194 protein-coding genes, 2 tRNA genes and 7 pseudogenes (2 of these 203 only partly in view) are annotated in these 228,708 nt (G+C 66.7%); 84 read left to right on the top strand and 119 right to left on the bottom strand.

The features are described from left to right. From AC3A84_RS10145 to drmC, 9 genes are all read left to right on the top strand, one after another. Positions 1-504, top strand: partial view of a DNA cytosine methyltransferase gene (locus AC3A84_RS10145; RefSeq protein WP_487969520.1) — the final stretch only. 546 nt of this gene lie to the left of the window's left edge; the window shows 504 of its 1,050 coding nt (coding positions 547-1,050); its start codon lies beyond the left edge, outside the window; the stop codon is at positions 502-504. Positions 505-569: 65 nt separating this feature from the next. Further along, positions 570-3,701: a DISARM system SNF2-like helicase DrmD gene (gene drmD / locus AC3A84_RS10150; RefSeq protein WP_487969521.1), complete on the top strand. Its 3,132-nt coding sequence runs from the start codon at positions 570-572 to the stop codon at positions 3,699-3,701. After that, the gene (locus AC3A84_RS10155; RefSeq protein ID WP_487969522.1) at positions 3,698-4,336 is read left to right on the top strand and encodes a restriction endonuclease; all 639 of its coding nucleotides are present in this window, start codon (positions 3,698-3,700) and stop codon (positions 4,334-4,336) included. The genes drmD and AC3A84_RS10155 overlap by 4 nt, the downstream gene beginning before the upstream one ends. Further along, positions 4,330-8,625 carry an Eco57I restriction-modification methylase domain-containing protein gene (locus tag AC3A84_RS10160; RefSeq protein WP_487969523.1) on the top strand — a complete coding sequence of 1,432 codons (4,296 nt, stop codon included), beginning with the start codon at positions 4,330-4,332 and terminating at the stop codon, positions 8,623-8,625. Before AC3A84_RS10155 ends, AC3A84_RS10160 begins: the two co-directional genes overlap by 7 nt. Before the next feature lie 76 nt (positions 8,626-8,701). Beyond that, entirely contained in the window at positions 8,702-10,117 is a 1,416-nt protein-coding gene (locus tag AC3A84_RS10165; RefSeq protein WP_487969524.1) for an ATP-binding protein, read from the top strand. 3 nt (positions 10,118-10,120) lie between these two features. Beyond that, complete coding sequence (locus AC3A84_RS10170; protein WP_487969525.1) at positions 10,121-11,116, top strand: O-methyltransferase; 996 nt, start codon at positions 10,121-10,123, stop codon at positions 11,114-11,116. 24 nt (positions 11,117-11,140) lie between these two features. After that, on the top strand, positions 11,141-15,109 hold the full coding sequence (gene drmA / locus AC3A84_RS10175) for a DISARM system helicase DrmA (RefSeq protein ID WP_487969700.1): 3,969 nt from the start codon (positions 11,141-11,143) through the stop codon (positions 15,107-15,109). A gap of 2 nt (positions 15,110-15,111) precedes the next feature. Further along, entirely contained in the window at positions 15,112-16,968 is a 1,857-nt protein-coding gene (gene drmB, locus AC3A84_RS10180) for a DrmB family protein (protein ID WP_487969526.1), read from the top strand. A gap of 1 nt (position 16,969) precedes the next feature. Next, positions 16,970-17,731: a DISARM system phospholipase D-like protein DrmC gene (drmC, locus tag AC3A84_RS10185; RefSeq protein ID WP_487969527.1), complete on the top strand. Its 762-nt coding sequence runs from the start codon at positions 16,970-16,972 to the stop codon at positions 17,729-17,731. A gap of 370 nt (positions 17,732-18,101) precedes the next feature. Here drmC and AC3A84_RS10190 read toward each other — a convergent pair whose 3' ends face one another. Further along, positions 18,102-18,860 (bottom strand): helix-turn-helix domain-containing protein, encoded by a 759-nt coding sequence (locus AC3A84_RS10190; RefSeq protein ID WP_487969528.1) that lies wholly within the window; start codon positions 18,858-18,860, stop codon positions 18,102-18,104. A gap of 146 nt (positions 18,861-19,006) precedes the next feature. On the opposite strand from AC3A84_RS10190, the gene AC3A84_RS10195 reads away from it, so the two are divergent. The 4 genes from AC3A84_RS10195 to AC3A84_RS10210 all read left to right on the top strand — a co-directional run bounded on the left by AC3A84_RS10195 (position 19,007) and on the right by AC3A84_RS10210 (position 23,485). Beyond that, a complete protein-coding gene (locus tag AC3A84_RS10195) occupies positions 19,007-20,563 on the top strand; it encodes an AAA family ATPase (protein WP_487969529.1) in 1,557 nt (518 codons plus the stop codon). 304 nt (positions 20,564-20,867) lie between these two features. After that, entirely contained in the window at positions 20,868-21,035 is a 168-nt protein-coding gene (locus AC3A84_RS10200; protein WP_284465235.1) for a hypothetical protein, read from the top strand. Between the two features lie 48 nt (positions 21,036-21,083). Beyond that, positions 21,084-21,284, top strand: coding sequence for a hypothetical protein (locus tag AC3A84_RS10205; protein WP_284465236.1), 201 nt, complete (start codon positions 21,084-21,086; stop codon positions 21,282-21,284). Between the two features lie 2 nt (positions 21,285-21,286). Beyond that, positions 21,287-23,485, top strand: a complete 2,199-nt coding sequence (locus tag AC3A84_RS10210; protein WP_487969530.1) for an ankyrin repeat domain-containing protein — start codon at positions 21,287-21,289, stop codon at positions 23,483-23,485. 102 nt (positions 23,486-23,587) lie between these two features. Here AC3A84_RS10210 and AC3A84_RS10215 read toward each other — a convergent pair whose 3' ends face one another. Beyond that, positions 23,588-23,866: a hypothetical protein gene (locus tag AC3A84_RS10215; RefSeq protein ID WP_034399611.1), complete on the bottom strand. Its 279-nt coding sequence runs from the start codon at positions 23,864-23,866 to the stop codon at positions 23,588-23,590. A 197-nt stretch (positions 23,867-24,063) separates the two neighbouring features. Then, entirely contained in the window at positions 24,064-25,164 is a 1,101-nt protein-coding gene (locus AC3A84_RS10220) for a hypothetical protein (RefSeq protein ID WP_487969531.1), read from the bottom strand. Between the two features lie 152 nt (positions 25,165-25,316). On the opposite strand from AC3A84_RS10220, the gene AC3A84_RS10225 reads away from it, so the two are divergent. The 4 genes and pseudogenes from AC3A84_RS10225 (at position 25,317) to tnpC (AC3A84_RS10240) (ending at position 28,106) form a co-directional block, all read left to right on the top strand. Continuing rightward, a complete protein-coding gene (locus AC3A84_RS10225; protein ID WP_088388367.1) occupies positions 25,317-25,565 on the top strand; it encodes a helix-turn-helix domain-containing protein in 249 nt (82 codons plus the stop codon). A 159-nt stretch (positions 25,566-25,724) separates the two neighbouring features. Further along, positions 25,725-26,138 carry an IS66-like element accessory protein TnpA gene (tnpA, locus tag AC3A84_RS10230; RefSeq protein ID WP_487969532.1) on the top strand — a complete coding sequence of 138 codons (414 nt, stop codon included), beginning with the start codon at positions 25,725-25,727 and terminating at the stop codon, positions 26,136-26,138. Further along, entirely contained in the window at positions 26,135-26,467 is a 333-nt protein-coding gene (gene tnpB, locus AC3A84_RS10235; protein WP_141101002.1) for an IS66 family insertion sequence element accessory protein TnpB, read from the top strand. The genes tnpA and tnpB overlap by 4 nt, the downstream gene beginning before the upstream one ends. 63 nt (positions 26,468-26,530) lie before the next feature. Then, positions 26,531-28,106, top strand: a pseudogene (tnpC, locus tag AC3A84_RS10240) (IS66 family transposase). 194 nt (positions 28,107-28,300) lie between these two features. On the opposite strand, the gene AC3A84_RS10245 reads toward tnpC (AC3A84_RS10240), so the two are convergent. Next, positions 28,301-28,669: a glyoxalase superfamily protein gene (locus AC3A84_RS10245; protein WP_088388392.1), complete on the bottom strand. Its 369-nt coding sequence runs from the start codon at positions 28,667-28,669 to the stop codon at positions 28,301-28,303. Positions 28,670-29,053: 384 nt separating this feature from the next. On the opposite strand from AC3A84_RS10245, the pseudogene AC3A84_RS10250 reads away from it, so the two are divergent. Beyond that, positions 29,054-29,618 (top strand): annotated as a pseudogene (locus AC3A84_RS10250) (MFS transporter); the annotation flags it as partial. Here AC3A84_RS10250 and AC3A84_RS10255 read toward each other — a convergent pair. The 4 genes from AC3A84_RS10255 to AC3A84_RS10270 are packed head-to-tail and all read right to left on the bottom strand — an operon-like array spanning position 29,554 to position 34,387. Next, positions 29,554-30,690: an ABC transporter permease gene (locus AC3A84_RS10255; RefSeq protein ID WP_375134483.1), complete on the bottom strand. Its 1,137-nt coding sequence runs from the start codon at positions 30,688-30,690 to the stop codon at positions 29,554-29,556. The pseudogene AC3A84_RS10250 and the gene AC3A84_RS10255 sit on opposite strands and share 65 nt — an antisense overlap. A 54-nt stretch (positions 30,691-30,744) precedes the next feature. Then, entirely contained in the window at positions 30,745-31,929 is a 1,185-nt protein-coding gene (locus tag AC3A84_RS10260; protein ID WP_487969533.1) for an ABC transporter permease, read from the bottom strand. Then, a complete protein-coding gene (locus AC3A84_RS10265; protein WP_016445622.1) occupies positions 31,926-32,960 on the bottom strand; it encodes an HlyD family secretion protein in 1,035 nt (344 codons plus the stop codon). Before AC3A84_RS10265 ends, AC3A84_RS10260 begins: the two co-directional genes overlap by 4 nt. After that, a complete protein-coding gene (locus tag AC3A84_RS10270) occupies positions 32,957-34,387 on the bottom strand; it encodes a TolC family protein (RefSeq protein WP_016445621.1) in 1,431 nt (476 codons plus the stop codon). The genes AC3A84_RS10265 and AC3A84_RS10270 overlap by 4 nt, the downstream gene beginning before the upstream one ends. A gap of 353 nt (positions 34,388-34,740) precedes the next feature. Here AC3A84_RS10270 and tnpC (AC3A84_RS10275) point away from each other — a divergent pair. Continuing rightward, positions 34,741-35,736: pseudogene (tnpC, locus tag AC3A84_RS10275) on the top strand (IS66 family transposase); the annotation flags it as partial. 245 nt (positions 35,737-35,981) lie between these two features. Here tnpC (AC3A84_RS10275) and AC3A84_RS10280 read toward each other — a convergent pair. The 3 genes from AC3A84_RS10280 to AC3A84_RS10290 all read right to left on the bottom strand — a co-directional run bounded on the left by AC3A84_RS10280 (position 35,982) and on the right by AC3A84_RS10290 (position 41,849). Further along, positions 35,982-37,094 carry a site-specific integrase gene (locus AC3A84_RS10280; RefSeq protein WP_088388360.1) on the bottom strand — a complete coding sequence of 371 codons (1,113 nt, stop codon included), beginning with the start codon at positions 37,092-37,094 and terminating at the stop codon, positions 35,982-35,984. A gap of 603 nt (positions 37,095-37,697) precedes the next feature. Beyond that, positions 37,698-40,253 carry a YbcC family protein gene (locus AC3A84_RS10285; RefSeq protein ID WP_487969534.1) on the bottom strand — a complete coding sequence of 852 codons (2,556 nt, stop codon included), beginning with the start codon at positions 40,251-40,253 and terminating at the stop codon, positions 37,698-37,700. 30 nt (positions 40,254-40,283) lie between these two features. Next, the gene (locus AC3A84_RS10290; protein ID WP_487969535.1) at positions 40,284-41,849 is read right to left on the bottom strand and encodes an NADH-quinone oxidoreductase subunit L; all 1,566 of its coding nucleotides are present in this window, start codon (positions 41,847-41,849) and stop codon (positions 40,284-40,286) included. A 97-nt stretch (positions 41,850-41,946) separates the two neighbouring features. On the opposite strand from AC3A84_RS10290, the gene AC3A84_RS10295 reads away from it, so the two are divergent. From AC3A84_RS10295 to AC3A84_RS10335, 9 genes and pseudogenes are all read left to right on the top strand, one after another. Further along, a complete protein-coding gene (locus AC3A84_RS10295; protein WP_487969536.1) occupies positions 41,947-42,840 on the top strand; it encodes a LysR family transcriptional regulator in 894 nt (297 codons plus the stop codon). Positions 42,841-43,408: 568 nt separating this feature from the next. Then, positions 43,409-43,852: pseudogene (locus tag AC3A84_RS10300) on the top strand (cache domain-containing protein); the annotation flags it as partial. Between the two features lie 654 nt (positions 43,853-44,506). Continuing rightward, positions 44,507-45,247, top strand: a pseudogene (locus AC3A84_RS10305) (methyl-accepting chemotaxis protein); the annotation flags it as partial. Positions 45,248-45,324: 77 nt separating this feature from the next. Then, entirely contained in the window at positions 45,325-47,061 is a 1,737-nt protein-coding gene (gene pilB, locus AC3A84_RS10310; RefSeq protein WP_487969537.1) for a type IV-A pilus assembly ATPase PilB, read from the top strand. 20 nt (positions 47,062-47,081) lie between these two features. Further along, positions 47,082-48,299: a type II secretion system F family protein gene (locus tag AC3A84_RS10315; protein ID WP_487969538.1), complete on the top strand. Its 1,218-nt coding sequence runs from the start codon at positions 47,082-47,084 to the stop codon at positions 48,297-48,299. Then, a complete protein-coding gene (locus AC3A84_RS10320) occupies positions 48,299-49,210 on the top strand; it encodes a prepilin peptidase (protein ID WP_487969539.1) in 912 nt (303 codons plus the stop codon). The genes AC3A84_RS10315 and AC3A84_RS10320 overlap by 1 nt, the downstream gene beginning before the upstream one ends. Further along, entirely contained in the window at positions 49,195-49,836 is a 642-nt protein-coding gene (coaE, locus tag AC3A84_RS10325) for a dephospho-CoA kinase (RefSeq protein WP_487969540.1), read from the top strand. The genes AC3A84_RS10320 and coaE overlap by 16 nt, the downstream gene beginning before the upstream one ends. 82 nt (positions 49,837-49,918) lie before the next feature. Further along, positions 49,919-50,674, top strand: a complete 756-nt coding sequence (zapD, locus tag AC3A84_RS10330; RefSeq protein ID WP_092942345.1) for a cell division protein ZapD — start codon at positions 49,919-49,921, stop codon at positions 50,672-50,674. A gap of 92 nt (positions 50,675-50,766) precedes the next feature. After that, a pseudogene (locus tag AC3A84_RS10335) lies at positions 50,767-50,961 on the top strand (DNA gyrase inhibitor YacG); the annotation flags it as partial. A 52-nt stretch (positions 50,962-51,013) separates the two neighbouring features. Here the strand turns inward: AC3A84_RS10335 and AC3A84_RS10340 are convergent. From AC3A84_RS10340 to AC3A84_RS10360, 5 genes are all read right to left on the bottom strand, one after another. Further along, entirely contained in the window at positions 51,014-51,478 is a 465-nt protein-coding gene (locus tag AC3A84_RS10340; protein WP_487969541.1) for an NUDIX domain-containing protein, read from the bottom strand. Then, positions 51,471-52,349, bottom strand: a complete 879-nt coding sequence (locus tag AC3A84_RS10345) for an ATP-binding protein (protein WP_487969542.1) — start codon at positions 52,347-52,349, stop codon at positions 51,471-51,473. Before AC3A84_RS10345 ends, AC3A84_RS10340 begins: the two co-directional genes overlap by 8 nt. Positions 52,350-52,404: 55 nt before the next feature. Then, positions 52,405-53,634, bottom strand: a complete 1,230-nt coding sequence (argJ, locus tag AC3A84_RS10350; protein WP_487969543.1) for a bifunctional glutamate N-acetyltransferase/amino-acid acetyltransferase ArgJ — start codon at positions 53,632-53,634, stop codon at positions 52,405-52,407. 152 nt (positions 53,635-53,786) lie between these two features. After that, positions 53,787-56,549 carry a preprotein translocase subunit SecA gene (secA, locus tag AC3A84_RS10355; protein ID WP_487969544.1) on the bottom strand — a complete coding sequence of 921 codons (2,763 nt, stop codon included), beginning with the start codon at positions 56,547-56,549 and terminating at the stop codon, positions 53,787-53,789. 136 nt (positions 56,550-56,685) lie between these two features. Then, positions 56,686-57,666 (bottom strand): M23 family metallopeptidase, encoded by a 981-nt coding sequence (locus AC3A84_RS10360; protein ID WP_487969545.1) that lies wholly within the window; start codon positions 57,664-57,666, stop codon positions 56,686-56,688. Between the two features lie 32 nt (positions 57,667-57,698). Here AC3A84_RS10360 and AC3A84_RS10365 point away from each other — a divergent pair, with 32 nt between their 5' ends. Further along, entirely contained in the window at positions 57,699-57,998 is a 300-nt protein-coding gene (locus tag AC3A84_RS10365) for a hypothetical protein (RefSeq protein WP_487969546.1), read from the top strand. A gap of 57 nt (positions 57,999-58,055) precedes the next feature. Here AC3A84_RS10365 and AC3A84_RS10370 read toward each other — a convergent pair. The 6 genes from AC3A84_RS10370 to petA all read right to left on the bottom strand — a co-directional run bounded on the left by AC3A84_RS10370 (position 58,056) and on the right by petA (position 62,311). Beyond that, positions 58,056-58,131, bottom strand: a tRNA-Thr gene (locus AC3A84_RS10370). 86 nt (positions 58,132-58,217) lie between these two features. Continuing rightward, a complete protein-coding gene (locus AC3A84_RS10375; protein WP_487969701.1) occupies positions 58,218-58,748 on the bottom strand; it encodes a ClpXP protease specificity-enhancing factor in 531 nt (176 codons plus the stop codon). Between the two features lie 40 nt (positions 58,749-58,788). Then, complete coding sequence (locus tag AC3A84_RS10380) at positions 58,789-59,400, bottom strand: glutathione S-transferase N-terminal domain-containing protein (RefSeq protein WP_092942319.1); 612 nt, start codon at positions 59,398-59,400, stop codon at positions 58,789-58,791. Positions 59,401-59,495: 95 nt separating this feature from the next. Beyond that, a complete protein-coding gene (locus AC3A84_RS10385; RefSeq protein ID WP_487969547.1) occupies positions 59,496-60,251 on the bottom strand; it encodes a cytochrome c1 in 756 nt (251 codons plus the stop codon). Positions 60,252-60,282: 31 nt separating this feature from the next. Next, positions 60,283-61,701, bottom strand: a complete 1,419-nt coding sequence (locus AC3A84_RS10390; RefSeq protein ID WP_487969548.1) for a cytochrome b — start codon at positions 61,699-61,701, stop codon at positions 60,283-60,285. 10 nt (positions 61,702-61,711) lie between these two features. Continuing rightward, on the bottom strand, positions 61,712-62,311 hold the full coding sequence (gene petA, locus AC3A84_RS10395; protein ID WP_487969549.1) for a ubiquinol-cytochrome c reductase iron-sulfur subunit: 600 nt from the start codon (positions 62,309-62,311) through the stop codon (positions 61,712-61,714). Positions 62,312-62,447: 136 nt separating this feature from the next. On the opposite strand from petA, the gene mscL reads away from it, so the two are divergent. After that, positions 62,448-62,885 (top strand): large conductance mechanosensitive channel protein MscL, encoded by a 438-nt coding sequence (gene mscL, locus AC3A84_RS10400; protein WP_288509674.1) that lies wholly within the window; start codon positions 62,448-62,450, stop codon positions 62,883-62,885. 75 nt (positions 62,886-62,960) lie between these two features. On the opposite strand, the gene pdxA is transcribed toward mscL, so the two are convergent. The 3 genes from pdxA to AC3A84_RS10415 all read right to left on the bottom strand — a co-directional run bounded on the left by pdxA (position 62,961) and on the right by AC3A84_RS10415 (position 66,274). Continuing rightward, positions 62,961-64,025 carry a 4-hydroxythreonine-4-phosphate dehydrogenase PdxA gene (gene pdxA, locus AC3A84_RS10405; protein ID WP_487969550.1) on the bottom strand — a complete coding sequence of 355 codons (1,065 nt, stop codon included), beginning with the start codon at positions 64,023-64,025 and terminating at the stop codon, positions 62,961-62,963. Between the two features lie 86 nt (positions 64,026-64,111). Further along, on the bottom strand, positions 64,112-64,903 hold the full coding sequence (locus AC3A84_RS10410; RefSeq protein ID WP_487969551.1) for a Nif3-like dinuclear metal center hexameric protein: 792 nt from the start codon (positions 64,901-64,903) through the stop codon (positions 64,112-64,114). A gap of 51 nt (positions 64,904-64,954) precedes the next feature. Next, the gene (locus tag AC3A84_RS10415) at positions 64,955-66,274 is read right to left on the bottom strand and encodes an MFS transporter (RefSeq protein WP_487969552.1); all 1,320 of its coding nucleotides are present in this window, start codon (positions 66,272-66,274) and stop codon (positions 64,955-64,957) included. Between the two features lie 380 nt (positions 66,275-66,654). Between AC3A84_RS10415 and AC3A84_RS10420 the strand changes: the two genes are divergently transcribed. Continuing rightward, the gene (locus tag AC3A84_RS10420; protein ID WP_343590625.1) at positions 66,655-67,803 is read left to right on the top strand and encodes a S1C family serine protease; all 1,149 of its coding nucleotides are present in this window, start codon (positions 66,655-66,657) and stop codon (positions 67,801-67,803) included. A gap of 166 nt (positions 67,804-67,969) precedes the next feature. Here the strand turns inward: AC3A84_RS10420 and tatC are convergent, their stop codons facing one another. The 10 genes from tatC to AC3A84_RS10470 form a co-directional block, all read right to left on the bottom strand. Beyond that, the gene (gene tatC / locus AC3A84_RS10425) at positions 67,970-68,755 is read right to left on the bottom strand and encodes a twin-arginine translocase subunit TatC (RefSeq protein ID WP_487969553.1); all 786 of its coding nucleotides are present in this window, start codon (positions 68,753-68,755) and stop codon (positions 67,970-67,972) included. Positions 68,756-68,824: 69 nt separating this feature from the next. Further along, complete coding sequence (gene tatB / locus AC3A84_RS10430) at positions 68,825-69,301, bottom strand: Sec-independent protein translocase protein TatB (protein ID WP_487969554.1); 477 nt, start codon at positions 69,299-69,301, stop codon at positions 68,825-68,827. Between the two features lie 48 nt (positions 69,302-69,349). Beyond that, a complete protein-coding gene (tatA, locus tag AC3A84_RS10435) occupies positions 69,350-69,601 on the bottom strand; it encodes a Sec-independent protein translocase subunit TatA (RefSeq protein WP_343590628.1) in 252 nt (83 codons plus the stop codon). A 124-nt stretch (positions 69,602-69,725) separates the two neighbouring features. Beyond that, positions 69,726-70,082, bottom strand: coding sequence for a histidine triad nucleotide-binding protein (locus AC3A84_RS10440; protein WP_487969555.1), 357 nt, complete (start codon positions 70,080-70,082; stop codon positions 69,726-69,728). A 56-nt stretch (positions 70,083-70,138) separates the two neighbouring features. Continuing rightward, positions 70,139-71,170: a patatin-like phospholipase family protein gene (locus AC3A84_RS10445; RefSeq protein WP_487969556.1), complete on the bottom strand. Its 1,032-nt coding sequence runs from the start codon at positions 71,168-71,170 to the stop codon at positions 70,139-70,141. After that, positions 71,163-71,552 (bottom strand): DUF4870 family protein, encoded by a 390-nt coding sequence (locus AC3A84_RS10450; RefSeq protein WP_487969557.1) that lies wholly within the window; start codon positions 71,550-71,552, stop codon positions 71,163-71,165. Before AC3A84_RS10450 ends, AC3A84_RS10445 begins: the two co-directional genes overlap by 8 nt. A gap of 28 nt (positions 71,553-71,580) precedes the next feature. Further along, positions 71,581-71,985, bottom strand: a complete 405-nt coding sequence (locus AC3A84_RS10455) for a phosphoribosyl-ATP diphosphatase (protein ID WP_487969558.1) — start codon at positions 71,983-71,985, stop codon at positions 71,581-71,583. A gap of 5 nt (positions 71,986-71,990) precedes the next feature. Further along, positions 71,991-72,416 (bottom strand): phosphoribosyl-AMP cyclohydrolase, encoded by a 426-nt coding sequence (gene hisI / locus AC3A84_RS10460; protein WP_487969559.1) that lies wholly within the window; start codon positions 72,414-72,416, stop codon positions 71,991-71,993. 89 nt (positions 72,417-72,505) lie between these two features. After that, entirely contained in the window at positions 72,506-73,285 is a 780-nt protein-coding gene (gene hisF / locus AC3A84_RS10465) for an imidazole glycerol phosphate synthase subunit HisF (protein WP_487969560.1), read from the bottom strand. 37 nt (positions 73,286-73,322) lie between these two features. Next, positions 73,323-74,201: a D-hexose-6-phosphate mutarotase gene (locus AC3A84_RS10470; protein ID WP_487969561.1), complete on the bottom strand. Its 879-nt coding sequence runs from the start codon at positions 74,199-74,201 to the stop codon at positions 73,323-73,325. 139 nt (positions 74,202-74,340) lie between these two features. Between AC3A84_RS10470 and AC3A84_RS10475 the strand changes: the two genes are divergently transcribed. Further along, positions 74,341-75,657: a dicarboxylate/amino acid:cation symporter gene (locus AC3A84_RS10475; protein WP_487969562.1), complete on the top strand. Its 1,317-nt coding sequence runs from the start codon at positions 74,341-74,343 to the stop codon at positions 75,655-75,657. Positions 75,658-75,729: 72 nt separating this feature from the next. Here the strand turns inward: AC3A84_RS10475 and galE are convergent, their stop codons facing one another. After that, on the bottom strand, positions 75,730-76,740 hold the full coding sequence (gene galE / locus AC3A84_RS10480; protein ID WP_487969563.1) for a UDP-glucose 4-epimerase GalE: 1,011 nt from the start codon (positions 76,738-76,740) through the stop codon (positions 75,730-75,732). Positions 76,741-76,862: 122 nt separating this feature from the next. On the opposite strand from galE, the gene AC3A84_RS10485 reads away from it, so the two are divergent. The 4 genes from AC3A84_RS10485 to AC3A84_RS10500 all read left to right on the top strand — a co-directional run bounded on the left by AC3A84_RS10485 (position 76,863) and on the right by AC3A84_RS10500 (position 80,956). After that, the gene (locus tag AC3A84_RS10485) at positions 76,863-77,846 is read left to right on the top strand and encodes a DUF4434 domain-containing protein (protein WP_487969564.1); all 984 of its coding nucleotides are present in this window, start codon (positions 76,863-76,865) and stop codon (positions 77,844-77,846) included. A 113-nt stretch (positions 77,847-77,959) separates the two neighbouring features. After that, positions 77,960-79,108: an acyl-CoA dehydrogenase family protein gene (locus AC3A84_RS10490; protein WP_487969565.1), complete on the top strand. Its 1,149-nt coding sequence runs from the start codon at positions 77,960-77,962 to the stop codon at positions 79,106-79,108. A gap of 79 nt (positions 79,109-79,187) precedes the next feature. Further along, the gene (locus AC3A84_RS10495) at positions 79,188-79,421 is read left to right on the top strand and encodes an acyl carrier protein (protein ID WP_092940545.1); all 234 of its coding nucleotides are present in this window, start codon (positions 79,188-79,190) and stop codon (positions 79,419-79,421) included. Positions 79,422-79,516: 95 nt separating this feature from the next. Then, the gene (locus AC3A84_RS10500; RefSeq protein ID WP_487969566.1) at positions 79,517-80,956 is read left to right on the top strand and encodes an AMP-binding protein; all 1,440 of its coding nucleotides are present in this window, start codon (positions 79,517-79,519) and stop codon (positions 80,954-80,956) included. 3 nt (positions 80,957-80,959) lie between these two features. On the opposite strand, the gene AC3A84_RS10505 is transcribed toward AC3A84_RS10500, so the two are convergent. The 30 genes from AC3A84_RS10505 to AC3A84_RS10650 form a co-directional block, all read right to left on the bottom strand. Then, on the bottom strand, positions 80,960-81,652 hold the full coding sequence (locus AC3A84_RS10505; protein ID WP_487969567.1) for an alginate O-acetyltransferase AlgF: 693 nt from the start codon (positions 81,650-81,652) through the stop codon (positions 80,960-80,962). Positions 81,653-81,665: 13 nt separating this feature from the next. After that, entirely contained in the window at positions 81,666-83,243 is a 1,578-nt protein-coding gene (locus AC3A84_RS10510; RefSeq protein ID WP_487969568.1) for an MBOAT family O-acyltransferase, read from the bottom strand. A 6-nt stretch (positions 83,244-83,249) separates the two neighbouring features. Continuing rightward, positions 83,250-84,365, bottom strand: coding sequence for an alginate O-acetyltransferase AlgX-related protein (locus tag AC3A84_RS10515; protein WP_487969569.1), 1,116 nt, complete (start codon positions 84,363-84,365; stop codon positions 83,250-83,252). A 3-nt stretch (positions 84,366-84,368) separates the two neighbouring features. Continuing rightward, complete coding sequence (locus tag AC3A84_RS10520) at positions 84,369-85,379, bottom strand: alginate O-acetyltransferase AlgX-related protein (protein ID WP_487969570.1); 1,011 nt, start codon at positions 85,377-85,379, stop codon at positions 84,369-84,371. A 70-nt stretch (positions 85,380-85,449) separates the two neighbouring features. Then, positions 85,450-88,794 carry an NfrA family protein gene (locus tag AC3A84_RS10525; protein WP_487969571.1) on the bottom strand — a complete coding sequence of 1,115 codons (3,345 nt, stop codon included), beginning with the start codon at positions 88,792-88,794 and terminating at the stop codon, positions 85,450-85,452. Continuing rightward, positions 88,791-90,500 carry a glycosyl transferase family protein gene (locus AC3A84_RS10530; protein WP_487969572.1) on the bottom strand — a complete coding sequence of 570 codons (1,710 nt, stop codon included), beginning with the start codon at positions 90,498-90,500 and terminating at the stop codon, positions 88,791-88,793. Before AC3A84_RS10530 ends, AC3A84_RS10525 begins: the two co-directional genes overlap by 4 nt. Before the next feature lie 41 nt (positions 90,501-90,541). Next, positions 90,542-92,692 (bottom strand): hypothetical protein, encoded by a 2,151-nt coding sequence (locus AC3A84_RS10535; RefSeq protein ID WP_487969702.1) that lies wholly within the window; start codon positions 92,690-92,692, stop codon positions 90,542-90,544. A 111-nt stretch (positions 92,693-92,803) separates the two neighbouring features. Beyond that, the gene (gene wecB / locus AC3A84_RS10540) at positions 92,804-93,937 is read right to left on the bottom strand and encodes a non-hydrolyzing UDP-N-acetylglucosamine 2-epimerase (protein WP_487969573.1); all 1,134 of its coding nucleotides are present in this window, start codon (positions 93,935-93,937) and stop codon (positions 92,804-92,806) included. A 606-nt stretch (positions 93,938-94,543) separates the two neighbouring features. Next, a complete protein-coding gene (gene hisA / locus AC3A84_RS10545) occupies positions 94,544-95,281 on the bottom strand; it encodes a 1-(5-phosphoribosyl)-5-[(5-phosphoribosylamino)methylideneamino]imidazole-4-carboxamide isomerase (protein ID WP_487969574.1) in 738 nt (245 codons plus the stop codon). Positions 95,282-95,347: 66 nt separating this feature from the next. Then, positions 95,348-96,004, bottom strand: coding sequence for an imidazole glycerol phosphate synthase subunit HisH (gene hisH / locus AC3A84_RS10550; protein ID WP_487969575.1), 657 nt, complete (start codon positions 96,002-96,004; stop codon positions 95,348-95,350). A gap of 52 nt (positions 96,005-96,056) precedes the next feature. Beyond that, positions 96,057-96,695 carry an imidazoleglycerol-phosphate dehydratase HisB gene (gene hisB / locus AC3A84_RS10555; protein WP_092940534.1) on the bottom strand — a complete coding sequence of 213 codons (639 nt, stop codon included), beginning with the start codon at positions 96,693-96,695 and terminating at the stop codon, positions 96,057-96,059. After that, the gene (gene hisC, locus AC3A84_RS10560) at positions 96,692-97,819 is read right to left on the bottom strand and encodes a histidinol-phosphate transaminase (RefSeq protein ID WP_487969576.1); all 1,128 of its coding nucleotides are present in this window, start codon (positions 97,817-97,819) and stop codon (positions 96,692-96,694) included. Before hisC ends, hisB begins: the two co-directional genes overlap by 4 nt. Then, positions 97,816-99,183 carry a histidinol dehydrogenase gene (gene hisD / locus AC3A84_RS10565; protein ID WP_487969577.1) on the bottom strand — a complete coding sequence of 456 codons (1,368 nt, stop codon included), beginning with the start codon at positions 99,181-99,183 and terminating at the stop codon, positions 97,816-97,818. Before hisD ends, hisC begins: the two co-directional genes overlap by 4 nt. Positions 99,184-99,190: 7 nt before the next feature. Then, positions 99,191-99,844, bottom strand: coding sequence for an ATP phosphoribosyltransferase (gene hisG / locus AC3A84_RS10570; protein ID WP_487969578.1), 654 nt, complete (start codon positions 99,842-99,844; stop codon positions 99,191-99,193). Between the two features lie 2 nt (positions 99,845-99,846). Continuing rightward, positions 99,847-101,154 carry a UDP-N-acetylglucosamine 1-carboxyvinyltransferase gene (gene murA, locus AC3A84_RS10575; RefSeq protein ID WP_487969579.1) on the bottom strand — a complete coding sequence of 436 codons (1,308 nt, stop codon included), beginning with the start codon at positions 101,152-101,154 and terminating at the stop codon, positions 99,847-99,849. Between the two features lie 108 nt (positions 101,155-101,262). Next, a complete protein-coding gene (locus AC3A84_RS10580; protein WP_487969580.1) occupies positions 101,263-101,511 on the bottom strand; it encodes a BolA family protein in 249 nt (82 codons plus the stop codon). Positions 101,512-101,516: 5 nt separating this feature from the next. Further along, positions 101,517-102,272, bottom strand: a complete 756-nt coding sequence (locus tag AC3A84_RS10585; RefSeq protein ID WP_487969581.1) for an ABC transporter permease — start codon at positions 102,270-102,272, stop codon at positions 101,517-101,519. Next, positions 102,269-103,258: an ABC transporter ATP-binding protein gene (locus AC3A84_RS10590; protein ID WP_487969582.1), complete on the bottom strand. Its 990-nt coding sequence runs from the start codon at positions 103,256-103,258 to the stop codon at positions 102,269-102,271. Before AC3A84_RS10590 ends, AC3A84_RS10585 begins: the two co-directional genes overlap by 4 nt. Positions 103,259-103,346: 88 nt before the next feature. Next, positions 103,347-103,616, bottom strand: coding sequence for an STAS domain-containing protein (locus AC3A84_RS10595; protein WP_487969583.1), 270 nt, complete (start codon positions 103,614-103,616; stop codon positions 103,347-103,349). Between the two features lie 20 nt (positions 103,617-103,636). Then, positions 103,637-104,281, bottom strand: coding sequence for an MlaC/ttg2D family ABC transporter substrate-binding protein (locus AC3A84_RS10600; protein WP_487969584.1), 645 nt, complete (start codon positions 104,279-104,281; stop codon positions 103,637-103,639). 178 nt (positions 104,282-104,459) lie between these two features. Next, positions 104,460-105,275, bottom strand: coding sequence for an MlaA family lipoprotein (locus AC3A84_RS10605; protein WP_487969585.1), 816 nt, complete (start codon positions 105,273-105,275; stop codon positions 104,460-104,462). Further along, positions 105,272-105,754 (bottom strand): outer membrane lipid asymmetry maintenance protein MlaD, encoded by a 483-nt coding sequence (mlaD, locus tag AC3A84_RS10610; protein WP_487969703.1) that lies wholly within the window; start codon positions 105,752-105,754, stop codon positions 105,272-105,274. The genes AC3A84_RS10605 and mlaD overlap by 4 nt, the downstream gene beginning before the upstream one ends. Positions 105,755-105,804: 50 nt before the next feature. Then, positions 105,805-106,587, bottom strand: coding sequence for a lipid asymmetry maintenance ABC transporter permease subunit MlaE (gene mlaE, locus AC3A84_RS10615; RefSeq protein WP_487969586.1), 783 nt, complete (start codon positions 106,585-106,587; stop codon positions 105,805-105,807). Beyond that, on the bottom strand, positions 106,584-107,414 hold the full coding sequence (locus tag AC3A84_RS10620) for an ABC transporter ATP-binding protein (RefSeq protein ID WP_487969587.1): 831 nt from the start codon (positions 107,412-107,414) through the stop codon (positions 106,584-106,586). Before AC3A84_RS10620 ends, mlaE begins: the two co-directional genes overlap by 4 nt. A gap of 205 nt (positions 107,415-107,619) precedes the next feature. Further along, a complete protein-coding gene (locus tag AC3A84_RS10625; protein ID WP_487969588.1) occupies positions 107,620-108,414 on the bottom strand; it encodes an amino acid ABC transporter ATP-binding protein in 795 nt (264 codons plus the stop codon). Then, positions 108,395-109,048, bottom strand: a complete 654-nt coding sequence (locus AC3A84_RS10630; RefSeq protein ID WP_487969589.1) for an amino acid ABC transporter permease — start codon at positions 109,046-109,048, stop codon at positions 108,395-108,397. The genes AC3A84_RS10625 and AC3A84_RS10630 overlap by 20 nt, the downstream gene beginning before the upstream one ends. A 191-nt stretch (positions 109,049-109,239) precedes the next feature. Continuing rightward, the gene (locus AC3A84_RS10635) at positions 109,240-110,040 is read right to left on the bottom strand and encodes an amino acid ABC transporter substrate-binding protein (RefSeq protein ID WP_487969590.1); all 801 of its coding nucleotides are present in this window, start codon (positions 110,038-110,040) and stop codon (positions 109,240-109,242) included. A 326-nt stretch (positions 110,041-110,366) separates the two neighbouring features. After that, entirely contained in the window at positions 110,367-111,845 is a 1,479-nt protein-coding gene (locus tag AC3A84_RS10640; RefSeq protein ID WP_487969591.1) for a glutamate synthase subunit beta, read from the bottom strand. A gap of 103 nt (positions 111,846-111,948) precedes the next feature. Beyond that, the gene (locus AC3A84_RS10645; protein WP_487969592.1) at positions 111,949-116,685 is read right to left on the bottom strand and encodes a glutamate synthase-related protein; all 4,737 of its coding nucleotides are present in this window, start codon (positions 116,683-116,685) and stop codon (positions 111,949-111,951) included. 176 nt (positions 116,686-116,861) lie between these two features. Beyond that, positions 116,862-117,566: a transposase gene (locus tag AC3A84_RS10650; RefSeq protein WP_487969593.1), complete on the bottom strand. Its 705-nt coding sequence runs from the start codon at positions 117,564-117,566 to the stop codon at positions 116,862-116,864. 123 nt (positions 117,567-117,689) lie between these two features. On the opposite strand from AC3A84_RS10650, the gene AC3A84_RS10655 reads away from it, so the two are divergent. Further along, positions 117,690-117,866: a hypothetical protein gene (locus AC3A84_RS10655; RefSeq protein WP_487969594.1), complete on the top strand. Its 177-nt coding sequence runs from the start codon at positions 117,690-117,692 to the stop codon at positions 117,864-117,866. Positions 117,867-117,922: 56 nt separating this feature from the next. On the opposite strand, the gene AC3A84_RS10660 is transcribed toward AC3A84_RS10655, so the two are convergent. The 10 genes from AC3A84_RS10660 to AC3A84_RS10705 all read right to left on the bottom strand — a co-directional run bounded on the left by AC3A84_RS10660 (position 117,923) and on the right by AC3A84_RS10705 (position 129,413). Further along, entirely contained in the window at positions 117,923-118,840 is a 918-nt protein-coding gene (locus AC3A84_RS10660) for a class I SAM-dependent methyltransferase (RefSeq protein WP_487969595.1), read from the bottom strand. Next, positions 118,837-119,481: a DUF1415 domain-containing protein gene (locus AC3A84_RS10665; RefSeq protein WP_487969596.1), complete on the bottom strand. Its 645-nt coding sequence runs from the start codon at positions 119,479-119,481 to the stop codon at positions 118,837-118,839. Before AC3A84_RS10665 ends, AC3A84_RS10660 begins: the two co-directional genes overlap by 4 nt. Positions 119,482-119,669: 188 nt before the next feature. Then, a complete protein-coding gene (locus AC3A84_RS10670) occupies positions 119,670-120,854 on the bottom strand; it encodes a deoxyguanosinetriphosphate triphosphohydrolase (protein WP_487969597.1) in 1,185 nt (394 codons plus the stop codon). A gap of 113 nt (positions 120,855-120,967) precedes the next feature. Then, positions 120,968-122,176, bottom strand: a complete 1,209-nt coding sequence (gene aroB / locus AC3A84_RS10675) for a 3-dehydroquinate synthase (RefSeq protein ID WP_487969598.1) — start codon at positions 122,174-122,176, stop codon at positions 120,968-120,970. 138 nt (positions 122,177-122,314) lie between these two features. Further along, a complete protein-coding gene (locus AC3A84_RS10680; protein ID WP_487969599.1) occupies positions 122,315-124,330 on the bottom strand; it encodes an Ig-like domain-containing protein in 2,016 nt (671 codons plus the stop codon). A 17-nt stretch (positions 124,331-124,347) separates the two neighbouring features. Next, on the bottom strand, positions 124,348-126,495 hold the full coding sequence (locus AC3A84_RS10685) for a type IV pilus secretin PilQ (protein WP_487969600.1): 2,148 nt from the start codon (positions 126,493-126,495) through the stop codon (positions 124,348-124,350). Between the two features lie 3 nt (positions 126,496-126,498). Then, on the bottom strand, positions 126,499-127,044 hold the full coding sequence (locus AC3A84_RS10690) for a pilus assembly protein PilP (RefSeq protein ID WP_487969601.1): 546 nt from the start codon (positions 127,042-127,044) through the stop codon (positions 126,499-126,501). Next, positions 127,041-127,715 (bottom strand): type IV pilus inner membrane component PilO, encoded by a 675-nt coding sequence (locus AC3A84_RS10695; protein ID WP_487969602.1) that lies wholly within the window; start codon positions 127,713-127,715, stop codon positions 127,041-127,043. Before AC3A84_RS10695 ends, AC3A84_RS10690 begins: the two co-directional genes overlap by 4 nt. A 4-nt stretch (positions 127,716-127,719) precedes the next feature. Continuing rightward, on the bottom strand, positions 127,720-128,337 hold the full coding sequence (locus AC3A84_RS10700) for a PilN domain-containing protein (protein WP_487969603.1): 618 nt from the start codon (positions 128,335-128,337) through the stop codon (positions 127,720-127,722). Beyond that, the gene (locus tag AC3A84_RS10705; protein WP_487969604.1) at positions 128,334-129,413 is read right to left on the bottom strand and encodes a pilus assembly protein PilM; all 1,080 of its coding nucleotides are present in this window, start codon (positions 129,411-129,413) and stop codon (positions 128,334-128,336) included. The genes AC3A84_RS10700 and AC3A84_RS10705 overlap by 4 nt, the downstream gene beginning before the upstream one ends. A 362-nt stretch (positions 129,414-129,775) precedes the next feature. Between AC3A84_RS10705 and AC3A84_RS10710 the strand changes: the two genes are divergently transcribed. After that, positions 129,776-132,166 (top strand): penicillin-binding protein 1A, encoded by a 2,391-nt coding sequence (locus tag AC3A84_RS10710; RefSeq protein ID WP_487969605.1) that lies wholly within the window; start codon positions 129,776-129,778, stop codon positions 132,164-132,166. Between the two features lie 95 nt (positions 132,167-132,261). Here the strand turns inward: AC3A84_RS10710 and cyaY are convergent, their stop codons facing one another. Next, a complete protein-coding gene (cyaY, locus tag AC3A84_RS10715) occupies positions 132,262-132,594 on the bottom strand; it encodes an iron donor protein CyaY (RefSeq protein ID WP_487969606.1) in 333 nt (110 codons plus the stop codon). Positions 132,595-132,603: 9 nt separating this feature from the next. Between cyaY and lptM the strand changes: the two genes are divergently transcribed. The 3 genes from lptM (at position 132,604) to AC3A84_RS10730 (ending at position 135,045) form a co-directional block, all read left to right on the top strand. Next, a complete protein-coding gene (lptM, locus tag AC3A84_RS10720; protein WP_487969607.1) occupies positions 132,604-132,861 on the top strand; it encodes an LPS translocon maturation chaperone LptM in 258 nt (85 codons plus the stop codon). Then, entirely contained in the window at positions 132,858-134,150 is a 1,293-nt protein-coding gene (lysA, locus tag AC3A84_RS10725; protein ID WP_487969608.1) for a diaminopimelate decarboxylase, read from the top strand. The genes lptM and lysA overlap by 4 nt, the downstream gene beginning before the upstream one ends. 97 nt (positions 134,151-134,247) lie before the next feature. Further along, on the top strand, positions 134,248-135,045 hold the full coding sequence (locus AC3A84_RS10730) for an oxygen-binding di-iron domain-containing protein (RefSeq protein ID WP_487969609.1): 798 nt from the start codon (positions 134,248-134,250) through the stop codon (positions 135,043-135,045). Positions 135,046-135,144: 99 nt separating this feature from the next. Here the strand turns inward: AC3A84_RS10730 and AC3A84_RS10735 are convergent, their stop codons facing one another. The 5 genes from AC3A84_RS10735 to AC3A84_RS10755 form a co-directional block, all read right to left on the bottom strand. Continuing rightward, entirely contained in the window at positions 135,145-135,780 is a 636-nt protein-coding gene (locus tag AC3A84_RS10735) for a protein-methionine-sulfoxide reductase heme-binding subunit MsrQ (protein ID WP_487969610.1), read from the bottom strand. Positions 135,781-135,905: 125 nt separating this feature from the next. Beyond that, positions 135,906-136,904 carry a protein-methionine-sulfoxide reductase catalytic subunit MsrP gene (gene msrP, locus AC3A84_RS10740; protein WP_487969611.1) on the bottom strand — a complete coding sequence of 333 codons (999 nt, stop codon included), beginning with the start codon at positions 136,902-136,904 and terminating at the stop codon, positions 135,906-135,908. A 187-nt stretch (positions 136,905-137,091) separates the two neighbouring features. Continuing rightward, positions 137,092-138,456 carry a c-type cytochrome biogenesis protein CcsB gene (ccsB, locus tag AC3A84_RS10745; RefSeq protein WP_487969612.1) on the bottom strand — a complete coding sequence of 455 codons (1,365 nt, stop codon included), beginning with the start codon at positions 138,454-138,456 and terminating at the stop codon, positions 137,092-137,094. Continuing rightward, positions 138,453-140,603, bottom strand: coding sequence for a cytochrome c biogenesis protein ResB (locus AC3A84_RS10750; protein ID WP_487969613.1), 2,151 nt, complete (start codon positions 140,601-140,603; stop codon positions 138,453-138,455). The genes ccsB and AC3A84_RS10750 overlap by 4 nt, the downstream gene beginning before the upstream one ends. A 157-nt stretch (positions 140,604-140,760) precedes the next feature. After that, positions 140,761-141,393 carry a c-type cytochrome gene (locus AC3A84_RS10755; RefSeq protein ID WP_487969614.1) on the bottom strand — a complete coding sequence of 211 codons (633 nt, stop codon included), beginning with the start codon at positions 141,391-141,393 and terminating at the stop codon, positions 140,761-140,763. Between the two features lie 92 nt (positions 141,394-141,485). Between AC3A84_RS10755 and yihA the strand changes: the two genes are divergently transcribed. Next, the gene (gene yihA / locus AC3A84_RS10760) at positions 141,486-142,241 is read left to right on the top strand and encodes a ribosome biogenesis GTP-binding protein YihA/YsxC (protein WP_487969615.1); all 756 of its coding nucleotides are present in this window, start codon (positions 141,486-141,488) and stop codon (positions 142,239-142,241) included. Positions 142,242-142,293: 52 nt separating this feature from the next. After that, entirely contained in the window at positions 142,294-143,226 is a 933-nt protein-coding gene (locus AC3A84_RS10765) for an alpha/beta fold hydrolase (RefSeq protein ID WP_487969616.1), read from the top strand. A 47-nt stretch (positions 143,227-143,273) separates the two neighbouring features. Here AC3A84_RS10765 and AC3A84_RS10770 read toward each other — a convergent pair whose 3' ends face one another. Together AC3A84_RS10770 and AC3A84_RS10775 are read right to left on the bottom strand one after the other, a co-directional pair. Then, positions 143,274-144,143, bottom strand: coding sequence for a lysophospholipid acyltransferase family protein (locus tag AC3A84_RS10770; protein WP_487969617.1), 870 nt, complete (start codon positions 144,141-144,143; stop codon positions 143,274-143,276). Next, positions 144,140-145,030: a lysophospholipid acyltransferase family protein gene (locus AC3A84_RS10775; RefSeq protein WP_487969618.1), complete on the bottom strand. Its 891-nt coding sequence runs from the start codon at positions 145,028-145,030 to the stop codon at positions 144,140-144,142. The genes AC3A84_RS10770 and AC3A84_RS10775 overlap by 4 nt, the downstream gene beginning before the upstream one ends. A gap of 133 nt (positions 145,031-145,163) precedes the next feature. Here AC3A84_RS10775 and metK point away from each other — a divergent pair, with 133 nt between their 5' ends. From metK to AC3A84_RS10800, 5 genes are all read left to right on the top strand, one after another. Then, positions 145,164-146,345, top strand: a complete 1,182-nt coding sequence (metK, locus tag AC3A84_RS10780) for a methionine adenosyltransferase (protein WP_487969619.1) — start codon at positions 145,164-145,166, stop codon at positions 146,343-146,345. 275 nt (positions 146,346-146,620) lie between these two features. Then, on the top strand, positions 146,621-146,806 hold the full coding sequence (locus AC3A84_RS10785) for a DUF1328 domain-containing protein (protein ID WP_487969620.1): 186 nt from the start codon (positions 146,621-146,623) through the stop codon (positions 146,804-146,806). Between the two features lie 101 nt (positions 146,807-146,907). Continuing rightward, a complete protein-coding gene (locus AC3A84_RS10790; protein ID WP_487969621.1) occupies positions 146,908-147,771 on the top strand; it encodes a cysteine hydrolase family protein in 864 nt (287 codons plus the stop codon). Positions 147,772-148,006: 235 nt separating this feature from the next. Further along, positions 148,007-149,050, top strand: a complete 1,044-nt coding sequence (locus AC3A84_RS10795) for a bifunctional nicotinamide-nucleotide adenylyltransferase/Nudix hydroxylase (RefSeq protein ID WP_487969622.1) — start codon at positions 148,007-148,009, stop codon at positions 149,048-149,050. Positions 149,051-149,207: 157 nt separating this feature from the next. Beyond that, positions 149,208-150,224, top strand: coding sequence for a Bug family tripartite tricarboxylate transporter substrate binding protein (locus tag AC3A84_RS10800; protein ID WP_487969623.1), 1,017 nt, complete (start codon positions 149,208-149,210; stop codon positions 150,222-150,224). 128 nt (positions 150,225-150,352) lie between these two features. Here AC3A84_RS10800 and AC3A84_RS10805 read toward each other — a convergent pair whose 3' ends face one another. Further along, positions 150,353-150,763, bottom strand: a complete 411-nt coding sequence (locus tag AC3A84_RS10805; RefSeq protein ID WP_487969624.1) for a hypothetical protein — start codon at positions 150,761-150,763, stop codon at positions 150,353-150,355. 161 nt (positions 150,764-150,924) lie between these two features. On the opposite strand from AC3A84_RS10805, the gene AC3A84_RS10810 reads away from it, so the two are divergent. Beyond that, entirely contained in the window at positions 150,925-151,215 is a 291-nt protein-coding gene (locus AC3A84_RS10810) for a co-chaperone GroES (protein ID WP_056660833.1), read from the top strand. A 99-nt stretch (positions 151,216-151,314) separates the two neighbouring features. Beyond that, positions 151,315-152,964 carry a chaperonin GroEL gene (gene groL, locus AC3A84_RS10815; RefSeq protein ID WP_092940477.1) on the top strand — a complete coding sequence of 550 codons (1,650 nt, stop codon included), beginning with the start codon at positions 151,315-151,317 and terminating at the stop codon, positions 152,962-152,964. 18 nt (positions 152,965-152,982) lie between these two features. Here the strand turns inward: groL and AC3A84_RS10820 are convergent, their stop codons facing one another. The 3 genes from AC3A84_RS10820 to tal are packed head-to-tail and all read right to left on the bottom strand — an operon-like array spanning position 152,983 to position 155,811. After that, the gene (locus AC3A84_RS10820) at positions 152,983-153,192 is read right to left on the bottom strand and encodes a hypothetical protein (RefSeq protein ID WP_487969625.1); all 210 of its coding nucleotides are present in this window, start codon (positions 153,190-153,192) and stop codon (positions 152,983-152,985) included. A 43-nt stretch (positions 153,193-153,235) separates the two neighbouring features. After that, positions 153,236-154,864, bottom strand: coding sequence for a glucose-6-phosphate isomerase (gene pgi, locus AC3A84_RS10825; RefSeq protein WP_487969626.1), 1,629 nt, complete (start codon positions 154,862-154,864; stop codon positions 153,236-153,238). Next, positions 154,861-155,811, bottom strand: coding sequence for a transaldolase (tal, locus tag AC3A84_RS10830; RefSeq protein WP_487969627.1), 951 nt, complete (start codon positions 155,809-155,811; stop codon positions 154,861-154,863). The genes pgi and tal overlap by 4 nt, the downstream gene beginning before the upstream one ends. 228 nt (positions 155,812-156,039) lie before the next feature. On the opposite strand from tal, the gene zwf reads away from it, so the two are divergent. Together zwf and AC3A84_RS10840 are read left to right on the top strand one after the other, a co-directional pair. After that, positions 156,040-157,506 (top strand): glucose-6-phosphate dehydrogenase, encoded by a 1,467-nt coding sequence (gene zwf, locus AC3A84_RS10835; protein ID WP_487969628.1) that lies wholly within the window; start codon positions 156,040-156,042, stop codon positions 157,504-157,506. 75 nt (positions 157,507-157,581) lie between these two features. Then, positions 157,582-158,427 carry a MurR/RpiR family transcriptional regulator gene (locus tag AC3A84_RS10840; RefSeq protein WP_487969629.1) on the top strand — a complete coding sequence of 282 codons (846 nt, stop codon included), beginning with the start codon at positions 157,582-157,584 and terminating at the stop codon, positions 158,425-158,427. Between the two features lie 152 nt (positions 158,428-158,579). On the opposite strand, the gene AC3A84_RS10845 is transcribed toward AC3A84_RS10840, so the two are convergent. Next, positions 158,580-160,538 (bottom strand): bifunctional metallophosphatase/5'-nucleotidase, encoded by a 1,959-nt coding sequence (locus AC3A84_RS10845; RefSeq protein WP_487969704.1) that lies wholly within the window; start codon positions 160,536-160,538, stop codon positions 158,580-158,582. A 332-nt stretch (positions 160,539-160,870) separates the two neighbouring features. Between AC3A84_RS10845 and AC3A84_RS10850 the strand changes: the two are divergent. Further along, positions 160,871-161,317: pseudogene (locus AC3A84_RS10850) on the top strand (DoxX family protein). 106 nt (positions 161,318-161,423) lie between these two features. Here the strand turns inward: AC3A84_RS10850 and AC3A84_RS10855 are convergent. From AC3A84_RS10855 to AC3A84_RS10890, 8 genes are all read right to left on the bottom strand, one after another. Next, positions 161,424-162,476, bottom strand: coding sequence for an ABC transporter ATP-binding protein (locus AC3A84_RS10855; protein ID WP_487969705.1), 1,053 nt, complete (start codon positions 162,474-162,476; stop codon positions 161,424-161,426). Positions 162,477-162,490: 14 nt separating this feature from the next. After that, the gene (locus AC3A84_RS10860) at positions 162,491-163,501 is read right to left on the bottom strand and encodes an ABC transporter ATP-binding protein (RefSeq protein WP_092940462.1); all 1,011 of its coding nucleotides are present in this window, start codon (positions 163,499-163,501) and stop codon (positions 162,491-162,493) included. A 108-nt stretch (positions 163,502-163,609) separates the two neighbouring features. Then, a complete protein-coding gene (locus AC3A84_RS10865; protein WP_487969630.1) occupies positions 163,610-164,527 on the bottom strand; it encodes an ABC transporter permease in 918 nt (305 codons plus the stop codon). 158 nt (positions 164,528-164,685) lie between these two features. Continuing rightward, the gene (locus AC3A84_RS10870) at positions 164,686-166,260 is read right to left on the bottom strand and encodes an ABC transporter substrate-binding protein (protein WP_487969706.1); all 1,575 of its coding nucleotides are present in this window, start codon (positions 166,258-166,260) and stop codon (positions 164,686-164,688) included. A gap of 56 nt (positions 166,261-166,316) precedes the next feature. Beyond that, positions 166,317-167,564 carry a M20 aminoacylase family protein gene (locus tag AC3A84_RS10875; protein WP_487969631.1) on the bottom strand — a complete coding sequence of 416 codons (1,248 nt, stop codon included), beginning with the start codon at positions 167,562-167,564 and terminating at the stop codon, positions 166,317-166,319. Position 167,565: 1 nt separating this feature from the next. Next, the gene (locus tag AC3A84_RS10880; protein ID WP_487969632.1) at positions 167,566-168,546 is read right to left on the bottom strand and encodes an ABC transporter permease; all 981 of its coding nucleotides are present in this window, start codon (positions 168,544-168,546) and stop codon (positions 167,566-167,568) included. 438 nt (positions 168,547-168,984) lie between these two features. After that, positions 168,985-170,184, bottom strand: a complete 1,200-nt coding sequence (locus AC3A84_RS10885; protein WP_487969633.1) for a porin — start codon at positions 170,182-170,184, stop codon at positions 168,985-168,987. A 193-nt stretch (positions 170,185-170,377) separates the two neighbouring features. Beyond that, positions 170,378-171,448 carry a porin gene (locus AC3A84_RS10890; protein ID WP_487969634.1) on the bottom strand — a complete coding sequence of 357 codons (1,071 nt, stop codon included), beginning with the start codon at positions 171,446-171,448 and terminating at the stop codon, positions 170,378-170,380. Positions 171,449-171,504: 56 nt separating this feature from the next. Here AC3A84_RS10890 and AC3A84_RS10895 point away from each other — a divergent pair, with 56 nt between their 5' ends. Both AC3A84_RS10895 and coq7 read left to right on the top strand, forming a co-directional pair. Beyond that, the gene (locus AC3A84_RS10895) at positions 171,505-171,699 is read left to right on the top strand and encodes a hypothetical protein (RefSeq protein WP_487969635.1); all 195 of its coding nucleotides are present in this window, start codon (positions 171,505-171,507) and stop codon (positions 171,697-171,699) included. Between the two features lie 49 nt (positions 171,700-171,748). After that, positions 171,749-172,366: a 2-polyprenyl-3-methyl-6-methoxy-1,4-benzoquinone monooxygenase gene (gene coq7, locus AC3A84_RS10900; protein ID WP_487969636.1), complete on the top strand. Its 618-nt coding sequence runs from the start codon at positions 171,749-171,751 to the stop codon at positions 172,364-172,366. A 26-nt stretch (positions 172,367-172,392) separates the two neighbouring features. Here coq7 and AC3A84_RS10905 read toward each other — a convergent pair whose 3' ends face one another. Further along, positions 172,393-172,842, bottom strand: a complete 450-nt coding sequence (locus AC3A84_RS10905) for an OsmC family protein (RefSeq protein ID WP_092940454.1) — start codon at positions 172,840-172,842, stop codon at positions 172,393-172,395. Between the two features lie 294 nt (positions 172,843-173,136). Here AC3A84_RS10905 and ilvA point away from each other — a divergent pair, with 294 nt between their 5' ends. From ilvA to AC3A84_RS10920, 3 genes are all read left to right on the top strand, one after another. Further along, the gene (gene ilvA / locus AC3A84_RS10910) at positions 173,137-174,696 is read left to right on the top strand and encodes a threonine ammonia-lyase, biosynthetic (RefSeq protein ID WP_487969637.1); all 1,560 of its coding nucleotides are present in this window, start codon (positions 173,137-173,139) and stop codon (positions 174,694-174,696) included. A 68-nt stretch (positions 174,697-174,764) separates the two neighbouring features. Continuing rightward, positions 174,765-175,589, top strand: a complete 825-nt coding sequence (locus AC3A84_RS10915; protein ID WP_487969638.1) for an adenosylcobinamide-GDP ribazoletransferase — start codon at positions 174,765-174,767, stop codon at positions 175,587-175,589. Beyond that, positions 175,589-176,200 carry a histidine phosphatase family protein gene (locus AC3A84_RS10920; protein ID WP_487969639.1) on the top strand — a complete coding sequence of 204 codons (612 nt, stop codon included), beginning with the start codon at positions 175,589-175,591 and terminating at the stop codon, positions 176,198-176,200. The genes AC3A84_RS10915 and AC3A84_RS10920 overlap by 1 nt, the downstream gene beginning before the upstream one ends. On the opposite strand, the gene AC3A84_RS10925 is transcribed toward AC3A84_RS10920, so the two are convergent. Beyond that, a complete protein-coding gene (locus AC3A84_RS10925) occupies positions 176,190-176,630 on the bottom strand; it encodes a type II secretion system protein N (protein ID WP_487969640.1) in 441 nt (146 codons plus the stop codon). The genes AC3A84_RS10920 and AC3A84_RS10925 overlap by 11 nt on opposite strands. 62 nt (positions 176,631-176,692) lie before the next feature. On the opposite strand from AC3A84_RS10925, the gene gspG reads away from it, so the two are divergent. The 12 genes from gspG to AC3A84_RS10985 all read left to right on the top strand — a co-directional run bounded on the left by gspG (position 176,693) and on the right by AC3A84_RS10985 (position 189,884). Continuing rightward, positions 176,693-177,181, top strand: coding sequence for a type II secretion system major pseudopilin GspG (gene gspG, locus AC3A84_RS10930; RefSeq protein WP_487969641.1), 489 nt, complete (start codon positions 176,693-176,695; stop codon positions 177,179-177,181). A 149-nt stretch (positions 177,182-177,330) separates the two neighbouring features. Further along, positions 177,331-177,765, top strand: coding sequence for a pilus assembly FimT family protein (locus AC3A84_RS10935; RefSeq protein ID WP_487969642.1), 435 nt, complete (start codon positions 177,331-177,333; stop codon positions 177,763-177,765). Between the two features lie 2 nt (positions 177,766-177,767). Further along, positions 177,768-178,154, top strand: coding sequence for a type II secretion system minor pseudopilin GspI (gspI, locus tag AC3A84_RS10940; protein ID WP_487969643.1), 387 nt, complete (start codon positions 177,768-177,770; stop codon positions 178,152-178,154). Further along, the gene (locus AC3A84_RS10945) at positions 178,154-178,861 is read left to right on the top strand and encodes a PulJ/GspJ family protein (protein ID WP_487969644.1); all 708 of its coding nucleotides are present in this window, start codon (positions 178,154-178,156) and stop codon (positions 178,859-178,861) included. Before gspI ends, AC3A84_RS10945 begins: the two co-directional genes overlap by 1 nt. A gap of 44 nt (positions 178,862-178,905) precedes the next feature. Continuing rightward, a complete protein-coding gene (gene gspK, locus AC3A84_RS10950; protein ID WP_487969707.1) occupies positions 178,906-179,988 on the top strand; it encodes a type II secretion system minor pseudopilin GspK in 1,083 nt (360 codons plus the stop codon). 66 nt (positions 179,989-180,054) lie between these two features. Further along, positions 180,055-181,320: a type II secretion system protein GspL gene (gene gspL / locus AC3A84_RS10955; protein WP_487969645.1), complete on the top strand. Its 1,266-nt coding sequence runs from the start codon at positions 180,055-180,057 to the stop codon at positions 181,318-181,320. After that, positions 181,317-181,973 (top strand): type II secretion system protein M, encoded by a 657-nt coding sequence (locus AC3A84_RS10960; RefSeq protein WP_487969646.1) that lies wholly within the window; start codon positions 181,317-181,319, stop codon positions 181,971-181,973. The genes gspL and AC3A84_RS10960 overlap by 4 nt, the downstream gene beginning before the upstream one ends. Before the next feature lie 116 nt (positions 181,974-182,089). After that, on the top strand, positions 182,090-182,866 hold the full coding sequence (locus tag AC3A84_RS10965; RefSeq protein WP_487969708.1) for a type II secretion system protein N: 777 nt from the start codon (positions 182,090-182,092) through the stop codon (positions 182,864-182,866). A gap of 4 nt (positions 182,867-182,870) precedes the next feature. Continuing rightward, positions 182,871-185,273 (top strand): type II secretion system secretin GspD, encoded by a 2,403-nt coding sequence (gene gspD, locus AC3A84_RS10970; RefSeq protein ID WP_487969647.1) that lies wholly within the window; start codon positions 182,871-182,873, stop codon positions 185,271-185,273. 31 nt (positions 185,274-185,304) lie between these two features. Further along, a complete protein-coding gene (locus AC3A84_RS10975; protein ID WP_487969648.1) occupies positions 185,305-186,669 on the top strand; it encodes a GspE/PulE family protein in 1,365 nt (454 codons plus the stop codon). 422 nt (positions 186,670-187,091) lie between these two features. Next, positions 187,092-188,729: a hypothetical protein gene (locus AC3A84_RS10980; protein ID WP_487969649.1), complete on the top strand. Its 1,638-nt coding sequence runs from the start codon at positions 187,092-187,094 to the stop codon at positions 188,727-188,729. A 108-nt stretch (positions 188,730-188,837) separates the two neighbouring features. Continuing rightward, positions 188,838-189,884: an LLM class flavin-dependent oxidoreductase gene (locus AC3A84_RS10985; RefSeq protein ID WP_487969650.1), complete on the top strand. Its 1,047-nt coding sequence runs from the start codon at positions 188,838-188,840 to the stop codon at positions 189,882-189,884. A 34-nt stretch (positions 189,885-189,918) separates the two neighbouring features. Here AC3A84_RS10985 and AC3A84_RS10990 read toward each other — a convergent pair whose 3' ends face one another. Further along, positions 189,919-191,550, bottom strand: a complete 1,632-nt coding sequence (locus AC3A84_RS10990; protein WP_487969651.1) for an ABC transporter permease — start codon at positions 191,548-191,550, stop codon at positions 189,919-189,921. 147 nt (positions 191,551-191,697) lie between these two features. Here AC3A84_RS10990 and AC3A84_RS10995 point away from each other — a divergent pair, with 147 nt between their 5' ends. After that, positions 191,698-192,765, top strand: a complete 1,068-nt coding sequence (locus tag AC3A84_RS10995) for an ABC transporter ATP-binding protein (RefSeq protein WP_487969652.1) — start codon at positions 191,698-191,700, stop codon at positions 192,763-192,765. A 123-nt stretch (positions 192,766-192,888) separates the two neighbouring features. On the opposite strand, the gene AC3A84_RS11000 is transcribed toward AC3A84_RS10995, so the two are convergent. The 6 genes from AC3A84_RS11000 to AC3A84_RS11025 form a co-directional block, all read right to left on the bottom strand. Continuing rightward, the gene (locus tag AC3A84_RS11000) at positions 192,889-193,629 is read right to left on the bottom strand and encodes a lysophospholipid acyltransferase family protein (RefSeq protein WP_487969653.1); all 741 of its coding nucleotides are present in this window, start codon (positions 193,627-193,629) and stop codon (positions 192,889-192,891) included. Between the two features lie 113 nt (positions 193,630-193,742). Continuing rightward, the gene (locus AC3A84_RS11005) at positions 193,743-195,044 is read right to left on the bottom strand and encodes a dihydroorotase (RefSeq protein ID WP_487969654.1); all 1,302 of its coding nucleotides are present in this window, start codon (positions 195,042-195,044) and stop codon (positions 193,743-193,745) included. Positions 195,045-195,111: 67 nt separating this feature from the next. After that, positions 195,112-196,074: an aspartate carbamoyltransferase catalytic subunit gene (locus AC3A84_RS11010; RefSeq protein ID WP_487969655.1), complete on the bottom strand. Its 963-nt coding sequence runs from the start codon at positions 196,072-196,074 to the stop codon at positions 195,112-195,114. 2 nt (positions 196,075-196,076) lie between these two features. After that, positions 196,077-196,628 (bottom strand): bifunctional pyr operon transcriptional regulator/uracil phosphoribosyltransferase PyrR, encoded by a 552-nt coding sequence (pyrR, locus tag AC3A84_RS11015; RefSeq protein WP_487969656.1) that lies wholly within the window; start codon positions 196,626-196,628, stop codon positions 196,077-196,079. Further along, positions 196,625-197,065: a Holliday junction resolvase RuvX gene (ruvX, locus tag AC3A84_RS11020; RefSeq protein ID WP_487969657.1), complete on the bottom strand. Its 441-nt coding sequence runs from the start codon at positions 197,063-197,065 to the stop codon at positions 196,625-196,627. Before ruvX ends, pyrR begins: the two co-directional genes overlap by 4 nt. Next, the gene (locus AC3A84_RS11025) at positions 197,062-197,679 is read right to left on the bottom strand and encodes a YqgE/AlgH family protein (protein WP_487969658.1); all 618 of its coding nucleotides are present in this window, start codon (positions 197,677-197,679) and stop codon (positions 197,062-197,064) included. The genes ruvX and AC3A84_RS11025 overlap by 4 nt, the downstream gene beginning before the upstream one ends. Positions 197,680-197,701: 22 nt before the next feature. Between AC3A84_RS11025 and AC3A84_RS11030 the strand changes: the two genes are divergently transcribed. Then, a complete protein-coding gene (locus tag AC3A84_RS11030; protein ID WP_487969659.1) occupies positions 197,702-199,171 on the top strand; it encodes a cryptochrome/photolyase family protein in 1,470 nt (489 codons plus the stop codon). Positions 199,172-199,195: 24 nt separating this feature from the next. Here AC3A84_RS11030 and AC3A84_RS11035 read toward each other — a convergent pair whose 3' ends face one another. The 6 genes from AC3A84_RS11035 to AC3A84_RS11060 form a co-directional block, all read right to left on the bottom strand. After that, positions 199,196-205,276 carry a hybrid sensor histidine kinase/response regulator gene (locus AC3A84_RS11035; protein ID WP_487969660.1) on the bottom strand — a complete coding sequence of 2,027 codons (6,081 nt, stop codon included), beginning with the start codon at positions 205,274-205,276 and terminating at the stop codon, positions 199,196-199,198. 59 nt (positions 205,277-205,335) lie between these two features. Beyond that, a complete protein-coding gene (locus AC3A84_RS11040; protein WP_487969661.1) occupies positions 205,336-207,603 on the bottom strand; it encodes a methyl-accepting chemotaxis protein in 2,268 nt (755 codons plus the stop codon). Between the two features lie 40 nt (positions 207,604-207,643). Further along, on the bottom strand, positions 207,644-208,171 hold the full coding sequence (locus AC3A84_RS11045; RefSeq protein ID WP_487969662.1) for a chemotaxis protein CheW: 528 nt from the start codon (positions 208,169-208,171) through the stop codon (positions 207,644-207,646). Positions 208,172-208,223: 52 nt separating this feature from the next. Then, on the bottom strand, positions 208,224-208,589 hold the full coding sequence (locus tag AC3A84_RS11050; RefSeq protein ID WP_343592546.1) for a response regulator: 366 nt from the start codon (positions 208,587-208,589) through the stop codon (positions 208,224-208,226). Further along, on the bottom strand, positions 208,589-208,996 hold the full coding sequence (locus AC3A84_RS11055; protein WP_487969663.1) for a response regulator: 408 nt from the start codon (positions 208,994-208,996) through the stop codon (positions 208,589-208,591). The genes AC3A84_RS11050 and AC3A84_RS11055 overlap by 1 nt, the downstream gene beginning before the upstream one ends. 69 nt (positions 208,997-209,065) lie before the next feature. Then, on the bottom strand, positions 209,066-209,239 hold the full coding sequence (locus tag AC3A84_RS11060) for a rubredoxin (protein WP_288510186.1): 174 nt from the start codon (positions 209,237-209,239) through the stop codon (positions 209,066-209,068). Positions 209,240-209,338: 99 nt separating this feature from the next. On the opposite strand from AC3A84_RS11060, the gene thiD reads away from it, so the two are divergent. Genes thiD through yihG form a run of 3 tightly spaced genes read left to right on the top strand, consistent with a single transcriptional unit; the run spans position 209,339 to position 212,493 of the window. Beyond that, positions 209,339-210,301, top strand: a complete 963-nt coding sequence (gene thiD / locus AC3A84_RS11065) for a bifunctional hydroxymethylpyrimidine kinase/phosphomethylpyrimidine kinase (RefSeq protein ID WP_487969664.1) — start codon at positions 209,339-209,341, stop codon at positions 210,299-210,301. After that, positions 210,285-211,598 (top strand): glutamate-1-semialdehyde 2,1-aminomutase, encoded by a 1,314-nt coding sequence (gene hemL, locus AC3A84_RS11070; protein WP_487969665.1) that lies wholly within the window; start codon positions 210,285-210,287, stop codon positions 211,596-211,598. The genes thiD and hemL overlap by 17 nt, the downstream gene beginning before the upstream one ends. Before the next feature lies 1 nt (position 211,599). Further along, the gene (yihG, locus tag AC3A84_RS11075) at positions 211,600-212,493 is read left to right on the top strand and encodes a 1-acylglycerol-3-phosphate O-acyltransferase, YihG family (RefSeq protein ID WP_487969666.1); all 894 of its coding nucleotides are present in this window, start codon (positions 211,600-211,602) and stop codon (positions 212,491-212,493) included. Between the two features lie 176 nt (positions 212,494-212,669). Here the strand turns inward: yihG and purH are convergent, their stop codons facing one another. From purH to dusB, 3 genes are all read right to left on the bottom strand, one after another. Next, positions 212,670-214,271, bottom strand: coding sequence for a bifunctional phosphoribosylaminoimidazolecarboxamide formyltransferase/IMP cyclohydrolase (gene purH, locus AC3A84_RS11080; RefSeq protein ID WP_487969667.1), 1,602 nt, complete (start codon positions 214,269-214,271; stop codon positions 212,670-212,672). Between the two features lie 103 nt (positions 214,272-214,374). Continuing rightward, positions 214,375-214,608 carry a Fis family transcriptional regulator gene (locus AC3A84_RS11085; protein ID WP_092940572.1) on the bottom strand — a complete coding sequence of 78 codons (234 nt, stop codon included), beginning with the start codon at positions 214,606-214,608 and terminating at the stop codon, positions 214,375-214,377. Next, positions 214,589-215,650, bottom strand: a complete 1,062-nt coding sequence (gene dusB, locus AC3A84_RS11090) for a tRNA dihydrouridine synthase DusB (protein ID WP_487969668.1) — start codon at positions 215,648-215,650, stop codon at positions 214,589-214,591. Before dusB ends, AC3A84_RS11085 begins: the two co-directional genes overlap by 20 nt. A 177-nt stretch (positions 215,651-215,827) precedes the next feature. Here dusB and AC3A84_RS11095 point away from each other — a divergent pair, with 177 nt between their 5' ends. Next, on the top strand, positions 215,828-216,310 hold the full coding sequence (locus AC3A84_RS11095; RefSeq protein ID WP_487969669.1) for a YqaA family protein: 483 nt from the start codon (positions 215,828-215,830) through the stop codon (positions 216,308-216,310). Between the two features lie 143 nt (positions 216,311-216,453). On the opposite strand, the gene AC3A84_RS11100 is transcribed toward AC3A84_RS11095, so the two are convergent. Continuing rightward, positions 216,454-217,809, bottom strand: a complete 1,356-nt coding sequence (locus AC3A84_RS11100) for a carbohydrate porin (protein ID WP_487969670.1) — start codon at positions 217,807-217,809, stop codon at positions 216,454-216,456. Between the two features lie 200 nt (positions 217,810-218,009). On the opposite strand from AC3A84_RS11100, the gene AC3A84_RS11105 reads away from it, so the two are divergent. After that, the gene (locus AC3A84_RS11105; protein WP_487969671.1) at positions 218,010-218,282 is read left to right on the top strand and encodes a metal-sensing transcriptional repressor; all 273 of its coding nucleotides are present in this window, start codon (positions 218,010-218,012) and stop codon (positions 218,280-218,282) included. Between the two features lie 114 nt (positions 218,283-218,396). On the opposite strand, the gene AC3A84_RS11110 is transcribed toward AC3A84_RS11105, so the two are convergent. The 3 genes from AC3A84_RS11110 to AC3A84_RS11120 form a co-directional block, all read right to left on the bottom strand. After that, complete coding sequence (locus AC3A84_RS11110; protein ID WP_487969672.1) at positions 218,397-220,871, bottom strand: membrane-bound PQQ-dependent dehydrogenase, glucose/quinate/shikimate family; 2,475 nt, start codon at positions 220,869-220,871, stop codon at positions 218,397-218,399. 172 nt (positions 220,872-221,043) lie between these two features. Next, positions 221,044-222,138, bottom strand: coding sequence for a redox-regulated ATPase YchF (gene ychF / locus AC3A84_RS11115; RefSeq protein ID WP_487969673.1), 1,095 nt, complete (start codon positions 222,136-222,138; stop codon positions 221,044-221,046). A gap of 100 nt (positions 222,139-222,238) precedes the next feature. Further along, the gene (locus AC3A84_RS11120; RefSeq protein WP_487969674.1) at positions 222,239-223,114 is read right to left on the bottom strand and encodes an MOSC domain-containing protein; all 876 of its coding nucleotides are present in this window, start codon (positions 223,112-223,114) and stop codon (positions 222,239-222,241) included. 128 nt (positions 223,115-223,242) lie between these two features. On the opposite strand from AC3A84_RS11120, the gene AC3A84_RS11125 reads away from it, so the two are divergent. The 7 genes from AC3A84_RS11125 to miaB form a co-directional block, all read left to right on the top strand. After that, positions 223,243-224,385 carry an FAD-dependent monooxygenase gene (locus AC3A84_RS11125; protein ID WP_487969675.1) on the top strand — a complete coding sequence of 381 codons (1,143 nt, stop codon included), beginning with the start codon at positions 223,243-223,245 and terminating at the stop codon, positions 224,383-224,385. A 66-nt stretch (positions 224,386-224,451) separates the two neighbouring features. Next, positions 224,452-225,180, top strand: a complete 729-nt coding sequence (locus tag AC3A84_RS11130) for a DsbC family protein (RefSeq protein WP_487969676.1) — start codon at positions 224,452-224,454, stop codon at positions 225,178-225,180. Positions 225,181-225,279: 99 nt separating this feature from the next. Further along, the gene (locus tag AC3A84_RS11135; RefSeq protein WP_487969677.1) at positions 225,280-227,064 is read left to right on the top strand and encodes a M61 family metallopeptidase; all 1,785 of its coding nucleotides are present in this window, start codon (positions 225,280-225,282) and stop codon (positions 227,062-227,064) included. Positions 227,065-227,128: 64 nt separating this feature from the next. Beyond that, entirely contained in the window at positions 227,129-227,908 is a 780-nt protein-coding gene (locus AC3A84_RS11140) for an enoyl-CoA hydratase (RefSeq protein ID WP_487969678.1), read from the top strand. 24 nt (positions 227,909-227,932) lie between these two features. After that, positions 227,933-228,009: transfer RNA gene (locus AC3A84_RS11145), tRNA-Met, on the top strand. 120 nt (positions 228,010-228,129) lie between these two features. Then, a complete protein-coding gene (locus AC3A84_RS11150) occupies positions 228,130-228,594 on the top strand; it encodes a hypothetical protein (RefSeq protein WP_487969679.1) in 465 nt (154 codons plus the stop codon). A gap of 103 nt (positions 228,595-228,697) precedes the next feature. Next, on the top strand, positions 228,698-228,708 hold the start of the coding sequence (miaB, locus tag AC3A84_RS11155) for a tRNA (N6-isopentenyl adenosine(37)-C2)-methylthiotransferase MiaB (RefSeq protein WP_487969680.1). 1,333 nt of this gene lie beyond the right edge of the window; only the first 11 of its 1,344 coding nucleotides appear in the window; its start codon is at positions 228,698-228,700; its stop codon lies off the right edge, out of view.

Here is a 228,708-nt window from a genome sequence, read left to right on the forward strand (position 1 = left end):
CACAAGAAGCCGAAAACCGTGAAGCAGGCCATCGGCCATTTGCGGCCTCTCAGCGCGGGGGAGTCTGCTCCACGAGACAAATTGCACGTCACATCGACCCTGTCTGAGAAAAACCTCAAACGCATCAAAGTCTCCAAACCCGGCGGCACTTGGCGTGACTGGCCCAAGGACTTGATTGCCGAGTGCCACCGCGCCGAAAGCGGACGCACCTATCCGGGCGTTTACGGACGCATGGAATGGGACAAACCTGCCCCGACGATGACGACCCAGTGCTACGGGTTCGGCAACGGTCGTTTCGGCCATCCCGAGCAGGATCGAGCCATCTCCCTGCGGGAAGCGGCGATCTTGCAGAGCTTTCCGCGCGACTACGCGTTCATCCCGCAGGACGGTGAGGTGAGTTTCAAGGTGCTCGGGCGGTTGATCGGCAATGCTGTCCCCGTCGATCTCGGCCGCGCCATCGCCCGCAGCATCAATCAACACCTCGCGTCGGTAGGTGCTCAGTGACGGCGACCTGACGCCAGTTCGAGCAACAGCCAAATCGAATAAAACAACTCACAGGGATGAAAAAAATGGGAGCGCAAGAAACTCTACGACCTCATTCGTACCGCGCTCACCCAGAGCCAGGACAGCTCGTCGAAGTGCGTCGCCGTCAGTGGGTGGTTGCCGACGTAGATGCAGCCGGACTCGATACCGGTACACCTCAACACTGCCTGACGTTGTCGTCGATCGACGAGGACGGCCTCGGCGAAGAACTGCAAGTCGTCTGGGAGATCGAGCCGGGCGCGCAGGTCATCGAGCGGGCTGGCCTACCTTCGGTCACGGGGCAGGACGACTCAGACACGCTCGACGCGTTCCTTGATGCCGTGCGATGGGGTGCCGCCACCAATGCCGATCGTGGATTTCTCCAAGCCCCGTTCCGTAGCGGCGTGAGCATTGAGGACTTCCAGCTCGACCCGCTGGTGCGCGCCATCGACATGGCTCGCGTCAATCTGCTCATCGCCGACGATGTCGGCCTCGGCAAGACCATCGAAGCCGGTCTGGTCATTCAGGAATTGCTGCTGCGGCATCGCGCACGCACCGTTTTGATCGTCTGCCCCGCGTCGCTTCAGGAGAAGTGGCGCGTCGAGATGCTGGAGAAGTTCGGCCTCGACTTCCGCGTGGTCGACACCGACTACATCAAGCAGTTGCGGCGCGAGCGCGGCATTCACGCCAACCCGTGGACGTCGCATCCGCGCCTCATCACGTCGATGGACTGGGCCAAGGGCGGCGAAGGCCTGCGCGCGATGCGCGACGTCATTCCACCGCACGTCGGCCACCCCCGCAAGTTCGACCTGCTGGTCGTGGATGAGGCGCACAACGTCGCGCCCGCCGCAGGCGCTCACTACGCGCTGGAGAGCCAGCGCACCCGCTTCGTCCGCGCCATCGGCCCTCACTTCCAGCACCGGCTGTTCCTGACTGCGACGCCGCACAACGGCTACACCGAGTCGTTCACCTCGCTGCTGGAATTGCTCGACGACCAACGCTTCGCTCGCAACATCCTCCCCGACGAGAAGCGCCTGAGTCAGGTGATGATCCGTCGCCTGAAGAGCGATCTGGTCGATGCGCAGGGCAACCCTTTGTATGCCCGCCGTACCTTGCAGGCGCTCGAAGTCCCGTACACGGCGGAAGAGCGCGAGATTCATCGCAAGCTGGACGACTACTGTGCCAGCCGCGAGAAGGACGCGGGGAAAGCTGGCAACGGTTTCGGTACCGCCTTCGTGAACCGCCTCCTCAAGAAGCGCCTACTCTCGTCGCCAGCGGCATTCGCTTCCACGATCGAGAAGCACGTCGCGTCGCTGTCCGAAGCCCGGCCCGCGAAGCCGGACACGATGGCCGAGCGCATTCTGTATAAGGCCATTCTGAAAGCCGACGAGGACTACGCCGACGATCGGGAGGTCGAGAACGCCCAAGCCGAAGCCGTCGAGGAAGCGACACGCAGTGCCTCGCCACTAACGGCGGAGCAGCGTGGGATGTTGGACGACCTGAGGGCATGGGCGCAACGCGCCCGGAATCAGGCCGACTCGAAGGCCAAGGCCATCCTCGACTGGCTCACGACCAACCTCAAGCCGGACGGTCAGTGGAACGACCGCCGGGTGATCCTGTTCACCGAGTACCGCACCACGCACCAGTGGATACATCAAATCCTCGCCAGTCACGGTTTCGGCGGTGAACGCCTCGCCCAGCTCCATGGGGGACTCTCGCAAGAAGAGCGGGAGCCGATCAAGGCGGCGTTCCAAGCCTCGCCGCAAGATTCTCCCGTTCGCATCCTGCTCGCCACCGACGCAGCGTCGGAAGGCATCGACCTGCAGAACCACTGCAATCGGCTCATCCACCTGGAGATTCCCTACAACCCCAACGTGATGGAGCAGCGCAACGGGCGTATCGACCGCCACGGTCAGCGCGAAAAGGAAGTGCTGATCTGGCACCCGGTCGATGGCGGCGACGCGGGTCGTGCGTCGGTCGGCGGCCATGGCGAGGACATCCTGCGCGCCTTGCGAAAGCTGGATTCGATGCGTGCCGACATGGGCAGCGTCAATCCGGTCATCGCGCCGCAGATGTCCGGCCTCATCGAAGGCTCGCTAAAAGACTTGGATACCCGCCTCGCCGAAGCGCGGATCGCCCGAGCCAAGAACTTCGTTCGCGCCGAACGCGAGTTGAAAGAGCGCGTCGCCAAGCTGCACGAGCGTTTGCTCACCACCCAGCAGGACTTCCACCTCACGCCCGACCACGTCTCAATGGCCGTGACGACCGGCCTCGCGCTGGCGGGTTGCCCGCCGCTGGAACCCGCCGAACTTGATGGCGCACCATCGGGCAGCGTCTTTCGGATGCCCGCGCTGTCCGGCTCCTGGTCTCGATGCCTGGAGGGGCTGCGCCACCCGCACACCCAACGGATACGGCCCATCACATTCGACCACGCCGTCGCCAGTGGTCGTGACGACGTCGTGCTCGTCCATTTGAACCATCGCCTGGTGCAGATGTGCCTGCGCCTGCTGCGTGCGGAGATATGGGCGCAGGACGACGTAAAGAAGTTGCATCGTGTCACCGTCCGCACGGTGCCTGACGCGCAGATCGACGGCCCTGCCGTGGTCGTCGTATCGCGGCTGGTCGTCACCGGCGGCAACCACCATCGGCTGCACGAAGAGCTGACGGTGTCCGGCGGCTACCTGCGAGACCAAGCTTTCCGGCGCGAAGAAGGCGTCACCCGTGTCCAGCAATGGCTTGATGAGGCCAAGCCCATCACGGCAGCACCGTCCTTGTTCGATGTACTTCGCACCCGCTTCGACCGCCAGCAGGAAGCCATCCTGAAAGCGGTCGATGCCCGTTCGAAGGAACGCCTTCGATTCCTGACCAACACGCTCCAGGCCCGTAAGCAGCAGGACATCGACGACATCGGTACCGTACTGGACGAACTGGAGAAGGCCATCCAGTCCGAATTGAAGAAGGAGCAGCAGCCTGAACAGCTCTCGCTCTTCACCGAGGACGAGCGCACACAGCTCCGGCGCGACATCGCGGCACTGGAAGCGCGCCTCGCCCGCATTCCCGATGAGCGCCAGATGGAGATACAGGCCATCGAAGCCCGCTACGCCAAGCTCGACGACCGCACCTTCCCGGTTGCGGTGATCTTTGTCGTGCCTGAATTCGCGACAGGGGGCGCGAAATGATGTCGTGGCAGGAATATCAAGAGGCCGTCGCTTTGTTCTATGAGCAAGTCGACGGCTTTGGTGACGTCAAAAGAAACGTCATGGTTCCGGACAAGATCACTGGCCAACCACGCCAAATCGACCTACTCATTGAGATTGAGGCGAAGGGCCATCCACTAAAAATGGTCGTCGATGCCAAGTTCCATTCCGCTCCCGTGAATGTGCGAGAGGTCGAGTCGATCATCGCGCTTGCTGATGCAGTTGGCGCAAACAAAGCGATTCTCGTCGTGGCAAACGGATGGACTGAGCCCGCCAAGAAGAAGGCAGACCATGCTGGATGCGGCCTCGAACTGTTGTCGCTGGAAGAGGCTCTTGATTTGATCGTTCCTGACAAGTGGAAGATGTGCCCGTCCTGCAATGCAGACTGCATTGTTCTTGATCAAGAAGGCGCGGTCACTTTCAACGACGGTGGATGGTTCTGGTGGTTAGCCGGTCAATGTCGAGGATGCATGTGCGCGCGCATCCACTGCCAAGACTGTGGGACGAAAGCCTACGTCGAACGTCTTGACTCTGTCATTTGTGGTTGTGGACATCGCTGGTCGAACACGGATGGCGGCGTGACCATATCGTTTTTCGAGGAAGAGCCTGAATGGTGACACCGACCCAACACCACGAATGGCTCTCGCTGATCGAGATTTCCGGCCCGTTCCTCGCCGTTCCCGTCCTGAAGGAGGTCTTCCCGCAGGGGTTGGAAGAACTTGATGCAGCCAAGCGCAAGCGACTGCGCCAAGCCTACGACGAATGGCACGAAGCTCAGGAGACGGACGATCCGCGCTTTGCCGATCTGCATACGGCATGGATCGAAGAAGTCCTGTCGCGCGGACTGGAGCTCGACGAGGACGGTCGTGGCGATGTGCTGAAGGGTAAGGACTGGTGCGCCACCCATTCGAACGTCAGCTTGCCCGAGCATGGAGTCAGCCTGTCGCCTGATTTCGCAGTCGTTGGCACCGATGACAAGCTGCTGATGCTCGTCCACGCCCACGGGCCGGACGTCGACCTCGATGCCACCTCGAAGCTGGACGGCTGGGCCAGCACACCGGCGGAACGCATGGTGACGCTCTGCCGTGCCATGGGCTGCCGTCTCGGTCTCGTCACCAACGGCGAACGCTGGATGCTGGTCGATTCCCCGGTGGGGGCGGTCACCACCTTTGCCAGCTGGTATGCACGCATCTGGGGCCAGGAACCCGTCACCCTCCAAGCCTTCGTCCACCTCTTGAGCATCCGGCGTTTCTTCGTGGACGAGTCTGAACGTCTGCCCGCGCTGTTCGATCGCTCGCTGAAGTTCCAGGACGAAGTGACCGACGCCTTGGGCGAGCAGGTACGGCGTGCCGTCGAAGTGTTGATCCAGGCGCTCGACAAGGCCGACCAAGACCGCAGCCGCGAGTTACTCCGCGGCGTGAAGGAAGCCGAACTCTACGAGGCCGCGCTGACGGTGATGATGCGGCTGGTCTTCCTGCTTTCCGCCGAGGAACGTGGCCTGCTGCTCTTGGGCGACGAACGCTACGAAGCCAACTACGCGATCTCGACCTTGCGGATGCAATTGCGCGCCGAATCGGACGAGATTCTGGAGCGCCGTTTGGACGCATGGTCGCGCCTGCTGGCCGTGTTCCGTGCCGTGTATGGCGGCATTGAGCACGAAAACCTGCGTCTGCCCGCGCTGGGTGGCTCGCTGTTCGATCCGGATCGTTTCCCCTTCCTTGAAGGTCGGCCCAAAGGTTCCGCCTGGCGCACAGACGTCGCCAAGCCGCTGCCCATCGACAACCGCACCGTCTTGCTACTGCTCGAAGCCATCCAGCAATTTCAGGGGCGCACGCTGTCATATCGGGCGCTGGACGTGGAGCAGATCGGCTACGTCTATGAGGGCCTGCTGGAACGCACCGTCAAGCGCACCGCCGAGGTCACTCTGGAACTCGACGCCACCAAGAGCGCCCAGTCGCCTTGGGTCACGCTGGCCGAACTCGAATCGGCGCGGCTGGACGGTGCAGAGCGACTCGCCGAACTGCTTCAGGAGCGTTCCGGCAGTTCCGCCAGTCGGGTGCGCAACGACCTGAACCGTGCCGTGGACGATGCGCTCGCCGATCGCGTACTGACGGCCTGCCACGGCAACACGGCGCTGCGCGACCGCATCAAACCCTTCGGCCATCTGGTACGCACCGACCCTTGGGGCTATCCGCTGGTCTATCCGGCCGGTGCCTTCATCGTCACCACCGGCTCCGATCGGCGTGAGACCGGCACCCACTACACGCCGAAGTCGCTTACCGAGGCCATCGTCTCCGAGACGCTCACGCCCATCGTCTACGTCGGCCCTGCACAGGGCACGCCGCGCGCCGACTGGGTGCTGAAATCGCCCGCTGAATTGCTCGACCTGAAGATCTGCGACCCGGCCATGGGGTCGGGCGCATTCCTCGTGCAAGCTTGCCGCTGGTTGGCCGACCGGCTGGTGGAGGCATGGGTGCAGGCCGAGGCACAGGGCCACACGGTTGGCGTCGATGGGCGGGTAATGGATGCCGACGCCAGCATTGAGGCGCTGCCGCGCGAGACCGAGGCGCGCACCATCATCGCCCGTCGCCTCATTGCCGAACGCTGCCTCTATGGCGTCGACTTGAACCCACTGGCAGTCGAACTGGCCAAGCTCTCCATCTGGCTGGTGACGCTGGCCAAGGGTCGCCCCTTCGGCTTCCTCGACCACAGTTTGCGCTGCGGCGACAGTTTGTTGGGAATCCATCGGCTGGATCAACTCACCCAGCTCTCGATGAATCCCCGGGGCCAAGGCCAACTGCGATTATTCGGCCAGAACATCGAACGAGCCGTGCTTGAGGCCATGGAACTGCGGCAACGATTGCGCGAGATGCCCATCCGGGACATCCGCGACGTGGAAGCAATGGGGTATTTAGACGCCGACGCGCGCCGTAGGCTCGAAGTGCCGGAATGCATTGCCGATGCGTTCATCGGGGAGGTGTTCGCAGCGGGCGGCAGTGGCTCGGGGCTTGAGAACACCCTGGCGTCGCTGACCGTCCAAGCCGGACAGGCCATCGACGGCGACCGCGACGTGCTCGCCTTGATGCGGCGGAGGTCGGTCGTTGCGCTCTCGACCGATCTGCCCGCCGACAAGCCAGCGCGACGACCTTTCCATTGGCCATTGGAATTTCCAGAGGTGTTCCGCGCACACGGTGGCGGTTTTGATGCTGTAGTAGGAAACCCCCCATTTCTTGGTGGTCGCAGAATAACCTATCGACATTCCAAATCATTGCTCGCTTATTTGAAGTCATGGCTCTATGGAGCTGCGGGAACGACCGATCTGTGCGTGTACTTCTTGCTGCGCGCGTCAATGGTGTCAGACCATCGCGGTTTCATTGGACTTGTCTTGAGTGACATAGTTTCCCAAGGCGAATCCAGGATTAATGGTTTGGAGCGTCTGCTATCGGACGGGGTGGCTATTTACAGATGCGTTGCTTCCATGAACTGGCCTGGGCAGGCTGGCGTGAAGATTGCCCTTGTCCACATATCGAAGGGAGCATGGGATGCTCCCGTCATAATTGGGGCAACAACATTTGATGGAGCAGTGAATTCATACCTGCAACTTTCCGATGGCGGCACAGAGTCATCGCCGCTTCAATTGGCGAGTAATGAGGGCATCTGCTTTTCTGGTCACTACCTGATGGGTCAGGGATTCGTGCTGGACGCCGTCGAGCGAAATAGGCTATTGCATGAAAACAAAAACAATGAAGAAGTGATATTCCCGTATATCCGAGGCGACGACATCAATAATGAGCCGAGTCAGTCGTCCGGGTGCTACGCAATTAACTTCTCAATGCGCGAACTCTCAGAGTGCGAGAGCAGTTATCCTGAATGCATGCGCTTGGTCCGAGAACTTGTGAAACCAGAACGGGATATCGTCAAAAGGAAGGCCAATCGAGAGCGATGGTGGAGATACGCGGAAGCACGACCTGGACTTGAAGAGAGATTGTCAAATCTCGATAGTGTGATAGTTCAGCCTTTTACGGCAAAGTACATATTCCCGACATTTGTTCCATCAAGAAGTGTTTTTGCTCACCCCTTAGTCGTAATCGTCAGGCCATCCTTTGGCGTCTATGGATGCCTCCAATCATCCATTCACGAAAAATGGGTTTGGCAAAATTGTTCAACAAGCTTGGAATTGCTTCGATATACGGCGAGCACTGTACTGTCTACTTTTCCATTCCCGAGCCAGCTGGAGGCGGTCAGCAAAATTGGTGAAGAGTATTACCTACATAGGCAGTCTTTGATTGCAGGGTACCAGATCGGATTGACGAAAATCTACAACCGATTCCACGACGCTACCGATAAGTCCTCCGATATAAATAGGCTGCGGGACTTGCACCGTCAACTCGATATTGCGGTGGCAACTGCCTATGGATGGAACGACACTGTACTTGACCATGCTTTTCATGAGACGAAGCAAGGATTACGATTCACTGTCAGTGAATCTGCACGAATAGAGGTGTTGCGACGGCTGTCGGAACTGAACCGTCAGCGTTACGAAGACGAAGTCGCCCAAGGGCTGCACGGCACCGCCACGCCACGCGCTTCGCCCCATGCTCAGCGTGATAGTCGCGGAACCGCTGCCGCTCCGGCTCAGTCATCACTCGACTTCGAGATGAGGGATGCGGTCACTACCGAGGATGCAACGCCAAGAACGGCGATCCTCGGCTTTCTGAGCGGACACAACGGCTGGCACGCCAAGGCTGATGTCCTTGCCGTCACCGGCATCACGGACGGCCAGTGGAACGCTGCGATCGCTGACCTGATCTCGGGCGGCAGAGTCGAACGCCAAGGAGAGAAGCGCGGCGCACGCTATCGAATCCAGCCTGGCCACCAGGACGACCATCACGAGGGGATGTCATGACTCGAACCCAAGTCACGCCGACGTTCGAGTTGACCGCCGCTGCAAATAGATCACATCGCATACGGAGAACCCGTCTATGACGAAACCAAGCACTGACACAGCTCAGGCCAGCCCGACGAAGCAGTTCTTCGTGTCGATGCTCACGCGCGACATCAGTCTCGCCGATGCAATTCTCGACCTGCTCGACAACTGCCTTGATGGCGCTATGCGGCTGGCCAACGGAAATAGCGTCGATTACGCCAAGCATTTCGTGAACATCGAAATCGCCGAAGACCACTTCTCTATCGCCGACAACTGTGGCGGCATCCCGCGCGATGTCGCCAAGAACTACGCGTTCAAGATGGGACGAGAACCCGATGACGACCGCGATTCGGATGCCGAAACCATCGGCATGTACGGCGTCGGCATGAAGCGTGCGATCTTCAAGATGGGGCGCAACGCGTTGGTGCGGACTCGGCATGGCGAGGACACGTTCGAGGTGCCGATCACATCGGAATGGCTGGATGCCAAGAACTGGGAACCGCTTCCCATTAATGAGCCGACCGAAGCAAAGGAGCGGCTCGACGAGCCCGGCACCACGATTTACGTCACCGACCTGTACGAAGGCGTCTCGCGGCACTTCGCCAATGGAGCCTTCGAGAACGAGGTGCGCACCGCGATAGCGGAGCACTTCACCATGTTCATCCAATGGGGCTTAAGGGTCAAACTCAACGGAACACCCGTGGAGTCCGTCCGTGTCGAGGTGCTCGTTTCGACAGACGAGAAGAGTCCTGCCCCTTACATCTACCAGAAGACGATAGACGGCGTGCTCGTCTCGATCACCGTCGGCCTCAATACGGGGAAGAGCCTTGGAGATGATGATGAGGATGACGCGGGATTTGAACGTGACCGTTCGTCTGCCACTGCGGGCTGGACGGTGCTCTGCAACGACCGTGCGGTCATCGTTGGAGACAAAGGCCGTCTGACGGGCTGGGGCGACGGCATTCCGCTGTACCATCCGCAGTTCGCCATCATCACCGGCATCATCGAGTTCCGTTCCAAACACGCCGACAAACTGCCGGTCACGACGACGAAGCGCGCACTCGATACCTCGTCGAACGTTTGGCTGGAATCCCTCGTCAAGATGAAAGAGGGTATGCGCATCTGGATTTCGTACACGAACCAGTGGAAGAACCATCCGCGCGCCGATCAGTCGAGTCATTGGGAATCCGCCAGGCCAATGCCGTTGAGCCGGGCCATCGAGGTCGTTGCCACTCGCAGCGCCACGAGAAAGATTGCTGATGCGATCGAATTCAACCCACAGAAAGCAAAGGTCTTGCCGGAGCCAGAGGACAAGAAGCCCTCCTCCCGGAAGATCGTCTTCTCGCGCCCTGCCGAGGAAGTGCGACTCGTCTCGAAGCTGCTGTTCGATGACCCGGATGAAAAGCCCGGCATCGTCGGCGACAAGTGCTTCGAGATGCAGCTCACGAAGGCCAAGAAGCAGGGGAACTGAACGATGAGTGCTGGTTCGTCGCTGCCGTACCGGTTACGGCCCAACAAAGCAGTGGATCGGGAGCTGTTCTTGTCGCTGTTGATGCGATTGGCTCCCAAATTCGCGCTCGAAAAATATCACTACGTCGGTCTTGGTGGCCCCTTTCTCGAAGACTTCCGGATGATCCACGGTCGGCTCGGCATCGCAAAGATGACCTGCATCGAGACGGAAGAACAGGTGCACAAGCGCCAGCTCTTCAATCGCCCTGTCGCGTCCATCGATTGCGTCCACAAAAGCCTTGAGGACTACCTCGACGAAACCGATTTCGATGATCCCGCCATCATCTGGTTCGACTACACGGAGCCAAAGGGCATCACGACGCAAATCGAACGATTCGCGCGCACCATTGGTGTAGTGCCGATCGGCAGTGTGTTGCGCGTCACTCTTAATGCCAACCCCGCATCGCTGGGAAAGCCGGAGCCCAAGGACATCTCCGTCGAGGCTGATGGCGAAGCCTCCGCAGATCGAGATAAGAAGCCGACGATCCAAGAATGGCGACTCGCGCGCTTTAAGGAGCGCCTCGGATCGCTCTTCCCGAGCGGTTTGACTGCCGACGGAATGAACTTCAAGACCTTTGGCACGAGCCTGCTTCGCGCACTCAAGCTGGCGGTCGAAAAGGAGGTGCTCAGTTTTCGGGATCGCCGGATCGTCTGGGCGCTCGCCACGCACTACGCCGATGGCCAGGCGATGGTGACCGCCGCGCTCGTCATCTGCAAGAACGACGACAAGACCGTGGAGGAGTTGGTGAGGGGTTGGGAGTTCTACGCGACGGCTGATGCCCCGCATCGCCTCGATCTGCCCGCACTTTCGACTCTAGAGCGGCTGACGATGGAGTCGAACGTCGATGCCAAGACCAAGATGGGTTTCGAGTTGCCAAAGTCGGACATGGGCGAGAACCCGTTCGAGGTATTCAAGAAGTTCTACCGCATCTATCCGCATTTCTCGCGGGTCGAACTTTAATCCGTGGATTCGAGCTTCAAGAACATGACGACAATCCCAACCGCATGGGTCGCCATCGACCACGATCTCGGCACCGATCCCAGGCTCGCGCCCTACACGCTGGTCTTGAAGGGTGATCGCTCCCTGTATCAGGGCATCGCCGAGGACGATTGGGTTCTTGTGCTAAACCCCGCCGGGGATATCGTCCGTGCCGGGCGCACCCTGCGGGTCCGCTCCCATCTCGAAAACACCACGCTGTACTTCGACCGGCTTTCCGTCACCGACGATCAGGTGCCGGCCGCCAGCGTCTCGCTGGCCCCACCGTCGTCGGGAAGCGTCGGTCGCCTCCGGTGGGAAGAATTTGTCTTGGCACTGACCAAGGCGCTGCACCAGACCATCGACGGCGTGTCGGTGGTCGAGGATCGGGCCTACATCCGCGAGCTGCTTCAACTGGCCGTAGTGGACGATCTGCTCGGCCCGGCGGGCGGCCCCCACGAGCGCATCGTGGATATGGGTGTGCGCGATCGTTATCTGGTCGGCAAGCTGGCACCGCGTGAGGATGCCCAGTGCGGCATCGAAGGGCTGGAAGGCCCGCTGGCCGAGGACGAGGTCGAGGAACCCACCGATCCCATCGTGCCCGGCCAGCACGAACCCGGTGCCGAGTTTGGGACGGCGACCGGGCGGGTGGAGCCTGAGTCCGACTCCGCCGACGAGATCGATGCCGCTAGCAATCAGTCCCTGGTGCCGAGTAGCTTCGGCATGACCTTCTGCGTCGATGGCGACGTCGAGCGCATCGAGATAGAGGCGCGCTGGGGCAGCTACGAGCGAGTTCCAAACGATGAGCACGAGCTGACGCGCCCCAACGGACAGAAGGCCAAGGTCTGGCAACGCATCCCCTGTGGCGGGAAGCTGGTGCTGCCGCTCACCGAAGGCGTGATCCCTCATCAGGCACCGGACGCGAATCGTCCGGCGGTGCGGATACAGGGGGCAATCCGTGCCAAGAACGCCAACGGGGACCGTTTGGTGACGCTGTTCCTGATCAACGCTCAGGAGGAGCCTGACACCAACCGCGATACCGCGTGGCTGTTCCAGCCAGAACTGAGCGTGCGCGCGGAGGCGGAGGCTTCAACTCGCGCCATCTTCCGCCGCCGCCCCGTGTTTGATGCCGACGGCATGGATGCCGAGCGCGAATCGCTGGAAATGATCTACCGCAACCGCGTGGAGTTCGCGGTCGGACATGGCGTAGCCGTTCATGCCGAGACGGCGGACGACGTGACCCTGGCCACCGAAGTGCGCACCACCGTGCTGCCGCAGTACGAAGTGCAGGTCACGGAGACGCCGGGACTCGATGCCGCAGACCGCCCGGCGATGAAGGAGATGGTGGCGAGCGGTCTGCTCGACATGCAGCGCCTCGCCACATTGGGCGTCGATGAGTTGGTCGCCGCCCTGAACGTACTGACGAACGACTACACCGCGTGGATCACCGAGCAGCGCGTCCGCATCGGCGAGGACGTGGTCGGGTATGACACTTCGGCTGCACAGGCGCTGGATCGATGTCGGGAGATCCAGAAGCGTCTACAGCAGGGCATCGACACGCTGAAGAACGACGGAAAGGCACTGGCGGCTTTCCGCTTCGCCAACAAGGCGATGGCGATCCAGCGTGTGCGCAGCCAGTACGCACTCGAAGTACGGCGAGGCCGGGACGTCTTCGTAGATCAGTTCGACCTGCCGAAGAACCGCAGCTGGCGTCCTTTCCAGTTGGCGTTCCTGCTGCTGTCGATTCCGTCGCTGGCCGATCCCACACATGCGGATCGCGTGCAGCCGATGGAATCCCATGCCGATCTGCTGTGGTTCCCCACCGGCGGTGGAAAGACAGAAGCCTATTTGGGCGTGGCGGCGTTCACGATGGCGATCCGGCGCTTGCAAGGCAAGCTCGGCGGCTACGATGCCTCACGCGGTCTGGCCGTGATCATGCGCTACACCCTGCGTCTGCTGACCCTGCAGCAGTTCCAGCGTGCCACTGCGCTTATCTGCGCGATGGAGGTATTGCGGCGTGAGGCGTTGGCTGGTGGCGATTCGTCATTGGGCCACGAACCCTTCACCATCGGCCTCTGGGTCGGCAACAAGGTGACGCCGGGCACGACCGAGGACAGCCATCGCGCCATCGAGGACATCCGCAATCCCGGCAGGAACCACGCCGGGGCAACATCTCCCGCGCAACTGACCAGTTGTCCGTGGTGCGGCTCCGACATCGCACCGGGACGCGAAGTGGATGTGGACAAGGAGCGAGGGCGCACCCTGGTCTACTGCGGCGACAAGAAGGGCCGCTGCGAGTTCTCTCGAGGCAAATCGGGCAAGCTGTCGCATCCTGGTATCCCGGTGCTGACGGTGGACGAAGAGATCTACCACCGCCCGCCGACGATGATGATCGCCACCGTGGACAAGTTCGCCATGATGGCGTGGCGCGGTCAGGTGCGCACGCTGTTCGGTCGGGTGAACCAGGAATGCGAGCGTCACGGCTTGCTCTGGCCCGGCTGCGAATGCAATACCGGGCACCGGGCGACCAAGGGTCTACCTGCTGCTGCAGTGAAACCCGTCAACCCCATTCGACCGCCCGACCTGATCATCCAAGACGAGTTCCACCTCATCAGCGGGCCGCTGGGCACGATGGTCGGTTTGTACGAATCCGCCGTCGATGAACTGTGCGGGTGGACGCTCGATGGAAAGACGGTCAAACCGAAGATCGTCGCGTCCACGGCGACGGTGCGCAAGGCCAAGGAACAGGTGAACAACGTGTTCATGCGGCGCGTGTCGGTGTTCCCACCGCATGGCTTGGACGTGGAGGACAACTACTTCTCGGTGCAGCGTCCGATCGAAGAGCGACCCGGACGGCGCTATCTGGGCGTGTGTTCTCCGGGCAGTTCGCGGCCTGCGATGCTGATCCGCGTCTATACCGCCTTTCTCACCGCAGCCCAAGCCCTGTTCGACCGCTTCGGTGAGCCTGCCGATCCGTACATGACGGCGGTCGGCTATTTCAATTCACTGCGTGAATTGGGCGGGATGCGGCGCTTGGCAGAGGATGACGTGCAGACGCGTTCCTACCGTGTTCAGATGAGCATGGTCGAACGGCCCGCGCTCGCCCAGCGCAGCGTCAACAACATCCGCGAGCTGACCTCTCGCGTCTCCAGTCAGGACATCCCGAAGTACCTCGACGATCTGGAGGTCAAGTTCAAGGCTACGTTCGACGCGTCCACCGGGAAGTACGTGACGAAATGGAACGAGGGCGACACCCGCGCGATCGACGTGGTGCTGGCGACCAACATGCTGTCGGTTGGCGTGGACGTGAACCGACTGGGCCTGATGGCGGTGAACGGCCAGCCCAAGGGCACGGCGGAGTACATCCAGGCCACCAGCCGGGTGGGCCGTTCTTTCCCGGGCTTGGTCTGCACCGTGCTCACATGGGCGCGTCCGCGCGACCTCTCGCACTACGAGACCTTCGAGCACTACCACGCGACCTTCTACAAGCATGTGGAAGCGCAGTCGGTGACGCCGTTCTCGCCGCGCGCAATGGATCGCGGCTTGACCGGCGCACTCCTCTCATTGATGCGGCTGGAGAACGACGCCTTCAGCCCGAACGTGGGCGCGGGCGAGTTGGACAAATCCGACAAGCCCGAGATCACCGAAGCCATCGACGTGCTGGTGAGGCGGGCTTGGAACGTCAGCGAGACGACCACCATCAAGAGTCTGGCCGAGCGCGAACTGAAAGAGCGCGCGGACGAATGGGCGAAGGAAGTGAGCGTCCCCGGTCGCACGCTGGCCTATGAAAAGCGAGGGGCGCAGGCAGCGACGATGGTCGGCCTAGTCAAGTCGCCGGGCATCCATGCATGGGACAACTGGACGGTTCCGATGTCGATGCGCGAGGTGGAGCCGGGCGTGCGCCTGATCATGAACACGGGGCACATTTCGGACGACCACGGGTGGAAGCCGCGTCCGGTGCCGAAGGACGAGGACTGACCATGACCACCAATAAAACACCCGTCGGGGAAGTCCGCCCCAGCCAACTACTCTGGACATACGGGCCGGGCGCGCTGATCGACCTGCCGAGCCTCTCGGTGGTGACACTGGGCATCGACCAGTGGGAGAAAGATCGCTGCCAGCCCATCGGCGAGCCACGTCTACTCGCAGCCGTCCGCAAGGTTCTCGGGTCGCAGGTGGAGAACCTGCGTGTACCGCCGTTCCAGAAGAGCGAACTCGTCGATCCGTGGTCGGCGGAGGCGAACATTGGTGTTCCAGTCCGCCCGTTTCCGCGCTGGATGCGCTGCGTGAAGTGCGGTCTGCTGTCGCCTTTCGACGCGGGGCTGTTCGAGATCAAGGAAAACCGCTTCCGTCCGGAACGAACCCGGTTCGTCCACAAGGGATGCCGTGGCTCCAAGGGCGACCAGCCTGCGAAGGACGCCGATGCCGTTCCGGCGCGTTTCCTCTTGGCTTGTCGCGACGGCCACCTTGACGATTTCCCTTGGCATTACTTCGTCCACGGTGGCAACAGTTCGTGCAAGGGAACGCTGCGCTTCTTCGAGAGCGGGGCTTCGTTGCAGACCGAGAACCTGTGGGTGAAGTGTGATGCCTGCGGCGCATCGCGCAGCATGGCACACGCCTTCGGCAAGGCCGGAAAGGAAAACCTGCCGAGTTGCCGAGGCCGACATCCCCACCTCGATCATTTCGACGAAGAGTGCGACGAGGAAGCCCGGGCAGTCCTGCTGGGTTCGACGAACAGTTGGTTCCCGATCACCCTGTCGGCGCTCGCCATCCCGCAGGCCAAAGACCCGCTCGGCCAACTGATTCAGGATGGATGGGAGTTCTTCGACGATCTGGATTCGGAAGCCGCCGTCGCGGTGACGGTGAAGACCTTGAAGAAGACCGGGGCCTTGCCGGGTATCGACAAGTACCCGGCATCGGACGTCTGGGCGGCCATCGAAGCCCATCGCAACGGCGGCGGTCAGGACACCGTTGGTGAAGCCGACATCAAGGGGCCGGAGTGGGAGGTGCTGACGGCGGCCAATCCGCCTGCCGACTACCCGCACTTCATGAGCAAGAAGGTGGCCACGCCGCCCGGCTTCGAGAATCGAATCGGCAGAGTGCTGCTGTTGGAAAGGCTGCGCGAGGTCAACGCCTTGTTGGGCTTCACTCGCGTGGAAGCGCCCGAGCAATCGAGCGCCCCCAACGAGCGACCACAGATGGCAGGTCTTGCGCGCCGCAAGCCGGATTGGGTTCCCGCGAATCAGGTTCACGGCGAAGGAATTTTCATCCAATTCGACGAACAGGCGCTGAAAACGTGGGAGGCGCAAGGCGGCGTCAAGCGCGTAGACGGAATGCTCGAAGGCGGTCATCGTGGATGGCGAAATTCGCGCCACCTCGACCCGAACGAGGGCTACCCCGGCATCCGGTACGCCATGCTCCACACGCTCTCGCACCTGCTCATCCGCGAGCTGGCGCTGGAATGCGGCTACAACGCAGCGAGCATCCGCGAACGAATCTACGCCGACGTGTCGAGCACGAGTCCCCAAGCGGGCATCCTTATCTACACGGCGGCCGCCGACTCCGATGGGACGCTGGGCGGTCTCGTCGATCTCGGCAAGCCGGAAAACCTCGGGCGACTGCTCCGGCAGGCGTTGAACCGATCGAAGATCTGCTCGTCCGATCCGCTCTGCTCCGAGCACGATCCGGCGAAAGACCGTTCGCTCCATGCGGCGGCCTGCCATGCGTGTAGCCTAGTCGCCGAGACCTCCTGCGAACGCGGCAATCGTTACCTCGACAGGTCATTGCTGGTGCAGACCCTCGACCGAGGGGATGCCGCCTTCTTCGCAGGCCTGTGACATGGAAAGACTGCTGGAAGCTGTCACAGCCGTGGTCTGTCTCGTTTCGCCCGAGAAGGTTCGAGCGCTAGCGGGTCGGATTCGGAAAGCCGAGGACGTGAAGACGAACGTCGCCCTGTCGGATGTCGTTGGCACGGCCACAGCCGGAGCCGTCGTCGAACGGCTCGTCGATGCGTGGCGGGCCACGTCGGTCGGTTCCGACGAGTTGGCATCGATGCTGCTCGCTGCAGGCCATGCCTTCGAGAACGTATCGAAGCACCAGTCCACGGAACTCGTGTGGACGGGGCCGACGACGCCCTTCGTCTCCGCCCGTAGAACGGAACAGGCGCTATTGCAAGTCATCGGCGCGGCCAAGAAAAACCTGTTCGTCACCTGCTTCGTGGCCTACGACGTCTCGACCATCGTGAAGGCGTTGAACGATGCCAGCGCACGCGGTGTGAGCATCTCCATGCTGCTCGAATCGTCGCAGGATCATGGAGGCAGCATCTCGTTCGACGTGATCGGCAAGATGCGGACGCTGGTTCCCTCGACGAAGCTCTACGCTTGGCGCGAGCGATCGGCCCCGTTCGCAGACGGGCGGGTTCACGCCAAGGTCGCGGTCGCCGACGACGACTTGTGTTTCATCACCAGCGCCAATCTGACCGGCTACGCGATGGAACAGAACATGGAAGCCGGGGTGCTCCTCTGGGGCGGGCAAATCCCGAGGCTGTTGCACGATCATTTGCAGGCACTGATCGACACGAAGACTGTCTCGCTTGCGTGACAAGTGCGGTTTCAATAAGTTGGTCGAACTTGCTTCTCCCTGTATGTTCGACCAAGTGTTGACACAATGTCCAGCGTAGTGCCAACACATTGCGTACGCATTGCTCGGCTGACTGTTCGCACAGAGCTAGCACAGTGCCCCCACCTGTTTCACACATAGTAGGCACCTAGCTTCGCGCAAGCTTGGCGCCGTCTGTCACACATTCATGCTGGACGCACGGTCGAAACAGGTTGTCCCCACCGCGTTCGGCACATTCTTTGAGCTAGCTTCTTTAAGCTCAAAGAATGTGGCCGCTGAGTACCAAGCCGACAGGTTTGGTGGGAAGCGGCAGATGGGGACAGACCGCCAGCTGCTGCGTCCACGACAACTCCTAGGCTGAACCCTCGTTGCGGCCAGGTGCCGCGTTGGCTCCGCCGAGCACCAGCAGGTCGATCTTGAAAGCCAGCATTGCGGGACTGATCCCAGCCCGCATGGCCTTGCGCAACGTGGCCTCCAAGATACGCCAGCCCAGCGAATCCCCTTCGGTGAGCGAAAAACCTTGCCCAGGGGGTGCCCCCAAGTGCTGCATGAACCCATGCGCCAGCTCTCCGCATGAGATCTCCTGCCCTCCTTGCTCGGAAAGGCTCAAGAGCGCGGAAGCCACCTCTCTCGGGTCTTGGGTCGGAATCCCTTCCAGCGCCACAGGCAGAGCGATCATGCGGTCAGGCCTGACCATCGCGGCCAAATCGTCCTGCGCAGTCGGCCCCGGCGTGAGAGACAGCCGAACCCATGCCTCGCCCCACTGCAGAAATCTTGTATGGGACATGCCCGGATGCTCATCGAGAAACAAGCATCGGGGCGCCACTGGTTCCTGAAGCAGGTTGAAAACGCTGCGCAGGTGCGCACAGTCACCTTGGTCGCTCCAGGTGTGAACCATGTCTGACCGAAGCTGCCCACCTTGGACACCCAGGTGGTAAAGCAACGCCGTCACGCGCGTCGCAGAGATGACCTGCGGTTTACCTTTCAGCCAAGCAGACAGGTTGGCCGCGCGGATGCCGGTGGCGTCGAACACTGCAGCCAGCGTGAGGCCTCGCAGACGCAAGAGCGCACCGGCCAGTATGGGGAGTTGCTCGCTGCTCAAGGCAGACATGTCGGCCTCCAAAAGAATCACAGTAAATCACTATAACCAAGAGCAACGCGGCACGCGAACACTGGATCATCGCGCCTTGTATTGTTATAGTAATTTATAGTTAATGAAAGGAGGCCACCATGACTCGTCCTAACAGCCGTCGCCCCATGAGCCGCGCCGCCTACCAAGCGAGCCTGGCGGTCTTGAAAGCCGAGCACCCTTGGCTGGCCAAGCAGGTGGTGGAGCCCGCCCCTGGCCACTTGGCGGTGCTGGCCCATTTCGTGGGCCAATGTGAGCTGCTGATGAAGCCGGCCGACTACCGCCACGTTCCGCTCTTTTGCGCCACCAACCAGCGCGACAAGCTCAGCTTGCGGGTGGAGCTGGTGGGCGCCAGCATCAACAGAGACAGGGCTTTGTTGGATCTGATCGAGGCCGCCCGATATGCAGCCCAGCAACATTGCCCGGTTTGCTCGGCGCCGGTGATTGGCGGCGATGCGAACGCAGGCCAGGGCGTGCGCTGCAAGCAGCACGAGGCCACCATCGGGCTCTTCGCCGAAGACCTCAAGCGTAATCACAAACTGGCGTTAGCTGCAGGACTGCTGCCGGCCGCCACCAAGACAGAGAAGTCGGTGCGCGGCGAGCCGCTCGATCCGTCCATCGACGAAGCCGTGCACGCGCTGGCGCAGTCGTTGCCCGACATGAAGCCACCGGCAGCGGCGCCGGATCAGCCCGTCCCGCAGGCAGCACCTCGGGCAACACCCCAAATCGCGTTCATGGACGCCGCAGGCCTACGCAGCTTTGTCGAGCGCCACCGGGCCAAGCCAGACGAGAAGGCCAAGCGGGCCCAGTACATCGCCGAGCGCATCCGGGCCGCTGGCCACGAACGGCGCAAGCTGGGTGAGCTGCCCGATGACTGGACAGAGCTGATCGAAGACTTCCAGCGTGACTTCCCCAACTTCGCTGAGTTGGCCGAGGTACTGCACGACCACTTCGCCCTGCATGCGATGGGCGATGGCCGTGTGGCATGGTCGCCTATCCTGCTAGTCGGCCCTGCCGGGATTGGCAAGACAGAGGCCGCCCGCTGGCTGGCTGCGCGGCTGAGCCTTCCCTTCCGTGTAATCGACATGGCCAGCACCCAGTCCAGCTCGCCGCTGGCCGGGTCGGAATCGTTCTGGTCGAACTCGGAGCCTGGCGTGGTGTTTGAGCTGTTGGCCTACCAGCCGCTGGCCAATCCGGTGATCGTGCTGGACGAGCTCGACAAGACCGACCAGCAACGTCAGTACGACCCGCTGGCGGCGCTCTACACCCTGCTGGAACCTCGCAGCGCGCGCGACTTCATCGACCTCTCGATCCGCGATTTCGCCATCAATGCCAGCCACGTGAACTGGATCGCCACAGCCAACAGCATCGAAAGCATCCCGGCGCCGCTGCTGTCGCGCATGACGGTGCTTCAGGTGCAGGCCCCAAATGCAGAACAGGTGGCTCACATCGCACAACAAATGTACGGTCGCATGCGGGCAGAAAGCCCCTGGGGATCGGTCTTTGCGCCGAAGCTGGATGAACAGGTGGTGGAGGAGCTGAAGCGCCTGCCGCCGAGAAGCTTGGGGTTGGCACTGAAGCGTGCCCTGGGGCGGGCAGCACGGCAAGAGCGAGATCACATTCGGGTGTGCGACCTGCCGGACCTGTCTGCCGCAACTCGCAAACCGATGGGGTTCACGGCATGAGACCGCTCCAAGGCGCACGCACCGTACGGGTGTAAGCGTTTCAGCGCACCCGCCCTGTGTGGCCAACAACGCTGGCAGGCAGTGTGCCGGTTGAGCATGGGCGCAACTCAGAGCGCTGCATACGAGTGGCGCTGATGGCGCGGCGCAGCCCATCCTTCAAGGAGTGGGCGGATCGGGACGCAGCCGCCGCAAGAAGACCAAAACAGAAAATTTCTTCAGCGGTCGCGCGGGATACCAACTGCCGCAAGAAATCTAACCTTTCGACTGTTGCCGATGTGCGCAACGTCACCATTGAAAGGTTTCCATGTCCAAGTCCTCTGCCAAGTCCACCCCGATGACCAGCCAGGCAGCCGCTCGCATCCAATCCTCCACCGCAAAGGCCAACGGCGGACAAGTGCCAGCTGGTAGCTTCGCTGCGCGGGCACAGAGCGCCGCTGCCACGAATCAAAGCGGCGCCAAGGGCTCGAAGTAACCGGAGCTGAGCCTGGCGCCAGCGATGGCGCCAGGCCTGAAGTTGAACATGAGATACAGCAATGACAAGACGGTCTCCGCCCTGGTGCGGACACTGGTCCGCTCAGGTTGGCAGTACGTGAACGGCAAAACACATGGCAAGCTAGTCGCGCCGAATGGCCGCAGGCTTGCGGTGCCGGGAACTCCGAGCGACTGGCGGGCCAACCTGAATTTCCGCAGGGACATTCGCCGCATCGCCGCGATCAAGTGACCATGACAAGACAACAACCCCCGTACCCCAGATTCGGCGAATGCATCTCGGCCTTGGCCGGAGCAATTGACGCCAACAAGACCGGCAGCGACGTTGGACGCTTGGCCCGAGAGGGCGATTTCGACTGGGAGCGACTGGATACGGTCATCGCCGAACTACTCGTTGACAGCATTGCAACAGTCGTCGGAGAGCCAACCCGCCAAATCTTTGAGCGCTGGGTTGCCGCCGTTCGGTCTGCCTACACGACGCTTGTTCTGGACGTGTCACTGGATGCCCTGGGACGCAACGATGTCCTTCCAGTATTGGTCGAGCACTTCTTTGCTCCGTCCGGCGGACAACTGCTGCGGCAAATCAGCGCCGACATCCCGGGCCCTGATTTGCAGCTCTTGCTCGCGGACAACCTGCAACCACTGCAGGTGACGCTCGAATGGCTGGACAGCGCCGTCGGAGGCCCCGTAGAGAAACTGCTGTATCCAGGAAGCACTGGATCGGCTCGGGTCGAGCAGGAAAAGGTCCGAAAGTGGCGTACCGGCACCGACATTCCATCAGCGCAAAGCATCAAGCTGTTCCACCAAAGGTTGATCGAATGCTGGAAGCCGATCCCTGCCTGCCCTGTTTGGCTGATGATTGCTTCTGCCCTGTCGAGGCTAGAAAAGCAATCGGCGGCACCGCTGCGATCGTTGTTGCACCTTTACGTACAAGGGACCACTCCGCCCAGGAGGCCCATAGAGAAGCAGCTATCCGAGTTGGTCGTCCGCGCCGGACACGCATGGCCCGAACTCGCTGAGCCTGGCCGACAGCTTTGGCACGACCTCCGCCGCACGTCGGCAAAGCAGCCCGGCGATCAAGAGCGCACATGGCAGCAAATCGAAGCACTGGAGCGGCTGGCCACAACCAGCGACCCAGAGGGACGCACCGCGTATCACTACAGCTGGATGAAAGGCCGCTGGCATGTGCTGTCCGGGCAGTATCAGGAAGCGCTTCCGCACTACAAGAAAGCGTTCGAACAGGCGTGCTACCGAGCAGGGCACCAAGTCAAGGACATCATTTCCGAAGCGTCATGCCTGTCGGCCTTTCTACCGAAGGAACGGGTGTTCCTGAAGCAGCTCAAGCACGTGGGCATCACACTCGGGCTGTACCGCAAGCCTGAAGCCGGATCGGTTCTCGAAGATTGGGAACTTGATCAGCTCGCACTGCAGATACCACTCGAATTTCCAGCATGCGGACGATTCGCGGAGTGCCAGCAAGATCTCGCAGATGAGCCCATTCAAGGATGGCTCTTCATCGACCGAGACGCTATTGCCAAATTGAAACCCGACCTCAAGACACCGAGCCGCGTACGGGCCGTGCATTCTGCAGATGGGCAGGTTCGCCGCTGGCCACAGTTACGCCTGTTTGCTTCGTTTGGGCTTGTTGAGCAAGTCAAAGCTCTGCTCGACGCGGGCGCCTCTGTAGACGAACTGGACAGCTCCAATGCATCCGCACTGCTCTGTGCACTTCAGCACGCAGAACAGACCGGGAAGCGCGAGGTCCTGGACCTGCTTTTGGAAAGGCCCCATCAACGCTCCACGATCAATGCGGTTACCCGGCGAAAGCAACTAACGCCATTGATGTGCGCAATCGATCTGGGGCTGGCGGATGTCGTCAAGACCCTGATCATGCAAGGTGCAGATGTTGAGCAGCGCGCGTTGACCGACAGCCAATCACCGCTGTACTACCTGGTGAGTCGGTTGTCTGGCAAGGTGAACCCAACGCGGATGCTGGTCACCTTGACTGCGCGAATGATGCAGGAGCCAGACTTGGTGCTTCAGGACACGTTACGCCGATTCGGTGTTGGAGTCGCGGGCGCCTTCGGTTCGAGCACAGCCGCGCTGCGCTCGCATCAAGAACTGGCAGTTGCTGTGGCCAAGGCGCTGGTTGACCAGCACGTGTCAAGGCAATCCGTTCCCAAGTTGATGCGAATCGCAGCAACGCTCCTGGAAGCAGGAGCCAACCCGAACGCATCTCACAAATATCCGGTTCCTGGCCGAACGCCGCTGATGCTGGCGGCCGAACACGACTTGACCGAGCTGTTTGATTTAATGATCCAACGGGGTGGTGAGCCACTCAGGCCAGATGCACATGGGCAAGACAGTTGGCTGATCGCGCGAGCCTTTCAGTCGAGGAGGGTGCTGAACTACCTGAGCCGAAATCCCTGCTGACGGCAGGCCCTTCGCACTTGCACCTGTTGGCTCGGGACTGTGAGCGTCGGCTCATCAGGCGATTACGGTAATTACGATAGTTACCGTAATCGGTTGCTGCCGTCATCCCCGCTGGTGAGCCTGCCCACACGTATGGCAGAACCACGTGCGCTGCCACTGGCGCTTCGCCGCGCTGTAAGCCTTAGCCTGGGCATGCCAGCCCTTCATCAGCAGCCAGCCCAGCGCGATGACTCCAATCCCGACTGCCGCTTGCTTCCAGTTGTAGATGAGCAGCGCCAAGAAGGACATGCCGACCCGGCAACCCCGCTCGAAAAGGTCGCACACCGTAGCAGCGTGATAGACCGTCGCTCCACCCAGCCCAAACGCAATGATGAACGGCATCGGTGACGGGGGTGCAGGCGGGGCGCAATGCTGAGCCAACACCGTGGACTGCGAGCCCTGGCTGCTGCCTTGAACGAACTGCCCATCTGAAGTGACTGCCGTGTGCGTTGCGTGGAACTGTTGCGTGCCGCCTGCATGCACGACAGCCATCGGCTGAGTGTGCGTGCTGCCGCAGCTCGGGCATTGCATCGCCATGGTCAGCCCTCCGAGCCTTCGGTATTGACTGTGCAGGTCAGCGTGGCTTCGCCGCCCTCCATGCCCGCCGACAGCATGCCGACCTTGGTCAAACGGCCATAGGTCTTGCCGTCCTTGCCCAGCTTCAACGAGCCTGATTTCGCAAGCTGCTGGACCGTAAGGCCGGGCAAGTAGCTGCGGTAGGTTTGCTCACCCCCGTCACGTGACACTGCTACCTTGCGGACGCTGACCCCATAGACCTTGACGGGCTCGGTGAGCGTGACCGGCGTGACGCCTTGATCGGAATTCCATCCCGACTGCTTGAGCAGCGACTCAGCCAGTTCAAATCGTGGACCGATGGCCGTGCAGCTCAGCGCCTGTTCGAGCTGCGCCTTGGTCTTGGCGTCCACGGGCTGCGACGCTCCGTTGCTGGAGGCAGGCCGCACGGTTGGCTTGATGACCGCGTTGGCGTCATACCCTACCAACCAGAGATTGGTCGGTGCGCCCGGCTGCCAGCCGGTGTCTAGCACCAGTTGCTGGACAAACCCCTGAAAAGCGAGCTGCTGCCGCTCGCTGATCGGCTGCCGGTCGGGGATGGCCAGCATGGGCGGCTTGGGGCCAACGGTGCGGACATTGCCGCTGTGCTCGACAGCCATCTGCTGCATGAAGAGGTGCAAATTGGCGGCGTTGTTGACCGCGTACCCCACCGACTGCCCCCAGCACACAGAGAAGGCGGGCACCGCTTCGGACTTGGTCTTGCTCCACCAGATGGTGGCCGTACCGATCCAGCAGTCGTTGCGAGACCAGTCCGTGACCGTGACAGCCACGCGTGGGAAGTAGGTCTTGGACGTTCCGTCGTAGGGATGCTTCGCGAAGACACCCGCCAGCTTTGTCTCCGAGACGCGCGGTGCAGCAGGAGCGCTCGAAGGGATATCACTCTGCCTCCCTGCACCGGAAGTCGGTGCAGGAGCCCGTGCGGCGTCAGCGGCTGGGGCGGCCTCAGGAGTGCTGGCCGATGCCCTGGCTGCGTTCCTGGGCTGCAGGCCGAGCTTGTCGCGCAACGACACCGACACGCGAGTACTGCCATCCGGCTGTTCCGTCGTAGTGCAGCCGGCCAAGATCATGGCGGCGAAGAATAGGCAAATAGCGATCCTCATTCATCTTCTCCCATAGGCTACTTTCATCTGCCCATTAACGACTTAACGTCACTTATGGTTGACATTAAGTCTCTCATAGCTTGTAGCCTGTGCGGGCGTGAGTGGTCACGCTTGGCTGCATGACGAAGAACAAGGAAAAGCAGTCAGCTCGAATGGTTTTTGCGGCCAACCTGCGCCTGGCCCGCCGTCTGCGCGACGTTTCTCAGGAAGCCCTGGCACTTGATGCAGGGCTGTCACGGACGTACGTCAGCGAGGTAGAGCGCGGAGAGCGAAACGTGTCCATCGACAACATGGGGCTGCTGGCTGACGCCCTGCAGATCCCGCTCAAAGACCTTGTCGATCCGGAGCGATTCAAGGTCTTGGACTAAGGGTTGAGTCGCCGATTGCTCTGTGGTGGGATGGACCAAGTCCGCCACGACCGGTTTTCCACAGATTCGCGCAGCCCAACTGTAAGCGTCCGCCGAACTCATCTTGAAGTCGGCGAACAGGCCTAGGATGCTCGTGTCCACTAACGCATTGGTGGACACGTGCACACTATCCAAGACCAGCCTTCGGAGGGTTCTCCCCGACGTCGGCGATTCCACAGCGACGAGTTCAAGGCGGTTGCGGTGGCCGCGGCGGCGCAGCCCGGCGTGTCGCTGGCCGCAGTGGCCATGGCACACGGCATCAACGCGAACCTACTTCGACGCTGGGTGCGCGACGCCGAAGCGATAAGGGATCCAGCGTTGGACCGGCACTCCAAGGCCTTGCCGGCGGCCTCCACCGGTGCATCAGGCCCGGATTTCCTGCCGGTGCAGTTGCCGCCACTCTCCGCGGCCCCGCCTCAACCCCTCAGCGACATCCGTCTCGAGGTCCGCCGGGGCACCACCATAGTGGTCGTCACTTGGCCCGGCGGTCTTGCCGCCGAGTGTGGAAGCTGGCTGCGCGAGCTCTTGCGGTGATCCGCGTCGACGCCGTTTGGATGGCAGTCGAGCCGCTGGACATGCGTGCCGGGACCGAGGCCGCGCTCGGGCGCGTGGTGAAGGTCTTTGGCGAGGCGCGCCCCCACCACGCCTACCTGTTCGCCAACCGCCGGGCAAACCGGATGAAGGTGCTGGTGCATGACGGCATCGGAGTGTGGCTCGCTGCCCGGCGCCTCAACAGTGGAAGGTTCGTCTGGCCGAGGGACGGGGCCGGCAAGCTGACCCTCACGCGTGAGCAGTTCGACATGTTGGTGCTTGGTCTGCCGTGGCAGCGCATCGGCGAGGCCGCGATCATCACGGTGTTGTAGAGCAGATCAATTGCGGCATACGCCGATGGCGCACGGCCTCCGCCCTCGGCACGATCACAACTCGTGATCGCCGACGAGCAACTCGATACCCTCGATCCCGAGCAACTGCGCCAGGCACTGCGCGCAGCACGGGCGGAGATGGCGCTCAAGGACCAGCTGCTCGCCAAGCGAGAGCACGAGGTTGCGTTCAAGCAGGCCGTCATCGACAAGCTCACGCACGAGAACGCAGTGCTCAAGCGACTGAAGTTCGCCGCCAAGAGCGAGGCCTACACCGCTGAGCAGAAGAGCCTGCTCGAAGAGACGCTGGACATGGACTTGGCGGCCGTGGCCGCCGAGATCGACGCGCTGCAGCCGTTGAGCCAGCAGGCTGAAGACAAGAAGCGTCCCAAGCGCCAGCCACTGCCGGCGAATCTGCCGCGGCGCGAAATTCGCCATGAGCCCGAGGACACTACGTGCGGCTGCGGAGCGCCGATGAAGAGCATTGGCGAGGACGTCGCGGAGAAGCTCGACTACCAGCCGGGCGTATTCACCGTCGAGCGGCATGTTCGCGGCAAGTGGGTCTGCGCCTGCTGTGAGAAGTTGGTGCAGGCGCCGGTGGCGCCGCACGTCATCGACAAGGGCATTCCCACCGCCGGGCTGCTGGCCCAGGTGCTTGTAGCGAAGTTCCTGGACCATCTTCCTCTCTACAGGCAAGAGTTCATCTTCCAGCGCGCGGGGATGGCGATTGTGCGCTCCACCCTGGCGCAGTGGGTCGGCGAATGTGGAGTCCAACTGCAGCCGTTGGTCGACGCCCTGTCGGCAGAGCTGCTGCGTCACCCCGTGCTGCACGCCGACGAGACGCCGGTGGCGATGCTCAAGCCAGGAAACAAGAAGACCCACAAGGCCTACATCTGGACGTACTGCACGACCCGCTACAACCCAACGAAGGCGGTGGTGTTCAACTTTGCCGAAACGCGCAGCGGCGAGAACGTGCGCGAGTTCCTCGGTCTGCAGAGCCACACGCCCTGGAAGGGAAAGCTCGTCACCGACGGCTTCAGCGGCTACAAGGCGAGCTTCGATCTCGGGGTAACCGAGGTCGGATGCGCAGCGCACGCTCGGCGCAAGTTCCACGAACTGTGGGCGAATCACGGCAGCCAAGTCGGCGAGCGCGCGTTGAAAATCTTCCAGCTACTGTTCAAGATTGAAGAAGAGATCGCCGCGCTCACGCCTGAGGAGCGACGACGAATCCGACAGCGCAAGTCACGACGCGTGGCGCGACTCCTTCACCGCTGGCTGCTCGCCCAGAGGCAACAGATCCCGAACGGATCGGCCACGGCCAAAGCGATCGACTACACCGCTCAAGCGGTGGGAGGCCCTGACGCGTTACCTCGAGGACGGCGCCCTGCCGATCTCAAACAACTGGGTCGAGAACCAGATCCGCCCGATCGCCTTGGGAAGGTCGAACTGGCTGTTCGCGGGAAGCCTGCGAGCAGGCAAGCGAGCGGCTGCCATCATGAGCCTGGTGCACTCGGCGCGCATCAACGGGCACGATCCCTTCGCGTATCTGAAGGACATCCTCGAGCGGCTGCCGACGCATCCAGCCAGCCAAATCGACGAGCTGCTTCCTCACCGTTGGAATCCGCCGGCAGCCGCGCTCTAATCCGCCTCGCCGTCGTTAGGACGGGTTCACCGGACGGTTCCCGACGATCTCTTGCCGCATCGCTGGAAACGAGCCGCTTGAGTAGCACTACAGCGCCTCGGAACCGCACCGGCGCACAGGACACGGGCCACTCTCGCAGCAGTGCAACCGCCGCTTCAGGCTAGAAGCGGCCATAGGCGGCCGCGGCTTCTGCATCAGGTGCTGACAGCGTCGGTGAACGTCAGACGGTTGCCGAACGGGTCCTTCACGGTGACGTCCTTGGAACCCCAGGGCGTCTCCTCCAACTCGGGACGGGCATTGCCGTAGCGCCGTCCGGCCAGTTCCATATGGAGCGCTTCAATATCGCTTGTCTCGATACGCATCGCGGCGCCAGGACAGGCGTCGCCGTGGTGCTCGGAGAGATGAAGCACGCAGGCATCACGGGAAACCTGGAGATAGAGCGGAAGTCCCGGTTCAAAGCGGTGCTCCCAGTCGACTTGGAAGCCAAGGAACTGCACGTAGAACTCCCGCGCCTTGTCTTCGTCGAAGATGCGCAGGATCGGGGTGGTCGAAGAGAGTCTCATGAGCGCAAGCATCACGTAGATTGCGCTCGCCGACAATCGGGCAAGGGAGGGGGTCAAATCCCGCTCCCGCTGCCCAGCAGCTGTTCGAGTTGTCAAGGTGGGTTCGCAGGACGCTTACCACCTTCTGGCGGATTCTGCCAGTGCTGCACTGCGACGACTGAATGCCTTTCCAAGTCCAGCTCACAGATGAGCCAGGAGCCCTCTCGCATGCTTATTCGCTCGAACCCGGCAGCATGCCTAGTCAGGACCAACGATTGGCCATCCTCAGCGCGAAGCTTGGCGAGGCGTGAGAAGGGGTGCGCTTCGACGATGAGGGCGCGAACCGCTGCAGCCATGCTTGCTCCCGCCACAAGGATGCGCGTACAGCGCCGACAGTGCATCCGGAAGGTAGTGATCTGGGACGCGCGATGCCCTGCCGGCCACGCCGTTTGCGGGCAGCTTCTACAGCCAGGCGGCGCTAGCCCTGCTGGGCCTGCCCTTGCTCATGGGGCTGCGTCTGCCACCTCCGCAGGCCAAGAGCGCTGTGGCTGCGATGCCCGCCCGCTGGCAGAAATCGCGCGCTCACCCCCAGTTCATCGTGGTCTGCGCGGCCGGCATGGTCAGCTATGGGCTGATGGCTTTCTGATGACGGCCGCCCCCATGGCGATGGTGGGATGCGGCCACAGCGTGGGCGAGGCGGCCATGGGCATACAGTGGCATGTGCTGGCCATGTTTGTGCCCAGTTTCTTCACGGGCAAGCTGATTGCACGTTTTTGGCAAGCGCCCCATCGCGGCTCTGGGCATGCTGATGATTGCCACGGCCAGCATGCTTGCCTTGCTGGGTCTGGAGCTGTTTCACTTTCTGGGGCTCGCTGATTTGCTGGGCGTGGGCTGGAACTTCGGCTTTATCGGCGCCACGGCCTTGCTGACCGAGTGCTTCCGCCCCGCCGAGCGGGCCAAGGTGCAGGCTGCGGCTGCGCTCCCAGCCAGAGCACGGCCGCCCAGGTCAACAGAGCCATGGTGGCCAGCCAGGACAGTTGCGACAGGCCAGCTTGCAAAGGCGCACCCAGCTGATTGAAGCGCAGCGAGGCCTCTATGCCCGCCGTACTGGGCGACAGCCAGCGCAGCCACTGCAGCGGCTCGGGCAAGGCCTCGACGGGCCAGGTGAAGCCTCCCAGAAACGCCAGTGGAATCGAGGAAAACAGCACCACTTGCAGGGCCCGCTCGCGATCGGCCAGCCACCAGCCCAGCAGGCAGGCGCAGCCCACGACGGCCGGCACAAAGCAGGCCAGCAGCGCCAGCGCGCCCCAGGGGTTGCCGCCGTGCGGAAAGTCCTGCCAGATGAAGATCCAGCCGAAATAGAACAGCCCGGCCAGCCAGCCCGGTACGCACAGTGCCAAAAGCCGCGCCAGCCATTGGCGCGAGCCAACGCGGTCGGCACCTTGCTCGCGCCAGGTACCGACCAGCAGCGCGCTGCCCATCAGCAGCGTCTGCTGCAGGATGAGCACGGACACGGCCGCCACCACGAAGCTGCCATAGCCTTCGGTGGGGTTGAACAGGGCCACGGCCTGGGCGTTCACGGGCGAGCGGCTCACGGCCGCCTGCGGTGCGCTCTGCCCACCGGCCTGCAGACGCTTGATCTCCACGCCGGCCGAGACGGTGCCGAAAGCCTCGGCAAAACCGTATTGCACCTGCTTGCTGACCAAGGGATAGGCGCCATTGGCGTAGACCGGAATCACCACATTCGCGCGGCGCAGCACATCGCGCTTGAGATCGCGCGGCAGCAGCGCATAGCCCATGACCTCGCCGCGCAGCACGGCCGCGCGCGCTTCGCCTTCATCGGCCGTGACCAGCTGCGGATGGATGCGCGGGCTGGCCTGGGCAAAGCGCAACATCTGCCGGGCCAGGCCCGAGTTGTCCTGCACGACCACGGCCACGGGCACGCGCTGCACCACTTCGGAACTGTAGAACCAGGGGTAGAAAAAGCCGTAGAGCACGGGCGCCCCCAGCAGCAGCAGGACCGCACCCTTGTCGCGCAGCATCGCAACCAGGCTGTCCAGCCACAGGCGCAGAAAACCGGTTTGGGCGTCCATGGCTCAGCGCCCTCCCCATTTGTCGGGCCGCCTCAGGCCGCGCAGCAGGCCGGCCGAGGCCAACGCCAGCAGTACCAGCGCCGCCAGCAGCAGTCCGCAGACCACGGGCAGGGTCTGGGCCACGGGCGCGCCCATCTGCCACTGCTCCATCTGCAGCCGCGCGTAATGCGTATACGGCATGGCCAGGGCCCAGCCGCGCGCGCTGCCCGTCATGGCCAGCAGCGGAAAGCCCACGCCGCTGAATGCGAAGGCCGGGGCCGACAGCAGGCCCGTGCCCGATAGCGCCGTGCGCAGCGAAAGCGTGACGCCCGCCAGCGCGGCCCCCGCCGCCAGGCTCAGCACCACCAGGGCCGCCAGCCCCACGCCAATCCATGCCATGCTGCCGGCCACGCTCCAGCCACGCAGTTGCGCCAAAAACAGCAAAGCCGCCATGCCGCTGCCCCAGAGCAGCACGGCCGGCAGCAGCAGCTTGCCCAACAGGGCCGCCGCCACTCTGGCCAGACTCGCGGACTGTCCATCCGGGCTCAGCCACTCACCCAAGGTGTGCTCGCGCAGCTCGCGGCCCACGGACCAGGCACCGGCCGTCATGGCCAGGATATGGATCAGCGCGGGCACCAGCGTGGCGGCCAGGAACTGCTCGTAATTGGTGGAGACATTGAACAGCGCCACCAGCTGGGTCTTGATGGGCTCCATTTGCACGCGCAGCGCCTGGTGGGGCGAGCCGCGCTTGGCCGCAGCCTGCATTTCAACACCGGCCGACAGCGTGCCCACCACCTGGCGCACATCGCGCTGCAGCAGGCTCGATGCGGTGGCCAGTTGTGCGTTGTGCAGCAGCGTGATGGCGCCGCCCGCACCATGCTTCACGTCACGCGCCAGGTCTGGCGGAATATGCACCACGCCATAGACGTCCATGCGCTGCAGCGCATCGGCGGCCTCGCCACGGTTGAGCACGATCTGGCGCACTTCCAGCCCCGGTGTGGCTGCCAGCATGCGCACCAGCTGGCGAGACAGCGAGGAAGGATCTTCGTTCCAGACGGCGATAGGCAGCCGGTAAGGCTGGCCGGCCGAAAAAATCCAGCACATCAGGCCCAGGGCCAGCATGGGCAGCCAGCTGACCATGGCCCAGTCCCAGGGGCTGGCCCGCAGCCGCCCCCATTCGCGGCGCAGGCTGGCGGCAAAGGGACTCACGCACCACCCTCGACAATGACGCTCATGCCGGGGCGCACGCCCTCGATAGGCTTGGCTGGCCGCGCCCGCACTTCGAAGGTACGCGCATCGAAGCCCTGGCTGCCGCGCGTGGTGCGCCAGGTGGCGAAGTCGGGCAGCACGCCGAGGAAGTACACCTCGAACTCGGCCTCACGGTTGTCCAGCGCCGGCAGCCGGCCCGTGAAGCGGCTCTTCATCGCAAAGCGCTGCAGCTGGTCCTCGCGCACATTGAGCACCACCCATTGGTCGTTCAGGTCCACCACGGTGACCACCGAAACGCCCTGGGGCGACAGTTCACCCTGCTTGGCCAGCACATTCGCCACCTCGCCACCCACGGGGCTGCGCAGCTGGGTCTCGGCTTCGGCGGCCTTGACCTCGGCCACCACGCCATCGACCTGGCGCACCTGGGCGGCAGCGGCGGTCCTGTCCTCCGCGCGCGCACCGCTGGCCGCCATGTCGTACTGTGCCTTGGCAGCCCGGGCCTGGGCATCCGAGGCGCGCCAGTTGGTCTGGGCCTCGTCGCGCTTCTGGGCCGAAACCAGCCCTTGATTAAACAGGCTTTGCACGCGGTCGTACGAGGTCCTGGCCAGCTCGGCCGCTGCCTGGGCGCGCTGCCAGCTCAGGCCGGCCATCTGCACCTCCTCGGGCCGGGCACCGTTGCTGGCCTTGGCGGCCACGGCCTGGGCCGCATCCCGGGCCGCCTGGGCCTGGGCCAGCTTGGCCTGCACCTCGGGACTGTCCATTTCCACCAGCAGGTCGCCGGGCTGGATGATCTGACCCTCGCTCACATACACCTTGGAGATGCGGGCCGTGACCTTGGGCGCGATATCGGCCTCACGCGCCTCCATCTGGCCCTGGAAATACGGGGCCGCAGGCTGGGCAGCGCGCCAGAAGCCCCAGATGATGAAGATCAGCACGGCGGCCATGGCGATCAGCGCGGCCACAGGCAGGCGCCTGGCCTGCTTCGGCACTTCAGGGCTGGAGGGTGACGGGGTCGGTACGGGTGTATTCATGGAGCGTCTGCTTTGATCTGGATATCGGCACGGGCCATGTAGCGGGTGAAGTCGTCGGTCTGTCCCGTGCTTTCAAGCAAGGCGGCCAGGGCCTGCACATACTGGTTGGCGGCGGCGGCGCGTTCGGTCTGCACCTTGGCCAGGTTGAGCTGGGCGTCGATCAGCTCCAGCGCCGTGCTGGTGCCCTCCTTGAGGCCGGCCGCGCGCAAGCGCAGCAGCTCGCGCGCCAGATCCTCCTGGGCCTGGCCGGACAGATACTGGGTGCGCGACTGCTCCACGGCCAGCCAGTTCTTCTCGACCAGCAGCGCGATGTCGGAGCGCACCTGAGCGTCGGTGAGTTCGGCCTGCTCCACCTTGCGCTGGCCGGCGGCCGAGAGCTTGTCGCGGTCAATGCTGTCCCACAGCGTCCAGCGCACGGCCACGCCGGCCACCCAGTTGGGCTTGCCCGAGGTATTGACTTCACGCATGCCGAAGGCCAGCACCTGCGGCTTGCGCAGCGCTTCGCTGGCATCGTGCAGCGACTCGGCCTGGCGGCGCTTGGCCGCCACCTTGCTCAGGCCCGGGTGGTGGCTCTGAGCCGCGTCCAGAAACTGCTGCAGCGGCGGCAAGGCCTCGCTGCTGACGAACAAGGGGGAGCTGGGGCGCACACCGCCCACCCCACTTGCTACGTGCACGGTACGCAGCAAGGCGCTGCGTGCCAGGCGCGCATCGTCGTCGGCCTTGCGCGCCTGCTGCTGGGCATCGGCCAGGGCCGCGCTGGCCTGCAGCCGCTCGACCTGGGCGATCACGCCGGCCTTGAGCATGCGCTGGGCCGCGTCGTCGTGGGCGCGCACGCCCTCCAGCGCGCGGCGGCGCAGGGCCGCGGCGCGCTCGGCCAGCTGGGCCGTGAAGTAGCGCTGCACCAGCAAGGTGTTGAGCTGGTCGGCGCTGGTGGCGGCATCGGCCAGCGCTTCATCGGTCATGGCGTCAAGTTCGCCGCGCACCGCATCGCCCAGACCGCCCATGTAGATGGGCCACACGGCCGAGAGGCTGGCCGAGGCCACATTGCTCTTGCGCTGCAGGTCGTAATTGGCCGGCAGGCTGGGCAACTGCCCCACGGCGCCGCCCAGCTGCGGCGGCAGGTGCGAGATGCCATTGCCCAGGGCGCGGCGCGCCGGGTCGGGGTCCAGGTCGACATTGGCCGAATAGCGGTAGCCCATGCCGGTGATGGCCACCGACGGGCCGCCCAGCCCCTGCATGCCCTCGCGGCGCAGGCGGGCGCTGTCCACGGCCTTGGCCGAGGCCGCCAGTTGATCCGAACGCTCCAGAAACGCCGCCCTGGCCTGCTCAAAACTCATGGCCTGAGCTGCGGCAGTCGTCTGCGCCCGAATCGGCAACGCCGCTGCCAGCAGCAGGCACAGGGTCACGGGATAGCAGCTGAACTTCATGAATGGCTCCAGGCTCTCTTGAATAGTGTAGAGAGAAAACAACAGGATGTCCTGCCTCTTCAGCTGGAAATCTCTCGGCAAGAGATCGATTTTCTCAGCGTCGGCCGGCCGCTACACGAGACAAATCATTACCGGTGGGCATGTGCGAGCGCAAGCCTACTGAGACAGCTCTTTTATAGCACCTAGACTGCGCCAGCGGCTCGTCGCCGGTTGCGGTTGCGCTGCCCCCAGGATCAGCAACGCGACGGTTCAGAGTCCGTGGGTTGAATCGTAATGGGTTCGATTGGTTGCGCAGTGGCGCCAGCTCGCTGGCGCCACTGCGCGGCGAACACCGCCGGCGGCAGGTACCCCAAGGTACTGTGAGGCCGGTGCTGGTGGCCAAGTACGCCGATCACCTGCCGCTGTACCGCCAGGAAGGAATCTTTGCTCGCGCCGGCCTTGCAATCCCGCGCTCGACCCTGGCGCAGTGGGTGGGCGCCTGCGGCGTGCAGCTGCAGCCGCTGGTTGACGCCATGAAGGCCGAGCTGCTCACGCAGCCCGTGCTGCATGCCGACGAAACGCCGGTGGCCATGCTCGATCCCGGCGCGGGCAAGACGCACCGGGCTTACCTGTGGACTTACTGCAGCACCGGCCTGCAGGCGGACAGGTTGGTGGTGTTCGACTTCGCCGAAAGCCGCGCCGGCCGGCACCCGGCCGAGTTCCTCGGGCACCCCGGTGAGGGCGCTTGGCGCGGCACGCTCGTGTGCGACGATTACTCGGGCTACAAAGCCTTGTTCGCCAGCGGCGTGACCGAGGCGGGCTGCCTGGCGCACGCGCGGCGCAAGTTCCATGAGCTCTGGGCCAATCACAAGAGCCCGGTGGGCGAGCAGGCATTGGCGCTGTTCGGCAAGCTCTACGACGTTGAGCGAGAGATCGCACACCATGACCCCGAAGAGCGCTGGCGAGTTCGGCAGGAAAAGGCCAAGCCAATTGCCGACGCGTTGCACATGTGGCTAACAGGCCAGCGACAGAAGGTGCCACCAGGATCCGCCACAGCCAAGGCGATCGATTACAGCCTGGGTCGATGGACCGCGCTGGTGCGCTACCTCGATGACGCACGCCTGCCCGCGGACAACAACTGGGTGGAGAACCAGATCCGTCCAATTGCGATCGGAAGATCCAATTGGCTGTTCGCGGGGAGCCTGCGTGCGGGCAAGCGCGCCGCGGCCGTCATGAGCCTGCTCCACTCGGCCAAGCTGAATGGCCACGACCCCTACGCCTACCTGCGCAACGTGCTGGACCGCCTGCCTACGCAACCGGCCAGCAGGATCGCCGAGCTGCTGCCGCACCGCTGGTCACCCAGCGCTTGACTTGCCATGAGACTGGCGATGCGGCAGTCAAGATGACTTCACCGCGCGCTTACGCCCAACTACCAGTAAAAGTATCTGAAGAGCTATCAGAACCCCTATCTGTATAGAACATAGAACAGGGGCGATCTATCGACCCTGACTGGGGCGATTTATCGAGGAACCGGCGTTACAGCAGGGGCGATCTATCGAGCGTTGCCGGGGCGATCTAACGTGGACAACCTTTGCTGTCCACGAGCTTGTCCACATCAGCCGAGCTTCTTGGCGAGATCCTCGGCCCTGGGGTGGTAGTACCGCTTGAGCATGCGCAGGTCTCGGTGGCCAGTCATCGCCGAGAGCTCCAGGACGTTCGTGAGCTTCTCAGCCAGCCGTGACGCAGCCTCGTGCCGCGTGTCATGAAAGTGAACATCCTCGAGGAACCCCGGGATGGGCCGGCGCTTGGCCTGCTTGCAGTCAGCACGGTACTGCTCTTGAGCACGCTCAATGGCCCGCGCAAAACCCTTTCTCAGTGCCAACGCCGTTGTCGGGAAGACGGCCCCTGTGCGCTGAACCTCTGCCTCTCCCTCAACATCCTCGTCGGCTTCTGGTGTTGGCAGCGCCTTGAGGATGGCCACAGCCCGTGTAGACAGGGGCACCGTTCGCGAGTCGCCGTTTTTGGTGTCGGGCAAGTGAGCGGTCTGGCGCTCCAGGTCCACATTTTCCCAAGTCAGCGAAAGCAACTCCCCCCTCCGCATGGCCGTTTCAATGGCGAGCTTCACAAGAGGCAACAGCCACGGGTTGCGAGCTCCTTTGCTGAACGTTCCATCGACGAGGCGCTCCCCACCAGTCAGCGCAGCCAGCAGGTAGGACTCTTCCTCAGACGAAAAGCGGCGATCCCGCGCGCGCGCTTTTTCGGGACGCTTGATGGACCGGATCGGGTTTTCGACGTGGATGTCCCACTCACGCCGAGCATGGTTGAATACGGTCGAGAGCACGTCGATTTCGCGGTTGACGGTCCCCCCGGTCACCTCCTTGAGTCGGCGGTCTCGCCATTTGGCGACCTCCGCGCTTGTGACGGCAGTCATCTTCAGGCCGACCAGCGCTTGGTCGCGCAGGAGCACATCGATCTTTACGGACTCGATGGCCGCCGACTTTTTAGAGGGGGTGACCTCGCGTCGATAGCGCTGAAGGACTGCGGCAAGCGTGGTTTTGTCTGCTTCCCGCCTGTCAATGAAGCCTGTGGTCTCCTGTTCGCTCTCGACCATGCGAACCCACTTCTCCGCGTCCTCCCGGTAGGTGAAGGTGCGCGACTGCTCCGGGAAGCCCTTGCGCCTGACCTTGGCCCGCCACTGGTACTCCCCGCGCTTTGTGATCTGCCCCATACGTCTCCCTGATGGCCCAATGGCCCAAGAATGGCCCAAATAATCAGGAAGCACCTTAAACCACCAGTAAAAACGGCACAAGGGCTATGCGTTCGGGACGTAGAGGCCGGAGGTTCGAATCCTCTCACCCCGACCAGACAAAACACGAAAGAGCCCAAGTGAACCAAGCACTTGGGCTCTTTTGCTTTGACTCGTCATGAATGCCGATACTGAGTCAATGGCGCCGCTTGAGGTTCGGTCTCAAAACCGAAGTGCGCCGTGCCGCCCTTCAGCATTGTTCTACGCGCATCCAATCGAGGTAACGCACAACCAAATAGAGCCGCGGGTGCCTGCCACACGCGATCCCGGCCATGGCACCCGCCGTCCCTGCGCACGAGTGGCGCACCCGGCCGTGAATGCCAGTGTCTTCGGTCACCCCGCAGGCTCTCTTTGGGTGCATGCGCCCAGCAGGTGCCCTTGCGTGGCGTCTTCTCGCTGGCTTCTCGCTCAATGCATGCCGGGTGCTCAGCGCTCGCCGGGCCAGGCCGGTGCGGTGCGGTGCGCTCCAGGAGTCGCTGTCATGAACCCCAAAGAGGATGCGACTGCTGAAGCCAGCAGCCGGCTTCAAGCGACCCACTCCACCAGCGCCCAGCCCGCTTCACCGTACTGCTGAAAGCCGGCCCCCTCAAAGCGCCACAGATGAAGCCAGCCGTTGTCCAGCAACTGCCGGACGACTTCATGCCTGCCGATCACGGCGTCGATGGCAGACTGCGGCGCATCGATGACCACGGTCAGCCGCAGGGGCTCGTGCATCCAGCGCTGGCCGTCATGCACTGACTGCCGCGACAGGCCAATTCGCAGGTCGCCGCCATTGCCCTCGAACACGCCCAGCGTGCCGCCCACGACGTTGTGCAGCAGCTTGTTGCCACTACCCAGTCGCTGCGGATCGCAGGTGGATGCGTGGTATTGCCAGTTGATCCAGTGCGTGACCAGCATGGGCGCGGTCATGAGCGTTTCCAGGAGGCTGCCGTCAGGGTCTTGGCCGGCGTCGTAGTCATGGAGGAAGCTGCGCCCGCCCAGCGACACGCCCTGGCTGCGCGACCGCGGCGCGATGACAAAGGCCGCGTTGTCCGCCAGCCCCCATTCGGGCCGCGTCTGCGCGCCGTCATTGGCGCGGCGGCGCAGTTGCGCCAGCAACGCAGTGTCAGGAGCGTCCCGATCCAGTTGCAAGCGGGGCGCGCGCTCGCGGCGCACCTGGTCGCCAGCCTCGCTCAAAACGGGCTGCAGACGCTCCCAGCGTTCGCGCGCTGGGGCCGGAAGCAGGTCCAGGTCGAAGCCTTCGATTTCATCGGTGGTGGTGTTGTGCAGCGCTGCCGCGAACACCGTGGATTGAGGGACGTGCAGCCCTTGCGCCTGCAGGCCCTGGCGCACTGCCGGGTCGTTGAGCAGGAGCGCCAGGCTGCGCGCATTGACTTCGCCGGTCTGGCCACAGCAGGCGCCGCAATCCAGCGCCGCCGCATGGGCGTTGTTGGCCGACTGGCTGCCGTGGCCGACGAGCAGCACCAGGGGCGCCATATACCGATCCAGGCCCATGGCATGCAGCAGCCGCGCAGCCAGCGCCACCTTGGAGCCCAAGTCCATGCCCATCAGCTGCGGACGACAGACCGGGCGGTAGCGGGCCGGCACGCCCTGCAGGTCGTCCCGCTCGCGCTCGCGCCCGCGGGGCAGCAGCCATTGCCCGAGCTTGCCCAGGTAACCCACGCCAGCCGCCTCGACGAAGGAGAAAGCGGCCCCCGGCCAGTGGCTGGCCGCCTGCCATTGATCAGCCAGGGCCAGGCGCGACTGGCGCGCACGGCCGGCATTCCGCTGCCGCACCGCGTCGCCGGCCTGCTGCGCCGGATCGGCGCTGACGATGCAGTCGCTCACCTGCATGGCAGGCGCCAGCAAGCCGGGCAACTGAGGACGGCGTAGATGGGTGGCCAGAGGCGTATAGGCGACGGGCAGGCCAAAGAAGCCCGCGACCCCGAGGGTCTGGATGCCACCAGGCCAGGCCGCTTCCAGCGCTCGCCGCAAGGGTTCGCTGCGCACGTCGATGCAGAACGCTGCCTGGACTTCGATCTGCGCAGACGCGCCGCCATCGTGCGGTAGGACAGGCCGGCCCAGCTGCTGCGCCAGCTCTCGCTGATACCCGATCTCCAGCGCTAGCTGCCACGCCTCGTCGACTAGCATGTCCCTCTCGGCCTCCTGCAGGACGAGGGGCGCCTGATTCCAAGCCTGCTGCAGCGCACCGAATGCCTCGCGAGCCGCCTCGTCCTCCTTGCATTCAAGCAGCACTACGCCCCAGGCCAGGCGAATGGCCAGAAGCTCGCGCAGATGGGCATCCTGACCACCGGACAGCCTGGCCTGCCAACCCAGGTACGCGCACCACGAGGCCCAGCCGTTAATGCTCAGCAGCACGGACTCCAGGTAGTCAGCCCACACCGCCGGGGGCAGACCCAGCCGGGCGATCACCCAGCGCTCGGCATCCTGCGCGGAGGCAGGCAAGGCACTCACGGCTCGGCCGAGCTGCGGCAAGCCCATCAACAGGCCGATGCCGTGGTCGTGCTGCAAGGTGTCGCGCCAGAAGGCATACAGCCCCTGCCTGCGTTCGGGCTGCCAGCTCGCCTGGTGTTCGTCAAAGTAGGCCGCGCAAGTCTGGCTGACCTGGTGCGTGACCGCCTGCCGCCAGGAGAGCTTCGCCCGGCGATCCGCATCACTGTCCAGCACGTCGATCAGCAAGGGCAGCTGCACCGGACGCAGCCCGGACTCCAACGCCTGCTGGCACCGCTCGGGCACGAGACCCGCCGCCTGCGCTGCGGGCAATTGCCGCAGCGCCAGGGCCAGGTCGGCTGCGCCGATGCGGCCTTCGCGCCAGGCCTGCAGTTGCCGGTCGCGCGGCGGGAAGACCTGGATTCCACCCAGCACGGCCATGCGGGCAGCCACCCGGCGCACTGGCATGCCGATGCGCGACCAATGTGGATTGACGGCAATGGCACGGTCCAGCGGCCAGGCAGGGGCGATCGCAAGGCAGGCCTGACTGCAGGCTTGCTCGATCCGGGCATGTAGCGCCTCACGGGCGCTGCTTTCAGCCGATGCGCTGACAGCCGCGGGTAGGTGGTCGATCGTCGAAAGGTCCGTCATGGGATGCACTCCATCATCTTGTGATTGCGGTCAGCGGGCGGCGCGGCGACCGCCGCGGCGCCAGGGCAAGGCGATGGCTGGCGAGCGCGCCAGCACCCAATGCGCAGGCCACAGGCGCAGCGCCAGGCGCGTGTAGGCCTCGTCCAGATAGAAGCCGGCATAGCTCCAGCGCCGCCAGCGCGCCAGCCACTGCGGCCGCTTCTGCAGCAGGACCTGGCAGAGATACAGGCAGGCCATGCCGGCCAGGGCCACCACGCCTAAGCGGGAGTCCGGGGCGTCGTGCAGGCCCAGGGGCAGCAGATGAGCGGCCATGGCCGCCAGAGTCAGGCCCACGGCAGCCAGCAGGCCGAACAGCCATTGCCCGCCGCGCGTAGGGCCGCCCGCATGGGCGGCCGGCAGCCACAGCAGGGGAGCCCATGCCAGGCCGAGCAAGGCGCTCCACCACCAGGGCCAAGCCGCCCCTCCTGCCAGCGCGACCAGGGAGCACACGACCGAAGTCGTCAGCACGGGTGCCAACACGACGCTGACGGCGCCCGGCACCGTAGCCTGGTGCAAGTCATGAAGGCGGGTCTGGCGCACCACGGAGGACGCCGACAGGAACGCATGCGCCTTGTAAAGCGAATGGCCGATCAGATGCAGCGCCGCCAGGCTGTAGAGCCCCAGGGCGCATTCCAGCAGCATGAAACCCATCTGCGCCACGGTAGACCAAGCCAGCCGCACCTTGATGCTGATGCGCGTGAGCATGACCATGCCCGCCAGCACCGCGGTGCCCAGCCCCAGCGCCATCAGCAGCAGCCGCGCGGCACCGGCCTGCTCCAGCAGCGGTGCGAAGCGGATCAGCACGAAGCCCCCCAGATTGACCACACCCGCATGGAGCAGCGCGGACACGGGCGTGGGCGCCTCCATCACCTGGATCAGCCAGCCATGCACCGGCAGCAAAGCCGTGCGCAGCGTGACGGCGACGACCAGCAAAAGCGCACTGGCCCACAGCGGCATGGACAGGCCGTGCTGCGCCAGGTGCGCCCAAAGGGCCGACAGCGACCCGCTGCCCACCGCCCACCAAGCCAACCCTGCGGCACTCAGCAGCAGCAGGTCGGCGAGCCGGTCGGCGATGCGCTTCTTGTGCGCCGCCAGCAGGGCGAAGGGACGATCCGGATAGAAGCAGAGCAACCGCTCCAGCGCCATGCCCACGGCCGCCCAGGCCGCGATGAGCAGCAGCCAGTGATCAGCGAGCAGCAGCAGATGGACACTCGCCAGCACCGTGGCGAGTGCGCGCAGGTAGCGCTGCTGGTTCGCCTCACCTTCCAGGTACCGGGCGGAAAACGCTGCGATGACCAGGCCGAGCAGTTGCACCAGTACGGCCAGCACCAGCGCCAGCGGGGCGGCCCTCACCAGAATGCCAACCGCCGGCATGCCCACCGCCCCCAAGGCCAGCGACAGCACCGCAGCAGCCAGCGCGCCGCACGACACCCCATGGAACACCTGCCACAGCCTTTGCATGGAGCAACAGTCCAGCCGCGTGAGCCCTGCCATCGCAGCCATCAGACCTGCCGGCGACAGTGCCACGACTAGGCACCCCACCTCAATCATCGTCATTTTGCAAACCTCTCAAATGCATGGTGGCGATGATGCGTTGCGGTCTTTGTTCTGTAAATTACATTGATTGGAATAAATCAATACACAAAACAGAACAATGCAACTGAACCAGCTCAACTTTCATCACCTCTTCTATTTCTGGCGAGTGGCCAAGCTGGGCCATCTGACGCGGGCAGCAGAGGAGTTGCACACCTCCCAGTCGGCGGTATCCGCCCAAATCCGGCAGTTGGAAGAACGGCTGGGCGAAAGCCTCTTTGCCCGAGAGGGCCGCCGACTCCTATTGACGGACACCGGCCAGCTGGTGCTGGCGTATGCAGACAACATCTTCGGCCTGGGACAGGAAATGCTGGGGCGTCTTCAGGGCCGCTCGGCGGGTGTCACACGGCTGCGCGTAGGCAGTGTGGCCACGATGTCGCGCAACTACCAGGAAAACTGGATCCGACCAGCCCTGGCTGACCCCGCGCTGGTGCTGACGCTGGAGTCCGGCCTGCTGGAAGGCCTGCTGGCCCGCTTGGTGCAGCACCAGCTAGACGTGGTGCTGGCCAATGAGACTGTCCCGGCGGACCCGGATCGGCCGCTGCACTGCCGCTTCCTGGGAAGCCAGTCGATTTCGCTGGTCGGCCCTGCCAGCCAGTGGGCATCCCGGAGCCTGCGCATTCCGGAAGATCTGGACGGAGCCGACATCGTACTGCCCGGCCCGCGCCATGCGCTGCGCGCCCAGTTCGACGCCCTCTGCGCCACGGCTGGCGTGGCCCCGCGGCTACGCGCTGAAGTGGACGACATGGCGATGCTGCGTTTGATCGCACGCGACAGCGGGTGGCTGACCGTGCTGCCTGAAGTGGTGGTGCAGGACGAACTCCAGTCCGGTCTGCTGGTCGTGGTTGGCCATTCGACCGCGCTGCAGGAACGCTTCTATGCCATCACAACGCCGCATCGGCATCGCATCGACATGCTCGAAGCACTGCTGGCGCGCGCGCCGACCGAGCAATAGGCACCCACGGGGCCTCCGGCGCTCGCCTTGGTGCAGCCATTTCAGTCATCGCCCCTGTGCCCTTTGCATTCGCAGGGCCGCCAGCGGATTCAGCCGCAATAGCCAACACGGCGCAGATAAAGCCCTGCCCCGCGTCGGCAACGGGTGCTTGTCCGGCCTACTTTTTGCATCAATACGTAACAATACAAACAATTGTGTCGTCAGCACCTTCCCATGAGCAGGCCCGCTATTTGCAAGGATGGCAACCGACGTGGCCCCATCGGGGACCAGAGAAGGTGCTGGCACGTGCATATAGGCGCAGCCAAGGTTCTGTGGACGATGGCTATCCGCCCAAGCAGGCTTTCGGAATCATTTTTAGGAGAACCCGCCCGTGATGAATTTCAACCACTGGACGCTGCGCACCCGGCTGCTGCTGCTGATCGTGTTGATCGTGCTGGTGGGCCTGACCGCCACCATCGGGATACTGGTGTCCCAGTCCGCGAAGGCGCTGAGCAGTCAAAGCACGCACTATGCCGAGGCCGCGGCGCGATTCCACGCAGCCCAGGCCCAGCGGGTGCTGGACGAAGCGATGACCGTCGCGAAAACCGTCGCCGCCGCCCTGCAGGAACTGAAGCAGCAGGGCCGCGCGGATCGCGCTGAAGCGAACGCCTTGCTCAAGGGCGTGCTGCAGGCCCATCCGTCCATCGTGGGCGTCTCCACCGGCTGGGAGCCCAACGCCTTCGACAACCGGGATGCCGAATATGTCGACAAGCCCGGCCATGACGCTACCGGGCGCTTCGTGACCTACTGGCAACAAAGCTCCGGCAAGCCCGAAATGGAGGTATTGACCGATTACGACAAGCCCGGCCCGGGCGATTACTACCTCCTCCCCAAGCAAAGCGGCAAGGAAGTGGTGATCGACCCTTATGAATATGAAGTGGGCGGCAAGAAAATACTCATGGCCACCATGTCTGCACCGATCTTCTTTGAGAACCGGTTCGTCGGAATGGCCAGTGTGGATATTGCGCTGGGCACGCTGCAGAACATGGTGAGCGCGGTCCACGTGCTGGAAGTGGGGACCGCCACGCTGACGTCCAACACGGGGATCATCGTGGGCGATGCTGACCAAGCCCTTGTCGGCAAGAAGCGCGCTGACGACGATAGCTGGCAAGCCACCGTCCAGACCATGCGAGACGGCCAGCTGCGCACCCGCGAACACGTCAACGCCCGGCTGGGCGGCGTGCTGGAGGTGCTGGTGCCGATCCAGATCGGCAACACCACCACCCCGTGGGTGTTCTCGGCCGAAGTGCCCCTTTCCTACGTCATGGCGCCGGTGCGCCGCCAGGTCATGACCGCCCTGGCGCTGGGGTTGGTCAGCATCGTGCTGGTCTCGGCCGTGCTGCTGGTCGCGCTCAACCGCATGGTGCTCAAGCCCTTGGGCGGCGAGCCCGAAGAAGCCGCCGCCATGCTCACCCGCGTAGCCGGTGGCGACCTGACCGGGCGCATCCAGGTGCGGCCCGGCGACGAAGCCAGCCTGATGGCGCGGCTGGCGCACATGCAGACCAGCCTGGTGCGCATGGTCCAGCAGGTGCGCAGCGGAGCGCACGGGGTGGCCACCGCCAGCGCGGAGATTGCCCAGGGCAACAACGACCTGTCCGCACGCACCGAAACCCAGGCCTCGTCGCTGCAGGAAACCGCCGCCTCCTCCGAAACCCTGGGCGAAAGCGCACAGCGCAACAACGAAACTGCGGTGGAAGCCAGCCGGGTGGCGCAGGAGGCCTCGCGCGTGGCCGGCGAAGGCGGTACCGCCATGGGGCGCGTAGTGCAGACCATGCGCGAGATCCAGGACAGCTCGCGCCAGATCAGCGACATCATCGGAGTGATCGACGGCATCGCGTTCCAGACCAACATCCTGGCGCTCAATGCTGCGGTAGAAGCGGCCCGTGCGGGCGAGCAGGGCCGAGGCTTCGCGGTGGTGGCGGGCGAAGTGCGCTCTCTGGCGCAGCGATCGGCGGAAGCGGCCAAGGAGATCAAGGGCCTGATCGGCCGCAGCGTGGACCGAGTCGATGCCGGCACGGCGCTGGTGGACGAGGCGGGCGACACGATGGCGCAGGTCGTGGGCGCGATCCAGCGGGTGGCTGCGCTGGTGCAAACCATCAGCGAGGCGAGCCTGGAGCAGACCACGGGTGTGTCGGAGGTGGGCGCGGCGTTGACTGCCATGGACACGACCACCCAGCAGAACGCGGCGCTGGTCGAGGAGATGGCGGCCGCGGCCAGCAGCCTGCAGCGCCAAGCAGAGGAACTGGTGAGCACCATGCGGATGTTCCAGTTGCAGAACGATCTCGCCGACCAACCGCCCGGCGCCCTGACACAGGCGAATACGGGCTCCATGCGGGCTCTGGGCAACACTGCTGGACAGCGCCACTGAGCCAGAAGCGCAGGAAAGGCCATCGTATTGCAGTGATACGATGGTTTACTTTCCACCCATAAGACTCTACTGGTTACATGGCTGACGCCGATTCCGCCCTCCAGGGAAACTCCAGCATCGCGTTGCCCGGCCTGGGGCGGGCACTCATTTCGGCGGGCCAGCTCAGCCAGAAGGCGGCTGAGGACATCTACCGCAAGTCCCAATCCAGCCGCACCAGCTTCATCGCGGAGTTGACGGGCTCAGGCTCGGTTTCGCCGCTGGATCTGGCCCACACCGTGTCGGCAGTGTTCGGCGCCCCTCTGCTCGACATCGACGCGATTGATCCGGCACGCCTTCCCCGCGACCTACTCGACGCCAAGATCTGCCAGGCCTACCGCGTCATCGTCCTGAGCAAGCGCAACAACCGGCTCATCGTTGCGACCGCGGACCCCACAGACCAGGAAGCGGCAGAAAAAATCAAGTTCACCACCCAGATGGGTGTGGATTGGATCATTGCCGAATACGACAAGCTGGTCCGGCTGATCGATGCGACCACCAAGTCCACCGCCGAGGCGATGGAAAGCATGGTGAGCGGGACGGATTTTGAATTTGACGACCTGTCTGTTCCTGAAAGCCCTGAACCCCAAGACACCGGCGTCAACGAGGTCGAAGACGCGCCCATCGTCAAGTTCCTGCACAAGATGCTGCTGGACGCATTCAACATGCGTGCGTCCGACCTGCATTTCGAGCCCTACGAGCACCATTACCGCGTGCGCTTTCGCATCGACGGCGAGCTGCGCGAGATCGCCTCCCCGCCGATCGCCATCAAGGACAAGCTGGCTTCGCGCATCAAGGTCATCTCTCGGCTGGACATTTCGGAAAAGCGCGTGCCCCAAGACGGGCGCATGAAGCTCAAGGTCGGCCCCGACCGGGTGATCGACTTCCGGGTGAGCACGCTGCCCACGCTGTTCGGCGAGAAGATCGTGATCCGTATCCTCGACCCCAGCAGCGCCAAACTGGGCATCGATGCGCTGGGGTACGAGCCGGAGGAAAAGGCCCGGCTGCTGCATGCCATCGGCCGCCCCTACGGCATGATCCTGGTCACCGGCCCCACCGGCTCGGGCAAGACCGTGTCGCTCTACACCTGCCTGAACCTGCTGAACAAGCCGGGCGTGAACATCGCCACGGCCGAAGACCCGTCGGAAATCAACCTGCCGGGCGTCAACCAGGTCAACGTGAACGAGAAGGCCGGGCTGACCTTCGCCACGGCGCTCAAATCGTTCCTGCGCCAGGATCCGGACATCATCATGGTGGGCGAAATCCGCGACCTCGAAACCGCCGACATCGCCATCAAGGCCGCACAGACGGGCCACCTGGTGCTGTCCACCCTGCACACCAACGATGCCCCCACCACGCTGACGCGCATGCGCAACATGGGCATCGCGCCGTTCAACATCGCCAGCAGCGTGATCCTCATCACGGCGCAACGTCTGGCGCGCCGCCTGTGCCCGCAATGCAAGGCGCCGGCCGACATCCCTCACCAGGCGCTGCTCGACGCAGGCTACACCGAGGAAGAGATTGACGGCACTTGGGTCACGTACAAGCCGGTGGGCTGCTCCGCCTGCAACAACGGCTACAAGGGCCGCCTCGGCATTTACCAGGTGATGCCCGTCTCGGAAGAGATCCAGCGCATCATCCTGCGCGACGGCAGCGCGCTGGAGATCGCCGAGCAGGCGCGGCGCGAAGGTGTGCGATCGCTGCGCACGTCGGGCCTGTACAAGGCGCGCATCGGATTGACCTCACTTGAGGAAGTCCTGGCCGTGACCAACGAATAACCCACAGGGGAGCGCACAACATGGCGACCGGGACATCGAGGGAGATCAAGGACTTCGTCTACGAGTGGGAAGGCAAGGACCGCAGCGGCAAGGTGGTGCGCGGCGAAGTCCGGGCGGTCGGAGAGAACCAGGTGCAAGCCACGCTGCGCCGCCAGGGCGTGCTGCCTACCAAGATCAAGAAGCGCCGGACCCGGTCCGGTAAAAAGATCAAGCCCAAGGACATCGCACTCTTCACGCGGCAGATGGCGACCATGATGAAGGCTGGCGTGCCGCTGCTGCAGTCCTTCGACATCGTGGGCCGCGGCAACACCAACCCGAGCGTCGGCAAACTGCTCAACGACATCCGCAGCGACGTCGAGACCGGCACCTCGCTGAACATGGCATTCCGCAAGCATCCCATGTATTTCGACAGCCTCTACTGCAACCTGGTGGAAGCAGGCGAGGCCGCCGGCATTCTGGAAGCGCTGCTGGACCGGCTCGCGCTCTATATGGAAAAGACTGAGGCGATCAAGTCCAAGATCCGCTCCGCACTGATGTATCCCATCTCGGTGATCATCGTCGCCTTCGTGGTGGTGACCATCATCATGATCTTCGTGATCCCGGCCTTCAAGGAAGTGTTCACGTCGTTCGGCGCCGACCTGCCCGCTCCCACGCTGCTGGTGATGGGCATCAGCGAGATCTTCGTGCAGTACTGGTGGCTGATCTTCGGTGTGATCGGCGGCGGCTTCTATTTCTTCATGCAGGCTTGGCGCCGCAACGAGAAGATGCAGAAGGTGATGGACCGCCTGCTCCTGCGGCTGCCGATCTTTGGCGTGCTGATCGACAAGTCCTGCGTCGCACGATGGACCCGCACCCTGTCCACCATGTTCGCGGCCGGCGTGCCGCTGGTGGAGGCGCTCGACTCCGTGGGTGGCGCCTCGGGCAATTCGGTCTATGCGGACGCCACTGACAAGATCCAGCAGGAAGTCTCCACCGGCACCAGCCTGACCGCTGCCATGACCAATACCAACGTGTTCCCTTCGATGGTGCTGCAGATGTGCGCCATCGGCGAGGAATCGGGCTCCATCGACCACATGCTGGGCAAGGCCGCCGACTTCTACGAAGCCGAGGTCGATGAGATGGTCGCCGGCCTCTCCAGCTTGATGGAACCCATCATCATCGTTTTCCTGGGCACCCTCATCGGCGGTATCGTCGTGTCGATGTACCTGCCCATCTTCAAGCTGGGTCAGGTGGTCTGATGTACGAGAGCGTCGTCGTCACGGCCGCGCTGGCGGGCGTGGTGGGCCTGATGGTGGGCAGCTTCCTCAACGTGGTGATCCACCGGCTGCCGCAGATGATGGAGCGGCAATGGGCCGCAGAGCACGCGCAGTACGCGCTGGACACCGCAGCCGCGACGGCCGCCGGCGATTCAGCGCAGCGCGGCGCGCAGGAGGCACATGCAGCGCCCGGCGAGCCCCCCTTCAACCTCGTCACGCCGCGCTCCCGCTGCCCGTCGTGCGGCCATGCCGTGCGCTGGTACGAGAACATTCCCGTGCTCAGCTACCTGTTCCTCAAGGGTCGCTGCTCGGCATGCGGCACCGGCATCGGGGTGCGCTATCCGCTGGTCGAACTGCTGACGGGCGTGCTCTTCGCCTTTTGCGGCTACCGTTGGGGCTTCACCGCAACGGCAGCGCTCTGGTGCGGCTTCTCTGCCGCCCTGGTCGCTCTGGCCTTCATCGACTGGGATACCACCCTGCTGCCCGACGGCATCACCCTGCCCCTGCTCTGGGCCGGACTCCTGGCCTCGGCGCTGGGCTGGATCTCAGTGCCACTGCCCTCGGCGGTTTGGGGTGCGGCCTGCGGCTATCTCTCGCTCTGGTCGGTGTACTGGGCCTTCAAGCTGGCCACGGGCAAGGAAGGCATGGGCTTCGGCGACTTCAAACTCTTCGCGGCCCTGGGCGCCTGGTTCGGCTGGGAGGCGCTGGTGCCGATGATCCTCGTGGCCTCCGTCATCGGGGCGCTGGTGGGCATCGGCATGAAGCTGGCCAGCAGCCTGCGCGAAGGCCTTTACGTTCCCTTCGGCCCGTTCCTGGCCGGTGCCGGCCTCACCGCCATGCTCGTCGGGCCGGCCAGGCTGATGCAGACCATCCTGCAGTGGCTGGGCCTGTGACGGGCGCCGGTGCTGTGCGCACTCCGCTGCAGGTCGGGCTCACCGGCGGCATCGGCAGCGGCAAGAGCACCCTGGGCGGCATGCTGCGCGACTGCGCCGCCGCACTGGTCGATGCCGATGCCTGCGCACGCGCCGTGACGGCGACCGGGGGCGCCGCCATCCCCGCCATCCGGGCAGCTTTCGGCGACGATTTCATCGATGCGCAGGGTGCGCTGGACCGCTCGCGCATGCGCGAATGCGTCTTCGCCGATGCGGGTGCCAAGCTGCGGCTCGAAGGCATCGTCCATCCGCTGGTCACCGACGCCATCGCCCAGGCCACGCGGAATGCGGCGGCCGAAGGCTATCGGCTGATCGTGCTCGACATTCCGCTGCTGGTGGAGTCGCGCGCCCGCTGGACGCGCCTGCTGGATGCCGTGATCGTGGTGGACTGCACGCCGGCCACGCAGATCGCGCGGGTGCAGGCCCGCAGCGGGCTGGCTGCCGAGGCGGTGCAGGCCATCATCGCCGCGCAGGCAACACGCGCCGAAAGATGCGCAGCTGCCGACATCGTCGTCTTCAACGAGGGCATCTCCCTGTTAGAACTGCATACAACCGCGCGGCGAATCGCTGCACGCTTCGGGCTATGATGCACCGGGCCGCACCTGTACCTGACTTTGGCTTCAGGCCTCAGCGCCCGCCCCTTCCCGAGCGCCCCAGGAACCCAGCAGCGTGATCCTTTACGAATATCCTTTCAACGAACGCCTGAGAACCTATCTGCGGCTCGAGCAGCTGTTCCGCCGCCTGGGCGAGCTGATTCCGCGAGCCCATCCGCTCGATCACCACTACGCGCTGGTGACCATCTTCGAGATCATGGACGTCGCTGCCCGCGCCGATCTCAAGTCCGACGTGCTCAAGGACCTCGAAAGGAACAAGCAGCAGCTCGACAGCTACCGCGGCAATCCCTCGATTTCCCAGGACGTGCTCGACGGCGTCATCGGCCAGATCGACCACTGTTTCGCCGCGCTGAACGCGCAGCACGGCAAGGCCGGCCACGCGCTTTCCGAGAACGACTGGCTGATGAGCATCCGCAGCCGCGTCGGCATTCCGGGCGGCACCTGCGGCTTCGACCTGCCGGCCTACTACGCCTGGCAGCACCATGCGCCGGAGCAGCGCCAGCAGGATCTGGAAGGCTGGACCTCGCACCTGGCGCCGCTGGCCGAATCCGTCTTCGTGCTGCTCAAGATGCTGCGCGATTCGGGCATGCCGCAGAGGGTGGCGGCCGACCACGGACAGTTCCAGCAGACCCTGCCGCAGGGGCGCACCTTCCAGCTGCTGCGGCTGCGCATCGACCCCGACCTGGGGCTCATCCCGGAGATCAGCGGCAACCGGCTGATCGTCTCCGTGCGCCTGATGCGCCCGGACGCCACCGGCAAGCTGCAGTCCTGCACCGACGACGCCGCGTTCGAACTCACGCTCTGCGCCTGAAGACAGCGCGTGCGCCGCGCTTCCGAGACAATACGCCCATGGCCCGACAACATCCCACGCCTGCGCAGCAGTAGGCTTCCGCTACCGCAAACCCGGCCGCCCGCTGGGTCACCTGCCCCCAGTGCGGCGGGCGCAGCCTCTACGGCAGCGCCAACCGCTTTCGCCCCTTCTGCGGCGAGCGCTGCAAGCAGATCGACCTGGGCGCCTGGGCCAGCGAAGAATTCCGCATGCCCACCGAAGCGCCGCCGGACGACGCGGCCTTCGGCGATCCACGCTTGATACCGTGATACGGCGGGGCCAATTGGCCTCCAGCGCAGGCGGATCAAGTGCCTTTCGCTATCATTTTTGATAACTCAGCGAGGCCGGATCGAAGGTCACGCCACGCTCTTCGGCCAGCCATGCGAGCACCGGAATCGCACCCGGCAACACCGGCGACACGGTGAGCGGCCAGTGTTGCCAGGCCATGGTCTGGCCTTCGCGCATCTCGAAGTCCCCCATCCATTCCCGCACCTTGCACCAGTGCAGCCGCACCAGCGCGTGCGGATAGTCGTGCTCGGTCACCTTCCAGACGTCGGCGCTGCCAATGGTCACGCCCAACTCCTCGATGAGTTCGCGGCGCAGCGCCTCTTCCACCGTCTCGCCAGCCTCGATCTTGCCGCCCGGGAACTCCCAGTAGCCGTCGTAGGGCTTGCCGGCGGGCCGGGTGGAGAGCAGCAGGGCGCCGTCGGCGCGGATCAGGATGCCCACGGCCACCTCGGTGTGCTTGCGCACGGGTTGCGTACCAGAGGTCTGCGCTTCAGGCATCGGCCAGCCTCCCGGCGAAGTCGCGTGCGAACTGGTAGGCCACGCGCCCACTGCGCGAACCGCGCTCCAGCGCCCACACCAGGGCCTCGGGCCGGGCCCGTTCGATATCGGTCGTCGCCACGCCCAGCGAGCCTAGCCACTGCGCCACGATGGCCAGGTATTCCTGCTGGCTGAACGGGTAGAAGCTGACCCAGAGCCCGAAACGCTCGGACAGCGAAATCTTCTCTTCCACCGCCTCGCCCGGATGCACCTCGCCGTCTTCGGTGTGGGTGTAGCCGAGGTTCTCCTTCATGTATTCGGGCAACAGGTGGCGACGGTTGCTGGTCGCGTAGATCAGCACGTTGGGTGTAGCGGCAGCGATGGTGCCGTCCAGGATGGACTTGAGCGCCTTGTAGCCGGCCTCACCCTCGTCGAAGCTCAGGTCGTCGCAATAGACGATGAACTTCTCTGGGCGACCCGAAACCACCTCGACGATGTCGGGCAGGTCGGTCAGGTCCGCCTTGTCCACCTCGATCAGGCGCAGGCCCTCGGGCGCATAGGTGTTCAGGCAGGCCTTGATGAGCGAGGACTTGCCCGTGCCGCGCGCACCGGTCAGCAGCACGTTGTTGGCCGGCTTGCCGTCCACGAACTGCTGGGTGTTGCGCTGGATCTTCTCTTTCTGCGCGTCGATTTCCTTCAGGTCGTCCAGTTGCAGGCCGGCGACATGGCGAACCGGCTCCAGCACGCCGTGGCCGCTGCTGCGCTTGCGGTAGCGCCAGGCGATGGTGCCCGGCGTCCACTCGGGCGCCGACAGCGGCTGTGGCAGCACCGCCTCGATGCGGGTGATCAGCTGCTCGGCACGTAGCAGCAGGTGTGCGAATGCTTCGTTCATGGAGTCCTTGGATGTGCAGGGGCCCGGCAACAGCGCTGCCTGCCCCTGCCCCGCTTCACGAGCGGTAGTCGGCGTTGATGGTGACGTAGTCGTGGCTCAGGTCGCAGGTCCACACGGTATCGGCGGCGTCGCCGCGGCCCAGCACCACGCGCACCGTGATCTCGCTTTGCTTCATCACGCGCTGGCCGTCTTCCTCGCGGTAGTCGGGGTTGCGGCCGCCCTGCACGGCCACGTGGACGTCGTCCAGGAAGAGATCGATGCCGGTCTGATCGAGGTCGTCGATGCCGGCATAGCCGACAGCCGCCAGGATGCGCCCCAGGTTCGGGTCGCTGGCAAAGAAAGCCGTCTTGACCAGGGGCGAATGGGCGATGGCATAGGCCACCTTGCGACATTCATCGCCATTGCGGCCGCCTTCGACGCGCACGGTGATGAACTTGGTCGCACCCTCGCCATCGCGCACGATGGCCTGGGCCAGCTGCTGCGCCACGGCCAGCAGGGCCTGCTTCAGGGCCGCGCCGTCGGCGCTATCCAGCGACGTCACAGGCGCATTGCCGGCCTTGTGCGTGGCCACGAGCATGAAGGAATCGTTGGTGGAGGTGTCGCCGTCGATGGTCACGCGGTTGAACGACTGGTCGGCCAGCTCGCGCACCAGCGGCTGCACCAATTCCGGCGCGATGGCCGCGTCGGTGGCCAGAAAGCCCAGCATGGTCGCCATGTTCGGGCGGATCATGCCGGCCCCCTTGGAGATGCCGGTGATGGTCACCGTCCGGCCGCCCAGCTGCAGCTGGCGGCTGAAGGCCTTGGGCAGCGTGTCGGTGGTCATGATGCCTTCGGCGGCGCGGCCCCAGTGGGCGGGCTGCGCATCGGCCAGGGCAGCGGGCAGCGCTGCGGCAATGCGCTCGGTCGGCAGCGGCTCCATGATGACGCCGGTGGAGAACGGCAGGATCTGCTCGGGCGAGAAGCCCAGCTGGCCGGCCAGCGCCGCGCAGGTGGAACGCGCGCGCTGCAGGCCGTCGGCGCCGGTGCCGGCATTGGCATTGCCGGTGTTGATGACCATGGCGCGGATCGCCTGGCTGCCCTGCAGATGCTCGCGGCAGACCTGCACGGGCGCGGCGCAGAAGCGGTTCTGCGTGAACACGCCGGCCACCGTGGCGCCTTCGTCCAGCAGGAAGACGGTCAGGTCCTTGCGGTGGGCCTTGCGCACGCCAGCTTCGGCAACGCCGATGCGCACGCCGGCGACGGGGTGCAGTTCAGAAGCCACGGGGGCGGAGAGATTCACGGGCATGGGAGGGGTTTCCTTGGCGAAGAAGCCGTCGATTATCAGAAAAATGAATGTCCGGAAACGACAACACGGGCCGTGGCCCGTGTCGTGTCTTGCGTCAATCGTTCAACACTGCCTTCCGATGACGCACCGGGGGCGAGGCCTCGGCTGCCAGCTCAGGCCAGCTTGCCATGGCATTGCTTGTACTTCTTGCCGCTGCCGCAGGGGCAGGGGTCGTTGCGGCCCACGCGCACGCCGCCCGCCTGGACATCGTCGTCCGGCCGCACGGTGTGCTCGTCCACCACGGTCTCGACTTCGCCGGTCTCAGTGGGGGCGGTGTAGGTCACGTTGGCGATGTTCTCGCCGCGGCTTTCCAGCGCTTCGGCCGCTTCGTCGAGCTGGGCGCTGGTCTGCACCTGCACCGTCATCAACACCTTGGTCACTTCGTTCTTGACCTGATCGATGAGCTGCCGGAAGAGTTCGAACGCCTCGCGCTTGTATTCCTGCTTGGGCTGCTTCTGCGCATAGCCGCGCAGGTGGATGCCCTGGCGCAGGTAGTCCAGCGCGCTCAGATGATCACGCCAGTTGGTGTCGAAGCTCTGCAAAAGCACCATGCGCTCGAACTGCGTGAAGTTGGCTTCGCCCACCACGGCGAGCTTGGCAGCGAAGGACTCGCGTGCAGCGCCCAGCACCTTTTCGAGGATCTCGTCGTCGGTGATGGCTTCAGCGCCCTCCACTTCCTGCTGCAGGGGCAGCGAGAGCTGCCAGTCATCGTTCAGCACCCGCTCGAGCGTCGGCAGGTCCCACTGCTCTTCCACCGACTCGGCCGGTACGTACTGCCGCACCAGGTCGGTCAGGCAGTCGTCGCGCATGGCCTCGATCAGGCCGGAGAGTTCCGCTGCATCCAGGATCTCGTTGCGCTGCTGGTAGATCACCTTGCGCTGATCGTTCGAAACATCGTCGTATTCCAGCAGCTGCTTGCGGATGTCGAAGTTGCGCGCTTCCACCTTGCGCTGCGCTGACTCGATGCTGCGCGTGACGATGCCGGCCTCGATGGCTTCGCCGTCGGGCATCTTCAGGCGGTCCATGATGGACTTGACCCGGTCGCCCGCGAAGATCCGCATCAGCGCATCGTCCAGGCTCAGGTAGAAACGGGACGAGCCCGGATCGCCTTGGCGGCCCGAACGGCCCCGCAGCTGGTTGTCGATACGGCGCGACTCATGGCGCTCGGTGGCGATAATGCGCAGGCCGCCCAGCTCGCGCACCTTCTCGTGGTCAAGCTTCCACTGCTCGCGCAGCTCGGCCACGCGGGCCTGCTTGGTGGCATCGTCCAGCGACTCGTCCTGCTCGATGGCAGCCAGGTCCTTTTCGATGTTGCCGCCCAGCACGATGTCGGTGCCGCGCCCCGCCATGTTGGTGGCGATGGTGATCATGCCGGCGCGGCCGGCCTGGGCCACGATGTCGGCCTCGCGGGCGTGCTGCTTGGCGTTCAGCACCTGGTGCGGCAGGCCTTCCTTGTTGAGCAGCTGGTCGATGATCTCGGAGTTCTCGATCGAGGTAGTGCCCACCAGCACGGGCTGGCCGCGCTCGTGGCATTCGCGGATGTCCTTGATGGCCGCTTCGTACTTCTCTCGGGTGGTCTTGTAGACGCGGTCGAGCTGGTCGTCACGCTTGCTCGGGCGGTTGGGCGGGATCACCACGGTTTCCAGGCCATAGATTTCCTGGAATTCGTAGGCCTCGGTGTCGGCCGTGCCCGTCATGCCCGCCAGCTTGCCGTAGAGACGGAAATAGTTTTGGAAGGTGATCGAGGCCAGCGTCTGGTTCTCGGCCTGGATCTCCACTTTTTCCTTGGCCTCCACGGCCTGGTGCAAGCCTTCGCTCCAGCGGCGGCCGGCCATGAGGCGGCCGGTGAACTCGTCCACGATGACGATCTCGCCGTTCTGCACGACGTAATGCTGGTCGCGGTGGTAGAGGTGGTTGGCCCGCAGCGCCGCATACAGGTGGTGCATCAGCGAGATGTTGGCCGGGTCGTAGAGCGACGCACCTTCGGCGATGAGGCCGCGGCTGGCCAGCAGGCGCTCGGCGGTTTCATGGCCCTGCTCGGTCAGGAAGACCTGGCGGCTCTTCTCGTCGATGGTGAAGTCGCCGGGCTTGGTGACGCCTTCGCCCGTGCGCGGATCGGCTTCGCCTTCCTGACGCACCAGCGCCGGCACCACGTCGTTCATCGCCAGGTACATCGGCGTGTGGTCTTCGGCCTGGCCACTGATGATGAGCGGGGTGCGGGCCTCGTCGATCAGGATGGAATCCACCTCGTCGACGATGGCGAAATTGAGCACCTTCTGCACACGGTCCTTGGCCTCGTAGACCATGTTGTCGCGCAGGTAATCGAAGCCGTATTCGTTGTTCGTGCCGTAAGTGATGTCAGCCGCGTAGGCCGCCTGCTTTTCCTCGCGCGGCATGTTCGGCAGGTTGATGCCCACCGTGAGGCCGAGGAAATTGTAGAGACGGCCCATCCATTGCGCGTCGCGGTTGGCGAGGTAGTCGTTCACCGTGACCACATGCACGCCCTTGCCCGAGAGGGCGTTCAGGTACACGGGCAGGGTGGCGGTCAGCGTTTTGCCTTCGCCGGTGCGCATTTCAGCGATCTTGCCAAAGTGCAGTGCCATGCCGCCCAGCATCTGGACGTCGAAATGGCGCATCTTCATGATGCGCTTGGAGCCCTCACGAACGACGGCGAAAGCCTCGGGCAGCAGGTCGTCGAGCGACTCGCCACGGGCGGCGCGCTCCTTGAATTCCTGCGTCTTCGCGCGCAGTGCATCGTCACTCAGCTTCTCGTACTCCGGCTCCATCGCATTGATGCGCGCGACCGTCTTGCGATATTGCTTGAGCAGCCGGTCGTTGCGGCTGCCGAATAATTTGGTGAGGAAGTTGGTGGCCATGCGAACAGGACCGCACTGCGCGCCGGGTTGGCGGCAGGGCGACCAGAATCCCTAAGAAGAAGTGAGTTCAGGTGAAGGCGCCGCCGAGGTTTGCAAGTACTTTCGCAACCGGGCGGCAGACATCCGGAGACCGATTTTACCTGCCAGGCGCAGGCCGGGCGCCCGGGCCGGCGCCAAGCTGCGCCGCAGCGACCGCCGTGCCCGCGCCAGGGCCGCCGGCAACGAGGAATTTCTGTGGATCCTGCGGCACGCCCTGCACCAGCACCTCAAAGTGCAGATGGGGGCCCGTCGAACGGCCACTGGTGCCCACACTGGCGATCTTCTGGCCCCGCTTGACCAGGTCACCCCGCTTCACCCACACCCTGGACGCATGGGCGTAGCGAGTGAGCAGCTGGTTGCCGTGGTCGATCTCGATCATGTTGCCGTAAGCCGGGTGGTATTCCTGCGTGACCACCACGCCGCCGGCGGCTGCCAGAATCGAGGTCCCGGTATCGGCAGGGAAATCGAGCCCCGTGTGCAGGGCGGATTGGCCGGTCAGCGGGTCGATGCGCCAGCCGAAAGGCGAGCCGGCCGGCCGGTCGGGCACCGGGGCCTGCGTGGGAATCATGCGTTTGAGCACCTGCTGCTCAAAGAGGCGCGACTCGACGACGGTCATGAGATCGACGCGCTGGTCCGTGAGCTTCGCCAGGTCGTCCAGCGTCTTTTGCAGCTCCATCATGCTCAGCGGACGGCCCGACACCAGGGCACCGCCCTGTCCTGCCGGCTTGGCAGTGCTCACCGGCGGCATGCCGGCCAGCCCCATCACGCGATCGCCCAGCGATTCCAGCTGCATGACACGCGCCTGCATCTCGCCCACTTTGCGAGCCATGGCGTCAAGATTGGCACGCATGAAGCGCTCCTGACCCATCGAGTCACCGCCAATGCCAACCTGCTGAGCCTGCGGGCCGCCGCCCGGCCAGGCCTCGCGCGCGCCGCGCACAAAGATCCAGTGGTACATCGCCGCAGCCAGGACCATCAGGATGAAAGCCGCAAGCAGCGCCGCCATGACCAGTTGCAGACCGGAGAGATGTATCGCGCGGCTGCGGGCCAGCCGGGCGTCCGTAATAATCACATGCACTCAGTAGCCTCCGCGCCTGCCGGCGCCATGCCATGTCCCGTCGTCACCACGCCATCACGCTGCAACAGGCCACTCAGGATTCACCCACGCTGGCAGCGCTGACGTCGCTCACACGGGACTCCAGCGCCAGGCTGCGGGCGATTGAAAAACTGATTCCACCGGGACTTCGACCCCACCTGCAGGCCGGCCCTATCGATGGGACGTCCTGGTGCCTGCTGGTTCGCGGCAATGCCGCGGCGGCGAAGGTGCGGCAATTGCTGCCGGCATTCGAGGCGCACCTGCGCACCAAGGGGTGGGAGGTTAACGCCATCCGCCTCAAAATTCAAACCTGAGCTCAGCAAGGTTCAGGTGCTTCGCGCCAAGGCGAACGGGGCGGAGACACAGGAAATTGGTGCCGATTGTCGGGATCGAACTGACGACCTACCGCTTACAAGGCGGTTGCTCTACCAACTGAGCTAAATCGGCGAAGGCTGCATTCTAGCCGCGCAAAAGATGCAGTCCGAAGAAGGGAAATGAAGGAGCAGCGGGCAAGCGAACGCCCCGCCCTCGCATCACTTGACGCGCTTGAGCGCCGGGCGCGATCCGCCGCCTGCGGGTGGCCGGGGAGGCTCGGCGCCTCCATGATCACCCTCGACGGCGGATTCGGGCGTCACGAGCTGAACCACCCGGTCCCCGGAGGGCTCGGCGGCATCAGTCGGTGAAGGCGATTCCGACGCGTTGGACAGTGCGGCAGCAGCAGATGGCCCATCCACCAAAGCATCGACCGGCGGCGGGAATGCCATGCCCTGCCCGTTCTCACGGGCATAGATGGCGATCACGCGCCCCACCGGCACCATGATGTCGCGGGGCTTGCCACCAAAGCGCGCCTTGAACTCGATGAAGTCGTTGCCGAGCTGCAGCGCGCTGGTGGCGTCGTAGCTGATGTTCAGCACGATCTCGCCATCCTTCACGTATTCGCGCGGCACCTGGACGGAGTCGTCCACGCGCACGGCGACATAGGGCGTAAAGCCATGGTCGGTACACCACTCATAGAGCGCCCGGATCAGGTACGGGCGCGTGGAAGTGGAGTCCTGGGCATTCATCATGTCTGCGAGATACGGGAAAAGTGGCTGGAGGCGCGAATTACTTGCGCATGACCTTTTCGGAGGGCGTGAGCGCTTCGATGTAGGCCGGACGCGAGAAGATGCGCTCGGCGTACTTCAGCAGCGGTGCCGCGTTCTTGGACAGGTCGATGCCGTAGTAGTCCAGGCGCCAGAGCAGAGGCGCGATGGCCACGTCCAGCATGGAGAAGTTCTCGCCCAGCATGTATTTGTTCTTCAGGAACACGGGCGCCAGTTGCGTCAGACGGTCGCGAATGTGGGCGCGGGCCTTTTCCAGCGCCTTCTCGTTACCCTTGGTGGCACGGGATTCGAGGCTGTTGACGTGAACGAAGAGTTCCTTTTCGAAGTTGAGCAGGAACAGGCGCACGCGGGCACGGTCCACCGGGTCGCCAGGCATCAGCTGGGGATGGGGGAAGCGCTCGTCGATGTACTCGTTGATGATGTTCGACTCGTACAGGATGAGATCGCGCTCGACCAGGATGGGCACCTGGCCGTAGGGGTTCATCACGCTGATGTCTTCGGGCTTGTTGTACAGGTCCACATCGCGGATTTCGAAGTCCATGCCCTTTTCGAACAGGACGAAACGGCAGCGATGGGAGAAGGGGCAGGTCGTACCCGAATAAAGCACCATCATGGTGAGAAGCTCCTAAAAATCAAAAGAGTGGGCGCTCTCGCGCCCACTCTGTAAAAGCGTGGCCGCGCCCTAAAGCGCGGCAAAGAGTCTAGCGGTTACTTGACGTCTTTCCAGAAGGCCGCATTGAGCCTCCAGGCGATGACCGTGAAAACACCCAGGAATATCAGAACCCAGACGCCCACGCGAACCCGCGTATTTTGCGCCGGCTCCCCCATCCACTGCAGATAGTTGACGAGATCACCCACGGCTTGGTCGTACTGCAGGGGCGACATGGTACCAGCCGTGATCTGCTCCCATCCTTTGAAGACCTGGATCGGGTGGCCGTGGCTTTGCTGTTCTTCGAAAATCGGGCGGCGATCGCCCTGCAATTGCCACAGCACATGGGGCATGCCCACGCTCGGGAACGCCAGATTGTTCCAGCCGGTCGCCTTGGTGTCGTCGCGGTAGAAAGTGCGCAGGAAGGTGTAGAGATAGTCCGCACCCGTGCCGCCGTGGCCAGCGCGCGAACGAGCAATCACGGTCAGATCGGGCGGGTTGCCGCCGAACCACTCCTTGGCCTGGCGCGGATCAATCGCGGACTTCATGGTCTCGCCCACCTTGTCGGTGGTGAACAGCAGGTTGTCCTTGATCTGCTGCTCGGTCAGGCCGATGTCCTGCAGGCGGTTGTAGCGCATGGAAGCTGCGGAATGGCAGTTCAGGCAGTAGTTGACGAACAGCTTCGCACCGTTTTGCAGCGATGCGGTGTCGTTGGTGCGGTTGGGCGCTTTGTCCCAGGCGATACCGCCTTCGGCCGCCTGCGCGCCCGTGAGCAGACCCAGTGCGGCGATCAGCGTGAGGATGATTTTTTTCATGGGGATGTTTCTTCGAGCAGGCTGCACACGCTCAATGCGGGGTGAAGGTCACCCGGTCAGGCACCGGCTTGGGCGTGCCCAGACGGCTCCACCACGGCATGAGAAGGAAGAAGCCGAAGTAGAACAGGGTTCCGACCTGAGACACGCGCTCGCCGATCGGCGAGGGCGGCTGCACACCCAGATAGGCCAGCACCACGAAGTTGACCACGAACACGGCATAGAGATACTTGTGCCAGTCCGGCCGGTAGCGGATGGACTTCACCGGGCTCATGTCCAGCCAGGGGAGGAAGAACAGGATGATCACGGCCCCACCCATCACCACCACGCCCCAGAACTTGGCGTCAATGGACAGCATGAGCGCCACCGCCACAGCCGCCACCAGCACCAGCGCGCCCTTGACGAAGCCGGCCAGCCGGCCACGGAGCACCGCCAGCCCCACGGCCAGCACCACGCAGGCGATGAGCGCATACATCATCTCGCTGGTGATGGCGCGCAGCATCGAATAGAACGGCGTGAAGTACCAGACCGGCGCGATGTGGGCCGGCGTCTTCAGCGGGTCGGCAGGAATGAAATTGTTGTATTCGAGGAAATAGCCACCGAACTCGGGCGCGAAGAAGATCACGGCCGAGAAGATGAACAGGAACACGCACACGCCGAAGATGTCGTGCACCGTGTAGTACGGATGGAAGGGGATGCCGTCCAGCGGGTGGCCATGCTCGTCCTTGGGGGCGCCGGGGCCCTTGATCTCGACGCCGTCGGGGTTGTTGGAGCCCACATCGTGCAGCGCCAGCAGGTGGGCCACCACCAGACCCAGCAGCACCAGCGGCACGGCGATCACGTGGAAGCTGAAGAAGCGGTTGAGCGTGGCGTCGCCCACCACATAGTCGCCACGGATCAGCAATGCGAGGTCGGGACCTACGAAGGGGATGGCGGCGAACAGGTTGACGATCACCTGCGCGCCCCAGTACGACATCTGCCCCCAGGGCAGCAGGTAGCCCATGAAGGCCTCGGCCATCAAGCACAGGAAGATGGCGCAACCAAAGATCCAGACCAGCTCGCGCGGCTTGCGGTAGGAACCGTAGAGCAAGCCGCGGAACATGTGCAGATAAACCACCACGAAGAACGCGGAAGCGCCTGTGGAATGCATGTAGCGGATCAACCAGCCCCAGGGCACGTCGCGCATGATGTACTCGACGGACTCGAACGCCTTGCTGGCGTCGGGCTTGTAGTGCATCACCAGGAAGATGCCGGTGACGATCTGGATCACCAACACCAGCAGGGCCAGCGAGCCGAAGATGTACCAGAAGTTGAAATTCTTCGGAGCGTAATACTCCGACATGTGCATCCGGTAGGCGTCAAAGGCCGTGGGGAAGCGGTTCTCGAGCCAGTTGACCGCCTTGGCGCCCGTGGAGGCGTTGGGCGAGATGTCTTTGAATTCGCGGTAAGCCATGGGTTGTTCCTCAGGCCTTCTTGTCTTCACCGATCAGGAGCTTGGTCTCCGACAGGTACATGTGGGGAGGAACCTCCAGGTTGTCGGGGGCCGGCTTGTTCTTGAAAACGCGGCCGGCCATGTCGAACGTGGAACCATGACAGGGGCAGAGGAAGCCGCCCTTCCAGTCGTCCGGCAGCGACGGCTGCGCCCCGGGTGTGAACTTGTCGGAGGGCGAGCAGCCCAGATGCGAGCAGATACCCACAGCGACCAACACCTCGGGTTTGATCGAACGGGCCTCGTTGCGCGCGTAGGGCGGCGTGAGCTCTGCCGGCTTGCGCTCGGACTTCGGGTCGGCGAGCTGTGGATCGAGCGAGGGCAGCGCAGCCAGCTGCTCTGGCGTGCGGCGCACGATCCAGACCGGCTTGCCGCGCCATTCCACGGTGATCTTCTCGCCGGGCTTCAATCCCGAGATATCCACCTCGACAGGGGCCCCTGCGGCCTTGGCTCGCTCCGAAGGCTGGAAGGTGCTCACGAACGGTACGGCTGTCGCCACGCCGCCCACCGCACCAGCGCAGCCGGACGCGATCAACCACGTCCGCTTGCTGGAGTCGATTGGAGTTTCACTCATGGGGTCCTCGATATACTTCGCCATTGGGGCTAACCTCGAAAATTCTAGCGGAGCGAATATGGTGATTCCATTGGGGGACACCCCGTTAGGGCAGCCGATACTTCAGTGTTTTCATCTATATCAAAGGAGTGGAGAAATGGGCATCGCACAAGAGTTCAAAGAGTTCGCCGTCAAAGGCAATGTGATAGACCTTGCCGTCGGCGTCATCATCGGCGGTGCATTCGGCAAGATCGTGGACTCGGTCGTGAGCGACCTGATCATGCCGGTGGTGGGGTTGGTATTTGGCCGGCTCGATTTTTCCAATCTATTCCTCGTGCTCGGCGCCGTTCCGCCCGGAACGGCCAATACGCTGGACGCGCTGAAAAAAGCGGGCGTTCCCGTGCTGGCCTACGGCAATTTCATTACGGTGGCTGTGAACTTCCTGATCCTGGCGTTCATCATTTTCATGATGGTCAAGCAGATCAACCGCCTCAAGCGCCAGGCCCCCGCGCCCGCACCGGCTGCGCCTGCCGCACCGCCTGAAGACATCGTGCTGCTGCGCGAAATCCGCGACAGCCTGAACCGGCCGCGCTAAGCACCAAGCGCACCTGCCAAGAAGACGGCCCGCTCGATGCGGGCCGTTTTTTTTTGGGGGGGGTGGCCCCACCCCTCAATCCGGCAGCGAAGACAGCTGCCGCGCCATGCGAACCGCCTCGATCAGGCTGGACGCATCGGCCACTCCCTGCCCCGCGATGTCGAAGGCCGTGCCGTGGTCCGGGCTGGTGCGCACCAGCGGCAGGCCGAGCGTCACGTTCACGCCCTTATCCACGCCCAGATACTTGACCGGGATCAGCCCCTGATCGTGGTACATGGCCAGCACTACGTCGAACTCCCCCTGGCGCTGTGGCGTGGTGCGCGCGCGCATGAAGACCGTGTCGGGCGCGAAGGGGCCGCGCGCATCAATGCCTTCAGCCAGCGCGGCGCGAATCGCCGGGGCGATGGTTTCGATCTCCTCGCGCCCGAAGAGCCCCCCCTCGCCCGCATGCGGATTGAGCCCCGCCACGCCGATGCGCGGCGCCCGGCCCAGGCTGCGCGAGAGAGCGGCGTGGGTGATGCGCAGCGCGGCCAGCACATTGCCCTGCGTGACGGCGGACAGCGCGTCGCGCAGCGACACGTGGATGCTGACGAGCACGGTGCGCAACTCGTCGCTGGCCAGCATCATGCGCACCGGCATCTCGGCCAGCGGCACACCGGCATGCCGCGCCGCCTCGGCCTGCAGCAGTTCGGTATGGCCGGGAAAGGCGATGCCGGCGGCGGAGAGCGCCTCCTTGTGCAGCGGCGCCGTGACCACGGCCGCCACCTCTTCCCGCAACGCGGCACGCGCCGCCCAGACCACGCAGTCGGCCGCGGCCTGCCCGGCTGCGGCGCTGATCCGGCCGAAGGCGGGCGGCTCCGTCGGCAGGCCCGGCAGCTGCAGCACCGGCACGCAGCGCGGCGGCACGGCGAGCGCATGCCCGGCCGCGGCGATGGCGGCGACGGGCAGCGCAGCATCGCCTGCGCGCTGGATACAGCCGCCGGCTCGCCGCTGCACAGCGACGTCCCCCACCACGAAACAGCCACGCAGCGCGTCGGGCGCATCGCGGAAGGCCCGGGCGATGATTTCGGGGCCGATGCCCGCGGCATCGCCCTGGGTGATGGCGATGGGCTGCAGGGCGGCTGGGGGTCGGGAAATCATGCGGGCCTCGGAAAGGAAGACGTCAAAACAGCTCTCAGCGCTTATTTGATCGGGGCATCAAGCTATCATTTAAATAGCAAAAACGCTTAGGCCGGGTTGTCGATATCGATGAACACATGCTCCAGCGAGAACTGCTCCGCCACCCGCGCTGCCACGGCCGGCGCGCCGTAGCGCTCGGTGGCATGGTGGCCGGCCGCGAGGAAGGCCACGCCCGTTTCGCGCGCGATGTGGGCCTGGGGTTCGGAAATCTCGCCGGTGATGAAAGCGTCAGCCCCCGTGGCGATGGCCGCCTCGAAATAGCTCTGCGCCCCGCCGGTGCACCAGGCCACCCGCGTGATCGGGCGCGGCTCGGCCTGCACCAGCGTCACCGGGCGGCCCAGCGCGGCCTCCACGTGGCGTGCCAGGGCTTGCGCGTCTGCGAAGCGAGCGGTGCCGGCCAGGCCCAGCTCCTGCTCGCCGAACCGGACATCCGACGAGAGGCCCAGCACGCGCCCGAGCTGCGTGTTATTGCCCAGCTCGGCATGGGCATCGAGCGGCAGGTGGTAGGCGAAGAGATTGATGTCGTGGGCCAGCAGGCGCTGCAGGCGCTGCTTCATCCAGCCGGTGACTCGGCCGTCCTGCCCACGCCAGAAGAGGCCGTGATGGACGAAGATGGCGTCAGCCCGCTGCTCGATGGCGGCGTCGATCAGTGCCAGGCTGGCCGTCACGCCGCTCACCAGGCGCTTGATCTGGGCCCGGCCCTCGACCTGCAGGCCGTTGGGGCCGTAGTCCTTGAAGCGCTCGGGCTGCAGCAGTGCGTCGAAGGCACGCTGCAGGTCCTGCCGGGCGACCCCCGGGTGAGGGCCGGTCGGCGAAGGGGAAAAGGCAGACTGGGTCATGGCCAGAATTGTGGCAGGCCCAGGCACCTTCTCAGGCGTTAGCGCCCGGGCTCAGGCCTTCGCAGGCTGCCAGCCGCGCGAGGCGAGCGGCACGAAGCCCAGCACGAAGCCCAGCACGCCCATGGCCGCCACGTAGTGGGCGTTGGCCAGCGCGTCGTGCTGCTGCCAGAGCGTGATCAGGATGGGCGTGATGCCGCCGAACACGGCATAGGCCATGTTGTAGGAGAAGGACAGGCCGGTGAAGCGCACCTCCGGCGGGAAGGCGCGCACGCCCACGATGGGCAGCAGCGAGATGGAGCCGACGAAGAAGCCGATCAGGCCGTAGTTGAAGACCAGCGACGCAGGCGTGCCCGGCAGCTGGGTGTAGAACCAGTAGCTGCTCAGCGCCAGGCCGCCCCAGCCCAGCAGCATGACCGGACGCGTGCCGAAGCGGTCTGTGGCCCAGCCGACGATGACGCAGCCGATGGTGAGCGTGAGCGTGGCGACGGCGTTGGCTTCCAGTGCCAGCGTGGCCGGTATCTGGAACACCTTCTGCAGGTAGGTGGGAGTGATCAGCACGACGACCACCACCGCAGTGGACAGCACCCAGGTCATCAGCGCCACCAGCACCATGGCGCCCTTGTGCTCGCGCAGCACGGTCTTGACGGGCAGCTCGCGCGCCACTGCACGGCGCGCGGCCAGTTCCTGGAACACGGGCGTTTCGTGCAGGAAGCGGCGCAGGTATACCGACACCAGGCCGAACACGCCGCCCAGGATGAACGGAATGCGCCAGGCGAATTCGCGCACCTCGGCCGGCGCATAGCTGCGGTTGATGGCGATCGCGACCAGCGAGCCCAGCAGGATGCCGCCCGTGATGCCGGCCGTGAGCGTGCCCACGCCCAGGCCGTAGCGGTTCTTGGGCACGTGCTCGGCCACGAACACCCAGGCGCCGGGCATTTCGCCGCCGATGGCAGCGCCCTGCAGCACGCGCATGGCCAGCAGCAGCAGCGGAGCCGCCACGCCGATGCTGGCGTAGGTGGGCAGCAGGCCGATGACCAGCGTGGGCACGGCCATCAGGAAGATGGACAGCGTGAACATGCGCTTGCGCCCCAGCTTGTCGCCGAAGTGCGCGATCACGATGCCGCCCAGCGGGCGCGCCAGGTAGCCCGCTGCAAAGATGCCGAAGGTCTGCAGCTGGCGCAGCCAGTCGGGCATGTCGGCGGGGAAGAACAGCCCGCTCAGCACCGCGGCGAAGAAGACGTAGATGACGAAGTCGTAGAACTCCAGCGTGCCGCCCAGGGCGGACAGGCCCAGGGTCTGGTAGTCCTTGCGGGTGAGCTGGCGGGCAGGAGCGGCATCCGCCAGGGACGGCGCCGGGGATTGAGAGGTCATGGACAAAACGTTCCTAAAAGCAGGCAGCCAGGGCTGCCAAAAACCAAGGGCGGCGCCAGCCACGCGCCATGGGATGGGGCGCGTGGCCGTCGTTCGGCAGGCTTTCCGGATGGGGGATGCTTGGCAGGCGCGCTCCGGGCGGATGACCGGGAGGCAAAAGGCGAACGAAAATGCAGGAGCCGTTACAGTGGGCAACATTCTAGAGGTTTACCCTTGGCACCCTTGTGTCGGTAAGTCGCAGGCCCTGCCTGTGCCTGGACGTGACCAGCGACGGAGGCGGCGCAGCGACAATGACGGCAGCGTGCGCCACTGCCCGGCCAGCGCCCTGCCCTCCCCATCCATTCACGCCGAGTTGCCCTCGCCGTTTTTTCTGCTCCAACATGAAGCGTATCTGGCTGCTGTTTTCCCAGACCGTGACGGTTCTCGTCGCGGCCTATTTCGTCGTCTCCACCCTGCAGCCCGGCTGGGTCCGCAGCGGCGCTACGCGCAGCAGTGCGGGCGTCTCGCTGGTGGAAGCGCCGGCAGCGCCAGAGGCGCCGGCGGCAGCGGGCGGCAGCTTCCGCGCCGCAGCGCGCAAGGCCGCGCCGGCGGTGGTGAGCATCAACACCAGCAAGGCCGTGCGCACGCCGCGCAGCAACGACCCGTGGTTCCAGTTCTTCTTCGGCGACCAGGGCGCGCAACAGGCCCAGACGGGCCTGGGCAGCGGCGTCATCATCAGCACCGACGGCTACATCCTGACCAACAACCATGTGGTCGAAGGCGCCGACGAGATCGAGGTGACGCTGACCGACAACCGCCGCGCCCGCGCCCGCGTGATCGGCACCGACCCGGACACCGATCTGGCCGTGCTGAAGATCGACCTGGACAAGCTGCCGATCATCGTGCTGGGCCAATCCGACCAGCTGGCCGTGGGCGACCAAGTACTGGCCATCGGCAATCCCTTCGGCGTGGGCCAAACGGTGACCAGCGGCATCGTGTCGGCCCTGGGCCGCAGCCAGCTGGGCATCAACATCTTCGAGAACTTCATCCAGACCGACGCGGCCATCAATCCAGGCAACTCGGGCGGTGCGCTGGTGGACGTGAACGGCAACCTGATGGGCATCAACACGGCGATTTATTCGCGCTCGGGCGGCAGCATGGGTATTGGCTTCGCCATCCCCGTTTCCACCGCCAAGATGGTGCTTGACGGCATCGTCAAGGACGGCCAGGTCACACGGGGCTGGATCGGCGTGGAGCCCAACGAGCTTTCCCCCGAACTCGCCGCCACCTTCGGCGTGAAGGCCACCGAGGGCGTCATCATCACCGGCGTGCTGCAGGGCGCCCCCGCAGCGCAGGCCGGCGTGCGTCCCGGCGACGTGATCGTGGAAGTGGACGGCAAGCCCACCCAGACCGTCTCGGCACTGCTGACCACCGTGGCCGCCCTGCGCCCCGGCACGGCGGCGCCCTTCGTGCTGCAGCGCGGCGATACGCGGCTGGAGATTCAGGTCGTGCCCGGCACCCGCCCGCGGCCGCAGCAGCGGCAACGCTGACGCCAGGCACCGGACCGGGCGCCGCTGCGGCACCCGCCGCCCCGCCGGCCCTGACCTGCCTGACCGTACCGCGCGGGCGCTATCAAAAAAATAGCCCCCAGCCCTTGCAGAACAAGGGCTGGGGGCTATTTTCGTTGAGGCACCTGCTACCAGCAGCCACCGAGGTTCAGGTCGTTTCCTGCGCGTCTTCCGGTGCGGCGGTGTGGCGGATGAAGATCTGCGCCGCCCAGATGCCCAGCTCGTACAACAGGCACATCGGCACGGCCAGCGACAGCTGCGAGACCACGTCGGGCGGCGTGACCACGGCCGCGACGATGAAGGCCAGCACGATGAAGTAGCCGCGGAAACCCTTGAGCTTTTCCACAGTCACGAAACCCATGCGCGCCAGCAGCACCACCACGATCGGCACCTCGAACGCCAGCCCGAAAGCCAGGAACATGGTGATGACGAAGCTCAGGTAGGCCTCGATGTCAGGCGCGGCGGTGATGCTCTTGGGCGCGAAGCTCTGGATGAAGCTGAACACCTGGCCGAACACGAAGAAGTAGCAGAACGCCACGCCGATGAAAAACAGCACCGTGCTGGAGATGACCAGCGGCAGCACCAGCTTCTTCTCGTGCGAATAAAGACCCGGCGCCACAAAGGCCCAGACCTGCCAGAGCACGAAGGGCAGCGCCAGCATGAAAGCCGCCATGAGCAGAATCTTCAGCGGCACCATGAAAGGCGAGATCACCGAGGTGGCGATCAGCGTGGCGCCGGCAGGCAGGTGCGCCACCAGGGGCGCGGCCAGCAGGTCGTAGAGCGGGCCCGGGCCTGGGTAGAAGAACAGCCCGGCCGCCATGACGCCGACGGCGATCAGCGCCTTGACGAGGCGGTCGCGCAGCTCCATGAGATGCTGCACGAACGGCTGCTCGGTGCCCGCGAGCTCGTCTTCTTTATTGGGAATATCGGACATGGTGGGGAAGGTTGCGGACTGGCTGCGTGCCCGCAGGGCAGGCCCGGACGGGCAACTGCACAGCGGCCGTCAATGGAATTTCTGCGGCCGGAAACGCGCCACGCGCGCTGCGCCCGACTGGGCCTTGGTTCGCACGCCGGCGCGTGCCTTGTACCACTGGGGCGTGGCACCGCGCTTGAGGCGCCAGTTCTTTCCGGGGTTCTTGTAGGCCGGCACCACGGGTGCGGCATCGAACCCGACGGCGGACGAAGAAGAATCGCCCGCGCCATGGATGGAGGACTCCCAGTCTTTCTGGAAGTCGCTCGCCTGGGTCTGCACCGATTGATGGACGTCGCGAGCAGCGCTCTCGACCGTGTCCTTCATCTTGCGCAGCTCGTCCAGCTCCATCGAGCGGTTGACCTCAGCCTTCACGTCGGAGACATAACGCTGCGCCTTGCCCAGCAACGTGCCCACGGTGCGCGCCACGCGGGGCAGCTTTTCGGGGCCGATGACGATGAGCGCGACGGCGCCGATCAGCGCCATTTTGGAGAGACCGATGTCAATCATGGAAGCGTTGGGAGGATGAAGCGCTGAGCCACTGCGGGCGGGCCGTCATCAGCTCTTTTGCTTGGCTTCGACGTCGATCGTGGTCTTGTCGGCCGCCGTGTGCGTGCCGACCTGGGTGGGCGGCGTGGCGGTGCTGGCGGCGGGAGGCGGCGCATCGGAAGCACCGTCCTTCATGCCGTCCTTGAAGCCCTTGACGGCGCCCCCGAGGTCGGAGCCCATGTTCTTGAGCTTCTTGGTGCCAAACACCATCACCACGATGAGCAGCACGATGAGCCAGTGCCAGATGGAAAACGAACCCATGGAAATCTCCTGATGAATTGCGGCCCATTTTAGACGGGGGACATGTCAGGCCGGCGATACCCCTTGCAGCCTGCTGGCTGCGTGCCGTGCGGTCAGTGAAACTGGCTGCGCAGCATGAATACGGTCACCCTTTGAGCCACGGGCGCGGACCGCCCATGACGTGGATGTGCAGGTGATGGATCTCCTGGCCACCTTCGTCGCCGGTATTCACCACGATGCGAAAGCCGCCTTGCGGATACGGGTTGCAACCCTGTTCCAGCGCCAGCCGTGGCGCCAGCGCCATCATGCGGCCCAGCACGCCGGCATGCGCGTCGGTCACCCCGGCCATGGAATGGACATGGGCCTTGGGCACCATGAGGAAATGCACCGGGGCCCAGGGATTGATGTCGTGGAAGGCGTAGATCTCGTCGTCCTCGTACACCTTGCGGGACGGGATCTGGCCGGCAATGATCTTGCAGAAAAGGCAGTCGGGGTCGTGCATGGAGGAAGGGAAGGAAATCGGTGCGTAAAGGCGGGCAAGGGGCAACGCGCCATCCGTCAGGCATTGTCCGCGATGTTGACAGTGGGGCGCACGCCGATGTCGGCGCCATGCGCGTGGAGCCAGCGCTGGCCCTCTTGGCGGCCGAGGGCGAACAGCTCGCGGATGAACGACAGGTCCGCCCGCGACTTGCTGGACGCGCCGAAGCCGGCCAGCAGCGCTCCGCCATCGATGCGGTGCATGCGCACGCTGCGGTAGCGGCGCTCGTCGAGCTTGCCTTCGGCCAGCAGGCGGCGCACGAACTCGATAGCGCGCATCTCGGACAACAGGCTGGCGTTGAAGGTGACCTCGTTCATGCGTTCCATGATCTCGGAGGCGTTGTCGGGTACGGTCGGGTGTTCGATGGGGTTGATCTGCACCAGCAGCACGTCGGCGCATTCGGTCTTGTAGATCAACGGATGCAGCGCCGGGTTCCCGGAAAAACCGCCATCCCAGTAGTGCTCGCCGTCGATCTCCACCGCCTTGAACAGCAGCGGCAGACAGGCCGAGGCCATCACCGCGTCGGCGCTCAGACGCTTGCCCGAGAAGATCTCGCCCCGGCCCGTGCGCACGTTGGTGGCGCACACGAAGACCTTGGGCGAAGGGGCGGTGCTGAGCACGTCGAAATCCACTTCGCGCTCAAGCAGCCGGCGCAGCGGGTTGATGCCCAGGGGGTTGGTCTGGTAGGGCGAGAGCCACTGCGTGAACATGCCCACAAGGGCATTGTTACCCGCCAGCGGAACACCCAGCATCATGCTGCCCAGCGTGCCCACGCCCTCCCACAGCCGGCCCAGCGTGGCGCGGGCCATGTCGCAGCCGATCTGATGCACCTCGCGCGGGTCGGCGCCTGCGTGCTGGTGCGCCGCCTGGGCGAAGCCATGGGCGAGCGCGACGGCGTTCATGGCGCCAGCGCTGGTACCGCTCAGGCCTTCAATGGCGAAGCGGCCGTCTTCGAGCAGCGCGTCCAGCACGCCCCAGGTGAGCGCGCCATGGGAGCCGCCGCCCTGCAGCGCAAGGTTGAGCCGCTGCGGCTGAAAGGTGGCGTCAGGCATCGACGGCCCGGTTTTCGCTCATGGCCAGCATGCCGCGCACGATGCGGTAGAGGAACCACACCGAGATCGCGGCCCAGGCGATCCAACCCGGAAGGATGAACAGCAGCCACAGCGGGAAGGTGAGGATGTAGAGCACGCCCGCCCAGAGCACGCTGCGGATGCGCCAGGAGAAATGGCTGGCCTGCCAGGTGCCTTCCGCGTCGCCGCGCTTGACCAGGTCGATCACCAGCGCGATCAGCAGCAGCGCGATGCTGGGCTGCGCACTGGGCAGCACCGCGGCCACGGCCACGAGCAGGTGCAGCACGTAGCTGACCCAGCCGATGGTCTTCAGCGATTCGGCGCGCCCGTTGGGCGTCACGTCGATGATGTCGTTGTCGCTCATGCTGCGGCTCCTCCTTCAAGGGTGGTTATCAGGTGCTCTCTCGGATGGCGCGGTGCTCGGCCTTGCGCAGCGCCTTTTCCTCGATGCCGCTGGTGCCCTCGCGGCGCTCGAGTTCGGCCACCACGTCGGCGGGCGTGAACCCGTAGTGCGCCAGCGCCACCATGGTGTGGAACCAGAGGTCGGCCACCTCATAGACGATCTTGCCGGCATCGCCGCCATGGTCGGCGTCCTTGGCGGCCATGACGACCTCGGTCGCCTCTTCGCCGATCTTCTTGAGGAAGGCATCCGGGCCCTTGTGCAGGAGGCGCGCGACGTAGCTCTTGTCGGGCTCGCCGCCGTGGGCCGGCTTGCGGCTTTCGATGACGGCAGCCAGGCGGGCGAGCGCGTCGTGCGAGGCCGGGGATGCGGGGGATGCAGATTCGTGGGCGGCCATGTCGGTCACTTGTAGATGGATTCGGGGTCTTTCAAGACCGGATCGACGGCGGTCCAGGCGCCGTCCTTGAGCACGCTGAAGAAGCAGCTGTGCCGGCCCGTGTGGCAGGCGATGCCGGGCTCGTGGCCCAGCTGCGTCACCTTGAGCAGCACCACGTCGTTATCGCAATCCAGGCGGATCTCGTGGACGGTCTGCACGTGGCCGGACTCTTCGCCCTTGAACCACAGCCGCTGGCGCGAGCGGCTGAAATACACGGCGCGGCCCAGCTCCGCCGTGCGCTGCAGCGCCTCGCGGTTCATCCACGCGAACATCAGCACGTCGCCGGTGGCGGACTCCTGCGCGATCACGGGCACCAGGCCCTGCGCATCCCACTTCACTTCATCTAGCCAGTTCATGGTGTCATTGTCTCTTGAATTGCTGCACTGCAGCATTTTTCATTTGCTACTTAAAAGATAGCATCTCGTGTAGATGAAATAACGGCTGGAAGCCTTTTTCATAGTCACATCAAGCGCTACGGGCATTACAGCCGTACCGGAATGCCGCGCTCGGCCATGCGCTCCTTGGCCTGGCCCACGGTGTATTCGCCGTAGTGGAAGATGCTGGCAGCCAGCACGGCATCGGCGCCGCCCTGCTGCACGCCGTCGGCCAGATGGTCCAGATTGCCCACACCGCCCGAGGCGATCACCGGCACGCCGACTGCGTCGCTCACGGCCCGGGTGAGCTGCAGGTCGAAGCCCGACTTGGTGCCGTCGCGGTCCATGCTGGTCAGCAGGATCTCGCCGGCGCCGCGCCGCGCCATCTCGGCGGCCCACTGCACGGCGTCCAGGCCGGTGTTCTTGCGGCCGCCATGGCTATAGACGTCCCAGCCCTCGCCGCGAGCGGCCAGGTCGTCGCCCTGGCGCCGCTTGGCGTCGATGGCCACGACGATGCACTGTGCGCCGTACTTGTCCGATGCGGCGTTGATCACGTCGGGGTTGGCGAGCGCTGCGGAATTGAAGCTGGTCTTGTCGGCCCCGGCGTTGAGCAGGCGCCGCACGTCTTCGACGGTGCGTACGCCGCCGCCCACCGTGAGCGGGATGAAGACCTGGCTGGCCACGGCCTCGATGATGGGCAGGATCAGATCGCGCCCGTCGCTGGTGGCCGTGATGTCGAGGAAGGTGAGCTCGTCGGCGCCCTGCGCGTTGTAGCGGGCGGCGATCTCCACCGGGTCGCCCGCATCGCGCAGTTCGAGGAAGTTGACGCCCTTGACCACGCGGCCTCCGGTGACGTCGAGGCAGGGAATGATGCGTTTGGCCAGCATGGAGGCTCCAGGAGGGAAAGGAAAGGAAAAGCGGAAATCAGAGGACCTGCAGCTGCTGCCAGCCAGACCAGCGGGCGCCGGGCGCCATGGCCACGGGCCGGTCGATGCAGGCGGCCTCCACGCACAGCATGTGGCGATAACCGTCGGCAGGCATGTCCGCCAGCGCAGCGCAGCGGGGGGCGCCGGGGTTCCAGACCACGGTGTTGCCCCACTCCGCGCCCTGCGCGATGGACAGCCGGCCGCCTGCGGCCGGCTGGACCTGCAGGGGAGCGGGCGCGGCGGCGAAGACGCTGTCGTATTCGCCCTCGAAGCTGACGGGGCCCTGCTGGACGCCGTGCGTGTCGGCCACGGCATCCCAGCACGCGCAGCCGTCCAGGCCTTCGAGCCGGACCGTCGCGATGTCGTCCACCCGCAGGTAGGTGTGCAGAGCAGCGGTGAAGTCCCATGCCGTGGTGCCGGGGTTGTGTGCCGACAACTCCACCCGCAGTGCGCCGGGGCGCAGCGTGACGGCCAGTTCCGCGGCGAAGGCCTGGTCAGGCCACCAGCGGCGCGTGACCTCGCTGTCCGCCAAAGACAGGCGCAGGAACCGGCCCTGCCCGTCCGCCGCCTCTCCGCAGCCTGACAGCTGCCACGGCAGGTTGCGTGCGAAGCCGTGCTTGGGTAGCGGCCCGCGCTGGTTGAACTGGGGAAAGCACACCGGCACGCCGCCGCGGATGGCGGTGTGCCCGTCGAAGACGCTGCGTGGGCTGAGGAAGAGGCGTTCGGTGCCGTCCGCCGTAGTCCAGGACAGCACCTGGGCGCCCTGCGCGGCCACCACCACCCGGTCTCCGCCAGGCAGGGCCATCTGCCATGCCGGCTGGCCGTGGAAAAGGAAGGAAGATGCCACGGGCGGCGCTGCATTCAGGGGGGCGGACATGGGTTGATTGTAAAAGCCCGTCACCATGCCGATGGCGGGCTGGCGGGGCGCGGCGCCGTCTTGCTGGACAATCGCCCCTTTTTTCCATTCCGGCAGGACGTCCCGCACCGAGGGCCGCCCGGCCCGCAGACCGCCTTCTATGTCGCTTCGCAAAAAAAAGCTGCCGCCCACGGCCGGCATCCTGGTCGCCATGATGCTGGGCATCGTGATAGGCCATTTCATCCACGCCAACGTCCTGGAACCCCAGCAGGCCACGCGCATCGCGGGCTACATCTCGATCGCCACGGACGTGTTCCTGCGGCTCATCAAGATGCTGATCGCGCCGCTGGTGTTCTCCACGCTGGTGGTGGGCATCGCCCACATGGGGGACGCCGCCTCGGTGGGCCGGGTGTTCCTCAAGGCCATGGGCTGGTTCCTGACCGCCTCGCTGATTTCGCTGCTGCTGGGCCTGGTGCTGGCCAACGTGCTGCAGCCCGGCGCCAGCCTGAACCTGCCGCTGCCGGACGCCGGCCAGTCCGCCCAGCTGGCGACAGCGAAGTTCACCTTCAAGGACTTCGTGAACCATCTGGTGCCACGCTCGTTCGTGGAAGCCATGGCCAACAACGAGATCCTGCAGATCGTGGTGTTCTCGATGTTCTTCGGCATCGCGCTGGCGGCCCTGGGCGAAAAAGGCCAGACGCTGGTGCGCGGCATCGAGGAGCTGGCCCACGTCATGCTCAAGATCACGGGCTACGTGATGAAGTTCGCCCCGGTGGCGGTGCTGGCGGCCATGGCGGCCACGGTGGCCGTGAATGGGCTGGGCATCCTGCTGAAGTTCGCCGTCTTCATGGGCGAGTTCTACCTGGCGCTGTTCCTGCTGTGGGGCGTGCTGATCCTGGCGGGCTTCCTGGCGCTGCGCGGGCGGGTCTTCAAGCTGCTGCGCGAGATCAAGGAGGCGTTCCTGCTGTCCTTCGCCACCGCGAGTTCCGAGGCCGCCTACCCCAAGCTGCTCGATGCGCTCGACCGTTTCGGCGTCAAGCGCCGCATCTCCAGCTTCGTGATGCCCATGGGCTACTCGTTCAACCTGGACGGCTCGATGATCTACTGCACGTTCGCCACGCTATTCATCGCGCAGGCCTACGGCATCCACCTGCCGCTGGAGACCCAGGTCACCATGCTGCTGATCCTGATGCTCACCTCCAAGGGCATGGCCGGCGTGCCGCGCGCCTCGCTGGTGGTGATCGCCGCCACGCTGAACCACTTCGACATCCCCGAGGCCGGCCTGCTGCTGATCCTGGGCGTGGACACCTTCCTTGACATGGGCCGCTCGGCCACCAATGCGGTGGGCAACTCCATCGCCGCAGCCGTGGTTGCCAAGTGGGAGGACGCGCTGCTGTCCGAGGAGGACGCCGAAGTGCGCGCCGCCACGCTGGACACGCAGCCCGATCCCCCGCGCGCCCACGCCCACGGGGCCTGAGCGCGCAGGCAGCTGCACGCCGCACGGCGGTGGGCGGACCGGCGCCGCCCGCCCCGCCCCGCCCCGCCCCGCTCAGCCCAGCGTGCGGGCCGTGCCGTCCTGCCAGCGCCAGGCGTCCTCGCACATGCGGTCGATGCCGTGGCGGGCACGCCAGCCCAGCAGCGATTCGGCCATCGCAGGATCGGCCCAGCACTGGGCCACATCGCCGGGCCGGCGGTCCACGATGCGGTAAGGCACGGGCCGGCCGCTGGCCTTCTCGAAGCTGGCCACCATCTCCAGCACCGACACCGGCTTGCCGGTGCCCAGGTTCACCGTCAGCAGGCCGGGGTTCTGGCGCAAATAGTTCAGCGCTGCCACATGGCCGTCGGCCAGGTCGCAGACGTGGATGTAGTCGCGCACGCCCGTGCCGTCCGGCGTGGGGTAGTCGTTGCCATAGACGCTGAGCGCCGGCCGGATGCCGGCCGCCACCTGGGTGACGTAGGGCATGAGGTTGTTGGGCACGTCGCTGGGGTCTTCGCCGATCAGGCCGCTCTCATGCGCGCCCACCGGGTTGAAGTAGCGCAGCCGGGCGATGCGCCACTGGCCGGGCTCGGCCTTGTCCACGTCGGCCAGCACCTGCTCCATCATCAGCTTGGTCCAGCCGTAGGGGTTGGTGGCGGTGAGCGGGAAATCCTCGCGGATCGGCACCGTGGCGGGCTCGCCATAGACCGTGGCTGACGACGAGAACACCAGCGTGCGGACCTGGGCGGCCTGCATCACGCGCAGCAGCGCGACGGTGCCCGCCACGTTGTTGTCGTAGTAGCGGAGCGGCTCGCGCACCGACTCGCCCACGGCCTTGAGCGCGGCGAAGTGGACCACCGCATCGACCTTGTACTCGCGGATCACGCGCTCAACCAGCGCCTCATCGCGCACGTCGCCCTCCACCCAGAGGGGCGCACGGCCCGTGATGCGCTCGATGCGATCCAGCACCGAGCGGCGGCTGTTGGAGAAGTTATCCAGAATGACGAAAGGCATCTGCGCGGCGGCCAGCGCGACGCAGGTATGTGAACCGATGAAGCCGGCTCCGCCGGTGACGAGAATCAATCGACGCTCCTTGAAGCTGTGGAATGCCGCTGGGCGGCACGCGCCGCCATCATGGCAGCCGCTTAAATGTATATGCTGCACGCGAACGCATTCCTGCACTCCCGCCCCAGGTGCCCTCCGCCATGCCGAACTCGCCCGCCCCCTCCTCGCCCCCCCACGCAGGCCTGAGCCGGCGCACCTGGCTGTGCCTGGCCGCCACGGCACTCGCCGCGGGCTGCACCGCACAGACCAGCCGCTTCCAGGGCACCTTCATCCAGCCCTGGAAGAGCTTTGAATCGCTGTCGCTGGACGAGTGGCGCCAGCGCCTGCGCACCACGCGGGCGCTGGGCTGCGATGAAATCGTGCTGCAGTGGAGTGCAACGGAAGGCGGCACCTACCCCTGGACACTGCCCGAAAGCCTGATCGCCCTGATCTTCGACGAGGCTGCGCGCGAGGGCATGTCGATCCGCATGGGCCTGCCCTACGACGAGCGCTGGTGGACCGTGCTGTCGTCCACCGAACCGCAGGTACTCAAGGACTTCTTCGCCAACACCCAGAAGCGCTGCCTGGACTATGCGAAGACCGCGCCCTGGAGCCGCCGGCCCAGCTTTCGCGGCTGGTACCTGCCCTACGAGCTGGACCAGTACAACTGGGCGACGCCCGAGCGGCGCGCGCTGCTGGTGGCCTGGCTGCAGGCCATCGCCACAGGGACCAGCCAGCCCCAGCCGCTGGCCGTATCCACCTTCTACAGCCAGCTGCAGACCTCGGGCAAGCTGACCACGCTCTGGTCCGACATCCTCGACAAGGTCATGCTGCGCCCGATGCTGCAGGACGGCGTGGGCGTGGCCGGCATGGGCAACTACGCCGGCCTGGAGCCGCTGCGCGCCCTGCTACGCCAGCGCAAGGTGCCATTCGATCTCATCGTCGAGCTGTTCGAGCAGTTGCCCGCTCTGGAAGGCACAGGAGGCGCCTTCCGTGCCCGTGCCGCGACGGCCGAGCGCGTCCGGGCGCAACTCGCGGTAGCACGCAACTACGGAGCCGAGCGCGTCATCGCCTTTGCCATCGATCCCTGGATGCTGGGTGACACGCCGGAAGCGCGCCAGCTGCTGCAGGATTGGCAGAAGTAGCAAGGGTTCCGCCCAGCATGCCCAGTTAGACGAGGCCTAGCTTGTGAAATACAAAAGAACTATCGAGAATGCAAGGCCACGCAACTAACAACTATATGCACCCATCTGAGTCGTTGAGCGCACCCGTCGCAGACCAAGAGCTGAACCAGGTTTTCGCGATTGCTGCACAGCATGCGGACGCTGTCGACCGCGAAGGCCGTATCCCCACCGAAGCGCTGCAGGCGCTGCGCGAAAGGAAATTGCTGGGCTTGCTGGTGCCCCACCGCTTCGGCGGCCCCGAGCTCCCCCTGCGTGCCGTCGCCAACCTGTGCCGCCGGCTCTCCGAGTCCTGCGCCTCGACCGGCCTGATCTTCGCCATGCACCACTCGCAGGCCGCGGTGGCGATCCGCCAGACAGGCGAGAGCGCCTGGCACCATGCCCTGATGGAAGACATGGTGCGCAAGCAGCATCTGGTCGCATCGGCCACCACCGAAGGCGGCGTCGGCGGCTCGATCCGCACCAGCTCCTGCTTTCTCGACCGGCGCCCTGACGGGCTGCACCTGAACAAGAGCGGGACCGTCATCTCCTATTCCACCGCGGCCGACGTTTTCCTCGTCTCCGCGCGCCGCGCGGAAGACGCTGCGGCTTCCGACCAGCAACTGGCGTCCGTGATGCGTGGCCAGCTCACGCTCACCCCCCGTAGCCGCTGGAACCCCATCGGCATGCGCGGCGCCTGTACCGACCGGTTCGACCTGGCAGCGCACTGCAGCACCGAGCAGATCTTCGAGGGCACCTTCGCCAAGGCCATGTCCGAGGCCATGCTGCCGACATCGCACATCCTGCTCGGGTCCGTGTGGCTGGGCGTTGCCGTGTCGGCGCTGTCGCGGGCGCGGGGCTTCCTGCGCATGCGCAACCGCAAGGGCATACCGCTCAACCCCATCGCCAACCTGCGGCTGGCCGAAGGCGAGGCTCTGGTGCAGCAGATGCGCGGCATGCTCGCCGCCAACGTGGCGCTGTACGAAGACGGTGTGAGCCAGGCCTCCGGCCTGGATCGCATGGTGAGCTACAACGCGCTCAAGGTCGGCGCGTCGGAGCTCGTCGTGCGCATCACCGACATCGCGCTGCGCATCTGCGGCATCCAGGGCTACATGGAAGAAGGCGAGTTCTATCTGAGCCGCCACATCCGCGATGCCCATTCCGCCGCGGTGATGGTCAACGACGACCGCATACTCGGCAACATGTCGTCCGTGGTGCTCGGCGCACCGCTCGAACGCGACATCTGACAATCTGGCGGACCTCCGCGCTGCCTGTCCGCGGGCAGCACAAGTCCACTTTCCCCATCGACACTCACTCCTCATCGCCATGACGCAATCCGAAGTCGAAGCCCAACTGGCCGACATGATCCAGGCCGCCATCTTCAAGAAGGTCGAACCCGACACCCTGCTGCTCGAATCCGGCCTGCTCGACTCTGTCGCGGCCGTCGATCTGATGCTGGCCATCGAGGCCCGCTTCGGCTGCACCGTGCCCATCACCGAGGTCGAGGAACACCTGCACTCGCTGCGCACGCTGTCCACCTACGTCGCAGCGCACAGCTGAGCCCGGCCTGGCCGAGGCGTTTGCTCCGCCGGCCCCGGCCGGCCTTCACCCCCTCTTTCCTGCGCGATGCCTGCCAAGGCGCGAAAGGAGCACCCATGCATTTCGACTTCGACACCGGCGAGTTCCGGGATCTGTCCACCCGCCCCGATGCGCTGGCCGTGATCGCCCACGACCGCAGCCTCAGCTGGCAGGCGCTGCGGGCTGAGGCCCAGGCCTGGTGCGACGAAGCCCGCGCGCTGGGCCTTGAGGCCGACGCCCCCATCGTGATCCGCGGCCACAAGGAAGCGGCCTTCATGGTGGCGCTCACCGGCGCCCTGATGCTGCGCGCGCCCTTCGTGCCGGTCGATGCGGTCTATCCGCAGGACCGGCTGCAGAGCATCATCGACACGCTGAACGCCCACCTGATGTACGACGCGGCGGCTGCCCGCTTCCAGGTGCTGCGCGATGGGCCCGCCCCCACGCTGGCCGAAAGCGGGCTCGGCTACATCATGTTCACCTCGGGCACGACCGGCAAACCCAAGGGCGTGCAGATCGGCCGCGAGGGCGTACAGGGCCTGATCGACTGGATGCGACTCGATTTCGACCTGGGCGAGGTGCCGGTCTTCCTGAACCACACGGTGTTCAGCTTCGACGTGTCGCTCTACGACGTGTTCGGCGCGCTCACGACCGGCGGCACCATCATGATGCTGGACCGCGACTCGGGCGCCTCGGTGCTGAAGGTGGCCGAGCTGATCGCGCAGCACAAAGTCACCACCTGGGTCTCGACGCCTTCCTTCGCGCAGCAGCAGCTGCTGAACCCCGGCTTCTCCGGTGCCGCCCTGCCCTCGCTGCGCACCTTCCTCTTCTGCGGCGAGCCGCTGCCCGTGCCGCTGGCACGCCAGCTGCGCAAGCGCTTTCCCGGCGTGCCCATCCTCAACACCTACGGCCCCACGGAAGCCACCGTCGCCACCACGCTGCTGAAGGTGGACGATGCCCTGCTGGCCACCGATGCCGTGATGCCCATCGGCTACGCCAAGCGCGACGCGCAGGTGTATTGCGACGAGGGCGAACTCTGCATCGTCGGCACGCACGTGATGCGCGGCTATATCAACCGCCCTGATCTGAACGCCACCCGCATGTTCGTGAAGGACGGCCTGCGGGGCTTCCGCACGGGCGATCTGGGCATCGAGGGCGAAGGCGGCCTGCTCTTCTGCCAGGGCCGGATCGACGACCAGATCAAGCTCAACGGCTACCGGCTCGAACTGCTGGAAGTGGACGCCGCCCTGGCCACGCTGCCCGGCGCGCGCGCCGGAGCGGCCGTCGCACTGCGGCGGGCCAACGGCTCGGTGGCGCGCCTGGTCGCCTTCGTGGAAACGGGTGAAGGCAACGAGAGCCTGCCCGAAGAGCTGGCCGACTGGAAGAACCTGCTCGCCGCCCGTCTGCCCCACTACATGCTGCCGACCGAGCTGCTGGCCTGCCCGCGCATGCCGGTGTCGGTCAACTACAAGATCGACCGCGCCAAGCTGGCCGAGCGATACCTGGCACTCAACGCCTAGCGCTTAGCGCTTGACCGGGTCGGTGCGGCTGGGCTGCATCACCAGCACAGGCTTGCCGGTCGGGCCGACCAGGAAAAGGCTCAGGTAATCACCCGGCTGCAGGGCCGGCAGCGCCTGGGCGGCGGTGGCGGCTTCACCGCACTGGCCGCTCAGGCTGGCCTTGACCGGATTGACCGATCGAGCCGCGGATGCACTGGCCGGCACATCACGGAAGACCGGTGTACCTGTGGGGGCGAGCGCCAGTTGCGCCTTGGCGCAGCCCTCTGCCAGGTTGTAGAAGCGCAGCTCGGCCTTGAGCGCATCGGGCGTTTCCGCCGTGTCATCGATCGGCGTGAAGGCGAACCGGTCGCCCTCGCGGCGCAGCACCAGGGTGCTGAAGGTGTTGGGCTTCACTTCCAGCGACGCGGCCGGCTTGCCATTCACCTGCACGCTGAAGCGGCGACCACCGGCCACGATGGCGTAGCTCGTGGCGGGCAAATCGCCCCCGACGCGCTGCACCGGCCCTTCGGCCACGCGTACCTGGAGCCGGGCCGGGGAAGGGTTGACCACACGCACGAACGATGAGCCGGCCGGCGGGCGGGCGGCGTAGAGCTGCGACAGTGCGCCCTCTTCGGCCGAGGCCGCACCCGCCGCGGCGCCGAGCGCCAGGGAGAGCATCAGGCCGCGCAGGGAAAAACGGATGGGAAAGCAATGCATCTGCGGACTCGCGTCAGAACTGGAAATAAAGGAAGCGGGTTTCCCGGTGCAGGTTGACCAGGCACAGGAACAGCACCACCAGGGTGGCGGCCAACCAGGCACCATTGGGCCGCCAGCGCAGCCAGGCCGGCGTGGCCTCCTGCGGCTTGGCGAGGGCCGGCGACCAGTGGCCCAGGATCTGATGCGAATTAGGTGCCAGCCACACGATGGACATCAGCAGGACCAGATAGACGGCCTGCAGGTTCCGTCCGAGCCAAAGGCTCGGCGGCGCATCGCCGGCGATCAGGCCGGCCCAGGAGGCGCGGATGTCCTCCATGCCGTTCGCACCCGCCATGGCTTTCAGAAGGCCCACCGCCTGCGTCACGTCCAAGGCGCGGAAGAAGGCGTGCGCCACCATCACCGCCACGAAGGTCAGCAGCACGCAGAAGCTGCGCCACAGCCAGCGGCTCCAGGCCTGCTTGGGGGCGATGCGCGGGCCCACGACGATGCGCCACGCATGGTTGATGCAGAGATAGCTGCCGTGCAGCAGCCCGTAGATGAAGAACTGCCAGCCCGCGCCATGCCAGATACCCGCCAGCCCCATGGTGTAGAGCGTAGGCAAGGCGATCATGACCGTGAAGCCGCCCGGAGAGCGACTGCCCACGGAGCCCACTGGCAGGCCGCGCCGGCTGCGCCAGCGCGAGAGGCGCATGGCCATGGGGTAGTAGAGGTAGGCCGTGAGGTAGCGCGTCAGCGTCATGTGCCAGCGCGCCCAGTATTCGATGATGCACGGCGCCTTGAAGGGCGAATTGAAGTTCAGCGGAAAACGGATGCCGAACATCTTCGAGAGGCCCAAAGCCATGTCCGAATAGCCCGAGAAGTCGAAATACAGCTGCATGGCATAGGCCAGGCTGGTGCCCCAGGCGCCCCAGAACCCCAGGTGCGAAGGGTCGGCGAAGCCCGCATCGGCATACGGGGCGATGGTGTCGGCAAACAGCACCTTCTTGGCCAGGCCGATCACGAACAGGGTGCCGCCGATGGACAGGTTCTCGGCCTTGAAGCGGTAGTTCTGCGGGTCCGCGAACTGCGGCATCATTTCCTTGTGGTGCAGCACCGGCCCCGCGATCAGGTGCGGAAAGAAGGTGACGAACAAGGTGTGGTTGAGCAGGCTGGGCGACTTGACCATGCCCGCCTTGCAGTCGAGCAGGTACCCGATCTGCGTGAAGGTGAAGAACGAGATGCCGAGCGGCAGCAGGATGTCGTCCACGCGGGTGGCGGTCCAACCCCAATGGTGCAGCTCGCCCACCAGCGCCGCGAAATACTTGTAATAGAAGAGCAGCACGAGGTTGCAGGCGATGCCCAGGGCCACCACCCACCACTGCCGCCGTGCCTGGCCGGCGCTGTGCACGATCAGCAGGCTGACACCGTAGTTGAAGGCGATAGACGCGGCCAGCAACACCACGAACCGCGGATTCCACCAGCCGTAGAAGACGAACGACACGACGCACAGCCAGAGCGCTGCCCAGCGCAGCCGCACGGCACCCAGGGCGTAATAGCCGCCCAGCGCGATCGGCAGGAAGAGGAACAGGAACAGATAGGAATTGAACAGCATGCCGTGTCAGCGCAGCTCGGCCAGCGCTTTGCGTTCCGCCGCGCTCAGGGGCAGCGAGAGCGAGAGTTCGGAAAATTGCCACACCACCACCTTGAGGCTGGCGGGCCACTGGTCTTGCCGGCCCAGCGCGGCCAGCATGGCTCCTGCGAAGAAACCGCCGTCCTGGCTCTGGTTCCACACCTCGCGCCCCAGGGCACGGCCCAGCCGCCCGGCGAATTCGCTGCGCAGGCCGTTGGAGTCGCCCAGCAGCAGCACTTCGGCGGCCGGCCCTTCGTCGAGCAGGCCACCGGACTGCACCGGCCGGAGCTGCTCGGGCACGAAACTCTCGAGCGGCGGGCGCCAGCCTTCGGGGGCCTTTTCCAGGCCCGCGAGCACGATGAGATCGCCCATGCGGGGCTCGGGCGCGTTGCCGCGCACGTCGTCGAAGGCCTGCGCGCCCTTGCCGCCCAGCCCCGGCAGCGCGGACTGCGCCACCTGGCCGGCCGCCGCCTCGGCGCCTGCGGGCGCCATGTGGACGTCGGTGCGGTAATAGGCCTGCGGCAGCGCGGCGAGCGTGGGGCGCAGATCGATATGGGCCACGCCCTGCTCGGCCAGCGCCTGCTGGAACGCATCCATCCTGGCGCGCATGGGCTGCGACACGCGCAGGCCGCACAGCTGCGCGGCCTCGATGCGCGACTTGTCAGGCACCACGGCCACCACGGTGCGGATGCCGGCCTGGGCGAGCCGCTCCGTCCAGGCGCGCATGAGCTTCAGGCGCTCGTCGAAGGCGCCTTCGTTGCCGGGTTGCGGGCGCAGCCCGTCGCGGTAGAAAAGCCAGCCCGGGCAGCCTTCGGCGACCTGCGGCCCCAGGTCGCCCAGCAGCCGGTAGCGCAGCGCGGCGCTCCAGAGATCGATCTCGCCCTGCCCCGGCAGCACGCCGAGGGCCTTGTTGAGCTGGTTGCCGGCATGGCCGTCCACCCAGGTCGAGGGCTGGAAGTCCGCCGCGTCGAACTGCAGACGGGTCAGGCGGAAAACGCCCCACGCGCAGCCGACGACCAGCACGAGGCCGATCACCCAGGCGATCAGTCGGTGGCCGGCCAGGGATGCGTCACATGAAGAGGGGGAAGGCGAAGGCGGCGCCATCGCTCAGGACGCCAGCGCGGCCTTGAGCCTGCGGCTCCAGTCCGCGTCGCTGATCACCGAAGCCGCGTCCCAGAGGCCGCGCGCATCGGGGCCCAGGTGGAAGTTGGGCTCGAACAGCTGCCAGACCAGCACCTGGGGCGGCTGCTTGCGGTACGCATCCGACTCCAGGTATTCGAGCAGAATCGACCAGAAGCCCACGTCGCCCGGCTTCCAGTTGACCGACACGCGCCGGTCGAGCAGGTTGGAGAGCTTCTGCGGGAAGCCGAAATACGGCTGCACCATGCTGTTGCCCGTGACATGCACCGGGGCCTGCACCTCGGCCAGCAGGCTGTCGGCCTCCACGGCGCGACGCACCGAAAAGATCTCGCGCCCCACCGACTTGCGCTGCTCCGGCGACAGGAAACGGTCCGCCAGATCCCCGAAGCGCCGCTCGTTGGACATCGAGCCCAGGGCGAGGCCGGTGCCGGGAGCCCCGGCCAGCTGGGGCACCAGGGAGCGGATCAGATCGGCCGTCGCCTGCGCGGTGGCATCGGCAGCGGGCTGGGTCCAGTGCTGGTCGGTGCGGTAATAGACGGGCTGGCCGCTGCGCACCAGGCCGCGCAGGATGCCGTCGTCATCGAAGGTGGGAACGTCCGCGGCACGCATCTTCTCGAGGATGCGCGCATAGCGCGTGCGCATCTCGGGCGAGAGGCTCATGCCGTCGGGCAGCTTGTCTTCGTAGAGCGCCATCTTGTCTGGCAGAACGGGCACCACCAGCGCAATGCCCTTGGCCGCAAGCAGTTTGCGCACCTCGGCCACACGGGCGACCGTGGCATCGATGCCGGCCCAGTCCGGCACGGCAGCATTGCCCCAGCCGGCAAACAGGTAGCCATCCTTGCCGATCACGGCCAGCGTGCCCACCTGGGGCTGCTGGGCGAGCGTGGGCAACGCGAACCCGCAGGCCAGGCCCAAAGACCAGGTCAGCACGGAACGGCGACTGAATGCGTGGGAGGAATCGGCAGGCTGGTTCATCATGGCAACGAAGGGAAGAATTTGCAGAAGCAGGGGCCGCGCCGGTCTCCGGCACCGGCCCATCCGCCACGGGTCAGTAAGAGTAAGACAGGTTCATGAACACGCCTTTGGAACGGCTGGCATCGCCTCCGCCCAGATTGGCGCGGTACTGCACGCTCAGGTCCACATGCGAGCGCTGGGCGTTGTAGCGGTCCCCGGCCAGCCAGTAGCGGAAGTTCACGCCAGGCCCACCGCCCAGCGACCACGACCGCCCGTTGTCAGCCAGATCGAATGAGCCGTTGCCCGCCAAGGGAACGCCCGACGCGCGGTTGCGGGTGGAATACCAGTCGGCACCGACGGAGACGTGCGGGAAGATGACCAGCCGGTCGCTGTACGAGGAGAGGAAGCTGCGGCCCACGCGCACTTCGCCCGCGGCAAAGCCCTGGCCACGCTTGAGGCGGCCCCGGTCGCTCGCCAACACCTCGCCTGTGGCGCTGCGCACGGTGTAGCGCACGGGGGTGTCGAGCATCGTGTAGCCGGCCTGGAGGTAGCCCTCCATGGTGTACCAGCTCGTGGTGTCCAGACGCAGCGCCGTGCCGTCATAGAAGCCGTAGAGCATGTACGCCTGCCAGCCTCCGGTGCCGCGGCTCGATTCGTAGTTCACCGCAGCGGCCTGGTTGTTCAGCTGGCAGCGGACATCGTCGGGCGCCGGGTTGAGCGAGCCGCTGCGCGTGGCGCTGCCGAGCAGGAACTGCCGCTCCAGCCCGAAGGTGAAGTTCGCGGCCGTCGAAGGCGTGTAGCGCGCACCGATCGCACCCGTGGTGGTCGGCAAGCCGGACACGCCCTGGAAGCTGGAGTCGCCCACGTTGATCGTGCCGCCGCCGCAGGGGTTCTGCACAACCTGCGCGCCGGTGCGGTCTGTGCCGCTGCGCAGGGTGTTGGAGATCCGTCCATAGACGTCAAAGGTGGACGTGGTGGAGTTGAGGAACTCCGGCGGCCGCCAATACACCTCGGCCGTCGAGAACACCGAGTCGCCAGGGACCGATACGGGCTGCCCCACCAGCCCGTTGGACGCGGACCTCGCGCCCCGGTACCCGACAGAGACCGTCGCGCCCCATTCGCGTGAAAAGTTCGCCACGGCGCTGCGTGTGTCAAAGCGCTGCTGGGCATCGAGCGGCAGCTTGCCGGCATCGGCATCGTCGATGGCCTGGCGCAGCATGGCTGCGGCCGCCGGGCGGTTGCCCGTAGCTGCCGTGGCATAGGCCTCGTCGAGGACGTTGGTGGGCGGTGCCTGGCCGGTGCTGCGCGCCGCGACGAAGTCCTGCAGTGCCAGCGCCGGTTGGTCTTCGGCCAAATAGAGATAGGCACGCTGGCGCAGCAGGGCGGCATCGTCGGGAGTGGCCTTCAGGGCCAAGTCCAGACGCTCCAGCGCTTCCTTGCGTTCCGGCGGCGCGCCGGCGGCCAGCGCGATGGTCAGCAAATTTTGGTTGGCTGCGTTGTCCGGCTGCTCTGCCACAGCCCGGCGAGCCAGGGCGATGGCGTCGGTATAGCGCTTCTGCCCATAGGCTGCATAGGCGCGCGCAGCGGGGTTGTCGGTGCCCGGGGCATCCCACGGATGCACTTCGCAGACAGTTCCATAGGGCGTGTCCCGGCACAGCTGCAAGGGCGCATAGGCCGTCACGTCGAGCCTATCTGCCGTGCCCCAGCCCCAGCCGCCGATCTTGGCGGCGGCTTGGCGGCGCTGGTCTGCCTGTGCATCGCCCGAAGGCAAGGGAGCCAGCAGCGCCAGGGCCCGCTCGGGGTTGGCTGCGGCCAGGGCCAGGTCGGCACCGATCAGGCGGGTGTCGCGGCGCTGTGCATCGTCGATCCAGTCGTGGGCCAACACGGCATCGACATCTTGCTGAGCGGCATCGGAGCGCCCCAGCTGCTGGCGCAGATAGGCGCGCAGCAGTTGAACGGCGGTGTTCTCGGGATCGGCGTCCAGCGCTGCGGTCGCTGCCTGCTCGGCAGCCGGCAGCTCTTGCGCACTTTGCAGAGCGCCAATCAGAAGCAGTTGGTGGCTGGCCACATCGGGCGCCAGTCGCACGGCCTCGCGTGCGCTCTGAACGGCGTCTGAGAGTTTGTTCTTGGACAGCGACTCATAGGCCTTCAACGCATACTGATTGGCGATGGCCTGCCGCTCCAGGCGGATACGTGCCACGATCTCGTCGCGGTTGGGAGCACCCAGCGCGAGCGCCTCGTTGCCGGCCTGGATGGCGGCATCGAAACGCTGTTCACCCTCCAGAGCATTGAGCCATAGCAGCACCCAGGGTCCCTGCGTAGGATCGGTGCGCACGGCCTCTTCGGCGTTCTTGGCGGCTTCGGCGTATTTGCCGGCGTTGTATTGCTCGTAGGCCACCGTCGCGATGGGGAAGCCCTTGCGATAGGCCTCGGTCGTGGGTGCGCCCGAGCCTGCGGGCTGCGGGCTCAGATTGGTGACGGAGGCGGTGAGCTCAGGGCTGTCCAGGCCTTGAGCCTGGGCCTGCTGCGCTGCGCGCAGTGCCTCGTCACGCCGCTCCAGCTTTTCAAGGGCATAGATGCGCAGCAGATGCAGCCGGACCACGTCGGGGCGCAGCCGCAGGGCCTGGTCGGCACGTTGCAGGGCTACCTCGTAGCGCCCACGGTCGTAGGCACGGTACCCTGCATTGGCGAGGCGCCACGCCCGGCCGCGCAGCACTGGTCCAGCCTGCGTAGCTTTCGGCGACCGTGCCCCCGACCGCGTCCGGCGCTTGCGCCGCTCCTCGGCCGGCGGCCGCTCACGCGCACCGCTGCCGGCGACCGGCGGGGGCAGTTCGATCGCGCCCCGCGGAGCGACTGGGGCCCGCAAAGGAGGCTCCGCAGGTGCTGCCGGCAGATAGATGGGCTGCGATCGCGACGACACGGCGTAGAACTTGGCAGGCCATAGGGGCAACGGGACGGGCATGCCGACCACCATGTCCGCGCTGCCCGGGAGAGGCAGCGCCCGTGCGCCATCGGCCGAAGCCTGTTCCAGGTAGGCACGCAGGGCGGCCTCCAGGCGAACGCGCAGCTTATCGCGCTCCATGCCGACGGCGGCAGCCCGGCCCTGGGCCGACGCCACGAGCGGCGGCAGACTGACCACCGGGTCCACGTCCGGACTGGCGTGGAGCGCATATTCCAGGCGCATGCGCCGCGCCATCGCATCCCGTGGGTCCAGCAAGGGATATGCGGTTTGGACGGGGCTGGGAGGCGCCGTGGGCTGAGGCGCATTCTGCGGCGGCGCCGACAGGGTGTAGCTCATCGCCAGACGCAGCGGTGGCTCGTCGTCCTGCAGTCCGTTGCGCGCCGCGTGCTCCAGGCCAGCAGCCGCGAGTGCCGGCGTGATGGGCCACACGGCGGCCAGGGCGATCGCGAGGATCGTGCGATTGCTCAATCGGTTCATGCGGGTACAGCCTCGGGGGCGCCTTTGTTGCTGCCCAGGGGGGCCGCGGCGGCCAGAGCCGCTTCTTCTTGTTGGAACGAAATCGCTTCGTCCAGGGTGCCCTGATCGAGCCAGCCGTTCTCCAGCAGGATGGTGCCCAGGGGACGCCCGGACTGGGCCTGCAGTTGCAGCGCCCGCTCCAGATGGACGTCATCAATGGCACGCCAGGAAAGCAGCAACTCGCCCAGCCGCTGACGACGCTGGACGAACTGGTCTGCCGACGGAAAGTCGTGCATGGTCTTGTCCCAGACCAGCCGGGTGCCGAATAGCTTGCTGGACAGGAACAGGCGCCAGGCACGTGCCGCCGCCATTGCGTTGATGCAGTTGCCCACGATCATGCGGGGAACCGACAGCACGCCGTGCTCCCAGCCGTACATGGTCGTGACGAAGTACGCGCGCTGCACCACGCGCATCAGCAGCGCGAACGCATTGAGGCCCATGACGGTCAGGAACCAGCCGCCCGGCGGGAACACCGAGGGGTAATACACCGTCCACCAACCCAGCACATCGGCGATGTAGAACAGCAGGAAGTTGAACATCAGCACGTAGCCAAGTATGGCCACGAACGAGGTGACGAGCCCCTTGCGATCACGGAACAGCAGGTACTTGGTCGCCAGCGAGCCGCTCCAGCCCACCTGCTCCCAGCCCTGCAGACCGATGCCCAGCGTCCAGCGCGCCTTCTGTCGGTAAGCTGTGCGGAAGGTGTCGGGGAAGAACTCGCGCACGCCCAGCGGCATCTGGATGGAGCCAACTTTCTCGCGCCCCAGCCCGAACAACGAGACGCGTCGGGTGACGTAGTCGACGTCGAACTTTCCGAAGATCTGCTTCATGCCCATGCGGCTCAGGCGTGTGCCGATGTCGTAATCCTCCGTCAGGCTGTCCACGTTGAAAGGCTGGTTGTCGGTAGCCTGAGACAGCTCCTTCAGGGCTCGATGCGAGAAGCAGGTGCCTACACCAGCGGACGGGACCATGCTCGACAAGCTCTCCCGCACCACCAGATCCTTGCTGTGCCATTCGGCGAACTCGTCCATATAGGTGCCGGCCACGAGTTCAAACCAGCTGCGCTCGAGCGAGGTGACCGGCAGCTGAATGAAGTCCATGCGCGGCAGCAGATAGCTGTAGTACTTGAGTTCCAACGGGTGAAGCACGTCTTCGCTGTCGTGCAGCACCACACCGGCGAAGGGTGCGGGCAGGTGCTGCTCATGCTTGAAGAGGGCCTGCACAATCCAGTTGAGGCAGTCGGCCTTGCAGGTGGGCCCGTCGTGCGGCACCTCGACACGCACCAGCTGCCGATAGCGGCGGCGCATGCGCTCGACTTCAGCGATGGTGCGCGCGTCGTTGCGGTACGTCCCCACGAAGATGGTGTAGTTCTTGTATTCGAGCGTGGACACCATGTTGCTCAACATGGGTGCGATCACGTCGTACTCGAGCCACGCCGGCACCATGATCGCGATAGGCTGCTCGGGGCGTTCGCGGAGTTCCGCCGCGGTCAGGCGCTTGTACTTGCGCCGCACGGTCAGAGACCGGTAGATCTCGCGCACCCAGTACCAGACATCGACGAACAGATCGTCAATGCTGGACAGCAGGATGACCACGCTGACCACTGCCGTCAGGATTTCCAGCCAGCGATAGTAGTCAGCGAACAAGTACGGCCAGTACAGCGACATGCAGGTTCAATCCGTGAAGAGTCGACAGCAGCGCGCAGCCATCAGGACGATTCGTCCTTGCGACGCTTGGCGCGGTAGGCGAACACCAGCAGCAGCATCAGGGCCAGCAGCAGCAGGCTCAGCAGCGGAACGCCCCACGACAGGTACCGACGCCATTCGTAGAACGCGCTCTCGCCGGCGCCCGGGGGCTGGCTGGCAGAGGGGTTGCTGCTGTCCAGCCAGCTCACAGGGCCTTCTGCACCGATGATGGCGATGTCGCCACGGTTGAGCACGAAAGCCTTCTGCATGCCCGCAGGCTGCTCGCCCAGGGTCTGCCAGATCAAGCCGTAATGTCCGTTCGAGCGGCTCACCTCGGCAGCGCTCAGGCGCGAGAGGCCATCCACATCGAGCCAGGGCGCCTTCTTGCCGCTGATGCGCAGATGGGCATCCTTGATCTGGACCTTGGAATCCACGCCATCGACGGGCACCTGCAGGGCCAGGAAGGGCTTGGAGGGCGAGAACGACTTGCCTTGTTCGGCCACCACGAACTCGGCGCGCACAGGCGTCACACCGGAAGCCACGGCCATACGAATCAGGCGCATGAGCGTGGTGGGTGCGTCGGCCAGGTAAGAGGCGGGCACCGCCACCACAGGAGTGCCAGACATCAGGGGCAGCAGACCCACGAACGTGCCGTCGGGTGTGGAGTCGCCAGCCTTCACGTAGCTGGTCGGCAGCACATTGACCGGGAAGCCTTCAGGCGTCTCATTGCAGTCGTTGGAATACGGCTGGCGCTGGAAAGACACACGGACCACGTTGTTCAGACCCAGGGCGTAGCCGGGAACGCGCGCATCCAGCCGCTCGGGGCGGCCGTTGGCCTCCAGCCGCTTGGCAGACAGGAGCACGTTGTTCCAGAAAACCGAGGCCACGGGCCGCGTGGAAGAGGCGCCGGGCGCCGCCGCGACGTCGATGACGAGGTCGGTAGGCATGCGGCCGTTCACGGCCACGGCACTCAGCGGCAGCGTGGCAGTCCAGTCGCCACGGGACACCACGTCGAAGCCGGCCTCGGTGCCGAGATTGGCCAGACGCAGCACAGAGCGGTCATCCAGCTCCGGCGCATCCGCCTTGTTGATCACCACCTGGCGCGAGGTGAGCACGTTGCGCCAGACGTCTGCGAAGGCCCCGGCCGCTTGGGCGCCTGCATCTTCGGACAGCACGATCACCGGGCGGGCGCCCAGGATCTCGAGCTTGACCTGATGCGAAGCGGGTGCCGCCGCGCCTGCTGCGGTCTGCAGGCCGCGCCAGCTCGCGAACGCCTGCGCAGCGGCGGAATCGCTGCCGAACTGTGCAGCCACAGCGTTCAGCGCCTTGCCGATCTGCTGCTGCAACGCGGCATCCGACACCAGCAGGTCGCCTGCGGCTTCTGCAGCGCCCAGCACGAGGAGCGCGCCGACCTCGGCGTCGTCCTTGAGCACGTAGCGGGGATTGCCGCTTGCCAGGCCCGCGAAGGCGGGCAGCGCGGCCAGGCCGGCGGGCACTTGCCAGCCGCTGGTATTGATGGTGTCGCCCGGCACCGGGAAGGCCTTGACCTGTACGCGGCGACCGGCCTGCTCCAGAGCAGCGCCCATGCGCCACGCGGTGTCATAGGAGGCCTTGGACAGGTTGCGCGAAGCCACCAGCAGCGTGGGGCGCGCAGGCAGGGTGAGCCAGGCATCGGCCAGGCTGGTGAGCGCGGCGCTGTTGAAGCGATAGGTGAATCGGGTCTCGGGTGCGATGGACAACACGTTGCCGGTGGAGCGCTCCACCTCGCAAATGCGCTGGGCGACGTTGTTGCGCCAGTTCACGCCCAGGCGCAGGAAACCGTTCGTGCGCACCGAGGTATCGACTTTCAGCAGCTGGCTGGCATCGCCCTCCTGGGACTCGATGCGGCGCGAGAACGTCGGGCGGCCGTTCACGAAGATCACCATCCAGGTGCGGCCTTCTTCGGCCTTGTAGTAGCGGCCGTTGAAGTCGATGCTGGCTTCGGCCAGCGGCAGCGAACGCGGCACGGGCAGATAGAAATCCTGCTTGGAGTCGAAGCCGTTCATCAACACGGCGTCATTGAAGCCCAGATCCGAAAGCGCGAAGCTGCGCGTGACCCACACGTCGCCTTGCAGCCGCTGCAGAGCGTCGCTCGCAGGACTGGCCAGTGCCAGGAGGGGGGCACTCAAGCCCATCATGCAGACCAGTCTGGCGGTGTGCTTCAAGCGCGACGGAAGTGAAAGGACCATGGGAAAGCTCCGGGGTAATACGAGAATGGATCGGGGGAACGACTGGCCGGACATGGCTCAGGGGCGGAATTCGGTGAAAGGGCGGCCGCAGAGGGCATCCACGATGCGCTGACAGGCATGGCCGTCGCCATAGGGGTTGCCCCGACGGCTGAATTCGGCATGCACGTCCGCGTCGTCCAGCAGGCGCCGAGCCTCATGCACGATGCGGTTCTGCGACGTGCCCACCAGACGCACCGTGCCCGCGGCCACGGCTTCGGGGCGCTCGGTGACATCGCGCATCACCAGGACGGGCTTGCCCAGATAGGGCGCCTCTTCCTGCACACCACCGGAGTCGGTGAGGATGAGGTAGGAGCGGCGCATGAACCAAACGAAATCCAGATAGTCCAGCGGCGCGATGAGATGGACGTTGGGCAGGCCCGAGAGGGTCTCCTTCACCACGTCCTGCACATTGGGATTGAGATGCACCGGATAGACGATCTGCACATCGTTGCGGCCGGCGAGTTCCTTGAGCGCAGCGCAGATGCTGCGAAAGCCATCGCCGAAGTTCTCTCGGCGATGCCCGGTCACCAGCACCAGCTTGCGGCCGGCGTCGAGCCACGGATATCGCGAGGCCAGGTTCGAATCGAGCACGGGGTCGGCATCGAATTTGGCGATGATGGTGGCCAGTGCGTCGATCACCGTGTTGCCGGTGACCCAGATCCTGCCGGCAGCGCCCTCGCGCGCAGCGGCATCGCGGGCCGAAGGCGTGGGCGCGAACAGCCACTGGCTCATGCAGTCCACGACACGGCGGTTCATCTCTTCGGGAAAGGGCGACTGCATGTCGCCGCTGCGCAGCCCAGCCTCCACGTGGCCGATGGGAATGCGCCGGTGAAAGGCGGCCATGGCGCAGGCCGCCGCGGTGGTGGTGTCGCCATGCACCAGCACGGCATCGGGGCGCACGGTCTGCAGCACGTCGTCGACGCTGCCGACGAGGCGGGAGAACAATCCGTTCAGAGTCTGGTTGGGACGCATGACGTCGAGGTCATGGTCAGCCTGCAGATCGAAGAGGGCCATGACCTGGGCCAGCATTTCCCGGTGCTGGCCGGTGACGCAGACCACGCTCTTGATCTGCGACTCGCGTCGCATCGCAATGACCAGGGGTGCCATCTTGATGGCTTCGGGTCGGGTACCAAAAATCGAGAGAACACGCATTCGAGGTCGCAGAATCTATGCCCACGCCTAGCGTGCCGCCACGAGGCGACCTCTCCTTTGCGCGAACCGGATAACAGGGAAGACGCACCGGAGCGCGTCAGCGGGGCGGGAGCGATCTGCGTCGTCTGACCCTCGAGTTTTGATACTAGCAAATGTCTCAGGGGTAAACGAGTGTCACAAATGGACTTTCCACAGCGATAGCGATAATTAAATATTGCAGCATCGCCCCGGTCCTACACACACTCAAATAAGGGCCGTGTTAGCGGGTGACCGCCAGGGTGGATTTGAGCCCTGGCTGGCGATCCTGGAGGGCCACCGACGTCCTCGAAGGGGTCGCGCTGGAAGTCGGCCTTACCGATAGCACAGTGGGTATGCGCGGCCCGGACCCAGCCCGCGCAACGCGCGCGACCCGGGGCCTGACGGCTGAATGGGACGGCCGCGCCCCCCATCACCCTGCGGAATGAGCGAAATCGGGCGGGCGACACAGGAGATGGGAATAGCTTGCCTGGGCTATTTTCAAGCGGCACGGCGGTGCGCGCCTCACGCCTATTGCGCGGCGCTACCCAGCGAGGTTCCCAACAGCCTCGCTGGGCGATATGGGCGGGCTCAGGCCAGTTCGTCGGCCCGGGCCTGGGCGGCGGCGAAGTCCAGGTCGCCCGAGTAGATGGCGCGGCCGCAGATCACGCCCTCGACGCCTTCGCTTTCCACGGCGCAGAGCTGCTCGATGTCGGCCATGCTGCCCAGGCCGCCCGAAGCGATGACGGGAATGGTCAGCGCCTGCGCGAGCCTGACCGTGGCGTCGATGTTGATGCCCGACAGCATGCCGTCACGGCCGATGTCGGTGTAGATGATGGACTCGACGCCCCAGTCCTCGAACTTCTTGGCGAGGTCCACCACCTCGTGGCCGGTGAGCTTGCTCCAGCCGTCGGTGGCGACCTTGCCGTCCTTGGCGTCCAGGCCCACGATGATGTGGCCGCCAAAGGCACTGCAGGCGTCCTTGAGGAAGCCCGGGTTCTTCACCGCCGCCGTGCCGATGATCACGTAGCGCAGTCCCCCGTCGATGTATTTCTCGATGGTGTCCATGTCGCGAATGCCGCCGCCCAACTGCACGGGGATGTCGTCGCCCACCTCCTTGAGGATGGACTTGATCGCGCCATAGTTCTTGGGTGCGCCGGCGAACGCGCCATTCAGGTCGACCAGGTGCAGGCGCCGCGCGCCGGCATCCACCCAGCGCCGGGCCATGGCGGCCGGGTCTTCGCCGAAAGTGGTGGATTGATCCATGTCACCTTGCTTGAGGCGCACGCAGTGACCGTCCTTGAGGTCGATGGCAGGGATGAGCAGCATGATGTGAGAGATGAGCCGGCAGAAAGGATGGCGGTGCCGGGCCTCGGCCCGGCGGGTTGATGGGACTCAGGGGTTCCAGTGCAGGAAATTGCGGTAGAGCGCCAGGCCCTGGTCCGCGCTTTTTTCCGGATGGAACTGCGTGGCAAAAATATTATCGCGTGCGATGGCCGAGGCAAAGCGGCCACCGTAGTCGGTTTCGCCCGCGCAGTGGGCCGCATCCCGCACCACGGCATGGAAGCTGTGAACGAAATAAAACCAGCTGTCGTCCGGAATTTCTCCCCAGACCGGATGCGCGGCGGCCTTGCGCACGCGGTTCCAGCCCATCTGCGGCACCTTGTAGCGGCTGCCGTCGGGCTGAGTCCGCCCCGCCAGCTCGAAGCGGATGACCTCGCCCGGGATCAGCCCGAGGCCGGGTGTATCGCCCTCGGCGCTGTGGTCCAGCAGCATCTGCATGCCCACGCAGACGCCGAAGAGGGGCTTGGATGCGGCGGCCTCCAGCACGCTCTCCTGCAGGCCGGACTCGCGTAGCTCGCTCATGCAGTCGGGCATGGCGCCCTGCCCCGGCAGCACGACGCGCTGGGCAGCACGCACTTCGTCGGGGTGCGAGGTGACGAGCACCGTCCAGCCGGTGCCGGCCGCCGCGGCCAGCACGGCCTGCGACACCGACCGCAGATTGCCCATGCCGTAGTCCACGACGGCGACGGTCTTTGCTTCACTATTCATAGCAGATTGCGCAGGAGGAAAGAGCGCCAGAGGCCAATGGGAGCCCGAAGAATTACAGGGAGCCCTTGGTCGAGGGGATGACGCCGGCCGCGCGCGGATCGCGCTCCAGCGCGGCACGCAGGGCGCGGGCGAACGCCTTGAAGATGGTTTCGCACTGGTGATGCGCGTTGAAGCCCTTCAGATTGTCGATGTGCAGCGTGACGCCGGCATGGTTCACGAAACCCTGGAAGAACTCGTAGACCAGTTGCGTGTCGAGCTGGCCGATGCTGCCGGCGGTGAACTTCACGTCCATGTGCAAGCCCGGGCGGCCCGAGAAATCGACCACCACGCGCGAGAGCGCCTCGTCGAGCGGCACGTAGGCGTGGCCGTAGCGGCGGATGCCTTTCTTGTCGCCCACCGCGCGCGCGAACGCCTGTCCGATGGTGATGCCCACGTCTTCCACCGTGTGGTGGCCGTCGATGTGCAGGTCGCCCTCGCAGTCCACGCGCAGGTCGATCAGCCCATGGCGGGCGATCTGGTCGAGCATGTGGTCGAAGAAGCCGATGCCGCTGGAAAGACGCGCTTCACCAGTACCGTCGAGGTTGACGTACACGCTGATGCGGGTTTCGGCGGTGCTGCGGGACACTTCGGCGGTACGGTCGGCCGAGGCGTCGCCCTGCGAGGCGGAGGGTACGAGTGCGGAGGAGGTCATAGGGAGGCCTGGAGGGCGGCCAGCATCTGGGCGTTGTCGGCGGCGCTGCCGACCGTCAGGCGCAGGCAGTTGGCCAGCAGTGGATGCATTGTAGAAACGTTCTTGACGAGCACCTTGCGCTCTTTCATGCCCGCGAAGACCCGGGCGGCGTCGGCCACCCGCAGCAGCACCATGTTGGCCTCGCTGTCCCAGACGCGCTCGATGCCGGGCATGGCACGCAGCGCGGTCAGCAGCTCGGTGCGCGCGGCGCACAGTTCGGCCGCCTGGGCGGCGAACACCTCGGCATGCTCGAGCGCAAAGAGCGCCGCCTCGCAGTTGAGCACGCTCACGTTGTAGGGCGGGCGCACCTTGTCGATCTCGTTCACCAGCGCGGCGGGGCCGATCAGGTAGCCCAGGCGCACGCCGGCCAGGCCGAACTTGCTGAGCGTGCGCATCAGCAGCACGTGGGCGTTGCGCTCGGGCTCGGCGCGCATCCGCGTGATCCAGCTGCGGCTGGCGAAGGGCTGGTAGGCCTCGTCCATCACCACGATGCCGCCCTGCTCGCCCACCGCGTCGGCGATGCGCTGCACCACGGCCTCGTCCCACAGCGTGGCCGTAGGGTTGTTGGGATAGGCGATGTAGGTAATGGCGGGCTTGTGCTCGGCGATGGCGGCGAGCATGGCCGCCTCATCCAGCGCGAAGTCGGGCGTGAGCGGCACACCGACGAACTCCAGCCCCTGCAGCTGCGCGCTCATGGGGTACATCACGAAGCCCGGCATGGGCGCCAGCATGGTGGCGCGGCCGCCAGCATGCGGCTGGGCGCAGGCCAGGGCCAGCAGGGTGATGATCTCGTCGGAGCCGTTGCCCAGCAGCAGCGCGCTGCCTTCGGGTGCGCCGGCGTAGGCGGCCAGCGCCGCCTTCAGATCATTCTGGCGGGCGCCCGGGTAGCGGTTGAGCTCCAGCGCGCCCAGGCGCTGGCCCAGCGCGGCCTGCAGCTCGGCCGGCAGGCGGAACGGGTTTTCCATGGCGTCCATCTTCAGCACGCCGGTGGCGGGCTGGACGGGATAGGCGTGCATGGCGCGCACGTCGGGGCGGATGCGGTCCAGGGCGCGCAGGGCGGCAGGAGCGTTGACGGCTGGGTTCATGCGGCGGATTCCTTGGCGGCAGAGGGGGCGGAGCGGGCCGGCGGCACGGGCGTGAGGCGCAGCTCGGCGGCGCGGGCATGGGCCTGCAGGCCTTCGCCGTAGGCCAGCTCGGCAGCGATGGTGCCCAGCTTCTGGGCGCCCTGCGCGCTCACTTCGATCAGGCTGCTGCGCTTCTGGAAGTCATAGACGCCCAGCGGCGACGAGAAACGCGCCGTGCCGCTGGTGGGCAGCACGTGGTTGGGACCGGCGCAGTAGTCGCCCAGGCTCTCGGACGTGTAGGCCCCCAGGAAGATCGCGCCGGCGTGGCGCAGCAGCGGCTCCCAGCGGTGCGGGTCGGTGCTGCTGACTTCCAGGTGTTCCGGCGCGATGCGGTTGCTGATGGCGCAGGCCTCGTCCATGTCTTTGGTGAGGATCAGCGCGCCCCGATCGCTCAGGCTCTTGGCGATGATGGCGGCACGGGGCATCTCGGGCAGCAGGCGGTCGATGGCGGCCTGCACGGCGTCAATGTAGGCCGCGTCGGGGCACAGCAGGATGGATTGCGCGAGCTCGTCGTGCTCGGCCTGGCTGAAGAGGTCCATGGCCACCCAGTCGGGCGGCGTGCTGCCGTCGGCCAGCACGAGGATCTCGCTGGGGCCGGCGATCATGTCGATGCCGACGGTGCCGAACACGCGCTTCTTGGCGCTGGCAACGTAGGCATTGCCCGGGCCGGTGATCTTGTCCACCTTCGGCACGGTGGCCGTGCCGTAGGCCAGCGCGGCCACGGCCTGCGCGCCGCCGATGGTGAAGGCGCGGGTGACGCCGGCCACGTAGGCGGCGGCCAGCACCAGCAGGTTCTTCGCACCCTGCGGAGTGGGCACGACCATGATGATCTCGCCCACACCCGCCACGTGCGCGGGGATGGCGTTCATCAGCACGCTGGATGGATAGGCCGCCTTGCCCCCGGGCACGTAGATGCCCACGCGGTCCAGCGGCGTGACCTTCTGGCCCAGCAGCGTGCCGTCTTCGTCGCGGTAGCTCCAGCTCTCGCCCGAGGCCTGCTTCTGCGCCTCGTGGTAGCGACGCACGCGGGCGGCAGCGGCTTCGAGCGCGCCGCGCTGCACGGCGGGAATGGCATCGAACGCGGCCTTGAGCTCGGCCTGGGTCAGCTCCAGCGCGGCCATGCCGTCCGCCTGCAGCCCGTCGAAGCGGGCGGTGTATTCGAGCACCGCCGCATCGCCACGCGCCTGCACGTCGGCCAGGATGTCGGCCACGCGCTGCTCGATGGCCGCGTCGGTGTCGGCGGACCAATGCAGGCGGGCTGCGAAATCAGCCTCAAAACTGGCTGCAGCGGTTGACAGACGTGCGGGGGCAGCTACGAAATTCATAGTGACTTCAGTCGTTGCGGATGGCGCCGGCGAAGGCGTCGATGATGCGGCGCAGCGGCGCCTGCTTGAGCTTGAGCGCAGCCTGGTTGACCACCAGATGCGAGCTGATGTCCATGATGCGCTCGACCTCGACCAGGTGGTTGGCGCGCAGCGTGTTGCCGGTGGACACCAGATCGACGATGGCGTCGGCCAGGCCCGTGAGCGGCGCCAGCTCCATGCTGCCGTACAGCTTGATCATGTCCACGTGCACGCCTTTGGCGGCGAAGAACTCGCGTGCGATGGTGGTGTACTTCGTCGCGACCTTCAGGCGCGAGCCCTGCTTGACGGCCTGCGCATAGTCGAAGTCGTTGCGCACGGCCACGCTGACACGGCAGCGCGCGATACGCAAGTCCAGCGGCTGGAAAAGGCCCTGCCCCCCGTGCTCGATGAGTGTGTCCTTGCCGGTCACGCCCAGATCGGCGCCGCCGTACTGCACGTAGGTCGGCACGTCGGAGGCGCGCACCAGCACCACGCGCACGTCGGGCTGGTTGGTGGGCAGGATGAGCTTGCGCGATTTTTCAGGGTCTTCGAGCACCTCGATGCCGGCAGCGGCCAGCAGCGGCACGGTCTCTTCAAAGATGCGGCCCTTGGAAAGGGCCAGGGTGAGAGTGTCCTTGCTCATCTTTATTGCACTCGCTCGATGTCGGCGCCCAGGCCGCGCAGCTTGGCTTCCATGCAGTCGTAGCCGCGGTCCAGGTGATAGATGCGGTCCACCACGGTCTCGCCTTCGGCGACCAGACCGGCGATCACCAGACTGGCGGAAGCGCGCAGGTCAGTCGCCATGACGGTCGCGCCCGAGAGCCGCTCCACGCCTTCGATGATCGCCACCTTGCCGTCGGTGCGGATGTGCGCGCCCAGACGCAGCAGCTCATCCACGTGCATGAAACGGTTCTCGAAGATGGTCTCAGTGACCGTGGCCGTGCCCTGCGCCACCACGTTCAGCGCCATGAACTGCGCCTGCATGTCGGTCGGGAAGCCCGGGTATTCGGTGGTGCGGAACCCCTGCGCCTTGAGGCTGCCGGCGCCCGCGCTGCGCACGCGGATACCACCCTCCTCGGGCTGCACCTGCACCCCCGCATCGCGCAGCTTGTCGATCACGGCGTCCAGATGGTCGGCGCGGCCGTGGCGCAGCAGCGCCTCGCCGCCCGTGGCGGCCACGGCGCAGAGGAAGGTGCCCGCCTCGATGCGATCGGCCACCACGCGGTGCGTGCAGCCGTGCAGACGCTCCACGCCCTGGATGCGGATGCGGCTGGTACCGTGGCCTTCGATCTTCGCCCCCATGGCGATCAGCATCTCTGCCAGGTCGGTGATCTCGGGCTCCTGGGCTGCGTTCTCCAGCACCGTCTCGCCTTCGGCCAGCGAGGCGGCCATGAGGAAGTTCTCGGTGCCGGTCACGGTGACCATGTCGGTGGTGATGTGCGCGCCCTTCAGGCGCGTGCAGCCCGCAGGCAGCCGGGCGATCATGTAGCCGTGCTCGACGGCGATCTCGGCGCCCATGGCCGTGAGGCCCTTGATGTGCTGATCCACCGGGCGCGAACCGATGGCGCAGCCGCCGGGCAGCGACACCGTGGCCTCGCCGAAGCGCGCCAGCAGCGGGCCCAGCGCGAGCACGGAGGCACGCATGGTCTTGACCAGGTCATAGGGCGCCTCGGGCGTGTTCAGGCCACTGGCGTCGATGCGCACGGTCGATGCGTCGCCCCGGCTGTCCAGATCGTCGCAGCCGGGCGCGCGAGGCTGGTCGACCGCCACCCCCATGTTGCGGATCAGCGTGAGCATGGTGGCCACGTCCTGCAGGCGCGGCACGTTCAGCAGGGTGACGGGGTCAGCGGTCAGCAGAGCGGCGCACAGCTCGGGCAGCGCAGCGTTCTTGGCGCCGGAAATCGGCACTTCGCCGTGCAGCGGCCGGCCGCCGCGAATCAGGAGTTTGTCCATGGCGTTTTGCCCCAGAGTGTCATCAACAAAAAGCCGCCATGGCGCTCGTGGATCCAGCGCTGGCAGCTATCAAAAATATAGTAAAAACCCGAAAGGTGTCGGCGCGCTTCAGCGGTCGTCCGGCTGCGCGGCCCATTCGGCCGGCGTGAAGGTCTTCATCGACAAGGCATGCACCTCGTCGGTGTGCATGCGGCTGCCCAGCGTGGCATAGACACGCTGATGGCGCTGGATGGCGCGCCGGCCCTCGAACTCGGATGACACGATGGTGGCGTACCAGTGGCGGCCATCGCCTTCGAGCGCGATGTGCTCGCAGGGGAGCCCGGAGGCGATGAGGTGCTTGAGTTCGTCTGCGGTCATGTTCGTCAGTTTCTGATTTTGTAGCCGGTGCGCAGCAGATGGATGGCCAAGGCGCTGACGGCCAGCCAGGCCGAGCCGACGATGGCCAGGCTCAGCCACGGCGAGGCGTCGCTCTGGCCGAAGAAGCCATAGCGGAAGCCGTCGATCATGTAGAAGAACGGGTTCAGGTGGCTCACGGCCTGCCAGAAGGGCGGCAGCGACTGGATGGAGTAGAAGACGCCCGAGAGGAAGGTCATGGGCACGATCACGAAGTTCTGGAACGCGGCCAGCTGGTCGAACTTGTCGGCCCACAGGCCCGCGATCAGGCCCAGGGTGGCCAGCAGCGCGGCGCCCAACAGCGCGAACACGGCGATCCAGACCGGCGCGGCGAACTCCGGCCGCGCGAACGCCAGCGTGACCACGAACACGCCCACGCCCACGACCACCCCCCGCACCATGGACGAACCCACGTAAGCCGCGAACCAGCCCCAGTGCGACAGCGGCGTGAGCAGCACGAACACCAGGCTGCCCATGATCTTGCTCTGGATCAGGCTGGAAGAGCTGTTGGCAAAGGCGTTCTGCAGCAGGCTCATCATCACGAGGCCCGGCACCAGAAAAGCGGTGTAGCCGATGCGGTCATAGACCTTGACGTGGTCTTCCAGCACATGGCCGAAGATCAGCAGGTAGAGCACTGCGGTGAGCACCGGTGCGGCGATGGTCTGGAAGCTCACTTTCCAGAAGCGCAGCACCTCCTTGTAGAAAAGGGTTTGCCAGCCGGTCATAGTCGCACCCCGCCTTCTGCAGTCTCTTCGGGACCATCGGCCGGCGGCGGCGCGGCGGCCGGATCAGGGTAGCGGGATTCGGCCATCACGCTCAGGAACACGTCCTCCAGGTCGGCACGGCGGATTTCCACGTCATGCACGCGCACGCCGGCCGCGCGCAGCGTGGCCAGGTGCGATTCGATGTCTTCGGCCTGCTGGGCGGGCAGTTGCACCACCCGGCCGGTGACGCGGGCCACGGATGCCAGGGCAGGCGGCAGGACATCGTCGGTCTTGAAGCGCAGCACGTTGGTGGAAGCCGCCTGCAGCAGATCGGACGTGGTGGACAGCGCCACCACCCGGCCGCCGCTGGCGCCGCGCTTGAGCATGGCGATGCGGTTGCACAGGGCCTCGGCCTCTTCCAGGTAATGCGTGGTCAGCAGCACGGTGTGGCCTTGCTTGTTCAGCCGGGCGACGAAGTGCCAGAGCGTTTGGCGCAGCTCCACATCGACGCCGGCGGTGGGCTCGTCGAGCACGATGATGGGGGGCTTGTGGACCAACGCCTGCGCCACGAGCACCCGGCGCTTCATGCCCCCCGAGAGCTGGCGCATGTTCGAGTTGGCCTTGTCGGCCAGGCCGAGGTTGTCGAGCAACTCGTCGATCCAGTCGTCGTTGTTCTTCACACCGAAGTAGCCCGACTGGATGCGCAGCGACTCGCGGACGTTGAAGAAAGGATCGAACACCAGCTCCTGCGGCACGATGCCCAGCTTGCGGCGGGCGGCAGCATAGTCGGACTGCACGTCGCTGCCCTGCACCAGCACGCGGCCACTGCTGGCACGCGCCAGCCCTGCGAGGATGCTGATGAGAGTGGTCTTGCCCGCCCCGTTGGGCCCCAGCAGTCCGAAGAACTCGCCTTCTTCGATGTCGAGGCTGACGCCGTCGAGTGCCTGGAACGGCCCCTTGGGGGTGGAGAACGTCTTGGAGACGGATTGGAAGGAGACTGCTGGCATGTAAGCCCGCGATTTTACGGCCTCAGGCCGGCACCCGGCCGGCCTGGGGACTTGCGGGCCCTGCCGGAGCGCCACCGGGCGCACGGCTTCAGGCGGCCGGCAGCAGCTCTTCGACGCCGTAGAGGCCCGCCAGCGTGGCGAGCGCCGGCGGCAGCGACTTCACGGCGAACGTCTTGCCTTCGGAAAGCGCCGCGCGGCGGCATTCGAGCAGCACGGCCAGCGCGGACGAGTCGAACGAGACGAGCGCCGCCGCGTCCACCACGAGGCCCGGATCGCGGTGCGCCTTCAGGCCTTGCAGCAGCATGCCCAGGCTGGCGGATGCCTGCTCATGGGTCAGTTCGGGCGGTAGAACCAGCATCTCTGTGCGTGCGGGCGGGATCAGCTGGACTTGCCGGAGTTGGCCTTGTTGCGCGCGGCCAGTGCTTCGATCAGCCCGTCCAGGCCCTTGGCGTTGATTTCCTGAGCGAACTGACTGCGGTAGGTATCCACCAGCCACACACCCATCACGTTCAGGTTGTAGACCTTCCACCCAGCGCCCTCGCCCGGCGTCTTTTCCAGACGATAGTCGAGCTGGACAGGGTCGCCGCGTCCCTTGACCTCGGTACGCACCAGCACGTCGGTATCCCCGGGCGACATGCGCATCGGCTTGACGGTGATGGTCTGGTCGCTGACCTGGTTGAGCGCGCCGGAATAGGTGCGGATCAGCAGCGTCTTGAATTCTTCCTGCAGGCGCTTTTGCTGGTCGGGCGTCGCCTGGCGCCAGGCCGGACCGGTGGCTGCGGCGGTCATGCGGCGGAAGTCGACGTGGGGCAGGATCGTCTGATCCACCAGCTGCACCACCTTGTTGATGTCGCCGCGCTGGAGGGACTTGTCTGCGCGCACCTTGGCCAGCACGTCGGTGGAGAGGCGTTTGACCAGCTCGTCGGGAGCCTCGTCGGCGGCCCAGGCTGCCAGCGGGCCAGCCAGGGAGGTGGCAGCGGCCAGGGCAAGAGCCCAGCGGGCCAGGTCACGTCGGTGGATCATGTGTGTTTTCCTTTCGATGCGGGCCCCGCAGGGGCTCGCCAGATGCAATGTCGTCTGGGTCTGATTGTGGAAGCCGCCCTGGCGCGCAATGCGTCGGACGGGTACCCGGATGCAAGTCGATGCAACGCCTGCAAGCGGATGCCATGCCGGGCAGGCCGATCCGGCCCGCGCCGGCCGCTCAATTGGGCAGCGGCGGCAGCTTGCCGGCGTTCGGGTCGTAGCTGGAGTCGTCGTCCTTGCCGTCGTCGGACGAGGGGGCGACCTCCAGGCCGCGCACCCGCAGGAACACGTCACGCGTGAAGCTGTACTTGTCGAGTGCGGCGGTGTCCAGCACGTTGCCTGCGGCAAGGAGGCTGGCGCGCTTGTCCACCACGCGCAGAGCGTAGAGCTGATTGCGCGCCGAAACCGGATCGACATCGCGCAGTAGATTGCCCTGCATGCCCACAGGCAGCGCGACGGTGTCGCGCACGGTGGAGGGGCCCAGCAGCGGCAGCACCAGGTAGGGGCCGGTCGGAACGCCCCAGTGACCCAGCGTCAGGCCGAAGTCGGTCTTGCGACGCGGGATGCCCATCTCGCTGGCAATGTCCAGCACGCCACCCAGTCCGAACACCGTATTCACGTTGAAGCGCACCAGGCTGTCCATGGCTTCGCTACCGCGAAACTGCAGCACGTTGTTCACGAACGACCAGACGTCGCCCAGGTTGGCGAAGAAGTTGCTCACACCCGTGCGCACGGGTGAAGGCACGACCCCACGATAGGCCGTGGCGACGGGCTTGAGCACCGCGCGATCCACGCCATCGTTGAAGTCGGTCACCGTGCGGTTGTAGGGCTCCAGCGGGTCGCGCGGATTGGCGTCGGGCCCGGTGGCACAGCCGGCGAGCATGAGCGAACCCAGCGCCAGCGTGGCGGCGACCGCAGCACGGCGCGCGGGCAGGCGCACTGGCGCCCCGCCCTGCGGCGTGACGAGGAATTGAGGGTGGATGTTGTTGTTCATTTCTTGCTCCCGCTGCCCGAAGACCCCTGCTCCGCCTTGCCATAGAGGAACTGTCCGATCAGATTCTCCAGCACGATGGCCGATTGCGTCTGCGTCACGACGTCGCCAGCCGCGAGATTCTTCTCGTCAGCGCCCGCTTCGATGCCGATGTACTGATCTCCGAGCAGGCCGCTGGTGAGGATCTTGAACGAGCTGTCCTTGGGGAAAACGTAGCGCTTGTCCAGGTCCAGCAGCACATTGGCGCGGAAGGTCTTGTCGTCGAAGCTGATGGACTTGACCCGGCCGACCACCACGCCCGAGCTGCGCACGGCCGCCTGGGGCTTCAGGCCACCGATGTTGTCGAACTTGGCCGTGACGGCATAGCCACTGCTGAAGTTCAGGCTCAGCAGGTTGGCGGACTGCAAGGCCAGGAAGACGAGAGCCGCTGCGCCCAGCAGGACGAAAAGGCCCACCCAGAAGTCGTTCTTGGAGTGCTGCATGGTGTTTTTGATTTCCTTGGAAGGCTGGCGATCGCTGCGGTCGGCAGCCATCAGATACTGAACATCAGGGCCGTGAGAATGAAGTCGAGGCCCAGCACGGAGAGCGAGGCCATGACCACCGTTCGCGTCGTGGCGCGCGACACGCCTTCGGGCGTGGGCTTGGCCACGAAACCCTGCAGCACGGCGATGAAGGTCACGGCCACGCCGAAGACCAGACTCTTGACGACGCCGTTGCCCACGTCCTTGAACACGTCCACGCCGCTTTGCATCTGGCCCCAGAACGCGCCGGCATCGACGCCGATCAGCAGCACACCGACGATCCAACCGCCAATGACGCCGACGGCGCTGAACACCGCCGCCAGCAGCGGCATGGCGATGACGCCCCCCCAGAAACGCGGCGCGAGAATGCGGCGTACCGGATCGACCGCCATCATCTCCATGGCCGAGAGTTGCTCGCCGGCACGCATCAGGCCGATCTCTGCCGTGAGCGAGGTGCCGGCGCGGCCGGCGAAGAGCAGCGCGGTCACGACCGGGCCCAGCTCGCGGACCAGCCCCAACGTGACCACCAGGCCGAGCGCGTTGGCCGAGCCGTATCGCTGCAGCACGTTATGGCCCTGCAGCGCCAGCACGAAGCCCACGAACAGGCCCGACATCGCGATGATGGACAGCGAGTAGTTGCCCAGGAAATGGATCTGATCGCGCAGCAGCCCGGGCCGGCGCAACGTGGCGCCGATCAGCCCCAACAGGCGCACGAAGAGGCGCGCGCCCATGCCGATATCGGCCAGTTTGCAGCGCACGGCATAGCCGACGTCGGAAGGTCGCCACCAGCTCATCGGGCACCTCCTGCGGGCAGGCCGCCCACGGGACCGAAGTCTTCAGAGAGGCTGGGGCCGGGATAGTGGAAGGGCACGGGCCCGGTCGGCAGCGCGTTCACGAACTGGTGCACCAGCGGGTCGGTGCTGGCGCGCACCTCGTCGGGCGTGCCCTGGGCGGCCACCATGCCGGGGCCGAGCACGATGACATGGTCCGCGACCCGGAAGGTCTCCTCCACGTCGTGCGAAACGACCAGGGTGGTGAGGCCCATGGCGTCGTTCAGCTCGCGGATGAGCTGCGCGGCGATGCCGAGCGAGATCGGGTCCAGCCCTGCGAAGGGTTCGTCATACATGATGAGTTGCGGGTCGAGCGCAATGGCGCGGGCCAGTGCCACGCGGCGGGCCATGCCGCCGGATATCTGGCTGGGCATGAGGTCGCGCGCGCCGCGCAGCCCCACGGCGTGCAGCTTCATCAGCACGATGTCGCGGATCAGCTCTTCCTGCAGATCGGTGTGCTCGCGCAAGGGAAAAGCCACGTTCTCGAACACGTCCATGTCGGTGAACAGGGCCCCGAACTGGAACAGCATGCCCATGCGCCGGCGGGCAGCATAGAGCTGCGCCTCATCCATGCGTCCCACGTCCTGGCCGTCCACCAGCACCTCCCCCTGCTGGGCCCGGTACTGCCCGCCGATCAGGCGCAGCACCGTGGTCTTGCCACCGCCGGAGGCGCCCATGAGCGCCGTCACCTTGCCGCGAGGCACCGACAGCGACAGGTCGCGCAGGATGACGCGGTCTCCATAGGAGAAGGTCACGTTGCGCAGTTCGACCAGGGCAGAGGACGGAGGCATTCGATAGGTACGCAAGAGGATGGGAACGGTGCGGGCGGATTGTCACCGCTGGCGCTGAAGCGCCGTGTGGGACGATGGTAACTCAAACATACATGCATGCATGTTTGCCAAAAGCGACGGCATCATACCGCTATTGTTAAGTGAGCGCTCTGCCCTGCAAACGCGGGCACCAGCGGGCCTTTGGAGCCATGCAAGGCGGCGCCCTTCACAGCATGCTGCGCAGGAAGCTGCGGGTGCGCGGCTGTTGCGGATCCGCGAACAGCGATGCGGCCGGCCCGGATTCGACGATGCGCCCCTGGTCCATAAACACCGCCGTGTGCGCCACCTCGCGGGCGAAGCCCATCTCGTGCGTGACCACCAGCATGGTCATGTGCTCGTCGGCCAGGGCGCGCATGGTGCGCAGCACCTCGCCGGTCAGCTCGGGGTCGAGCGCCGAGGTGGGCTCGTCGAACAGCATGATCTCCGGCTCCATGGCCAGCGCCCGGGCGATGGCCACGCGCTGCTTCTGTCCGCCCGACAGGCGCGCCGGGTAGTTGTGGCGCTTTTCGGCCAGTCCCACCTTCGCCAGCAGCGCCTCGGCGCGGGCGATGGCCGCGTCGCGCGGCACGCCCTGCACCACCATCGGCGCCTCGATCACGTTCTGCAGCACGGTCAGGTGCGGGAACAGGTTGAAGTGCTGGAACACCATGCCGGTCTTGCGGCAGATGCGGCGCAGCTCGGCCTCGGGCGCGTAGCTGCAGCGGCCATCCGCGCCGGTGGTGGCCAGCACCTCGCCGGCGATGGCGACGTGGCCGCGGTCGATGGTCTCCAGCCGGTTCAGGCAGCGCAAAAAGGTGCTCTTGCCCGAGCCAGAAGGCCCGATCACCGCCACCACCTCGCCCCGGCGCAGCTGCAGCGACACCCCCTTGAGCACCTCCGTGGCGCCGAAGGCCTTGTGGATGTCGCGGGCGTCGATCATCGGCGCAGCGCCGCGTCGGTCTTCAGTCGTCGTGCTTGGCATAGCGCCGCTCCAGCCGCTGGAAGCCCCAGGTCAGCATCAGGGTCATGAGGAGATAGAAGGCCGCCGCCACGATGAACGGCGTGGTCGTGAAGTCGCGCTGCACGAAGCCGCGCGCGGCGCGCAGCAGGTCGTTCAGGGCCAGCACGTAGATGAGGGAGGTGTCCTTGACCAGCGTGATGGTCTCGTTGCTCATGGGCGGCAGCACGCGGCGCACCATCTGCGGCAGCACGATGCGGCGCATGGTCTGGCCGTAGGTCATGCCCAGCACGCGGGCGGCCTCGTACTGGCCCCGGTCCACCGACTGGATGCCGGCGCGGAAGATCTCCGCGAAATACGCCGCGTAGTTCAGCGCGAAGGCCGCCACCGCCGCCGGGAAGTCGGGCAGCCGCACGCCGATAACCGGCACGAACGGCAGCGCGAAGTAGATGAACAGCATCTGCAGCATGAGCGGCGTGCCGCGCATGAGCCAGATATAGCCGTTGACCACGCCCGACAGCACGCGCCAGCTCGACGTGCGCGCCAGCGCCAGCAGCAGCCCCAGGGGCACGGCCAGCGCCAGCGTGATGACAAACAGCTTCAGGGTGACGGTGGCGCCTTGCGCCAGCGGCCCCAGAAGGGAAAGAACGTAATCCATCTGCGAGAAGAATGATGGTCAGGATGCCAGAGGCCGCCATGGCTCGAGGCCTCGGCAACCGGCGCGGCCCAAGGCCAGCGGCAGCCGCGCAAGGGCCGCCCCGCCGCGCCGGCTGCGTCCCCCTTCCCGCATCGCGCAGCGAGGCGAGGGAAGGGGGAAGCGGCGAAGCCGCTCAGGGGGATGCGCCGAAGTTATTTGATGATGTTCTTGCCAAACCACTGCTCGGCGATGCGGCCGGCCGCGCCGTCCTTCTTCATCTCGGCCAGGGCCGTGTCCAGGCGGCCCTGCAGCGCGGTGTCGTCCTTGCGTACGCCCACGCCGTAGTCTTCGGTGCCGAAGTTGTCCTGCAGCACCGCGTAGTCCTGCGGCTTCTTGGCGACGTAGTAGCGGCCCACCACTTCATCGACCACCACGGCGTCCAGGCGGCCGGTGGACAGGTCCATCAGCGCGGTCACGTTGTCGCCAAAGGTCTTGAAGTCCTTGAACGACTTGAACACGGCAGCATCTTTCTTGACGGCATCGACCGCGCTGGAGCCTTCCTGAGCGCCGACGACCTTGCCGGCCAGATCGGTCTTGGTCTTGATGGCGGACTGCGCAGGCACCACGATGATCTGGTGGTTTTCCATGTAGGGTGCGGTGAAGGCGATGTTCTGCTTGCGCTCGTCGGTGATGGTCAGGCCGTTCCACAGCGCGTCCACGCGCTTGCCCGACAGCTCGGCTTCCTTGGCGCTCCAGTCGATGGGCTTGAATTCGACTTCCACACCCATGCGCTTGGCGGCCTCGCGGGCCATGTCGATGTCGAAGCCGACCAGCTGGTTCTTGTCGTCGCGGAAGCCCATGGGCGGGAAGTTGTCGTCCAGGCCCACCACGATCTTGGCGACGGCGGCCGGCGCGGGCGCGGCGGCGGCAGGAGTCTGGGCGGTTTCGTTCTTGCCGCAGGCGGCCAGCAAGGCACCCACGGACAGCAGCGCAATGGCGGCGATCTTCTTCATGGCAAATCGGTTTCCAGCAAGCAAAAAAACACCGCACGGCGCCGGACGGAAGGAGCGGCGGCTCGCGCGGATGCGGATGGGGGAGAACCCGTATTGTCGCCCACTCGGACAGCGGGCTGTCGCAGGGCGCCGCAAGCGCGCCGGGACTTCAAGCCCTTTTGGCCTGCAGCGCAGGTGGAACCAAGGCACATAGCTATCAATTCAATAGCAAACATGCCGGATGGATGAGCGCCATGGAAAACGGCGCCACGCGGGCGCCGTTCTCTTTTTCACGCTGTCCTGCCCTGGTGGGCAGCAAGGCCAGCCGGGCCGGCCCACGCCGCCAATCAGCGCGGCAGGTCGGAATAGCCCATCAGGAACTCGTCCACCGCACGCGCGGCCTGGCGGCCTTCGCGGATGGCCCAGACGACCAGCGACTGGCCGCGACGGATGTCGCCGGCGGCGAACACCTTGGGCACGTTGGTGAGGTAGCCACCATCGAATTCGGTGGTGGCCTTGGCGTTGCCACGGGCGTCCTTGTCCACGCCGAAGGCATCCAGCACGGCGGCGACCGGGCTCACGAAGCCCATGGCCAGCAGCACCAGGTCGGCCTTGAGCACCTGCTCGGAGCCAGCGACCTCGACCATCTTGCCGTCCTTCCACTCGACGCGCACGGTCTTCAGGCCAGTGACCTTGCCCTTGTCGCCAATGAACTCCTTGGTGGAGATGGCGAACTCGCGCTCGCAGCCCTCTTCGTGGCTGGTGCTGGTGCGCAGCTTGATCGGCCAGTAGGGCCAGGTCAGCGGGCGGTTCTCTTCTTCGGGCGGCTGGGGCATCAGCTCGAACTGCGTGACGCTGGCGGCGCCGTGGCGGTTGCTGGTGCCCACGCAGTCGCTGCCGGTGTCGCCGCCGCCGATCACGATGACGTGCTTGCCGTCGGCACGCAGCTGGCCCTTGAGCTTGTCGCCCGCGTTGACCTTGTTCTGCTGCGGCAGGAACTCCATGGCGAAGTGAATGCCATCCAGGTCGCGGCCGGGCACGGGCAGGTCGCGGCTCTGCTCGGCGCCGCCGGTCAGCAGCACGGCGTCGAAGTCCTTCTGCAGCTGCTCGGGGGTGATGGTCTCCTTGGCCCAGTTGGTGACCTTGGAACCCTTGCCCAGGCCGTCCTTGGCCGAGCCCACGAACACGCCGGTGCGGATGGTCACGCCTTCGGCCTTGAGCTGGTCGGCGCGGCGGTCGATGTGCGACTTCTCCATCTTGAAATCGGGGATGCCGTAGCGCAGCAGGCCGCCGATGCGGTCGTTCTTTTCGAAGAGGGTCACGTCGTGGCCGGCGCGCGCCAGCTGCTGGGCGGCCGCCATGCCGGCGGGGCCGGAGCCCACCACGGCCACCTTCTTGCCGGTCTTGTGCTTGGCCGGCAGCGGCTTGACCCAGCCTTCGGCCCAGGCGCGGTCGATGATGGCGTGCTCGATGGACTTGATGCCCACCGCGTCGTCGTTCACATTCAGCACGCAGGCGGCCTCGCAGGGCGCGGGGCAGATGCGGCCGGTGAACTCGGGGAAGTTGTTCGTGCTGTGCAGCACGGCGATGGCGCTCTTCCAGTCCTGCTGATAGACCAAGTCGTTGAAGTCCGGAATGATGTTGTTGACCGGGCAGCCGTTGTTGCAGAACGGCGTGCCGCAGTCCATGCAGCGCGCGCCCTGGATCTTGGCCTGCGCGTCATCGAGGCCGATGACGAATTCCTTGTAGTGCTTCAGGCGCTCGGCAGGCGGGCGGTAGCCCTCTTCGATGCGCTCGTATTCCATGAAGCCGGTGGTCTTTCCCATGATGTCTGTCCTGATGTCTGTGAATGCTGGGCTGTGCGTCGGTCGCGGCCTGCCGGGCTGAGGTGCTCGCCTGGTGAGGCCGCCGCGCGTGGCTGGCCGGCCTTTACTTGGCGGCGACAGCCTCCTTCTTGGAAGCCGGGGCGACCGCGGGGGTCGCCGGGTCTTCCAGCAGCTTGCGTTCATGGATTTCAGACAGGGCGCGCTTGTACTCGGTCGGGAAGACCTTGACGAATTTCGCCCGCGATGCCGCCCAGTTGTCCAGCAGCTCGCGCGCACGCTTGCTGCCGGTCCAGCGGTTGTGGTCTTCCAGCATCTTCTTGAGCTGGGCTTCGTCGGTCTGGCCGCGGTGCCAGATGCCGCGCGAGACGGTGGCCTCCTGCTCGTCGGCTGGCAGGATGCGTTCGAGCTTGACCATGGACAGGTTGCAGCGCGTCTCGAAGAGGCCGTCCTCGTCGTAGACGTAGGCCACGCCGCCGCTCATGCCGGCCGCGAAGTTGCGGCCCGTCTTGCCCAGCACCACCACGGTGCCGCCGGTCATGTATTCGCAGCCATGGTCGCCCGTGCCTTCCACCACCGTGGAGGCGCCCGAGAGACGCACCGCGAAGCGTTCGCCGGCCACGCCGCTGAAGAACGATTCGCCCGAGGTGGCGCCGTACATCACCGTGTTGCCGACGATGGTGTTGCGCACCGTGTCGCCGCGGAAGTCGATGCTGGGGCGCACCACCACGCGGCCACCCGAGAGGCCCTTGCCGGTGTAGTCGTTGGCGTCGCCGATCAGGTAGAGCGTGATGCCGCGCGTCAGGAACGCGCCGAACGACTGGCCGCCCGTGCCTTCGAGCTGGATGCGGATGGTGTCGTCAGGCAGGCCTTCGGGATGCGAGCGGGTGACCTCGCCCGAGAGCATGGCGCCCACGGAGCGGTTCACGTTGCGCGCCACCTCGATGAACTGCACGCGCTCGCCCTTGTCGATGGCGGGGCGGCTGCGCTCGATCAGCTTGCGGTCCAGCGTGTGCTCGATGTTGTGGTCCTGCACATCGACATGGAAGCGCGGCACGTCGGCCGGCACGTTGGGCTGCGCGAACAGGCGGCTGAAGTCCAGGCCGCGGGCCTTCCAGTGGGCGATGCCGGCGCGCACGTCGAGCAGGTCGGCACGGCCGATCAGGTCGTCGAACTTGGCGATGCCCAGTTGCGCCATGATCTGGCGGACTTCCTCGGCGACGAAGAAGAAGTAGTTCACCACGTGCTCGGGCTTGCCCGAGAACTTCTTGCGCAGCTCCGGGTCCTGCGTGGCCACGCCCACCGGGCAGGTGTTGAGGTGGCACTTGCGCATCATGATGCAGCCCTCGACCACCAGCGGCGCGGTGGCGAAGCCGAATTCGTCGGCGCCCAGCAGCGCGCCGATGGCGACGTCGCGGCCGGTCTTCATCTGGCCGTCGGCCTGCACCCGCACGCGACCGCGCAGGCGGTTCAGCACCAGAGTCTGCTGGGTTTCGGCCAGGCCGATCTCCCACGGGCCGCCCGCATGCTTGATGGACGACCAGGGCGATGCGCCCGTGCCGCCGTCATGGCCGGCGATCACCAGGTGGTCGCTCTTGCACTTGGTCACGCCGGCAGCGATGGTGCCCACGCCCACTTCGGACACCAGCTTGGTGCTGATGCTGGCGTGAGGCGCCACGTTCTTCAGGTCGTGGATCAGCTGGGCCAGATCCTCAATGGAATAGATGTCGTGGTGCGGCGGGGGCGAGATGAGGCCCACCCCCGGCACGCTGTGGCGCAGCTTGCCGATGTAGTTGGACACCTTGCCGCCGGGCAGCTGGCCGCCTTCGCCGGGCTTGGCGCCCTGCGCCATCTTGATCTGGATCTGGTCGGCCGACGACAGGTATTCGGCCGTGACGCCGAAGCGACCCGACGCCACCTGCTTGATGCGCGAGCGCAGCGAGTCGCCGTCCAGCAGGGGCAGATCGACCTCGACGTTCTCGGCGCCGATCACGCTCTTGAGCGTGTCGCCCTGCTTGATCGGGATGCCCTTGAGTTCCTGGCGGTAGCGGGCCGCGTCTTCGCCGCCCTCGCCCGTGTTGCTCTTGCCGCCGATGCGGTTCATGGCCACGGCCAGCGTGGCGTGCGCCTCGGTGGAGATGGAGCCCAGCGACATGGCGCCGGTGGCGAAGCGCTTGACGATCTCCTTGGCGGGCTCGACCTGATCGACCGGAATGGCCTTGGCCGGGTCGAACTTGAACTCGAACAGGCCCCGCAGCGTCATGTGGCGGCGGCTCTGGTCGTTGATGATCTGCGCGTATTCCTTGTACGTGTTCCAGTTGTTGGCACGCGTGGAATGCTGCAGCTTGGCGATGGCGTCGGGGCTCCACATGTGCTCTTCGCCACGGGCGCGCCAGGCGTATTCGCCGCCGGCGTCCAGCATGGTTTCCAGCACCGGGTCGTCACCGAAGGCGGCCTTGTGCATGCGGATGGCTTCCTCGGCGATCTCGAACACGCCGATGCCTTCCACGCGGCTGGCCGTGCCGGTGAAGTACTTGCCCACGGTCTCTGTGTTCAGGCCGATGGCCTCGAACAGCTGCGCGCCGCAGTAGCTCATGTAGGTGCTCACGCCCATCTTGGACATGATCTTCGACAGGCCCTTGCCAATGGCCTTGACGTAGTTGTAGATGGCCTTGTCCGGCGACAGGTCGCCGGGCATGTCCTTGTGCATCTCGGCCAGGGTTTCCATGGCGAGGTAGGGGTGGACGGCTTCGGCGCCGTAGCCGGCCAGCACGGCGAAATGGTGCACCTCGCGGGCGGTGCCGGTCTCGACCACCAGGCCAGCCGTGGTGCGCAGGCCTTCGCCCACCAGGTGCTGATGGATGGCCGACAGTGCCAGCAGCGCGGGAATCGCCACCTGCGTGGCGCTCACCTTGCGGTCGCTGATGATGAGGATGTTGGCGCCGCCCTTGATGGCGTCCACCGCCTGCGCGCACAGCGAAGCAAGCTTGGCTTCGACGCCTTCGCGGCCCCAGCTCAGCGGGTAGGTGATGTCGATCACCACGCTCTTGAACTTGCCCTGGGTGTGCCGCCCGATGTCGTGCAGCTTGGCCATGCCGGCGAAGTCCAGGATGGGCTGGGCCACTTCGAGCCGCATCGGCGGGTTGATCTGGTTGATGTCCAGCAGGTTCGGCTTGGGACCGATGAAGCTGTTGAGCGACATCACGATGGCCTCGCGGATCGGGTCGATCGGCGGGTTGGTCACCTGTGCGAACAGCTGCTTGAAGTAGTTGTAGAGCGGCTTGTTCTTGCCCGAGAGCACGGCCAGCGGGCTGTCGTTGCCCATGGAGCCGATGCCTTCTTCGCCATTGCGGGCCATGGGAGCCATCAGGAACTTGATGTCTTCCTGCGTGTAGCCGAAGGCCTGCTGCCGCTCCAGCAACGGCAGGTCGGCGGCCAGCGGAACGGCCGGCACATCAGCGCCCACGTTATCGAGCTTGATGCGCAGGTTCTCGATCCACTGCTTGTAGGGCTTGGTGTTGACGATGTTCGCCTTGAGCTCGTCGTCGTCGATCATGCGGCCCTGCTCGAGATCGATCAGGAACATCTTGCCGGGCTGCAGGCGCCACTTGCGCACGATCTTGTTCTCGGGGATGGGCAGCACGCCCGATTCCGAGGCCATCACGACCAGGTCATCGTCGGTGATGCAGTAGCGCGAGGGGCGCAGGCCGTTGCGGTCCAGCGTGGCGCCGATCTGGCGGCCGTCGGTGAACACGATGGAGGCCGGGCCGTCCCAGGGTTCCATCATCGCGGCGTGGTATTCATAGAAGGCGCGGCGGCGCTCGTCCATGGTGGTGTGCTGTTCCCACGGCTCGGGGATCATCATCATCACAGCCTGGCTGATGGGGTAGCCGGCCATGGTGAGCAGTTCGAGACAGTTGTCGAACGTGGCGGTGTCGGACTGGCCAGCGAAGCTGATGGGGTAGAGCTTCTTGAGGTCGGCGGCCAGCACGGGCGAGGCCATCACGCCTTCGCGGGCCTTCATCCAGTTGTAGTTGCCCTTGACGGTGTTGATTTCACCGTTGTGCGCCACATAGCGGTACGGGTGGGCCAGCGGCCATTCCGGGAAGGTGTTGGTCGAGAAGCGTTGGTGCACCAGGCCGATGGCCGAGACGCAGCGCTCGTCCTGCAGGTCCAGGTAATAAGTGCCCACCTGGTCGGCCAGCAGCAGGCCCTTGTAGACCACGGTGCGGCTGGACATGCTGGGAACGTAGTATTCCTTGCTGTGCTTGAGCTTGAGCGCCTGGATGTTGGCGCTGGCCGTCTTGCGGATCACGTAGAGCTTGCGCTCCAGCGCGTCCTGGACGATCACGTCGTTGCCGCGGCCGATGAACACCTGGCGCAGGATGGGCTCCTTGGTGCGCACGGTGGGCGACATGGGCATGTCCACATTCACCGGCACGTCGCGCCAGCCCAGCAGCACCTGGCCTTCGGCCTTGATGGCGCGCTCCATCTCCTGCTCGCAGGCCAGACGCGAGGCGTGCTCCTTGGGCAGGAAGATCATGCCCACGCCGTATTCGCCCGCAGGCGGCAGCGTAACGCCCTGCTTGGCCATCTCTTCGCGGTAGAGCGCGTCGGGGATCTGGATCAGGATGCCCGCGCCATCGCCCATCAGCTTGTCGGCGCCCACGGCGCCGCGGTGGTCGATGTTCTCCAGGATCTTCAACGCCTGGGTCACGATGTCGTGACGCTTCACGCCCTTGATATGGGCCACGAAGCCCAGGCCGCACGCGTCGTGCTCCTGATCGGAAGAATACAAACCGTGTTGTTGCAGATGCTGGATCTCGGTGGCCGTCGTGGTCATGGCGCACTTCCTCATGTTTTTCGCAGGGAATTGGAGATTAGTGCATTGCAACATGCGGCGCAAGAATATTAATTAGGGTCAGATTCCTATTTATTGACACGAAAACTAAATGCAAAACTTATCAGGGACACATCAAAAACAATAGCAAAAAGCGCACACGGATCAAGCTGCGCAGCCTAAATGTCTTCTAAAGTCCGAGGCAAGGCCGGGCGCCCGGCCGTGCCGCGGACCACGCGGCGCGGCGTCTGCTTTTGCAATTCGGCGACAAATTCCGGGTCGCCCAAAGCCCATCCGCTCAGGGCCGATGTGGTCAACGCCACTTGCTCCCTCGAACTGATGCCCGCGTGCACTGCAGCGCCATAGGCCGCTTCCCGCGCGAACGGCGTATTGCCCAGCGCCCAGTACAGCGCGTGCGGGGTCAGCAAACGGTCCGCCCGCAGTCCCAGCCAGTGCGCATGGCTGGACCACGGGTAGTCGACGGCTTGCGCTACGGCGCCAGCCCGGACAGGATTCAGGTCGAGGTACACCATGCAGGCCAGCAGGTACCGCTCGGGCTGCAGCACCGTGGAGCGGTAGCGGCCCTCCCACAGCGTGCCGGTGCGGCCGTGCCGGCGGTTGAAGTACTGCACATAGCGGCGCCCCACCGCCTGCATCATCTGCGGCAGGCCCTCTGCAGTGGAAGGCGTGGCCACCAGATGAAAGTGGTTGTCCATGAGCACGTAGGCATGGACGGCGACCGCGTGGCGCTGCGCGTTGTCCGCCAGCAGGGCGAGCATGGTCTCGAAGTCTTCGCGGTCCACGAAGATCAGCTGGCGGTTGTTGCCCCGCTGGATGACATGGTGCAGATGACCCGGCAAGGTCAGGCGGGGCAGGCGGGCCATGGGTAGGTAGATCTCGGGGTGGCTGTTGGGATTGTCCGACACACGAGCGTACCGCGGGACGACATCGCACGCAGCATTGAGCGGAGACCATGCGGGCAGAAGCAACAACACGGAAAGGACCCCATGTCTTTTGCACTTTACATGCTCGGCTTCCTGATCTTCCTTGCCGGCGTGATCTGGGCGGCCGTGACCGCCGGAATACCCCAGGTTTACATCGGCATCGGCGCGCTGATCTTGCTCGGCATCGGCATCTTCAGCGCCGTCAGCAAGACGCGCTCCAAGGACCCACCGCAGAGCTGATCGGCAGCGCCGCCGCAGGGCCGGGCCCTGTGGCGGCACTGTGCCCAGTGCGCTGACTACGCGGTCGGCAGGCCCGGATAACGCAGCTCCTCCATCGACTGCAGCCCGAACTCTGCCAGCAGTGCGCGCAAGCGTTCTGCTGCGCTGCGCTTTTTCTGGCCGGTATAACGGGCAAGGATGAGTTCGTTCTTCATGCTGTGCTCCCACCCCACGAGCTCGGTCACTGTGACCTGGTAACCGTTGGCCTCGAGGTACAGGCACCGCAGCACGTTGGTGACCTGGCTGCCTAGCTCACGGGTGTGCAGGGGGTGACGCCACAGCTCGGCCAGCGGCGTGCGCGTGAGCTGCAGCACCTTGCCCTGTCGCAGGCAGGCGGCCACTTCGGCCTGGCAGCAAGGCACCAACACCATGGCGCGGGCGCGCTTTTGCAGCCCGAAGGCGATGGCGTCGTCGGTGGTGGTGTCGCAGGCATGCAGGGCCGTCACCACGTCGATGCGCGCCGGCAGCTCGGCCGCGTCGGCCGATTCGGCCACCGACAGGTTGAGGAACGACATCCGGCCGAAACCCAGCCGCTCGGCCAGTTCGCGCGAGCGCTGCACGAGCTCGGCCCGCGTCTCGATACCGTAGATGTGGCCCTGGCCCAGCGCCTTGAAATAGAGGTCGTAGAGGATGAAGCCCAGGTACGACTTGCCCGCACCGTGGTCGGCCAGCGTCGGGCCCGCGGTGCCGGGCTCATTGGCACCATCGGCCGGGCGGGACAGGTCCTGCAGCAGCGGCTCGATGAACTGGAACAGGTGATAGACCTGCTTGAGCTTGCGGCGCGAATCCTGGTTGAGCCGGCCGTCGCGCGTGAGGATGTGCAACTCCTTCAGCAGCTCAATGGACTGGCCGGGCCTCAGCTCGGCCTGCAGAGCGGCGTCCAGCGCGTCAGCGGCACCGGGGCGGGCGGGCTTGTGGGAGGCTGCGCGCTTCATGCGCCGCCCTTCGCGGGCGTGCCCGCGGCATGCGCCGGGCAGCGGCGCGGGCCCACGTCCAGCGCGGCCCAGCCTTCGGCGCCGAGTTCTTCCAGCATGTCGATGTTGCGCTCGAAGATGGCCTCGGCCTCGGGGAAGGCCTCCACGGCGCGGTCGATGCTTTCCTCGCGCAGCAGGTGCAGCGTGGGATAGGGCGCGCGGTTGGTGGCGTTGGTCACGTCGTCCACCGCCGTGCCTTCGAACTGGAACTGCGGATGGAAGGAGGCCACCTGCAGGATGCCGCCCAGGTCCATCGCATCGACCAGATCGTCGGCCAGGCCCAGGAAGTCGTTGAAGTCCAGGAAGTCGGCCATGCAGTCCGGCGCCATCAGCAGCGTGGTGTCGCGCTTCTCGGGCGAGATCTCGGCCAGCGCCTCCAGCTCGCGCTGCAGCTCTTCGAGCAGTTCGCGCGCATCGGTGGCCGCGCTGACGACGTAGTGGATCTGCCCCTTGGTGTGCACGCCCTTGGCGAAGGGGCAGAGGTTCAGGCCGATGACGGCGCGCTCCAGCCAGCGGATGGTGTCCTGCACCACCACCTCGTCATCGGCGGAGTGGCTGGGAGTCACGGTGGGCAAAGGAGTGGGCGTGGGTGTGGCTGTCATGGCGTGGGGCGGGCAGGGAACGCGAAGGCGCAAAAGAAAAAAGCGCGAAAAGACGAGGCTTCTCAGCGCGGCCGCCCATTTTAGGGATTTGCCCGTCGGCAGGGTTGGGCAGGCCTGTGCCGCGCCCCGCAAAGGCAGGCAGCGGCACACGAGCGCACCGCCCTGCCCCACCCCCTACCCCATACCGATCAGCCCACCAGGCGCTGGCCCGTGAGCCGCTGGTGCTCGCTGCCGGCAAAGCGGTCGGTCATGCCGGCCACGAAGTCCGCCACGGTGCGGGCCTGGCGCTCCGTGGCGCCCTCGGCTATCGCCTGCGCCGCGCGGGCGGCGAAGGCGGGCTTCATCTCCTGCGGGCGCTGTAGGTAGATGGCGAACAGCTCGCGCACCACCTGCTGCGCCTGCCGCGTGGTCTGCATGACCTGCGGATGGCGGTAGAGCTGGCTGAAGAGAAAGCGCTTGAGCGTCTGCGACTCGGCCCGCATGCCCTCGCTGAAGCCCACCAGCGGCCGGCCGGCCTGGCGCACCGCATCGGCATCGGCCGGCGCACACTCGGCCAGCGCGGCGCGGGTGGTGGCGATCACGTCATAGACCTGGTCGCTCAGCATGCGGCGGATGGCTTCGTTGAGCCAGCGGCGGCGGTGGGCGGGCTGATCCAGGTGCGGGTGCTCGGCCAGCGCCTGAGCGCGGTAGCGGTCGAAGAGCGGCACGCCTTCAAGCTGCTCCATGGTGATGAGGCCGGAGCGCACGCCGTCGTCGATGTCGTGCGCGTTGTAGGCGATCTCGTCAGCCAGATTGCACAGCTGCGCCTCCAGCGCTGGCTGCTGGCGCAGCAGGAAGCGCTGGCCCACGCCGCCGGGCTCGCGCGCCTCGATCTGCTCGGCATGCTTGCGCGAGCAGTGCTTGAGGATGCCTTCGCGCGTCTCGAACGTGAGGTTCAGGCCGTCGTAGGCGGGGTAGCGCTCTTCCAGCGCATCCACCACGCGCAGGCTCTGCAGGTTGTGCTCGAAGCCGCCGTGATCGGCCATGCATTCGTTGAGCGTGTCCTGCCCCGCATGGCCGAACGGCGTGTGGCCCAGGTCGTGCGCGAGCGAGATCGCCTCCACCAGGTCTTCGTTGATGTGCAGCGACCGGGCGATGGAGCGGGCCAGCTGCGCCACCTCCAGCGAGTGCGTGAGCCGCGTGCGGAACATGTCGCCCTCGTGGTTGAGGAACACCTGGGTCTTGTAGACCAGACGCCGGAAGGCCGACGAATGCACGATGCGGTCCCGGTCGCGCTGGTATTCGGTGCGCGTGGGCGCGGCGGCTTCGGGAAAGCGGCGGCCCCGGCTGCGCGCAGGGTCGCAGGCGTAGGGGGCGAGGGGCAGTTCTTGCATCGAATGGGCCTGGAGCGCTCACCCTATCTGCGCATACTGCTATTTTTTCAATAGCAGTGCATGCCAGCTTGGGGCAGGAGCAGTGATGAACGGGAAGAAGCTGCAGCCCCGGGTCAGGCGCAGCAGGCGTCGATGACCTCGCGCACCAGGGCGTCGGGCGCGGCCCGCATCACCGCCCGGCCCGGGCCGTCGATCAGCACGAAGCGGATCTCGCCAGCTTCGGACTTCTTGTCGCCGCGCATCCACGCGAGGTAGCGCCCGGCGTTGTCCTCGGCATCGATCACCGGACCGCGGACCGGCAGCCCCGCCCGCGCGATGAGCGCGCGCAGCCGCTGGACGAAGGCGGCATCCACCAGGCCCAGCCGGTGCGACAGCTCCGCCGCCATCACCATGCCCGCACCCACGCCCTCGCCATGCAGCCAGTTGCCGTAGCCCATGCCGGCCTCGATCGCATGGCCGAAGGTGTGGCCGAAGTTGAGGATCGCGCGCAGGCCCGACTCGCGCTCGTCCAGGCCCACCACCTGCGCCTTGATCTCGCAGCTGCGCCGCACCGCATGGGCCAGCGCGCCGGGATCGCGGGCGCGCAAGGCCTCGATGGAGCCTTCCAGCCAGTCCATGAACGCCATGTCGGCGATGGGGCCGTACTTGATGATCTCGGCGAGACCTGCGGACATCTCCCGCTCGGGCAGCGTATCGAGCGTGGAGAGATCGCACACCACCAGCTGCGGCTGGTAGAAGGCGCCGATCATGTTCTTGCCCATCGGATGGTTGATCGCCGTCTTGCCACCCACCGACGAATCCACCTGCGCCAGCAGCGTGGTCGGCACCTGCACGAAGGGCACGCCGCGCATGTACGAGGCGGCAGCGAAACCGGTCATATCGCCGACCACCCCCCCACCCAGCGCATAGAGCACGGTCTTGCGGTCGCAGCCGTGGGTGAGCAGGGCGTCGAAGATGAGGTTCAGTACCGGCCAGTGCTTGTGTTCTTCGCCATCCGGCAGCGCGACCTGATGCACCTGCGCGTGCCGGCCTTGCAGCACACTGGCCAGGCGCTCGGCATAGAGCGGTGCCACGGTGTCGTTGGTGACGATGACGGCAGTGCTGACCTGGGGCAGGCCAGCGAACGTGTCAGGCGCATCGAGCAGGCCAGCGCCGATGGCGATCTGGTAGCTGCGGTCTCCGAGGTCGATAGCGACCGTGTCGTGTGCCAGGCCCGCAGAGGACAAGCTAGCCCGATCGGAGGAAAGGATCAACTCGCTGGAATCAGCCGACACGCTGGCAGATTTCACGCCACGCGATTGAATAGAGGTGACAGAGGTCATGACGCCGAGTCTATCGGCATCTCACGGCAAGAGGCTTCTGCACTTCAGCTGCTTGCTCGAACAATCGGCTACTGCAGGTGGATGGACATCAGAGCCATACCACCTGCAGAACACCGCACTCGAAGCGTGCGCATTCGCTCAGTTCAATATCACTGTCTGAGAGGCCACCAAGCCGCTGGGAGCGGCGATCTTGACAATCACCTTCTGCCCAGAGGCGCAGCCCTTCAAGCCGATCGACACCTTCGTTTTCAGATCCTGATTCGGACTACCCGGAGCGGGGACCACATTGGCAACGGGAGAACCACCGATATCACCCACGGAACAGCCATCGGCCACCGGAACTGCCGTGATGACCGTACCCACAGGCATCGGGAGCAACGGGTTGGCCTCGCTACCCAACATGAAGCTGATACTTGAAGAATTAGCCGAGATACCAGAGAGAGTGGGCTTAGACGAAGCGAACAAGAGCACAGCGGCCTGACGCACCGTCGCCCTCAAGCCTGCACTGCAGGTGTCTGCGCGCGAAGGGAAGAGCCCACCCGATCCCGTGCAAGCGAGCGCTCCGCCACCGGAGACAAAGAACTCACCGGAATCGAATGCGTTGTTCTCATTGTCATCGCGGTAAGCGTCGCCCAACTGCTTGAGGCTATCGATACCCGGGTCATAGATGTTGTTGCCGTTCAGGTCGTCGTAGTCCTTGGTGCCGTCGAGAAAAGCGATCACGGAGACACGGCCACCGGCTGGACGTGGGTTCTGGCTGATGAAGTTCACCGAGCACGAAGAGATCTTGTTGACGGTGGTCGTGGCGCAGCTGTTGGACACTTGCCCCCCCTCCGTAGTGAAGTTCACTACCGTGCCATCGGCCACGGCATTGCCCTGGCGGTCAGCGATCCGGACGGTCAAGGTGGTGGGGATTCCATCCAACTCCCACCCTTCGATATTGGAACTGCTGACCGACAGGCTCATGAAGCGCTGCGATGGTGGGCCCGAAGCCACGGTGAGGTTCTGCGTTTCGGCAAACACAGTAGGCGTAGAGGCCAAACTGGCACGCACCTTGATCGGTCCGGGAATCGTGCCCGAGAACACCGAAATCGACACCAAGCCCGATTGATCGGTGGTACCGGTCACGCTGGCCGTCGAGCCAGAGGCATTCAGCCCCACGCCACCAGGATTTTGCTGGATGCTGAAGACCACACTGGCGCCGGGCAAAGGCGTACTGGATGCGGCAAACACCTTGAACGTTACCGTCGTCTGCTCGACCCCGCCCGATCCTGCGATGAACACCTGGCTGGGCGCAGCACTGACGAAGGCAATCGCATTGGCAACGGGCGCAGCGACATTGATCGAAGCAGTGCGCGTAGTCGCGCCCGGGCTGGTAGCGGAAATGATGACACTGCCGCTGCACAACGAGCCATCCGCGTTGACGGCCGTGTAGTTCGCCGACGCCACCCCGCTGCCGTTGGTCGTGGCGCTCACGCCCCCACCCGAGGCGCTGTTGCCATTGATGCGACCGCACGATGCGGAGAACGCCACATTGACCGGAGTTCCCGTAAGGGGCGCGTTGTTCACCAGTGCAGTGACGGCAATCGAAGTGTTCCCGGCTGCATCCAGGCTGGAGTTGCCAATGGACAGCGGTGACAGCGACAGTCCCGCTGCAGCCACAGCAAAATCCGTAGAGCCTTGGCCCGTCACGGCCGTGCCGGAACCAGACGCCAATTGCGCCGAAGCTGTTACGGTGGCCGCACCCGCCGCAACGAACGATGCAGCGTTGATGGGTACACTGGCATTGCCCGATGCATCGGTCAATGCGGTCGTCTGCGGCAGCACTGCGACGGCGGCGTTGTTGACTGCAAAGGTGACAGCACGGTTGCTGACCACGGCGCCATTCTGGTCCGTCACATTGGCGCTGACCTGAAAAGCGCCGCCTGCAGTGATGCTGGTCACGGTCTGGCCAGAGGCATTGACCAACTTCACGCTGATCGACAGCGCGGGAGCCGGCGTCGTAGGGATTGAGGGCGAGCCGCCCGTACCACCAGAACCGCCGCTGCCCCCACCACCATTGCCCGTGGTCCCCGGATTGCCGCCGCCGCCGCCACAAGCAGCCAGTGCAACTGCGAGCAACAGACTCAAAAGACCATTCACCAGCTTTTTCATTCTCTTTTCCCCTCTTATTACCGAACCGGTCCCTTGTCAGAAATCACCTTAGGCGTGATGAACACCAGCATCTCCCGCTTGGTGGACGACCGCGTGCGGTTCTTGAAAAGGTTGCCCACGACGGGGACATCCCCCAGCACCGGGATCTTGTTTTCCTGGTTGGTCTCTTCCATTTCGAAGATACCGCCGATCACCACGGTGCCGCCGTTCTCGACCAGCACCTGGGTCTTGATGTGCTTGGTGTCGATGGCCACGCCCTGGGTCGTGCTCTCACCGCGGCTGTCCTTGTTCACATCCAGGTCCAGGATGATGTTGCCCTCCGGCGTGATCTGCGGCACCACTTCCAGCTTCAGGACAGCCTTCTTGAAGGCGATGGTCGTGGCACCGTTGGGTGCCGTGACCGAATACGGGTATTCGGTACCCTGCTCGATCAGCGCCTTGGTCTGGTCGGCCGTGATCAGCCGCGGGCTGGAAACGATCTTGCCCTGCCCATCGGCCTCCATGGCGGAGAGCTCAAGCGCCAGGAAGCGATTGGCGGCCGAATTGAAGATCGACAGCGCGAATGTACCCACGCTGGAGACACCGGCCACCGAGGCCGGCAGGTTGACGAAGTTGCCCCCCACGTCCACCGCTGAGCCGAAACCCGTCGAATTGATGGCGTTGGAGTACCCCGTGCCCACAGCCACACGGCTGTTGCCGCCGATGCCGTAGCCGCCATCGCCGCCGCGGTTCGCGCGCAGATCGCCACCGCCCAGGCGCACGCCCAGGGAACGACCGAAGGAGTCACGCGCCTCGACGATGCGCGCCTCGATCATCACCTGCCGCACCGGCACATCCAGCGTCTGCAGCAGCAGACGCACTTCTTCCAGCTTGGAAGGGGTGTCGGTCACGAAGAGCTGATTGGTGCGCGGTTCGGCCAGGGCGCTGCCGCGCTCGGACAGGAAGCGGTTGCTCTGGCCGGAGGCGCCCACGCCCCCCGAGCTGTTGCTGGTGGACAGCTGGGTCACCATGTCAGCCGCCTTGGCGTAGTTGAGCTGGTAGGCTTGCGTGCGCAGGGGCTCCAGCCGGCGGATGGCCTGGGCGGCCTCGAAGTCTTTGCGCGTGCGCTCGTCGATTTCATCCTTGGGCGCGATCCAGAGCACCGTGCCCGACTTGCGCATGCCCAGCCCCTTGGCGTCCATGATGATCTGCAGCGCCTGGTCCCAGGGCACGTCCTTCAGACGCAAGGTCAGCGCGCCCGTGACCGTGTCCGACGTGACGATGTTGAAGTTCGTGAAGTCGGCGATCACCTGCAGCAGCGAACGCACTTCGATGTTCTGGAAATTCAGCGACAGCTTCTCGCCGCTGTAGCCCGGGCCCTGCGTGAGCTTGCTCAGGTCCACCTTCTTCTGGCGCACTTCCACGACGAACTGGCCGTCGCTCTGGTAGGCGCTGTGCTCCCAGTCACCGATGGGGTCGATCACCAGACGCACACGGTCGCCCTGCTGCGATGCGGTGATGAGCTGCACAGGCGTGCCGAAGTCGGTCACATCCAGCCTGCGGCGCAGCCCCTCGGGCAGCGACGAGTGCATGAACTCCACCACCAGCGACTTGCCCTGCTGGCGCAGGTCCACACCCACCTGGTTGTTCGGCAGGCTGACCACGACGCGCCCGGCGCCGTCGCTGCCACGGCGGAAGTCCAGATCACGCAGGGCCTGGACGTTGCTGTTGCGATCCTCAGCGAACACGACCGGCGCCGCCTGGGTCATGCTGGGCGTGGCATTCACGGGAGAGAGCCGAACCAGCAGCGTACTGCCCAGCACCTCGGCCTGGTAGGCGGTCGGCTGTTTCAGATTGAGAACCAGCCGGGCACGGTCGCCGGTCTCGACGATATTGGCCGACTTGACGTTGCCCTGGTTGATATCGATGAGGGAGCGGCCCGTGCCATTGCTGATGCCCGGAAAGTCCAGCGCGATGCGGGCTGGCGACTGGATCGAAAACCCGGTAGGCACCGAGCCCAAAGGTTCAGACAACTGGATGCGTACCGTTTCCGTGCCGCCTTGCACGGTGCCGGTGACGGATTCGATGGTCCCCTTGGCGTAAGCAAAGGTCGTCATGACTGCCGCACCTGCCATCAGGGTCGCCGCGCGAAGACACCCGAGCCATGGGCGGTTTTTGTAGTTCATTGCTTACCTCTTTCCCTCTTGCAGATCCAGGGAGGTCATGCGCTCGACCCAGTCGCCGCTCACATCCTGCACGATCTCTCGGATCTGTATTCCCGTTTCGGTGATCTTCACGATCTTCCCGTAGTTCTGACCGACGTAGTCGCCCACCCGCACCTGATACAGCAGTTTCTCGACCCGCAGCAGGGCCGTGGGCATGCCGGCCTTGTTCAGGCTGCCGACCATCGTCATCGCATCCAGCGGATAGGCCTCCAGAGGCTGCTTGCGGCGCGCCATCTCCGGCGACACCAGAGAGGAGACGGCACTGACCTGCGCGGAATCGCGCCGCAGGGCCTGGGTGAGCTTGGCGACATTGAACGGATCCATGCCGGATTCGCCCACATAGTTCTGCGGAATGAACTGCTTGGGTTCGGTGATCGGCACCACCCGAGGGCGTATCGAGGCGCGCAGTTCCTGCATCCAGGTGCGGAGCTCCTCCTCGCCCGAAGGGCCGCAGCCAGCCAGAAAAACGGAGGCGAGCAATACGGCTGACAGACAGCGGGCAGACGTCATTTCTTCTTCCCTGCTGCTGCGTTGCGCTGCGCCTGGATCTCGTCGGCGTCCAGATACCGGAACGTCCGGGCTGTGGCGTCCATCGTCAGCACGGACGAATCCTTGGACGCCGCGATCGACAGATTGTTGAGGGTCACGATGCGCGACAGGTTGGCCACGTCCGCGGCGAAGGCGCCAATGTCGTGGTACTTGCCGGTCACGCGCAGCGCGATAGGCAATTCGGCGTAATAGTCACGTACCACGACCTGCCCAGGACGGAACAGCTCGAACTGAAGGCTGCGGCCAAGGCCGGCCTGGTTGATGTCAGACAGCAGCGCGGACATTTCGGCCTTGCTGGGCAGCTGTTTTTCGAGCTGTATCACGTACTGCTGCACCTGCTCACGCTGCTTCTTCAGTTCGTCGAGGTTCACTGCCTTGACCAGCTTGGCCTGGTAGTCGGCCCGCAGCGTCTGCTCGGTGGCACGCTCCGCATCGAGTTCGGCTTCGTAGTCGCTGAGCTTGACGAACCAGAGCAGCACAGCGACGCCCACGGCGATAGCCACGCACAGCAGCACCCGGGGCACGATGGGCCAACGGGACGGATCCTTGGGGTCGAGGTTCTGGAACTGGCGCCGCAAAACATCCTGCAGTTGGGCGAAGTCGACGTTGGAAATCTTCTTGGAGGTCACCATGCGCTTACTTCCTGGCCGTACCGGCGTCCGGCTGCGTTGCGGCCGCCGTCTTCTGCACTTCGCTGCTGCGCACCAGACGAAAACGAAGGGTGAACGAAGCCACACGCCGCTGGTCGCGCGGCGTCAAAGCCACATTGGCCGCCACGATCTCGATCAGTTCAGGCTTGCTGAACCAGGGCGTGTTGTCGGTGAAATTGCGCAGCATTTCCGAAACGCGCTCATTGGACTGCGCCATGCCCTGCATGGTCACCATCTCGCCCTCCTGCTTGAGGCTGGTGATATAGACACCATCGGGCAATTGCTTGACCAGCTCGTTGAGCAGATGCACAGGAAGGTTGCGGTCGGACTGCAAGTCCTCCACCGCCTTTTGGCGGGCCCGCAGTGCGGTGATCTCGCCTTCGAGCGTGGCGATTTCCTTGATCTGCCCTTCCAGCACGGCGATCTCACGCTTCAGGAACGCATTACGCCCCTGCTGGTCGGAAATCATCATCTGGAACCACCAGTAGATGAGCCCGGCAATGAGGAGCCCCAGCATCGCGGAAGCCACCATGGTGGCCTGGTAGGCCTCGCGCCGCCGCTTGCGGGCGGCTTCCCGATGAGGGAGTAGATTGATCAGGATCACTGCAGGAACCTCCGCATGGCCAGGCCACAGGAGGTGAGGTACGACGGAGCCTCACGCAGCATCTTCTTGACGCGCACGCCGCTACCGATTTCCATGCCGTCGAAGGGATTGACGGTCGAACAGGTGAAACCAGACGTCTTGACAACCGCTTCGGTCAGGCCAGGCAGGGGAGCAGAGCCGCCGGCCAGGAGGATGTGGTCGACGCGGTTGTGCGGCGTGCTGGTAAAGAAGAACTGCAGAGCCCGGCTGATTTCGTGAGCCATGCTTTCCACGAAGGGGCGCAGTACCGCTGCAGCATAGTCTTCGGGTAGATCGCCGCTGCGCTTCTTGCTTTCGGCCTCTTCGTGCGAGAAACCGTATTGACGGACGATCAGCTGGGTGAGTTGCGCGCCACCAAAGGCCTGGTCGCGGTCGTAAACCACCTCTTCATTGCGGATCACCTGCAGACTCGTGGTGAGCGCGCCGACCTCGAAGAGCGCCACCAGCGCGTCCTTGCCTCCGCCAGGCAAGGATTCGATCAATCGGCCAGCCGCCAGACGGGATGCGTGGGATTCGATGTCCACGATGACCGGCTTGAGGCCCGCGGCCTCCGCCAGGCCCTGACGGTCCTGCACCTTCTCGCGACGTGAGGCGGCGATGAGCACATCCACATCACCGGGCATGCTCTTGCTGGGCCCGACGACGCAGAAATCGAGGCTCACTTCGTCCAGGGAAAAGGGGATGTACTGGTTCGCCTCCGACTCGACCTGCACTTCCAGCTCCTGCTCGGACATGCCGCCCGGCAGCGAAATCCGCTTGGTGATCACGGCAGATGGCGGCAGCGCGAGGGCCACGTTCTTGGTGCGCGTACCGCTCTTCTTCACAACGCGGCGCAATGCCTCGGCCACCTCGTCGAACTTTTCAATATTGCCGTCGATGATCCATCCGCGCTCCAGCTGCTCGATAGCGCAGCGCTCCAGCACGACGGCACCGGATTTATCGCGGCCGAGCTCCACCAGCTTCACGCTGGATGAGCTGATGTCGATACCCAACAGGGGCGCCGACTGGCGATTAAACAAAGACCCCATTGAGATCAAGATTGGCCTCTCGTGAAACACCCATAGGCGCAACAAAACCTAACACTTCACATGCATGCTAGCAGTCGTGCGTATGCCGGCAAAGTATTTTGCCCAGGCGTAACATATTCGTCGTTGTCAAAAGCAGACGATCCGCGAAGCGGATTACGGACAAAGCGACGAGCGCGAGCGCACACCCCCGGCATTTTGGAGGTAGCGCGCTGAGGGGTTTCCAGATAATTCAGCGGTCCGCACGGGGATTGCTGCGCAGGGATGCAAGCTCCAGGGTCTTGGACGAGCGACTCTTGCCCGGATGAAGAACGCGTAAGGCCGTCATTCCTTTAATTTTTATAATGGCGGGTTCCTCCTTCCCAAAGCGCGACATGCCGCCCAACGACACAAAACCCTCGACCCCTCCTGCTTCGCGGCCCACGTGGTTGAGAGTTCTCCTGCGCATCCTGACCTGGGTGGCAGGCTTGGCGGCCGCCGCCGTACTGGCGGGGATGCTGACGGTCGCCGTGGCGCTGGCCGTGGCCTACCCCAATTTGCCTGACATCTCCGACTTGGCCGACTACCGTCCCAAGCTGCCGCTCCGGGTCTATTCGAGCGAGGGCGCGCTGCTGGGTGAGTTCGGCGAGGAGCGACGCAACCTCACGCCCATCGGAGACATCCCGAAAGTGATGACGGACGCAGTGCTGGCCATCGAGGACGCTCGCTTCTTCGAGCACGGCGGCGTGGACTACAAGGGCATGGTGCGTGCGGCGTTGGCCAACCTGGGGCGCGTGAAGAGCCAGGGCGCCTCCACCATCACCATGCAGGTGGCGCGCAATGTCTATCTGTCTTCGGAAAAGACCTTCACCCGCAAGATCTACGAAATCTTGCTGACTTTCAAGCTCGAGCATCTGCTGACGAAGAACCAGATCCTCGAGATCTACATGAACCAGATCTACCTGGGCAACCGGGCCTATGGTTTCTCTGCCGCTGCCGAAGCGTATTTCGGTAAGCCGCTCAAATCCATCTCGATCGCCGAAGCGGCCATGCTGGCGGGCCTGCCCAAGGCTCCCTCGGCCTACAACCCGATCAGCAACCCCAAGCGCGCACGCATCCGCCAGCTCTACATCATTGAGCGGATGCAGGAGAACGGCTTCATCACTGCAGAGCAGGCTGCTGCCGCCAAGACCGAGGAACTGAAACTGCGCACGGGCAATGACAACACCCGCGTGCATGCCGAATACGTGGCCGAAATGGTGCGCCAGCTGATCTTCGCGCAGTACGGCAACGAGGCCTACACCCGCGGCCTGAACGTGTACACCACGCTCAACGCCGGCGACCAGGACACCGCCTACGCGGCCCTGCGCAAGGGCATCATGGACTACGAGCGCCGCCAGCACTACCGCGGCCCCGAGAAGTTCGTCACCCTCCCCGACGACCCGCAGGAAGCCGAAGAAGCGATCGACGATGCGCTGGCCGGCCACCCCGACAACGGCGATGTACTCGCCGCCGTGGTGCTGCAGGTCAGCCCCAAGCGCATAGTGGCCGCGCGGGCGAATGGCGAGCCCTTCGAGATCACGGGCGACGGCCTCAAGCCGGTGCAATCAGGCTTGAGCGACAAGGCGCCGCCCAACATCAAGATCCGCCGCGGCGCCATCATCCGCGTGGTGCAGACGCCCAAGAACACCTGGGAAGTCACGCAATTGCCCGAAGTGGAAGGCGCCTTCGTCGCGGTGGACCCGCGCAACGGCGCCATCAAGGCCCTCGTGGGCGGATTCGACTTCGACAAGAACAAGTTCAACCACGTCACTCAGGCCTGGCGCCAGCCCGGCTCCAGCTTCAAGCCGTTCATCTATTCGGCGGCCCTGGAAAAGGGTTTCACACCGGCGACGATCATCAATGACGCGCCGCTCTTCTTCAGCGCTGGCGTGACCGGCGGCCAGCCGTGGGAGCCCAAAAACTACGACGGCAAGTACGACGGCCCGATGACGATGCGCACGGCGCTGGCCCGTTCCAAGAACGTGGTGTCTATCCGGATCCTGCAGGCGGTGGGCCCGAAGACGGCCCAGGCCTGGGTCGGGCGCTTCGGCTTCGATCCGGAAAAGCACCCGGCCTACCTCACCATGGCGCTGGGCGCGGGCTCGGTTACGCCGATGCAGATGGTGTCGGCCTATTCGGTCTTCGCCAATGGCGGCTACCGCGTCAACCCCTACCTCATCAGCCGCGTGACGGACCACAAGGGACGCATCCTGTCGGACTTCCAGCCCCCGGCGCTGGCCGAGAACATGCGCGCAATCGATGCGCGTAACGCCTTCATCACCGACAGCCTGCTGCAGGAGGTGACCCGCACCGGCACCGCCGCGCGCGCGCAGGCCACCCTCAAGCGCCCCGACATCTACGGCAAGACCGGCACCACCAACGACGCCATGGATGCCTGGTTCGCCGGCTTCCAGCCCACCATCGCTGCCGTGACCTGGATCGGCTACGACACCCCGCGCAATCTGGGCAGCCGCGAAACCGGGGGCGGCCTCGCCCTGCCGGTCTGGATCAGCTTCATGGAGCGCGCGCTCAAGGGCGTGCCCGTGGCCGAGCCCACCGTGCCCCCGGGCGTGGTGAACGTGGGCGGTGAATGGTTCTACGACGAATACGCCCGCAATGGCGGCGTGGCCAGCGTGGGCGTGGACGACCATGCGCCGGCACCAGGCAGCGCCCCCGAAGTGACCCCCGCCGCGCCACCTCCGCCCGAGGAGCGCAGCCGGATCCTCGACCTGTTCAGGAACTGATCGGCAAAAGAAAAAGGGGTGGCCACTGGGTCCACCCCTTTCTTTTATCGACCGCCCCTGGGGCCTGGCCCTCAGTCCCTCAGGAGGCCATCACGTCATTGGGCATCGAAGCGCAGCGCCATCCCCGACTGCAGGCTGGCGTTCTGATTGAGCATGGCAAAAAACTCGCCGCCGCCCTTGGTGTCCTGCCAGTGCGCGCCGTCGAAGCGAAAGTGGTAGCCGCCGGTGCGCGCGGCCAGCCAGATTTCGTGCAGCGGCTTTTGCTGGTTGATGACGATCTGGCTGCCATTGCCGAAGGTGATGGTGATCATGCCGCCCACGCGCTGGCCGTCCAGGTCGGCGTCGGTGGCATCGTTGATCCGGTCGCAGCCCTCCTCCACCTTGAGCAGTAGTTCTTCGGCGCGATCCAGGAATTCGAGGTCCGTCATAATTTGCAGATGTTGAGAGCTTCCCAAATTCTAGTCAGGGCGCTTGTCCTTGCAGGCAGTGCGGCGGCGATTGCCGGCTGCGGCCAGCGCGGCCCCCTCTACCTGCCCACGGAACCGGCAGCGGCCCAGCGTGCCACGCTGCCACAGACGGTGCTGCCGTTCCTGAAGCAGGACAACAGCTCGCCGCCCACGCCGGCCGCGCCTTCCGCGCCGGCTTCCGCTCCCGCCGATCCGGCCTCTTCCGCCCTGCCTTCTTCCCGTACATGACCTCGACCCCCCTGCCCGGCCACCCGCACATCGCCTACCGTGACGACGCGCTGTTCGTCGAAGACTGCTCCCTGAGCGACCTCGCCCGCCAACACGGCACGCCGCTCTACGTGTATTCCAAGGCGTCCATGCTCGATGCGCTGGCGGCCTACCAGCGGGGCTTCGCAGGTCGCAAGGTGCAGATCTGCTACGCGATGAAGGCCAATTCTTCGCTGGCGGTGCTGCAGCTGTTCGCCCGCCAGGGCTGCGGCTTCGACATCGTCTCGGGCGGTGAACTGCAGCGCGTGCTGGCCGCCGGCGGCGATCCGCGCAAGATCATCTTCTCGGGCGTGGGCAAGACGCGCGCCGAAATGCGCCAGGCGCTGCAGGCCGGCATCGGCTGCTTCAACGTCGAGAGCGAGCCCGAGATCGACGTGCTCAACGAAGTGGCGCTCGAGCTGGGCGTGCAGGCTCCGATCAGCATCCGCGTGAACCCCAACGTGGACCCCAAGACGCATCCCTACATCTCCACCGGCCTCAAGGGCAACAAATTCGGCGTGGCCCATGAGCGCACCGTGGCCACCTACCAGCGCGCGGCCGCGCTGCCGGGCCTGCGGGTCGTGGGCATCGACTGCCACATCGGCTCCCAGATCACCGAAGCGACGCCGTACCTCGACGCGGTCGACCGCATGCTCGACCTGGTGCAGTCCATCGAGGCAGCGGGCATTCCCATCCATCACATCGACTTCGGCGGCGGCCTGGGCATCAACTACAACGGCGACACGCCGCCCGCGGCCGATGCGCTCTGGACGCAGCTGCTGGCCCGGCTGGATGCGCGTGGCTACGGCGACCGCCAGTTCATGATCGAGCCCGGCCGCTCGCTGGTGGGCAATGCCGGCGTGTGCCTGACCGAGGTGCTGTACGTCAAGCCCGGCGAGCAGAAGAACTTCTGCATCGTCGATGCCGCCATGAACGACCTGCCCCGCCCGGCCATGTACCAGGCCTTCCATGCCATCGTGCCGCTGCACGCGCAGCCGGCCGCCGGCGCTGCTGCGGCCCAGGTCTATGACGTGGTGGGTCCGGTGTGCGAGAGCGGCGACTGGCTGGGCCGCGACCGCGAGCTCGCCGTGCAGCCCGGGGACCAGCTGGCCGTGCTCTCTGCCGGCGCCTACTGCAGCGCCATGGGCAGCAACTACAACACCCGCACCCGCCCGGCGGAACTGCTGGTGGACGGCAGCGCGGCGCACCTGATCCGCGCCCGCGAGACGGTGGCCGACACCTTCCGCAACGAGCGGCTGGTCGCGGGCTGAGCGCCTGCGCCATCCGCAGCCGACTTGACCCGTATCAATCTGGCGGCGGCGGGGCGGCCGTAGAGTCGGTGTCTTTACCCGACATGAGAGCGCCGCCATGGCCCACCAGCAACCCGTGGAGCTGTACCGGGACGCGCAGCACGCCTGCCTGATGTTCACGGACCTCATCGAGGAAGATGGGCAGGCGGTGCAAGCCAACCAGTTCCTCATCGTGGATGGCGACACCGGAGCCATCATCGACCCCGGCGGCAACCTCGCCTTCAACGAGCTGTTCATGGGGATGAGCCGGCATTTCGCGCCGCACAAGCTCTCGTACCTGATCGCCTCGCATGCCGACCCGGACATCATCGCGTCGCTGGACCGCTGGCTGACCAGCACCCGCGCGCGGTTGGTCATCTCGCGGGTCTGGGAGCGCTTCGCGCCGCATTTCGCCAAGGCCGGCAAGACGGAGAACCGCGTGATCGGCGTGCCCGACGGCGGTGGACGCCTTCCGCTGGGGCGCCACGAGCTGGTGCTGCTGCCCGCGCACTTTCTGCATTCGGAAGGCAACTTCCACTTCTACGACCCGGTCAGCCGCATCCTCTTCACGGGCGATCTGGGCGTGTCGATGACCTCGGGCGCCCAGGCGCGCGTGCCGGTGACGGACCTGGCGCCGCATATCCCGCGCATGGAGGGCTTCCATCGCCGCTACATGGTGTCCCAGAAGATCCTGCGGCTCTGGGTACGCATGGCGCGGCAGCTGGACATCGCCATGCTGGTGCCCCAGCACGGCGCACCACTGGCAGGGGCTGCCATCGCGGACTTCTTCGACTGGATCGAGCAGCTGCAGTGCGGCATCGACCTGATGGACCAAGCAGCCTACCAGGTGCCCACGGTGATGATCGACCCGGTGTGATTCCAGGCCACGCCACCGCCACGCGCAGCCCGTGCATTCAAGAGAAAAACCGCTGGAGCGCTTGATTCACGTGCGCTTCTCGCTATATTTTCAATAGCATCATTCAGCTGATGCAGAGGCTGGCTTGCGGCCGGGCTTGGGGTGCTTCCAGCGGTGCCACACCCGCCAGCCCAGCAGCGCCAGCACGATGGAGGCATAGACCCCCACCTCGGCAAAGTTGTTCTTGCCGGCGCGCATCCAGAAGAAGTGCAGGAGGGCCAGCCCCGCCGCCACGTACACCGCGCGGTGCAATGCCTGCCAGCGCGTGCCGCCGAGCCATCGGATGGCGCGGTTGAACGAAGTGGCGGCCAGCGCCAGCAGCAATGCGAAGGCCAGCATACCCACCAGGATGAAGGGCCGCTTGGCGATGTCGGCCGCGATGTCGCCCAGCTCGAAGCCCATATCGAACCAGCTGTAGCACAGCAGATGCAGCAGGGCGTAGAAGAACACGAAGAGGCCCAGCATGCGCCGAAGGCGCGCCAGGGCCGGCAGGCCCAGCTGCACGCGCAGCGGGGTGACGGCGAGCGCCACGCACAGCAAGCGCAGTGTCCACTCGCCGGTGGAGCGGATCAGGGTCTCCGCCGGGTTCGCGCCCAGCTGGCCCGCCACGGCGCCATAGACGAGCCAGGCCAGCGGCAGAAGGCACAGCAGGAAAACGAGGGGCTTTGCGGCGGAGTGCGCCAGGATCTTCTTCATGCGTGGGGCCCCGAGCGGGTGGAGAGGGCCGCTCCACGGGCCCGGGGCACGGAGCGCCCCGCACACAACGCGGTGGACGGCGGATAGCGGACACGGCCGGGGCGCTCCAGGCGCCCGCAGCCTCCTCAGTAGTTCTTCTTCAGGTCCATGCCCGCATACATCTGGCCGACCTGCTCTTCGTAGCCGTTGAACATCAGCGTCTTGCGCTTCTTGGCGAAGAGGCCATCCTCGCCGATGCGGCGCTCGGAAGCCTGGCTCCAGCGCGGGTGATCGACGTTCGGATTCACGTTGGAATAGAAGCCGTATTCCTGCGCCGCGGCCTTGTTCCAGGCCGTGCTGGGCTCCTTCTCGACGAAGCGGATCTTGACGATGCTCTTGGCACTCTTGAAGCCGTATTTCCAGGGCACGACCAGGCGCACGGGCGCGCCGTTCTGGTTGGGCAGCACCTCGCCGTACATGCCGAAGGCCAGCAGCGTGAGGGGGTGCATGGCCTCGTCCAGGCGCAGGCCCTCGGTGTAGGGCCAGTCCAGCACGCTGGAGCCGACGAAGGGCATGGTCGCCTTGTCGGCCAGGGTGACGAACTGCACGTACTTGGCGCTGCCCTGGGGCTCCACGCGCTTAATGAGTTCGGACAGCGAATAGCCCACCCAGGGGATGACCATGGACCAGCCCTCCACGCAGCGCAGGCGGTAGATGCGCTCTTCCTGCGGGCTGAGCTTGAGCAGGTCTTCGATGGCGAACTTGCGCGGCTTGTTCACCAGGCCCTCCACCTCCACCGTCCAGGGCGAGGTCTTGAGCGTGTGGGCGTTGCGGGCCGGGTCGGACTTGTCCACCCCGAACTCGTAGTAGTTGTTGTAGGTGGTCGCGTCCTTGTAGTCGGTGACCTTGTCCATCGCCATGGCACCCGCCACGGCCGACTTGCCGCCCGGCAGCGCCGCCAGCTTGCCCGGGCGGGCCACCTGCGCGGCCATCGCCTCGCGGCTGGCCCAGGATGCGAGGGCCGCCCCTGCCGCGCCGGTCGCCATCCAGCGCAGCATGTCGCGGCGCCCCTCATAGACGCCGCGGGGCGTGATCTCGCTGGAGTGGGGATGTTGGAAGCCGTTCTGGCGGGAAGGAATCAGCATGGGGTTCTCCGTTTCAGGTCCTGGCCGCGCCGCGCTGCCCTGGCAGCAGCGGTGGCCGGAAGCAGCCAATCTACCCGCAAGTGGAAAACGCTGCTGCGTGACGGGTCTGCAAAGGCGTCGGTCTTGCTTGTACGCAGGCGCAGCGCCAGCGGATCATTCCGCTCCCCCCGGTTGCCGCGGTACGGCGCTACAGCGTGCCGTAGCTGTGCAGGCCGCTCAGAAACATGTTCACCCCCAGGAAGGCGAAGGACGTCACCGCCAGCCCCACCAGCGCCCACCAGGCCGACACCGTGCCGCGCAGGCCCTTCATCAGGCGCATGTGCAGCCAGGCGGCGTAGTTGAGCCAGACGATCAGCGCCCAGGTCTCCTTCGGGTCCCAGCTCCAGTAGCCGCCCCAGGCCTCAGCCGCCCACAGCGCGCCCAGCACGGTGGCGATGGTGAAGAAGGCGAAGCCCACGGCGATGGCCTTGTACATCATGTCGTCCAGCACCTCGAAGGCCGGCAGCCGCGCCGCGATGTGGCGGCGCCCGAGCAGGATGCCACCCACGATGAGCGCGGAGATGCCGAAATACACCATCCAGTAGGCGCCACCACTGCCATCCGCCCCGCCCTTGCGGAACACGATGGGCTCGAAGCACAGCACCACGCCCAGCAGCCAGAGGGGTGTGAGCTTCCACCAGCGCGTCTCACCGGCCTGTTGCTTGATCAGATAGGCAAAAGCCACCATGGCCGACAGAGCGAAAGTGCCGTAGCCGATGAAGTTGGCCGGCACATGCAGCTTCATCCACCAGCTTTTCAGGGCCGGCACCAGGGGCTGGATTTCGTGCGCCTCGCGCACCACCGTGTACCAGAGCAGAAAGCCCACAGCGGCGCTCACCACCAGCATGACGAAGCCGCCCAGGGCGCGGGTCTTGTACTGCGCCTCGTAGTAGAGGTAGAAAGCCGCCGTCATCCAGCAAAAGAGCACGAAGACTTCATAGAGGTTGCTCACCGGGATATGGCCGATGTCAGGCGCGATCTGGTAGCTCTCGTACCAGCGCACCATGGTGCCGACCAGCGCCATGGCGATCGCCACCCACGCCACGCCCGAGCCGATGCGCATCAGCGCCTGGCCCTCGCCCCGCGAGAAGAGGCCGATCCAGTAGAACACCGTGCTCATGAAGAAGAGCAGGCTCATCCAGAGGATGGCGGACTGGCTCGACAGGAAGAACTTCAGCAGAAAGACCGTGTCCGCGCGGGACAGGTCGCCCCCTGCACCGCCCTGGTAGAGCTGGATGGCCAGCAGCGAACAAGCCGCCACCACCAGCGCCAGCACGCGCAGCGGCCGCCAGAACCAGCACAGCCAGATGGCACAGGGCACGGCGCCGATCAACACGCCCTTGTCGTAGCCGTCCATGGCGCTGCCGTAGCGCTGCAGCACGTAGAACGCGCCCACAGCGACGAGGGCGGCAAACAGCCAGTCGAACAGCGAGCGGCGCGCGAAGAAGCCTTCGTTCAGGCTGATCGTCGTCGTCGTCGTCGTCGTGGTCGTCGTGGTGGTGGCGGTATTCATGTCGTGGTGCCTCCATGGGGTTCCGTGCCGATCAGCTTGCGGGCCAGCTCGCCGAACTCGCGGTCGCCGTCGAGCGTCTTGCGGTTGGTCGATAGCGCCAGATTCGCATGGGCCGCGCCCTCGCCCTGCGGCGTGATCCAGATCCAGAGCCGCCGGTCGCGCACGTACAGCATGGCGAACACGCCCAGGATGAGCAGCGCGCAGCCCAGATAGACCACATTCTTGCCCGGCGCACGCGCCACCTGGAAGACGCTGGCCTGCACCTGGTGGAAGTCCTTGAGCTCGAAGGCCACCGGCGCCGGGTACAGCTGCGCGTCGCTCAGCGACAGCACAGCCTGCGTCATGAAGGCCTGGGTCTTATCGCTCTGCTGCAGCGGCGGCTGGCCGGCGCGCTCGCGGGTCAGCTGGGCCAGCTCGAACAGCGTGCCGTTGAGGATGCGCACCAGCACCTCGCCGGCCCGGGCACGCTCGGCCTCTGGCACATTGGCTTCCATGAAGTCGGAGATGGCCTGCAGCCCGCCCGTGCGGGGGTGGCCTTCCTTGTCGGACAGGGCACCGGCGAAGAGCGCCAGCGCGCGCCCGGCGGACTGCGCCAGCTGCTGCGCGAGATCGGGCCGCGAGGCATCGACCGCCATGGCCACATAGCGCTTCACGGCCTGCTCGCGCAGTGCCGGATCGGCCAGGGCGAGGCGCATGCGCAGAAAGCCGTCCATGCTGCCCTGGTCGTCGGCCGGCACGCGCAGGTAGCGGAAGGGCTCGGCCGGCGTCTCGCGCACGCCCAGCAGATAGACGGGCTGACCGTCGCCCGTGTCCACCGGCAGCATGAAATTCTGGAACTCGCGCGCCTGGCCGGCCGCATCGCGCAGCTTGTAGGTAATGTTGGGCCCCACGTTGCGCAGGTCCCGATGGGTGACCGTCTTGTTGCCCGCGCCCAGGCGCGCCTCGATGGAATCGCGCAGATCGACGCGGCGCACGTCCACCGCCGAGCCGCTGGCGCCCGAGCCCGCGCCGCTGAAGTTCTCGACGTTGAGCACGCGCAGCGATGCGTATTCGAGCGTGGCCGGCTGACCGCCCAGGGTCGCATCCGCCAGTGGCGTACTGCTGCCGATCGTCCCCTGCACCTCGAAAGGCTGCACGCCGGCCACCAGCGGACGCGCGCGCAGCGTGACCCGCGAGCCACCGTCGTCAAAGCTCGATTGATAGATCTCGATGCCCCGGTAGCTGGCCGGGTGGTTCACCTCCACCCGCGCGGGCGTGGCCTCGCCCGTCACCTTGTCGTGGATGACGATATCGCTCGCAAAGAGCTTGGGCATGCCGGTGGAGTAGTAATCGACGACGAACTTCTTCAGCTCGATGGCGAACGGCAACTCCTGCAGCAGCACGCCGTCGGACTGGCTCAGGATGGCGGTGCTGGACTGCGTACCCTCTGCCACCAGCAGGTTGCCGCGGAAGGTCGGGTTGCGCTCCGAGAGGCGGTGTTCGGGTTTGACGTCCGAGATCAGCCCGCCGCCCGAGTAGGGTGTCTTGCCGCCCAGCCACATCTGGGCACGCACCACCAGATCGCCGTCCAGCAGGCCGCCCAGGCAGATCAGCACGATCGCGCTGTGCGCGGCGATGTAGCCGATCTTGTTGGCCGCGCCGGCCTTGGCCGCCACCATCCAGCCGCGCTCGCCACGCTGCTGCAGCTTGACCTTCCAGCCACCGGAAGCCAGCAACGCGCCCAGGCGCCGGGCCGCGGCCTCGGGCGGCTCGGGCAGGTCACCCTCGGCCCGGTGCGCGAAGGCCTTCAGGCTCTGCTCGCGGATGTCTTCCTTGTGCGTGCGCAGGTCGGCCAGGTAGCGCGGCGCGTTGCGGGCCACGCAGAGCGAAGTGCTCACCACCAGGAAGGCCAGGATCAGCAGGAACCACCAGGCGCTATAGACGGCGTTGAGCTTGAGCGCCAGGAACAGCTCGGCCCAGAACGGCCCGAACTGGTTGACGTAGTTGGCAGCCGGCTCGTGCTGCTTCATCACCGTGCCGATGACCGAGGCGATGCAGATCACCGTCAGCAGCGCGATGGCGAAGCGCATGGACGACAGCAGCTCGGTCACCGCGCGCAGCGCCTGCGAGCGGGAATGAAGGCGGATGCCGTGGGTGGTTTCAGACATGGGCAGGCAGCGAAGGCGGGAAGCTGCCGTGGTGGCGGCGCCCCAATGAAAAGGGCGGGCCATCTGCGCAGATCAGATGGCCCGCCCGTCTTGGGTGGTGATTATGGTCGGGAGGTTCCCGAACCGCAGCGCGATTAACCCTGAAGCTTGACGCCGGTCAACGCAGGCCCGCAATGTAATCGGCCACGGCCTTGATCTCGCGGTCGTTCATCTTGGCAGCGACCTGCGACATGGGCAGGCTGTTGCCGCGCTTGCCGTCGCGGAAGCTGGTCAGCTGCTGGACGGTGTAGTCCGAATGCTGGCCCGACAGGCGCGGGTATTGCGCCGGGATGCCGGCGCCATTGGGGCTATGGCAGCCCGCGCAGGCGGCAATGTTGCGGTCGGCGATGCCGCCGCGGTAGATGCGCTCGCCCAGGGCCACCAGGTCCTTGTCCTTGGCGAAGCCGGGCTTGGCGGGCTTGGTTGCCAGCCAGGCGGACACATTGCGCATGTCGTCGTCAGACAGCAGGGAGGCCATGCCCTGCATCACGGGGTTGGCCCGCTTGCCGGACTTGAACTCCTGCAGCTGCTTGACGAGATACTCGGGGTGCTGCTGCGCGAGCTTGGGATTGGCGGCGATGGTGGAGTTGCCATCGGCAGCGTGGCAGGCCACGCACACAGCCGTATAGCTGGCCTCGCCCTTGACCAGATCGGGCTTGGCTGCAGGCTTTTGCACCTCGCCCGCAGCCTGGGCCGAAACGGCGGAAACTGCCATCGCGGCAGCCATCAGCAGGGGGACAAGCAACTTCATATCGAGGGTTTCTTCTTTGTGGTATTGGGGCGCGAAACCGCTCGATTCTACAATCGCCCCCCTTTGGGCCGTATCCCTTCAAACCCCGATTTATGACGACTACATCACATGCGCCAGTTGCTGGCAATCTCCCGCCCGCACCCGACGCCAAGGTCGCCATGGGCTGGATACACACGGCACGTTTTCTGACCACGGCGGCGCAGCTGCACCACCTGCCCGACATCACCGTGCCCGAGATCGCTTTCGTCGGCCGCTCCAACGCTGGCAAATCGACCTGCATCAACACGCTCACGCAGCAAAAGCAGCTGGCGTTCGCGTCCAAGAAGCCCGGCCGCACGCAGCACATCAACCTCTTCGCGCTGGGCAAGCAGGGCGTCACCGACGCGGTGCTGGCCGACCTGCCCGGCTACGGCTATGCGGCCGTCTCGCGCTCGGACAAGCAGCGCTGGCAGCAAGTGATGGTGAACTACCTGCGCTCGCGCCAGGGCCTCACGGGGATCGTCCTGCTGTGCGACCCGCGCCTGGGCCTGACCGAGCTGGACGAGGCCCTGCTCGAAGCCGTGCGTCCACGCGTCGAAGAGGGCCTGAAGTTCCTGGTGCTGCTGACCAAGGCCGACAAGCTCAACCGCGCCGAGCAGGCCAAGGTGCTGTCCATCACGCGACTGCAGGCCGGCGGCGGCGAAGTGAAGATGTTCTCCGCCCTGAAGAAGCAGGGCGTGGACGAGGTGGCCCAGTTGCTCTGGCAATGGTCGCATCCGGTGGGCGAGGCCGTCCCGGCTGAAGCTCCTGCCGACGGTGCCGCGGCAGGCGAGCCCTCCGACCCCATCGAACCTTACGAACCGAATTGAGCTGCAGCGCTTGATCCTCTTGCGCGAGCCGCTCTGGAAAGCGTAGCGCAGCATGACGATCGAGACCCTGGAGCACGCCCTGCCGCACGGCATCACCCTGCACTGCCGCGCGAGCGGCGCGCCGGGCCGGCCGGTGCTGCTCTTTTTGCACGGCTTTCCCGAAGGCGCCTTCATCTGGGACGGCCTGCTGGCGCATTTCTCGCAGCCCGCGCACGGCGGCTTTCGCTGCGTGGCACCCAGCCTGCGCGGCTTCGCGCCCTCCAGCAGCCCGGGCGCGCCCGAGGCCTACCGCGCCCGCCATCTGGTGCAGGACGTGACCGCCCTCATCGCCGCCGAATGCGGCCCGGACCAGCGGCTGGCCGCGCTCATCGCCCACGACTGGGGCGGCGCGGTGGCCTGGAACGTGGCCAACCAGCGGCCGGAACTGGTCGAACGCCTGCTGATCGTGAATTCGCCCCACCCCGGCGCCTTCGTGCGCGAGCTGCAGCAGAACCCCGCACAGCAGGCGGCCAGCGAATACATGCACTTCCTCTGCCGGCCCGATGCCGAGGCACTCTTGGCCGAGGACGACTTCCGGCGCCTCTTCGGCTTTTTCGATACGGGGGATGGCAGCGCACCCGGCTGGCTCACGCCCGCGCTGCGCGAGCAATACCGCGCCCAGTGGCGCCAGGGCCTGACGGGCCCTTGCAACTACTACCGCGCCAGCCCGCTGCGCCCACCCCATGCGGGCGAACCGGGCGCCGCCGCCGTGCAGCTGCCGCCCGAGATGCTGGGCGTGAGCGTGCCCACCCAGGTACTCTGGGGCATGAACGACCCGGCGCTGCTCCCCGGCCTGCTGGAGGGACTGCCCGAATGGGTGCCAGACCTGAGCGTGCAGCGGCTGCCGGCCGCATCGCACTGGGTGGTGCATGAACAGCCCGAAGCCGTGGCCGCCGCGCTGACCGGCCTGTTGGCGCGCTCCTCAGGGCGCCATCGCGCTACATAAACAATAGCACCACACCTTCCCAAATGGAGCGCTGCCGGGCATTTCGATCAATAGACCGACGGCTCGCCCTCAGGCCGCGTCTTGAAGCGGCGATGCACCCAGTAGTACTGGCTGGGCATGGTCATGATGGCCGCCTGCAGCTCGCGGTTCATGCGGGCCGTGTCGGCCACCGCATCGTCGGTGGGAAAGCGCTCCCACGCGGGCGTCAGTTCGGCCACGTAGCCCTCGGGCGTCATGCGGCTGTAGAGGGCCACGACCTTGGCCCGGCCCAGCCGGGCGAAGCGCGAAAGCGAGGGAATGGTCGCCACCTGCGGCACGGCGAAGAAGGGCACGAACACCGAATCGGTCGGGCCATAGTCCATGTCGGGCAGCAGGTAGAGCAGCCCGCCCTTGCGCAGGCACGAGATGATGGGCTTGACCCCGTCGGCGCGGTTGAGCATGCGCACGTTGCCGAAGCGCTGGCGCCCAGCCATGAACCAGGCGTCCTGCACCGGGTCCGGATGCGTGGCGAAGATGGAGGTGAACTCGCGCTGCGTGTTCAGCGGCAGCGCCAGACCGCCCGCATCCATGCTGTAGAAATGCGGCGCGAAGACGATGGTGGGCGTGTCGCCCTCCAGCTCGTGCAGCGCGCCGACGAGCTTCACGCGGCTGCGCACCAGCGCCTCGGAGCCGGCCCAGAGCCAGCCCCGGTCCAGGAAGGTCTGGCAGAACACCTCGAACGACTGGCGCGCCCAGGCGCGGCGCTGCGCGGCGGGCACGTCGGGAAAACACAGTTCCAGATTGCGCAGCGCCACCCGGCGGCGCGGCACGGCCAGCACGAACAGCATCCGCCCCAGCCACGCACCCAAGGCGCGCAGCGCGGGCAGCGGAAGGCGGCCCAGCAGGCCCAAGAGCCAGATGCCGGCACGCGCGATCATCGGCTCGCCTCCGCGGTGGCGGCGACCGCCGCCGGCCCGGCGGCGGCCTCGCCGCGCGGGTGCTTGTAGCGGGCATAGCCCCACAGATACTGCTGCGGGCACTGGCGGATGACGTGCTCCATCGCCTGGTTGATCTGCAACACGGCAGCGTCGAGTTCGGGGGCCAGGGGCACGGGCAAATCCTCCAGATACAAAACATAGCCACGGCCGCGCGGCTCGCGCTCGCAGCGCGCCAGCACCACGGCGGCGCCGGTCTGCTGCGCCAGCCGGGCGGCCAGGGTCATGGTGTAGGCCTCGCGGCCGAAGAAAGGCGACCAGACGCCCTGGCCTTGCGGCGGCACCTGGTCGGGCAGCAGGCCCACGGCCTCGCCGCGGCGCAACGCCTTGATCATCTGGCGAACGCCCTGCAGCGTAGTGGGCACGGCACTGATGCCGGGGCGGTTGCGCGCCGTCTGCATGATCTCGGCCAGCCAGGGCTGGCGCGCAGGCCGGTAGAGGATGGTGATGGGCCCGCGCTCGGCAGCCCAGCGCACGGCCGCGGCCTGCACCGACAGCTCGAAGCAGCCCAGGTGCGGCGTGAGAAAGACGATGCCACGCCCGCGCTCCCAGGCGCGCTCGACGCATTCGGCGTTGACCATCCGCACCGGCGGCGATCCGGCCTGCAGCCACAGGCGCGGCATCTCGGCCACCATGCGGCCCGCGTGGCCCACGGCAGCGGCCACGTCGGCAAAGGCATAGCCGGCGTGGCGGGCGTTGTCGATGAAGCGCCGGCGGTAGGCGGGCGAGCAGGCGAAGACCACCCAGCCGAGAGCGGCGCCGAGCGCATGCGACCAGCGCAAGGGCAGCGCCGCGAGACCATGAAAGAGGGAACGAAACAAGGATGGCACTAGAATGGCCCGGTCGCTGACTTAAATGAGCAACTTGCAGGGCGACGTTAAAAAATTCTGCTAAAGCGTTCGCCAAAGCTTCCGAGCTGAGGGCCAACGCCCAAAAAAGCTGCAAGTACCGGAGTTTATTCAAATGGCGAACGATTTCCTCTTCACATCCGAGTCCGTGTCCGAGGGCCATCCCGACAAAGTGGCCGATCAGATCTCGGATGCCATCCTCGATGCGATCTTCACGCAAGACCCCCTGAGCCGCGTGGCAGCCGAAACGCTGACCAATACCGGCCTGGTCGTCCTGGCTGGCGAGATCACCACCAACGCGCACGTCGATTACATCCAGGTGGCGCGCGACACCATCAAGCGCATCGGCTACGACAACACCGACTACGGCATCGACTACAAGGGCTGCGCCGTGCTGGTGGCCTACGACAAGCAGTCCAACGACATCGCCCAGGGCGTGGACCACGCCAGCGACGACCACCTGAACACCGGCGCCGGCGACCAGGGCCTGATGTTCGGCTACGCGTGCGACGAGACGCCCGAGCTGATGCCCGCGCCCATCTACTACGCGCACCGGCTGGTCGAACGCCAGGCCCAGCTGCGCAAGGACGGCCGCCTGCCCTTCCTGCGCCCCGACGCCAAGAGTCAGGTCACGATGCGCTACGTGGACGGCAAGCCCCACAGCATCGACACCGTGGTGCTCTCCACCCAGCACCATCCCGACCAGTCCGAGACGGCCACCAAGATGAAGGCCAGCTTCGTCGAGGCCGTGATCGAGGAGATCATCAAGCCCGTGCTGCCCAAGGAGTGGCTGCAGGACACGAAGTACCTCATCAACCCCACTGGCCGCTTCGTCATCGGCGGCCCGCAGGGCGACTGCGGCCTGACCGGCCGCAAGATCATCGTGGACACCTACGGCGGCGCCTGCCCGCACGGCGGCGGCGCCTTCAGCGGCAAGGACCCGACGAAGGTGGACCGCTCGGCCGCCTACGCCGCGCGCTACGTGGCCAAGAACATCGTCGCCGCAGGCCTGGCGCGCCAGTGCCAGATCCAGGTGAGCTACGCCATCGGCGTGGCCCGCCCGATCAACGTCACCGTCTATACCGAAGGCACGGGCGTGATCCCGGACGACAAGATCGCCGCGCTGGTGCAGGAGCACTTCGACCTGCGCCCCAAAGGCATCATCCAGATGCTGGACCTGCTGCGCCCCATCTACGAAAAAACCGCCGCCTACGGCCACTTCGGCCGCGAAGAACCCGAATTCACCTGGGAAAAAACGGACAAGGCCCAAGCGCTGCGCGCAGCGGCCGGGCTGTAAGGCCTGGCGCTGGGCCGGGCGCTAAGCCCGCGCGCTTGGGCACAAGCCAAGCCGTGGGCTTTGAGGCGGAGGTCCCATCGCGCACCGATGTGAACACCCGCCGTCAGCGCCTCGGGCCTCGCGGCCCTGCAATGACCGGCGGCGCCTAGCGTCCTCCCGCATCAGCGCCCTCCTACGCTCACCGCCCTCACCCACCGACGGGCCCCTCGCCTGGCAAGGGCTAAGGTACCTCCAGCGGCATGACTTTCCATGCCACCCATTCAAGGAGGCCCAACATGCTCAAGTTCGCCATCATCTTTGCCCTGATCTCGCTGGTCGCCGGCGCCATGGGCTTCACCGGCGTTGCCGCAGGCGCTGCCGGCATCGCCAAGATCCTGTTCGTGCTTTTCCTGGTGCTGGCCGTCATCTTCGTGGTGCTGGCAGTACTTGGCGTGGGCGCCGCCCGCAAGGTACTGAAGTAAGCGGGTTGGCGGGCCCAGCGGGTCCTTGGCAGGGCCCGCTGACGTGCCATCATGCGCCGAGGCCCTGAACGGGCCTGACCATGATCCGAGGAGCCCGTCCCATGTCCCGCTCGATCCAGTTGCTCGTTATCGACCCGCAGAACGATTTCTGCGACCTGCCTGCCCATTGGCATGGCCACGATCCCCTGGCCGATGCCGCCATCGCGCCGTCGCTGCCCGTCGCCGGCGCGCATGCCGACCTGCAGCGGCTGGCCGGCTGGCTGAGCCGAGAGGGCTCCCGCCTCGACGAGGTAACGATCACGCTCGATTCGCACCAGCGATACGACGTTGCGCACCCGGGCTTCTGGCGTGCCGACGGGGGTGGCGAGATCGCCCCTTTCACCCCCATCACCGCCGCACAGGTTCGGTCCGGTGAGTTCGCTCCGCGCGATGCCGCAGCGCTGCCCCGGGTGCTGGCCTATCTGGATGCGCTGGAAGCGCTCGGCCGCTACACGCTGGTGGTCTGGCCGGTGCATTGCGAAGTGGGAAGCTGGGGGCACGGCGTGCATGCCGGCCTGCTGGCCGCCTGCGCTGCCTGGCAAGCCGAGCGCGGCCGCGCCGTGTGCAACGTCTTCAAAGGAATGAACCCTTGGACCGAGCACTACAGCGCCATCCAGGCCGAGGTGCCGGACGCCGCCGACCCACACACCGCGCTCAATACCCGGCTGCTGGACGCGGTGGGCAAGGCCGACCTGCTGATCGTGGCAGGAGAGGCCGGCAGTCACTGCGTGCGCGCCACCACCGAGCACCTGTTGCAGTACCTGCCGCAAACCCACCCGCGCTGGCAGCCCCGGCAGTTGCTGCTGCTGACCGACTGCATGAGCCCGGTGCCGGGTTTCGAGACGCAGCAGGAAGACTTCCTTGCCGCCATGCGTGCGCAGGGCGTTCAACTGGCGACGACAGCCGACATTCACCTGAACGACTGACGGCTTGAACCACCAGCGATCGCTGACCACCCGCCGCAACCGCCGAAGCTCAGCGATCACCGGCCGAGCAGCGCGCGGTACGGCACAACCCCGCTGGCATTTACGTCAAAATGCCCTGCAGCGCAGGTATTGCAAGCGCATGCCGCTCACTTTTTCATAGAGACTTCCCCTCCCAACTCTGCGCGCCGGCCAGTCTGCCAGGGCTCCAGCACGCAACCGCCTTTCCCCTTCGCGCATGTACGACACCGCCATCTTCATCGGCCGTTTCGAGCCCGTCCACCACGGCCACCTGGCGCTGCTGCGGCAGGCGCTGGAAAGGGCCCCGCAGGCCATCGTCATCATGGGATCGGCATGGCAGGCGCGCTCGCCCAAGAACCCTTTCGCGTGGACCGAACGCCAGGCCATGCTGCTGGACGCGCTGCCCGCCCCCGAACGCGCCCGCGTCACCGTGCTGCCGGTGCGCGACCACTACAACGAAGCGCGCTGGGTCGCCGCCGTGCGGCAGGCCGTGGCGCAGCACACCGCGCCCAGCGCGCGCATCGGGCTCGTGGGCCATTTCAAGGACGCCAGCAGCAGCTATCTGCGCGCCTTTCCCGGCTGGCAGCTGATCTCCGCCGAGCGCCAGGGCAGCATCGACGCCACCGCCATCCGCGACGCCTACTTCGGCGCCACCGATGCGCAGGACGTGCCCCGGGCGCTGCAGCCGCTGGCCGGGCAGATGCCCACCAGCACGCTGGACTTCCTGCAGCGCTTCGCCGCAGAACCCGCCTACGCCGCACTGCAGCAGGAATGGCGCATGCTGCGCGACTACCGCGCCGCCTGGGCCGCAGCACCCTACCCGCCCGTCTTCGTCACCGTCGATGCCGTGCTGCGCTGCCAGGACCAGGTGCTGCTCATCCGCCGCGCCCACGCGCCCGGCAAGGGCCAGCTGGCCGTGCCCGGCGGCTTCCTCGAACAGCGCGAAACCGTCTGGCAATCGTGCCTGCGCGAGCTGCAGGAAGAAACCCACTGCGCACTGCCCGAAGAGCGCATGCGCGCCGCGCTGCGCGAGGCCACTGTGTTCGACCACCCCGACCGCAGCCAGCGCGGCCGCACCATCACCCACGCGCACTACTTCGACCTGGGCGCCGACGCCTTCCCCGCCGTGCGTGCCGACGACGACGCGGCCGAAGTGCTGTGGATGCCCATCGAGCGGCTCGCCGGGCTGGAAGACGCCTTCTTCGAGGACCATTTCCACATGCTCGACCACTTCCTGGACATCACGGGCCAGAGCGCCTGAAACACCTGAAGCACCTGCATCGGGGGTTTACGCCAATGCCTCCATTGGCATCGTTGAGCCCTCAAAAGTGATTGGATCGTTATCGCTCGTCTTCCTACACTGCGCCGCACCCGCCCCCACCGGATGCCGGGACCACAACGAGGAGGAGACGAGAGACATGCACCACCGATCAGCATCCACCACCCGCCGGGCCCTGCTCGGCACCGCTGCGGCCGCCACGGCCTCCGGCCTGCTGGCGCCGCTGCCCGGCTTCGCGCAGGCGAACGCCAACGCCTGGCCCGCAAGGCCCGTCTCGCTGGTCGTGGGCTACCCGCCCGGCGGGCTGACCGATGTGGGCGCACGCGCCATCAGCCGCGGCCTGGCCCAGTCGCTGGGCCAGCCCTTCACGGTCGAGAACAAGCCCGGCGCCTCAGGCAACATCGCGGCCGCCGAGGTCCACCGCGCAGCGCCCGACGGCTACCGCCTGCTGGTGGCCAACACCAGCCTCACGATCAACCCGCACACCTACGACTCGCCTTCGCCCCACCCGAACGACTTCACGCCCATCGGGCTGATCCTCGAATCGCAGCTGGTGCTGTGCGTTCACCCCTCCTCGCCCGCGAAGGATCTGGCGGGCTTCGCCGCCTGGGTCCGGCAGGGCGCGGCCTCCGGCGGCTTCAGCTATGCCTCGGCGGGCAGCGGGGGCAACACGCATCTGGCCATGGAATACCTGCGCGAACGCGCCGGCCTGCCGGCCATGACGCAGATCCCCTACAAGGGCAGCGCGCCCGCCATCCAGGACCTGGTGGGCAACCAGGTGCCCTGCCTGATCGACGCGGCCTCGCTGCTGCTGCCCTTCATCCAGGGCGGCAAGCTGCGGCCGATTCTGGTGACCGGCGTCACGCGGCTGCCCGCGCTGCCGCAGGTACCCACGGCGCAGGAACTGGGCCTCAAGAACTTCGACGTGACCGTCTTCGTGGGCCTCTGGGGCCCGCCCCGGCTGCCCGCCGACATCGCACGCCGCACCAACGCCGCCCTGGCCACGGCACTGGCCGATCCGGCCGTAGCCGGCCCTATCGCCAAGAACGGCGATCTGGTGGGCGGCGGCGGGCCCGAGCGCCTGGCCGCGCTGACGCGGGACAGCTATCAGCTCTGGGGTGATATCGCGCGGCGCAACGGCATCAAGGCAGGCTGACGCGAGGCCGCACGCCCCATGAAGGAGACACCCGGCCGCGGAGGGCCGGGCCGCATGCTTTCACACGCGGACTGCGGGAACCTGCCGCCCTCTGCTCGCCCCCACCCAGTGCGAAAGCAGGCCCCGGGTCACCACGCGCAGGCGGGTGGCGACGGGAAGGCCCTCGTCGTATCCGGCGGCCCGGGCCGGCGAAGTCGCTCTTGGAGGCGCCGCTTGCGGATGCCGCCGGCATCGCCGCGAGAGAAGACCGCCCCCAGCGAGAGGCCCTGGTCGGAGGCGACCATCTGCCGATCGACGTATTCACCACCGCCGCGGCGCATACCGCCAGAGGCCACGAGCAGCCGCCCGCAGCCCTTGGCCTGCATGCGGTTGGCCCTGCACACGACGACGCAGCTGGATGGATGGATCGAGGAAGGGATCAGGATGCGCAGCAGGTTCGACGCGGGCGGCAGCTGGTAGGTGTGTATCGCGCAGGAGGGCTGATCAGCCCCGATCCCGGCTTGCGAACGGCGACGAGCGCTTACACACCAGTCACCCATTCGTCGCACCCCATCTTGAAAATAGGACGAATGCCCGTATCATTAGCACTCGATGCCGGCGAGTGCTAACAACACACTCCGGCTGCCATCCCGGGCACCGGCCCCGAGCCGGTGTCCTCTTGTTGAGACCGCAGTCCTTTTTTGAACCAGGAGAGATGCAAATGAATCTTCGCCCCCTGCACGATCGCGTGATCGTCAAGCGCATTGAAAGCGAAACCACGACCGCCTCCGGCATCGTGATCCCCGACAACGCTGCCGAAAAGCCCGATCAAGGCGAAGTCCTGGCCGTGGGCCCCGGCAAGAAGAACGACAAGGGCGAAGTCGTCGCCCTGAACGTGAAGGTCGGTGACCGCGTTCTGTTCGGCAAGTACTCGGGCCAGACCGTCAAGGTCCACGGCGACGAGCTGCTGGTGATGAAGGAAGACGACCTGTTCGCAGTCGTCGAGAAGTAATCCTTCTCCCGCACCGCAAACACTCATATTTCCATAGCTGCTCGCGGTTGATACACAAGCGCCAGCAGCCGTTTTGAACCCAATTTTGAGGAGCCAAACATGGCAGCAAAAGACGTAGTTTTCGGCGGCGAAGCCCGCGCCCGCATGGTTGAAGGCGTGAACGTTCTGGCCAACGCGGTCAAGGTCACCCTGGGCCCCAAGGGCCGTAACGTGGTGCTCGAGCGCTCCTTCGGCGCCCCCACCGTGACCAAGGACGGCGTGTCCGTGGCCAAGGAAATCGAACTCAAGGACAAGCTGCAGAACATGGGCGCCCAGCTCGTGAAGGAAGTGGCCTCCAAGACCAACGACATCGCCGGTGACGGCACGACCACCGCCACCGTGCTGGCCCAAGCCATCGTGCGCGAAGGCTCCAAGTACGTGGCCGCCGGCCTGAACCCGATGGACCTGAAGCGCGGCATCGACAAGGCTGTCGTCGCCCTGGTGGAAGAGCTGAAGAAGGCTTCCAAGGCCACGACCACCTCCAAGGAAATCGCCCAAGTGGGTTCGATCTCCGCCAACTCCGACGAATCCGTGGGCAAGATCATTGCCGACGCGATGGACAAGGTCGGCAAGGAAGGCGTGATCACCGTTGAAGACGGCAAGAGCCTGGACAACGAGCTGGACGTCGTGGAAGGCATGCAGTTCGACCGCGGCTACCTGTCGCCCTACTTCATCAACAACCCCGAAAAGCAAGCCGCAATTCTGGACAACCCCTTCGTGCTGCTGTTCGACAAGAAGATCAGCAACATCCGTGACCTGCTGCCCACGCTGGAGCAAGTCGCCAAGGCTGGCCGTCCGCTGCTGATCATCGCAGAAGAAGTCGAAGGCGAAGCCCTGGCAACGCTGGTGGTCAACACCATCCGCGGCATCCTGAAGGTCGTGGCCGTCAAGGCGCCTGGCTTCGGCGACCGCCGCAAGGCCATGCTGGAAGACATCGCCATCCTGACGGGCGGCAAGGTCATCGCGGAAGAAGTGGGCCTCACGCTCGAGAAGGTCACGCTGGCCGACCTGGGCCAAGCCAAGACCATCGAAGTGGGCAAGGAAAACACGATCATCATCGACGGCGCCGGCGCCGCTGGTGACATCGAAGCCCGCGTCAAGCAGATCCGCATCCAGATCGAAGAAGCCACCAGCGACTACGACCGCGAAAAGCTGCAAGAGCGCGTGGCCAAGCTGGCCGGCGGCGTGGCCGTCATCAAGGTCGGTGCTGCCACCGAAGTCGAGATGAAGGAAAAGAAGGCCCGCGTGGAAGACGCCCTGCACGCTACCCGCGCTGCCGTGGAAGAAGGCATCGTGGCCGGTGGCGGCGTGGCGCTGCTGCGTGCCAAGCAAGCCGTGGGCGACAAGGTCAAGGGTGACAACGTCGATCAGGAAGCCGGCATCAAGCTGGTGCTCAAGGCCGTCGAAGCGCCCCTGCGCGAGATCGTCTACAACGCCGGCGGCGAGCCCTCGGTGGTCGTGAACAAGGTGCTGGAAGGTTCCGGCAACTTCGGCTTCAACGCCGCCAACGACACCTACGGCGACATGCTCGAGCTGGGCATCCTGGACCCCACGAAGGTCACCCGCACCGCTCTGCAGAACGCCGCTTCCGTGGCCTCGCTGCTGCTGACGACCGAAGCCATGGTCGCCGAAGCACCGAAGGACGACGCTCCTGCCGGTGGCATGCCCGACATGGGCGGCATGGGTGGCATGGGCGGCATGGGCATGTAATGCCCGGCTGAGCCTCGCTCACCACGACGAAAGGGCCGCGAAAGCGGCCCTTTTTTCTTGGGTATGCCCGTTCGTGTCGTTCGTGTCGTTCAGCCGGCGGCCAGCATCCCCGCCGTGATTGACCAGGCCGGCGAAGTCCACCGCCCCAGCGCCGTGCATCGGATCAAGGCAGCCGTCGCCGCACGGGACCGCTGCGTCGAGCACGCCCGCAAAGACGACAGCCCGCATGCAGCGGGCTTTCGGCCTGAGGATCGACGAAAGAAGAGGCGCGTCAGCCCTGCGGCATCAGCCGCCGCATGAGGCCGGCCGTGGAGGCATCCAGCCCCTGCACGTCGCCCGAGGCGAGGCGCGGCTCCAGGTCCTTGGCGAGCACCTTGCCCAGTTCCACGCCCCACTGGTCGAAGCTGTTGATGCCCCAGATCGCGCCGGTCACGAACACGCGGTGCTCGTAGAGCGCGATGAGCGCGCCCAGCGCAGCGGGTTCGAGCCGGTCGAGCAGCAGGAAGGTGCTGGGCCGATTGCCGTTGAAGTGGCGGTGGCCGTCCTCGCTGTCCTTGCCCAGCATCAGCGCGCGGGCCTGGGCCAGCGCGTTGGCCAGCAGGCGCGGATGCTGCGCGGGCAGGTCGGCGCCGCCCTGGCGCAGGGCGATGAACTCCACCGGGATCACGTCCGTGCCCTGGTGGATCATCTGGAAGAAGGCGTGCTGGCCGTTGGTGCCGGGCTCGCCCCAGACCACGGGCGAGGTGGCGAAGGGCAGCCGCTGGCCCTGCGCATCGACGCCCTTGCCGTTGCTCTCCATCTCCAGCTGCTGCAGGTAGGCGGGCAGCCGGCGCAGGCCGTGGCTATAGGGCGCCACGCTGCGGCTGGCAAAGCCGTGGAAGTTGCGGTACCAGACGTCCAGCAGGCCCAGGCGCACGGGCAGGTTCTGTTCGAGCGGGGCGGTGCGGAAATGCTCGTCCATGGCATGGGCGCCGGCCAGCAGCGCGCGGAAATGTTCCGCGCCGATGGCGATGGCGATCGGCAGGCCGATGGCGGACCAGAGCGAATACCGCCCGCCCACCCAGTCCCAGAAGCCCAGTGTGGTGTCGATGCCGAACTTCGCCGCCGCTTCCACATTGGTGGTGAGCGCGTAGAAGTGGCGCGACAGCGACAGCGGAGCCGCCCGGTCGTCGCTGCCGCCGTGGGCGATGAACCAGTCGCGCGCGGCATGCGCGTTGGACATGGTCTCGGCCGTGGTGAAGGTCTTGGAGGCGACGAGGAACAGCGTGCTCTCGGGCTTGAGCTGGCGCAGCACCCGCCCCAGCTCCATGCCATCGACGTTGGAGACGAAGTGCATGCGCTTGCCCGGATGGCACAGCTCTTCGAGCGCCTTGACGGCCATCGACGGGCCCAGGTCGGAGCCGCCGATGCCGATGTTGACCACGTCGGTGATGGCGTCGTCGGCGCGCACGCGCTCGGCCAGCTGCAGCATCGCGTCCAGCGTGGCGTGGACATCCTTGAGGCCGTCAGCCACCGCGCCCGCTACATTTTCAGTAGCATGCTTCCCAGGTAAATCCTGCGCTGGAGCCGGATTACGCAGCAACCAGTGCATGACGGCGCGCTGCTCGGTGTGGTTGATGGCGGCGCCTGCGAACATCGCGTCGCGATAGCCTTCCAGGCCCGTCTCGCGCGCCAGCTGCAGCAGCAGGGCTTCGGCCCGGGCGTCGATCAGGTTCTTGGACAGGTCGGCGAAGACATGCGGCGCCTGCAGGCTCAGGCGCTCGAAACGCTCCGGCTCGGCCGCGAAGGCGCCGCGCAGGTCGAAGCCGCGGCCTGCCCCCTCGAAATGCGCCTGCAGCTGCGCCCAGGCGGGCGTGCGGTCGCAGCGGGTGCGGGTGGGAAGGACATCGCCGCCGCTCATGCGGCCGCCTGCATCAGCTGTTCGAGCTTGGCCGCGTCGGCCGCGAAGGCGCGGATGCCTTCGGCCAGCTTCTCGGTGGCCATGGCGTCGGCGTTGAGTGCGTAGCGGAAGCCCGCCTCGTCGTACTCCACGGCCGGCAGGTCCAGGCCGCGTGCGGCGTCCGGGTCCAGCGCGCGCTGCACGGGCGCATCGCTCGCAGCCAGCTGGGCCAGCAGGTCGGGGGCGATGGTGAGCAGGTCGCAGCCGGCCAGCGCGATGATCTGGCCGGTGTTGCGGAAGCTCGCGCCCATGACCTCGGTGGCGATGCCGAAGCGCTTGTAGTGCTGGTAGATCTGGCGCACCGATTGCACGCCCGGGTCGTTGGGGCCGGCCATGGCGGCTTCGTCCCAGCCGGCGCCGGCCTGCTTCTTGTACCAGTCGTAGATGCGGCCGACGAAGGGCGAGATCAGCTGCACCTTGGCCTGGCCGCAGGCGACGGCCTGGGCGAACGAGAACAGCAGCGTGAGGTTGGTGCGGATGCCGCGCTCTTCGAGCTGGCGCGCGGCCTGGATGCCTTCCCAGGTGGAGGCGATCTTGATCAGCACGCGATCGCGGGCGATGCCTTCGGCCTGATAGAGGGCGATGATGCGCTCGCCCCGCGCCACGGTGGCGGCCGTGTCGAACGAGAGGCGCGCATCGACTTCGGTGGACACGCGGCCCGGAATCAGCGAGAGGATCTCGCAGCCGAAGCGCACGATGAGCCGGTCCATCACCTCGTCCAGCGGCTGACCGCGCCAGCGGGCTACGGCCTCGGTCATCAGCGGCGCGTATTCGGGCTTTTGCACGGCCTTGAGGATGAGCGAGGGGTTGGTGGTCGCATCCTGCGGCTCGAAGGCGCTCAGCTGGCGGAAATCGCCCGTGTCCGCCACCACGGTGGTGAACTGCTTGAGCGCATCGAGTTGGTTCATGGCCATTTGCTTTGTTTCCTCTAGTCCTTGGGGGATGACGTGCCTCTCGATGCAGCCACGGCAGAAGATTCCGGGTTACCGCCTGCCTCAGGCGCCGCCGATGCGCACGACAGCGCAGAAGTGTATGCCGGGCCGCAGCGGTTCTGACGTAGGCCCATGCCGATTGGTGAAACTCGGTAACATACCGGGCATCGACAACGAAACATCGTACGGGAGACACGGAACACCATGAGCTTCGATCTGGTCCTTTTCGGCGGCACGGGCGACCTGGCCTGGCGCAAGTTGCTGCCCGCTCTCTTCCAGGCGTTCCGTCACGGCTCGCTGCCCGAAGGCGGGCGCATCATCGGCGTGGCGCGCGACGACCTGAGCGATACGGCCTACCGCGATCTGATCGCCAGCCGCTTCGACGCCGTGATCCAGGAAAAACGCCCCACGGCCGAGGAGTTCGAGCGTTTCGCCGCGCTGCTGCAGTACCAGCGCATGGACCTGTCCAAGCCCGAGGACTACGCTCAGCTGGCCGAGCGCCTGCACGAGCGCAATGCCGACACGGTGGTGATGTATCTGGCCACCGCCCCCAGCCTCTTCACCACCGCCTGCGAGCAGCTGGGCGCCGCAGGCCTGGCCACGCCGAAAACGCGCGTCGTGCTGGAAAAGCCGCTGGGCCACGACCTCGAATCCAACCGCGCCATCAATGCCGCCGTGCGGCGAGTGTTCCGCGAAGAGCAGATCTTCCGCATCGACCACTACCTGGGCAAGCCCGCTGTGCAGAACCTGCTGGCGCTGCGCTTCGGCAACGTGCTGTTCGAGCCGCTCTGGCGCCGCGAAATGGTGGCCAGCATCGAGATCACCATCGCCGAGAAGCTCGGCGTGGAAAAGCGCGGCGCCTTCTACGACGGGACCGGCGCGCTGCGCGACATGGTGCAGAACCACGCGCTGCAGCTGCTGTGCGCGATCGCCATGGAGCCGCCCATCAACGCCACGGCCGACGCCATCCGCGATGAAAAGCTCAAGGTGCTGCATTCCCTGGTGCCCTGGACGCCAGCCACCCTGGCGCGCGACGTGGTGCGCGGCCAGTACACCGCCGGCAGCACCGGCGGCGAGCGCGTGCCCGGCTACGCCGAAGAGACCGGCGTGCCGGCCGACAGCCGCACCGAGACCTTCGTCGCCCTGCGCACCGAGATCGCCAACTGGCGCTGGGCCGGCGTGCCGTTCTTCATCCGCACCGGCAAACGGCTGGCCTCGCACGAGGCGCACATCGCCATCAACTTCCGGGCCACGCCCCACCCCATCTACCGCACGCCCATCGGCGCGGCCAACCGGCTGGTGATCCACCTGCAGCCGCGCGACGGCGTCGCGCTGCACCTGTTCGCAGCGGGCCAAGACAAGCGCAGCGCGCGCGCCGCCGAGGCCCAGTCGCTGGCCCAGGTGCATCTGGACCTGGACTTCGAGCAGCGCTTTGGCACCGAGCGCGTGGGCGCCTACGAACGGTTGCTGCTGGACGTGATCGCCGGCCGGCTGAACCTCTTCGTGCGTGCCGACGAGCAGGAAGCCGCCTGGCGCTGGGTCGAACCCATCATGCAGTCCTGGCAGGAATCGAACGAAGGCCCGCGCCCGTACGCCGCCGGCACCTGGGGCCCAGCCGCCGCCAGTGCCATGGTGGCGCGCGAAGGCCACAGCTGGATCGAGGAATCCTGATGCGCAAGCCCTTTGCGCGCCTGGCTCCGCCCGCGCCCGGCGCGCCGCTGCACCGCGTGAAGCAGGATGGCTGACATGCTGGAACGCATCACCGCCTCCCTGCCCTCGCTGGCGCCGGCCGAACAGCGCGTGGCCGCCCTGGTGCTGCAGGACGCGCGCGCCTTCGCGCGCCTGCCGGTGCGCGAGCTCGCCGCACGCGCGGGGGTGAGCAAGCCCACCGTGGTGCGCTTTTGCCGCAGCATGGGCTATGACGGGTTGGCCGACTTCAAGCTCAAGCTCGCCGGCAGCGTGAGCGAGGGTGTGCCCTTCATCCACCGCAGCGTGGACGCCGACGACAAGACCGGGGACGTGCTGGTGAAGGTGGTGGACAACGCCGTGGCCGCCTTCCTGCAGTACCGCAACGCGGCCAGCACCGGTGCCATCGAGCGTGCGGTCGAGGCCATCGCCGGCACCTGGAAGACGGGCCACCGCATCGAGATCTACGGCGCCGGCAACTCCGGCATCGTGGCGCAGGACGCGCAGCACAAGCTCTTTCGACTGGGCATCACCAGCCTGAGCACCAGCGACGGACACATGCAGGTGATGAGCGCCACGCTGCTGGGCCCGGGGGACTGCCTGCTCATCGTCTCCAACTCGGGCCGCACGCGCGACCTGATGGACGCCGCCGACATCGCCCGCCGGAACGGCGCGACCACTGTGGCCATCACTGCCAGCGGCTCGCCGCTGGCGAGCGCCTGCCACATCCACCTGGCAGCCGACCACCCCGAAGGCTACGACCGCTACAGCCCCATGGTCTCGCGCCTGATGCACCTGCTCATCATCGACGTGCTCGCCACCTGCGTCGCCCTGCGCATCGGCGATCCGCTGCAACCCGTGCTGCAGCAGATGAAGGACAACCTGCGCGCCAAGCGCTACACCTGATCCGACACCCGTGCGAGGAGGGCCTGCCAGCCCTGCCCGCCAGGGCTGCGGCGCCGCCCTTCGCCGCGCACATCACCGGACGAGGCCGCCGCAGTCCTGCGTCCGGCCGCAGCCGGCCCTCGGGCGGTAACCGGCATCCGTCGCTGCGTCCGTCACTTCGCAGGCGGCGTGAAGTTCTTGGTGCTGTAGAGCGCGACCGGCAGACGGCTCAGTACCGGCAGGCCGGTGCCCGCATCCTTGGGCTGCTTGTCGATGTACGTGAAGAACACGTCGGCATCCAGCACGCCGATGTCCAGGCGCCGCGCGGCGGGCACGGCGGCCAGGGTCTTGTAGCCGTCGCCGCCGGTGGCGTTGAAGCTCAGCACGAAGAGCTTGTAGGTCTTGGAGGCTTCCAGCGCGCCCCAGTTACCGGTCTGGCGATCGCGCACCTCGATGTTGCTCACGCGCTGGCCGAAGGCCGCCGAGGCGTTGACATCGAAACGCAGGCCGCCGGTGTACGGATAAGGGCCGGTGGAGCCGCCCGTGCCATAGACGGCTTCCAGGCCGTCTTCGAGCATGGACTTGACCTCCGTGCCCGTGATGTCCAGCCGGAACAGCATGTTGCCGAAGGGCAGCACCTGGATGACCTGCGCGGCCGAGACGGTGCCCGCGAGCGGAATGCGCACGCCGCCGCCGCTTTGCAGCGAGATGTCGGCGCCGCCGTACTGGGCGTTGGCCACGTCCAGATAGGCCTGGGCCACGAGCTGCTGGATGTCGCCGCCGCGCAGGCTCACGCTCCCTTCTGCATTGCAGGCCGCGCTGGAGCGGCCGTAATCCACCGTGCCCTGGCCACCGGGCACCCGGCGCGAGCAGAGTTCCTGCGGCACCGTGGCGACCTGCTTCTGGTTGAACACGGACACGCGGTCCTTGAAGGGCTGCAGCACGCTGGCAGCCGAGGCCAGCGGCGTGGTGGTGCGCAGGAAGCCCGCGGCGGCCACGCTGGCCTTGATCGCCTGCAGCTGCGCATCGGTCGCAGCCTTGCCACCGATGGTGAAGCTGTCGCCGATCAGCACGTGCGGCGTGCCGGCGCAGCTGGCCACGTCGCCGTTGGCGTCGAAGCGCACCTTGAGCTCGCCCACGACCTGGGCGTATTCCCACGCCTGCACCACGCAGACGGGCTTGCCGTCCTTGCCGGCCAGACGGGTCGGATAGGCCCCGGACGGGGTGCCCACGCCGGTGGTGCGCAGGGTGTCGGGGCCCAGCAGGGTGTGCGAGTCGGCGCCAACCACCACATCGACGCCCGAGAGCCTGGGCACGATCTGCAGGTCGTTGTCATAGCCGATGTGGCTCATGAGGATGATCTTGTTGATGCCCTGGGCGCGCAGGCGGTCGATCTCGCGCTGCGCGGCGGTGGCTTCGTCCTCGAAGGTGGTGTCCGGGTCGGGGCTGGAAGAGGCCTTGGTCTTGCCCGCGATGGTCACGCCCACGATGCCGATCTTCTGGCCGCCGCGCTCGACCACCGTGGAGGCGTTGACGCCGTCCGTGGCCTTGGACGGGTTGAGCGCCGAATTGGCGCCGAAGCGCACGTTGGCGCTGAGCACGGGCGTCTTGCAGCTGCCTTTGTGCAGCAGGTCGATGAAGCCCTTGAGGCCGCTGTCGCCCTTGTCGAACTCGTGGTTGCCGAGCGTAAAGGCGTCGAAGCAGACGGTGTTCATCAGCGCCGCGTCGGCCTCGCCATTGGCGCCCGCGCGGTTGAAGTAGAGCGTGCCCGTCAGCGCATCGCCCGCGTGCAGCTTGAGCACGTTGGCCGACTGAGCGGCCAGCTCACTCATCGCCGCGGCCACGCGGGGAAAGCCGCCCGCGTCCACCGACACTGCCACCGCCGAGCTACCTCCGGCGGACAGCTGCAGCGCTTTGGTGCGCGAATCCAGCGTGGAATGGTGGTCGTTGATATGCAGGATGGTCAGATCCAGCGGCTGGGCCTGGGCGGGTGCCGGCGTGGGGTTGGGCGCGGGGGTCGCGCCATCCGATCCGCCACCGCAAGCGGCCACCAGCACCGCGGTCGCCAGGGCCAGCGCACCGCCAGCCCAGGGGCGCCGGCGCAGGGCCGGCGCGTTCGCGTGCATCTTCATGTTCTGGTCTGCTCTCTCGTGCCAAGGCATGTCCATCTCCCAACCTTCTTTGTCGAAGGCTCGGATGCTGGACAGCACGCATGACAGGGGCATGAAAGTTCCCTGCTCCGCCGCCGGTCCGAACCGACTGCGGCGCCCCCTGGACCGCACGCACGCATCGCTGGATACTGTCCAAGCATGTGCGCCAGCGCACAGACGGCGCGGCACGGGCTGCGCACACTGCGGGCTGCTGGCGATGCACCGACCGGCAGACCTGCGGGCATACGCACAGGGCCCGCCGCATGCATCGCTTTTTTCCATACATCCCATCCCGTTCAGAAGAGAGGTTTTCCATGCGCACCGTTACCACCCGTTCCACCCCCGCAGCTTCCGCCTCAGCCCAGGGCGACGATGCCGGCAAGCTCGTGCTGCGCCTGGCCGTCGGCGTACTCGTGCTGTTGCACGGCGTCTTCAAGCTGCAGCATGGGGTGGGCTTCATCAGCGGCATGCTGGAAAAGGCCGGGGTGCCGGGCGTGGTGGCCTACGGCGTGCTGGTGGGCTAGGTCCTGGCGCCACTGCTGCTGATCGCGGGCCTGTTCACGCGTGCCGGCGCGGCCATCATCGTCATCAACATGCTGGTGGCCTTCGCGCTGGTGCATCGCGCCGACCTGTTCGCACTCACCAGCCAGGGCGGCTGGGCACTGGAGCTGCAGGGGCTGTACCTCTTCGGCGCGCTGGCCGTGATGCTGCTGGGCGCGGGCCGCTACAGCGTGGGCGGCGCACAGGGTCGCTTCAACTGAGTGAGCGCCCGATCGACTGCGCCCCGGCAGCGCGGGCAGATTGCTATTAAAACAATAGCTGCAGGCGCAAGCGGATCAATCGCCTGCGCCTGAAAACCCTTGAAACTCAGGCCGCCACGGCCTCGATGCGCGGAATGCGCCCTTCTTCCACGGCATGGCACGCCACGCGCGTGCCGCCGTCGTCGATGAGCACGGGGCGTTCGCTGCGGCAGCGGTCGTTGGCATGGGGGCAGCGCGGGTTGAAGGCGCAGCCGGTCGGCGGATTCAAGGGGTTGGGCACCTCGCCCTGCACGGGCGTGCGGGCATGGCCGGTGTCGTGCATCTTGGGGATGGCGTCCAGCAGCATGCGCGTGTAGGGATGGCGCGGCGCGGCGAAGAGCTGCTGTTTGTCGGCCAGCTCCACCAGCCGGCCCAGGTACATCACGCCGACCTGGTCGCTCACGTGGCGCACCACGGCCAGGTTGTGGCTGATGAAGAGATAGGTCAGCTGCCGCTCGCGCTGCAGGTCCTTCATGATGTTGAGCACCTGCGCCTGCACGGAGACGTCCAGCGCCGAGGTGGGCTCGTCGCAGACCAGGAACTCGGGCTCGGTGGCCAGCGCGCGGGCGATGGAGATGCGCTGGCGCTGCCCGCCCGAGAACTGGTGCGGGTACTTGGCCATGTCCAGCGGCGAGAGGCCCACGGACCGCAGCAGCTCGCCCACGCGGGCCTTGAGCTCGGCCTTGTCGGTGATGAGGCCGTGCTCGCGCAGCGGCTCGCCCACGATGTCCTCGACCAGCCAGCGCGGGTTCAGGCTGGCGTACGGGTCCTGGAAGATCATCTGGATGCGGCGGCGCATGGCGCGTGCGTCGCCGCCCTTGAAGGCGGCATGCGCGTCCTGCCCGTCGAAGGTGAAGCCGCCGCGCGTGGGCTCGTAGAGGCCCACCAGCAGGCGCGCGACGGTGCTCTTGCCGCAGCCCGATTCGCCGACCAGCGCCAGCGTCTTGCCGCGCTCGATCTCGAAGCTCACGCCGTCCACCGCATGCAGCAACGTGCGGGGCTTGCGTTCGAGCACGCGGTTGAGCCAGGGCGCGGACACGTCGAAGGTGCGGGCCAGGTCGTGCGCCTGCACCAGCGGCTGGCCCGGGCGGGCCGGGGCGTCGTCGCTGCGGAGGGTCATGGGGGCTTCGTGGTTCATGCGTCGGCTCCTGCCAGGCCCGCGGCGGCCACGGCGGCAGCGGCGGATCGGGGGTCGTGCAGCCAGCAGGCGGCGCGGGTGGCGCCGGCGGGCAGCAAATCGGGCCGCTCGGTGCGGCAGCGGTCGAAAGCCTTGGGGCAGCGCGGGTTGTAGGCGCAGCCCGGGGGAATGGCATTCAGGCGGGGCATGGCACCGTCGATCTGGTTCAGGCGCTCGCGGTCCTGCGCCATGTCGGGGATCGAGGCCATCAGCCCTGCGGTGTAGGGGTGGGCCGGCTGGTTGATGACCTGGTGCACGGGCCCGATCTCGGCGATGCGGCCGGCGTACATCACGGCTACGCGATCGCAGGTCTCGGCGATCACGCCCATGTCGTGCGTGATGAGCATCACCGCCGCGCCGCGCGTGCGGCAGATGTTCTTGAGCAGCTGGATGATCTGCGCCTGGATCGACACGTCCAGCGCCGTCGTGGGCTCGTCGGCCACGATGAGCTGGGGCTCGGCGGCCAGCGCCAGGGCGATCACCACGCGCTGGCGCATGCCGCCCGAGAACTGGTGCGGGTAGTGGTCCACGCGCTGCTCGGCGGCAGGAATGCCGGTGTCCTTGAGCAGGTCGATGGCGCGCTGGCGGGCCTGGGCGGCGTTCATCGGCAGGTGGGTGCGGATGGTCTCGACCAGCTGGTGGCCCACGGTGTAGAGCGGGTTCAGCGAGGTGAGCGGGTCCTGGAAGATGGCGCCGATGCGCCGGCCGCGCACCTGGCGCATCTTGTGCGCGGGCAGATCGTCGATGCGCTCGCCCTGCAGCAGGATACGGCCGGAGGCGATGCGCCCCGGCGGCTCCAGCAGGCCGATGATGGACGCGCCCGTGAGCGACTTGCCCGCACCGGATTCACCCACCACGCCCAGGATCTCGCCCGGCGCGATGGAAAAGGAGATGTCGTCCAGCGCCCGCAGCGTGCCACGGCGGCCCGGGAATTCGACGACGAGGTTCTGGACTTCAAGCAGTGACATGGGCCAGTCCTTCGGAGGGCTTTTTCTTCATGGGGAGATAGCTATTCTTTTAATAGCATTACACCCTTGCAGCGCAAGGGACAGCAGCCTATCGGCATTCCAACTCCGTTACCGCAGGCGCGGGTTGAGCGCGTCGCGCAACCAGTCGCCCAGCAGGTTCACCGAGACGGCGATCAGCACCAGCATGGCGCCCGGGAACACGGTGATCCACCATTCGCCCGAGAAGAGGTAGTCGTTGCCGATGCGGATCAGCGTGCCCAGCGAGGGCGAGGTGGGCGGCGCGCCGACGCCCAGGAAAGAGAGCGTCGCCTCGGTGATGATGGCCGTCGCCACCTGGATGGTGGCCAGCACCAGCACGGGCCCGAGCACGTTGGGCAGCACGTGGCGCCGCATGATGCGCAGGGGTGACACGCCGGTCACCCGCGCGGCCTGCACGTACTCCTTGTTGCGCTCGACCAGTGTGGAGCCGCGCACCGTGCGCGCGTACTGCACCCAGCCAGTCAAAGAGATGGACAGGATCAGCACGCCGAAGGCGAGCGATTCGCCGCCGTTCGGAAACATCGCCCGTCCCACACCGGCGATGAGCAACGCCACCAGGATGGCGGGAAAAGACAGCATCACATCGCACAGGCGCATCAGCAGTGCGTCGATCCACCCACCCTTGAACCCGGCCAGCAGCCCCAGCGCCACGCCGACCACCACCGAGAGCGCCACCGAGGCGAAGCCCACGATGAGCGAAATGCGCGCGCCGTAGATCACGGCCGAAAGAATGTCGCGCCCCTGGTCGTCCGTGCCCAGCAGGTACTTCAGGCTGCCGCCGCCTTCGCTGTTCCAGGCCGGCGGCAGCCGCGCGTCGGACAGCTCCAGCGTGGTCAGGTCGAACGGGTTATGCGGCGCCACCCAGGGGGCGAACACGGCGCAGAACAGGCAGATCAGCGCCACCAGCGCCGCGCCGATGGCGACGGGGGAGGTACGGAAACTGTGGCCGACGTCGCTGTCATACCAGCGGAACAGGGTTTTCTTCATCGTGTGGGACTCTTATGGCTTTCTGAAGCGCTTCTGGAACTCTCGGTGCGAAAACTAAGGCGTCAACTGGCACGCTCGGCACGGGCACTGCGGCGCAGGTCCGTGCGAGGCTGCGGCGGCTGCACGCACGGAGGCGGGCGCCATGTCGGGCGGAGGCTTCAAGGGCTGATGCTCATCCACTTGAAGGGCATGGTGTTGTCGGCCAGCTGCACCACGCGGATCTTGTCGGACACGCCCCAGGCCAGTTGCTGCTGGTGCAGCGGAATATGGCCCACATCCTCCGCGTGGATCTGGAACGCCTCGCGGATCATCGCGTTGCGGCGGGCCTTGTCAGCCTCTGCCCCGATGCGGCGGATCAGCCCATCCACCCGGGGGTTGCAGTACCCGCCCAGGTTGTACTGGCCAGCGCCCTGGCCGTCAGGGCAGGCCAAGAGAGCATTCAGAGCGTCTTCCGCATCGTAGGTGGAAGGAGCCCAGCCCAGCAGGTAAAAGCTGGTGTCGCGCCGCAGCACCTTGGGGAAATAGCTGCGCCGGCTTTCCAGCTGCAGCCGCACCTTGACCTGGATGCGCGACAGGTTGGATACCACGGCTTCGCAGATGCGCTCATCGTTCACATAGCGGTCGTCGGGGCAGTTGAGCGTGACCTCGAAACCATTGGGGTAGCCCGCCTCCGCCATCAGCCGCCGGGCGGCGGCCAGGTCGTACGGCTGCCGCCGAGCGTCCGCGTGGAAACCGCTCACGCCCGGGCCGACCAGCCAGGCAGCGGGGGTGGCGGCGCCGCGCATCACATCCTTGCGGATGCTCTCGATGTCGATCGCCTGGTAGAAGGCACGGCGCACGCGCACGTCCTTGAACGGGTTGCGGCCCCGCACACTGGAGTACAGCAGTTCGCTGCGCTGCTGGTCCATGCCCAGGAAGATCGTGCGCGGCTCCGGCCCGGTGACCGCACGCGTGCCGGGGTGGGCATTGACCCGCGCGATCTCTTCCACCGGAACAGGCTCCATCACATCCACCCGGCCCGACAGCAGCGCCGCCAGCCGGTCCGCGTCGCTGGCGATGGGCGTGAAGACGACTTCCGCGGCATTGCTTTCGATGGGCGCCCAATAGTCGGCGTTGCGCACGAAGACCGTGCGAACGCCTGGCTGGCGTTCGCTCAGCCGGAACGGCCCCGTTCCGTTGGCCTTCGTGAGAATGCGCGCGCTCGCGCCGGCACTGCGCGCGTCGAAAGGCGCGAGAGCGCCATGCGCTTCGCACCACGCGCGGCTCATCATGTACACGGTGGTGAGTACCTCAGGCAGGATCGGATAGGGCATCGCCGTCTCGACCTCCACCGTGGACTCATCGATCTTGCGCACCTGCTGGATGGAGCCGACATGGCTCTTCATGCCCGAGCCGGCCATCCGGGCGCGCTCGAGCGAGAACACCGCGTCGTCTGCCGTGAAGGCCGACCCGTCATGGAAGCGCACGCCCTGCCGCAGCTCGAAGCGCCAGACGGTGGGTGCCGTCTGCTGCCAGGCCTTGGCAAGGGCGGGTGACAGGCTCAGGTCCTTGTTGCGGCCCACGAGCGGTTCATAGACGTTGCCCAGCAGGCTGAGCTGCAGTGCCTCATCAAGGGAGTGCGGGTCCATCGACAGTGCATCGCCCTGGTCAGCGATACGGATGGTCTGCGCGACAGCTATTGAATTTATAGCGAAAAACCCAAACAGGACGGGAGCCAAGACCCATCGACGCATCAACCCCAGGTACCGGACAAGGGAGGATGGGCCACCGGATGCGGAGGAGCGTTTCGTCATAGCGTGGCCAGCGGCATCGCCTGCTCCACCAGGCTGGCATGCAGCGCTGCCCCCAGCGGCAGGATATCGTCGTTGAAGTCGTAACGGCTGTTGTGCAACGCGCTGTTGCCGGGGCCCATACCCTGGCCGATGCGCAGATAGGCACCCGGGCGGCTCTGCAGCATGAAGGAGAAATCCTCGGCGCCCATGCTGGGCTCCAGATCGCGCACGACGTTGTCCGCCCCCACCAGCCGCTCAGCCACATCGCCTGCGAAGATTGCGTGCTCTTCGGTGTTGATGGTGGCCGGGTAGATGCGCTCATAGCGCACGCTGGCCGTGGCGCCGAAGCCCAGCGCGATCGCTCCGCACACTTCCTGGATGCGCCTTTGCACCATCTCCTGCACGGCTGGATCGAAGCTACGCACCGTGCCCACCAGCGTGGCCGTGCCCGGAATCACGCTGAACGCGCCCAGGTCGCCCGCGTGCACCGCGCACAGGCTGATGACGGCGCTGTCGAGCGGCCGCACGTTGCGCGAGACGATGGACTGCACGGCCGTGATGATGTGCGCAGCCACCAGCACCACATCCACCGCCTGATAAGCATGAGCGCCATGGCCGCCGCGGCCATTGATCTCGATGGTGACGCGGTCAGCCGCAGCCATCATGGCGCCGGCATTGAGCCCCACCGTGCCCGGCTTCATCGCCGGCCAGTTGTGCATGGCATAGACCGACTGGACCGGAAAGCGCTCGAAAAGGCCGTCCTCGATCATGACGCGCGCCCCACCGAAGCCCTCTTCACCCGGCTGGAAGATCAGTACCGCCGTGCCGTCGAAGTTGCGTGTGGCGGCCAGATAGCGCGCAGCCCCCACCAGCATGGCGGTGTGGCCGTCATGGCCGCAGCCGTGCATGAGACCGGACTTGCACGACTTCCAGGGCGCATCGCTCTGTTCGGTGATGGGCAGCGCGTCCATGTCGGCGCGCAGGCCCACCATGCTGCCGCTGCCACGCCCCTGCCCACGGATCACGGCGACGATGCCGGTGCGGCCGATGCCGTCGTGGACCTCGTCCACGCCACATACCCTCAGCGCCTCCTTCACCCGCGCGCCGGTGTAGACCTCTTCAAAGCCCAGTTCGGGATGGGCGTGCAGGTCGCGCCGGAAGGCCGTGAGTTCGGGGTGGAACTGCGCGATCTGCGCGAAGGCCCGGCCACCGGCCTTGAGACGGGGGGTAGGAGGCACCGCGTTGCCTCCGACTGCGCTCGCCATGTCAATGTCCTCCGGCCTTGCCCACCCGCAGGCGTGGATCGACCACGAAATAGAGCAGGTCCACCACCAGGTTGATGACCACGAATATCAGCGCGATCAGGCACAGGTAGGCGGCCATCACGGGAATGTCTGCGAAGGTGACCGCCTGGATGAACAGCAGGCCCATGCCCGGCCACTGGAAAACTGTCTCGGTGATGATGGCGAAGGCGATCAGCCCGCCCAATTGAAGGCCGGTGATCGTCATCACCGGCACCAGCGTGTTCTTGAGCGCATGGCCGAAGTGGATGGCCCGGTCGGACAGGCCCCGCGCCCGGGCGAACTTGATGTAGTCGGTGCGCAGCACTTCCAGCATCTCGGCACGCACGAGCCGCATGATGAGCGTGAGTTGGTAGATGGCCAGCGTGACGGCCGGCAGCACGATGTGGTGCCAGCCCTTGGCCGTGAGCAGCCCCGTACTCCACCAGCCGATCTGGGTGACCTCGCCCCGGCCGAAGCTGGGGAACCAGCCCAGATGCACGGCGAACACCAGGATCAGCAGGATGCCGATCAGGAAGGTGGGCAGCGAAACACCCAGCAGCGAGATCGTCATGAACATCTGGCTCATGAACGTGCCCCGCCGCAGCGCCGCATAGACGCCCATCGGCAGGCCGATCAGCAGCGCCATCACGGCAGCCACCAGGGCCAGTTCCAGCGTGGCCGGAAAGCGCTCGGCGATCAGCCGTGAAACCTTCGCGCCCTGGCGCAGGCTGATACCGAACTCCCCCTGCGCGGCGTTCATCAGGAAATGCCAGAACTGCACGACGAAGGGCTGGTCCAGACCGAGCGCAGCGCGCATGTCGCGGATCTGATCGGGCGTCGCGTCCTGCCCCAACAGGGACACCACAGGATCGCCCACGTACTGGAACAGCATGAACGAGATGAAAGCCACGGTGACCATCACGATCACGGCCTGGATGAGACGGCGCAGGATAAAGGCGAGCATTCAGTGAACCGGAGTTGGGAGGGGCATGCTAGCAGGAGATATTTCGCACAAAGGAGTCGGGGCATGCGCCAACAGAGGGAAAGCTTGCAATGCAAACCGCTGGCTACGCGCCATGCAGGCCGGCACCGGCCCATCGAGCAGCAACAGACCGGTCACGGGGCAGCAGACTTCAACGTCGCTGCTTGCAACATGGCACCGCTGCAATCGGGGGGAAAGACTGCCGCACGGCACACCGCCACAGTTCCGTTCACCGCGATGGAACGCAAGCCCACTCACATGCAAGTGCAATGCCAGCTTGGCAGAAACTACTGACTCCCTGCCTTGCATCCACAAAAAAGCCGACGGTCCCAAACGGGAATCCGTCGGCCTGGGCAGGCAGTTGGCACCCCGGAGCGTGCCACCCTGCTGTCAGCGCATGTCAACGCAATAGCGCAGCGGTCAGAACCGGTGACGCATACCCACGGTGATGCCGGTGCGGTTGCGCGCACCATTGCTGTCCAGCGCCATGCCGGCGCCACCGCTCACCCGCGTGTGATCCACCGCGAAATACGCATCGGTGCGCTTGGAGAGCGCGTAGTCCAGCACAGACACGAGGAAGTCGGCCTTGCCGCTATAGGCACCAGATGCCGAGCCCGACTGGCGGGCATGGAAGTAATGCACGCCGATGTTGATCTGCGACGTGGCCTGGTAGCCCACGCCCACCTTGTACATCTGCCGCTTGTCGGCGTGGTTGCGCAGGTTCAGCAGGCTCGCGGGATTGGCCGGGTTGGCAGCAGCGCCCGGCAGGAAACCGCCATTGGAAGAACCGGACCAGTAAGCACCCATGAGGGAGCTGTCCACGACGCCAGCGGTGTTGAAACCATAGGCGTCCTGCCGCTTGTTCATCCCATAGCCCAAAGCCAGATACCAGGGGCCCGTGCGGTAGGAGCCGCCCAGCGTCCACGCGTCCACGTCCGTGCCGCCCGGCAGTCGCGTGTTCAGGTAGCCCACGCCTGCAGCCACGCCGCCCGAGGCGTAGCGCAGGTAGCCGCCTGCCGTGCGGATGGCGCCGGCCGGATTCACATTGGCGCCCAGCTTGCTCACCGTATTGCCCTCGTCGAAGGAATACTGCAGCGCGCCGCGGAAGTCGCCCACCTCGGCCAGATATTTGATCGAGTTGCTGGCACGCGCACCCATCGCCATTCCGAGCTCGGGCTTGTAGGCTTCCATGTAGGGCGAGTACGGGAACGATGCATAGGTGGACGTCACCAGATCGAACAGCATGTTGTACTGCCGCCCCATGGTGATGCGGCCGAAACCGCCCTGCAGCCCTACCCAGGACTGCTGGAAGTAAGGAGTGGTCGGGGTCCCGTTGTCGGCGGTGAAACGGTTCTCCACGTTGGCAATCGCCTTCAGGCCGCCCCCAAGGTCCTCGTTGATGTTGAGGCCCCAGCGGCTTTGCGACATCCCGCCACCGATCATCTGGCTCAGCGAGCCGTCGGCGTTGGCACCTTCATTGTTGGTGTGGCGATACGCCACATCCACGATCCCATACAGCTGCACGCTGCTGGTGGCAGGGGCTTGCTGTGCCAAGGCCAAAGGCGCCACTGCGGCCAGAGCCGTCATCGCCAGCGTTTTTTTCACAAACGGAATGCGCATGGTTTGTCTCTTTCTGTAAGGGAAGGAATCTCATTCTAGAAAGCAAGGGCGATTGCCAACATAGGGCTAGCACCTCAAAACCACAGTCGTTTTCCCTTAAATCCTGTTACCTGCGCGACAAAAAAAAACCGCTGCCCGAGGGCAGCGGTTTCTTGTCTTCTTGCTAATTCAAGCTGGCTAGGCCAGCCGGAAATTAGAAGGAGTGACGCACACCGACTTGCACGCCGGTTTGGCTGTTGCCAGCGCCCGGGCCGGCGTTGTTCAGGCTCTTGGCGTTCAGGCCCAGGTTGGACTGGTCCTTGTTCTTCAGGTAAGCAACGGTGCCGTACACAGCGGTGCGCTTGGACAGGTTGTGCACGTAGCCCAGGGACAGCTGTTGAGCCTTGGAGTTGATAGCCTTCTGGTCGTACAGAGCGTATTGCAGCTTGAACTCGCCAGCGCCGACGGGCATGGAAGCGCCGACAGCGTAAGAGTTGAACTTTTGGTCTGCAAGGCCAGAAGCTTCATACTTCGACTGCTGCAGAACCGTGCTCAGCTTTGCAACATTCAGGTCGTAAGAAGCACCGAGCGTCAGGATGTTGTGCTTGCCAGTGCGAGCAGCACCCCGGAAGGTGGCTGCAATGTCGCGCTGGTCATAAGACAACGTGGCGCTCAGAGGACCGTTGTCATAAGCAACGAAGCCGCCGGCGTAACGACCGTTGCGACCAGTGGTTTGCTCATCAAAGCCGTAGCCGACGCCACCAGTAAAGCCGCTCAGGTTAGGCGTGTAGTAGCTAACCATGTTGCTGGAACGGATGTTGTTCGAGTCAGCGGTCAGATTGGTTGCGCCGTTGAGGGTAGCCCAATCGTTCCAACCGTAGAATTGGCCGATGCCGGCTTGACCGAACACGTCGTAGCCGCTGACCTTGGCATAGCTGGGGGTCAGATCACGGCCCAGACGCACTTCACCGAAGTTGCCCATCAGGCTGATGGTGGAACGACGTTGGAAGTTGAAGCCACCGGTGTTGCCGTTGTCACCAAAGATTTCGCCTTCGAGCCAGAAGCCAGCCTTCAGGCCGCCACCCAGGTCTTCCGTGCCACGGAAGCCCAGACGGCTCGTAGCGTTGCCGCTGGTGCTCAGGCCGTACAGGCTGTCACCGGCTGCGTTGGCCTTGTTGATGTAGCCAACAGAGGTGTCAACGATACCGAACAGGGTCACGGACGATTGAGCCATTGCAGCGCCGGAAGCAGCCAGCACAGCCAGGGCAATCAGAGATTTTTTCATTGCGAGTTACTCCAAGGTTAAACAGAGGGCGCCGGTTCGGAGGGCTGAGCTGCGTCATGCAAAGCGCGCAACCCTCGCCGGTTCCCCGGGCCAACCTCCTGGTGAGGAAGTTACTGATATTGCAACAGACGCCAGCGGGTTTCGCAAAGGAATTCCCGCACAATCCTTTAGCCGAGCCGGTTTTCGTTGCGATGCAGCAACAGTGGCCGGAGGCAGGAAAATTCCTGACAACGACAGGCGGCGAAGGCTGACAACTCAAGCACTTAGCGCAATGTATTGAACCTCTTTGGAAAACTCACCATGGACAAACTCCTGAACGCGGCGGACGCGGCATTGAGGACCCTGTTCGCCAAACCCGTGGCAGCCGAAGCCTCTCCGGCGCGCGCTGTGGCACAGCAAGCACTTTCCGTACCAGACCGAGCCCTGTCCGGTGCATTGATGCGGGTCAACCATGTGGGCGAGGTCTGCGCTCAGGCGCTCTATACCGCCCAGGCCAGCGTGACGACCGATCCTGTACTGCGGCGCGAGTTGCTCGAAGCAGCGCGAGAAGAGACAGACCACCTCGCATGGACCCAGGAACGCCTGGACGCCCTGGGCGCCCGCCCCAGCCTGCTGAATCCTCTCTGGTATGCCGGCGCCTTCGCCATCGGCTTCATGGCGGCCAAGGTGAGCGACCGTGTGAGCCTGGGCTTCGTGGTGGAAACGGAACGCCAGGTGGCATCCCATCTGCAAGGGCATCTGGGCCGGCTGCCGGTGGACGACCATGCTTCGCGCGCCGTGGTGTCGCGCATGCAGGCCGACGAGGAGCGGCACGCCAACCATGCGCTGGCAGCGGGCGCCGTGCCCCTGCCGGCCCCGGCCCGCCTGGCGATGCGTGCCGCAGCCAAGGTCATGACGACCACTGCGCACTATCTATAAGAACACCCCAGCGCCTCCCTCCAACCTCAGGCCTCGACGATGTCGTAGCCCGTCGTGATCTCGGCGGTCTTGCCCAGCATGATGCTGGCCGAGCAGTACTTGTCGTGGCTCATGGCGATGGCGCGCTCCACGGCGGCCGGCGGAATGCCGCGGCCGGTGACGGTGAACTGCATGTGGATCTTGGTGAACACCTTCGGATCGGTGTCGGCCCGCTCGGAGGTGAGCTTGACGCTGCAGCCCCGCACATCGTGCCGGCCACGCTTGAGGATGAGCACCACGTCATAGGCCGTGCAACCCCCTGTGCCGGCGAGCACGGTTTCCATCGGGCGCGGGGCCAGGTTCTGGCCGCCGTTGGCCGGGTTGGCGGCGTCGGGCGCGCCGTCCATGGCCAAAACGTGGCCGCTACCGGTTTCCGCGATGAAGCCCATGCCCGAGCGCGTTCCGCTCGCTCCGGTCCAGCTGACAGTGCATTCCATGTTGTTTTTTTCCAAAAATTAGACTGATTGGCAGCCAATCTGCCACACACCCACGCAATTTTGCTGCATCGCAGCATCTGTTGGGCTACACTTTCCCCATGCGCCGCTTTTCATGAGTGGCGCGCCTATTGTCTCCTCCATCTCCTCAAAGGATGGATTCGGCCCTGAACCTCACGGTTCGGGGCCGTTTTTTTTGCCCGTCCGCAATCCACGGGGTGCGCCGGGGCCACGGCCTATGATGTCGGCCCCTGCCCTTCGGCGGGGCTTTCGTTCGATGCAGACTGCCGCCCGCCCATGACCACCCCGCCTCTTTCCCCGTTCGACTATCTCAAGAAGATCCTGACGGCACGCGTCTACGACGTGGCCGTCGAGTCCGATCTGCAGCCCGCCCGCGCGCTCAGCCAGCGGCTGGGTAACCAGGTACTGCTGAAGCGCGAAGACCAGCAGCCCGTCTTCAGCTTCAAGCTGCGCGGCGCCTACAACAAGATGGCGCACCTGACCGCCGAGCAACTGGCCCGCGGCGTGATCTGCGCCTCCGCCGGCAACCATGCCCAGGGCGTGGCGATGAGCGCCCGCAAGCTGGGCACGCGCGCCGTGGTGGTGATGCCCACCACGACGCCACAGCTTAAGGTGGATGCGGTCAAGACCCTGGGCGGCGACGTGGTGCTGCATGGCGACAGCTATTCCGACGCCTACGGCCATGCCGTGCAGCTGCAGCGGGAGCAGGGCCTGACCTTCGTCCACCCGTTCGACGACCCCGACGTGATCGCCGGCCAGGGCACGATCGCCATGGAGATCCTGCGCCAGCTGCAGAGCCTGGGCAGCAGCCGGCTCGACGCGGTCTTCGTCGCCATCGGCGGCGGCGGGCTGGTGAGCGGCGTGGCCAACTACATCAAGGCCGTGCGTCCGGACATCAAGGTGATCGGCGTGCAGATGAACGATTCCGACGCCATGGCACAGTCGGTGCGCGCACACGAACGCGTGGCGCTGGCGGACGTGGGCCTCTTTTCCGACGGCACGGCCGTCAAGCTGGTGGGCGAGGAGACCTTCCGCGTCGCGCAAGGCCTGGTGGATGAATTCATCACCGTCGATACCGATGCCGTCTGCGCCGCCATCAAGGACATCTTCGTGGACACGCGCAGCATCGTGGAGCCGGCCGGCGCGCTGGCCGTGGCCGCCATCAAGCAGTACGTGGCCGATCGCAAGACCACGGGCGAGACCTATGCCGCCATCCTCTGCGGCGCCAACATGAACTTCGACCGCCTGCGCTTCGTGGCCGAGCGCGCCGAGGTGGGCGAGGAACGCGAGGCCCTCTTCGCCATCACCATCCCCGAAGAGCGCGGCAGTTTCCGGCGCTTCTGCGAGGCGGTGGGGTCGCTGCCCGGCGGCCCGCGCAACGTGACCGAATTCATCTACCGCATCAGCGATGCCGCGCGCGCCCACGTCTTCGTCGGCCTGAACACGCGGGGCCGTGGCGAATCCACGCAGATCGCCAATACCTTCCGGCAGCAGGGCTTCGAGGCCCTGGACCTGACCCACGACGAACTGGCCAAGGAGCACCTGCGCCACCTGGTCGGCGGCCACTCGGCTCTGGCGCAGGACGAACGGCTGATGCGCTTTACCTTCCCCGAGCGGCCCGGCGCGCTGCTGAAGTTCCTGAGCCTGATGCAGCCAAGCTGGAACATCAGCCTGTTCCACTACCGCAACCAGGGTGCGGACTATGGCCGCATCCTCGTGGGCATGCAGGTCCCGGCGGACGACAAGGCCGCGTTCGACGCCTTCCTCCAGGCGCTGGACTATCCCTGGGTGGAAGAGACCGCCAACCCGGCGTACCGGCTGTTCCTCAAGGCCTGATGCAAGTCTTTCAGGCCTCCAGCGCTTGATTTACCTGCACATACAGCTACCGAAACCATAGCATCAGCATGCGCCAAGCCCTGCGCCACTACCTGCTGGCCGTGCAGTTCTTCACGCGGCTGCCCGTCACCGGGCGGCTGGCGGACTGGGTGGGCTTCAGCCCGGCCATGCTGCGGGCCAGCGCGGCGCACTTTCCGGGCGTGGGCTGGCTGGTGGGCGCCATCGCCGCCGCGGCCTATGCCGGGCTGCACGCGGCGCTTGGCGGGCAGCCACCGCTCGTGCCGCTCATCGCCGCCGTGGGCTGCACCATCGCCACCGTGATCGCCACCGGCGGCTTCCATGAAGACGGCCTCGCCGACGTGGCCGACGGCCTGGGCGGCAGCGCACAGCGCGAGCGCGCCCTGGAGATCATGAAGGATTCGCGCATCGGCGCCTTCGGAGCCATGGCGCTGGTGCTCGCCCTGCTGGCCAAGGTGATGCTGCTGGCGCTCATCGGCACGCACGGGTGGGTGGCGGCCCTGGTCGCACTCTGGGCCGGGCATGCGCTCTCGCGCGGCTGGCCCCTGCTGCTGATCTGGTGGCTGCCGCATGTGGGCGACACCGCCACCTCCAAGAGCAAGCCGCTGGCCGACCGCATCGCCACGCCGGCGCTCTTGGCCGCTGCAGCCTGGTGCGTGCCGCCGCTGGCGCTGGCAGGGTGGGTGCTGGGCGCCCCGTTGCTCGTCGCCGTGCTGACCGCCAGCGCCCTCGCCGCCGCGTGGATGGGCCGATGGTTCCAGCGCCGGCTGCAGGGCTTCACCGGCGACTGCCTGGGCGCGACGCAGCAAGTGTGCGAAATCGCCTGCTACCTGGGCGCCGCCATCGCGCTGGCGCAGCGCGGCGGCCTGGGCTGATGGAGGCCGCACGGCATCACCTCTGGCTGGTGCGCCATGCACCGCCGCTGATCGACGCCGGCATCTGCTATGGCCGCCACGACGTGCCCGCCGATGCGGCCACCACCCACGCCTGCGCCGCCCGGCTGCGTGCCGCCCTGCCCGGACGGCTGGCTGCCGCCACCACCTCACCGCTACAAAGATGCGAGCAGCTAGCGCAGGCGCTGCAAGGGCTGCGGCGTGATTTGACCTTTGAAAGCGACCACCGACTGGTCGAACTGGATTTCGGCAGCTGGGAGAACCAGGCCTGGGCCCACATCCCCCGCGCCGATATCGACGCCTGGACCGCCGACTTCGCCTGCTACCCACCGGGCGGGGGCGAAGCGCTGACGGCCATGCTGACCCGCGTGCAGGCCGCGCTGACCGAGGCCACGCACCAGGCGCTGGAGCATGGCGGCGACGTGTTGTGGATCACCCATGCGGGCGTGGCGCGCTGCGTGCAATGGCTGCAGCAGCATGGCGCAGTCGCGCCCCTGTCGCACGAATGGACAGCGCCCGCGCCGCGCTACGGCGAATGGCTGCGGGTGGTGCTGGCGCCGGCGGGCATCGGCGCCATCCACGTCACTTCTTGAGCGGGATTTCCAGCGTCATGCTGGTGGCACCGCCGCTCGACGGTCCCAGCCGCGCCTGGCTGCGCGCGAGCGACTGCAGCACCAGGCCGGGCTCGATCTCGCTGCCCACCCGGTAGGGCTTGGGCGGCTTGCCGTCCACAGCGATCAGCGCGGCGCCATGGCCGCTGGTCGTGCCGGCCAGCACACCCACCAGCGCGAAGCGGCTGGCTACGGCAGGCGCTTCGGCCGGGGCCACCGCGCCAGCGCCCAGCAGGCGGGCCAGGGCCTGCGCATCAGGCACCACGGGTTCGGGCGCCGGGGCGGCCACCGGCCAGGCGGGCGCCTGGGCCGAGAGCCGCAGCCCCCAATACACCACGCTGGCACCGGCCAGAACCCAGAGCGCCATCGTGCCCAGCCGCACGCCCCAGGGGCTGAATGTGTTTGTCACCATTGCAGGATTATGATTGACCGGATATGTCAGAACTGCGCACCTCCCCGAGTCTCCTGCCCCCAATGCAACACTCTTTCGCCGCCCCTTCGCCCACCCTGTCCGCTTCCGAGCGGCCTCGCCTGGCCCAGCGGCTACGCCGCCGCGTGTCGGCCGGCTTCACGCTGATCGAGCTGATGGTGGTGCTGGTCATCATCGGTGTGCTGGCCGCGCTGATCGTGCCCAACGTGCTGGACCGCGCCGACGATGCCCGCAGCACCGCAGCGCGCACCGACATCACCAACATCATGCAGGCGCTCAAGCTCTACCGTCTGGACAACCAGCGCTACCCCACGGCCGAGCAGGGCCTGCAGGCCTTGATCGCCAAGCCCACCACCGGCCCGGTGCCGAACAACTGGCGTCCCTATCTGGAAAAGCTGCCCAACGACCCCTGGGGCCGCCCCTATCAGTACCTGAACCCCGGCATCAAGGGCGAGGTGGACGTGATGTCCCTCGGCGCCGACGGCCAGTCCGGCGGTGAAGGCAAGAACGCGGATATCGGCAGCTGGCAATAAGGATGCCCCCCACGGTCGCGCACTGCGCGTCGCTCCCTGCTTCCCGAGGGGGCCGCGTTTCGCCTTGGGGCCGCCCGGCGGCGCAAGCTTTCCGCGGCTGACACCGGCATTTGCGTGCGTCTTCCGTGCAGCCTGCTCGTCTTTTTCTTTTGAATCGCCCGGGGCGTGCGCGCGGCTTCACCCTGCTGGAGCTGCTGGTGGTCATCTCCATCATCGCCCTGGCCACCACCGGCGTGGGCTTCGCCCTGCGCGACAGCGGCGACACGCAGCTGCAGCGCGAAGGCGAGCGACTGGCGGCGCTGCTCGAGTCCGCCCGGGCGCAGTCGCGCACTTCGGGCGTAGCGGTGCGCTGGCGCGGGGGGGCGCAGGGCTTTCGCTTCGACGGGCTGCCGGCCGGCACCAAGATGCCCACGCAATGGCTGGAGCCCACCACCGGCGTCAGCGGCCCGGCCGAGCTGTGGCTGGGGCCGGAGCCGCTCATCGGCGCACAACAAGTCGTCATCGTGAGCAGCGCCCACCCGCAGCGGGCCGTTCGCGTGGCCACCGACGGGCTGCGGCCCTTCGCCGCACAGGGCGTGCAGTGATGATGCGGCGGCTTCCATCCCCCACCGCCCCGCGCGGTGCACGCAACGGCTTCACGCTCATCGAGGTGATGGTGGCGCTGGCCATCGTCGCCATCGCACTGCTGGCCGGCATGCAGGCCACCTCGGCCCTGACACGCAACGCCGCACGCGAGACCGACGTGCTGCTGGCCCATATCTGCGCCGAGAACGAACTGGTGAAAGTGCGCCTGTCCGCACAGATGCCGTCCATCGGCGACGGTCGCACCACCTGCGAGCAGGCGGGCCGCAGCTACGGCGTGCTGGTGATGGTGCTGCCGCTGCCCAACCCGCAATTCCGGCGCGTGGACGCCCAGGTGTTCGATGGCGACAACTCGGTGCTGCGCGTGTCCACCATCGTCGGAAGGTATTGATGCACACCGCCCTGCGGCGCGCGGCGCCGGCCAGCGCTGCACGCGGCTTCACGCTGATCGAGCTGATGGTCGCCATCGCGGTGATGGCGCTGATCGCCATCATGAGCTGGCGCGGGCTCGACGGCATGGTGCGGTCGCAGGAGCTGACCCGCCAGCGCACCGACGGCCTGCTGGTGATGCAGACGGCGCTGGCGCAGTGGAAGACCGATCTGGACGCGCTGCAGGCCATCGAAGGCACCCAGCCCATCGCCTGGGACGGCCAGGTGCTGCGCCTCACCCGCCACGGCACGCGCCAGCCCGACGACGGCGCGCTGGTGGTGGCCTGGACGCTGCGCGCCGTGGGCAACACCACGCAATGGCTGCGCTGGCAGTCAGGCCCGCTGCGCACGCGCGGCGAGTGGAACGATGCCTGGCAGCATGCCGCGCAATGGGCGCGCACGCCCAGCGAGGCCGACCGCCGCGCCGAAACTGCGCTGATGCCGCTCACGCAGTGGCAGCTCTTCTACTTCCGCGGCGGCGCCTGGTCGAACGCGCAGTCGAGCGCGGGCACGCCCGTGGGGCCGCAGGTGCCGGGCGGGCTCTCGCCCGAAGCCGCCAGCGTGCCTGACGGCATCAGCCTGCATCTGACGCTGCCCCCGGGCGGGGCCCTGGCCGGCGGCATGACGATCGACTGGGTGAACCCGCTGCAGGGCGGCAACAAGTCATGAGCGTGACGTACCGCCACTCGTGCTACCGCGCCGCAAGGCCGCCGATGTGGCGATGCGCCGCCGCGCGCGGCTCGCAGGCCGGCGCCGCCTTGCTGGCCGCCATGCTCACCGTGACCCTGGTAGCCAGCTTCGCCGCCGCCGCCATGTGGCAGCAGTGGCGCGCGGTGGAGGTCGAAACCGCCGAGCGCGCCCGCATCCAGGCGGCCTGGATCCTGATCGGCGCGCTGGACTGGTCGCGGCTGATCCTGCGCGAAGACTCCCTCGCGCGCGGCGGCGACGGCACCGACAACCTGACCGAGCCCTGGGCCGTGCCGCTCGAAGAAGCACGGCTTTCCACCTTCCTCGCAGCCCAGCGCGGCGTGAGCCAGGCGGAAGACGCCAGCACCGACACGGCCAACGCCTTCCTCTCGGGCCAGATCACCGACATGCAGTCGCGCCTGAACCTGCGCAACCTGGCCGCCAACGGGCAGGTGAACCCGGTGGCGCTGCGGCAGTTCACCCGGCTTTTCGAATATCTGGGCCTGCCGGTGCAGGAGCTGAACCTGGTCGCACGCGGCATGGTGCAGGCCCAGGTGCTGCACGGCCCGCCCAGCGCATCGGGTGCGGGCACCGCGTCAGGCACGGGCACCGGCGCTCCGGCCAGCAACGCGGCTAACGCTGGCGCGACGGGCGGCAGCAACAACAACCCCAGCGCGCCGCTGATGCCGCAGACCGTATCGCAGCTCACCTGGTGGGGCCTGGCGCCGGCCAGCGTGGCGGCGCTCGCGCCCTACGCCACGATCCTGCCGGTGCCCACCCAGGTCAACCTCAACACCGCCAGCGCCGTGGTGCTGTGGGCCAGCATAGACAAGATCGACATGTCCGACGCCCAGCGCCTGGTGCAGGCGCGTGAGGGCCAGCATTTCCGCAGCGAGAGCGACGCCGCCCGGCTGATCGGCGGCCAGGTCGAGCTCACCGCTGCCACGCACAGCGTGTCGTCCAGCTACTTCGAGGTGCGTGGCCGACTCCGGCTGGGCACGGCGGTGGTGGAGGAACGATCCCTCGTGCTCAAGCAGCGCGGCGTGGTGCGCACCCTCTGGCGCGAGCGCGGCAGCTTCGTGCGCGACAGCGCCGACGCGCTGCGCTGACCGGTGTTCCACCGCCCCCCGCGGCCTGTCATGGCAGGCCCCTAAAATGGCCCGCGAAACCGATCCATGAGCACCCTCATCCTTACCCTGACCCCGGAGATACCGGGGCCGTCCACCGAGTACGGCTACACGCTGACCGCCGACGGACACACCGCCCAGCGGAACGCCAGCGCATCGGCCGCCCTGCTGCCCGACCCGGGCCGTGCCGGCGAGACCGTGGCCGTGGTGCCATCGCGCCTGCTGTCGTGGCACCGCGTGACGCTGCCGCAAGGCACCGGCACCCAGGCGCCGCGCCTGCGCGCCGTGCTCGAAGGCCTGCTGGAAGAGCGCGTGCTCGACGACACCGTGCTGCTGCACTTCGCGCTGGAGCCGGGCGCACGCGCCGGCGAGCCGGCCTGGGTGGCAGCGTGCGACCGTGCCTGGCTGCGCGCCACGCTGCAGACGCTGGAAGCGGCCGGCCGCCCGGTGTCGCGTGTGGTGCCGGAATTCGCGCCCGGACCCACCGGCAGCGGCGCGCCCGAGTACTTCGCCACTGGCACGCCGGAAGACCCGCAGCTGGTCGTCACCGGCCACGGCGCCGACCAGGCCGTGGTCGTTCTGCCGCTCACCCCCGCCTCGCTGGATTGGGCCGGCGCCACCGCCCCGCAGGGCGCAGGCGACCCCGACGCCGCCCCGCCCGCCCCGCCCGCGCCGCTGCGCGCCGAGCCCGCCGTGGCCACCCTGGCCGAACGGCTGCTGGGCCGCCCGGCCGAGATCCACACCGCCAGCCAGCGCGCCCTGGCCGCCGCCCGCGGCAGCTGGGACCTGGCCCAGTTCGACTTGGCCAGCAGCGGCCGCACCCGCGCGCTGCGCAAGGCCGGCAGCGCGGCCGGCCTGCTGGCGCGTGCGCCGCAATGGCGGGCCGCGCGCTGGGCGCTGGGCGCCATCGTGGTCACGCAGGTGGTGGGGCTCAACGTCTGGGCCTGGCAGGAAAAGCAGGCCCTGGCGGCCAAGGAAGCCGGCGTGCGCAACACGCTCACCCAGACCTTCCCGCAGGTCCGGGCCGTCGTCGATGCGCCGGTGCAGATGGAACGCGAACTGGCCCAGCTGCGGCAGGCCGCCGGCAGCATGTCGCCGTCGGACATGGAGCCGCTCATGGCCGCCGCTGGCGCCACCCTGCCCGAAGGGCAGCTGCCCGCCACGCTGGAATATTCCACGGGCGAGCTGCGGCTGCGCGGGCTGGATCTGCCGCCCGAACAGATCGATGCGCTGAACCAGCGCCTGCTGGCGCGCGGCTACGTCGCTAACGACACCAACAACCAGCTGCAGATACGCATGGAGGCCCCGCGATGACCGGCAGGACGACCCCGACCGGCAGCGGCGGCAAGAGCGGTGCCCAGAACGAGAGCAACGGCGCACAGGCCTTCGCCGCGTCGCTGCAGGCCCACTGGAGGGCCCTGGCCCGGCGCGAACAAACCCTGGTGATCGCCGCCGGCTCCGTGGTGGCGCTGGCCTTGCTCTGGTGGGTGGCCCTCGCGCCCGCGCTGCAGGTACTGCGCACCGCCCCCGCCCGCCACGCCGCGCTGGATGCACAACTGCAGCACATGCAGTCGCTGCAAGCCGAAGCCCAGCAGCTGCAGAGCGTGCCCCGCGCGCGCAGCGGCGATGCGCTGCGCGCGCTGCAGACCTCGCTCACCCAGCAGCTGGGCACCAGCGCGCAGCTGTCGTCGGCGGGCGACCGCGCCACCGTCACCCTCAAGGGCGTGCCGGCCGATGCGCTGGCGCGCTGGCTGACGCAGGCCCGAGGCACGACCCGGGCCGTGCCGCTGGAAGCGCGGCTGACGCGCAGCACGTCCGCAGAACCCACGCTCCAGGCCGGCGCCAACGGCCTGCGCCCCGCCACAGCCATGCCCGGTGCCGCACCGTCAGCCCCGCAGCCCAGCCTCGCAGCGACCGGCATGGCGCGCTGGGACGGCACGGTGGTGCTATCGCTGCCTGCGACCTGAGGCCCGCCGCTCCCAGCCCAGCCTCTCGCCCGCCGCTGATCCGCTCTATCGCTGCCCTCATCCCTCGTCGCTCCGTGGCCCGCAACTTCTCATCCCGCAATTCGTCTTCCGCCGGCATGCCGCGCTCGCCCTGGGGCTGGGCGCTGCTGGGCCTGCTGCTGGGCGCCCTGCCGGCGCTGGCCGTGTTCGCGCCCGCGCGCTGGCTGGCCGCCGGCGTGGCCAGCGCCAGCGGCGGGCAGGTGCAGCTGGCAGAGCCGCGCGGCACCGTGTGGGACGGCTCCGCCCAGCTGCTGCTGACCGGCGGCAGCGGCAGCCAGGACCACGCCACCCTGCCCAGCCGCGTGCAGTGGCGCCTCTGGCCCGCCTGGGCTGGCGTGCGTGCCGAGCTGCGCGCCGACTGCTGCACCACGGCAGGCCCGATCGGCATCGCCGCGCAGGCCGGCTGGAACACCGTCCGTGTGCAGATCGCGGATGGCCGCAGCCAGTGGCCCGCTGCGGTGTTGGCCGGGCTGGGCACGCCCTGGAACACCGTGCAGCCGCAAGGCCGGCTGGCGCTGTCCACCCAGGCGCTGGCACTGAACTGGACGAACGGCCGCATGCAGCTGGCCGGCTCCGCGCAGCTGGATGCGCTGGACATGTCGTCGCGCCTGTCCACGCTGCGCCCCATGGGCAGCTACCGGCTGGTGCTCGACGGCAGGGGCCCCGCGCCTGCGCTCACGCTCTCCACCCTGGGCGGCGCCCTGCTGCTCAACGGCAGCGGGGAGTGGGTGGGCGACCGGCTCCGCTTTACCGGCGAGGCCACGGCCGCGCCCGACCGCGAGTCCGCGCTGGCGAACCTCCTCAACATCATCGGGCGGCGCACCGGCGCGCGCTCCATCATCACCGTGGGTTGACCGAATGAAATCCTTGCCTTCCCCGCGCCTGCAGTTTGCTATGAAATTCGTAGCTGCATGCGCGCTCATCGCCTGCGCCAGCGGCCCGCTGAATGCACAGACGGCCATCACCACGAGCACCGGCAGCGTGCGCTCTGGCGAGCCGGTGACGCTGAACTTCGCCAATGCCGACATCGAGGCCGTGGCCCGCACCATGGCCACGATCACCGGCCGCAACGTGGTGGTGGACCCGCGGGTAAAGGGCCAGCTCACGCTGGTGACCGAGCGCGCGGTATCGCCCGCCGCCGCGTTCGACCAATTCCTCGCGGCGCTCCGGCTGCAGGGCTTCACGGTGGTCGAAGCCGCCGGGCTCTACAAGGTGGTGCCCGAAGCCGATGCCAAGCTGCAGGCCGGCTCGGTCAGCGTCACGCAGGGCAGCTCGGGCCGGGCGCCCTCGGGCGGACAGATCGTCACGCAGATCTTCAAGCTGAACTTCGAGAACGCGGCCAACCTGGTGCCGGTGCTGCGCCCGCTCATCAGCCCCAACAACACCATCAACGTGAACCCGGGCAACAACTCCCTGGTGATCACCGACTACGCCGACAACCTGCAGCGCATCGCGCGCATCATCGCGGCGATGGACGTCTCCAACGCCAGCGACGTGGAGGTGATCCCGCTGCAGAACGCGGTGGCGAGCGAGCTCGCACCGCTGGTCTCGCGCCTGATCGAAGGCAGCGGCAGCGCCGCGCCGACGGCCGCCGTGGCCCAGGGTACGCCGGTGGCCGGCGCCAGCGAATCGACCTTCCGCACCACGCTGCTGCCCGAGCCGCGCAGCAATTCGCTGATCGTGCGCGCAGCCAACCCGGCGCGGCTGGCTCTGGTGCGCTCGCTGGTCGCCAAGCTGGACCAGCCGGCAGCGCCCGGATCGAGTGCATCGCACGGCAACATCCACGTCGTCTATCTGAAAAACGCAGACGCCACCAAGCTCGCAGCCACGCTGCGCGCGGCGCTGGCAGCCACGCAGACCGGCACGGGCACGGGCGGTGGCGCCACCTCGGGCGGCTTCACGGCCACCAGCAGCGGTGGCAGCAATTCGGGCGGCATGTCGCAGGTGGGCGGCGCCTTCGGCGGTGGCAGTGCCGGCGGCAGCAGCACGGGCATGGGCGGCGGCAATTCGGGCGGTGGCCTGGGCAGCACCGCGGGCAGCCTGAATTCGGCCAACAGCAATCAGCCTTCGACGGGCGGGCAGATCCAGGCCGACCCGAGCACCAACTCGCTGATCATCTCGGCGCCCGAGCCGCAGTTCCGCCAGCTGCGCGCCGTCATCGACCAACTGGACGGCCGCCGCGCTCAGGTGCTGGTGGAAAGCCTGATCGTCGAAGTGGCGGCCAACAAGGTGGCCGAGTTCGGCATCCAGTGGCAGACGGTGGCTGGCCGCTACGGCAATGGCACCATCGGCGTGCTGGGCACGAATTCCACCCAGGGCGGCGGCGCCAACATCCTGAACCTGGCGCTGGCAGCGGCCAGCGGCTCGGCCAGCAGCGTGGCCAGCGCCCTGGCCAGCGGCAACGCGACGCCCGGCAACGGCCTGAACGTCGGCATCGCGCCGCGCGTCAACGGCAACTACTACCTGGGCGCCCTGGCGCACTTCCTGGAGAACACAGGCGATGCCAACGTGCTGTCCACCCCGAACCTGCTGACGGTGGACAACGAGGAAGCGCAGATCATCATCGGCAACAACGTGCCTTTCGTGACCGGCTCCTATGCCAACAGCACGGGCGGCAACACGGTCAACCCCTTCACCACGGTGGAGCGCAAGGACGTGGGCCTGATGCTGCGTGTGCGTCCGCAGATCAGCGAGAACGGCACGGTCAAGCTCACGCTCTACCAGGAGGTCTCGCAGGTGGACGGCAACACGCTCTCGGACCGCAACGGCCCCACCACCAGCAAGCGCTCCATCGAATCGACCGTGCTGGTCAACGACGGCAGCGTGATCGTGCTCGGCGGCCTGCTGGAAGACCGCTACGCCATGGGCCAGGACAAGGTGCCGCTGATGGGTGACCTGCCCCTGGTGGGCGGCCTGTTCCGCAACGAGAACCGCTCACGCCGCAAGACCAACCTGATGGTCTTCCTGCGCCCGGTGGTGATCCGCGACGCGGCCACCAGCGATGCGCTGGTGCAGGACCGCTACGAGGCCATCCGCGCGCTGCAGCAGGTCACCCAGCCCGCGCCCAGCGCGGTGATGGGCAGCGTCTCGGCCGCGCCGGTGCTGCCTCCGCTGCAAACGCAAACCCCCGCCACGCCGGGCAACCCGCGCGCCGTGCCCCCCGGGCCGCTGATCGCGCCACTGCAGACCGAGTCCATTCCGCTGACGCCCGCCCCCGCGCCAGCACCCGCCGTGGGCAACAACCCCTACAGCCCGCAGTAAGTCTGCCGCCCGCCGGAAGAACCGCCCCACGATGCACCACCCCCTGCCCTACGCCTTCGCGCGATCGACGCAACTCCTGCTGGAGGACGACGGCCAGAGCCTGCTGCTCTGGCACGGCCTTGCGCCCGACGCCGGCGCGCTGTCGGAGGTGCTGCGCAAGTACCCCGCCGTGCGCGAGCTGATGCCGCTCGATGCGCCCGCGCTGGCCCAGCGCATCAGCGCGGCCTATTCGCAGAACGAATCCAGCGCTGCCATGGTGGTGAGCGAGGTCGAGAGCGACGCCGACCTCTCGCGCATGATGCAGGAGTTGCCGGCGGTCGAGGACCTGCTGGAATCGGCCGGCGACGCGCCGATCATCCGCATGCTGAACGCGCTGCTCACGCAGGCCGCGCGCGACGGCGCGAGCGACATCCACATCGAGCCCTACGAGCGGCATTCGAGCGTGCGCTTCCGTGTCGATGGCTCGCTGCGCGAGGTGGTGCAGCCCAACCGGGCGCTGCATGCCGCGCTGATCTCGCGCCTGAAGATCATGGCGGACCTGGACATCTCCGAAAAGCGCCTGCCGCAGGACGGCCGCATCAGCCTGCGCCTGGGAACGCGGGCCATCGACGTGCGCGTCTCCACCCTGCCCAGCGCCCACGGCGAGCGCGCCGTGCTGCGCCTCCTGGACAAGACGCAGACCAAGCTCACGCTGGAATCGGTGGGCATGCAGGGCGACACGCTCTCGCGCTTCGAGCACCTCATCACCCAGCCGCACGGCATCATCCTCGTGACCGGGCCCACAGGCTCGGGCAAGTCCACCACGCTCTACGCGGCGCTGCAGCGCATGGACGCCACGCAGGGCAACATCATGACGGTGGAAGACCCCATCGAATACGAGCTGCCGGGCGTGGGCCAGACGCAGGTCAACGCCAAGATCGACCTGACCTTCGCCAAGGCGCTGCGCGCCATCCTGCGGCAGGATCCGGACGTGATCATGATCGGCGAAATCCGCGATTTCGAGACCGCGCAGATCGCCATCCAGGCCTCGCTCACCGGCCACCTCGTGCTGGCCACGCTGCACACCAACGATGCGGCCAGCGCCATCACCCGCCTGACCGACATGGGCGTGGAGCCGTTCCTGCTCTCCAGTTCGCTGCTCGGCGTGCTGGCCCAGCGGCTGGTGCGCAAGCTCGATGCCAGCGACCCCAGCGGCTACCGGGGCCGCACCGGTGTGTTCGAACTGCTGGTGGTGGACGATGCCATCCGCGAGCAGATCCACAACCAGTCCTCCGAGGCGGACATCCGCGCCGCCGCCCTGGCCCGCGGCATGCGCCTGATGCGCGAGGACGGTGAACGCCTGGTGCAGGCCGGCATCACCAGCCCTGAAGAAGTGCTGCGCGTGACGCGGGACTGAGCGGCAGGACCGGCCGGGGGCTGACGACATCCGCTGCCACCCTCGCGCGCGGAAAAGACGAACGACTGCCAAGGGCTCGAACGCCAGGTTCCATGCGCCTGCCTCTCCGGGAACGGTGTGGCCGAGTCCCCGTGCCTCCCCCGTGGGTATCCCGCGAGCATGGGGGATGGCGACCAATGCCGTACGGCTCTTGGATGGGAATACCGGCCCCTGGGCCCCGGGGCGGTGGAGCCCCACAGGGACGCATCTCGGATGCAGTCCGCAGGCCTGCACGAACCCCGAGCGGCTCGCAACTCGCCCCTATATGCAGCGCCAAACGCCAGCCCACCCGTCCAGCAGGGCGATAGTGCATTTGCATCATTTATGAATGAATCGTAGCGATTTACTGTCGGGTCACGAAAAACAACCACCGGGACCCTTCCATGACCGCCTTCTCCCACACCCCCTCTGCACTGCCGCCCGAGTTCGGCAAGAGCCTGATGTCCGCCAGCGTGCTCGCCCTGCTAGCCGCCTGCGGCGGTGGCGGCAACTCCTCCCCCGCGACCATCTCGCTGAGCGGCACGGTGGTCGCCGACCAGGCCCTGAGCAATGTGCTGGTCTGCGCCGATCTGAACGGCAATCAGGCCTGCGATGCGAACGAGCCCAAGGCTGCCGCAGCCACCGGGGCCGACGGCCGATATGCCCTGACCTACCAGCCAGCCGACGATGCCGCGGCCAGTGCTTTCCGCGCCGCGCCCCTGCTGGCCCAGGTTGGCAAGGATGCGGTGGATGCGGCGGAACCGCAAGCCACGGCCACCACCCGCGCCTTCGTGCTCTCCACCCCGGCCGGCAAGAGCGGCGGGCAGATCTCGCCCCTGACCACGCTGGTGCAGAAAGCCGTGGCAGGCGGCCTGCCGCTCGCTGACGCCGAGGCGGCCGTCGCACAGCAGCTCGCGGTACCCGTCGCCAAGCTCTACGACTACCAGGGCGATGCGCGCTCTGCCGACGCAGTACTGCCCGACACCGCACGCACGGCCGCCAAGCTGACGGCCTTCGCACTGGAGATGGGCGGAGTGCTGAACACGGTGGCCGTGAACGCCACGGCCGCGGCCTCGTCTTCGCAAGGCTCGCTGACCTACACCGACGCGCAGAACTGGCGCCTGGCCGTGCGCGATTCCGACGGCACCGTGGATGCCAATGGCAACACCCAGCAATTCGAACGCCGCAGCGGCATGTCGGCAGGCGCCGCCCTGTCCGCCGCACAGCTCTATCCCACCCCCGCATCGGTGACGCTGACCGAGACAGGCTGGAACCGCTGCGACGGCACGCCCCCGCGCCTGAACACGCGCGGCTCGCCCTCCCGCACCCGCTACTGCGACGGCGCCACCCGCTTCTACAGCGTGACGGTGGCCGAGCAGGACGTCTCCGGCAAGCCCATGGCCGATGTGGCCGCGCAGATGCAGGCTGGCAACAGCCAGCTCAGCGGCAACGGCTTCCAGCAGACAGTGACGCTGACCATGGCGTCGCTGGCGCCGCTGGGCAGCGCGACCTTCCCTGCGGGCTCCGTGCTGCGCACCAACGTGAGCGCACAGCTCAACCAGGCGATCACCATCAACAACACGGCCACCGACCTGCTGGCAGGCGGCGCCTTCACCACGCTGGAAGCGCTGATAGCCGGGCGGCCGGCTTCGGCGGTCAACCTGGCCAACGCAGGCGGCACGCTGCCGCTGGGCATCCAGGATGACACGCACTCGCTGCGCGCGGCCTTCGTCGATGGCAGCACGCTGCAGATCTACCGCTGCAACGCCACGGCGCCCAACTACAGCGACTCGAACAACTGCACCGCGCTGTCCCAAAGCGCCTATTCCATCGATACCTCGGGCGGCGGCGTGCGGCTGCTGAGGATCGCGAACTTCCCGCTCACCTCGCTGAACCAGCTGCGCGGCTATACCGAGTACAACGGCGGCGTCTATCAGTACCGCCAGCCGCGCCCCGCGACGAAGGAGGAACAGGTACTGAGCTATACGGTGCGGCTGAACAATGCGGGCTGGGCCGCCTTCAGGACCCAGCTGGGGCTCTGAGCACATCTTGACGATCCCGGTCCGGTCCGCGCAATGCCGCCCGGACCGGGATGCCGGGCGCAAGTCCCGTCACCAGCATGGATATGGCTCGGCGCCCACAATGGCTGCATGACTTCTTCCATCACGCACCTGCCCGCCCTCTCCATGCTCGACCTGGTGACCGTGCGCGAAGGCGCCACCGTCGCCCAGGCGCTGGCCCTGGCCGTGCGCACCGCGCAGCATGTGGAAAGCCTGGGCTTCACCCGCTACTGGATGGCCGAGCACCACAACATGCCCGGCATCGCCAGTTCCGCCACGGCCGTGCTGATCGGCCATGTGGCGGGCGCCACGCAGAGCATCCGCGTGGGCTCGGGCGGCATCATGCTGCCCAACCATGCGCCGCTGGTGGTCGCCGAGGCCTTCGGCACGCTGGCCGAGCTGTATCCGGGCCGCATCGACCTGGGCCTGGGCCGCGCGCCGGGCACCGACGGCCAGACCATGCGCGCCCTGCGCCGCGATCGGGTGGAGTCCGAGCAGGACTTTCCGCGCGACGTGGCCGAACTGCAGCGCCTGCTGGGGCCCGCCGAGCCGGGGCAGCGCATCACCGCCGTGCCGGGCGCAGGCACCAACGTGCCGATCTGGCTGCTGGGCTCCAGCCTCTTCTCGGCCCAGCTCGCGGCCGAAAAGGGGCTGCCCTATGCCTTCGCGTCGCACTTCGCGCCGCGCATGCTGCACCAGGCCATCGACCTCTACCGCCGGCTGTTCCGGCCCTCGGCCACCCTGGCACGGCCTTACGTGGCCATCGGCGTGCCGGTGATCGCCGCGCCCACCGACGAAGAGGCTGACTACCTGGCCAGCAGCACCTACCAGCGCGTGCTGGGCATCCTCACCGGCCAGCGCGGCCTGCTACGCCCGCCGGTGCAGGGCTATGCGCAATCGCTATTGCCGCAGGAGCGCGCCGCGATCGGCGACTTCCTCGCCGCTGGCGTGGTGGGTGGGCCCGAGACGGTGCGCGAAGGCTTCGCCGAACTGGCGCGTGCCACCGAGGCCGATGAATTCATTCTGGTGAGCGACGTGTACGACGGCGATCTGCGCCTGCGTTCGCTGGAGATCGCGGCAGCGGCCCATGCCTCGCTGGGCGCCGCAGCGGCTGCGACGGCGACCGCGACGGCCTGAGAGCCGGACGCGCGCCCGATCTGCGCCATCCAGATCAGCGCCGGCCGCCGCGCAGCGTGCGGCTGAGCAGCATCACCGGCACGAGCCCCACGGCCACCAGTGCCAGCGAAGGCAGCGCGGCTTCACCGAGGCGCTCGTCGCGCGCCAGCTGGTAGGCAACCACCGCCAGTGTGTCGCTGTTGAAGGGGCGCAGCACCATGGTGGCAGGCAGCTCCTTCATCACATCGACGAAGACCAGCAGCGCCGCGGCCGCCGTGGAGCGCTTGAGCAGCGGCGCATGCACCCGCAACATCAGCCCCAGGCTGCCCACGCCCAGCATGCGGGCGGAATCGTCCAGGCTGGGCGGGATGCGCGCATAGCCGCTTTGCACCGACTGCAACGCCACGGCGCAAAAGCGCACCAGATAGGCCCAGACGATGCCCACGGCCGTGGAGGTGATGAGCGCGGGCAGCCCCCAGCCGGGCGCCGCCGTCTGCAGCCAGCCCACGGGCAGCAGCAGGCCCACCACGATGACCGCACCGGGCACGGCGTAGCCCAGGCTGGCCAGTTGCACCACGCTGCGCGTGAGCGCGGTGGGGCGGCGCCGCACGGCGAAGGCCAGCGCCAGCGCGATGGCCACGGCCAGCACGGCAGTGATGGCGCCCAGGCGCACGCTGTGGCCGGCCCATTCCACGAAACGGTCCCAGGGCAGCACCGACCAGTCAGCCGCCAGCGGACGGAGCATGAAGACCACCGGCAGAACGAAGCCCGCGAGCACGGGCAGCAGGCAGATGCCCCAGGCCGCCGCGCAGCGCCAGCCCAGCAGACGCTGCGGCTGCGCCTCGGCCGAGCCGGCGCGCCCGGCGCTGCCGGTGGCAAAGCGCATGCGGCGCTGCGCACGCAGCTCCAGCTGCAGCAGCGCCACGACCAGCACGAGCAGCATGGTGGCGAGCTGCGCGGCGGCGAGCCGGTTGTCCATGGACAGCCAGGCCTTGTAGATGCCTGTGGTGAAGGTCTGGATGCCGAAATAGCTGGCCACGCCGAAGTCGGCCAACGTCTCCATCAGCACCAGCGCCACGCCCGCCGCCACCGCCGGCCGCGCCAGCGGCAGCGCGACCATGCGGATGCGGCGGCCCAGCGGTGCACCCAGCAGGCGCGCGGCTTCCATCAGGTGCGCGGCACGCTCGCCCAGGGCCGTGCGCGCCAGCAGATAGACATACGGGTAGAGCGAGAAGATGAACACCCACACCGCACCGCCCAGGCTGCGCACCTCGGGCAAAAGCCGCCCTTCGAGCCCGAAGCTCGCGCGCAGCCACACCTGCAGCGGGCCGCTGAACTGCAGGAAGTCGGTGTATGCATAGGCCGTCACATAAGCCGGCATGGCCAGGGGCAGGAGCAGCAGCCATTCCATGCTGCGCCGGCCGCGGAAGTCGAACAGCGTGACCGCCGCCGCCGTGGCCATGCCCACCACCGCCGCGCCCAGCGCCACGGCCACGCCCAGCCACAGCGTGGTGGCGACGTAGCCCGGCAGCACGGTGGCGGCCATCTCGCGCAGGATGGCACCGGCCGCCTCGCCGCCCGTCCCCCAGGGCAGCCAAGAGCCCAGCACGGCCAGCACCGGCAGGGTGAGCAGCGCGGCGAGGGCGATGAGCGGCAGGGAGCGCAGTGCGAAGCGGAACGGAGCCAAGGAGCGGGCCGGTGAAGCGATAAGGAAGATGGCGGCAGCCGCAGGCACGGCCCGGGGCGAGGTTCAGCAGGCCAGAAAGGTGGCAAGCCACCGCGCTGATGCTGAGAATGCGAATTCTACGCATCCATGCCTTCTAGAATCCCCTGCATGTTTCTGGAAGTCTCCCAACTGCAAGTGCGCTACGCCGGCCGCGCACAGGCCGCCGTGCGCGGCGTGAGCCTGGGCCTGGCGGCGGGCGAGATCGGCGTGCTGATCGGCCCCTCGGGCTGCGGCAAGACCACGCTGCTGCGCGCCGTGGCGGGACTGGAGCCGGTGGCCGGCGGCGAGATCCGCCTGAGCGGCGCGGTCGTGGGCAGCGCCGGCCGCAGCGTGCCGCCCGAGGAGCGCCGCATCGGCATGGTGTTCCAGGACTACGCCCTCTTCCCGCACCTGAGCGTGGGGCGCAACGTGGCCTTCGGCATCCACCGCCTGGCGCGGGCCGAGCAGGCGGCGCGGGTCGATGAGGTGCTGCGCCTGGTGGGCCTGGAAGGCAGCGCAGAACGCTTTCCCCACGAGCTCTCGGGCGGGCAGCAGCAGCGCGTGGCGTTGGCCCGGGCGCTGGCGCCGCGCCCGCAGCTGATGCTGCTGGATGAACCCTTTTCCAACCTGGACGTGGAGCTGCGCGAGCGCCTGGCGCACGAGGTGCGCGGCATCCTGAAGGCGGCGGGCGCGACCGCCCTCTTCGTCACGCACGACCAGCTGGAGGCCTTCGCGATCGGCGACCGCATCGGCGTGATGGAGTCGGGCACGCTGCACCAGTGGGATGCCGCCTATGCGCTCTACCACCGGCCGGCCACGCGCTTCGTGGCGGATTTCATCGGCCACGGCGTGTTCGCCCCCGCCACGCTGGAGCGCCGGCCCGACGGCGGCGTGGTGGCGCGCACGCCGCTGGGCGACCTGGCCGACCTGGAGGAATGCCCCCTGCCCGGCGCCTACCCGGGCGGCGCATGCGACGTGCTGCTGCGCGCCGACGACGTGGTGCATGACGACGATGCGCCGGTGCAGGCGCGCATCGTGCGCAAGGCGTTCAGGGGGTCGGAATTCCTCTACACGCTGCAGCTGGCCAACGGCCTTAGCGTGATGGCCCATGTGCCGAGCCACCACGACCATGCGGTAGGCGACTGGATCGGCATCCGGCCGCAGGTGCAGCACGTGGTGACGTTTCCCCGGGGCTGAGCGGCCGGGATCGAGGACTTTGAGGACTTTGGGCCTCCAGCCCAGGCAGATCAATGGCTGACAGCTATATTTTCAATAGCGGATCGCCGGCCACCGCAGGGGGGCCGGCCAGCCCCTGCCCCATCAACTGCGCCGCAGCCCGTCCACCACGCTGCGCAGGTCTTCGGCCCAGGTGCGGCGGTCGCGGCCGGCGGCCTGCTGCGGCGCGCCGTAGTGCACCACGGCCACCAGCCCGTCGGCGCAGAGGGTGCGCCAAAGCGAGCCGATCAGCGTCTCGTCGCCCACATAGCTCGCGGCCTGGCTGGGCGCGCCGGTGCGGCCGTCGATAAAGCGCAGGCCCACGGGCTGCACGGGCGCATCGGCGCTGATGGCCGACTGCAGCAGGTTGGCGTGGAAGGGCAGCAGCGCGATGCCGTTGCTGGTCGTGCCTTCGGGGAACACGGCCAGGATCTCGCCGCGATCGAGCGCATCGCGCATGGTATGGACCACGCGCAGCGCGTCGCGGCGCGATTCGCGTTCGATGTAGAGCGTTCCCGCCGCCGTGGCCAGCCGGCCCAGCACCGGCCAGGCCTTGACATCGGACTTAGAGACGAACCGGCAGTGGCGCGCCGCGTGCATCACCGGAATGTCGAGCCAGGAGATGTGGTTGGCCACCAGCAGCAGCGGCCCGTGCGCGGGCGGCGTGCCCAGCACCTGCAACTGCACACCGGCGCGCCGCAGCATCTCCCGCGCCCAGGCCTGCACGCGGGCCTGCTGCTCCTGGACCGGCATGCCGCGGAAGCGCAGCAGCACGGTTCCCAGGCCGACGGCGATGTGGGTCAGCATGCGTGCGAGGCGCAGGCAGGCGCGGACTTGGCGTCTCATGGTGGCAGCTCGAAGAAAGGAATCGGAGGAGCGGACAGGGGCGAGGACATCACGGCGCGCCGCCTGCCGGGAACCGCACCGGGTGCGGCCAGGCCAGCGCACCCAGGAGGCGATCAGCCGGGCTGGCGCTCGAACGCGACCTGCCCGCCCACCAGCGTGCAGCGCACGCGGCCCGGCAGCTCGTAGGACGAGAAAGGCGTGTGCTTGCCCTGGCTGCGCAGCGCGGCGGCTTCCACCGTCCAGGCGCCTTCGGCATCGACCACGCAGAGGTCGGCCACGCCGCCTTCCACGATCTGGCCCACGCTGGCCTGCAGCGTGCCCAGGGCGCTGCCCAGCACGCGGGCCGGCTCGGCGGTGACCACGCCCAGCGCGCGCGCCAGCGGCACGCCGGCATCGCGCGACCACTTGAGGGCCACGCTCAGGAGCAGCTCCAGGCCGGTGGCGCCGGGCTCGGCCTCGGCGAAGGGCAGCACCTTGGCGTCTTCATCGACCGGCGTGTGGTCGGAGACCAGCGCGTCGAGGGTGCCGTCGGCCAGGCCAGCCAGCAGCGCATCGCGGTCGCGCTGCTGGCGCAGCGGCGGCGAAAGGCGCGCGCGGCTGTCGAAGAAGCCGATGTCGGTGTCGGTGAACATCAGCGAATTGATGCTCACGTCGGCCGTCACCTTCAGGCCTGCGGCCTTGGCCTGGCGCACCAGATCCACGCCCGCCGCGCTGGAGAGGCGGCAGAGGTGGACGCGCGCGCCGGTGGTCTTGAGCAGCTCGAAGATGGTGTGCAGCGCGATGGTCTCGGCCGCGACAGGAATGCCCGAGAGGCCCAGCCGCGTGGCGAGTGGCCCGCTGGCGGCCACGCCCCGGCCCAGGTACATCTCCTGCGGGCGCAGCCACACGGTGTAGCCGAAGGTGGCGGCGTACTGCAGGGCGCGCTGCAGCACCTGAGTGCTCTGCAGCGCCACCTCGGCCTGGCTGAAGCCGACACAGCCCGACTCGGTGAGTTCGGCCATCTCGGTCAGCACCTCGCCGGCCAGGCCCCGCGTGAGCGCGCCCAGCGGAAAGAGCCGCGACTGGTGCAGCTTCTCGGCGCGGAACTTGAGCATTTCCACCAGGCCGGGCTCGTCCAGCACCGGGTCGGTGTCGGGCGGGCAGACCAGGCTGGTCACGCCGCCGGCCACGGCCGCCGCCATTTCGGATTCGAGCATGCCCTCGTGTTCGTAGCCGGGCTCGCGCAGGCGCGCCGCCAGGTCCACCAGGCCGGGCACCACCAGGCAGCCGCTGGCGTCGATCACGCGGTTGGGCGCGAAGTCGCGCGGCGCGCGGCCCAGCGCGATGATGCGGCCGGCCGCCAGCGCGATGTCGCAGGTCTGGTCGAAGCCGCTGGCCGGATCGATCACGCGGCCGTTCTGGATCAGTATCTTCATGGTTTCAAGCCCAATGAACCGCCAGCGCTTTCTGGATGCGCGCTGGCAGCTATTTTCTTTATAGCAATCAAGCCTCGTTACCGGCGACGATGGACATCACGGCCATGCGCACGGCGATGCCGAAGGTGACCTGCGGCAGGATCACGCTCTGCTTGCCGTCCACCACGGCGGAGTCGATCTCCACGCCGCGGTTGATCGGGCCGGGGTGCATGACGATGGCGTCGGGCTTGGCCAGCCGCAGCTTCTCGGGCGTGAGGCCGAAGCTCTTGAAGTATTCCTGGCTGGATGGCAGCAGCGCGCCGCTCATGCGCTCGTTCTGCAAGCGCAGCATGATGACCACGTCGGCATCCTTGATGCCCTCTTCCAGCGTGTGGCACACGCGCACGCCCATGTGGGAGAGGTCGCTGGGCACCAGCGTGCGCGGGCCCACCACGCGCACCTCGGGGCAGCCCAGGGTGGTGAGGCCGTGGATGTCCGAGCGCGCCACGCGCGAATGCAGCACGTCGCCCACGATGGCCACCGTGAGGTTGGAGAAGTCCTTCTTGTAGTGGCGGATGGTGTACATGTCGAGCAGCCCCTGCGTGGGGTGCGCATGCCGTCCGTCGCCCGCGTTGATGACGTGCACATGGGGCGCCACGTGCTGCGCGATCAGGTAGGGCGCGCCCGATTCGCTGTGCCGCACCACGAAGAGGTCCGCCGCCATGGCCGAGAGGTTGGCGATGGTGTCGAGCAGCGACTCGCCCTTGCTGGCCGAGGAGCGCGCGATGTCCAGGTTGATCACGTCGGCCGACAGGCGCTTGGCCGCGATCTCGAAGGTGGTGCGCGTGCGGGTGCTGTTCTCGAAGAACAGGTTGAACACGCTCTTGCCGCGCAGCAGCGGCACCTTCTTCACCTCGCGGTCGTTCACGCTGACGAAGTTGGCCGCGGTGTCGAGGATGTGGGTGAGGATGCTCTTGGGCAGGCCCTCGATGGAGAGCAGATGGATCAGCTCGCCGTTGGCGTTGAGTTGGGGGTTGCGCTTGTACAGCACCGTCAGGCCTCTTGGATGTTCACTGCTTTGACGTCGAAATGGAAAGCGCCGGCCTCGGTGCGGGCCAGGGCCAGCGACTGGGTGGCCGGCAGCGCCACGCGGGCGGCGGCGAAGTCCGCCTGCACCGGCAGCTCCCGCCCGCCGCGGTCCACCAGCACCGCCAGCCGCACGCTGGCGGGCCGGCCGTAGTCGAACAGCTCGTTGAGCACGGCGCGGATGGTGCGGCCGGTGTAGAGCACATCGTCCAGCACCAGGATGTCGGCGCCGCTCACCTCGAAGGGCAGCGCAGTCTGCGCGCTCACCGACATGCCGCGCTGAGAGAAGTCGTCGCGGTGCATGGCCGAGGAGAGCACGCCGGCTTCGCCGGGCAGGCCCAGGTCCTTCTGCAGCCGCTCGGCCAGCCAGGCGCCGCCCGAGGCGATGCCCGCCAGGTGCGTGCGCCCAGTGCGCAGCGCACGCACGCCGCGCAGCAGCTCGGCGTAGAGCGCTTCGGCGTCAAGCGCCAGCGTGCCCGCGGCGTGGGGCGTGGAAGAAGGGGACGGGGGAGCGCTCATGGAAGATTCCTCAAAAACTGTTCCAGGATGATGCAGGCCGACGCGGCATCGGCATCGCGGGCGCCGGCGGCATGGGCCTCGGTAGTGCTGTAGCGCTCGTCCACCTCGAACACCGGCAGCCCGAAGCGGCCGCGCAGCTGGCGCGCGAACTTCAGGGCGCGGGCGGTGTTCTCGTGGCTCGCGCCATCGGGGTGGTAGGGCACGCCGATCACCAGCGCATCGGGCTGCCATTCGCGGATGCGCTCGGCCACATGGGCGAAGCGAGCATCGCCCTCGGCGCGGATCGTGGCCTGCGGCGTGGCGGTGCGCAGCATGCGATTGCCCACGGCGACGCCGCTGCGCTTGAGCCCCAGGTCTAGCGCCAGGAAGGACTGGAAATGCGCGGGAACGGCCTGCGATGCTGGTGAAGATGCGGGGGCTGCGGAAGAGCCGCTCATGCGTGCCCCGCCTCGGGCGAGAGCATCCACGACTGCAGGCCCAGCAAGGCCATGGCACGGTCGTAGCGCTGATCCACCGGGGTGTCGAAGATGACCGACGGGTCGGCCCCCACGGTCAGCCAGCTGTTCTCGGCCACCTCGGATTCGAGCTGGCCCTGCGCCCAGGACGAATAGCCCAGCGTCACCAGCACGCGGCGCGGACCGGCGCCGGTGGACATCGCCTCGAGCACGTCCTTGGAGGTGGTCATCTCCAGCCCGCCTGGAATGGCCATGGTGGAGGCGTAGATGGTTTCGTCGGCTTCGACCCCCTCCCCCGTTTCGGACGAGGAAGCGACCACGGGCTCGTGGAGCACGAAGCCGCGCTCGGTCTGCACCGGACCGCCCTGGAAGACGGGCTGCTGGGTGAGGTCTTCGCGCTGCAGGGGCAGATCGACCTTGTCGAAAAGGCCCCGCAGATTGATGTCGGTGGGCTTGTTGATGATGAGCCCGAGGGCTCCGCGTTCGCTGTGTTCGCACACATAGACCACGCTGCGCGAGAAAGACGCATCTTCCAGGCCCGGCATGGCGATCAGGAAATGGTGCGTCAGGTTCATGGGCGCAGAATCGGCAGGCATTCGGCAATTTTAAACGGTGAACATGGCACCCATTTTTTCTTCTGGCCTGGTCTGGTTCCGGCGTGACCTGCGCTCCACGGACCATGCGGCGCTGCACCACGCGCTGCGCCAGTGCCAGCAAGTGCATTGCGCCTTCGTCTTCGACACCGAAATCCTGGACGCCCTGCCCCGCGCCGACCGCCGGGTGGAATTCATCCGCGAATCGCTGGTGGAGCTGGACGCATCGCTGCGCGAACTCTCGGGCGACACGCACGGCGGCCTCATCGCCTGCCACGGACTGGCGCGCGACGAGCTGCCCGCGCTGGCACGTCAGCTGGGCGTGCAGGCTGTCTTCGCCAACCGCGACGACGAACCCCTGGCACTGGCGCGCGACGAGCACGTGCGCTCGGTGCTGTTGGCGCTGGGCATCCGGCTGCTCACCTTCAAGGACCACACGGTCTTCGAGCGCGGGGAAGTGCTGACCCAGACCGGCACGCCCTACACCGTGTTCACGCCCTACAAGAACGCCTGGCTGCGCAAGGTGGACGACTTCTACCTGCGCGCCTACCCCGTGGAGCCCCGCGCCCGCCGGCTGGCGCCGCGCCCGGAGGGGCTGCGCCAGCCCGTGCCTTCGCTCCCGGCCCTGGGCTTCGAGCCCGCCGGCCTCGCGCAGCTGCGCCTGCCCGCCGGCATGCAGGGTGCGCAGCAGCTGCTGGACGACTTTCTCGAACGCATCGACGCCTACGGCCAAGCCCGCGACTTCCCCGCCATGAAGGGCCCGAGCTACCTCAGCGTGCATCTGCGTTTCGGCACGCTCTCGATCCGCCAGGCCGCGCGGCTGGCGCACGAGCGCAGTGCCCGGGGCAGCGCGGGCGCCGCCACCTGGCTCAGCGAACTCATCTGGCGGGACTTCTACTTCCAGGTGCTGGCGCACCACCCGCAGATCGCGGGCGGCGCGAGCTTCAAGCCCGCCTACGATGCCATCGCCTGGGAAAGCGGCGCGCAGGCCGACGAGCTCTTTGCCGCCTGGTGCGAAGGCCGTACCGGCTACCCGCTGGTCGACGCCGCCATGGCGCAGATCAACCAGACCGGGTACATGCACAACCGCCTTCGCATGGTGGTGGCCAGCTTCCTGTGCAAAGACCTGGGCCTGGACTGGCGCCGCGGCGAGCGCTATTTCGCCGAGAAGCTCAACGACTTCGACCTCTCGGCCAACAACGGCGGCTGGCAGTGGGCCAGCTCCAGCGGCTGCGATGCGCAGCCCTACTTCCGCATCTTCAACCCGGTGAGCCAGAGCCGCAAGTTCGACCCCGAGGGCCGCTTCATCCGCCGCTACCTGCCGCAGTTGGCCAAGCTACCCGACGCGGCACTGCACGCACCCTGGCTGGCACGCCCGCTGGAGCTGCAGGCAGCCGGCGTCGCGCTGGGCCAGGACTACCCCCACCCCGTGGTGGACCACGACGAAGCCCGCCAGCGCACTTTGGCGCGCTATGCGGTGGTGAAGGCCGGCTGAGGCCTCGCGAAGCGCCGGGCGTGCTCAGGCCTCTTCCTGGGTCAGCTCCGCCTTGCGGGCGTAGTGCTCCACCAGACCCAGCAGCTCCTCGTCGGAATAGGGCTTGCCCAGGTAATGGTTCACGCCCAGCTCCATCGCATGCTCCCGGTGCTTGCGCGCGATGCGCGAGGTGATCATCACGATGGGCAGGTCGCGCAGCACCGCATCACCGCGGATGTTGCGTGCCAGATCGAAGCCGTCCATGCGGGGCATCTCGATATCGGAGAGCACCAGCGCCGGCCGCTCCAGCTGCAGCCGCTCCAGCGCCTGCAGACCGTCAGAGGCCAGCGCCACGCGGTAGCCCTCGCGCTGCAGCAGCCGCTGGGTGACGCGGCGCACGGTGATGGAATCGTCCACCACCAGCACCAGCGGCACGCTGGCGCTTCCCGCCGCAGGCACGGCCACCTCGGCGATGCCGCCCGCTCCTGCGCTACCGGCAGGCTCTGCGCCCGCCTGGGCCAGGGCCCGGGCCTGATCGCCATACACCGTGGCCAGTGCCACCGGGTTGTAGATCAGCACCACGGCGCCGGAGGCCAGCACCGACATCCCGGCCAGCCCCGGCAGGCGCGAGAGCTGCGGCCCCAGGTTCTTCACCACCACTTCCTGGTTACCCAGCACCTCGTCCACATGCATGGCGATGCGCTGCGCTGCGCTGCGCAGCACCACCACCGGCCGCGTCTTGCTGGCGGATTCGTCGCTGCGCGGCGAAGACTGCAGCAGCGCGCCAAGCCAGAAGAAGGGGATGGATTCCACGCCGTCATGGAACTGGCTGCCCGCGTAGCTCGCATCCAGCTCGGCCCCCGTGGTGCGGCGCACGATCTCCACCAGGCTGGCCGGCACGCCGATGGTCTGATGTCCTGCGCGCAGCATCACCACCTGCGTGACCGCGGTGGTGAGCGGCAGCACCATGCGGAACGAGGTGCCCTCGCCGGAGCGCGACTGCGTCTCGATGCGGCCACCCAGGGCCTGTACCTCTGAACGCACCACGTCCATGCCGATGCCTCGGCCGGAAAGCTCGGTCAGGCCAGCGGCAGTGGAAAAGCCCGGCTGGAAGATGAGCTGAGCCGCAGCGCCGGCCTCCAGCTCGGCGCCTTCGGCCAGCAGCCCCTGCGCCACGGCCCGGGCGCGGATGCGCTCCAGATCGAGGCCTGCGCCGTCGTCACTGAATTCCACCGCGACGTCGTTACCCTCCTGGCGCAGCGCGATGGCGATGCGGCCCACGGCCGGCTTACCTGCGGCCACGCGCTGCTCGGGCCGCTCGATGCCGTGCGCCACGCTGTTGCGCAGCAGGTGCTCGAAAGCCGGCGCCATGCGGTCGAGCACGCCACGGTCCATCTCGATGGAGCCGCCCTCGATGTCGAGCTTGATCTGCTTGCCCGCCTCCTTGGACGCCTGGCGCACCACGGCGTAGAGCCGCTCGGCGATGCCATCGAACTCCACCATGCGCGTGCGCAGCAGGTCGCGCTGCAGTTCTCGGGCCTGGCGGCCCTGGGCAATCAGGTCATCCTCGGCGGCCTCGACGGTGCGTTGCAGGTTGCGCTGCACCGTGGCCACGTCGTTGACCGACTCGGCCATCATGCGGGTGAGCTCCTGCACACGGGTGAAACGGTCGAACTCCAGTGGGTCGAAGCCCGCGCCGGCGTCCTTGGAAAGCGCCAGGCGCGACTGCATCTGCGTTTCGGCCTGCACCTCGATGTCGCGCAACTGCTGGCGCAGCCGCTCCAGGTTGCCCGAGAGCTCGCCCAGCGAGGTACGCATCTGGCCCACACGCGCATCCAGCCGCGAGCGGGCGATCATCACCTCGCCCGCCTGGTTGACCAGCCGGTCGAGCAGCTGCGCGCGCACCCGCACCGTGGGGCCCGCGGCGCGGGGCTGCATCGCAGCCGGCGGCGCGCCGCGCGCGGCGGGCGCTGCGCCCATGACCTCCGCCGCCGGCGCAGTGCCCGCATCCTGGCCCTCCTGCGGTGCAGCGCCAGCGCCAGCGCGTGCCGCGTCGGCCTGCGGCGGCTGCGCACCGAGCGCACGCAGCGCGTTGAATCCGGCCTGCAGGCCATCGAGATGGGTCAGCAGCGGCTCGATATCCTCGGTGCGCGGGGCCTCCGCGTCGATCTGCTCGACCGCCGACTCCATGCGGTGCGCCATCGCGCCCAGCCGCATGGCTCCGGCCAGCCGAGCACTGCCCTTGAGCGTGTGCAGGCCGCGCAGCAGTTCGTTGCGGGCCCCCATGTTGCCCGGCCGCGCCACCCACTGGCGCAGCGCGGCGCCCAGCCCTGGCAGCAGTTCGGCGGCCTCTTCCTCGAAGATGGGAAAGAGGTCGGGGTCGATCACGTCGCGCGCATCGATCTCGTCGTCGATGTCCTGCACGGTGGACGGCTCCTGGGGCGGCAGCATGTCGGCAAGGCCTTCCTGCGGCTCCTGATCCGCCCAGGCCGCATCAGAGGCTTCCGGTCCGGCACCGGAATCCGGCGGCGTCATCTCGGCTTCGGTGTGCAGGATGGCGCGCAGCTCGTCCATCAGCTGCGGGTTCGGCTCCTTGAGAAAACCGGCGGCGAACTGGTGCAGCAGACGGCGGATGTCTTCCGCCGTGGCGACGAACACGGCGGCCTGCCCGGGTACGCCGTGCGGCTGCCAGCGGACATGTTCGAGCGCATGCTCCAGCGTGCGCGCCATCTCGGACAGCGCGGAAAAACCCACGGTGGCCGAGCTGCCCGCCAACGAATGCGCCAGCGCCACCGCCATGTCAGGCAGCGGCTCATGCAGCTCCAGCGACCATTCCTGCAGCGCGGTGGACAGCCGGCGCGACCATTCGTCGGCCTCGTTCAGATAGACGTTGTAGAGCGGTATCCCGATGCGCAGCGTGCCGATGACCTTGACGGCTTCGTCGGCTTGCGCGGGTTCCAGGGCTTCTGCGGGCTCCGCTGCCTTCTGCGCTGCGCCGGATTCCAGCAGATCGGGAGCCTCCACCGCAGCAGGCTCGTCCTCGGGCACGGGCAGCTCGGGAGACAGCGCCTCGTCGGCGGGGTGTGCTTGCGCGGCGACCGGCGATGCGGGCTCGATGGCTGCCTCTTCGGTCGGCTCCCAGGCATCGGCCGGCTCCACGGCGTCAGCGCCATCCAGTGGGGCGGCGGCGTCGTGCACAACGAGCGGCTCCGGCTCTTGGATAGCGGGCAGGAGGGTTTCGGCTTCAGCAGCCACGGCCTCGACCGCATCAGCCTCCACATCAGCCACGGCCGGCTCGTCCACCCCCTCTTCAGTCTGCGTGCCCGCCTCGCCCACCGCATCGTAGGCCTGCGCCGCCACTGCGGCATCCGACGCTTCAACGGCTTGCATGAAGTCGGCGAAGTCGATCTCCTGCGCCATCTCCTGCGCCATCTCCTGCGCGGGCCATGCCTCGGGAACGTCAGCGGGCGCAGCTTCGGCTGCCGGCATGCTGCCTTCTTCGCCCGCGGCCACGGCGGCCGCCTCGGTAGCGGTGGCGTTCTCCTCGGCCGGGCCAGGCAGCCCGCCGCTCAAAAGCTCCGGAGCAGCTTCGGTCAGGCCTGGTGCAGCACCCGGCACCCGCAAAGGCTCGGGCGTCTGGCCGGCACGCAGCGCACTGGCCGCATCCACGAACGGCTGGGCCTGCCAGCCGCTGTCGTCGCCGGCAGCGATGGCGTCGGCCCAGCGGCCGAAGGCCTGCAGGCTTTGTTCGGAGAGGTCCAGCAGATCGGCCGGCGCGGGTTTCTGCTCGGCCAGCCAGGCGTTCAAGGCCTGCTCCATCGCCCACGCGGCATCGCCGAACGGCGCCAGGCCGACCATGCGCGAACTGCCCTTGAGGGTGTGGAAGGCGCGGCGCAGCGTGGTCTGCTCGCTCAGGTCGCCCGGTGCGGCGCGCAGGCTCTGCACGGCGGCGAGGCCGGTGGCGACGACTTCGCGCGCCTCGTCGAGGAAGATGTCCAGCAGCTCCTGGTCTTCGTCGTCCGCGTCGGGCAGGGGCTGCACCGGGGGCAGCGGCTCGGGCGCCAGCGGCACGGCGGCGGCCAGGGATTCGGCCGCGCCCTGCTCGGCCGGAAAGTCCAGCGCGTCCAGGTCCAGGGTGAAGCCGGGATCGGCCGGCTGGGAGGGCTCCAACCCAGGCTCTGCCGCCTCCACGGGCATGGGGGCCGGTTCCGGTTCCGCGGCGGCAGGCGGCACTTCGGCCAGGGCCTCGGGCTGCATCGCTGCCGGCTCTGCCGCCGGGGCGGGCTGCGGTGCCGATTCCGGCGGGCGCTCCTGCTCTTGCGCCTGCTGCGCACGGTGGGCAAGCTCGCGGGCACGGCCCATGCGCAGGCGCAGCTCGCCCTGCACCTCGTCGTAGACGAAGAGCTTGCGCGCCATGGAGCGCTGGTAGCCCAGCATGTCGATCAGAAAGCCCAGCGCGCCCAGGCTGTTGCCGAGCTTCTCGAACAGCGCTGGCCGGTCGGCCTCGTCTACCTGGCCGGCGAGCAGCCGCTCCACCGTGTCGCGCATGCGCAACGCGGCCAGCGAGGCCTGGTCCAGCCCCAGCACCGACAGCACGCCGCGCATCTGCGCCAGCCGATCGGGCACGGAGGTGAGCGCGGACAGGTCTTCGGGCTGGCGGAAGAACTGGTCCATGGCCTTTTCGGTCTCGGCCAGGGAGGCACGCAGCTCGCCCACCACGCTGCCCATGGTTTGATGGTCGCTGACCCGGCGGTAGAGCTCCTCCATCCACGCCTCCAGCGGAGCGGGCTCGCCGCCTGCCGCCACATGGTCCAGCCGCTGCGCCAGCTCCGCACCGCGCTCGGCCAGATGCGCCTGCGCGGTGTCGGGCTCCTCGAAGGCGGCCTGCAGGTAGAGCACCGAGGTGGCGACTTCCATCGCCAGATCGGGGGGTGGCACGCCGCCTGCGCGGCCGGCCGTATCGACCGCGCGGGTCAGCGCGCCCGCCAGCGCTTCGCTGCCCGGGTACAGCCGGGCGAGCGAATCGCAGACCAGGCCGAACTGGTCGGCCGCCGGCTTGTGCTTGCTGCGGTCTCCGCCGGCAAGAGCGGACCAGGTCTCCGCCGTCGCGGCGATACGCCGCCGGGCCTGCGCCAGCACGGCCGGGTCGTGACGGCCGAAGCGCGGCTGCTCGTAATCGACCGGCGTGGCCGCCTGCTGGCCGAACGTCTGCTGCACGGCATGCAGTGGCGTGGCGCTGGCAGCATCGCCTGCGGGCACGCGGGCCTGGGCGCAGAAAAAGAGCAGGTCCTGCACCAGCCGGTCGGCGATGGCCGCATCGCCCCTGGCGAGGGATGCGTACTGCATGAGCACGCGCGAGGCGACGCGCTTGACGTACACATCGGTCGGCAAGCGCCCGGCGGCGAAGGCGTCGAAAAAGCCGGCGCAGAGCTTCCAGAACGTGCGTGGCTCGCGCTCGGCATTGGCGGCGGCCAGGCCCAGGCAGACATCGCGCATCTGGCCGGCGGCCGCCGCATCGCCATGCTTGACGATGCGCAGCACGGCGCTGTCGAGGCGGGCGCGAGCTGCGGGGCCGTAGGGCAGCGGCGCTTCGGGCAGCGGCATGTCGGGCTCGCGCAGGTCGCGCTCCACGGGCCAGAGATCGGCCGGATGCACGCGCTCGGCGCCCGTCAGCGCCTGCACATCGCGGTATTGGGGAAAAAGACCCACCGGCGAGGCTGGCTTGCCGGCCAATACCAGCTCCAGGTATTCGACCAGGGCAAAGCTCGCGCGTTCGAGCACGGCGATCGCGTCCTCGCCGCACTGGTCGGGGCGCTGCACGAACTTCTGCACGGCGGCTTCCATCGACCGCAACACCAGTGCGGGCCCGGCCATGCCGACCATCTCCAGCGCGCCGCCGGCCTGGTGCAGTTGCTGGCGCGCCATGCGCAGCGCGCTGGAATCGAGCGCTGCGAGGTCGGATTCGCGGGCCACGGCTGCCTCGCGCACAAAGCGGCGCAGCGATTTGAGCGCGCCGTCGAGCGACTTGCGCAGCTCTTCGTGCACCCAGGCGAGCGGCCCTAGGTCCTGCTCGGGCGGCTGCGCCCCGTCGGCGGCGTATGCGTGTGCGGCGTCCATGAATGGCATGAGTTCGTCTCCGGCTGCCTGGAGCCAGTGGTGGGTCGGAGGATGGGCGGGAAAGCGGCTCAGCCGATCTTGAATCGGGACACCGACTGGCGCAGCTCTTCAGCGATCTGCGAGAGCTCGCGCACCTGCTGGGCCGTGGTGCGCGTGCCCTCGCCGGTCTGCTCGGTCACCGCGAAGATGTGCTGGATATTGCCCGCCACTTCGTTGGCGAGCTCGGCTTCGCGCGAGGTGGAGGACGAGATCTGCTCGATCAGTTCGGCCAGACGGCGCGACACGCGGTCGATCTCGGTGAGCGCGGTGCCGGCAGAGTCGGACAGGCGGGCACCCTCGACCACGCCTTGCGTGGAGCGCTCCATGGCAGCCACGGCATCCTGCGTGTCGGTCTGAATGGCCTTCACCAGCGCCGAGATCTGGCGCGTGGCGTCGGCCGAGCGCTCGGCCAGGCGCTGCACTTCTTCGGCCACCACCGAGAAGCCCCGGCCTGCTTCGCCGGCCGATGCGGCCTGGATGGCTGCGTTGAGCGCCAGCACGTTGGTCTGCTCGGTAATGTCCGAGATCAGTTCGGTGATTTCGCCGATCTCCTGCGACGACTCGCCCAGGCGCTTGATGCGCTTGGAGGTGTCCTGGATCTGGTCGCGGATCGAGTTCATGCCGCCGATGGCGTTCTGCACGGCCTGCAGGCCCGAGTCGGCGGCCTGCAGCGACTGGCGCGCCACGGAAGCCGATTCCTGCGCCTGGCTGGACACGTCGTTGATGCGCGTGGCCATGTCCAGCACCGATTTGCCGGTCTCGCGGATCTCGCGCAGCTGCTCGGTGGAGGCGGCGAGCAGCTCGGTGGAGGTGCTGTCCACCTGCGCCGTGGTCTGGGCCACGCGGGCGGCCGTCTTCTGCACGCTGCCCACCAGCTGGCGCAGCTCTTCGACGGTGTAGTTGACCGAGTCGGCGATAGCGCCGGTGATGTCTTCGGTCACGGTGGCTTCCTGCGTCAGGTCGCCCTCCGCGACCGATTGCAACTCGTTCATCAGCCGCAGGATGGCTGCCTGGTTGGCGTCGTTCACGCGCTTGGCTTCCTGCTCCTGGCGCTTGGCATCCTGCTGCAGGGCCTCGGCAGAGGTCTGACGCGAGCGGCTGTCCATCAGCTGCACCCGCGAGATGCCGACGCCGCACAGCAGCACGAAAAGGCCGGCCACCGCCAGCGCGGCGAATTGGCCGGCACCGAGGCCGGTCTGGGCCGACAGGCTCGCCTGCAGCGCCTCCAGCTGGCGGCGCAGCGGCTCGCTGTCCGCGATGATCGAGGTCTGCGCCTCACGCGCGGAGACCAGCCCCTGCAGATTGCTCAGGATGGCGCCGGCGCGCACGCGGGTCTGCTCGTAGAGCTTGACGAGCTTGTCGAGCTGCTCGCGCGTCCCGGCATCGCGCGTGGGCGGCAGGCGCTGCTCGGCGCTGCCGTCCAGCATGCCCTGGGCGATGTCCTTGAACGAATTCAAATCCTTGCCCAGCAGGAACACGGCCTCGGGGCTCACGCCCTCCATGGTCTGGAATTCGTTGGCCGACTTGCCAATGCGCTGGGTGAGCATGACCAGCTGGCCCGCGGCGGAAATCTCGGCGGCCGATGCGTTCTGCTGCAGCTTGAGCGAGGCGATGGTTTCAGCGATCTCCAGCAGTTCGGAAGACTGACGGTTGATGGTACGCAGCGCGTCGCCCACCTGGGTCAGCGTCTTCTGCTGCGCCATCACCACGGCGGCATTGCGTTCGGCACGCTCGGCGAGCGTGGTCACAGCCTCCAGTTCGCTCTTGTATCCCTGGCCCAGGGCCTGCACGCCCAACTCGGCATCGCCGCTGTTCAAGGCGCGCACGTTGCGCGAGAGCACGCCAGCGCTGTCGGCCACGTCCGGGAAGGCCTGCGGGCTGCCCACCAAAGCCTGAGACACCGACTTGGCGAGCCGCTGCGACTGCATCAGCGACTGACCGGTGGCCGCCAGCTGCTGAGCGGACCGGTCGGCCTGCCGCAGCACCCAGCCGGCGATGAGCGCCAGCACCACGAGGCCTGCGGCCAGCATGATCAGCAGGCGGCGCTGGTGGCGCGCGGCCGTGGCACGGCCCAGCACGGGCAACGTGATGAGGTCGCCTTCCGCATCGTCCAGCTCGGGCCCGACGGCGTAGCCCCCCGGATCGCCCTGCAGGCTGTTCAGCCCGTCCAGCACGGCACCGCCTCCCTGGCGCACGTTGGCGGCACCGTGCCCGCCCTGGGCCGGGGAGAGGTCCAGAGCCTCGGGGTCCGCAGGCTTGCGGTTGAACAGCTTTCCAAACAGGTTGACGACGGACATGAGACGGCCTTGGTGAAAAACGAATCGCGCCCGCAGGCGCTCAGACACTGATGCCGAGGAACGCAGGGTGCTGCGACAGGGCCTGGAGATCGAGCACCTGCCAGCGCCCGCCCTGGGCGTCGATATGGCAGGGGCCGAGATAGGGGGGCGCCCCGGCCGCGGGCGGCTCGGACGCGACGAAGGCATCGGGCCCGCGCAGGCCGGCCAGACGCTCCACCAGCAGCGCGGCATTGACCTCGAACGCCGTGTTCAGCGACAGCAGGCTGGACTCGGCCAGCGCGGCATCGGTCCGCGGGCCAGCGGCGCCCAGCAGCGCGGACACGTCCGCCACGCCGACCAGCACGCCGCGCAGGTTGGCGACGCCGAGGAACCAGGGCTGGGTGTAGGGCACGGAGCGCACGCCGCGCCATGGGAATATCTCGCCGGCCTGCTCCAGCGGCAGCAACAGGCGCAGCCCGCCGGACTCGACCGCCAGCCACGAGGAAATGGCCGAACCCTCGCCGCGCGCGGCCTGCAGCCGGACGGCGAGACGGGCCTGCAACTCCCTCAGCGCTTCACGATTAGCCATGGAACGTGGGGCGGGCGGTCTGTGGGAGCATGGCGTTCTGGTACATGCCGCATCAGTTCAGCGCGTCGATCTTGGCCTGCAACTCCGCAGGATCGACGGGCTTGGTGATGTAGCCACGCGCACCCTGGCGCATGCCCCAGACGCGGTCGGTCTCCTGGTTCTTGCTGGTGCACATGATGATGGGCACATCGGCGTACTGCGGGTCGCGCGAGATCGAGCGCGTGAGCTGGAAGCCGTTCTGGCCCGGCATGACCACGTCCATGAGGATCAGATCGGGCTTTTCCTCGGCCAGTCGCCGGAAGGCCTCGTCGGCGTTCTCGGCGGTCCGCACCTGCATGCCCTTCTTCTGCAGCAGGTCGGTCAGGAACATCAGCTCGGTCTTCGAGTCGTCAACGACCAGCACTTTCCGGATGGGCATTACAAGGCTCCTGGTTGGGCATGACCGAACTGCTGCACGGCTTGCAACAGCTGGTCCTTGGTGAAAGGTTTCGTGAGGTAGTCCTGGCAACCCACCATCCGGCCGCGGGCCTTGTCGAAGACCCCGTCCTTGGAGGAGAGCATGACCACGGGAATATCGGCAAAACGGGCGTTGCGCTTGATGATGGCGCAGGTCTGGTAGCCGTCCAGCTTGGGCATCAAGATGTCGCAGAAGATCAGCTGGGGCAGATGGTCGTTGACCTTGGCGAGGGCGTCGAAGCCGTCGTCGGCCAGCAGCACCTCGTGCCCGCCTTGCTTGAGGAAGATCTCGGCGCTGCGGCGGATGGTGTTGCTGTCGTCCACCACCAGCACCCTCAAGGCGCTACCTGTCGTCGTAGTCAATGTCATTGCTCCAGGGGAATGAAAAAACCAACGCTGGCAGGGGCCAGGGCTCGTCAACGGGCCAGGGGCTCACGCCTAGATGGCGACCATCTCGAAATCGTCCTTGCGCGCACCGCATTCGGGGCAGGTCCAGTTCATGGGCACATCGGCCCATGCGGTGCCGGGTGCGATGCCATGCTCGGGCGCTCCCTGCGCTTCGTCATAGATCCATCCGCAAATCAGGCACATCCAGGTTTTGGGATCGGTCACAGGTTCCAGAGGCGTTCACATAGAATGGAACGATTGTATCCAGCCACCATGACGCAGGATGCAGCTTTCGTGCCTCGGCTTGAGGCCGGCGCCAGGCCCATGACGACCCACACCTCCCCCCCTCCCGATTCCGCCTCCGGCACCGACATGGCGGCGGACGCCGAGGACGCCTTCGCCCCCGTGTGCGTGCTGGTCTTCAATGCCAGCGACCCCAGCGGCGCGGGCGGCCTCACGGCCGACATCGCCACCATCGCCTCCGTGGGCGGCCACCCGGTCGCCGTCGTGACCGGCGCCTACGCCCGCGACACGGCCGAGATCTTCGACCACTACGCCTTCGACGACGAAGCCGTCGCCGAGCAGGCCCGTGCCGTGCTGGAAGACATGCCGGTTCAGGCCATCAAGGTCGGCTTCGCGGGCAGCCCCGAGAACCTCAGCGCCATCGCCGAAGTGGCCTCCGACTATGCCGACGTGCCGGTCATCGCCTACATGCCCAACCTCTCGTGGTGGCGCGACGACTTGATCGACCAGTACCTCGACGCCTTCCAGGAACTGCTGCTGCCGCAGACTTCGGTATTGGTGGGCAACTACAGCACGCTGCGGCGCTGGCTGCTGCCCGACTGGGGCAACGAGCGGGCGCCCTCGGCGCGCGACCTGGCCATGGCCGCCTCCGCCATGGGCGTGCCCTATGTGCTGGTCACAGGCATCCCGGCGCCCGAGCAGTTCATCGACAACGTGCTCGCTTCGCCGCAGGCCGTGCTCAGCTCCGCGCGCTTCGAGCGCTTCGAGGCGACCTTCGCAGGCGCCGGCGAGACCCTCTCGGCCGCGCTGACCGCCCTGGTGGCCAGCGGCGACGACCTGGCCGAAGCCACGGCCGAGGCGCTCTCCTATCTCGACAGCTGCCTGGATGCGGGCTTTCGCCCCGGCATGGGCCATGTGCTGCCCGACCGCATGTTCTGGGCCCAGCCCGACGAGGACGACGACGGCCCCAGCGATGACGAGCCTCCACAAGATCCCACGGCCACCGATGGCTTCGTGATGCCCCCTCATGACACCCAGCACTGACCTGAACCTTCCCCTCTTCGAGCGCGCCAAGGCGCTCATCCCCGGCGGCGTCAACTCGCCCGTTCGCGCCTTCCGCGCCGTGGGCGGCACACCCCGCTTCGTGCAGCGCGCACAGGGCGCCTATTTCTGGGACGCCAACGGCCAGCGTTTCATCGACTACATCGGCTCCTGGGGTCCCATGATCCTGGGCCACGGCCACCCGGCCGTGCTGGAGGCCGTGCAGAAGGCCGCGCTGGACGGCTTCAGCTTCGGCGCGCCCACCGAGCGCGAGGTCGATCTGGCCGAGGAGATCCTGCGCCACGTCCCGTCGATGGAGATGATCCGCCTGGTCAGCTCCGGCACCGAGGCCGGCATGAGCGCCATCCGCCTGGCGCGCGGCGCCACCGGCCGCAGCAAGATCATCAAGTTCAACGGCTGCTACCACGGCCATGCCGACGCGCTGCTGGTCAAGGCCGGCTCAGGCCTGGCCACTTTCGGCCACGCCACCAGCGCAGGCGTGCCGCCCGAGGTGGTGCAGCACACCCTGGTGCTCGAATACAACGACGTCTCCCAGCTCGAGGAAGCCTTTGCGCTGCACGGCAGCGAGATCGCGGGGCTGATGATCGAGCCCATTGCCGGCAACATGAACTTCGTGCGCGCGAGCGTCCCCTTCATGCGCCGCTGCCGCGAGCTCTGCACCCAGCACGGCGCGATGCTGGTGTTCGACGAGGTGATGACCGGCTTCCGCGTGGCCCTGGGCAGCGCGCAGAGCCTCTACGCCCAGGCCATCCCCGGCTTCAAGCCCGACATCACCGTGCTGGGCAAGGTGATCGGCGGCGGCATGCCGCTGGCGGCCTTCGGCGGACCGCGCGCGGTCATGGAACAGCTGGCGCCGCTGGGTCCGGTCTATCAGGCCGGCACGCTGTCGGGCAACCCGGTGGCCACCGCCTGCGGCCTGGCCACGCTGCGCGAGATCGCCAAGCCCGGCTTCTACGAGGCGCTGGGCGCGCGCACGCGCTCGCTCGTGCAGGGCCTGGCGCAGGCCGCGCAGGCAGCGGGCGTGCCCTTCAGCGCCGACAGCGAAGGCGGCATGTTCGGCTTCTTCCTGCTGCCCGAGCTGCCGCAGAACTACCCCACGGTGATGACCACCGACGGGGCGCGCTTCAACGCCCTCTTCCACGGCCTGCTCGACCGCGGCATCTACATCGCCCCCGCGCTGTACGAGGCCGGCTTCGTGAGCGCGGCGCACACTGACGAAGACATCGCCGCGACCGTCGCCGCGGCGGCCGAAATATTCCAGACCTGGGCCCGCTCCTGAGATGTTCGCCTTGCTGAAGATGGTGGCGTGCGGCCTGGTGCTGGCGCTCAATACCTTGGGCTGTTTCTCGCTGATGATGCCCTTTGCCTTGGCCAAGCTGGTGCTGCCCTTCGCGCCCGTGCGGCGCGTGACCGACCGCGTGCTGGCCACTCTGGCAGAGCTGTGGATCGGCATCAACAATCTCTGGATCCGTGCGGCCAACCCGGCGCCCTGGCAGGTGTCGGGCCTGGAGTCCTTAAGCCCGCGCCACTGGTACCTCGTCACCTGCAACCACCAAAGCTGGGTGGACATCCTGGTGATGCAGCGCGTCTTCAACCGGCGCATTCCGCTCCTGAAGTTCTTCCTCAAGTACGAGCTGATCTACGTGCCGGTGATCGGCCTGGCCTGGTGGGCGCTGGACTTCCCATTCATGCGCCGCAGCAACGGGGGCGCCAGCGCCCGGCAGGACCTGCGCGCCGCCAAGGCCGCGTGCGAGAAGTTCCGCCGCATGCCCACGGCCGTGATGAACTTTGCCGAGGGCACGCGCTTCACGCCCGAAAAGCATGCCGAGCAGGGATCGCCCTACCGCCACCTGCTGGTGCCCAAGTACGGCGGCATGGCCACCGCGCTGCAGACCCTGCACGACCAGCTGGATTCGGTGTTGGACGTGACCATCGCCTACCCCGACGGCGTGCCCAGCTTCTCCGACGCCCTGGCGGGCCGCCTGGGGCGGGTGGTCGTGCATGTCGCGCGGCGCCCGGTGCCCGGTGCCCCTTCGCGGGCCGGCGGGCGCAACGCCATGCAGGAATGGCTGGACGGGCTGTGGCGCGAGAAGGACGCGCGGCTGGACACCTGGCTGGGCACCGGCCCCGCCGCTGCTGCCGATCCTGCTGCAGAGCCACATCAAAAACCATAGCACCTGGCGCTGATAGATCAAGGGCTGCAGGCCTTTTCGGCTTGAAAACTCCCACATCACCAACCCCCGGCTCCCCCAAAAAGAAAGCGGCCCGCAGGCCGCTTTCTTTTTGGGTGTGCGCCGAGTTGGCCTCGCGCCGGGCCTGTCTGCCGCACCGGCAGGCAGGCCCCTCAGGCTCAATGGCGGAAGTGGCGCACGCCGCTGAACACCATGGCCACGCCGCGCTCATCGGCGGCGTCGATCACTTCCTGGTCGCGCATGGAGCCGCCGGGCTGGATCACGCAGGTCGCACCGGCATCCACCACCACGTCCAGGCCATCGCGGAACGGGAAGAAGGCGTCGCTCGCCACGGCCGTGCCCTGCAGCGAGAGCTTGGCGTGCTCGGCCTTGATGCTGGCGATGCGGGCGGAATCGAGGCGGCTCATCTGGCCGGCACCCACGCCCATGGTCATGCCGCCCTTGCAGAAGACGATGGCATTGCTCTTGACGTACTTGGCCACCTTCCAGGCGAAGAGCAGGTCTTGCAGTTCCTGGGGCGTGGGCTGCTTCTTGGTGACCACCTTGAGATCGGCCAGGGCCAGCTCATGGTTGTCGGCCGACTGCAGCAGCATGCCGGAGCCGATGCGCTTGGCGTCCATGGCGTTGCGGCCACGGCTCCAGGCCGAGTCACCGGCTTGCTCGGGCAGCGCGATCTTGAGCAGTCGCACATTGGCCTTGGGGCGGAAGATCTCCAGCGCCTCGGGCGTGAAGGCGGGCGCCATCAGCACTTCGACGAACTGCTTGACCACGTGCTGCGCGGCCGCCGCGTCCACCGGGCGGTTGAAGGCGATGATGCCGCCGAAGGCGCTGGTGGGGTCGGTCTGGAAGGCCTTGCCGTAGGCCTCGGCCACGTCGGCGCCCACGGCCACGCCGCAGGGGTTGGCGTGCTTGACGATCACGCAGGCCGGCACGTCGAAGCTCTTGACGCATTCCCAGGCGGCGTCGGCATCGGCAATGTTGTTGTACGAAAGCTCCTTGCCCTGCAGCTGCTCGCCCGTGACGATGGAGCCGGGCGCGGGGTGGAGGTCGCGATAGAGCGCCGCCTGCTGGTGGCTGTTCTCGCCGTAGCGCAGGTCCTGCACCTTGACGAACTGGCCGTTGCTCTGGCCGGGGAACTGGCTGCGCTCGGGCACATAGGCCTCGGACAGCTTCTCGGCCTCGAAGGTGACGGAGGAGAGGTAGTCGCTGATCGCGCCGTCGTACTGCGCGATGCGGTTGAACGCGGCCACCGACAGCGCGAAGCGCAGCTTGTCGGACAGCTTGCCGGCGGCCTTGAGCTCGCCCAGCACGGCGTCGTACTGGTCGGCCGAGGTGACTACGCCCACGTCCTGCCAGTTCTTGGCGGCGCTGCGCACCATGGCCGGGCCGCCGATGTCGATGTTCTCGATGGCGTCGGCCAGCGTGCAGCCGGGTTGGGCCACGGTCGCCTCGAACGGGTAGAGGTTGACCACCAGCAGGTCGATGGTGTCGATGCCGTGCTCCTTCAGCGCGGCCATGTGCGCGGGCAGGTCGCGGCGGGCCAGCAGGCCGCCATGCACCTTGGGGTGCAGCGTCTTGACGCGGCCGTCGAGCATTTCGGGGAACTGGGTGACCTCGGCCACCTCGGTGACGGGCAGGCCCTTGTCGGCCAGCAGCTTGGCGGTGCCGCCGGTGGACAGCAGGCGGATGCCAAGGGCATGCAGCGCCTGCGCGAATTCGACGATGCCGGTCTTGTCGGAGACGGAAAGTAGTGCGTTCATGGGTTCAGGGGGCGGTTCTTGATGGCAATGAAATCGTTCACCAGCGCAGACGGATCAAGCGCAGGCAGCTATTTTTTTGGGAGCAAACGCTTTCGCCGGAGCCTCAGAGCAGCTTGTGCTCGACCAGCTTCTTGCGCAGCGTGTTGCGGTTCAGCCCCAGCCATTCGGCGGCACGGGACTGGTTGTTGTCGGCATGGCTCATCACCACTTCCAGCAGCGGTTTTTCGACCAGGCGCACCAGCATGTCGTACATGCCGTCGGGCGTTTCGCCCCCCAGGTCGCGAAAGTAGCCCTGCAGGCTCTCGCGCACGCATTCCTCAATATGTTGCTTGCTCATCCGTCCGTTCTCTCGGCTCCGTGTCGGCACCGGCATCGGCGTCGGCCGGGGGCAGCCGGTCCATCGAGGCGCCCAGCGCGTCGAAGTAATCGGCCACCGCCTGCCATTGCGCCGCGCAGTCCTCGATGGTGTTGATGTGTTGTCTGAAGGCCTCACCGCCGGGCAGCGCCCGCACGTACCAGGCGATGTGCTTGCGCGCACTGCGCACGCCCGTCGCCTCGCCGTAGAGGCCGTAGTGGTCCTGCAGGTGGTCCAGCAGCAGGCGCCGCACCTCGGCCACCAGCGGCGGCGCAAGGTGCTCGCCCGTGGCGAGGTAGTGGCCGATCTCGCGGAAGATCCACGGCCGGCCCTGCGCCGCGCGACCGATCATGATCGCGTCGGCCCCCGTGGCGGCGAGCACCGCCTGCGCCCTCTCGGGCGAGGTGATGTCGCCGTTGGCCACCACGGGCACGCGCACCGCCGCTTTCACGGCGGCGATGGTGTCGTACTCGGCATGGCCCTTGTAGCCCTGTTCTCGCGTGCGGCCGTGCACCGTGAGCATCTGGATGCCCACGCCCTCGAACGCCCGCGCGAGCTGCACGGCGTTCTTGTGCTGCTGGCACCAGCCGGTGCGCATCTTGAGCGTGACGGGCACGTTGCGCGGCGCGCAGGCATCGACGACCGCCTGCGCAATCTCGATGGCCAGCGCCTCGTTCTGCATCAGGGCGGAACCCGCCCACTTGTTGCAGACCTTCTTGGCCGGGCAGCCCATGTTGATGTCGATGATCTCGGCGCCCCGGTCGATGTTGTAGAGCGCGGCCTCGGCCATCATGGCCGCGTCCGTGCCCGCAATCTGCACGGCGATCGGGCCGGGCTCGCCCTCGTGGTTGGCCCGGCGCGAGGTCTTGAGGCTGTTCCACAAGTCCTTGCGCGAGGTCACCATCTCGCTGACCGCGTAGCCCGCCCCCAGCGCCTTGCACAGCTGGCGGAAAGGCCGGTCCGTCACGCCCGCCATGGGCGCGACGAACAGACGATTCGCCAAGGGAATATGGCCGATGTGCATGGGGGCGGGGGGATGGGGAGGGCAGCGCGTGCTGAAAAAGGAGGCAAGATTGTAGCCGCCCCGCCAGTTCGGCCGAGGGCGGGGCCGGCCGGAGCTCGCCTCCACGGGCCGCACTGCCGGACGGCGCGCCGGGCTACAAGGCGCAGCCGGATCCCCCGCCTACACTCGGCGGCACTTATGGAACTCTGGATGAACCATCTCATGGACGTGCTGGCCCTGCCCCAGTTCGGCCTGAGCACCGTCTTCGTGGTGTCGTTCATATCGGCCACGCTCCTGCCGCTGGGCTCCGAGCCGGCCGTCTTCGGCCTCATCAAGATCAACCCCGAACTCTTCTGGCCCGCCGTGCTCGTCGCCACCGCCGGCAACACGCTGGGCGGCGCGCTCAGCTGGTGGATGGGCCTGGGCGCGCACAAAGCCGTGGACAAGGCCCGCGGCTTCCACAAGGAGCCCCGCGCTCTGAAGTGGCTGGAGCGCTTCGGACCCAAGGCCTGCCTGCTGAGCTGGCTGCCCGTGGTGGGCGACCCGCTCTGCGCCGTGGCGGGCTGGCTCAAGCTGCCGTTCTGGCCTTGCCTGGCCTACATGGCGGTGGGCAAGTTTGCGCGCTATCTGGTGATGACGGCCGGGCTGCTCTACTTCTGGCCCGGCGCCGTGGCGCACTGACCGCACGACCGGGGCGCCGCTGATTGCTATTTAATCAATAGCAATCAGTGCTTGCTCTGCAATCGCCACAACGCTTTTCTGCATGGAAAAAAGGGCGGCCCGCCCTACCGGCGGCCGCCCCTCGCGCAGGCCCGATGCGGCGCTCAGAACTCGGTATGCAGACGCACAGAACCCACGTTCACCGGCCCGCGGTCGGCGTTGTAGGCCGGGTTGCGGATGTACTGCCAGTCGAAGCTCAGCCACGCGGCCTTGGCCAGCCTGACGTTGTAGAAGGTCTCGTAAATCATCTCGGGCCGGTAGTTCAGGCGCCCGTCGCCGATGAAGAAGCCCACGCCCCCGTCTTCGAGGTAGCGCCGGTGCACGCCGGAAAGGCCGTTGCGCGCGACGGCGAAGCCCACGGTGTCGTCCGCACGGCCCCAGGAGCGGCCCTTGACCAGCACGCCGCCCGAGAGCGAGCGCTCGATCTCGGTGAAGGCGTAGGTCTCGGTCTTGCCGTCCGCGCGGCTGGCGCGCAGAAAGAGGCCCACGTCGTCGTTCACGGCCTGCTCCAGGTTGATGCCGAAGCCGCTCTTGCCCTGCACGTCCGTACGGACGGCGTTGATGTCCGGCGTGGTGCCCGTGCGCGCGGCGAGGTCCAGCGCGTCCTGGAAGCGCGACATGCGCGCCCGGTTGTGGAAGGCAAGCAGCCGCACCGTGCCCGGCTGGCCGCCCCAGGTGTGCGAATGCGCCAGCTCGATCTGGTCGCCGTAGTGGCTGAAGATGTGCCGGTCCAGCTGCTGCTGGTTGGGCTGCTTGGGCTGGATGAAGCGGCCCGCGCGCAGGGCCCAGTCATCGTGATACCACTCCAGTGCCGCACCCCAGGTATAGCCCCGCGCATCCGCTGCGAAGTCATAGGAGCCGTGCGTCATGATCGACCAGTTCAGGAACTGGGTGCGCGGATCATGGCTGTAGGTGTTGGCGTCGAAGATATCCGTCACCGACAGGTTGCCCGCCGTCAGCACCCAGCGGCGCTTGTCCACCATGCCCGCCAGCTGGTTGGGGCCGGACTCGACCGCCTCCTGCTCGCCGCCCATGCCCCAGGTCTGGCGCAGGAAGAGGCGCGCCCGGTAGAACTTGATCTCGGAACCAGAGGTGCGCGCCATCTCGCCGTTGGTGAGGCCGCCCAGGCCGGTCAGGCGGGACAGCGGCACGCCCTGCGCCGCTTCCGGGTTGAAATAGAGCTCGCCGCCCGTCCAGGGCCGCCAGCCCAGGAAGGCGGTCGCCGTGAAGGAATAGCTGCGCTCCTTGTCCGCCGACAGGCTGTTGGGCCCGGAATAGACGGCGGAAAACGACGGCTTTCGCTGCCAGACGTAGGTGGACTGGAACTTGGCATTCCAGTTCTCCGTCTCCACCTTTTCGGCCGCCTGGGCCTGGACCAGCACAGGGACGAGCGCGGCAGCCAGCACCGCCAAGCCCTGCAAGCGCGCCAGCGGACGCGCCGTGAAACCATTCAAACGCATGTGAACTCCTGGCCGGCGCCGACAACGCGCACAGCCTCCGCGAGCCACCGCGAACGAGGCAGCCCTTGCATCATCGACGCCTTCGGAATCGCCACCAGCGCTGGCCTCATCCCGCAAGCCCCCTCGCCCGAAGGCGGCGAATTGTAACTGGGGAAATACATCATTCCGCATCCCCTCCAGGAGGATAGGATGACAGAACAATGACAGACCCCACCGCCATCTACCCCGACGTCACCAAGCGCCTCAAGCGCGCCCAGGGCCACCTCAAGAGCATTCTGGCGATGCTGGATGACAAACGCGCTCCGCTGGAGATCGTCCAGCAGCTGCAGGCGGTGGAGAAAGCGGTGGCCAACGCCAAGCGCAGCCTGGTCCACGACCACATCGGTCACAGCCTGGACGGCGCAGCGCAGCGGGATGCGGCCGCCTCGGGTGCGACGGTTCAGGCATTGAAGGAGCTCACCAAGTACCTGTGAGCGCCAGCCGCCGCGGGCATTGCGCCTGGGATGCGGCGGCGCGGCAAGGGAGGCAGCCGGCGCCGTAGCGCGCCCTGGTGGACTGCTCCCGCGCCGCGCGCTCGCCTTCGACGGTCAGCGCGGCAGCGCGTAGGCCATCAGCGAGTCGCCCATCTTCGTGCCGAAGGAGCCGTGGCCGCCGGCCATGATGAGCACGTACTGGCGCCCATCGGCCTCATACGTCATGGGAGTGGCCTGCCCGCCCGCAGGCAGTCGCGCCTCCCACAGCAGATCGCCATTGCTCACGTTATAGGCGCGCAGGTAGTTGTCCTGCGTCGCGGCCACGAACATCACGTTGCCGGCCGTGGAGATGACGCCGCCCAAGCCGGGCACGCCGATCTTCAGGGGCGGCAGCTGGAACAGCGCCGGCAGGCTGTCGCGGATGGTGCCGATGCGCTTCTTCCAGACGACTTCATGCGTCTGCAGATCGACACCCGTCACAAAGCCCCATGCGGGCTGCTTGCACGGCAGCCCGAGCGGCGAAAGGAAAGGCTTGATCTCGACGCCGTAAGGCACGCCGTACATCGGCTGGATGCCGTTTTCGGTGCCCGCGCCGCGCTCGGTGTGCGGTCGATCGGCCTTCTCGGGTATCAGCCGGCTGACGAAAGGCAGCGCCAGCGGGTTCATCAGGGCGACCTGGCGGTCCGGGTTGACGGACATGCCGCCCCACTCGAACACACCCAGGTTGCCGGGGAATACCAGCGTGCCGTTCTCGGACGGCGGGGTGTAGATGCCCTCGTAGTTCAGGCGGTGGAAGATGATGCGGCAGGCCAGCTGGTCGAACATGGTCGCGCCCCACATCTTGGCGCCGTCCAGGCGCTCTGCGGGCGCCAGGTTGAGCGGCGAGAAGGGTTGCGTCGGCGAATAGCGTTCGCCGCGGGTCTGCGGGCCGCGCTGCACGGTCTGGGGCACCGCCCGCTCGTGCACGGGCAGGATGGGCGCGCCCGTCGTGCGGTTGAGCACGAACACGTTGCCGGTCTTAGTCAGCACGTAGATGGCCGGCACGGTCTGGCCCGAAGGCAGGCGCAGATCCAGCAGCGAGGGCTGCGAAGGTACGTCCATGTCCCACAGGTCGTGGTGCGTGGTCTGGAAATGCCAGATCAGCCGGCCGGTGCTGGCGTCGAGCGCCAGCACGGCGTTCGCATAGCGCTCCTTGAGTTCGCTGCGGTCGCCCCCCCAGATGTCGGGCGTGCCCACCCCGGTCGGCACGTACACCGTGTCGCTGCCCGCGTCATAGGCCAGCGGTGCCCAGGCGTTCGGTGAGTTGTGCGCGAACAAGCCCTTCTCTCCCGGCATCTGGTTGGGGTCCTGCGCGCCGGTATCGAACACCCAGCGCAGGGCACCGGTGTTCACGTCATAGCCCCGGATCACACCCGAAGGCTCCCGGTTGGAGAGGTTGTCCGTCACCGAACCGCCGATCACGATGGTGGAGGCCGTCACCACGGGCGGCGAGGTGGGGTTGTAGCCACCGGGGTACGGATAGGGCATGTTGGCCTGCAGATCGATCTCGCCGCCGCGGCCGAAATCGCTGCAGGCCTGGCCGGTATCCGCATTCACCGCGATCAGGCGCCCATCGTTGACCGGCAGGATCACCTTGCGGGGGCAGACCGATGAAGGCGCGGAACCCGACGGCCGAGAAGCGCTCTTGGCGAAACGCTCGGGATTGCCCGCATCGTGATAAGACACCCCGCGGCAGGTCATGTGCTGGAACGTACGGTCGGCCTTCAGGTGCGGGTCGAATCGCCACAGACGCTTTCCGGTGGAGGCATCCAGGGCATCGAGGAACTGGTGGGCCGTGCAGAGGAAGACCTTGTCGCCCACTTTGATGGGCGTCACCTCGTTGGTAGTCTCGCCTGAATCGTTGGCGGTCTTGAAGTCTTCGGTGTGATAGGTCCAGGCGACCTTGAGATCCTTGACGTTGCGCTCGTTGATCTGCGCGAGCGGCGAATAGCGCACGCCGGCTTCTGTCCGGCCGTAGGCAGGCCAGTCCTGGGGCGCAACGCCGGCCACCGGCTGCACCGCGGCGGGCTGGCTGCGCGCGATCGTGCCGTTCACCTCCTGCGGATCATGCAGGAGCGCATAGCCGAGCACGCCCAGCGTGGCCACCATGGCGGCGCCCATCAGCGCCTTGGGCGCTGCGCTGCGCCCGACGAGGGAACGCGATGCCCAGGGCAGCAACAGCCACAGGCCGAACAGGAACCAGATGTCCACGCGGGGCGCCAGTGCCCAGAAGTCGGTTCCGGCCTCCCAGAGGCTCCAGCCCAGCGTCACGATCAGCCAAACCGCATACAGCCACAGGCTGAGGCTGGACCCCCGCCAGTAGGCCAGCGCCACAGCGGCAAGCACGATCGCAGCCAGCACGTAATACGCGGAGCCGCCCAGGGCCAGCAGCCAGCCGCCGGCGGTGCCGAGAGCGACCGCCATGACGATCAGAAGGGCCAGGGTGATCCCCCGCGTCCATGAGCCTGACGATGTTGTTGTTTCTTCTTTCATGACCGCCTCATAAACAAAACAGGGAGTGATTGTGTTGCGTATCAGGCGCATTGCCATGTAAGCACATGGCGACAAATGGCTGTTGGAGGCGTCACGCAGGCCAGGAGGTCAGCCTTTCCCGAACCCGACAGCCGGCCGCCGCCGCACCATGAAAAAAGCCCCGCATCCACGGGGCCGTTTTCTTCTCATATCCGTCGCGACCGCCCCTGGCGGGGCGCGAAGGCGGGGATCAGACGTTGAACAGGAAGTTCATCACGTCGCCGTCCTTGACGACGTACTCCTTGCCTTCGGCGCGCATCTTGCCGGCGTCCTTGGCGCCCTGCTCGCCCTTGAAAGCGATGAAATCGTCGAAGGCGATCGTCTGTGCACGGATGAAGCCGCGCTCGAAGTCGCCGTGGATCACGCCGGCAGCCTGGGGCGCGGTGTCGCCCACCTTGATGGTCCAGGCGCGCACTTCCTTCACGCCGGCGGTGAAGTAGGTCTGCAGGCCCAGCAGCTTGAAGCCGGCGCGGATCAGACGGTTCAGGCCGGGCTCTTCGAGGCCCAGTTCCTGCAGGAACATGTCGCGGTCCTCGTCTTCCATCTCGGCCATCTCGGCCTCGATCTTGGCGCAGATGGCCACCACGGGGGCGCCCTGGGCTTCGGCGTAGGCCTTGAGCTTGTCGAGCAGAGGGTTGTTCTCGAAGCCGTCCTCGGCAACGTTGCCCACGAACATGGCGGGCTTGGCCGTGATCAGGCAGAAAGGCTTGAGCAGGGGCGCATCCTCCTTGCTGACGGGCACCGTCCGAGCGGGCTTGCCCTGGTCCAGCGCGGCCTGGATCGGCGTGAGCAGCGAGACCAGCTTGGCGGCTTCCTTGTCGTTGCCCGACTTGGCGGCCTTGCTGTAGCGGTTCAGGGCCTTCTCGACGGTGGCGAGGTCGGCCAGGCACAGCTCGGTCTGGATGACTTCGATGTCGGCGATCGGGTCCACGCGGCCGGCCACGTGGATCACGTTCGGGTCTTCGAAGCAGCGCACGACGTTGACGATGGCGTCGGTCTCGCGGATGTGGGCCAGGAACTGGTTGCCCAGGCCTTCGCCCTTGCTGGCACCCGCCACCAGGCCGGCGATGTCCACGAATTCGACGATGGCCGGCACCACGCGCTCGGGCGTGATGATCTGGGACAGCTGCTGCAGGCGGGGGTCGGGCACTTCCACCACGCCGGTATTGGGCTCGATGGTGCAGAACGGATAGTTCTCGGCGGCGATGCCGGCCTTGGTGAGGGCGTTGAAGAGAGTGGACTTGCCCACGTTGGGCAGGCCCACGATGCCGCATTTCAGGCTCATGGCAGGGCTTTCAGGGTTCGGGAAGACAAACCGCCGATTTTAAGGGCGCGGCACGCAAAGCCTCGAAGGCACCCCCTCGGAGCCCGTCATAGCACCCCTGTCAGTCGAAGCGCAGGTCGGCGGCGACGGGCTGGCCCACGCGCAGCAGCTTGCCGGCGCCTTGGCCCACGATGGCATTCATGGCGAAACTGATGGCGCCATCCAGGCGCCTGTCCTGCCGGTAGCGGCGCAGCGCATCGCCCACGGCGGGCGTGCTTTCGGCCGTGGCGGGGTCGATGTCGGGAATGGGGCAGCGCACGCAGGGCTTGACCAGCTGCAGCCGGACTTCGCCCTCGGGCGTGCCGACGTAAAGCGCATCGATGCGGTCTTCGTCGTGCGCCTCGACGCCGTCGATCACGATGTTGGGGCGAAAGCGTTCCACGCCCACGGCAGGCTGGCCCGCCGCCAGCAGCCGCTCGTTCAGGCCATCGACCGAAGCCTGGCTCACGACCAGCAGCGGGAAGCCGTCGGAAAACTGGTTCGGCGCCTCGACGCCGCCGGTCCACTGCAGGCTGGAGAGGCGCCGGTGGGCGGGGTCGAACCGCACCAGGCGGCAGGCCAGCCCCAGGAAGTCGCTGAACCATTGCGCGGCGAGCTCGCCCATGTCCCGGGCCGGCACCACGTCGTCCCACACGCTCACGCGGGCTGGCGGGCCGTCCATCGCCTGCAGGGAAACGTGCAGCGCCGGCATGCCCGGGGCCTGCAGCACCATGCGTTCAGGGGCCTGGATCTCGGGCCGTACCAGCGCCATGCGGGCATGCCCGCGCTGGGTGAGGAAGGCGCCCTGGCCGTCCACCACCATGAAGGCGCGGTCCAGCGCCAGTCCGGCCGGGGTCAGCAGGGCTTCGCGCACCTCCACGCCCGCGCAGGACTTGACCGGGTGGACGAACAGGCGGGCGATGCTGCCGCAGAGGTCGAGATCGGGGCGAAAGGTCACGGGGCGGTCCTGGAAGGCACGGATGGGGCAGCGAAGCGGCCGAGAAAGGCAGGAGCGGGATTTTGCCCCTCGGCCAGGGACATCGCCGCGTCGCGCCTGCCGGGGAACGCCGGCTCCTACAATCCGGCATGGCGCAAACTTTCGATGTCTGTATCCGTGGGGCCGGTGTAGTCGGCCGCACGCTCGCACTGCTCTTGGCCCGCGAACGGCTGCGGGTAGCCCTGGTGGGCAGCCCCGCCACCGACGCGGCACCCGCTGCTGCCGACATCCGCGCCTATGCGCTGAACGCGGCCTCCCGCAGCCTGCTCGAATCCGTGCGCAGCTGGCCCGACGCCGCCCACGCCACCGCCGTGCGGCAGATGGAAGTGCATGGCGACCAGAGCGGCCGGGTCACCTTCGACGCGGCCCGCCAGAGCGCGGATGCCCTGGCCTGGATCGTGGACGTTCCCGCGCTCGAAGCGCGCCTGGCCGAGGCCGTGCGCTTCCAGCCCCAGGTGGAGCTGGTGCCCGCCCCGGTGCCCGCCCCGCTCACCGTCATCTGCGAAGGCCGCGCCAGCAGCACCCGCCAGGAGCTGGGCGTGGAATTCGACGTCACGCCCTACGCGCAGCACGCCATCGCCACCCGCCTGCACTGCGAACGCCCCCACGGGCAGGTCGCGCGCCAATGGTTCCTGCCCGACGGCATCCTCGCCTTCCTGCCGCTGGACGGCGCCGAGGGGAACTCCGTCGCCGTGGTGTGGTCAGTCCCCCAGGAACAGGCCGCCGAGCGCATGGCCCTGGATGCCGAAACGTTCGCCCATCGCCTGCAGGACGCTAGCCAGAACGCCCTGGGCACGCTGCAGCAGGTCGGCGGCCGTGCCTGCTGGCCGCTGCAGCAGGCACGCGCGCGCCGCTGGTGCGGCGCCATGCCGGTGCAGCCGGCCAAGGGCGCGCAGCGCACCTGGGTGCTGGCCGGCGATGCGGCGCACACGGTGCATCCGCTGGCCGGACAGGGGCTGAACCTGGGCCTGGCCGATGCCGATGCGCTGGCCAGGCTGCTGCGCGAACGCGACTACTGGCGCAGCATCGGCGACATGCGGCTACTGAGGCGCTACGAGCGCGAGCGCAAGGCGGGCCTGCTGCCGCTGGGCCTGACGATGGACGGGCTGCAGCAGCTGTTCGCACGCACCGAAGCGCCCGTGCAGGCCGTGCGCAACTGGGGCATGCAGGGCTTCCAGCTCAGCGGCCCGCTCAAGGACTGGGTCGCCACCCGGGCCATGGGCCTGCGCTGATCCGGCGCGCCAAATCACCGAAACACCTCTCCATTCAGTGAACGAACGACGACGAAGGACACGACATTGAAAGCGAAACCACTCCTCCCCGCCCTGCTGGCCGCTGCCACCCTGGCCCTGAGCTTCGGCGCCCATGCGCAGGAAGCCGAGATCCGCAAGGCCCTGGGCCAGCGCATTCCGCAGTTCGGCAAGATCGATGAAGTGGTAGCCACGCCCATGAAGGGCCTTTACGAAGTGCGCGTGGGCACCGACGTGTTCTACACCGACGCCAAGGGCAACTACATCATCCAGGGCGAGCTGATCGACACGCAGGCGCGTCGCAACCTGACCGAAGACCGCATCAACAAGCTGACGGCGATCGACTTCTCCGCCCTGCCGCTGAAGGACGCGTTCACCATCGTGCGCGGCAACGGCAAACGCAAGCTGGCGGTTTTCGAGGACCCCAACTGCGGCTACTGCAAGCGGTTCGAGAAGGACCTGCAGAACGTGGACAACGTCACGGTCTATCTGTTCCTCTACCCCATCCTGAGCCCCGATTCGGCCGAGAAGTCGCGCAACCTCTGGTGCGCCAAGGACCGCGCCGCCGCCTGGCAGGACCTGATGGTGCGCGACAAGGTGCCCGAGGCCGCCACCTGCGATACCGGCGCCGTGCAGCGCAACCTGGCCTTCGGCAAGAAGCACAAGATCACCGGCACGCCCACCGTGCTGTTCTCGGACGGCACGCGCGTGCCGGGCGCCATCGGCGCCGCCGCGATCGAAAAGCGCTTCGCCGAGATCGCCGCCACCAGCAACTGACGACCGCCTGCGACCGAGGTCGCACGCCGTTTCGCGGGGCGCTGCAGCTAATCTGGCAGCGCCCTTCTTTCATTTTCTGGCGCCTCCGCCATTCCGTCCATGCCCGCAGCACACCGCTCCCAGTCTCCCGCCGCCCCGGTCCACTACCGCGTCGAAGCCGCCGATCTGCACGCCCACCTGTATGCGGTGACGCTCACCGTGGCGGCGCCCGCAGCGCGGCAGGAGCTGTCTCTGCCGGTCTGGATTCCCGGCAGCTATCTGGTGCGCGAGTTCTCCAAGAATCTGCAGTCGCTCCAGGCCACGCAGAACGGACAGCCGGCCGCTCTCAAGCAACTGGACAAGCACCGCTGGCAGGCCCAGTGCAAGAAGGGCTCGCCGCTGGTGCTGACCTATCAGGTGGTGGCCTATGACACCTCGGTGCGCACCGCTTGGCTGGACGCCTCGCGCGGCTTCTTCAACGGCACGAGCCTCTGCTTGCGCGTGCACGGACAGGAATCCTCAGCCCACACGCTGGAAATCGTCCGCACGCCGGCGTTGAACGGCTGGTCGGTCGCCACGGGCCTTGCGCCCGCCAAGGTCACGCGCCAGGGCTTCGGCACCTACCGGGCCGCAGACTACGACGAACTGGTGGACTGCCCTGTGGAGATGGGAGCGTTCTGGAGCGCCCGCTTCACCGCCTGCGGCGTGCCGCACCGGCTGGTGGTGGCTGGTGCCGCCCCCTCCTTCGACGGCGACCGGCTGGTGGCCGACACACGCCGCATCTGCGAAGAGCTGATCCGCTTCTGGCACGGCCCCTCGCCCAAGCCGCCGCACAGCAGCTACGTCTTCATGCTGAACGTGGTGGACGACGGCTACGGCGGGCTGGAGCACCGCAACTCCACCGCCCTCATCTGCGGCCGGCGCGACCTGCCCCGCCAGGGCGAGGCCCGCACGCCCGAGGGCTACGCCACGCTGCTGGGCCTCATCAGCCACGAGTATTTCCACACCTGGAACGTCAAGCGCCTGCGCCCTTCGGAGTTCGCGCGCTACGACTACGGCCAGGAGAACTACACCGAACTGCTCTGGTTCTTCGAGGGCTTCACCAGCTACTACGACGACCTGCTGCTGCGCCGCTGCGGCCTGCTGGACGATGCCGCCTACCTGCGCCTGCTGACCAAGGCCACCAACCAGGTGCTGCAGACGCCCGGCCGGCACGTGCAGTCGGTGGCCGAAGCGAGCTTCGACGCCTGGATCAAGTACTACCGCCAGGACGAGAACACGCCCAACGCCACGGTCAGCTACTACACCAAGGGCTCGCTGGTGGCCCTGTGCCTGGACCTGGCGCTGCGGCGCGAAGGACGCACCACACTGGATGCGGTCATGCGCGGCCTCTGGCAGCGCTGCGCCGGCGGCCCCATGAAGGAGACCGACCTGCTGCAGGTGCTCAAGTCGCTCTCGGGCCGGGACTGGTCCCCAGAAATCGCGGCCTGGGCGCATGGCACGCAGGACCTGCCGCTGGCCGAGCTGCTGGCCGCCCACGGCGTCCAGCTGCACGAAGACGCCCCGCAATGGGCGCAGCGCCTGGGCCTGCGGGTGAGCGAATCGGGCGGCCTGCAGGCCAAGGTCGTGCTGCGCGGCGGGCTGGCCGAAAAGGCAGGCTTCATGGCGGGCGACGAGTGGCTGGGGGTGGAAACGCCCGAGGGAGGCGCTTGGCGCCTGACGAAGCTCGAAGACCTGCCGCTCTACGCCGGCTCAGCCACCCAGGTCACAGCCCTCGTGGCGCGCGACCGGCGCCTACTGCGCCTGACGCTGGACCTGCAGCCACAGCCGGGGCGGGCGGCCGATACGGTGCGCCTGGCCGTCACCGACACCGCCGCCGCCGCCCGCTGGCTGGCGCCCCAGTGACTGCCGGCCGGAAGGGGCCTTCGGTATAGTCTGCGGACCACCACACGACAGACGGAGACACCCCTTGGCCTACGAAGTCATCGCAGTCCGCACCGAGGCGGACAAGGTCGGCATCATCACGCTGAACCGGCCCAAGCAGCTCAATGCACTGAACGACCAGCTGATGAACGAGCTGGGCGATGCGCTCGCCGCCTTCGATGCGGACGAGCGCATCGGGTGCATCATCATCACGGGCAGCGAAAAGGCCTTTGCCGCTGGCGCGGACATCGGCGCGATGGCGAGCTACAGCTTCACCGACGTGTACAAGGGCGACTACATCACCCGCAACTGGGAACGCATCCGCGCGGTGCGTAAGCCCGTGATCGCTGCCGTGAGCGGCTTCGCGCTGGGCGGCGGCTGCGAGCTGGCGATGATGTGCGACTTCATCATCGCCGCCGACAACGCCAAGTTCGGCCAGCCCGAGATCAAGCTGGGCGTCATCCCGGGCGCTGGCGGCACGCAGCGCCTGCCGCGCGCCGTGGGCAAGTCCAAGGCCATGGACATGGCTCTTACCGGCCGCATGATGGACGCCGCCGAAGCCGAACGCGCGGGCCTCGTCAGCCGCGTGGTTCCCTACGACAAGCTGGAAAGCGAAGCCCTGGGCGCTGCCCTGGTCATCGCCGGCTTCTCGCAGATCGCGGTCATGGCGGCCAAGGAATCGGTCAACCGGGCCTTCGAAGGGTCGCTCTCCGACGGCGTGATGTTCGAGCGCCGGCTGTTCCACGCCCTGTTCGCCACCCAGGATCAGAAGGAAGGCATGGACGCCTTCATCAACAAACGCGCGGCGAACTTCACACACCGCTAAAATTGCCCTATAATTTGAGGCTTCGGTGGTATAGCTCAGTTGGTTAGAGCGCAGCATTCATAATGCTGATGTCGGTGGTTCAAGTCCACCTACCACCACCAAACAAGAAACCCACAGTGCCTGCACTGTGGGTTTTTTCTTTGGGCGGCGCCTTTGCCTCACGCCGCCGCATGGGCCTGCCGCCTTCCTAGAATCACGCCTTCAGCCCCTGGATGTACACCATGAACCGCTGTCTGCCGATCCGCTCCGCGCGCCGCGCCCGCCTGTTCCTGCTGGCCGGCCTGGCTTGCTGCTGCGCTGCTGCGCCCCTGGCTGCCGCCGCGCAGCCGCTGCAGCCCTACATTCCGCCCGCCTCGGGCGTTGCGCGCAACTTTCCCGATGCCACCCAGCGCGGCACGCTGATGGTCACCAGCACGGCCGAGGCGGAGCTGGACGGCAAGCCCCTCCGCATGGCGCCGGGCATGCGCCTCTTCAGCCCGCAGAACAGCCTCATCTTTCTGCACACGGTGATCGGCCAGCGCATGCGGGTCAACTACCTGATCGAGGCCAGCACTGGCATGCTGCTGACGGCCTGGATCCTGAGCGAGGGCGAAGCCGCCACGCCGCTCAGGGGCAACGCGGACACGGTCGAACGCAATTTTCGCTTCGGCCCCGAGCCGGACCGCAACGCCCCCGCATTGCGCTGAAGCGCGCGGAGGCAGGCCCCCACCGGCTTCCGCACCCTTCTTGCCGCTCCCTTCCCCATCGCCAGCGCATCTCTCGGCGCGGCGCATCCCATCGGATTTACAGATGTCCAAAAA

Source organism: Paracidovorax sp. (assembly GCF_057642795.1).

What these genes read in the sequence shown, in the direction of transcription:
- AC3A84_RS10520 (WP_487969570.1), bottom strand. Translation starts at nt 85,379, where the DNA reads ATGATGAACCAGCCTGCCGATTCCTCCCACGCATTCAGTCGCCGTTCC.
- tatA (WP_343590628.1), bottom strand. Translation starts at nt 69,601, where the DNA reads ATGGGTTCGTTTTCCATCTGGCACTGGCTCATCGTGCTGCTCATCGTG.
- AC3A84_RS10290 (WP_487969535.1), bottom strand. Translation starts at nt 41,849, where the DNA reads ATGACGATGATTGAGGTGGGGTGCCTAGTCGTGGCACTGTCGCCGGCA.
- cyaY (WP_487969606.1), bottom strand. Translation starts at nt 132,594, where the DNA reads ATGACGGACCTCGAATTCCTGGATCGCGCCGAAGAACTACTGCTCAAG.
- drmB (WP_487969526.1), top strand. Translation starts at nt 15,112, where the DNA reads ATGACCACCAATAAAACACCCGTCGGGGAAGTCCGCCCCAGCCAACTA.
- gspD (WP_487969647.1), top strand. Translation starts at nt 182,871, where the DNA reads ATGAAATCCTTGCCTTCCCCGCGCCTGCAGTTTGCTATGAAATTCGTA.
- pdxA (WP_487969550.1), bottom strand. Translation starts at nt 64,025, where the DNA reads ATGATTTCCCGACCCCCAGCCGCCCTGCAGCCCATCGCCATCACCCAG.
- AC3A84_RS11035 (WP_487969660.1), bottom strand. Translation starts at nt 205,276, where the DNA reads ATGCCATTCATGGACGCCGCACACGCATACGCCGCCGACGGGGCGCAG.
- hisB (WP_092940534.1), bottom strand. Translation starts at nt 96,695, where the DNA reads ATGACCTCCTCCGCACTCGTACCCTCCGCCTCGCAGGGCGACGCCTCG.
- AC3A84_RS10285 (WP_487969534.1), bottom strand. Translation starts at nt 40,253, where the DNA reads ATGACGGACCTTTCGACGATCGACCACCTACCCGCGGCTGTCAGCGCA.
- AC3A84_RS10770 (WP_487969617.1), bottom strand. Translation starts at nt 144,143, where the DNA reads ATGATCGCGCGTGCCGGCATCTGGCTCTTGGGCCTGCTGGGCCGCCTT.
- AC3A84_RS10665 (WP_487969596.1), bottom strand. Translation starts at nt 119,481, where the DNA reads ATGACAGCCACACCCACGCCCACTCCTTTGCCCACCGTGACTCCCAGC.
- AC3A84_RS10905 (WP_092940454.1), bottom strand. Translation starts at nt 172,842, where the DNA reads ATGGAATGCACTGTCAGCTGGACCGGAGCGAGCGGAACGCGCTCGGGC.
- AC3A84_RS10450 (WP_487969557.1), bottom strand. Translation starts at nt 71,552, where the DNA reads ATGAGCGACAACGACATCATCGACGTGACGCCCAACGGGCGCGCCGAA.
- AC3A84_RS10640 (WP_487969591.1), bottom strand. Translation starts at nt 111,845, where the DNA reads ATGGGAAAGACCACCGGCTTCATGGAATACGAGCGCATCGAAGAGGGC.
- AC3A84_RS10190 (WP_487969528.1), bottom strand. Translation starts at nt 18,860, where the DNA reads ATGTCTGCCTTGAGCAGCGAGCAACTCCCCATACTGGCCGGTGCGCTC.
- AC3A84_RS10625 (WP_487969588.1), bottom strand. Translation starts at nt 108,414, where the DNA reads ATGCCAAGCACGACGACTGAAGACCGACGCGGCGCTGCGCCGATGATC.
- argJ (WP_487969543.1), bottom strand. Translation starts at nt 53,634, where the DNA reads ATGCCCGTGAATCTCTCCGCCCCCGTGGCTTCTGAACTGCACCCCGTC.
- AC3A84_RS10340 (WP_487969541.1), bottom strand. Translation starts at nt 51,478, where the DNA reads ATGCCTGAAGCGCAGACCTCTGGTACGCAACCCGTGCGCAAGCACACC.
- AC3A84_RS10255 (WP_375134483.1), bottom strand. Translation starts at nt 30,690, where the DNA reads ATGCTGCGCGACAAGGGTGCGGTCCTGCTGCTGCTGGGGGCGCCCGTG.
- drmD (WP_487969521.1), top strand. Translation starts at nt 570, where the DNA reads ATGGGAGCGCAAGAAACTCTACGACCTCATTCGTACCGCGCTCACCCA.
- AC3A84_RS11100 (WP_487969670.1), bottom strand. Translation starts at nt 217,809, where the DNA reads ATGCGTTTGAATGGTTTCACGGCGCGTCCGCTGGCGCGCTTGCAGGGC.
- mscL (WP_288509674.1), top strand. Translation starts at nt 62,448, where the DNA reads ATGGGCATCGCACAAGAGTTCAAAGAGTTCGCCGTCAAAGGCAATGTG.
- AC3A84_RS10735 (WP_487969610.1), bottom strand. Translation starts at nt 135,780, where the DNA reads ATGAAGAAGATCCTGGCGCACTCCGCCGCAAAGCCCCTCGTTTTCCTG.
- AC3A84_RS10600 (WP_487969584.1), bottom strand. Translation starts at nt 104,281, where the DNA reads ATGATCCACCGACGTGACCTGGCCCGCTGGGCTCTTGCCCTGGCCGCT.
- AC3A84_RS11105 (WP_487969671.1), top strand. Translation starts at nt 218,010, where the DNA reads ATGACAGACCCCACCGCCATCTACCCCGACGTCACCAAGCGCCTCAAG.
- AC3A84_RS10440 (WP_487969555.1), bottom strand. Translation starts at nt 70,082, where the DNA reads ATGCACGACCCCGACTGCCTTTTCTGCAAGATCATTGCCGGCCAGATC.
- pgi (WP_487969626.1), bottom strand. Translation starts at nt 154,864, where the DNA reads ATGAGCGGCGGCGATGTCCTTCCCACCCGCACCCGCTGCGACCGCACG.
- hisC (WP_487969576.1), bottom strand. Translation starts at nt 97,819, where the DNA reads ATGAACCCAGCCGTCAACGCTCCTGCCGCCCTGCGCGCCCTGGACCGC.
- ruvX (WP_487969657.1), bottom strand. Translation starts at nt 197,065, where the DNA reads ATGAGCGGCTCTTCCGCAGCCCCCGCATCTTCACCAGCATCGCAGGCC.
- AC3A84_RS10390 (WP_487969548.1), bottom strand. Translation starts at nt 61,701, where the DNA reads ATGGCTTACCGCGAATTCAAAGACATCTCGCCCAACGCCTCCACGGGC.
- tal (WP_487969627.1), bottom strand. Translation starts at nt 155,811, where the DNA reads ATGAACCAACTCGATGCGCTCAAGCAGTTCACCACCGTGGTGGCGGAC.
- AC3A84_RS10205 (WP_284465236.1), top strand. Translation starts at nt 21,084, where the DNA reads ATGAGATACAGCAATGACAAGACGGTCTCCGCCCTGGTGCGGACACTG.
- AC3A84_RS10755 (WP_487969614.1), bottom strand. Translation starts at nt 141,393, where the DNA reads ATGAAGTTGCTTGTCCCCCTGCTGATGGCTGCCGCGATGGCAGTTTCC.
- AC3A84_RS10690 (WP_487969601.1), bottom strand. Translation starts at nt 127,044, where the DNA reads ATGACGTCTGCCCGCTGTCTGTCAGCCGTATTGCTCGCCTCCGTTTTT.
- AC3A84_RS11085 (WP_092940572.1), bottom strand. Translation starts at nt 214,608, where the DNA reads ATGAGCAAGCAACATATTGAGGAATGCGTGCGCGAGAGCCTGCAGGGC.
- AC3A84_RS10225 (WP_088388367.1), top strand. Translation starts at nt 25,317, where the DNA reads ATGACGAAGAACAAGGAAAAGCAGTCAGCTCGAATGGTTTTTGCGGCC.
- AC3A84_RS11025 (WP_487969658.1), bottom strand. Translation starts at nt 197,679, where the DNA reads ATGCCTGCCGATTCTGCGCCCATGAACCTGACGCACCATTTCCTGATC.
- AC3A84_RS10160 (WP_487969523.1), top strand. Translation starts at nt 4,330, where the DNA reads ATGGTGACACCGACCCAACACCACGAATGGCTCTCGCTGATCGAGATT.
- hemL (WP_487969665.1), top strand. Translation starts at nt 210,285, where the DNA reads ATGACACCCAGCACTGACCTGAACCTTCCCCTCTTCGAGCGCGCCAAG.
- tatB (WP_487969554.1), bottom strand. Translation starts at nt 69,301, where the DNA reads ATGATTGACATCGGTCTCTCCAAAATGGCGCTGATCGGCGCCGTCGCG.
- yihA (WP_487969615.1), top strand. Translation starts at nt 141,486, where the DNA reads ATGACGACTACATCACATGCGCCAGTTGCTGGCAATCTCCCGCCCGCA.
- AC3A84_RS10870 (WP_487969706.1), bottom strand. Translation starts at nt 166,260, where the DNA reads ATGCGTCGATGGGTCTTGGCTCCCGTCCTGTTTGGGTTTTTCGCTATA.
- AC3A84_RS10365 (WP_487969546.1), top strand. Translation starts at nt 57,699, where the DNA reads ATGTCCCGTCGTCACCACGCCATCACGCTGCAACAGGCCACTCAGGAT.
- AC3A84_RS10800 (WP_487969623.1), top strand. Translation starts at nt 149,208, where the DNA reads ATGCACCACCGATCAGCATCCACCACCCGCCGGGCCCTGCTCGGCACC.
- pyrR (WP_487969656.1), bottom strand. Translation starts at nt 196,628, where the DNA reads ATGAGCGCTCCCCCGTCCCCTTCTTCCACGCCCCACGCCGCGGGCACG.
- murA (WP_487969579.1), bottom strand. Translation starts at nt 101,154, where the DNA reads ATGGACAAACTCCTGATTCGCGGCGGCCGGCCGCTGCACGGCGAAGTG.
- AC3A84_RS10585 (WP_487969581.1), bottom strand. Translation starts at nt 102,272, where the DNA reads ATGACCGGCTGGCAAACCCTTTTCTACAAGGAGGTGCTGCGCTTCTGG.
- groL (WP_092940477.1), top strand. Translation starts at nt 151,315, where the DNA reads ATGGCAGCAAAAGACGTAGTTTTCGGCGGCGAAGCCCGCGCCCGCATG.
- AC3A84_RS10885 (WP_487969633.1), bottom strand. Translation starts at nt 170,184, where the DNA reads ATGCGCATTCCGTTTGTGAAAAAAACGCTGGCGATGACGGCTCTGGCC.
- coq7 (WP_487969636.1), top strand. Translation starts at nt 171,749, where the DNA reads ATGGACAAACTCCTGAACGCGGCGGACGCGGCATTGAGGACCCTGTTC.
- AC3A84_RS10605 (WP_487969585.1), bottom strand. Translation starts at nt 105,275, where the DNA reads ATGAACAACAACATCCACCCTCAATTCCTCGTCACGCCGCAGGGCGGG.
- AC3A84_RS10925 (WP_487969640.1), bottom strand. Translation starts at nt 176,630, where the DNA reads ATGGTGACAAACACATTCAGCCCCTGGGGCGTGCGGCTGGGCACGATG.
- AC3A84_RS10650 (WP_487969593.1), bottom strand. Translation starts at nt 117,566, where the DNA reads ATGGCCCGCCTGCCCCGCCTGACCTTGCCGGGTCATCTGCACCATGTC.
- gspG (WP_487969641.1), top strand. Translation starts at nt 176,693, where the DNA reads ATGCAACACTCTTTCGCCGCCCCTTCGCCCACCCTGTCCGCTTCCGAG.
- AC3A84_RS11040 (WP_487969661.1), bottom strand. Translation starts at nt 207,603, where the DNA reads ATGTCCGTCGTCAACCTGTTTGGAAAGCTGTTCAACCGCAAGCCTGCG.
- AC3A84_RS10525 (WP_487969571.1), bottom strand. Translation starts at nt 88,794, where the DNA reads ATGAACCGATTGAGCAATCGCACGATCCTCGCGATCGCCCTGGCCGCC.
- AC3A84_RS11135 (WP_487969677.1), top strand. Translation starts at nt 225,280, where the DNA reads ATGCCCGCAGCACACCGCTCCCAGTCTCCCGCCGCCCCGGTCCACTAC.
- AC3A84_RS10415 (WP_487969552.1), bottom strand. Translation starts at nt 66,274, where the DNA reads ATGACCTCTCAATCCCCGGCGCCGTCCCTGGCGGATGCCGCTCCTGCC.
- AC3A84_RS10820 (WP_487969625.1), bottom strand. Translation starts at nt 153,192, where the DNA reads ATGCGGGCTGTCGTCTTTGCGGGCGTGCTCGACGCAGCGGTCCCGTGC.
- AC3A84_RS10840 (WP_487969629.1), top strand. Translation starts at nt 157,582, where the DNA reads ATGCTGGAACGCATCACCGCCTCCCTGCCCTCGCTGGCGCCGGCCGAA.
- AC3A84_RS10470 (WP_487969561.1), bottom strand. Translation starts at nt 74,201, where the DNA reads ATGTCCGCCCCCCTGAATGCAGCGCCGCCCGTGGCATCTTCCTTCCTT.
- AC3A84_RS10315 (WP_487969538.1), top strand. Translation starts at nt 47,082, where the DNA reads ATGGCGACCGGGACATCGAGGGAGATCAAGGACTTCGTCTACGAGTGG.
- AC3A84_RS10875 (WP_487969631.1), bottom strand. Translation starts at nt 167,564, where the DNA reads ATGGCGAGCGCAGTCGGAGGCAACGCGGTGCCTCCTACCCCCCGTCTC.
- dusB (WP_487969668.1), bottom strand. Translation starts at nt 215,650, where the DNA reads ATGCACATCGGCCATATTCCCTTGGCGAATCGTCTGTTCGTCGCGCCC.
- AC3A84_RS10915 (WP_487969638.1), top strand. Translation starts at nt 174,765, where the DNA reads ATGCGCCAAGCCCTGCGCCACTACCTGCTGGCCGTGCAGTTCTTCACG.
- AC3A84_RS10865 (WP_487969630.1), bottom strand. Translation starts at nt 164,527, where the DNA reads ATGAAGAAAACCCTGTTCCGCTGGTATGACAGCGACGTCGGCCACAGT.
- AC3A84_RS11095 (WP_487969669.1), top strand. Translation starts at nt 215,828, where the DNA reads ATGGAACTCTGGATGAACCATCTCATGGACGTGCTGGCCCTGCCCCAG.
- AC3A84_RS10420 (WP_343590625.1), top strand. Translation starts at nt 66,655, where the DNA reads ATGAAGCGTATCTGGCTGCTGTTTTCCCAGACCGTGACGGTTCTCGTC.
- AC3A84_RS10455 (WP_487969558.1), bottom strand. Translation starts at nt 71,985, where the DNA reads ATGGCCGCCCACGAATCTGCATCCCCCGCATCCCCGGCCTCGCACGAC.
- AC3A84_RS10195 (WP_487969529.1), top strand. Translation starts at nt 19,007, where the DNA reads ATGAGCCGCGCCGCCTACCAAGCGAGCCTGGCGGTCTTGAAAGCCGAG.
- AC3A84_RS10965 (WP_487969708.1), top strand. Translation starts at nt 182,090, where the DNA reads ATGCCGCGCTCGCCCTGGGGCTGGGCGCTGCTGGGCCTGCTGCTGGGC.
- hisD (WP_487969577.1), bottom strand. Translation starts at nt 99,183, where the DNA reads ATGAATTTCGTAGCTGCCCCCGCACGTCTGTCAACCGCTGCAGCCAGT.
- AC3A84_RS10320 (WP_487969539.1), top strand. Translation starts at nt 48,299, where the DNA reads ATGTACGAGAGCGTCGTCGTCACGGCCGCGCTGGCGGGCGTGGTGGGC.
- ccsB (WP_487969612.1), bottom strand. Translation starts at nt 138,456, where the DNA reads ATGAATACCGCCACCACCACGACGACCACGACGACGACGACGACGACG.
- AC3A84_RS10785 (WP_487969620.1), top strand. Translation starts at nt 146,621, where the DNA reads ATGCTCAAGTTCGCCATCATCTTTGCCCTGATCTCGCTGGTCGCCGGC.
- AC3A84_RS10960 (WP_487969646.1), top strand. Translation starts at nt 181,317, where the DNA reads ATGACCGGCAGGACGACCCCGACCGGCAGCGGCGGCAAGAGCGGTGCC.
- AC3A84_RS10750 (WP_487969613.1), bottom strand. Translation starts at nt 140,603, where the DNA reads ATGTCTGAAACCACCCACGGCATCCGCCTTCATTCCCGCTCGCAGGCG.
- AC3A84_RS10380 (WP_092942319.1), bottom strand. Translation starts at nt 59,400, where the DNA reads ATGATGGTGCTTTATTCGGGTACGACCTGCCCCTTCTCCCATCGCTGC.
- AC3A84_RS10630 (WP_487969589.1), bottom strand. Translation starts at nt 109,048, where the DNA reads ATGGATTACGTTCTTTCCCTTCTGGGGCCGCTGGCGCAAGGCGCCACC.
- pilB (WP_487969537.1), top strand. Translation starts at nt 45,325, where the DNA reads ATGGCTGACGCCGATTCCGCCCTCCAGGGAAACTCCAGCATCGCGTTG.
- AC3A84_RS10845 (WP_487969704.1), bottom strand. Translation starts at nt 160,538, where the DNA reads ATGAAGATGCACGCGAACGCGCCGGCCCTGCGCCGGCGCCCCTGGGCT.
- AC3A84_RS10795 (WP_487969622.1), top strand. Translation starts at nt 148,007, where the DNA reads ATGTACGACACCGCCATCTTCATCGGCCGTTTCGAGCCCGTCCACCAC.
- AC3A84_RS10375 (WP_487969701.1), bottom strand. Translation starts at nt 58,748, where the DNA reads ATGAATGCCCAGGACTCCACTTCCACGCGCCCGTACCTGATCCGGGCG.
- AC3A84_RS10660 (WP_487969595.1), bottom strand. Translation starts at nt 118,840, where the DNA reads ATGAAGCGCGCAGCCTCCCACAAGCCCGCCCGCCCCGGTGCCGCTGAC.
- AC3A84_RS11045 (WP_487969662.1), bottom strand. Translation starts at nt 208,171, where the DNA reads ATGGCTAATCGTGAAGCGCTGAGGGAGTTGCAGGCCCGTCTCGCCGTC.
- AC3A84_RS10510 (WP_487969568.1), bottom strand. Translation starts at nt 83,243, where the DNA reads ATGCTGTTCAATTCCTATCTGTTCCTGTTCCTCTTCCTGCCGATCGCG.
- msrP (WP_487969611.1), bottom strand. Translation starts at nt 136,904, where the DNA reads ATGCTGATTCCTTCCCGCCAGAACGGCTTCCAACATCCCCACTCCAGC.
- AC3A84_RS10655 (WP_487969594.1), top strand. Translation starts at nt 117,690, where the DNA reads ATGTCTTTTGCACTTTACATGCTCGGCTTCCTGATCTTCCTTGCCGGC.
- AC3A84_RS11125 (WP_487969675.1), top strand. Translation starts at nt 223,243, where the DNA reads ATGGCGCAAACTTTCGATGTCTGTATCCGTGGGGCCGGTGTAGTCGGC.
- AC3A84_RS10500 (WP_487969566.1), top strand. Translation starts at nt 79,517, where the DNA reads ATGCATTTCGACTTCGACACCGGCGAGTTCCGGGATCTGTCCACCCGC.
- AC3A84_RS10980 (WP_487969649.1), top strand. Translation starts at nt 187,092, where the DNA reads ATGACCGCCTTCTCCCACACCCCCTCTGCACTGCCGCCCGAGTTCGGC.
- metK (WP_487969619.1), top strand. Translation starts at nt 145,164, where the DNA reads ATGGCGAACGATTTCCTCTTCACATCCGAGTCCGTGTCCGAGGGCCAT.
- AC3A84_RS10695 (WP_487969602.1), bottom strand. Translation starts at nt 127,715, where the DNA reads ATGGTGACCTCCAAGAAGATTTCCAACGTCGACTTCGCCCAACTGCAG.
- AC3A84_RS10485 (WP_487969564.1), top strand. Translation starts at nt 76,863, where the DNA reads ATGCCGAACTCGCCCGCCCCCTCCTCGCCCCCCCACGCAGGCCTGAGC.
- hisF (WP_487969560.1), bottom strand. Translation starts at nt 73,285, where the DNA reads ATGCTGGCCAAACGCATCATTCCCTGCCTCGACGTCACCGGAGGCCGC.
- AC3A84_RS10810 (WP_056660833.1), top strand. Translation starts at nt 150,925, where the DNA reads ATGAATCTTCGCCCCCTGCACGATCGCGTGATCGTCAAGCGCATTGAA.
- gspI (WP_487969643.1), top strand. Translation starts at nt 177,768, where the DNA reads ATGCGGCGGCTTCCATCCCCCACCGCCCCGCGCGGTGCACGCAACGGC.
- drmA (WP_487969700.1), top strand. Translation starts at nt 11,141, where the DNA reads ATGACGACAATCCCAACCGCATGGGTCGCCATCGACCACGATCTCGGC.
- AC3A84_RS10270 (WP_016445621.1), bottom strand. Translation starts at nt 34,387, where the DNA reads ATGAAGTTCAGCTGCTATCCCGTGACCCTGTGCCTGCTGCTGGCAGCG.
- AC3A84_RS10210 (WP_487969530.1), top strand. Translation starts at nt 21,287, where the DNA reads ATGACAAGACAACAACCCCCGTACCCCAGATTCGGCGAATGCATCTCG.
- AC3A84_RS10215 (WP_034399611.1), bottom strand. Translation starts at nt 23,866, where the DNA reads ATGCCGTTCATCATTGCGTTTGGGCTGGGTGGAGCGACGGTCTATCAC.
- AC3A84_RS10505 (WP_487969567.1), bottom strand. Translation starts at nt 81,652, where the DNA reads ATGCATTGCTTTCCCATCCGTTTTTCCCTGCGCGGCCTGATGCTCTCC.
- ilvA (WP_487969637.1), top strand. Translation starts at nt 173,137, where the DNA reads ATGACCACCCCGCCTCTTTCCCCGTTCGACTATCTCAAGAAGATCCTG.
- AC3A84_RS10730 (WP_487969609.1), top strand. Translation starts at nt 134,248, where the DNA reads ATGGCCCACCAGCAACCCGTGGAGCTGTACCGGGACGCGCAGCACGCC.
- AC3A84_RS10345 (WP_487969542.1), bottom strand. Translation starts at nt 52,349, where the DNA reads ATGAACGAAGCATTCGCACACCTGCTGCTACGTGCCGAGCAGCTGATC.
- AC3A84_RS10220 (WP_487969531.1), bottom strand. Translation starts at nt 25,164, where the DNA reads ATGATCTTGGCCGGCTGCACTACGACGGAACAGCCGGATGGCAGTACT.
- lptM (WP_487969607.1), top strand. Translation starts at nt 132,604, where the DNA reads ATGTTGAGAGCTTCCCAAATTCTAGTCAGGGCGCTTGTCCTTGCAGGC.
- AC3A84_RS10445 (WP_487969556.1), bottom strand. Translation starts at nt 71,170, where the DNA reads ATGCCTGACGCCACCTTTCAGCCGCAGCGGCTCAACCTTGCGCTGCAG.
- AC3A84_RS10295 (WP_487969536.1), top strand. Translation starts at nt 41,947, where the DNA reads ATGCAACTGAACCAGCTCAACTTTCATCACCTCTTCTATTTCTGGCGA.
- AC3A84_RS10580 (WP_487969580.1), bottom strand. Translation starts at nt 101,511, where the DNA reads ATGACCGCAGACGAACTCAAGCACCTCATCGCCTCCGGGCTCCCCTGC.
- AC3A84_RS10535 (WP_487969702.1), bottom strand. Translation starts at nt 92,692, where the DNA reads ATGGGCTTGAGTGCCCCCCTCCTGGCACTGGCCAGTCCTGCGAGCGAC.
- AC3A84_RS10200 (WP_284465235.1), top strand. Translation starts at nt 20,868, where the DNA reads ATGTCCAAGTCCTCTGCCAAGTCCACCCCGATGACCAGCCAGGCAGCC.
- AC3A84_RS10155 (WP_487969522.1), top strand. Translation starts at nt 3,698, where the DNA reads ATGATGTCGTGGCAGGAATATCAAGAGGCCGTCGCTTTGTTCTATGAG.
- purH (WP_487969667.1), bottom strand. Translation starts at nt 214,271, where the DNA reads ATGAACGCACTACTTTCCGTCTCCGACAAGACCGGCATCGTCGAATTC.
- AC3A84_RS10890 (WP_487969634.1), bottom strand. Translation starts at nt 171,448, where the DNA reads ATGAAAAAATCTCTGATTGCCCTGGCTGTGCTGGCTGCTTCCGGCGCT.
- AC3A84_RS10710 (WP_487969605.1), top strand. Translation starts at nt 129,776, where the DNA reads ATGCCGCCCAACGACACAAAACCCTCGACCCCTCCTGCTTCGCGGCCC.
- wecB (WP_487969573.1), bottom strand. Translation starts at nt 93,937, where the DNA reads ATGCGTGTTCTCTCGATTTTTGGTACCCGACCCGAAGCCATCAAGATG.
- AC3A84_RS10685 (WP_487969600.1), bottom strand. Translation starts at nt 126,495, where the DNA reads ATGAACTACAAAAACCGCCCATGGCTCGGGTGTCTTCGCGCGGCGACC.
- AC3A84_RS10680 (WP_487969599.1), bottom strand. Translation starts at nt 124,330, where the DNA reads ATGAAAAAGCTGGTGAATGGTCTTTTGAGTCTGTTGCTCGCAGTTGCA.
- AC3A84_RS10855 (WP_487969705.1), bottom strand. Translation starts at nt 162,476, where the DNA reads ATGACCCTCCGCAGCGACGACGCCCCGGCCCGCCCGGGCCAGCCGCTG.
- AC3A84_RS10495 (WP_092940545.1), top strand. Translation starts at nt 79,188, where the DNA reads ATGACGCAATCCGAAGTCGAAGCCCAACTGGCCGACATGATCCAGGCC.
- AC3A84_RS10595 (WP_487969583.1), bottom strand. Translation starts at nt 103,616, where the DNA reads ATGCTGGTTCTACCGCCCGAACTGACCCATGAGCAGGCATCCGCCAGC.
- AC3A84_RS10245 (WP_088388392.1), bottom strand. Translation starts at nt 28,669, where the DNA reads ATGAGACTCTCTTCGACCACCCCGATCCTGCGCATCTTCGACGAAGAC.
- yihG (WP_487969666.1), top strand. Translation starts at nt 211,600, where the DNA reads ATGTTCGCCTTGCTGAAGATGGTGGCGTGCGGCCTGGTGCTGGCGCTC.
- AC3A84_RS10860 (WP_092940462.1), bottom strand. Translation starts at nt 163,501, where the DNA reads ATGTCACTGCTTGAAGTCCAGAACCTCGTCGTCGAATTCCCGGGCCGC.
- AC3A84_RS11030 (WP_487969659.1), top strand. Translation starts at nt 197,702, where the DNA reads ATGGCACCCATTTTTTCTTCTGGCCTGGTCTGGTTCCGGCGTGACCTG.
- tatC (WP_487969553.1), bottom strand. Translation starts at nt 68,755, where the DNA reads ATGTCCGATATTCCCAATAAAGAAGACGAGCTCGCGGGCACCGAGCAG.
- AC3A84_RS10410 (WP_487969551.1), bottom strand. Translation starts at nt 64,903, where the DNA reads ATGACCCAGTCTGCCTTTTCCCCTTCGCCGACCGGCCCTCACCCGGGG.
- hisA (WP_487969574.1), bottom strand. Translation starts at nt 95,281, where the DNA reads ATGCTGCTCATCCCTGCCATCGACCTCAAGGACGGTCACTGCGTGCGC.
- AC3A84_RS10920 (WP_487969639.1), top strand. Translation starts at nt 175,589, where the DNA reads ATGGAGGCCGCACGGCATCACCTCTGGCTGGTGCGCCATGCACCGCCG.
- petA (WP_487969549.1), bottom strand. Translation starts at nt 62,311, where the DNA reads ATGAGTGAAACTCCAATCGACTCCAGCAAGCGGACGTGGTTGATCGCG.
- AC3A84_RS11150 (WP_487969679.1), top strand. Translation starts at nt 228,130, where the DNA reads ATGAACCGCTGTCTGCCGATCCGCTCCGCGCGCCGCGCCCGCCTGTTC.
- AC3A84_RS10985 (WP_487969650.1), top strand. Translation starts at nt 188,838, where the DNA reads ATGACTTCTTCCATCACGCACCTGCCCGCCCTCTCCATGCTCGACCTG.
- AC3A84_RS10635 (WP_487969590.1), bottom strand. Translation starts at nt 110,040, where the DNA reads ATGAAGAAGATCGCCGCCATTGCGCTGCTGTCCGTGGGTGCCTTGCTG.
- AC3A84_RS10475 (WP_487969562.1), top strand. Translation starts at nt 74,341, where the DNA reads ATGTCGCTTCGCAAAAAAAAGCTGCCGCCCACGGCCGGCATCCTGGTC.
- AC3A84_RS10670 (WP_487969597.1), bottom strand. Translation starts at nt 120,854, where the DNA reads ATGCAAGAACTGCCCCTCGCCCCCTACGCCTGCGACCCTGCGCGCAGC.
- AC3A84_RS10805 (WP_487969624.1), bottom strand. Translation starts at nt 150,763, where the DNA reads ATGGGTGACTGGTGTGTAAGCGCTCGTCGCCGTTCGCAAGCCGGGATC.
- AC3A84_RS11000 (WP_487969653.1), bottom strand. Translation starts at nt 193,629, where the DNA reads ATGAGACGCCAAGTCCGCGCCTGCCTGCGCCTCGCACGCATGCTGACC.
- thiD (WP_487969664.1), top strand. Translation starts at nt 209,339, where the DNA reads ATGACGACCCACACCTCCCCCCCTCCCGATTCCGCCTCCGGCACCGAC.
- secA (WP_487969544.1), bottom strand. Translation starts at nt 56,549, where the DNA reads ATGGCCACCAACTTCCTCACCAAATTATTCGGCAGCCGCAACGACCGG.
- mlaD (WP_487969703.1), bottom strand. Translation starts at nt 105,754, where the DNA reads ATGCAGCACTCCAAGAACGACTTCTGGGTGGGCCTTTTCGTCCTGCTG.
- AC3A84_RS11055 (WP_487969663.1), bottom strand. Translation starts at nt 208,996, where the DNA reads ATGACATTGACTACGACGACAGGTAGCGCCTTGAGGGTGCTGGTGGTG.
- hisG (WP_487969578.1), bottom strand. Translation starts at nt 99,844, where the DNA reads ATGAGCAAGGACACTCTCACCCTGGCCCTTTCCAAGGGCCGCATCTTT.
- AC3A84_RS10170 (WP_487969525.1), top strand. Translation starts at nt 10,121, where the DNA reads ATGAGTGCTGGTTCGTCGCTGCCGTACCGGTTACGGCCCAACAAAGCA.
- ychF (WP_487969673.1), bottom strand. Translation starts at nt 222,138, where the DNA reads ATGAGCCTGAAATGCGGCATCGTGGGCCTGCCCAACGTGGGCAAGTCC.
- AC3A84_RS10385 (WP_487969547.1), bottom strand. Translation starts at nt 60,251, where the DNA reads ATGAAAAAAATCATCCTCACGCTGATCGCCGCACTGGGTCTGCTCACG.
- gspL (WP_487969645.1), top strand. Translation starts at nt 180,055, where the DNA reads ATGAGCACCCTCATCCTTACCCTGACCCCGGAGATACCGGGGCCGTCC.
- AC3A84_RS10975 (WP_487969648.1), top strand. Translation starts at nt 185,305, where the DNA reads ATGCACCACCCCCTGCCCTACGCCTTCGCGCGATCGACGCAACTCCTG.
- AC3A84_RS10945 (WP_487969644.1), top strand. Translation starts at nt 178,154, where the DNA reads ATGCACACCGCCCTGCGGCGCGCGGCGCCGGCCAGCGCTGCACGCGGC.
- hisI (WP_487969559.1), bottom strand. Translation starts at nt 72,416, where the DNA reads ATGCTGCAGTGCAGCAATTCAAGAGACAATGACACCATGAACTGGCTA.
- zwf (WP_487969628.1), top strand. Translation starts at nt 156,040, where the DNA reads ATGAGCTTCGATCTGGTCCTTTTCGGCGGCACGGGCGACCTGGCCTGG.
- AC3A84_RS10765 (WP_487969616.1), top strand. Translation starts at nt 142,294, where the DNA reads ATGACGATCGAGACCCTGGAGCACGCCCTGCCGCACGGCATCACCCTG.
- AC3A84_RS10590 (WP_487969582.1), bottom strand. Translation starts at nt 103,258, where the DNA reads ATGCCAGCAGTCTCCTTCCAATCCGTCTCCAAGACGTTCTCCACCCCC.
- AC3A84_RS10530 (WP_487969572.1), bottom strand. Translation starts at nt 90,500, where the DNA reads ATGTCGCTGTACTGGCCGTACTTGTTCGCTGACTACTATCGCTGGCTG.
- AC3A84_RS10265 (WP_016445622.1), bottom strand. Translation starts at nt 32,960, where the DNA reads ATGAATACACCCGTACCGACCCCGTCACCCTCCAGCCCTGAAGTGCCG.
- AC3A84_RS10790 (WP_487969621.1), top strand. Translation starts at nt 146,908, where the DNA reads ATGTCCCGCTCGATCCAGTTGCTCGTTATCGACCCGCAGAACGATTTC.
- aroB (WP_487969598.1), bottom strand. Translation starts at nt 122,176, where the DNA reads ATGACCTCTGTCACCTCTATTCAATCGCGTGGCGTGAAATCTGCCAGC.
- AC3A84_RS10165 (WP_487969524.1), top strand. Translation starts at nt 8,702, where the DNA reads ATGACGAAACCAAGCACTGACACAGCTCAGGCCAGCCCGACGAAGCAG.
- AC3A84_RS10280 (WP_088388360.1), bottom strand. Translation starts at nt 37,094, where the DNA reads ATGGGGCAGATCACAAAGCGCGGGGAGTACCAGTGGCGGGCCAAGGTC.
- AC3A84_RS10995 (WP_487969652.1), top strand. Translation starts at nt 191,698, where the DNA reads ATGTTTCTGGAAGTCTCCCAACTGCAAGTGCGCTACGCCGGCCGCGCA.
- drmC (WP_487969527.1), top strand. Translation starts at nt 16,970, where the DNA reads ATGGAAAGACTGCTGGAAGCTGTCACAGCCGTGGTCTGTCTCGTTTCG.
- AC3A84_RS11110 (WP_487969672.1), bottom strand. Translation starts at nt 220,871, where the DNA reads ATGGCAATGCGCCTGATACGCAACACAATCACTCCCTGTTTTGTTTAT.
- gspK (WP_487969707.1), top strand. Translation starts at nt 178,906, where the DNA reads ATGTGGCGATGCGCCGCCGCGCGCGGCTCGCAGGCCGGCGCCGCCTTG.
- AC3A84_RS10880 (WP_487969632.1), bottom strand. Translation starts at nt 168,546, where the DNA reads ATGCTCGCCTTTATCCTGCGCCGTCTCATCCAGGCCGTGATCGTGATG.
- AC3A84_RS11050 (WP_343592546.1), bottom strand. Translation starts at nt 208,589, where the DNA reads ATGCCCATCCGGAAAGTGCTGGTCGTTGACGACTCGAAGACCGAGCTG.
- AC3A84_RS11005 (WP_487969654.1), bottom strand. Translation starts at nt 195,044, where the DNA reads ATGAAGATACTGATCCAGAACGGCCGCGTGATCGATCCGGCCAGCGGC.
- mlaE (WP_487969586.1), bottom strand. Translation starts at nt 106,587, where the DNA reads ATGAGCTGGTGGCGACCTTCCGACGTCGGCTATGCCGTGCGCTGCAAA.
- lysA (WP_487969608.1), top strand. Translation starts at nt 132,858, where the DNA reads ATGACCTCGACCCCCCTGCCCGGCCACCCGCACATCGCCTACCGTGAC.
- AC3A84_RS10515 (WP_487969569.1), bottom strand. Translation starts at nt 84,365, where the DNA reads ATGGCGCCGCCTTCGCCTTCCCCCTCTTCATGTGACGCATCCCTGGCC.
- AC3A84_RS10620 (WP_487969587.1), bottom strand. Translation starts at nt 107,414, where the DNA reads ATGCCTCCGTCCTCTGCCCTGGTCGAACTGCGCAACGTGACCTTCTCC.
- hisH (WP_487969575.1), bottom strand. Translation starts at nt 96,004, where the DNA reads ATGAATAGTGAAGCAAAGACCGTCGCCGTCGTGGACTACGGCATGGGC.
- AC3A84_RS10645 (WP_487969592.1), bottom strand. Translation starts at nt 116,685, where the DNA reads ATGACCACGACGGCCACCGAGATCCAGCATCTGCAACAACACGGTTTG.
- AC3A84_RS10895 (WP_487969635.1), top strand. Translation starts at nt 171,505, where the DNA reads ATGCAAAGCGCGCAACCCTCGCCGGTTCCCCGGGCCAACCTCCTGGTG.